Genomic DNA, 230686 nt, shown 5'->3' with positions numbered 1-230686 from the left:
ATACGGCGTTGGCAGCTGTCCCCCGCGACCAGCGTCACGGGCATAACTGGCGTAGAGTCAGGCACCGAAGGCTGTTGCAGCGGTTTATTGGCATCAAAATAGGCTAGCCCACGGCAGCGGTTCCATACCTGAGACTGAGCGTTGACTTCTGTTTTCCAGATCTGCTTACCGCTGTCTGCGTCCAGCGCAATCACGTTATTGTGCGGGGTGCAGAGGAACACCCGATCGCCGACCTGCAACGGGGTCTGCTGATCCTCAGCGCCGTTACCCGTCGGGCTTTCGGGGATATCGCCAGTGTGATAGGTCCATACCGGCTTCAAATTCTTGACGTTATCACGGGTTATCTGATCCAGCGCCACAAAGCGGCTTCCGGCAGCGTTATTCCCGTAGTTATCCCAATTTTTCTGCTCGACAGACTTATCAACCGCAACCAGCGGAAGTTCCTGGCCGTCAGAAGCCACGGTCGGGTGCGGCTGGAACATCCCGTAGGCGGTAGCCAGCAGACCCAGAAGCGTAACGCCGCTCAGTCCATAGGCCGCTTTGGCATGAGCGCTACGCGCTTCGCGCTGACGTAGAGATGGATAGGTCAGTAGCGCAAGCAGCAGCATGCCAGCGGGGAACATCAGGCGAGAAACCAGCGGCCAAAAGTCGAGGCCAGCATCCTGTACGGCCCAAATAACTGAGCCGATAAACACCAGGGCATAAATGACAACCGCGGAAGAACGGCGGCGGAAAAACTGGACGGCGGATAGCACGGTGAAGATACCGGCAATGACGAAATACCCGCTGCCGCCGAGTGATACCAGCTTGCTACCGCCGATCACAAAGTAAAGACCGGTTGCCAGTAACAGAACACCCAACACGAAACACCCTAAGCCCAGCCATTTAGACGATCCGGCGCGCATTTTAGGCATACAAAAATACTCCTGGAGATAATAAGGCGGACTCACATAAAGCCTTATCTGATTGAACCTGACGCGGGGCTGTAGCACCCTCCTTTTTGCTTAAGCAGGCCGCCACGCGCAGCGTAAGCAGCCATACCAGCAAACGAAAAAATTGTACCATCAGGTTCGTAATGCCAAAACATTAAATTAACAACTTGCTCACCATTGATAACGTTTAGCCTGGCTTTGGCACAAATTGATCAACACAGAGCCAGACGCCGATACTGGTATGATGCGTAAAAAAGGTGAAGGCGAGCGGTACAGAGAGTTTGATGGTTTGTAAAAAATTCAGGTTAACTCTACAGCGTCATTTTGTGCACAGGGCCCGTCAGCCGGGGACGAAAAGGCCGTGACGTTGCGGGAGGCATTGGATTTTTTGGCGCAAAGAGGCTGCGCGGCGGGCGATGAAGAAGCGCTGACGAGGTGACAACAGGCTAAAAACCTGACCAGCGGGAGCTGCCATCAGCAGAAAACAGAGGGGGCCATCAGGCCCCCTTTGGTATCAACGTTTGTTCTTTTTAAGATGACTCATTAAACGTTGGCGTTTGCGCTGCTGATTTGGCGTCAGCAGGTTACGTTTGCCTTCGTACGGGTTATCACCCTCTTTGAACTGAATACGGATCGGCGTACCCATAATATCCAGCGAACGACGGAAATAGTTCATCAGATAGCGCTTGTAAGAATCCGGCAGGTCTTTGACCTGATTACCGTGGATCACCACAATCGGCGGGTTATATCCCCCGGCGTGAGCATATTTCAACTTCACGCGGCGGCTGCGTACCAGAGGCGGCTGGTGATCGTCAGCGGCCATATGCATAATGCGCGTCAGCATCGAGGTGTTAACGCGGCGCGTTGAACAGTCGTACGCTTCGGTCACCGACTCAAACAGATTACCCACACCGCTGCCGTGCAGAGCAGAGATAAAGTGAATACGCGCAAAGTCGATAAAGCCAAGACGATAATCCAGCGCTTCTTTTACTTCATCACGCACTTCCTGTGACAGACCGTCCCACTTGTTGACTACGATCACCAGTGAGCGCCCGCTGTTAAGGATAAAGCCCAAGAGGGAAAGATCCTGATCGGAAATACCTTCGTGAGCGTCGATAACCAGCATCACCACGTTGGCATCTTCAATCGCCTGTAACGTTTTGATTACCGAGAATTTCTCAACAGTTTCAGTGACTTTTCCGCGCTTACGCACCCCGGCGGTATCGATCAGTATATACTCGCGACCGTCACGCTCCATCGGGATATAAATACTGTCACGCGTGGTTCCCGGCATATCAAACACCACCACGCGATCTTCGCCGAGAATACGGTTGGTCAGGGTTGACTTGCCGACGTTAGGACGACCGACGATGGCTAGCTTGATCGGCAGATCGAGTGGATTGAAGTCATCCTCTTCATCCGCCGTCGCTTCGCCATTGACTTTGGCTTCTTTCGCCGCCAGCTCAGCCCAGTAGGCTGCGTTTTCTTCTTCTTCCGTCAGCTCGCGTTGCGGCACAACTTCGTCCATCCACGGCAGCAGCACCAGCTCCAGCAGGCTGGTTACGCCGCGCCCGTGAGAAGCGGCAATCGGGTGAATTTCTCCTAGCCCAAGTGACCAGAAATCCACTACCGCCGAATCCGCATCAAGGCCATCGGTCTTGTTGGCAACCAGGAAGGTAGGCTTCTGACGAGAACGCAAATGTTTAGCAATAGCCGTATCGGCTGGCATCAGCCCGGCGCGGGCATCGACCATAAACAGCACCACATCGGCTTCTTCAATCGCCAGCAGTGACTGTTCCGCCATACGGGTTTCTACGCCCTCTTCGTTACCGTCGATACCGCCAGTATCGATACAAATAAACTCACGCCCTTCTATTTCAGCGCGACCGTATTTGCGGTCTCGGGTAAGTCCGGGGAAATCCGCTACCAACGCATCTCGCGTGCGCGTTAAACGGTTGAAAAGGGTGGATTTTCCCACATTGGGACGCCCGACCAGCGCGACCACAGGTACCATATTGAAGCCTCATAACTAAATAATAAGCGCCTGGCTGCGAAGTTTTTTTCGCTGCCCGTAGCCAGTTGATCTGGCGCAGGGCACAGGCCGATGGCGCTTAGGATAACACGCCGGGAGAAAAACAAAACGGCCCCTGACTAATCAGGAGCCGTTTACCCTTGATCGTTCAGCCTGCCAGCAGGTGAAACGAACGGGTAGTCATGCAAAATCAGATTAACGCGTGATCGCGTAAACCTCGCCGTCTTTCGACTGGATCAGTAGTTTGTCACTGGCCACCACCGGCTCAGTCTGGAAGCCAGAGCTGTCCAGCTTCTGCTGGGCAACGAAACGCCCATCGTCGGTATTCATCCAGTGCAGGTAACCTTCGCTGTCACCCACCACCAGATAGCCGTTATACAGTACGGGTGAAGTCAGGTTGCGATGCAAAAGATCGCTCTGACGCCAGATACTGATGCCACCTTCGGTATTCAGCGCCATTACGCGATCGTCCTGATCGACCAGGAAGATACGGCCTGCGTCAACGATCATATCGTGCACGGAGCCAATCTCACGCTTCCACAGGATCTGGCCGGAGCGCAGATCCAGCGCCGTCAGGTTACCATTATAGGCCAGCGCGTATACCACGCCGTTCACCACGACCGGAGTTGTGTCTACGTCGGCCAGGCGGTCAATTTCAGTAGCGCCGCCGGGCTGCGAGATACGCTGCTGCCAGATAATCTGGCCCTGGTTCATCATCACCGCACTCACGCGCCCATTGTCACCACCGACAATGGCAGCGCCAAATGCGCTGGCCGGTGCAGATTCGCCACGCAGGCTCAGTGCTGGCACATCAAGATTGACCGACCATTTCACATTGCCGCTTAGCTGATCGAACCCCTGCAACATGCCGTTGCTGGTATGAACCAGCACCAGCCCATCGCTGACTACCGGACGGGATAATACTTCACCCGCCGCTTTAGTCTGCCAGGCAATCGAGCCATCGCTGGTGTTCAGAGCAAAGACCTGGGCGCGTTCGCTACCCAGGTAAACGCGGCCGTTATCAACGGTCAGTCCACCTGACAGCAGCGCCGGGATATTGCTTGAGAAAAAGCCTGTTTTTTCAGACAGGTCAACTTTCCACTGTTCCTTGCCATCGCCTGAATTCAGCGCTTTAACCGTACCGTGGCGATCGGCCGCGTAAACGGTATTATCTGCCCAGGTCGGATGCAGGTTAGAGTAAAAATCACCCACGCCATTTCCGACGGAGGTGCTCCACACTTTTTTCGGTTCGAACTGATTCTGTACCGTCGGTAGTGGTGACATGGTGACAACATCTTCTTCACCACTAAACCACGAACATCCGCTAAGCAGGGTGACTGACATCAGTCCCGGCAAAAGTAACTTACGCAATTCCATGAAATTCCTCTTGTGCCTGTGCAGGCCAAATTTTTAGAGCCCGATCCATGATACTTCAAGCCGACAGATCCGGGGAAAACACCCGACGTACGACCAGGTCTTTGCCCTTTTAGCCACCATGCCGCACTCAAACTATTTCACCGTATTAGCCCGGCAGATTATTCACTTTCATTTGCAGCATCTCTTTCAGCGACGATGCTCCATCAGAGGCGATCCCTTTGCTCCAGGCATCGCGTGCGCCCTGGGTATCACCTTTGCTGAGCAGCGCTTCACCGCGTACATCAGCCACAATAGCCGTCCAGCCATCGCCTTTAACGTTATCCAGCGTCTTTAGTACTGCATCTGGCTGCTTCTGCTGCAGCTGGATGCGCGCCAGGCGCACATTCAGCACGGCCTGCAGGTTCGCGTCCTGGGTGTTTTTCAGGCCGTTTTGTAACTGTTCAGCGGCTTTATCCAGCTGATTGCTATCAATATAACGTTTTGCCACATCCAGTGAGGCCAGCGCACCGTAGGTATTGCTGTTTTCGCTGGCGAACTTGGCTGCCGCTGCGAGCGATGCGGGTTTGCTGGCATCCAGCCCCGTGGTCGCCTGCTGATAGGCCGCGGAAACTTCACGCGAACCGCTGTCCTGCTGATTGCTCCATAAGCGCCAGCCGATTAAGGCCCCGACACCTAATACCACACCGACGACCAGCGCCTTGCCGTTCTGGGCAAAGAAATTTTTCAGCGCATCGGTTTGTTCATTTTCGTTGCTATACACTTCCACGCAATTCTACTCCTTTAAATCGTGCTCGCCTTCAGGCTTAAAGCTGTAACAGCGCCGCCAATGTGGCGGCCGCATCACTCTGCGCCAGAGTTTGCTGCTCGCCGTTACGTAAATCTTTGATAACCAGTTGTTTATTCGCCACTTCATCTTCGCCGAGCACCAGGGCGATACGCGCGCCCCATTTATCTGCACGAGCAAACTGCTTCTTGAAGTTACCGCCGCCAAAATTGGTCATCAGCTTCAGTTCCGGCAGCGCATCTCGCAACCGTTCGGCCAGCAGCATCGCCGCACTCTGTACGCCATCACCTGAAGCGATAACATAGACATCGACAACGCGCATCGGTTCAAATTCTGGATTAACCGCTTGTACCAGCAGCACCAGACGCTCCAGCCCCATAGCAAAACCGACCGCCGGCGTAGCGCGACCACCCAGCTGTTCAACCAGACCATCGTAGCGGCCGCCTGCGCAGACGGTGCCCTGGGCACCCAGGCTGTCGGTTACCCATTCAAATACGGTGCGGTTGTAATAGTCGAGACCGCGTACCAGACGCTGATTAACGCGATAAGCAATGCCTGCCGCATCCAACTGATGGCACAACCCGGCGAAATGCTCGCGAGATTCATCATCCAGATAATCACCAAGAGCCGGGGCATCGTTCAGCAATGCCTGAATATCCGGGTTTTTGCTGTCCAGTACGCGCAACGGGTTGGAGTACATGCGACGCTTACAATCTTCGTCCAGCACCTCAATATGCTGTTCAAGAAATGCGACCAGCGCATTACGATAGTTCGCACGCGCTTCCAGCGAGCCGATAGAGTTCAGCTCCAGGCTTACATGGTCGGCAATACCCAGCGCTTTCCACCAGCGGGCGGTCATCATAATCAGTTCGGCATCAATATCCGGCCCCTGTAAACCAAAGACTTCGGCACCAATTTGATGGAACTGACGATAGCGGCCTTTTTGCGGACGTTCATAGCGGAACATCGGGCCAATGTACCAAAGACGCTGCTCCTGGTTGTACAGCAGACCGTGCTCAATACCCGCACGCACGCAGCCTGCGGTACCCTCCGGGCGCAAGGTTAAACTCTCACCGTTACGATCGTCAAAGGTATACATCTCTTTTTCAACCACGTCGGTGACTTCACCGATAGCGCGCTTGAATAACGGGGTCTGCTCTACAATCGGCATGCGGATTTCGCTGAAACCGTAGCTGCTCAGTACCTGTTTGAGGATTTGCTCTACGCGCTGCCACACGGCGGTGTCAGCCGGCAGATAATCGTTCATGCCACGAATGGCCTGGATATTCTTCGCCACTAAATATTCTCTTTTATCTGGTGATGCGCAGGCGGGTTTACCGACTCTCTGCGCCAGGAAAGCGCCCGGCCTCACTATTCATCAGATTAACAGCCTGGCACTGTTAAAATGGATAAATAACTGTTACGTAACAGGGTTACGCTTCGGCTGTTGCGCTGTCACGGCGAAAACTGCCCGCGCCGATCACGCCTGGCTTACAAAAGAAGCCAGGCACAATGCGATTCAATTATTTTTCAACCTGCTGGATATCAATCCGGCGTGCTGCGTCCAGAATGGTGGCTTTAGCACGAATGCGCGCCTCCAGCTGGTCTATCATGTTGTCGTTATCCAGGCGTTCGCGCAGACGTACGCCATCTTCGTAGAAGCCGCTTTTCTTACTGCCGCCCGTCACGCCCATGGTTGAAACCGTCGCTTCACCGGGGCCATTGACCACACAGCCGATAATGGAGATATCCATCGGCGTGATAATATCTTCCAGCCGCTCTTCAAGCGCGTTCACCGTACCGATCACATCAAATTCCTGACGTGAACAGGTTGGACAGGCAATAAAATTAATGCCGCGCGCACGAATACGCAGCGATTTAAGGATATCAAAGCCCACCTTCACTTCTTCAACCGGGTCGGCCGCCAGCGAAATGCGCAACGTATCGCCAATGCCTTCAGATAACAGCAGGCCGAGGCCAATCGCTGATTTGACCGCCCCAGCACGCGCACCACCGGCTTCGGTGATCCCCAGGTGCAGCGGCTGGTCTATCTGTTTTGCCAGCAGGCGATATGATTCAACGGCAAGAAAAACGTCTGACGCTTTTACGCTAACCTTGAACATATCAAAGTTGAGCCGGTCGAGATGATCGACATGGCGCATAGCCGACTCCAGCAGCGCCTGCGGCGTTGGCTCGCCGTATTTTTCCTGCAGATCTTTTTCCAGCGACCCACCGTTCACCCCAATACGTATTGGGATATTGTAATGGCGGGCGCAATCGACAACGGTGCGGATACGCTCTTCATTACCGATATTGCCTGGGTTGATTCGCAGGCAGTCCACGCCATACTCTGCGACTTTCAGCGCAATACGGTAGTCAAAGTGGATATCGGCGACCAGCGGAACGTTAACCTGCTGCTTGATAAGACGAAAAGCTTCTGCGGCATCCATGGTGGGTACGGACACGCGCACGATGTCCACACCAACGCGTTCCAGCGCTTTGATCTGAGCGACCGTTGCGGCAACATCGGTAGTGCGGGTGTTGGTCATGGACTGAACGGCGATAGGCGCACCGTCCCCCACGGGCACCTTGCCGACGTAAATGCGTTTTGATTTGCGGCGGGTAATGGGTGCTTCGTTATGCATATTCTTTCTCCACAATCACTCGCGACCAGAGAAGATGCGTTATGGCGCACCTACGGTCAGGCGAGCAACCTGGTTAGTACGGATAAAACGACCCAGATCGACAGGTTTACCCTGATATTCGATCTGTACTGCGGCCGGAGCGCCAATCTTTAAATGATAGGGTGCTTTTCCCGCCAGACTTAGTTTACCACCGCTGCGTTGTATACCGCTGAACAGTTTCTTGCCGGTTGCATCGGTGACGTCCAGCCAGCAATCACGAGAAAAAGTCATCATCATGGCATTAGCATCAGCGGCAGGCCGGCTGACCGCTGCGCTGCCGGTGGGCAGAGGTGCAGCGGCGCTGCTATTGGTTGCAGCCTGCGAAGGGGCAACGGCGACCGGTGGTGTATTGTCATTCACGGCATTCGCCGCTGGCGCAGCGTTTGAAGCCGTCACCTGGCTGCTCTGCGCGGTGGCTGCCGGCGTGCCGTTGTCGCTGGTCGCGGTCACTGAGGACGGGGCGTTGTTTGCCGTCGCTGGCTTATTGTCCAGAGGAATGGCAGTTTGCGCGCCGCCGTTGGCGTTATCGTCGCTTAACGCGATAGACTGGCGGCCATCCTCTTCAACCGAGGCATTTTGATCGCCCATCGAGACTAAATCGTCCTGAGCGGCTTTATGATTCTGCCACCACCAGGCACCGGTCAATCCCAACACCACAAACAGCACCAGCCAGGTGAAAATCATCAGCCAGCCGTCTCGCTTCTTGCGCTGCTTACCAAGGGAATAACTTTGCATCATTTCGACTTTGGCATCCCTGACCGGAGCCTGCTTAGCCATCATCGGCAGCAGCTCTTCTTCCGGCACGTGCACCAGGCGGGCATAGGAACGGATATAGCCGCGCAGGAATGTCGATGCCAGCGAGGCGGGCGAGTTATCCTCTTCAATATCTCGAATAGTGGAAAGTTTCAGGCAGAGGCGCTCAGCAACATTCTGCTGAGTCAGTCCCATCTGTTCACGGGCGGTACGCAGCCGCTCGCCTGTTGAATTTACGTTAGATTTTTCTTGAGTGGCTTCAGTATTCATTAGCTAAAAAATGCTGGTACTGTATCGATTGTGGAAAAATTTGCGCAAGCTGACCCCCATAACGTTTGACATCATCAGGCCGTTTTGCCTGCGCGGCGAAGCGAATCTCTAACCACAAACTTTCCGCAGAAACAGGAAAGTTGTGTTGATAAACATCTAACAGAAGACGAGATTCTGAGCGTCTTCCCTTTCCCAATCGCCTTTCGGCTTCTGCCAGCATAGGCAGTCCCTTAGCTGGGTCGGTTTGCACCGCATCCGCTAGCGCTACACGCGCTTTATCTTGCTGACCCGCATTTAAAAAACAGTAGCCTGAATTTTCTACACTGTCAGCATAAAGGCCTTTTACGGGAACCGCTCTGGCCAGGCTGAACTGTGTTTGTGCCGCATCATACTGCCCTAATCCGCAGAGAAACGCACCGTAATTATTAAGCACATAGACGTTTTGCGGCGCCAGCGTCAGGGCTCGATGGTAATGCTGCTGTGCCATACTGATATCGCCCATCTGCTGCTGGTAACGCGCCATCGCCAGCTGAACCCGATAATCATCCGGCGCCTGGCGAAGCGCACGCCGTAAATTTCTGCGTGCCGCATCCGTATTGCCTTTGGACAGATAAGCCAGACCCAGTTGAATACGCGTTTCAACCCGTGTGATATTCGGCGGTGAGGCTTGGCATCCCACAAGCAATATCAGCAGCACGCCTGCCAGAATTTCTGATCTCATCCCTGTTCCCCCGATGACTTTGGCAACTTATCGTACGCCAACCTCATCAAAACCACAGGGATAAGTGAGCAAAAAACTCGGCTTTCAGAGCGCCTTCACAGAGATCGCTTCACCAGCCATTTTCTTTTTCAGCGTGCGCTTGGTACGGTCAATGACATCACCGGCCAGTTGACCGCAGGCCGCATCGATATCATCGCCGCGAGTCTTACGCACAATAGTGGTAAATCCATATTCCATCAACACTTTAGAGAAGCGATCGATGCGACTGTTCGAACTGCGACCATAAGGTGCGCCCGGGAAGGGGTTCCACGGAATAAGATTAATTTTGCACGGTGTTTCTTTCAACAGCGCAGCCAGTTCATGCGCGTTATCGGTGCTGTCATTGATATGATCGAGCATCACGTACTCAATGGTGACTCGACCCTGGTTCGCATTTGACTTGCCGATATAGCGGCTCACGGACGCCAGAAAGGTCTCAATATTGTACTTTTTATTGATTGGTACAATTTCGTCACGAATTGTGTCATTCGGCGCATGCAGCGAAATCGCCAGCGCGACGTCAATCATATCGCCCAGCTTATCCAGCGCGGGCACTACGCCCGACGTTGACAGCGTAACGCGGCGTTTTGAGAGGCCAAAACCAAAATCATCCAGCATGATTTCCATCGCCGGCACCACGTTGGTCAGATTAAGCAGTGGCTCACCCATCCCCATCATGACCACGTTAGTGATCGGACGCTGGCCGATCACTTTGGTGGCACCGATAATTTTCGCGGCGCGCCATACCTGACCAATAATTTCCGATACGCGCAAATTGCGGTTGAACCCCTGCTGCGCCGTAGAACAGAATTTGCACTCCAGCGCACACCCAACCTGTGAGGAAACGCACAGGGTGGCACGGTCTTTTTCCGGAATGTAGACGGTTTCTACCTGCTGACCGCCCACCTGGATTGCCCATTTAATGGTGCCGTCCGACGAACGCTGTTCTTCCGCCACTTCGGGAGCACGGATCTCCGCCAGTTCTTTCAGCCTGTTGCGGAAAACCTTGTTGATATCGGTCATTTCATCGAAATCATCGCAGCAGTAGTGATAGATCCACTTCATAACCTGGTCGGCACGAAACGGTTTCTCACCCAGACCGGCAAAAAATTCGCGCATCTGCTGACGATTAAGATCCAGCAGGTTGATTTTTTCTTTTTTTGGGATGACGATTTCAGGTGATACGGACGATGGCGTCACATTAAGTTCTGACATAGTGTTCTCTGGCCTCGTTGTTACACGTTATGGCGCTGGGTTTTGGGGTGAATAAAAAAGAAACGCCCCGCAGAGTAAACTGCCGGGGCGCATCATTGTACTCATGACTTATGAAGGGTTAAAGCGTCAGGCCAAAATAATTTTGCCCCCTTCTCCGTCAGGCAACCGAATTAACGGGTGCGCGGGCAGATTTCGCCTTCGCCGAAGAAATAAGCGATTTCGCGCGCGGCCGATTCTGCAGAATCTGAACCGTGGGTTGCGTTCTCGGTGAAGCTGTCTGCATAGTCGGCACGCAGCGTACCCGCCAGAGCGTTGGCCGGGTTGGTTGCACCCATCAGGTCACGATGACGCTGCACGGCGTTGTCACCTTCCAGTACGGAAACAACCACCGGACCCGACGTCATAAACTCGACCAGACCGTCGAAGAACGGCTTGCCCTGATGTTCTGCGTAGAAGCCTTCAGCCTGCTCTTTGCTCAAATGCAGCATTTTGCTGCCAACGATTTTAAAGCCGGCGCTTTCAAAACGGCTAAAAATGGCACCGATAACGTTTTTTGCCACCGCGTTAGGTTTAACAATAGAAAATGTACGCTCAATAGTCATGTGGACCCCTGTATTATTTTTTTCGAATATAGCCGTAAAAACCTGTCCCGAGCCGGGAAAGTGGCCGCGAATTATAGGGGGCATCGCCATCGATGACTATCTGAGTTTCAATAATTTAGCGAAAACTCCGCGGGAAATCGCATTCCTCCCCCCCTGTTTGCAACTATTTTACGCAGCATGGCGCGAGATGAACAGAAAAGCATCCGGGGAACTGTCTGATTTAGGGGGATAACACCGTCCAATCATACGGTTGCCGCTCCAGAAGCCGCAGCACGAGTCAAATAGTTTCATTACCGCTCTGATCTTTTCCATCGGGCACCGGTTTCTGCACGCCGCAAACGGCCGGGGTTAACAAATAAATATAAGCTTGTGATAGCCAAAAAGATCGCTGACACTGCGTTATTCCTGAATAACAAAGAGGCCGCAATGACAACACCTTCTCTTTTTATTTCCGCAGAGTGGCTGGCGCAGCGTTTAAACGATGAAAATATTCAGATACTGGACGCCCGCATGCTGGCTCCCGGACTGGAGAAAACGCGTGATATTCACGCCGAATATCTGACAGCCCATCTGCCGGGCGCTCCGTTTTTCGATATTGAAGCGCTGTCCGATCATACCAGCCCCTATCCACACATGATGCCGCGCGCCGAGAGCTTCGCCGTCGCGATGCGTGAGCTGGGCGTTGCCAGCAACAGGCACCTGGTGGTGTATGACGAAGGCAATCTGTTCTCGGCCCCGCGCGCCTGGTGGATGCTGCGCTATTTTGGTGTCGAACGAGTGTCGATCCTTGCGGGCGGGCTCGCGGGCTGGCAGCAGGCGCAGCTGCCGCTGGCCAGTGGTGCGGTCGATGTGGCTGAAGCAGAGTTTGACGTTGGGCCAAACAATGGTGAAATCAAACGTGCCACCGAGGTGCTGTTGATCAGTCATGAAGGCGGAGCACAGATTATTGACGCCCGCGCCGCCAACCGTTTTCACGGTGAGGTGGATGAGCCGCGTCCAGGCCTGCACCGTGGCCGCATTCCAGGGAGTCTGAATGTTGCCTGGAACACGCTGGTAAGTGAAGGTCGTTTGAAGCCAGCCGACGAGCTGCGGGCAATCTTCAGCCAGCAGGGCGTGGATTTTTCGCAGCCGCTGATCGCCAGCTGCGGTTCAGGGGTGACGGCGGTCGTGGTCATTCTGGCGCTGACCAGCCTCGGGGTGAAAAACGTGGCGCTGTATGACGGCTCCTGGGGCGAATGGGGCAGCCGTCATGACCTGCCGATTGTGAATGATGCGCAGTCGACGTGAATTCCCCCCGGAAGGGTGGATGTTACTGATACGCCTGCAATACCCGTTTAATCGATATTTTTCACTTTAAATTCGCGCAGGAAACTGCCCCAGCGGCGCTCATAAAATGGGGTGATATGCGCCGTAAAGAAATGGCTGATGCCCTTTTCCCCCTCGGCCACCCGGCAAATATCTATCGGATCGTCACCGGGCTGCGTATCGGTTGCCACACTGCCCGCCGCCTGAATGATTGCGTCAACATCACCATCGGCCTCAATGCCAATCAGCAGATTGGCTGGCCGGTCTGCCGCCTCTTTAATCTGCGCCAGGTAAGCGCGACGCACGGTCTTGTATCCGGCAAACAGCTGGGTGAGTGAATCGATCATCTGCGCAGGGGGTTCGGCTATTTCGGACAGCAGCAGCGAAGTTCCTCCCTCCAGCACCGTCTGCTGACTCAACGCATTGCCGCCATCCTCCAGCAGATGGCTGATTTCACGCGGCGTGAACTCTTTACCGCTCTCCCGCTTCGGGTTAAGAAACAGCGTTTCACCGAGAGTGATAGCAAACAGCGTACGTACCGGCATGACCAGATACGCCTGCTCGCCGCTGACCGCGCTTTCCAGCGCGCTGACCGAGGTAAAGAACGGAATGACGTCAGTTCCGTCATCTTTTTCCCAGTGCTGCAAATCGACCGGCGTGCTGGCATCAATCGCCTGTTCAGGCTGGGCGCTGGTGCCCGGCACGACAACGCTGGCCTCCATCAACAGGGCGAAAAACGCCGGGCGGTGCGCCGGCTCGGTCGCCGCCAGTTTCAGCACGTCTTCAAGACGCGGATTAAGGTCATTCATTAAAGAGGTTCCGGTTCATCACGGTAAACGGTGGGCAGACCAGCCTCGTGGCCTGCCTCATGGAAGCACAACAGGGGGGAGCTTGCCTACGCCCTGATTGAGTTTGCGCGGTCCAGCAACAGATTAGCCAGAGTGCGCACGCCCAGCCCGGTAGCACCCGCAGACCATTGGTCTACGGCACTTTTACGGTAGGTAGCCGAGCAGTCAATATGCAGCCAGCCCTGTTTGTAGTCACTGACAAAGTGCGACAGGAAAGCCGCTGCGGTACTGGCACCGGCAGAGTGTGCCGGGCTGGCAATGTTATTGAGATCGGCAAAATTTGACGGCAGATGGCTGCGATGGAATTCCGCCAGCGGCAGTCGCCAGAACGGCTCATTTTCTCCCGCCGCGCTGGTCAACAGCGACTGGGCCAGCGCATCATCAAAGCTGAACAGCGCGTGATAATCATTTCCCAGCGCGGTTTTTGCGGCCCCGGTCAACGTGGCCGCATCGATAATCAGTTCAGGGTTAAGCGCACTGGCATCGATCAGGCCATCGGCCAGCACCAGGCGGCCTTCGGCATCGGTATTCATCACCTCAACGCTTTTACCGTTGCGGTAGCGAATGATATCCCCCAGCTTAAAGGCGTTGCCGCTTACCATATTATCAGCACAGCACAGGATCAGCTTCACGCGCTTTTTCAGCCCACGAGCGGCGGCTAAAGCCAGCGCGCCGGTCAGCGTTGCCGCTCCGCCCATATCGGACTTCATCGAGTCCATAAATCCGCTCGGTTTCAGGCTGTATCCACCGGTATCAAAGGTGATCCCTTTACCGACCAGGCAGGCAAACACCGGGGTTTCGGCGTTGCCGCCCGGATTATAGTCCAGCGTTAGCAGCACCGGGCTGCGCGATGAACCGCGCCCTACGGTGTGCAATCCCGTATAATTCTGCTGGCGCAGATCCTCGCCTTTGATAATGCGGTAACTGACCGCATCGCAGGCCACATCGCACAGCAAATCGATGGCGCGCGTGGCCAGCTGCTCAGGCCCCAGCTCTTCCGCCGGCAGATTGATGGTATTTCGCACCCAGTCGACAATCTTCAGGCGGTTGTTCAGCTCCTGCTGTTCGGCATCGCTCAGCGTGGCCCACTGCACTTTGCGCTCGCCCTTCGGCCCGCGATAACCCTGCCAGAAAGCCCAGCTGTTCTCCAGATCCCAGCCTTCGCCGCTCAGGCTAACGAGGCGGATCCCCTGGCCGTCGATCTTGCGAGCGGCACGCTGGATGGTCACCAGCGGATCGCTGTCGTTCAGGTGGATGGTCATCCCCTGGTCGTTGCTGCTCAGCGTGGCTTTTTCGCCCCAGCGCGGGTCGGCCGCTGTGGTTGACAGAGTTATTTTCATCGGGGTGGTCATCGCATAGCTCCTTATCATTTTTCGTTATTTTGGCCGGTATCTCCGACCGCTGCGATTCGCCGCAGCACGATGCTAGTTGAATTCGTCCGATCAGCCTAACAGAAATCTGTCAGCGAAGTTTTCACAGGATGCGATTAAGATCTGGGGAAAGTAAAACGGGCCGGAAAATTCCGGCCCGTTAGGCAAAAGGCGATAATTCAGGCTAACCGGCCAACTCACTCACTACCGGCTTTAAAAGCCCGCCAGGCCGGAGAATGCTCACGCAGACGGGTAATCGACTTTTGCAGCAGCTGAATAGCGTAATCGATCTCTTCTTCGCTGGTAAGACGCCCCAGAGAGAAACGAATGGAGCTGTGCGCCAGCTCATCGCTCAGTCCGATAGCGCGCAGGACGTAAGAAGGTTCCATGCTGGCAGAGGTGCAGGCCGACCCGGTAGAAACCGCCAGGTCTTTCAGCGCCATAACCAACGATTCGCCGTCAACATAATGGAAACAGACGTTAAGAATGTTTGCCGCGCCGTGCTCCAGCGAACCGTTAACGGATACCGCTTCAATACGATTAATTCCTTGCCACAGTCGGCGGCGCAGCGCGCCGATACGCGTCATATCGTCGGCCATGGTCTCTTTAGCAATGCGATACGCCTCGCCCATACCAACAATCTGATGCACCGGCAGCGTGCCGGAGCGCATACCGCGCTCATGTCCACCTCCGTGGATCTGCGCTTCCAGACGGATGTGCGGCCGACGGCAGACGTACAACGCACCGATCCCCTTCGGCCCGTAGATCTTATGAGCGGAGAAAGACATCAGATCGACGGGCAGCTGGCCGAGATCGACGGGCAGCTTGCCGACGCTCTGCGTGGCATCAACGTGAAAGATAATGCCTCGCGCGCGGCAAAGTTCACCGATGGAGGCGATATCCTGCACCACGCCTATCTCATTATTGACGTGCATAATCGTCACCAGCACGGTGTCATCGCGCAGCGCAGATTCAACCTGGCGTAAGGTGAGGGAACCATCGCTTTGCGGAGTGAGATAAGTGACGCTAAAACCTTCATGCTCCAGCTGAGCACAGGTATCCAGCACCGCTTTATGTTCCGTTGCACAGGTGACGATATGGCGGCCCTTTTCCCGATAGAAACTGGCTGCGCCCTTGATCGCCAGATTGTTGGCTTCGGTAGCACCGGAAGTAAAAACGATCTCGCGCGGATCGGCTCCAACCAGTTCAGCAATCTGGTTGCGGGCCACATCGACCGCCTCCTCAGCCTGCCAACCAAAGCGGTGGGATCGCGATGCAGGATTGCCGAAGGTGCCATCCTGGGTGAGATACTGCATCATTTTGGCCGCTACGCGCGGATCGGCTGGCGTGGTGGCAGAATAATCCAGATAGATCGGTAATTTCATTGCTTGTTAAGCTCCGGGAGGTTGCTGTCTTCCGCCCTCCTGCGCCCTGAAATTTTACGGATAGCAGAAACGCATAAAAGGCCATTTCAGGCCTTTTATGCGTTTCTGCGGGCGAAGATGACTTCGCCGGGGTTGCGATCAGGCGCGCAGATTGACGTTAATCGTCTCGTGCATGCGGCCATGAGGCGCACGACGGATTTCATTGCTATTCTGGCGGTCCGCAACGACCAGGATCTCCTGGTTGTTAACCAACTCGGCCAGGGTAATATTATTCAGGAAGTCGCTGATACGCTCGCTTAGGTCACGCCACAGAACGTGAGTCAGGCAACGCTCGCCGCCCTGACAGCCTTCTTTACCCTGGCATTTGGTCGCATCCACCGACTCATCAACGGCGGTGATCACTGCACCAACCGCAATAGCATCGGCGGCTTTACCCAGCAGATAACCGCCGCCCGGACCGCGCACGCTGGCTACCAGGCCATTCTTACGCAGACGTGAGAACAGCTGCTCAAGATAAGAAAGGGAAATGCCCTGACGCTCTGAAATATCAGCTAAAGGCACCGGGCCTTCGTGAGAATGCAGCGCAACATCAAGCATAGCGGTAACAGCATAACGGCCTTTGGATGTCAGTCTCATGGCGTAAACAACCTCGGTTATAACCCTGAATGGGTGTTAACAAATTATGTTCGCCAGTCTGCCATTCCCGAGTAATTTGGTCAAGTATTTAACCTAGTAAAACAGTCAACTATTTAACCCAGTAATTCACTCAACTATTGTACTGTTTTTAGCACCGCTTTAATCGCCCTGCCGTTTCTCAAGAGACGAGAGCATGCCGCGCAAAATATTCAGCTCATCACGCTCCGGGCGGGCACGGGTAAACAGGCGGCGCATTTTGCTCATCACCTGTCCCGGACTGGCCGCGCGGATAAACCCGCTGTCCGTCATCATTTTTTCCATATGCTGATAGAAACGTTCAAGATCGTCCACCAGCGGATAAGGAGAATCATCACACTGCGCCTGCGGTGCTTCCACGGATTGCAGGAAAGCCATGCGCACCTCATAGGCAATAATCTGTACTGCCATCGCCAGATTCAGCGAGCTGTAATCCGGGTTAGCGGCGATTGCGACATGATAGTGGCACTTTTGCAGCTCTTCGTTCGTCAACCCAACGCGTTCGCGACCAAACACCAGCGCTACCGGGGCGTGCTGCCCTTCTTCAACGCTTTTTATCCCGCATTCCCGTGGGTCCAGCATGGGCCATGGCAAAGAGCGTGAACGCGCGCTGGTGCCAACCACAAGGCTGCAACCGGATATCGCTTCATCGAGGGTATCAACGATTTTTGCTTCGCCGATCACATCACTGGCTCCGGCGGCCAGCGCTATCGCCTGTGAATCGGGTTTGACCAGTGGATTGACCAGATAAAGGCTGGTTAAGCCCATCGTTTTCATCGCACGGGCAACGGAACCCATGTTGCCGGTATGAGACGTTTCTACCAGCACAATTCGGATATTTTGCAGCATAAGGGTTAGGGGTCTTCCGGGGTTGAGAGATAATTTAGCGATGCTAGCATATTTTCAGGACATTTACCGATGTACCCTGCTATACTACGCGCCGTTTTCTATCAGATTATGATAAAAATCCCAAATACGCGCAGTGGCTACAAGAGGTACGCCTTCCCTGACCTGCATCTGTCGGTGCAAACGGGCGTTCATGCGTTGCTTCTTACCCATTGCAAATATTCAGGATACCCGTTCTTTAACATCCAGTGAGACGATACTACCTATGCATCCGATGCTCAACATTGCCGTGCGCGCTGCGCGCAAGGCCGGAAACGTAATTGCCAAGCACTATGAAACCCCGGACTCCGTCGAAGCCAGCCAGAAAGGCAGCAATGACTTTGTCACCAATGTTGACCGCGAAGCGGAACGCCAGATTATTGAAGTGATCCGCAAGTCTTACCCAAAGCACACCATCATTACTGAAGAAAGCGGTGAGCTACAGGGCGAAGATCAGGATGTGCAATGGGTTATCGATCCACTGGATGGCACCACCAACTACATCAAACGCCTGCCTCATTTCAGTATTTCTATCGCCGTACGCATTAAAGGCCGTACCGAAGTGGCGGTCGTCTACGATCCGATGCGTAATGAACTGTTCAGCGCCGTGCGCGGCCAGGGCACCCAGCTAAATGGCTACCGTCTGCGCGGCGGCACCGCTCGCGACCTGGACGGCACCATTCTGGCAACCGGCTTCCCGTTCAAAGTGAAGCAACACGCTACCCCTTATATCAACATCGTAGGCAAACTGTTCACCCAGTGCGCCGATTTCCGCCGCAGCGGTTCTGCCGCGCTGGACTTGGCCTACGTGGCAGCAGGCCGCGTCGACGGTTATTTTGAGATTGGCCTTAAGCCGTGGGATTTTGCCGCCGGTGAACTGCTGGTGCGCGAAGCGGGCGGCCTGGTCACCGACTTTATCGGCGCTCATGGCTACATGCACTCCGGTAACATCGTTGCGGGCAATCCGCGCGTAGTGAAAGCGATGCTGGCCAACATGCGCGACGAGCTGAGCGAAGCGCTTAAGCGTTAATCGTTTCAGGCAGCAGGGGCCGATCGCCAACGGACGATCGGCCCTGATTGACGGTTAGAACATTGGCCGGATGCCGCCAGACATTGCCGGTTGCGCACTAAGCCATAATAGTGCTCCCACAGCCACCAGCACCATCCCCCCAAGCAACGCCAGACTATTCAGCACGATAATTTGCCAGCTCGTCCGGCTATCATCACGACTGAAACGCAGCGCGAGCTTCCTGGAAAGATGTACCAGCAACGCCATAGCCGAGACGGTCAGCGCCGTTCCCATCGCCATCACCAGGGCAGACAGCACACCCCAGAACCAGACGCCGACCACTTTGGAAAACAGCAGCATCATAATGGCGCCTGAACAGGGACGTAATCCCATCGACAGCACCACCATTGTTTTTGTCTGCCACCCCGGTGCCTGCGCCAGCCTATTCGCGTCCGGCACATGTTGATGACCGCACCCACAGTGCGCGCCATGCTGCTTTCCTGCGGGCAGAATACGATTTATCTTCATGCTCGGCGGCACGGCTGCCCGCTGAAGCGCCAGTTTTCTTAATGCACGCCAGCACAGCCACAACCCCAACCCGATAACCAGCAGGTAGCTGCCCTTTTCCAGCCAGTAGCTGCTGAGATGGAGCTGACGGGCGGAAAGCTGAAGTATACCCAGCACCAGCGTAACCAGCGCAATGGCGATACCGCCCTGCACCAGTGCGGCTGCCAGCGTCAGTTGAAGGCTGGTTTTCATTTTCGTTGGATGAGTAGCAAGAAACGTTGCGATGATCACCTTGCCATGCCCCGGCCCCAGGGCATGTAAAATGCCATACAGCAGGCTAAATCCCATTAGCGCCAGCCCCGCCTGCTGCGGGTTTTCGGCGACCTGCTGCAACAGCTGGGTCATCTGTCGGTGCAAGTCTTTTTGCCACAGGGCACTTTGCCAGAGCATTTGCGGCCAGTATTGCCATAGCAGGAGCCCACCGCCGGCCAGCAGCGCCAGAAGCAGAAACCACGCGCCGTATCGACGCGTTATTTGCATTGTCACCGACATACCAACGTCACCTGTTGAGCAAACTGCCGGCCAAGTTCCATCTCATCCGTCGGCGCATCGTTCTTATCCAGCGCCAGTGCGTAGGCCTTTAGCGAGGCACCGGGTTGCGGAGTCTGTAGCTGCAAGCGGCACTGTGAGGCCAGCTCCGGCGGTAAGGTTAAATCTTTTTCAGAATCGTAAGTCATATCGACAAAGTAGGTCGGGTCAAAAGTGGAAAATGTGTAACGCTGGCCTTTTAAGGGCTGCGGATGAGCCAGCGGCAAAATAAACTCCAGCACCGCCCTGTTTCCCTGACGCGACAACCCATACTGCTTCGGCATCTTGTCAAACTTAACCGGCTGCTTCTGGTGCCAGAATTCGGTGAAATAGTGTTGTACGAGAACGTTGGCCATCACTTCAGCCGCCAGCTTTTTCCAGACCACCGAATCAGGCTGCGCTTTACCCGCATCATAAAGCAGATCGGCAGAGGTGATTTCATCCATCACCCAGCGCATTTTTAACCCGGAAAGCTGTCCTTCCTGATGCACCAGCGTGGTCTGCATTGCGATAAAACTATGCGGATGCGCCGAGACTGCCGGCGTACCAATGGCCATCAGCCAACATAGCGGAACGCCCAATTTGTTATAATGTAACACAGTAAAATCCTATTCCAGACAATCGTCGACTATTTTTGTGACCTGCCTTAAAAGCTCTGAATAAAACCGGCCGGCCTGGTCGCCGAGTCATCCGCCGAGACTATGCTTAATACATCTACCGTTACTGAGATAGCAGATGACGAGTGACTATTTATCTGAAGGTGCTGCCCTCTCCACCGCGCAGCGCCGCTGCCGCCTGCTGTTAATGCTCCTCTTGCCTAACCACGACGTCACGCTGGCGTCAATTTGTCAGCTCAACGGTGGCGATCGCACCCTCGCGCGACAAGATATAGCGGAGCTGGCAGCAGAAATCCAGCGCAATCACCACCTGGCTATTAATCCAGACGAAGCGGGGCACCTGTATCTCAGCGGCACGCCGCTGGACCAGCGGCTGTGCCTGCTGCACGGCTTGCGCCGGGCGCTGCGACTGTCTCCGCAGTTTGTCAGCGGCTGGTTTGCAGATGCCGTAAAGCGCCGCCTGCTGACGCAGCCCGTCGATAAGGCCCTGTATGATGAGCACAATCTGACGGTGCTGATCCAACACTGTTCGCAGCAATTGGCGCGTGAATTTAGCGCCCGCGACGGCTTTTTCCTGCAAATTTGGCTACGTTACTCGCTTGCATGGCACTGCCAGCCGGAGTTCAGCCCGCGGCAACGGCAGTGGCTGCTCGGTAAAACGGAATATGTACTGGCTAAAGAGATTGCTCGCTGCTGGCAAAAGCGCGGCTATCAGACCGATGCCCATCTGGCGATGTTACTGACTCTGATGTTCAGCCAGCTACATACTCCGCTAGCGGCGACAGTAACCGGAGAAAATGAGCGTGCCCTGCTACAGGCCGTAGAGTCTTCGATTGCGCGCTTTCAGCACATCGCAGGTATCGAATTTCGTCATAGGCCCGATCTCAGCGCGCGCCTCTATACTCATCTGGCCCAGGCGCTGGAGCGCGCGCTGTTCGCCATAGGTATTGATGACAACCTGTCAGAGAATATCTGCCTACACTATCCCCGCCTGCTGCGCACCACGCGTAAGGCGATGAAGCCTTTTGAACAGCAGTATGCGGTCACGTTTTCTCATCAAGAGATGGAGCTGGTTGCGATTATTTTTGGCGCATGGCTGGTGCAGGAAAACGCCCTGCATGAGAAGCAGGTGCTGCTGCTTACGGGAGACAATCCGGGGCTAGAGCAGCAGATTGAGCAACAGTTACGTGAGCTGACCCTGCTGCCGCTGAATATCAAATATCAGGATGTTCACGACTTTCAGCATAACAGCGCGCCGCCCGGCATAACGCTGGTCATTAGCCCCTATCCCACTTCGCTACCGCTCTACTCTCCCCCTTTTATCTATACTGAGCTGCCGCTGGGAGAACACCAGCTGCGCAGTCTTCGCACGCTGCTGGAGTCTTAGCAAGGTGCGTTTGGCCGCCGGGGTGAGCAGCCGTAAGACAAAAAAACGGGAGACTGACGTCCCCCGTTATTGATCGTGCTGTCCCCTCGTTACGGGGCAAAACTCGCTTATGCGTAGACCGGGAAACGGGCGCAGATATCCAGCACCTGCTTCTTCACGCGCTCGCTCACGCCTTCGTCAGTGATATTATCAAGAATATCGCTGATCCAGCCGGCCAGCTCGCGCACTTCAGCTTCTTTAAAGCCGCGACGCGTCACCGCTGGCGAACCGATGCGGATACCGGAAGTCACAAACGGACTCTTCGGATCGTTAGGCACGCTGTTTTTGTTCACGGTAATGTTGGCTCGGCCCAGGGCCGCATCCGCTTCTTTACCGGTGAGATTTTTGTCTACCAAATCCAGCAGGAAAAGATGGTTGTGCGTACCGCCGGATACAACGTTGTAACCGCGAGCAAGGAACACTTCCACCATCGCTTTGGCGTTTTTCGCAACCTGCTGCTGATAGGTTTTAAACTCAGGCTCCATCGCTTCTTTGAACGCCACCGCTTTACCCGCGATAACGTGCATCAGCGGGCCGCCCTGGCTGCCAGGGAAGACGCCTGAATTCAGCTTTTTGTACAGGTCCTCATCACCGCCTTTCGCCAGGATCAGACCGCCGCGTGGCCCTGCCAGCGTTTTATGGGTTGTGGTGGTGACGATATGGGCATGCGGTACGGGGTTCGGATACACGTCCGCAGCAACCAGACCTGCAACGTGTGCCATATCAACAAACAGGTAAGCCCCGATGCTGTCGGCGATTTCACGCATTTTTTCCCAGTCACATATGCCGGAATAGGCAGAGAAACCGCCCACGATCATTTTTGGCTGATGCTCTTTAGCCAGTTCGGCCAGCTCGTTGTAATCAATTTTACCGGTTTCGTCGATACCGTAAGGGATGACGTTATATAGCTTACCGGACAGGTTAACCGGAGAGCCGTGGGTCAGGTGGCCACCGTGAGCCAGGTTCATGCCCAGAATGGTATCACCCGGCTGTAGCAGCGCCGTGTAAACGGCGAAGTTAGCCTGGGAGCCAGAATGCGGCTGCACGTTGGCATAGTCAGCACCAAACAGCTCTTTAGCGCGCTCGATAGCCAGTTGCTCAACGATATCCACATGTTCGCAGCCGCCGTAGTAGCGCTTGCCCGGATAGCCTTCAGCATATTTGTTGGTCAGCTGAGATCCCTGAGCCTGCATGACACGAGGGCTGGTATAGTTTTCTGAGGCAATCAGCTCAATATGCTCTTCCTGACGCACTTTCTCTTGCTCCATCGCCTGCCACAAATCGGCATCGTAATCGGCAATGTTCATATCACGCTTTAACATCTGCATCTCCTGACTCAACTGACTTTCGAAAGGTATGACCCACATACGGGGGTAATAGCCACAGTGTAAACTGTTTGCCCACCCGTTGAATAGCTTCACGGCAGCCTTTTTACGCAAACGATTGGCTTCAGCGTCGGTAAGGTTTGACTCCACTTTGTGGCAAGCCTTTGCCTGCGGAATTGTTCTCATTGGTCGTGGCATGAATCTCATCTCATCCTACAGGCAGCGAGAAAATATATCCCTGAATATTATAAGCGTATTTACAATGCACCTTCGATTGCCATAAGATGCATATAAAATACATGTTATGATTTTCTCATGCAGGAGCAAAAAAATGCTGGATAGCCAAACCATTGCCACCGTTAAATCAACCCTTCCCGCCGTTGCAGAACTGGGGCCACGCCTTACTGAACATTTCTATCAACGTTTGTTCGACCATCACCCTGAGCTGAAAGATATCTTTAATATGAGCAACCAGAGCAACGGCAATCAACGTGTCGCCCTGTTCAATGCTATCGCGGCTTATGCCAGCAACCTGGACAATCTGGCGGCACTCGGCCCGGCGGTGGAAAAAATCGCGCAAAAACACACCACTTTTGCCGTGAGTCCCGCCCAATATGCCGTGGTCGGACAGCATCTGCTGGCAACCATTGACGAAATGCTGCATCCCGGCGACGACGTTCTGGCAGCCTGGGGCAAAGCCTACGGCGTATTGGCCGGCGTATTCGTGCAGCGTGAAGAGCAGATTTATCAGCAGTCGGAAGAAAAAAGTGGCGGCTGGCGCGGTCAGCGTGAGTTCGTTATCAGTGAAGTCATTCCGCAGGGCTCGATGATTAAGAGTTTTGTGCTGACGCCGGTCGACGGCAGACCGGTAGCCGACTATCGTCCGGGGCAGTATCTGGCGCTGTGGGTGACGGATCCATCGTTTGAAAATCAGGAGATTCGTCAATATTCCCTGACGCGTACCCCCAACGGTCGTGATTATCGTATTGCCGTGCGTCATCAGCCGGGTGGAACCTTGTCAAGCTGGCTGCACCAGCAGCAGCCGGGCTCACGTTTGCATCTGTCGCCACCTGCGGGTGATTTCTTTATTGATATCGACGCACGCACGCCGGTGGCGTTGATTTCCGGCGGCGTCGGCCTGACGCCAATGCTGGCGATGCTGCACAAGCTGGCGCAGGATAAGCATCCCGCCCCGGTACAATGGCTGCACGCCACGGAAAATGGCAACACGCATGCTTTCGCGGAAGAAGTAAGCGCACTGGGAGCACGGCTGCCTGATTTCTCGCAGCATATCTGGTATCAGCATCCCCTGGAGGAGGATAAAGGGACCTGTCACCATCGGGGTTTGATGGATCTGCTGCCGCTGAAGTCCTGTTTTAGCGATCGGGCGCAGCATTATTATCTGTGCGGCCCGCTGGCGTTTATGAGATCCGTGGAACAAAGCCTGGTGCAGCTTGGCGTAGGGCAGAGCCACATCCACTATGAGGTGTTTGGGCCGCATAGCACCCTTTAAGGCATGGGGATATTATACGGCCAGAGGGCCGGAAAAGGCATGGCGCTTTCCAGCCCTCTGGCCTGGGTCGATCGATTTCGCTTTGGCCGCCGCGCCGCAGTACTACAACGGAGTCGTGCGTGTGGCGTTCACCTCACCTGGCTATGCCAGGCTACCGATGTCAAGGCTCCGTCAGATCGCTTCCTCATCTTCTTCGCCGGTACGGATGCGAACCACTCGCGCCACGTCGTAGACGAAAATTTTGCCATCGCCGATTTTTCCGGTCTGTGCCGTGCGCATAATGGTATCAACGCAGGTATCGACGATGTCGTCAGCGATCACAATTTCAATCTTTACCTTAGGCAAAAAATCGACCATATATTCTGCGCCACGGTAAAGCTCGGTGTGCCCTTTCTGGCGACCAAATCCTTTGACTTCCGTCACCGTCATTCCGGTGATGCCGACCTCGGCCAGCGCTTCACGCACATCATCCAGTTTGAACGGCTTGATAATTGCATCAATCTTTTTCATGGCAGACCCTTTTTTCGCCTTCCGCTGGGCGGAGGAGCAATCAGTTAACATCGCCGGACAGGTCACGCCGGGCGCGCTGTCTCTCTTTTCAGGCAGCTAAACTACCATAAGTCACCCGCGTAGCGGCACTGAAAATTATCCTTTGAAATCTGCCGCATCCAGTTCATGGCGTGATAGTAGCTTATAAAACTCGGTACGGTTACGGCCTGCCAGACGCGCGGCGTTGGTCACATTGCCTTTCGTCATTTGCAGCAGTTTACGCAAGTAGTTCAATTCAAACTGGTTACGCGCCTCGACAAACGTTGGCAATACCGTGTTTTCTCCCGCCAGCGCCTGTTCAACCAGCACATCGCTAATCACCGGTGCCGACGTTAACGCCACGCACTGCTCAATGACGTTGACCAACTGTCGTACGTTGCCAGGCCAGCTGGCCGCCATCAGACGGCGCATCGCATCGGTCGAGAAGCTGCGCACAAAGGGCTTATGCCTTTCGGCCGACTGCCTCAGTAGGTGGGTCGCCAGCAGCGGAATGTCCTCGGCGCGCTCATGCAGCGCCGGAATTTTCAGGCTCACCACGTTGAGGCGATAGAATAAATCCTCGCGGAACTCGTTTTTCTCCATCGCCTTGGGCAGGTCGCGATGGGTAGCGGAGATAATCCGAACGTTGATATCCACGTCGAGATTGCTGCCCAGCGGCCGTACTTTTCTCTCCTGCAATACGCGCAGCAGTTTGACCTGCAGCGCCTGTGGCATATCGCCTATCTCATCAAGGAACAGCGTTCCCCCTTCGGCGGCCTGGAACAGCCCCTCGCGGCTGCTGACCGCCCCGGTAAAGGCCCCTTTCGCGTGGCCGAACAGTTCTGACTCCAGCAGCTGTTCCGGCAGCGCACCGCAGTTGATGGCGATAAAGGTTTTGCCTGCACGCGGGCTGGCACCATGTATCGCCTGGGCCAGCACCTCTTTCCCCGTGCCGCTCTGGCCGTGGATCAATACGCTGACATCAGACTGGGCGACCATGCGGGTCTGCTCAAGCAGACGCAGCATCAGTGGGCTACGGGTGACGATATTGGCACGCCAGGCTTCGTCTGCAACGGGCGCTCGATGTGCCAGCGCCTCATCAATGGCCTTATAAAGTGCATCGCGATCGACCGGTTTGGTGAGAAAGCTGAATACCCCCTGGCGGGTAGCCGCCACGGCATCAGGGATCGAACCATGTGCGGTAAGAATAATCACCGGCATGCCGGGCTTTAGCTTCTGGATCTCAACAAACAGCGTCATACCGTCCATTTCATCCATGCGCAGATCGCTGATGGTCAGATCGAAGTTTTCGCGGTTGAGCACACGCAGCGCCTCCGGGCCGCTGCCGGCGGTAACCACGGTGAAACCTTCACTGCGCAGGCGCATTCCCAGCAGCTTAAGCAAGCTGGGGTCATCATCGACCAGCAGTAATCGCACCGATGTTTTGATCATGGATTTGCCTCATCCGCTGATGAATTTTCCGCTGCCCCGGCGTCATGACCATTGCTTTCGCTCGCGTCTGCCGGACGACGCGCGGAGAGCTGGCGTTCGATATCCGTCAGCCTGTCTAATTTGCGTCTTGTGGTAGCCAGCTCTTTTTGAAGTTCCGTTTGCTGCTCGCGCAGCGCAACACGTTCAGCCTGAGTACTCTGCTCTAAAGCGGCGTATCGTGACCGCTCTGCGGATAATTGCAGCAGCGCCCTCTGCCCATCACGCCACAATATCAGTAAGGGCCGCACCGGCGCCGGGTAATCCTGCGCGTAGCTATCCAGCCGTTGTAGAAAATGACGTCGCTCAATAGGGGTAACGTTACCGTGGCTAAGCAATACCGCCTGCCTGAAAGCATTTTGCCAGCTATCCACCGGCTGGCCTTTGGCTTTTGCGCGGGCTTCCGCAGGCGTCAGGCGCACAGCACAGTCTATGGCGCGCTGCCAGTAAAGCGGGTTATTCAGCGCCGCATCGCCCATATAGGACCAGACATATTGACAGCTAACCAGATGAAAATCGGCAACGTCCTGTTGAGGTTCAGTCAAGGTGCTGTCCGCCCCCTCCGCCACATACTGCGGCTGTTTCTGACTGCATGCCATCAGGCCGAACGCCAGCAAAACGATGATGAAAGATCGGCCAAAACCTCCGCGCTTCACTACGGCAGAAAAATGGGGCAGTTGCATGATTATCTTTTCCCGGCGGTGGTATGTAATTCAATGCGGAAGCACACATCAGCATCAAGGCTGTCGATCAGTTGCAAATTACCGTGCAGCTGGCGCACGCAGTCTTTAGCAATACTGAGCCCCAGGCCGCTGCCTTTTACCGCGCCTTTACGTTGCAGGCTCCCTTGAAAAAAGGGCTCAAAAATCAGCGTTCTTTCTGCGGCAGGAACTGGCGTTCCGGTATTGGCGACCTCAATCTGTACCAGACCGCCCTGCTGCCGACTGCGTATCCAGATTTTTCCAGATTCCGCGCCATAGTGTAGCGCATTGGAGTACAGATTATCGATTGCCCGTAGTAACAAAATCGGTTCAGCGCGGCAGAGAACCGCCTGCAAATCTATCTCTGTGTGAACCTGCTTAGCGCGTGCAGTAAGACTGTGAGAAGAAACCAGCGTGGCAATAAGCGGCTGGAGCTGAACGTCCTTCAGCTCCAGCGGGCCATCCGCCAGCTTGCGGTTATAGTCCAGCAACTGTTCAATTAAGCGCTGCAAATGGCGGCTGCTATCGTTAAGAATAGTGACGACTTCGCGCTGATCGGCGGTCAGCGGCCCCGCCACCTCGTCAGCCAGCAGTTCAGTGCCTTCGCGCATGCTCGCCAGCGGGGTTTTTAATTCATGAGAGATATGGCGCAAAAATTCATGGCGCTGAGATTCCAGCCAGGCAAGGCGCTCGCTAAGCCAGAGAATACGCTGCCCCAGCGATCGGATTTCGCGTGGCCCCTTAAACGCCAGATCCTGGCCCAGCGACTTTCCCGCGCCCAGTCGGTTGATCATGCGCTCGACGGCTTTGACCGGGCCGATAATCATGCGGGTAAACAGCAGTACCAGACCCAGACTGAGCAGAAACAGGATCAGCGCCTGCCAGCCGAAATACTGTCCGCGCCCGGCAATCTCTCGTTGCAGCTGTAAACCCCGCGCGAAAGCCACTTCACGCGTTGACCTGACCAGCTGGCCATTGGCGGTCGAAAAGTCTTCCAGTCGTTCAGCCGCCGCACGCACCGGGGCGCTGTTTTCACAGTGCATAGCACCAAGCTGGGTGAAAGACCGGCGCAGGGTGTCATAAATGCCTATATCCGGCAGCACCGCGGCGTGCGCATCAAGCATTTGTGAATAACGGCCGTACTGTGTCTGATACAGGCGCGACAGCATCGGGTCATCCAGTACACAGTACTGGCGATAGCTGCGCTCCAGCTCAAGCGCCGTGCGGGCCATTGCTTCACTTCTGCGCACGTCGGTCAGGGTGGTGCGGTTGGTGTCCGCGGCGCGCTCGCTAAGCGCCGACAGGCTCTCCCAGGCCTGCCATGCCAGCACCAGTAGCGGTAACAGCACCAGTAAAAACGCCATCAGCACCAGCTGGCGCAGCGAACGTGGAAACAGACGCCATCTCTTCACGGCAGGATCTCTTTAAAAAGGGTTAGCGGCGATGCTAGCTGAGCGCGTGCACAGAAGGAAGCGCTGCGGCCAAAATGAAAATGGCCGGTTCACAGAACCGGCCATTGCGGTCACGCCGGAAAGCCAGCGTAACGAAAGAGGTGGTGCCTAACTCAACGTTGCGTCCGATGTTTGATAACGTCACAAAGTGAACGATTATCGGTGAGGTGGACGACAGGCACCGTATTGTGCGTCATTCGAATATTATGGGCACTTGTCCGCTTGCGCAGGGCTGTCATAACCAGGTGAATGAGCCACTACCAGTATATTAGCAATTGTCGTGCCATATTTGTATAAAAAAACAAACCCCTGTTAAATAAGGTATTTTCATTACACCCTGGCAGAATGATTTAAAAATTGAGTGTTCGCTATGAAAAACCGTCTCCGCATAGAGACAAAAAAAGGGTCTTCAAAAAAAAAACCATAAAATTCATAACACTGAATGTCGCCTAAAGGAGACAAGTCCCGAAGGTGATGTCGGGAATATGCGACAACAGGCAGGCCCATAAAAAAAGGCTGGAATAAATCCAGCCTTTTCAACAGATTGACTTAGCCCAGCTGTTTTCTGGCATTACGGAATATGCGCATCCACGGGCTATCTTCGCCCCACTCTGCCGGGTGCCAGGAGTTGCTGACGGTACGGAAGACGCGTTCCGGGTGCGGCATCATAATGGTGACCCGACCACTTTCATTGGTAACCGCCGTGATGCCGTTCGCTGAACCGTTCGGGTTAGCCGGATACTGCTCTGTCACCCTGCCGTGATTATCGACAAAGCGCAGCGCCACCAGACCTTTGCTTTCCAGCTCTGCCAGGTGCGCCTTGTTACGCACCTCAACGAAGCCCTCACCATGAGCCACCGCAATCGGCATACGCGAACCAACCATGCCGTCCAGCAGCAGTGACGGGCTGGCCGCCACTTCCACCAGGCTGAAGCGCCCTTCAAAGCGCTCTGACTGGTTGCGCACGAAGCGTGGCCACGCCTCGCTGCCTGGGATCAGCTCACGCAGATTTGACATCATCTGGCAGCCGTTACACACGCCAAGCGCCAGAGTCTGTGGACGGTGGAAGAAGGTTTCGAACTCGTCACGCACGCGAGAGTTGAACAGAATCGACTTCGCCCAGCCTTCGCCTGCACCCAGCACGTCACCGTAGGAGAAGCCGCCACAGGCGACCAGCGCCTCAACATCGTCCAGTCCACGGCGGCCCGCCAGCAGGTCGCTCATATGCACGTCAACCGCCTCAAAACCGGCACGGTGGAAGGCAGCCGCCATCTCAACGTGGGAGTTAACCCCCTGCTCACGCAGCACCGCCACTTTCGGCCGTGCGCCCGTGGCAATAAATGGCGCGGCGACGTCTTCCTGCGGCTTAAAGGTCAGGGCAACGTTGAGCCCCGGATCGCGGTCATCTTTCTTCGCCTCGTGTTCCTGATCGGCACAGGTCGGGTTATCGCGCAGACGCTGCATTTGCCAGGTGGTTTCTGCCCACCAGGTGCGCAGAGTGGTACGGCTTTCGCTGTAAATCGTTGAGTTACCGCTGGAAAGGGTGAAGCGATCGCCGCTGACCGCCCTGCCCAGGAGATGCACGCAGTCGCCGAGGCCGTGGGCCACCAGCACCTCTCTGACTTCCGCCACGTCGGCGGCGGCGACCTGGATCACCGCGCCCAGCTCCTCATTGAACAGAGCGGCCAGGTTGTCGCTACCCAGCGCGGCGATATCGGCCTCGATACCGCAGTGGCCGGTAAAGGCCATCTCGGCCAGCGTCACCAGCAGCCCGCCGTCTGAACGGTCATGATAGGCCAGCAGTTTGCCGTCGGCGACCAGCGCCTGAATGGCATGATAGAAACCAGCCAGCTGCTGCGCATCCCGCACGTCGGCAGGCTTATCGCCCAGCTGGCGATAAACCTGTGACAGCGCGGTGGCACCCAGCGCGTTAACGCCGTGGCCAAGGTCAATCAGCAGCAGGGCGTTATCGCTGGTCTGCAGCTGTGGGGTCACGGTTTTGCGCACGTCTTCCACGCGGGCAAATGCGGTGATCACCAGCGACAGCGGAGAGGTCATTTCGCGCTGTTCGCCGTCCTGCTGCCAGCGGGTTTTCATCGACATGGAATCTTTACCCACCGGGATGGTGATGCCCAGTGCCGGACACAGTTCTTCACCCACCGCTTTGACCGCTTCATACAGGCCAGCATCTTCGCCAGGGTGCCCGGCTGCCGCCATCCAGTTTGCCGACAGCTTGATGCGCGTCAGTGGGCCGATCTGCGTGGCGGCAATATTGGTAATGGCCTCGCCTACCGCCAGACGTCCAGAGGCGGCAAAGTCGAGCAGCGCCACCGGGGTGCGCTCGCCCAGCGACATCGCTTCGCCGTAATAACTGTCGAGACTGGCGGTGGTCACCGCACAGTTCGCCACGGGGATCTGCCACGGGCCGACCATCTGGTCGCGGGCAACCATGCCGCCAACCGAACGGTCTCCAATACTGATAAGGAAGGTTTTCTCCGCTACGGCGGGCAGATGCAGCACGCGGTGCACCGCATCGGCCAGCGAAATGCCATCACGCACCAGCGCCTCGCCTTTCGCCTGCCGGGTGGTGACATCGCGGGTCATCTTCGGCGTTTTGCCTAGCAGCACGTCCAGCGGCATATCAATCGGCGTATTGTCGAAATGGCTGTCTGCCAGCGACAGGTGCATCTCTTCCGTTGCCTCGCCGATCACCGCATAAGGTGCGCGCTCACGCTGGCACAGCGCGTCGAACAACGCCAGGCTTGTCGGGGCAACGGCCAGCACGTAACGCTCCTGGGATTCGTTACACCATACTTCCAGCGGGCTCATGCCCGGTTCGTCATTGAGAATATCGCGCAGATTAAAGCGTCCGCCGCGCTCACCGTCGCTCACCAGTTCCGGCATGGCGTTAGACAGGCCGCCTGCGCCAACATCGTGAATAAACAGGATCGGGTTCTCTTCCCCCAGCTGCCAGCAGCGGTCAATCACTTCCTGACAGCGGCGCTCCATTTCCGGGTTATCACGCTGTACGGAGGCAAAGTCGAGGTCTGCGTCAGACTGGCCGGAGGCCATTGACGACGCCGCACCGCCGCCGAGGCCGATATTCATCGCCGGGCCACCCAGCACGATAAGCTTGGCTCCCACGCTAATTTCGCCTTTCTGAACGTGATCGGCACGAATATTACCGATACCGCCCGCCAGCATAATCGGCTTGTGGTAGCCGCGCAGCTCGCTGCCGTTGTGGCTGTTCACGCGCTCCTCATAGGTGCGGAAGTAGCCGGTCAACGCCGGGCGGCCAAATTCGTTGTTAAAGGCCGCCCCGCCCAACGGGCCGTCGGTCATGATATCCAGCGCGGTGACGATGCGATCCGGCTTGCCGAAATCCTCTTCCCAGGGCTGTTCAAAGCCGGGAATACGCAGATTGGATACCGAGAAACCGACCAGACCCGCTTTCGGTTTCGCACCGCGTCCGGTAGCGCCTTCGTCACGAATTTCACCGCCGGAGCCGGTTGCGGCTCCCGGCCACGGGGAGATGGCGGTCGGGTGGTTGTGCGTTTCCACCTTCATCAGAATGTGCGCATCTTCCTGATGGAAGTCATATCGCCCCTGCGGATCGGCGTAAAAGCGCCCCACCTTTGAGCCTTCCATCACCGCGGCATTGTCTTTATAGGCTGACAGCACATGGTCCGGGGTTTTCTCAAAGGTGTTCTTAATCATCTTGAACAGCGATTTAGGCTGCTGCTCACCGTCAATCACCCAGTCGGCATTGAAAATTTTGTGACGGCAGTGCTCGGAGTTAGCCTGGGCAAACATATACAGTTCGATATCGTTCGGGTTGCGGCCCAGTTTTTCAAACGCCGCCAGCAGGTAGTCAATCTCGTCTTCCGCCAGGGCCAGGCCCAGTTTGATATTGGCCTGAACCAGCGCGTTGCGGCCTTCGCCCAGCACATCGACGCTTTGCAGCGGAGCGGGCTGATGGTGCGCAAACAGCGCTTCGGCCTGCTGGAAATCGCTGAACACGGTTTCCATCATGCGGTCATGCAGCAGCGCCGTGAGCTGCTCCCACTGTGACTGCGTTAGCTGCGGGGCCTTAATGTAGAAGGCCATACCGCGTTCCAGGCGGATCACCTGCGGCAGCGAGCAGTTATGAGCGATATCCGTCGCTTTCGAAGACCACGGCGAAAGCGTACCGGGACGCGGAGTCACCAGCAGCAGACGGCCTTCCGGGGTATGCTCAGTGAGAGAGGGGCCATATTTCAGCAGGCGCTGCAGGCGTGACTTTTCATCCGCGCTGAGAGGCGCGCTGACATCGGCAAAATGGACGTACTCGGCGTAAATGTCACTCACCGGCAGGTGAGCGTCCTGAAAGCGGGTCAGCAGTTTGTTAATACGAAATGCCGACAGAGCGGGCGAACCACGCAGAATTTCCATCATTAAAGATCTCTCGTCTCGAGCGCCGGGCGACGCTACATTGGGCGCAACAGGGAAAACCGGCGCTATTATAGAGAATCCCCACCCGTTACGAAACCGTTTGCGCTGAATTTAGTGGCGACCAATGCTGCCTAAAAAACACACTAAAGTTGTTGAATTCTGTTGCACCGATGCCCGTAGTTAAGCAAAATGCTCCACGCTCAGGGCCGATTACAGACCATAAATACTGCCTTATAAGACAGACGCCTGAGAAAAATCGAGAGATAACTATTTGAAACGCCTTAGGTTTAATTATCTGCTGATCGGACTAATCACCGTGCTGCTTGCGCTGGCACTGTGGCCATCGATCCCGTGGTATGGCGGCTCAACCGATCGCATCGCGCAGATTAAATCGCGTGGAGAGCTGCGTATCAGCACCATAAATTCCCCGCTGACTTACTACACCGTCAATCAATCTCCGGCCGGTATGGACTACGAGCTGGCAAAACGCTTCGCCGATTATTTAGGGGTCAGGCTGGTGGTCACCGTACGTCCGAACCTGGCCGACCTGTTTGACGATTTGGCCGATGATAAGGCCGATATCCTGGCTGCCGGTTTAATCTACAACAGGGAGCGACTCAAGCGTTTCCGCGCCGGCCCGTCCTATTATTCGGTTTCACAGCAGCTGGTGTACCGCATCGGCACATCTCGTCCGAAAAATCTCGGCGATCTTAAAGGCCGCCTGACGGTGGCTTCAGGCTCAGCCTATCTGTCGTCGCTGCGAGAGATTAAAGATCGTCAGTACCCGGATCTTGACTGGGCGGTCTCAACCGATCGGACCCCGGACGGGTTATTACAGGCCGTAGCGGATGGAAAGATCGACTACACCATCGCAGATTCGGTGTCGATCGGGTTGATGCAGCGTATCCACCCGCAGCTGACGGTAGCGTTTGATATTACTGAAGAAGAAGCCGTCACCTGGTACACTCAGCAGGAGGCGAATGACAGCCTTAACGCCGCGATGCTCGATTTCTTCAGCAAGATGTCAGAAGAAGGTGTCATTGCCCGCCTTGATGAAAAATATCTTGGCCACGTCGGCACCTTTGATTATGTCGATACCCGCACTTTCTTACGTTCTATCGACGAAACGCTGCCGGATATCCGTAGGCTGTTTGAGAAATACGCCAAGAAGATTGACTGGCGACTGCTGGCGGCGATCTCGTATCAGGAGTCGCACTGGGATCCGCTGGCCACCTCCCCCACCGGGGTTCGCGGCATGATGATGCTCACGCGCAGTACGGCCGACAGCCTGAACGTCAGCGATCGTACCGATGCGGAGCAGAGCATTCGTGGCGGCAGTGAATATATGACGCACATGATGGAAAAAGTCCCATCGGGCGTGCCTGAAGATGAGCGAATATGGTTCGCGCTGGCGGCCTACAACATGGGCTACGCCCATATGCTTGACGCGCGTAAGCTGACGGAAAAACAGAAGGGCGATCCGAACAGCTGGGCGGATGTCAAAGTAAGGTTGCCGATGCTTAGCCAGAAACGCTACTACAGCCAGACGACCTACGGCTATGCCCGTGGCCATGAGGCATACGCCTACGTGGAGAATATCCGCAAATACCAGCTCAGCCTGGTCGGTTATCTGCAGGATCGCGAGAGGAAGCTGGCGCAAAAAATGGCTGCCGAGGCCGAGCTTCGCCAGGCCTATCCGGCAGTAGAACCTGATGCAGCCTTAAATCCCGTCAGTGCTTTGCCGCTGCCGTAGCGCTTTTTTCTCAGCCCGGCGCTGGCGAAAAAATTCGCTCAGCATTGCGGCGCATTCATCGGCCAGCACGCCACAGTCCACCCGCACGCGGTGGTTCATTCCAGGGTGCCCCAGCACATCAAGCAATGAACCGGCCGCACCGGTTTTCGCATCGCGCGCGCCATATACCAACCGCCCTACACGGCCGTGTACCATCGCACCGGCACACATGACGCAAGGCTCAAGGGTGACATAGAGCGTGGTGTCCATCAGACGGTAATTTTCAATCACTTTTCCCCCCTGACGCAGGGCCATCATTTCAGCATGCGCCGTCGGGTCATGATGGCCAATAGGGCGATTCCATCCCTCGCCAATAACCTGACCATCCAGCACCAGCACCGCACCCACCGGCACCTCACCCTCATTCCAGGCTCGGCGAGCCAGCTGAAGCGCGTGGCGCATCCAGTATTCATCATTACGATCGGTCACCCGAGTCTCCAGCAAAAAAAACGCGACATTATATACCGAAATAATGCCGCATGCAGGCAAGCAGTCAATCTTACGAGCTGTCTCAAACTACTGATATCGCCCAGGGATAGGGCATTCTGTTCCCGGCCGGCGCGAAGGATGGCCGGACAGGTTGACGCAGTCGGGATAAAACGGACGCCCGCTTATTCCAGCTGCTGAAGTTCTCCCGCCGGGGTGACACGAAAACGATGCTGGCAGAAAAATAGCAGCGGATTATCCTGCTTGCTGTCACTGTAACCACTGTAGAGCTGTAGCGGCGTACCGATCTGCTCTTCCAGCTGCGCCACCTTTTCATGGCCCAGGCAGCGCATCGTCAGTACTCTGCCACCGTAGGCGCGCGCCATTTGACTGGCTATCAGTTTAACCCGTGGCAGAAAAGCTGAGTCGAAATAGACGCGTTCCACCAGCGGCTGGGGGGAGCCGGTGATCAACCAGACGTCGGCATCTTCACTGCATAAGTAGTCATTAAGGCGCTGCTGCACCACCGGGAAAGCCGTGACGCGTTGACGAAACCAGCGGGCAAACTGCTCTTCGCGTTGCAACAGGCGAGACTCGCTGCGCCCGAAAGTGATTGACCACAGCAGCAGGCTCATCGGCCAGCGCGCCGCGCGACCCGTTATCAGCAGGCCCAGACCAATCAAGGGCAGTAATGGGACCACCAGCAGCAGATTAAGCGGCTGACGCCACAGCAGCCAGCGCATAAAAGTGCCAAACATATCCTGCTGGTGCAGGGTGCCATCAAGGTCAAAAAAGACCACGCGTCTTTCACGAGCGGTTGTCAAACCATACTCCTCAGGGCCATCAACCCATAAACCAGGCGCACGACGTATGGTGCCCGTCGCCGCCGGTAAAGTATCTTATTCATCAGGGCGGCAACCTTAGCATAGCTAATGACGGCTGTGCTAATCCCCCAACGCGTTGTTATTTATGTGCCTGAGGCTGCTGGCTATGGCCCTGGAGTGCCGCACGTAAAAAGCCGCCGTGCATGGCCAGACGTTGACCAGCCTGTTCGGCGGTCAGATCGGTCAGAATCATCAGGATGGCCGTCTTCACCTCATACTGTGCCTGCTGCAAGGCCGACTCCGCCTGTGCCACCTCGCAGCCGGTGGCTTCACAGACCATACGCCGCGCGCGATCGACCAGTTTGACGTTCGACGCCCGCATATCGACCATCAGGTTCTGATAGACCTTGCCAATTTTTATCATGGCTCCGGTTGAAATCATATTCAGCACCAGCTTTTGCGCAGTACCCGATTTCAAACGGGTTGAACCGGTTAGCGCCTCCGGGCCGACCAGCGGCGAGATGGCTATTTCGGCTTCGAGAGCCAGCGGGGAATGCGGATTGCAGGATATCGCGGCGGTACGGCAGCCCAGCTGGCGGGCATAGCGCAGCGCGCCGATCGCGTAGGGGGTGCGCCCGGACGCGGCCAGCCCGATAACCATATCGTTAGCGCTTAAATTCTGTGCCTGCAGGTCACTGATGCCAAGCCCTTCGTCATCTTCAGCGCCTTCGACCGACGTCACCAGCGCAGCCGGCCCTCCGGCAATCAGCCCGATCACCACGCCGTGCGGTATCCCAAAGGTTGGCGGGCACTCTGAGGCGTCCAGCACCCCCAGCCGACCGCTGGTGCCGGCACCAATATAAATCAGTCGCCCGCCCGCCAAGAGCGTGGCGGCGGCAGAATCAACAGCCTCGGCCACCTGCGGTAGGGTGCGGCTGACCGCCCCGGCGACGGTCGTATCCTGCTGATTTAATTTAGTAACCATGTCAAGCGTCGACAGGTTATCCAGGTCAAGCGTATCGGGATTACGCGTTTCTGATATCAGTGAGCCAAGATCCATCATTTCTTTATCTGCCTGTTTTCTCTGTCCAGCGATGACTCACTCTTTATACGCCGGTTTTAATATCAACCGTCAGGCATTTTAACGTGTTTAATCATGGAAAGCGTAGAATGCCGCGTTAGACTGAGTATTCAGTGAGTTATCTTTAGCGATAATTCATTATAACGAACCTGAGTACCTGAGAGGAAAAGAGATGAGTTCACTGCTGCGCATTCGTCAGCTTTATCCCAGCCTGGCGATGAATGAACGCCGCCTCGCTGACTATCTGCTGTCGCAACCGGAGCATGCGCGCCAACTGAGTTCACAGAAGCTGGCTGATGAGTCGGGCGTTAGCCAGTCAAGCGTGGTGAAATTCGCCCAGAAGCTTGGCTATAAGGGATTTCCCGCGTTGAAGCTGGCGCTGAGTGAATCGCTGGCAGAAAAAGAGGCCGTTACCGTACACAACCCTATTTTGAGTGACGATGCGCTAAAAGTGGTCGGCGAAAAGCTGTTTGCCGAAAAAACGTCAGCCCTCCGCGCCACGCTGGATATCAACAGTGAAGAGATGCTGCTCGAAACGCTGCGCCTGTTAAGACAGGCCCGGCGTATTGTGCTGATCGGCGTTGGCGCTTCCGGTCTGGTGGCAAAGGACTTTTCCTGGAAGCTGATGAAAATCGGCATCAGCGCCGTGGCCGAACAGGATATGCACGCGCTGCTGGCCAGCGTGCAGGCGTTAAACACAGGCGATGTGCTGCTGGCCATCTCCTATACCGGAGAGCGACGTGAGATTAATCTGGCGGCACAGGAAGCCCGACGCATCGGAGCTACGGTACTGGCCTTTACCGGCTTCACCCCGAATACCCTGCAACAGTCGGCCAACTATTGCCTGTATACCGTCGCGGAAGAGCAAACCACACGCAGCGCCGCCATCTCCTCCACCACCGCCCAGCTGGCGCTGACCGACCTGCTGTTTATGGCCCTGATCCAGCACGATCAGGAACGCGCCTCCAGCCATCTCCGCCACAGCGAAGCCTTAATGAAAAAACTGGTTTGATCGATGAGTGCGCGCTGCGGCTCATAGAAAGCATTGATTCAAACCTGATGGGGGATATCGGGTGAGAGTAAAAGATTGCTATCTAAACAACGAAAAATGTTGTTAACGGTAAAGCTCCCGCAGAAGGATATTTCCTTACCCATCTTGATAAAGTATTGAAAAACAGGCTGGACTTTATCTGGAGATTTGCATGTCCTGTCCCATCGCCATTGATAAAGGTGATTCATCTTTCTGGGTTAGCGTCCCTGATTTCGCGACTGCTTTTCAGATGGCGATGATTATCGGGATGCGCTTGAGAGCTTACCTGAAGCTGTCGAGGCGCATATCGCATTGCGTGTTGAAGGCGGCGAAGCAGTACGGATCCCACCTGCGTGGAAAGCAGGGTAGCCAGCCCCGATTATGCGGACGCAGTCTGGGCGCTGGTTGATGTGGATATCACCCGGCTGATGGGAAAACCTGAGAAAATCAATGTCACGCTTCCCTCTTTGTTAATCTACCGAATCGATCAATTTGTAGTCGCGCACCCAGAGTACGGCAGCCGCTCAGGATGTCTTGCATTCGAGACGACAAATAGGATTATTGTCAGAGCCAAACGGAAAAATATCGGACGATTTACTCTGGTATTGGCCTTAATCAGTCTTTAATGACCGCTCAATATCTGACACGGTATAATGGCTTTATCTCAGGGTCAGAAACCTTAAATACCTTGTATTCAGTCGTAAAATTGTCATAGATTAAATAACGAACAGGATGACAGGGATAGGCATAGGGATACGGTTGAAGAACTCAATGGGACATACTTTTATAAAGGGATCTCTAATCTTTCGGCGGGAGAGCTGTTTTTCTGGATTTTTCTCGACGCGGTAAATGAACAGTTTGGCACCACAGATATCGTGGCAGCGGCCTGCATCATTCCTGGACAACCTACCCGTCCAACAAGAGGGAAATTCGCTGGGGCAACTAAAGGCACCTCTGTGGCCTCTGAGACTGCTCGTCGTTATCTCAACATTGAACTACCATTTCGCCTCCCCACTTTCACCAATGCAAGTCTTAAAACTTTAAAATCCAAATTTGTAACTAATCTCGGTGCTCTTGTCGGGCTTACTGTTCCCGTTTTGGGATGGCTCATCATTGCCTCTGACGTGACCTCAATCTCATTGAAAGCAACCATAAATTATAACCGCATAGCCAGAGGAAACGCTAAGATATGGTGACAGATGAAGAAGTTTTGACTTTCTTTCGTAGAGAGTTACCCGTAGTCACGTCTTTACGCCTAAAATCCATTCCGCTCAATCCAGACGTTATCTTGCAAGAATATGCTGAAGTTGAGGATGTGGCACTTGCGATAGATAAATATGCGAATAAATTTAATATCGACATCTCATCCCTAAATATCGAAAGCTATTATCCATGGGTGATCCCGTGGTTCTTCCGCCAATGGTTTATCAAAAAACCCGTAAAGCAACTCAAAAAGCCGTTAACAGTCAGAATGTTTTCAGAATCAGCTAAAACGGGTCGATGGTTGTATGACTAAGATCCCTGATACTTGGGAATTTCGCAGACGGTTTAATCAAAGGCTTTCTCGCAGAAAAGAGAGACTCACCACCATACGCAAATCGCCTTCAGGGAGGTTATTGTCGTGGTGCGCTAATGCTCCATTTGCATTTAGCGATGGAAAATAATAGTGCCAAGCGTATTTATAACTCGCATTGCGGGGCCAGCTTTATCACGGTGGCGAAGCGTTTTCTGGTGGCAGTCTGAACTCAGAAGATGATGCCGACGATAAGAGCAGGGGCACTAACGATAAATGATCCATCTGGAAATTAGCGCCCTTGCGGAATTTTAAGCGAACTACGCGACATCTTTCTCGGCTTCTTTACGCTTTTCTCTTACCATCTCTGGCAAGGTGAAGGCGTAAAGAAGAAATGTTTCGGTAAACGCTAATACCGCCTTAGCACTTTGAGGATCAAATTCATCTTCAGAATGAGTTTGTTCATTTCCATCGAGACGAACGATGTCAGCCCATTCATACATTTCTTTTGTGATCACACCTTTTTCTTTCAATTTCTCAATACGCTTTTGCAGTTTCCAGGCCGATATATCTTCAGCAACAGCCATCTGCTTTGTCGCAAGATCCATAACTTTACGACACAGGCCCCCGCAAGTTTCATAATTTCCACGCTCAAAATTTTCTTTAGCTTCAACGAAAAATTTAGCCACTCTTTCTGGCGTAGCGTCAGGAGCTTCATGAATTATTGCAGTTGGATACGTTCTTAATACCCGTCCCCACTCGTTGGAGTAGTGCTTACGACAATCAAGCAGCACATCTCTTTGCGTTTTCTTAGCGTAGTTGAAAAATCCAGCACGGTGGTTCAAGATCTCATGCTGGGGGTCAACCTCGGCGATTAACGCACCTGAGCAGCTTCGACATATCGCCATCAACGCGAATGTCCCCTTCAAAGATTGAGGCGTTTCTCCTTCAACCTCAAGCACGGCATTCTCTCTGAGACAATGCGGACAAGGAATATTTATCAATGAGATCATTGCCATATAAATCTACTCCATTTAGATGAAAATCATGGGTATTTCAATAAAACCAAGAGGCCGGAAACTTAATACTATGAGCCTGATGAATCGGCTTCAGTGGATAAAATCAATTTTTCTTGCAACAACAGGTAAGCTGCAATAAACACGCTTTTTGGGCTTTTCAGGCCACTGTGTTACTCTGCGCCGCTTAGGATCCCTTATCCTGTGCCAGGTTTCGACACAGGCCTACACAGGAGGTTTTTTTTGTGGCTTTACTCATTACAAAACGCTGTATCAACTGCGATATGTGCGAGCCGGAATGCCCCAACGAGGCGATCTCAATGGGAGATGAGTACTACCATATCGATAGCGGGCGCTGCACCGAGTGCATCGGTCATTATGATGCGCCGACCTGCCAGAAAGTTTGCCCTATCGACAACACCATTATCACCGATCCCGAGCGCACCGAAAGCCCCGACAGGCTATGGGAAAAGTTTGTGCAGCTGCATCCCGCGGGTTAACTCTCGATAATGACCGTGGCACAGGCGTAGTGACGTTCGTCGGCCAGCGTGACGTGCACATGCGCCACGCCCAGCTTCTGCGCCATCTCCTGCGCATGTTCTAAGAAACGCAGCCCCGGCTTGCCCAGCTCATCGTTGTATACTTCAAACTGATTGAACGCCAGGCCGCCACGAATGCCGGTGCCAAACGCCTTAGACGCCGCTTCTTTGACGGCAAAACGCTTGGCAAGAAAACGCACCGGCTGCTGATGAGACTGGTACTGCCGCCATTCGTTATCACTCAACACGCGTCGCGCCAGGCGGTCACCCGTGCGGGAAATCACTGCGGCGATGCGATCGATCTCCACAATGTCGCTACCGAGACCAAGAATAGCCATCAGCCGCGTGCTGCTCGTAGCAGCTGCTTCATCTCTTGTACCGCAGCGGCCAGCCCACTAAATACCGCGCGGCCAATAATGGCATGGCCAATATTCAGCTCAACCATCTCCGGCAGGGCAGCAATCGGCAGCACGTTATGGTAGGTGAGTCCGTGGCCGGCGTTGACCTTCAGCCCCTTGCCCGCGGCATACGTTGCCGCTGCGGCAATGCGCGCCAGCTCCGTATCCCGCGCTAAGCCCTCTGGCGCTTCAGCATAGGCACCGGTATGAATTTCAATATAAGGCGCGCCCGCAGCGACGGCGGCATCGATCTGACCACGATCGGCATCAATAAACAGCGAGACCAGAACGCCTGCGTCGTTAAGTCGCTTAACCGCAGCGGTCACTTTATCCAGCTGACCTGCCACATCGAGACCGCCTTCGGTGGTCACTTCCTCACGCTTCTCCGGCACCAGACAGCAGAAGTGCGGCTGGATCTCGCAGGCAATGTCGACCATCTCGTCCGTCACCGCCATTTCCAGATTCATACGCGTTTGGATGGTCTGGCGCAGAATGCGCACGTCACGGTCATTGATGTGGCGGCGATCTTCACGCAGATGGACGGTGATGCCGTCGGCACCGGCCTGTTCAGAAACAAATGCCGCCTGAACCGGATCGGGATAGTTAGTGCCACGGGCATTACGGACGGTGGCAACGTGATCGATATTGACGCCTAACAACAGCTCTGCCATGAGATCCTCACATGTTCACAAAAGGTTTTTTCGAGTGTACAACGTTCGCGGCGCTTAAAGGTACGATCGGTGGCTATTCTTCGTCTGCTGGCGCGGCATTTGCCGGTTTTCTCGGCAGAAACTGACGAAAAAGCTCACTGCTCTTCAGGGGCTTACCACCGAGCCAGGGTTTCAGGGCAATACGGGTGAAACGTTTGGCTGCGCGCAGCGTATCGGCATCGGGAAACTCGCGTGTCGATAACGCACGCAGCTGGCGACCGGTGAAACTGCGGTGTCCTGTCACCAGGCTGGCAATAAAGCCTTTCTCTTCACGGTAGCTGTAGGTCATGCCGTCGGCGATCTCTTCACCGCTGCCGGCGCAGTGCAGAAAATCAACGCCATAGCCGAGGTGGCCCAGCATCGACAGCTCAAAACGCCTGAGCGCCGGTTCGGGCGAAGGGGGATCGGCTGCCAGCGTCTGGATACAGTTCAGGTAGTCGAAGAACAGTTCGCTGAAGGCGGTTTCGTGCTGCAGCACGCGGGAAAGGAGTTCGTTAACGTAAAGGCCACAGTAGAGCGTGGTGCCGCTTAGCGGCAGAGCCAGTGAGACCGGCTCCGCAGATCGCAGGGTTTTCACTTCACCGCGGCCGCTCCAGCGCACCAGCAGCGGAGTGAAAGGCTGCAACGCGCCTTTCAGGCTGGAGCGTTTGGCGCGCGCGCCTTTAGCCAGCACCCGCACACGGCCGTGCTGCTCGGAAAAGAGATCAAGCAGCAGGCTGGTTTCGCTCCAGGGACGTCCGTGCAGGACAAATGCGCGTTGCCAGCCTTCCATCAGGATCAGAGGTCGTCGGTATAGCCCAGGCTACGTAAGGCGCGTTCATCATCCGCCCAGCCGGACTTCACTTTTACCCACAGTTCGAGGTGGACTTTCGCCTCGAACATCTCTTCCATATCTCTGCGCGCTTCAATACCGATGGTTTTGATTTTCGCGCCTTTGTTGCCGATCACCATCTTTTTCTGGCCCTCGCGCTCCACGAGGATCAGGCCGTTGATGGTCAAACCGCCGCGTTCATTGGTCAGAAACTGCTCAATTTCCACCGTAACGGAATAAGGCAGCTCCGCTCCGAGGAAACGCATCAGCTTCTCGCGGATGATTTCAGACGCCATAAAGCGCTGCGAACGATCGGTGATGTATTCTTCCGGGAAGTGATGTTCCGCTTCCGGCAGGCGCTTGCGCACGATGTTGGCAATGGTATCAACGTTGTTGCCTTTTTCGGCAGAGATTGGCACCACGTCCATAAAGTTCATCTGCTGCCCGAGGAACTGTAGATGCGGCAGCAGGATACTTTTGTCAGTGATGTTATCAACCTTGTTGATCGCCAGCAGCACCGGCACCTTGCCATCTTTCAGCTTGTTCAGCACCATTTCGTCGTCGGGCGTCCAGCGCGTGCCTTCCACGACGAAGATCACCATTTCAACGTCGCCAATCGAGCTGCTTGCCGCACGGTTCATCAGGCGGTTGATCGCCCTTTTCTCTTCCATATGCAGGCCAGGTGTATCAACATAAATGGCCTGATATTGCCCTTCGGTATGGATGCCCATAATACGGTGGCGCGTAGTTTGTGGCTTACGCGAGGTGATGGAAACCTTCTGTCCCAATAGCTGGTTCAGCAAGGTGGATTTTCCAACGTTCGGACGGCCTACAATAGCAATAAAGCCGCAATGGGTGGTTTGTTCGCTCATTCAATTCCCAGCTTAATCAGCGCCTGCTCGGCCGCTGCCTGCTCAGCTTTACGACGGCTGGAGCCGGTTCCCACAACCGGTTCCGCCATGCCGCTTACCTGGCAGTGAATAGTAAATTCCTGATCGTGCGCTTCGCCTCTGACCTGTACCACCAGATAAGATGGCAGCGGCAGATGGCGACCCTGCAGAAACTCCTGCAGACGCGTTTTTGGATCCTTTTGTTTATCGCCTGGACTGATCTGATCAAGACGGCTGGCGTACCAGCTGAGGATCAGTTGTTCCACCGCCTGGATGTCGCTGTCGAGGAATACCCCGCCAATCAACGCCTCTACGGTGTCAGCCAGAATCGATTCACGACGGTAGCCGCCGCTTTTCAGTTCACCCGGCCCCAGGCGTAAACACTCGCCCAGGTCAAATTCTCGTGCCATTTCAGCCAGCGTATTACCGCGAACCAGCGTGGCGCGCATACGGCTCATATCGCCTTCATCCACGCGCGGGAAGCGTTGATAAAGCGCGTTAGCGATCACGTAACTTAGAATAGAATCACCGAGAAATTCCAGTCTTTCATTGTGCTTACTGCTGGCGCTGCGGTGAGTGAGCGCCTGCTGTAATAATTCCTGATGAGTAAAAGTGTAGCCCAGCTTACGCTGCAGCTTGTTAATTACGATGGGATTCATGCGTTACCAATTTCTGAATGCGTCAATTATTCTGCACAGGGAACAGGGCTGAGCCAGTACACCAACACGATCTGTTTCGTGTGCAGTGGCCTGCAAAACGACAGGCCACCCTAAGTCAATGTTACCCGTGGGCTAACATCAGTGAATACCGCCAATACGGCTCAGGCGAACACCCGTTGGCCATTGCCCTTCCTGCTTATCAAAGCTCATCCAGATGGCGGTGGCTTTGCCGACCAGGTTACGTTCCGGCACGAAGCCCCAATAACGGCTGTCAGCGCTGTTATCACGATTATCGCCCATCATAAAGTACATGCCTTGTGGCACGACCCAGCTCGACTGTGGCTGACCCGGTTGCTGGTAATAAGAACCCGGCTGGCTCTGCGCCTGGGTCACCATCAGAATACGATGAGTGACATCGCCCAGCGTTTCATTGCGGGTGGCTAAACGTAGCCCACCCGGCATGGATTCACCCTGCGGCAGCTGATAAAAACCGTTGCCGACTTCATTACCGCTAAATCCGCTGAAGGTTTGGATGAAATCACTCTGCTGTACGTCAGAATAGGTGACCGGCAGCGCGCTGTCACAGCGTTGACCGTCAGAACATGCCGTCTGCACCGATACCGTTTTGCTCAGCGGGTCGTAGGTCACACGGTCGCCCGGCAGGCCAATCACGCGCTTAATATAGTCGAGGCTCGGGTCTTTCGGGTATTTAAATACCGCAATGTCGCCCCGCTTAGGGTGCCCGGTAGCAATCAGCGTGGTCTGCGTAATCGGATCTTTAATGCCGTAAGCATACTTCTCCACCAGGATAAAATCCCCGATCAGCAGCGTTGGCATCATCGATCCTGAAGGAATTTGGAACGGCTCATAAATAAATGAGCGAACCACAAACACCACAAGCAGAACCGGGAACACCGATGCGGTGGTCTCAACCCAGCCCGGCTGCTTATCCGCTTTGGTTTCTACCGCTCCCTGTGCCAGAGCCGCAGCACGTTTCGCACGGCGAGCCGGCGCCCATTTAAATTTGTCGATACACCAGACGATGCCGGTAACCAGCGTTGCTATCGCCAAAATCAGGGCAAACATATTAGCCATTCCAATTCCCTCTCGGCCCGAAACCGGGCTTATTTGCTATCTTTACCGACATGGAGAATGGCAAGGAACGCTTCCTGTGGCAACTCAACGTTACCCACCTGCTTCATACGTTTCTTACCGTCTTTCTGTTTCTGCAGCAGCTTTTTCTTACGGCTGACGTCACCGCCGTAACACTTGGCCAGTACGTTTTTACGCAGCTGCTTTACCGTCGAGCGGGCAATGATATGATTACCGATTGCCGCCTGGATAGCGATATCAAACTGCTGACGCGGGATCAGATCTTTCATCTTTTCCACCAGCTCACGCCCACGGTACTGTGAGTTGTCGCGGTGAGTGATCAGCGCCAGCGCATCAACGCGTTCGCTGTTAATCAACACGTCAACCCGCACCATGTCAGAGGCGGTGAAGCGTTTAAAATTATAGTCCAGTGACGCATAGCCGCGTGATGTCGACTTCAGGCGGTCGAAGAAATCGAGCACCACTTCCGCCATCGGGATATCATAGGTTAACGCCACCTGGTTACCGTGGTAAACCATGTTGGTCTGCACACCGCGTTTTTCAATGCACAGCGTGATGACGTTACCCAGATACTCCTGCGGCAACAGCATATGACACTCGGCGATCGGCTCGCGCAGCTCTTCGATATTATTGAGCGGCGGCAGCTTGCCCGGACTGTCAACGTAGACGGTCTCTCCGTCGGTCGTCTGAACTTCATATACCACGGTCGGTGCGGTGGTGATCAGCTCAAGATCGTACTCGCGCTCCAGGCGCTCCTGGATGATCTCCATATGCAGCAGGCCGAGGAAACCGCAGCGGAAGCCGAAGCCCAGCGCGGTGGAGCTTTCCGGTTCGTAGAACAATGAGGCGTCGTTCAGGCTCAATTTGCCCAGCGCGTCACGGAAAGCTTCATAGTCATCAGAACTGATAGGGAACAGCCCGGCATAAACCTGCGGCTTCACCTTTTTAAAACCGGGCAGCGCTTTTTCCGCCGGATGACGTGCCAGCGTCAGGGTATCACCCACCGGTGCGCCGAGGATATCTTTGATGGCACAGACCAGCCAACCCACTTCACCGCAGTTCAGTACGTCGGTATCTTCGCGTTTTGGCGTGAAGATACCCAGACGGTCGGCGTTATAAATCTGGCCGGTGCTCATTACCTTGATTTTTTCGCCCTTGCGCATGGTGCCATTTTTAATACGCACCAGCGACACCACGCCCAGATAGTTATCGAACCAGGAGTCGATGATCAGCGCCTGCAATGGGCCTTCTGGATCGCCTTCCGGCGGCGGAATATCCCGCACCAGACGCTCCAGAACGTCGGGTACGCCAACGCCGGTTTTTGCCGAGCAGCGTACCGCGTCAGTGGCATCAATGCCGACGATATCTTCAATTTCCTGCGATACGCGGTCTGGATCTGCCGCCGGCAGGTCGATTTTATTCAGTACCGGTACGACTTCCAGATCCATTTCCATCGCGGTGTAGCAGTTAGCCAGCGTCTGGGCTTCCACGCCCTGCCCGGCATCTACCACCAGCAGAGCACCTTCGCAGGCCGCCAGCGAACGGGAAACTTCATATGAGAAGTCTACGTGGCCAGGCGTGTCGATAAAATTGAGCTGGTAAGTCTCACCGTCTTTCGCATGGTAATCGAGCGTGACGCTTTGCGCTTTGATTGTGATGCCACGCTCACGCTCTAAATCCATTGAGTCCAGCACCTGGGCAGCCATTTCGCGCTCAGTCAGGCCGCCGCAGATTTGAATCAGGCGGTCAGAGAGCGTTGATTTGCCATGGTCGATGTGGGCGATGATTGAAAAGTTTCTTATATGCTTCATTTATATGAATTTTTTTCGCAAGTTAAATCGTTCGTTTCTGCGCAGTGGACACGGCTTTGGACATTTCTATCATTGCACCCACCATCAATGTGCCAGCATATTACACTGTTCGCTTCGCTCACGAAAGAATACAAGGCAACAAGGGCGTAAAGTAAATGGCACATCGGTGTTCATCAGAAGATCGTCGGGTGATCCTGCCGGCAAATCGGCAGGCTCTTATCGCTGACGGGTGGGCGATGATGGCAGAGCAGCGCGCCACCATCGCCCTTTTCATCCGTCTTTGAGAAGGTCTGACATTAATTAACGGCCTGATCGGCCGCACGGTAGTTGAATCTGGCGTCGGAGGATAATGACGCTGGTAATGTTAACCTGATAACGGGCACTATCTGACCGGTATGCTGATAGAAATCGCGCTGATCGCGCTGAGCATTTATCAATCCCCCATCGATATAAAAAAAAGCCTGCACGGGAAGTTTCCCCGGCGTTCCCGGCGACCAGCTGGCCAACCTAAGTTCATTCTGAATCGTCAGAAATGCGTTGCCCATCAATCGCCTGGCCTGTATTGACTGATAAAAATAGTGGCCATTTTCAGACGTGCCTTCCTGCATATCAAAACCACACTGGTGCTGGTGTGAATTTTGAACGATGCTTTCGTAGTGCTGATGCCAGTCATGGGCAGTGCGGATGCCCATCGTCCGGCATGAGCGACTCGAATCGGGATAAGAGGCGTGATAGCCGCATCCCCTGTTTTTTCTGTTGTCCGTATCCGCATCCACCGGGAATGAGCACAGTACCTCAATCTGATATTTATCAGACGGAGCTTTATTGTGCGGGTAGAAAATCATGCCATTTTTAAGGCCATAAGCCAGTCGGGTGAACTTGGCATCCGTTCTGAGGTAAGAAAACGACACGCCTCCGCTGGCCTGCGACTGCGGGCTTGGGTCCCACGAATGGTAATTAGCCGAAGCGGCGGTTGCACGCAGTAATACCCCGGAACATAAAAATGCGGGTTTGTTTTCACTGCCGCAATTTTTCGCGTTGTTATAGTAATTCTCCGTAATGTCGTGAGCCGTTCTTGGGGGTGTAACGATTGATGCATTCTGAGTCGAGAAGGCAAGTGCGGAGGCAGACAGGAGTAATAGAGCTTTTATGGTCATAGGTTTAATTACCTTTTATGGATATATGATCTGTAGGCGCTTCGCGGCAAAAACAGCGCTGACCGCCGATATGCTGAAGGGGTATGAGGAGTGAATTTCAGGCACAAAAAAGCCCCGGACGAAGCCGGGGCTGAAAAGCAGGATGCCAAAAAACAAAAAAGGCCCCGCGTTTGCGGAGCCTTTAAGTCAGTGGCAACAATTCAGGTACTGAAATCCCACTCTGGGGTCAATAATTATCCAAATTTATGCAAAACTCAACTTTTTCGATCGATATTCAACCAGTCAGGCTGTGATTCTGCGAAACTCAGCGGCGGCCAGCCCTGCCTCAGCCTCACATTTAGCGACCAGCAGTTGATAATGGGGCTTCCAGTTACGCGACCAGGATGACTGGGTTAATCCCGGCACCAGAAGTTGAATCGCGCTAAAAACTCGCGCAGACGGCACACGCCTGAACCCGCGCCCGCCGCAGTAGCCACAGACTTTATCTACCGCGCTCCCCTGCCGTTTCGATACGACGATATCTTTCACTCTGCCGCTGCCGTTGCAGCGACAGCGAAGGCTCACCGTCCCTTTGCCGTGACAGCGCTGGCAGCCGTTCCCACCCCGTTGCGATCGGCGACCGAGCTCGTGCGATATCGCCTTTCCCGAAGTCAGTTTGACGTCGAACGTCGAGAGGTTCGCCCCGCGCCCAAGACAGACCCCGCAGAGGCTACGGTCAGCAGCAGAACGTGAGTAATCAAGCCAGGCAAAGACGGCCAGAGCCCTCATGCATTGAGCCACCTTATTACCAGCTGCCTTAGTGAGTAAAGGCGGAGCGGTCTTACGCGCGTAGCGCGTCAGTTGCTTAATCACCTCTTCGCTCGCTCTCTGACTTATGCCCGTTTTACCCAGCCAAACATTGACACCCAGACGCGTTCTGGCCTGACATATCGCCAGCGCTGCCATCACGTCGGCGGGACTCAGGCTTTCGGTACTGGTCGAGCAGGCACCGTCGATAATGGCCTGTCCTTTCGGATTAAAATAGTTAAGTGCTTTTTCGATTTTCATTACCGGCCCCTACCGGGCATCGACGTACCAGGTACGCTTTACCCCATCGTGCTGGAGAAAATGCTCACCAGCTTCAAAGGATTGACTTTATCGATCTCACTGTATACGCGCCGATCAAAAGTTGAAGCCAGGCGGATAAAACGTGTTGTTCCTGCACGGGGTAGGCTGACCGGGTGAGTTACTATAAAAAGCAGCAGAAATGAGGTTAAACATGGATAAATCAGAGGGGAGTAGAAACACCCTGCCCGTGCAGACTCGTGCGCGGGCAGAAGGTCAATTATCAGCTATCGCTGGAGACACGTAAAACGTCAGGCGGCAGGGCTACGCTGAGGATCACCGGCTGAAAAGAGGCAGAACGGCCCAGTAAACCGGAAATGCCTTTAGCAAGAATAAAGCCTCCCACGCCACCCAGCAGCGCACCGCAGGCGGCCGCTAAATCGCTGTGAAACAGCATCTGAAACACGCCAGCCAGGGCAAACAATCCAATTAACGGCGTCATATAGACCAAAAAAGCCGAGCTGAGCAGGCTGGTTTCAGCAATACCTAGCTCAATACGTTGACCCGGAATAAGCGGTTCCGCACTGGCGATTTTCATCACATGCGCATTTTTTGGCCCCAGCTTCTCCAGCATATGGCTGCCACAGCCTTTACGCGCCGAGCAGCTGTTACAGGACGTTTTCATTTCGGCGTGCAGCGTCGCGATGCCATCCTGCCACGACACCACCGTTGCCCATTCTTTCATCATGGCGCGGATCCTAGAGTAATAGTGTCAGCAATACGTTTTGCCGTCGCAGGGGGAAGCTCACCGATGACGGTAATTTCCGCATTGTTACGCACTTCAGTCTGCATAGTACGACGCCCGGTGCGCAGCAGCTGGGACGAGCTGGTCTTATCGGCCAGCGTGACGTTAATTGAGAAGGTAAACAGGCCGTCTGAAAAAAGGCGTGACTCAACCGGGCGGTCGAGGGAAGGAAGCTGGCGGCGGCTTTGTGCGACCTCTTTCATCCCTGCCGGCAGCCATCCGGCCTGCCAGTTAAAGGTCACGGCGTTGCCCTTCGGCAGCGACAGCACCGCCGGCATTTTGGCACTTTCCAGACCCTGCATCATCTTGCGTACGCCATCGTCCACGGCAAAGCTCACCACCCGATACTGTTCAAGCGTTTCACCGTCCCGATCAAGCAGGTCAACGCGCAGGGGCAATCGGGTTTCAGTATCCAGCCAGACGGTATAGCCGTAGCGGGTACCGTCACGCGGCACGATACGGATCACCTCACACAGCTGATCGGCAATACGCATACGGCCAACGGAGACAAAATCATAGGCCGACGAAAGCTGGCTAAAATCTGCATAGATCACCGAAGGCAGCGAATCGACGATATGGTCGCCCTGCATGCTGAAAGGTTCCAGACCTGCCTCGAAATAGCTGACTTCATTGCCGCGCTGCACGATTTCCCGGCGTGGGCCATCCATCTGCAACAGCTGCGCAAAAACCTTGTTATCAATAACGGCATGGCGATAACGCAGGGAGTCGATGCCAAGACCGGAAACATTGATGTAGGCAAGTTCGTAACTGAGGGACTGGCTGGCCTGTTTCATCTGCTGTAACAACACCCCGGACTGCACGGGTGCAGCCGGGGTGACAGAAGAGAACATCAGACCACCAGCCATAAGGCTGACGGCGCACCAAAGCTGCTTCATTACTGCGGCTGTATTCCTAATGACTGATTACCGGGAACCTGAGCAGCAGCCTGCTGCTGGTCGGGACGCTGTTCAAAACGCAGTTGTTGTGCATTCAGACGGCGTTGTAGCTCGTAGTCCTGCAACATGGCGCCGACGCGGCGACGCTGATCCTGCTGACTGGCGCTGTTCGAGCCGGAATTCATACTGTCAGTCGGAACGCCTAAACTCACCGGTGAGGCCTGCCCCATCATCGGCAGCGTGTTAAACACCGGCGTGTCAGAGGACTGACCGGCAACCGGCTTATTATATTGTTGTACACCAACAATGACCGCGAGAGACACGCAGGCGGCTACACCAACCTGGGTTATCTGAGCCGCCCAGGGGCGCAACTTGGCCCAAAACGGCATGGCGGCCGCCTGTTCAGGCTGCGGTTGTGCTTCAGGGATCAAGCGGGTGATATTTTTTGCCGGTTCATCTTCAATAGCGGCGGCCACACGAGAAGCGATATCGAAATCGAGCTGAGCCGGAATATCACCACGCAGGGTATCGCGGATCAGATGATAGCTTTCCCAATTTTTTTTCAGTGCGACATCACTGGACAACGCTGACATCAGCTCATTGTCAACCGTTTCACCGTCCATTAAAGCGGAAAGTTGTTCTTTCTGCATACCTCAATACCCTTCCTGTGTCCGCTATCGCTAGCGTTGGATAAGTGGTTGAATTTTATTATCTATAGCCTCACGAGCGCGGAATATACGGGAACGAACCGTACCTACCGGGCACTCCATGATAACGGCTATTTCTTCGTAACTCAGGCCATCGAGTTCACGCAGGGTGATAGCCATACGTAAATCTTCGGGTAACGTCTCGATGGTTCGAAAAACGATCTGTCTCAACTCTTCTGACAACATTAAGTTCTCAGGGTTCGATATTTCTTTTAGCGCACCTGCACTTTCAAAATTTTCAGCGTCGATTGCATCCACATCGCTGGTTGGTGGGCGTCGCCCCTGAGCTACCAGATAATTTTTGGCCGTGTTGACGGCAATCCGATAAAGCCAGGTATAGAAAGCGCTGTCGCCGCGAAATGATTCCAGCGCACGATAGGCTTTTATAAACGACTCTTGTACTACATCTGGCACGTCTCCTGACGGAACATAGCGGGAAACCAGACTCGCCACTTTATGCTGATAGCGAACTACCAGTAAATTAAACGACTTCTGATCGCCTTTTTGTACCCGTTCAACGAGAACCTGATCCGTTAACTGCTCGCTCATCCGAGGTAAGGTCTCCCCCAATCTTGTTCCACGCGTAAGCGCAATCCTAGTGTTGACTCAAACTTTTCGAGCAAGCATACGGTATGAGTCGTTGTCATGCGGAAAGTTCCATTACGCCATCATTCAGTGTTGTCATCATCAGAGATAGATAAACCTGCTGTTTTTTTGCATTCTCGCCGATTTCTACTCAGGTTGCTCACGAACGGTATTCGTATATAGCCTGATGACGCCCGCAGAGTAACGCAACACGCTTCTTATTTCACCTTATAATCACGCGGCTCTGGTCGCGTTTTCGATAGTAAACTTAATAGCGCACGGCTCCTTCTTCACCCGTGGCCGGCCGATTTATTCCCCCTGCCCTGGAAATCGCTTCAGAATCACCTGCTGATGAGCGAAAGTTTTTTTTTCGATTGACCGGCGTGCTATGCTCAACAAATCACCTGTTTAGTAAATTAAACAAAATGACGATTTCTTCCGATTATCTTTGTGATGTGCTAATCGTTGGCAGCGGTGCCGCTGGCCTCTCGCTGGCACTTCGTCTGGCGGAAACACACCAGATTACCGTCCTGAGCAAAGGCCCGGTTAGCGAAGGTTCCACCCTGTATGCCCAGGGCGGTATTGCCGCCGTATTCGCAGAAACCGATAGTATTGAATCACATATCGAAGATACCCTGGTCGCCGGAGATGGATTGTGCGAACCGGATACCGCTTCATTTATCGCCGGTAATGCGCGTCAATGTGTGCATTGGCTGATTAGACAGGGAGTTCTTTTTGACAGGGACAACACCGCCAACGCCCAGCATGATTATCATCTCACGCGCGAAGGCGGCCACAGCCAGCGCCGCATTCTGCACAGCGCCGACGCTACCGGTAAAGCGGTGGAAACCACGCTGGTAAACCTGGCGCGAAGCCATCCCAACATCACTCTGATCGAGCACAGCAGCGCCGTCGACCTGATCGCATCCGATAAAATCGGTCTGCCGGGCGCGCGTCGGGTGATAGGGGCCTGGGTCTGGGATCGCCAGCGCAAAACGATGACCGCCTGTCGGGCACGCGCGGTGGTACTCGCTACCGGAGGCGCGGCTAACGTTTACCAGCATTCGACCAACCCTGATGTTGCTACCGGTGACGGGATCGCCCTGGCATGGCGCGCCGGATGTCGGGTGGCTAACCTTGAATTTAACCAGTTTCACCCGACCTGTCTGTTCCACCCGCAGGCGCGCAACTTTCTGCTTAGTGAAGCCTTACGCGGTGAAGGCGCAGTGCTGAAACGCCCTGACGGCACCCGCTTTATGCCGGATTTCGATCGGCGGGAGGAACTGGCCCCGCGTGATATTGTGGCACGCGCTATCGATCATGAAATGAAGCGTCTTGGCGCGGAGTGCATGTATCTGGATATCAGCCACCGCCCGGCGGAATCGATCCGCGCCCACTTCCCCACCCTATACCAGAAACTCCTGACGCTTGATCTCGATCTCACCCGCCAGCCGATCCCGATTGTGCCCGCTGCGCATTACACCTGCGGCGGCGTGATGGTAGATCGGCAGGGACGGACGGATATCCACGGGCTGTATGCCATCGGAGAAGTGAGCTATACCGGCCTGCACGGCGCTAACCGTCTGGCGTCGAACTCTCTGTTGGAATGCCTGGTTTATGGCTGGTCAGCGGCTGAAGACATTCAGCGTCATCTGCCTGAGCTGACGCCGGTCGCCAACCTTCCTGCCTGGGAAACAGTCTGGCTCGACGACGCTGACGAACAGGTCGTGATCCAGCACAACCTGCATGAGCTGCGCCTGTTAATGTGGGACTACGTTGGCATCGTTCGTAGCAGCAAACGTCTGGAGCGAGCCCTGCGGCGTATCACCCTGCTACGGGGGGAAATCGATCGTTATTACGCTAATTTTCGCCTTTCCGACGCGTTATTAACGCTACGTAACCTGGTACAGGTATCTGAGCTAATGGTGCGCTGCGCCCTGCAACGCAGGGAAAGCCGGGGGCTGCACTATTCGCTCGACTACCCCGAAAAATCGGGGGACGCACGCCCCACCATTCTGCGACCCGACTCAGCGAAATAGATAAAAATCTCGCGTCAGTCGGCAGTGCGCGGCCGAATACTGCCGATCCGGCCCACGAATAGTCATGCTGTCCAGCAATCGTTCGCCGGGCTGGGGGGATAGCGCCAGCAGAACACGATTGGCTGGGCGGGTATCATTATCGGCAATATCGGTGCGAAAACGCAGATGCCATCCGCGTTGTAATGCCTGTTCCAGCAGCTTACTCCCCGCCGATGCAGGCAGGATCACACAGAAGAAACCGTCTTCGTCGATCAGCTTTTCGGCACAGTCTAGCAGCATCTCATGCGTCAGGCCGGTGGTATAGCGTGCCGTGGTCCGCTCGGGCGAAGCGCACTGCGATCCTGGGGAAAAATAAGGGGGATTGCTGACGATCAGCGAATAGCTATGCTCGCAGCGCTGGGCCCATTCAACGACATCAGCCTGCTGTACATGTACTCTGTGCGCCCAGGGGGATGCCGCCACGTTTTCCTGCGCCTGGGTTGCCGCCTCTTCATCCAGCTCTACGGCATCAATCTGTACCGGCTCAGACGTCCTCTGTGCCAGCATCAGTGCAATCAGGCCGCTGCCACTGCCAATATCCAGCACACGTTTTACGCTAGTCACCGGAGCCCAGGCGCCGAGCAGCACGCCGTCCGTGCCTACTTTCATCGCGCACCGGTCGTGAGCGATAAAAAATTGTTTGAAGGTAAATCCATTAGGACGAAGAATTGCTTTGTATGGTGACATTTGACTGACCTGAAAGGGAAACGGCGTTAGCATAGGACAATCGATGACGAAGGAAAAGTCATTAACCCCACACAAACAGATGAAGATCGCGCTCAATCTGTCTATAATCAGCGCCCCAAACTGAGGTAGACCATGACTGTAACCACTTTTTCCGAACTTGAACTAGACGAAAGCCTGCTGCAATCCCTGCAGGAGAAAGGCTTCACGCGCCCCACGGCTATTCAGGCCGAGGCCATCCCGCCAGCACTGGAGGGTCGTGACGTTCTGGGTTCGGCACCAACCGGTACAGGCAAGACTGCGGCCTACCTGCTGCCCGCACTGCAGCATTTGCTCGACTTCCCGCGTAAGAAGTCCGGCCCGCCGCGCATTCTGATCCTGACGCCAACCCGCGAACTGGCGATGCAGGTCGCAGACCAGGCGCGTGAGCTGGCAAAGCACACGCACCTGGACATTGCCACCATCACCGGCGGCGTGGCCTTTATGAACCATGCTGAAGTGTTTAGCGAAAACCAGGACGTTGTGGTCGCCACAACCGGACGTCTGCTGCAATACATCAAAGAAGAGAACTTTGACTGTCGCGCGGTTGAAACGCTGATCCTTGATGAAGCCGACCGGATGCTGGATATGGGCTTCGCCCAGGATATCGAAACCATTTCGGCAGAAACCCGCTGGCGCAAACAGACGCTGCTGTTCTCCGCCACGCTGGAAGGTGAAGCCATCAAGGATTTTGCCGAGCGTATTCTCAACGAGCCGGTTGAGATTGAAGCGGACCCGGCACGGCGCGAGCGTAAAAAAATCCAGCAGTGGTACTATCGTGCGGACGACATCAAGCATAAAACGGCCCTGCTACTGCACCTGCTGAAACAGCCAGAAGTGACGCGTGCCGTGGTGTTTGTGCGTAAACGTGAGCGCGTGCATGAAGTCTGTGGCTGGCTGCGTGAAGCGGGTATTAATACCAGCTATCTCGAAGGGGAGCTGGTACAGGCCAAGCGCAACGAAGCGATTAAGCGCGTGGTTGACGGCCGGGTGAATGTTCTGGTTGCTACCGATATCGCGGCGCGTGGTATTGACATTGATGATGTCAGCCACGTTTTCAACTTCGACATGCCGGTCACCTCCGATACCTATCTGCACCGTATCGGACGTACCGGGCGTGCTGGCAAAAAAGGGATTGCCATCTCTCTGGTTGAAGCGCATGACAACCTGCTGTTGGGTAAAATCATCCGTTACGTCAAAGAGCCGATCAAAGCGCGCGTTATTGATGAACTGCGCCCGACTACGCGTCCGCCCAGCGAAAAGCTGAAAGGGAAGCCCTCGAAGAAAGTGCTGGCCAAACGCGTTGAAACGAAAAACAAGCAGAAAGCGGAAGAAAAGCCACGCGTGAAAGAACGCCATCGCGATAGCAAAAACATTGGTAAGCGCCGTAAGCCGTCCAGCAGCAAACCGGACGCGGCTGAATAATCCAGCGCTAACCTATCCGCCTGAATTCACTGCACCCTGCCAACACGTCAGGGTGCAGTTTTTTTTCGTCTTAATCGAATAAAAAAAGGCTTTTAATCGAAACGGCCGCTGAAGGGGCAATACAGGACGCACCATCCTGCACTGAATCGGGTAAAAATGGATTTACATATTTTATTTCAATATGTTAAATAGAAAAAAGAATGATGCGTTATTCAACACCCGATCAATCATCATTGGCGTTTTATGGTTAAAGACTGTCAGTAAAGGTTCGTGTAATGACGTCACGCTGCTGTTCCGGGGTCAGCGAGTTAAAACGTACCGCATAACCCGATACGCGAATGGTTAACTGCGGATATTTATCAGGATTTTCCACCGCCTCTTCTAACGTTTCCCGACTCAGAACGTTGACGTTAAGATGCTGCCCGCCCTCTACGCGCACCTGTGGTTTTACATCCAGGGGAATTTCGCGATACTCAATTTGTCCCAAATCACTTACTGCGACCACCTGATCCTCACTGTACCCGGCATTGGCACAGACGCAGCGCGCCTGCGCCGTTTCGCTGTCCAGCAGCCAGAAAGAATTATGTAAATCACTATTGGCAGATCGGGTGATTTGAATTCCGGTAATCATATTTTGCCTCCCAGGCAGTAGCGGCACGGCCTAAAAGGGCCGCACCGGGTTGATAGATAAATCCACGATCTGTATACCAGCCGCGGGCGGGGGGCTCATTGATGCAAATCAAGCCCTGCGCAGCGCTAAGATTGCGAAAAATGGCAAGATCCTGTTTTATCGCTATTTTAGGCCGTTAAACGCCGGGTGCACATTTGCTAACTTTTCATTGCTTTCAGGTACTACCCGCCCGCAAAGCGCGATAAGCTACGCCTTTAAATAAATAAAGGGAGAGGGTGATGGTCAATACCATGACCTGGCACGATGTGCTGGCAGAGGAAAAAGAAAAACCTTACTTCAGGAACACATTGGCAAGGGTTGCCGCTGAACGCGCGGCTGGTAAAACCGTTTACCCCCCGCAAACGGACGTGTTCAACGCATTTCGCCTGACGGAACTGGGGGGGGTGAAAGTGGTCATTCTGGGGCAGGACCCTTATCACGGCCCTAATCAGGCGCACGGGCTGGCGTTTTCCGTGCTTCCTGGCGTTCCGGTACCGCCATCGCTGGTGAATATGTACAAAGAGCTGGTCACCGATATTCCGGGCTTCGAGCGCCCTAATCATGGCTTCCTCGAAAGCTGGGCACGACAGGGGGTTATGCTGCTTAATACGGTACTCACCGTGGAGGCAGGCCAGGCCCATTCACACGTTAAATTCGGCTGGGAAACCTTTACCGATAACGTGATCGCCGCCATCAACCAGCATCGTGAGGGGGTGGTGTTCCTGTTATGGGGCGCCCATGCGCAGAAGAAAGGCAGTATCATCGACCGCAAACGCCACCACGTTCTTCATGCCCCCCACCCTTCGCCCCTTTCCGCTCACCGGGGTTTTTTCGGCAGTGCTCATTTCTCTCAGGCCAATCGGTGGCTCACGGAACATGGAGAGAGTGCGATTGACTGGATGCCGCAGTTACCGGCGCGCTAGTCTTAGGGCAAGGTTCCGTCGGCCGACCGATGGTGGCATCATTTTTCGACACGGGGGCGGACGGAAGGCGGGAGGTACAACGGGTTTTCGGAGCATAAAAATAGCCGCGCGATGCGGCTATAAGACAGGGGAAAGCCGGGATATTTCATCCGCAGCGGGCAGCATTAGCCTTTGCTTTTAGCAACCGCCACCATAGCAGGACGCAACAGGCGGCCGTTTAGCGTATAGCCGCGCTGCATCACCATCATGACGTGATTTGGCTCCACCTCTTCGGACTCCATCATCGACATCGCCTGATGGACTTCCGGGTTGAACGGTACGTTGGTGTCGCCCACAACCTCGACGCCAAACTTGCGCACGGCGCCCAGCAGCGACTTCATCGTCAGGTCGATACCTTCAATCATCGCGGCCAGTTCAGGATTTGACTTGTCCGCCACTTCCAGCGCGCGCTCCAGGCTGTCAATCACCGGCAGCAGTTCGTTGGAAAACTTTTCGAGCGCGAACTTGTGCGCTTTCTCTACATCCAGCTCGGCACGGCGGCGGATGTTTTCAATTTCAGCCTGGGCGCGCAGCTGCGCGTCGCGCACGCCGCCCTGCGATTCAGCAAGCTGTGCCTCCAGCTGGGCAATACGCTCATCGCGCTGATCTGCCGCTTCTGCTGCCGTATCCGCGCCCTGATTTTTTGCCTGTTCAGTCTCAATTTCGTCTGAGGCTTGCTCGTTAGGTGTGTTCTGTTCTTTACTACTCATGAATTTCTCCGCGTTTGTACATATTCATCTCGCTGGTTCGCTTATTATGGGGATCAGATTCGGGGTTTCAAGGGAACCAGTCACATTGTCGGGGGAGTTTACCTCGTAAGGAATGCCAGTAACATGAATAAGCCCTTCAGCTGTATCGGGATCGTCGGCCATCCGCGCCACCCGACCGCGCTCACCACGCATGAAATGCTCTACCGCTGGCTAACGGCGAAAGGCTATCAGGTGATTATCGAGCAGCAGATTGCGCGTGAATTAAAACTGGAAGGCGTGCAGACCGGTACGCTGGCAGAGATCGGCCGCACTGCGGATCTGGCCGTGGTGGTCGGCGGCGATGGCAACATGCTGGGCGCCGCTCGCGTGCTGGCGCGCTACGATATAAAAGTCATCGGCATCAATCGTGGCAATCTCGGTTTTCTCACCGACCTGGACCCGGATAACGCGCAGCAGCAGCTGGCCGACGTGCTGGAAGGGGACTATTTCGTAGAAAGCCGTTTTTTGCTGGAGGCACAGGTGTGCCGCCAGTCCGGCACGCCCCGCATCGGCACAGCGATAAATGAAGTGGTGTTACATCCGGGCAAGGTTGCCCATATGATTGAATTCGAAGTCTATATCGATGAAAACTTCGCCTTTTCGCAGCGTTCAGACGGGCTGATCATCTCAACCCCTACCGGATCAACCGCCTACTCACTCTCGGCTGGCGGCCCGATCCTGACGCCGTCGCTGGATGCCATTGCCCTGGTGCCGATGTTCCCGCATACCCTGTCAGCGCGCCCGCTGGTGATTAACAGCAGCAGTACGATTCGCCTGCGTTTTTCGCATATGCGCAGCGATCTAGAAATCAGCTGTGATAGCCAGATTGCCCTGCCTATCCAGCAGAGTGAGGATGTCCTTATTCGCCGTAGTGATTACCACCTCAACCTAATCCATCCAAAAAATTACAATTATTTTAATACCTTAAGCTCAAAACTCGGCTGGTCGAAAAAATTATTCTAAAAATGCGCAAGACTTATTTACTGTTTATAAAACCAGTATATACTGTATAAAAAACCATATCTGCGTTTTCATACAGGAAGGCAACTATGCTGGCACAATTGACCATCAGTAACTTCGCCATCGTGCGCGAGCTGGAGATCGACTTTCAGCGCGGTATGACGGCCATCACCGGGGAAACCGGTGCGGGTAAATCTATCGCCATCGACGCGCTGGGTCTTTGTCTGGGTGGCCGTGCCGAAGCAGATATGGTGCGTCATGGAGCCACGCGTGCTGATATCTGCGCGCGCTTCTCCCTGAAAGATACGCCTTCGGCCCAGCGCTGGTTAAGCGACAATCAGCTGGATGACGGCAATGAATGCCTGCTGCGTCGGGTCATTGGCAGCGATGGCCGCTCGCGCGGATTTATCAACGGCACCGCCGTGCCACTCTCCCAGCTGCGCGATCTGGGCCAGGCGCTGATTCAAATCCACGGTCAGCACGCTCATCAGCTATTGCTCAAATCCGAACATCAGAAAATGCTGCTTGATGCCTACGCCGCAGAACCTGAACTGCTGCAAAACATGGGGCGGCACTATTCCCAGTGGCATCAGAGCTGTCGCGCTCTTGCCCAACATCAGCAACAGTCACAGGAGCGCGAGGCAAGACGCGAGCTGTTGCATTACCAGCTGAAAGAGCTGAATGAATTTGCTCCGGTCAACGGCGAATATGAACAGATCGATGAGGAATACAAGCGTCTGGCGAACAGCGGACAGCTGCTTTCCACCAGTCAGCAGACGCTGCTAATGCTGGCGGATGGCGAAGATAATAATTTGCAAAATCAGCTGTATAGCGCCCGTCAGCTGATGTGCGAACTGGTTGAGATGGACGATAAGCTTAGCGGCGTTCTCTCGATGATGGAAGAGGCCGCGATCCAAATCGGCGAAGCGAGCGATGAGCTGCGCCACTACTGCGATCGTCTGGACCTTGACCCTAATCGCCTGCACGAGCTGGAACAGCGCCTTTCTCGTCAGATCGGACTGGCGCGCAAACATCACATCAGCCCTGAGGAGCTGCCGGGCTTCCATCAGCAGCTGCTGGCCGAACAGCAGCTGCTGGACCAACAGGAAAGTGACCTGGATGAATTAAGTCATGCCGTCAGTGTGCACTATGCCGCAGCCGTTAGCTGCGCAGAGCAGCTGCATCAGCGCCGCGTTCACTTCGCCGACGAGCTGACCGGATTAATCACTGACAGTATGCACATGCTGTCGATGCCACACGGCCGCTTTACCATCGATATTCAATTCAACCCGGACCATCTGACTGCTGAAGGGGCTGACCGCATTGATTTTCGCGTCAGTACTAACCCCGGGCAGGCGGTGCAACCTCTGGCAAAAGTTGCTTCGGGCGGCGAGTTATCGCGCATTGCGCTGGCGATTCAGGTGATCACCGCGCGCAAAATGGATACGCCAGCGTTGATTTTCGACGAAGTAGATGTCGGCATCAGCGGGCCTACGGCTGCCGTGGTCGGCAAGATGCTGCGCCAGCTGGGCGAATCCACACAGGTGATGTGCGTCACCCATCTCCCGCAGGTTGCGGGCTGCGGTCACCATCATTTCTACGTCAGTAAAGAAACCGATGGGGAAATGACCGAAACCCATATGCAGCCACTGGATAAGCGTTCACGTCTGCAAGAACTGGCGCGCCTGCTGGGCGGAAGCGAGGTGACGCGCAACACGCTGGCGAATGCCAAAGAACTTTTGGCGGCCTGACAATTGCACTTTTTTAACGGTTTGTGGTCATATGGTGGCTTCACAGAGGTTTTAAACTGCGGAAAGGTTTATTATCATCGGTAGCTTATGCTGATATTGTTGCTGCCTACTGACAGACCCGGAAGAACTGACGCTATGATTTCAGGGAATTCAGGGGATACGAATATAGCCACAAAGGAATAAACATTGATTATGCGCTGTAAAACGCTGACTGCTGCTGCGGTGGTTCTTCTGATGATGACCGCTGGATGTTCCACTCTGGAGCGCGTGGTTTACCGCCCGGATATCAATCAGGGTAATTACCTGGTTGCCAACGATGTGGCAAAGATCCACACCGGAATGACACAGCAGCAGGTTGCTTACACCCTGGGTACTCCGATGATGCACGATCCGTTTGGGAATAACGTCTGGTACTACGTCTTCCGTCAGGAACCGGGTCACGAGGCGGTTAAGCAGCAGACGCTGACGCTCACTTTTGACAAAAACGGCTCGCTGACCAATATTGATAATAAGCCCGCTTTGAGCAAAAACGACGGCTAAGCCCCGCTGGCAAGGTAAGGTCTGAACGCCGTTCAGGCCGCCTGACTTCGCTCTGCTGCTCTACAAAGTCTGTTGCATCAGAAGCAATCCCGGAGAAAGTCAGTGGGGTGTTATCATTGGACAGATACCGATGAGGCGCGTTATGCGCCTTATTTTTTTGCCGCGCGCTCGGCGCGCTGACGGCGCAGATCTTTGGGGTCGGCTATCAACGGACGATAGATTTCAACGCGATCGCCGCCGTTAACCTCATCGTGCAGCTTCACCGGTCGGCTAAAGATACCCACCTTATTTTCCTGCAGATCGATCTCCGGGCGCAGCTGAAGCAGCCCCGAAGCAATGATAGCCTGCTCAACGGAGCTACCTTGCGGAACCTTAACGTTGTAAAGATACTGCTTTTCAGGAAGGGCATAGACCACTTCAATAGCGATATCAGGCACTGTAGACCTCTTTCGCACGCTGGGTAAATGCCTGTACCATACTGCTGGCCAGCTCTTTAAATACCCGGCCAAATGCCAGCTCAACCAGCATATTCGTAAACTCGAAATCCAGGTTTAGCTCAACCTTGCAGGCCTCTTCGCTCAACTTGGTAAACCGCCAGCCGCCGCTTAACTTGCGGAACGGACCGTCTACCAGCTGCATATCAATGCTTTGGTTGTCGGTTAGCGTATTGCGCGTGACAAAGGTTTTACTTATCCCTGCCTTAGAGACATCCACTGCGGCGGTCATCTGGTCGGGACTGGCATCCAGTACCCTGCTTCCAACGCAACCGGGTAGAAACTGTGGATAGCTGTCTACATCATTAACCAGGCGGTACATTTGTTCAGCACTGAACGGCACCAGCGCAGAACGACTAATCTGGGACATATCGATTCCTGTCATTTCTCATAACCACCTGATAATACCATCGACGGATATCAAACAAAAATTCTCTGCTGTGAACCTTCTGCTAAGATTGCCTTTTTACCCGCCACCACCGTGACGGGGGATGCCATTAATCGCCGCTTCATGTACACTAGCGGTCACTATGACAAAGAAAAAATCACACAAACCCGGTTCCGCCACCATTGCCATGAATAAGCGCGCCCGCCACGAATACTTCATTGAAGAAGAGTTCGAAACCGGGCTTTCGCTACAGGGATGGGAAGTCAAATCTCTCCGTGCCGGCAAGGCCAACATCAGCGACAGCTATATCCTGTTGCGTGATGGCGAAGCCTTCCTGTTCGGCTCTACCTTCCAGCCGCTGAGCGTTGCATCGTCACATATTGTGTGCGACCCAACCCGTAGCCGTAAGCTGCTTTTAAAAAAGCGTGAGCTGGATACGCTAATTGGTAAAGCCAATCGCGATGGCTATACCATAGTGGCACTTTCCATGTATTGGAAAAATGCCTGGGCTAAGCTCAAGATAGGCCTTGCAAAGGGTAAGAAAGAACACGATAAACGCGATGATATTAAAGATCGCGAATGGAAATTAGACAAAGCGCGCATCATGAAGCACGCCAACCGCTAACATAGTGGTGCAACGACCGCTTCTTATGATATAGTGCACGACAGTACTTGGGGCTGATTCTGGATTCGACAGGATTTGCGAAGCCCTAGGAGCATGCCGAGGGGCGGTTTGCCTCGTTAAAAGCCGCAAAAAAATAGTCGCAAACGACGAAAACTTCGCACCTGCTGCTTTAGCAGCTTAATCAGCTTAATAAACTGAAGGTGTCCTCTCTCCCTAGCCTCCGCTCTTAGGACGGGGATCAAGAGAGGTCAAAACTAAAAGAGATCGCGTGGATGCCTTGCCTGGGGTTGAAGCGTTAAATCCAATCAGGCTAGTTTGTTAGTAGCGTGTCCGTTCGCAGCTAACCGGCGAATGTAATAACTGGACTAAGCATGTAGTGCCGACGGTGTAGTAATTCTGGACGCGGGTTCAACTCCCGCCAGCTCCACCAAATTCTTGGTCGATTGGTTACCAGACCCTTTCGATGAAGTCCTGAAAGCCCGCAAGGCGTAAGCCCTGCGGGCTTTTTTGTGTCCATAGCAGTCCACCGATAGTTGCTAGAATCCACGCCATGTGACACCCTGTTTTGGACCCAACACCCAAGGGTCCAAAATCTGAGGGTCCAAACATGCCGAAAGTCGTCACTAAACTGAATGATACTCAAATCAAAAACACTAAGCCTAGCTAGAAGGAAGTGAACCTCTTCGATGGTGACGGCTTGTTTTTGCGCATATCGCCAACCGTGAAAGGTGGCAAGAAAAACTGGTACTTCAGGTATGCGGTTCCCGTGACTAAGAAACGAACGAAAATTAGTTTGGGAACTTACCCTCACCTTACCCTCGCGCAAGCTCGCTCTCTCAGAGATCAGTATCTCGCCCTACTCGTCCAGCAGAATGATCCGCAAACCCATAAAGCCGATAAAGCGAATGCACTAAAAGCGGCCACTGAACACACATTGCAGGTAGTTGCAAAAAAATGGCTGGAAGAGAAGAAAAGAACGTCTGGGATTTCAGAAGATCATGCAGCAGATATCTGGCGAAGCCTTGAACGTAACGTCTTCCCTGGCTTGGGTAATATTCCGATAAAAGAGATCCGCCCCAAACTCTTGAAGCAACAGCTTGACCCAATCGAACAGCGTGGGGTTCTTGAAACCCTGAGGCGCATTATTTCACGATTAAATGAAATTTTTCGTTGGGCAGCAACAGAAGAACTCATTGAGTTCAATCCCGCAGATAATCTTGCACAGCGCTTTAGAAAGCCCAAAAAGCAGAATATGCCAGCACTACCTCCTTATGAATTACCGCGCTTTCTGGCTACGTTGAACAATGCTTCTGAACGTATGGAGACAAGACTACTGGTTGAATGGCAATTGTTAACTTGGGTTCGTCCAAGTGAAGCCGTTAAAGCAAGATGGTGTGATAATGATACAGTTAATGGCATTTGGACCATTCCTGCTGATTTTATGAAAATGAGAAAAATTCACAAAGTGCCATTAAATAGAGAAGCTTTGCGTATCCTAGAAGCAATGAAACCAGTGAGTGGGCACAGAGAGTGGATTTTTCCAAGTATAAAAGTCCCTTTAAGCCATATGCATGAGCAGACAGCCAATGCCGCTATCATTCGAATGGGATTCGGAGGTGAGCTTGTAGCCCACGGTATGCGCTCGATTGCGAGAACAGCGGCCGAGGAGTCTGGTAAGTTTAGATCTGAAGTCCTTGAAGCAGCGCTTGCCCACTCCAAGAAAGACGAAATTGTTGCAGCGTATAATCGCGCGGAGTACCTTGCTGAACGAGTGACACTAATGCAGTGGTGGGGTGATTATGTACATGCTCAAAAGTATAAAGCGGTTGCTGCATAATGTTTTCCAAAAATCACAATACACAACAGGTAGATATGGATACTATCATTAAGATATTTGAAAAATTCAGCTCAAGACCGCTTTATTTTATTTTCTTTGGTTTATCAGTATGTGAATTTTTACAAAAAGAATCAGCATTAAAAAGTCCTAACATAGAAAACATACTATATCTTTTATCTGCAATGATAATGGTAGTCTTTTTAACAGGGGGATATGAATGGCTCATATTTAAGTTCAATGTCACATTGGAACCTCATGATCAGGGCGATATCGGCCCTATGATTGGAACGGCAACATTAGCAGTTTATTTGGTTTATGCATTTCATTTTTTAAGTGAGCAACCAGATGCCTTAAATCTCAAATTGCTAACTAATTCAGGATTCATTTATAGCACAACTTTATTGTTATTTTCGCTTGAGTCAATGAAACTTAGGAGATTAAGGCAGAGATGATAATTAAGTTTCGCAAGAGTATTAAATATAACTTGGCACTATAGAAAAGCCGATATGACTATACTCGTATATCAATCGGCTTTTCATGTTTTAAGGCATCATAGATACATAATCTACACCGATTCTAGAACTGTATTGCGACGCAATAGCTTGGTATCGTTCAGCATAACCACTTCGAAGTTGGGACTTTAATTTCAGTTTAACTGGTACATTTTGTACGTTGTCATCCATGCTACTCAAGAATACCGCTGAAAGTATATTTTTCTCTTCCCCCGGAACAGTATGGCCGTGATTTAAAACAACTATATAATCAACGACTGGTAAAGTTTTATCGCCTTCAAATATAGATAAATATTTTCTGGTATTCTTATGAATTACATAAATGTACTTGGATTGTTCTCCATTAGGTAATGCTTTATTCTGGTTAGCATTGAAAAGTTCTAACACCTTAATTAAACGATGAGGACTTAATCTTTTATGATGTGGTTCATTACCCTGAGTAGGCACAAGATCGCAAGCAGCAGAAACACATAAATACCATTTTTCAGATTCAGTATCGAAGAAAATTGTACCTGTTGAAATATGTCTTTCTTCAAAATTTTTAGAAGACAGATTCATGTTCAAAGCATGATACATCTCATTAAATGAGCTTGCATTTGCAGGTAAATTCATTTGTTTTGAACAATACTCTAATGATTTCGCTTCTCCACTACTTTTAAAATCGGTTGTATATGTTTCAAAAACATCATTAATGAATCCTACTAAACATTTATTTCCCTTCAATCTTTCATAGAGTTCTTCAGATAAATTACTAAAAACAAATTCAATATTTTTCCTTTTAATTTCTTCAGAAGCGGAATTTAATATTTGATTCAACCATCCAGCTTGACCATAACCATCATTAGCTAAATGGTTATTGAAAGAAAGTGCTTCTGCTTCAATAGTATTTTGAATCTCTGACTTGATAATTTGATAGTAAGATGGGTTCCATTCTATTAATGATTCATTTAGTGTTTGCCAAATTCTCTCACCATCACTTTCATGATCATCTTTATCCTTATGGAACACACTGATAAATATATTACCACTTTGAATCCATTTAATACCGGCAGTATCCCCTACAACCATACTTTTTGTCACATAATCTGGAATGACGGCATTTTCAGCGACTGCATATTCAGAAATCATCTTAGCAATGAAATTAATATCATTTTGCTCTGTAAGGCTTCCATCATTTCGGATTGCTTTCTTAATACGCTTACATAGGGAGTCATTTTGGATATATAGTATAGTTTCATCCCTCGTTAATGCCCTTTCTCCTTTGTGGATCAAATCAGGTAAAATAACACTCTGCCAGTATTCAATTAATTCATCATTTTCTGTTTCAAGTATTTTATCATTACAATTTTCGATTCCTCTTAGAGAAGAAGCAATTTGCATCCAGACAGTTTTGAGCTCCTCTCTCGTATAAATAACAATCATATTCAAATGATCAGAATTTTTTAATTCTTTTAATATTGTAATGGTTTTATCCGGTGCATTGTATCTAAATGATAATCAATTATGACCAAATCTGACTTACGGATGCGGTCAACATCAAAGTTTACTGAACCGTTGTCAATATCACAGATCATATTCTTGGCTTGAAAATATTCTTCGAGGGTAGCAGCACGCTTTGAGGAATCAATTTTTGCTGGGTCTAATTTTATCTCGCTATTAAGTGCTTTGATAGAGTCAGAATAAGTAATAAAATCGTCATCTATCATTACTACTGAACGAATAGCATTATCACAAAAAGTTTTCTGCACAAGGGAATTATAAGTTGTTACAGCCATATTATGACTCCACTCCATTGAACTTAATTACGAAATTAGCACCATCTTTAATTAAATAGTCATCTTCAACATTTGGATCAGAATACCAAATCTTATGGTGTGCTACAGCTAAATTCTCCCTGCATAAATAAAGCCCGACACCATGACCATTAGCTCTTTTGCTATAAAACAATTCAAATAAACGAGGAATGTCATCTGGGTCAATAGCAGGGCCTGTATTTGCAATTATAACTAAAGAATTAACAAAATATATTTTGATAAGACGATTATCGGACAAACTCACCCAATACATTGCGTTATTTATAATATTAGTAAAAACCGGATATATTCGTGAAGGTATATCATTTATATATATGTTCTTAAAATCATCACCGAACTCAATGGAAATACGTTGTCTTTCAAAACGATCACCAAAAAATCTCAGGATATAATCCATTATATTTTTCCCGGAAATTTTTTGCCTTGACTGATATCCAGATATTTTCAAAGGTGATAAAAACCTGATTTGTTGTGTTAATGATCTATGTGCATTCAGAGCCAATGTGAAACCCGGGTGTTCCTTCGCGGTTGAAGGCAAAGAATTTAGTCCTCGTGTTACCATCGAGTCCATTTCTTCAAGCTCGTGTGAGAGTATTTCGACGCTGATTCCCAACTGAGCCAAAGCATTTAAACTCTTAGCTTTATCCTCGAAATACTCTCTTTCTTCTTCTGATAGCGAAAAAGCAGAGTCTAAATTTACCCCATCAAATAACCTTTCTAATCCTTTATTTATAGATTGATATTTGAATGTTAGGGAGTCAATTGTTTCAATATAAATGCTATCGAGTAAATTTAGAACATTCTCGATCTCAGCATTGTTATTAATTGAGTCAACTATTGATATAGCTTTAGAGTAATATATAGCTCTATCACTTTTAATTTCTACCCCCCATTTCTTTAAGAGTGCATTTGTTTTTTCATCTATATTATTACTAAACTTGGTTAATCTGGCATTTATGATCCCTTGATTTTTATCAAGATGATTCTTACCTACTAACGAAGGTTCTAACTTATTTAATTCAGAATCCAATTTATTAACTATTAATTTCATCTCTAATATATACGCAGAAAATTCATTGTATTTATCACGATAACTTCTATATTTCTCCTCATATACACCAATTTTAGGTGGCTTAGTTGGAGTTTTTATTTCTGTTCTCAATGATTCTAAATTAGCAAGGTCAGCATCTATTTCTTTTATATAATTATAATCATGCTTGTTTTGATTACTATCTAATTTAGTCTTCAATTTTTTTACAGCTTCAAGCGAAGCATCTAAAACGGGAGTTTGCGTTTTTAGTGCCTCTGAGAAACTCTTTTGTGTAGATTTACGAGCTTGTTGCTGTGCTGATTTTCGTAATTCCTTTTCACGTTTAACTTGCTCAAGAAGTTCTTTACGATCTTCGGAATTTCTACCAAAAAATCTATCCGCTAATGATGTTAATAAATCTGAAACTAATGTTTTCAATTCTCTAGCAGCTTGGTTTCGAATGAAGCCTTCCCTTCCAGATTTATCCTTTAGTTCTTTATTATTTGATTGTGTGATACTGATAAATCCGAAAACTCTTCGGTTAGACCAATAGTATCGCCCAGCATTCCATGAACGTCTTTCCTCGATCTGGAAGAAATCATTATCTACTCGTCCATATGGCAACACTCTTAAATTATCCCGAAACACCATAAGCCCAGCATATTTTTTTGCCTTGAGGTCAAAATGTGTATGCTCTCGCTCGGTGTGCGAGGTATTTTGCGGCAGAAATTCTAATGTCCCAATTTGAATTTCAAATGGTCCGACTCCAGAATCAGAATTAACACTTATGCTGGCAGGAATAACTACTTCGCCCTTATCCTCACCAAAAGCTTTTACGCGACCTCTAAACCAACCTTTCGCATCAACATAGCCTACAACAGTGTGCTCTAAAGCATCAAAATCGCTTTTACTAAATACATCCGATTGCTTTAATATTTGACGATGGTAACCATTGGCCTTAACTGTATATATTTCATAAGAGAATGATAGATCCTCTAAAATATAAGGATTTACAAATGCCCTTAAAGTGTCAACCAAGCTTTGTTCAACATCAGACAACTCTGCATTATCCTTAGCTAAATCCCCTGCATTGGTTAATAATGACAAATCTCGTCCAAGCTCCAATAAAAAGAGAGCGGTACCATGTTTACCACCGTCTATCTTTTCAACTTTGATTAAGATTTCTTCCCAAGGAACGAAGACACTAGGATCAATTTTAAATTGATCACAAAAATTAATTATTTTATCTTGAGTAGTAATAAAGTCACTTTTTTCATTTACAGCTTTCTCGTCTTCTGAGAATTTTTCCCAAGCTGCTTTTATGAGAAGATGATTAAAATGACGAACTTCATCTTCATCTTTGCTGGGAAAGGATACATTCTTCTTAAGTTCAATGAGCAAACCAGATAAAACATCAGATAGAGAATCTATTTTTTCAAACTCTCTGAATGGAACAGTGACATCGTCAAATGAGAGATACGGGTTTTCGAAAAGCCTCCAATCAATTAGTAAGGCAACATAATTATTATCCATTTTCTTAGTAACAAGAAAAGTTACGGGAGATAGAAAAGCAGCAGATAATCGCCCAATCCCTTTTTCTCCTTGAGTTTTTCGGATACCTAATCCGAACCGCTCATTTTCTTCTAAGGTGTTCTTTCTCGTTTTAGATTCGGTGCCAACAACAAGCCAATTATCAATAAGTTGTTGCAAGGACATTCCGCAACCGTTATCTATAAGGGCTCCGCAAGGATAATCGCCATCTATTGTGTATAATGCCACATCTCTTGCATAAGCATCATATGCATTTTTCCAAAGCTCGCTTACAGCAGTTGGGCAGTCTGCAATCTGCCCCTTACCGAGATGTTAAATTGTCCTTGCTCTCGCTTTAAAGCTAAGAGATCTCATCTGCATTTTTATCATCCCTTTGAGAGTTATTGATTATTATTTCAACACAAGATTTCAGAAGAATTTTCCCCAGATTTACAGGAACAGCATTTCCCACCTGTTTCCCTTGGCTAATGATGCCTCCAGAAAAAATGTAATCATCGGGGAATGTTTGAAATCTAGCTGCCTGCCTTACACTAATTCCATGGTTATCCCACGGATGTAGGAAACGACCCTTTGAAGGGTTAAAACAACCAGTCGTTATTGTCGGGCCAGGTAATGATAGCCTAATCCGACCATAAACATCTTTATGACCAACATAGCCATTCGAATGACAAGGCAATCTAAAATCAACATCTTCCCGACTGCCATTGATTGGTGTCAAACTAAATCTTTCAATCATATAATCAGCATGATTCATATGAATATTATTTTGATCACTTTTATTTTCTTTAAGCGTATTTTTAAATTTTAATTTCTGTGCGACATCTTGCCCTAAAATAGCAGTAATTTTTTCAATAATAGAAGGTGTAGGTTTTTCAAAGACTTCAGAAGCATTAACCCAATAAGGTTTTTTATCTTTGAAATGAGTTGGGAGAGGTGGCCAATCACCTTCGCTGATAGAAATATCATCTCTGAGACCTAAGATAAATACCCGGTTTCTGTTTTGAGGGACTCCATAATCTTTTGCATTCAACTTTAATGGACCCAAGATATTATATCCACTATTAGCGGCAAGCTTTTTAAAGTTGTTTAAATAGTCTTTATGTTTTCCCCAAAGCAAGCCAGGTACGTTTTCAACAAGAAACATTTTAGGTTGAAACACCTTAACAAAATCATAGTATCGAATAAGTAATGTGTTTCTTGGATCATTGACACCAGCATTTTTTATTCTATGTGATGAAAATCCTTGACAAGGTGGCCCACCAATAATGAGGTCCAACTCTCTTTCTTTAAGATGTAGGCTATCCATGAGTTCAGAAGGGGGAATAGCAATAATATCTTTATTGATTAGCTTTATATTATTTTTCCTTTTTTGTATTAAATTCTTGTCATATGTATCACACGCATCTTTATCAAGCTCAATAGCAGCAAGAATTTCAATACCCAGCTCCAAAGCGGCTAACGAAAAGCCCCCCGCACCTGAAAAAAGATCTATCCCATTGATTTTAATCAACTTATCAATCGCTCTCAAAAAATAATATTCTTGTATGTAATTTTACCGCATACTTTGCCTTACCACAATCCTTAGGTAACATCAAGCATGTTGATTGTTCGTACAGCAAGTAGGATCGGAATTTTAAGTGAATAAAATAATATATTTCTCTACCTGCAATCATTTAAGTCACTATATTTAAACTCTTTAAAATCCTCAGATCCAGAACCATTCTCGTTAGGTAAAAATAATTATTATATTCAGATCCTTCCGATATGCTTTCTAAATAACCTGTATATTTCGAATATAATTCTAAAAGATCGCTACGGTTTAAATAACCTTTCAATCTTATTAATTGAATTGCATTAAGCGCTTGTATTACACCTAATAACTTCAGATGCTTAAGGAATTTATTTATTGTTTTTTCGACATTTACAGCATCTGTTTTTCTTACACAATTTTGAGTAAAAAAACACTTAGTAAAACTATTAACTATTAACTATTAACTATTAACTATTAACTATTAACTATTAACTATTAACTATTAACTATTAACTATTAACTATTAACTATTAAATCATCTTCACAATTTATTATATAGTTATCACGCTCTATATCAACAAAATTGATTGTATCCAATTCATTTAACTCAACATATAGCTCAGTTATCTCCATATCCTTTTTTACGTTGATTAGCTTTTTTACATGGCAACTCTCAAATAATTCAATATCATTACTCATAATAAAATCGCAACTAAAACCACAGTGGTTAAATTTATCTATAAACACTGAAATTTTCCTCGTAATAAATAACCTATATATATCTACTTTTTTATCTTCATACATACTTCATCCAAACATAATTGCTATTGCATTAGTTATATTTTTATATATTATTTTTTTTGATTGTCAAATACTGCGCTAAGACATATGATTACATCTCCCTTGGATTAAACTTGAGAAATTGAAATGAAAAGTCAATGTTATCTAATCATCAAAATTTGTTATCCAATTAATCTTCTCCCAGTCAATCCTTTCATTTTACATATATCAGGTGGAAATTGTGGCTGTCCTACAGATCATATCCCACTTTATTTACTCCAAGATATACGAAAAAAAAGATTCTCCATTTTTTTTCCTAAATTATTCACAAGCAATAAAAGAGTATAATAATAAAATCAACTCATCTGATGATAAAAGTTATTTTCATGAAGAAAAAAAGTATGGACTTTTCAAATTGACATTATTGGAAACTCTATTAATTTAGAAAATATTACTAGCCCTGACTTCTCCATACCTGCATTGCTTAAATCACCGGGGAATATTTCTTGGAAAAATATAAAATTTGAATCAAGTGGAAATATTTTCAAATTAGATGACCTAGTAGTTGACATCAAAACAGACTTGTTAGCATTCCACAATAAAGTGATGGATAAATATATCCCAGGAAAGGATTTAAACCCTCAAGAAAAAACAATCCCATCTTCCTCTGTAAAGATAAAATAACAACTATATATTACTAATTAAGCATGAGCTAACTCAGCGAAGCTGAGTAGCCTTGCTTTTTCTGCTCTTCGGATGCAAAAGGGGAAAGTCAAACCCCACATCGTTGACATAATACACCTATCGATTATAAATATATTAGGCATAAGGAATGTGCTAATTTTGAAATAAAATTTTTTAATGAATAATTTATTTACCCCCCCCTGCTGCATATAATTTACGTATTCATTGCGTTAGCGTCCGACTAAATAACTCAGAGCTAAATACTTTGAATCAGGAGCGTAAACAATACGCCAAAGGCGAATGGCTTCGCATGTGTTTGCTTAAGAACCATGTACCTGTTGTCCCAGAAATCAACCGATGCACATGGAAAATGTTAGGTTAGATAAATCAAAGCCTCAATAAGCTCTTAAACCACCTAAATGCTAAGCAATGCTGCAGCCCGCTGACTAAGACAGAACTCTTTGCTGTAAAACGTCAAATTGGTGATCTTCGCTCACGACTTCTCACAGCTGATCTATGGAGTATCCCCTCTAATGAAGGGCATGCAGAAGATCAAACGCGGTAAGGTCTTCGCCGGAGTTGTTCTATACGCGTTAAAGCCTGGAACTCACCATAAAACTGACCCGGTGTTCATAGGGGGGAACATGCTGGGAGACTCAGCAGCTGATTTGATAACTGAGTTCAGCGCTTCTGCTTCACTTCGCCCCGACGTAGTCAAGCCGGTGTGGCACAATTCGCTTCGCCTACCTATCGGTGAATCACTCACAGCGAAGCAATGGGTTTCTTTTGCCGACGACTATATGAATCGCATGGGGTTCAGTGAAACGCACCTGCGCTGCTATGTCATACATGACGACGACGCAGGCCAACACATTCATATCATTGCCAGCAGAGTCGACTTGATAGGAGGGAAGCTCTACCTAGGCAGAAATGAAAATCTGATTAGTACACGGGTAATCCAGGAACTCGAGTCAGCGCATGACCTGACCAGAACCAAGGGTCCTTCCCCTTTACAAGGCCCTTCGCCCTCTAGTAGGTGTAAGAGGCTATCACGTGGTGAGGAACAGAAAGAGAAGCGCGAAGGTCAGCCAAGCCCCAAAACGTTCCTGCAGAACACTATCGACGAGCTATTAGCAACTGCCATTGATATTCATGACTTCATTGGAGCACTTGCTGAGAAAGGGATAACCCCCTTACCAAACATTTCCTCTACGGGTCGTATGAATGGTTTCTCATTTGAGTATGCTGGAATCGCTTTTAAAGCCTCCCAGTTAGGTAAAGCTTACTCATGGGCGAATCTGCAAGAGAAGCTCCGCTACGAACCTGAACGCGACAATCCCTTGCTTTTTGATTTGAAAGTTTCGGCTTGAAGTGGTCAACAAAAACTGGCCACCGAGTTAGAGTTTCTCCAGTATCGATTTTCTGATTCTTTTGGTGGCAACCCACCATTATATTCGTGCGGCCTGAGTGCGCTGTAATATCCAACGATGTAGTTCGTTATGGCGTGAGTCGCATCGCTGAAACTTACGTAACCTGTCACTGGCACCCATTCGTTTTTCAGACTCCGAAAGAAGCGTTCCATTGGGCTATTATCCCAACAGTTTCCACGACAGCTCATACTCTGCCTTATCCGGTAGCGCCACAGTAACTGCCGGAACTGCCTGCTCGTATAATGACTGCCCTGATCGCTGTGGAACATCACTCCTGCGGGATTACCGCGAGTCTCCCATGCCACTTCCAGTGCTTTTATGGTGAGTCTACTGTCCGGCGAGAACGACATTGCCCAGCCCACTGGCTTTCTTGCAAACAGGTCGAGAACAACAGCGAGGTATGCCCAGCGTTTGCCTGTCCAGATATAGGTCACATCACCGCACCTGGTTTGGCTCTGTTACGGCGAACTGTCGCTCAAGGTGATTCGGGATAGCAACGTGTTCATGACCGCCACGCTTATACCGGTGAGTCGGCTGCTGGCAACTGACCAGCCCCAGTTCTTTCATGAGCCTGCCAGCAAGCCAGCGCCCCATCCGATAGCCTCTCTGGGTTGCCATTGTGGCGATGCTTCTTGCTCCGGCCGAACCGTGGCTGATGCCATGTAGCTCAAGTACCTGACTTCGTAACACATCCCGTCTGCCGTCTGATTTTTCAGGACGATTTTTCCAGTATTTATAGCTGCTGCGATGAACCCCAAACACATGGCAGAGAGTGGCCACAGGATAACGCGCCCTGAGTTTCCCGATTATCGAGAACCGTTCAGGGAGTCTGACATCAAGAGCGCGGTAGCCTTTTTTAATATTTCGTTTTCCATTTCAATACGTTGTAGCTTTTTCTTCAGCTCGCGTATTTCGATTTGTTCCGGTGTTATCGGAGATGCTTTTGGTGTTTTACCCTGACGCTCTTCACGCAATTGCCTGACCCATTTAGTCATCGTGGAAAGACCGACATCCATAGCCTTAGCGGCATTAGAGACGGTGTAGTTTTGATCAACAACCAACTGAGCGGAGTCGCGTTTGAATTCAGGACTAAAATTTCTTCTTTTCATTGGAACACCTGTGTTGTTCTGAGGTGAGCATATCACCTCTGTTCAGATGGCTAAATTCAGTAAACCATTACAGTCAATGGGTGGGTGAGTTTTCTGCCAAGACCAATGGAATGACCATTGTTAGCAAAAGGATATTTAGAGCTGGTCGTGCCTCTTCTGGGTATTGCAAAAGAGCTCGCTGCAAGGAGAGTTCGGTAAAGATTTCCATTTTGTCGAACTGTGGGGGCAATCCAATTTTCACTCTCATTAGCATATTTGTTATATTTGCAGTATCGCTCACCTTACAGGGACTGAAAATGGATACGGCTTTGCTTAGTACGCTGGACTCAGACGGGAAAGCGAAATTTGAAAGTGCAGTAAACGCCTTACAAGGCGATGTATCTGCGGCAGCGGCGAGACTCTCAGTCGATCCCCGACTGCGCCTTGAGTACTCTAAACGCATTAAAGAAATGGCTGTTGATCTCAGAGCCAAAGCTAATAGTGGCATCATCAGCTGGGAAAAAGCAGCAATGGAGGCTCAGGAAACCAGAAATCTGATCATGGATATGGTACGAACTCGGAGTACGCCGCTTGGTCGGGCAATGGCAGAAAGGTTGAAAACTTCAGGTAAAACCCTTAATGAGTTAGTCGCTAAAAAGACCGCTTCTCTATTCGGGCCAAAGGCTAATTTTAATAGCTTATCAGAAACGCAAAAAAACCAAGTTTATGCTGGTATCATTGAGTCAGCGGGCAAATCAAACCCTCAAGTTAACCTGAAAATGATGAAATTATCTCGTGCTGCTAAGGGCTTGATAGTTCTTTCTATCGGGGTGTCAGTGTATGAAGTATACGCATCAGACAATAAATCTTCTGAAACCGGCAGGCAGGTTGCTATTAACGGAGCAGGTATTGCAGGCGGTTGGGCTGGAGGAGCTATTGCTGGCTTAATGTGTGGGCCTGGTGCGCCTGTATGCGTGTTATTGGGTGGATTTGCTGGCGGTGCTTTAGCCGCATGGGAAATGGGCAACTGGTGGAAATAAAGATGGAAGAAGTCACTACACTATCATTATCGGAAGTCAGTGAAGCAACAGATACCACTCAGGCTCGTTCTGAAGTGCTGATTGGCGGCAACTTAACAGGGATTATCATTCCAGGAAAAGTGCTTGAAGCTGCGATAAAAGTCGATGCGCGTCGCTATCTTTTATTCGTGACGGATGACGTTGTTTTTGAAGATATGCTGACGCTCCTGCTGTTGGATCTCTCTCAAGGCGTAGTAGAGGAACTGACTATCGGAGGCGCTTATACTTCAGGTCACTTCGAAGCTTTAAAAGTTTCGCCCCACTCCGCAAGCTTTTGCTTTATCGGCGATACCACATGGAGAGTAAAAGTATCGACATCTCCCAACTTTAAACTGCCCTTTTCCGATCCTCGCGGTGTAAGCCGTCCAATGGGATTAAGAAAGTACATTGATATCTCCGCTAACCCTGCTCCGGCCAGAGCTGACGGTAGGCGGTAGGGCAATCCACACCCTCTTTTCTTTATCGCCAGAAAAGGCGATAAAACTACATTGGTATACGCTTGGAGGGAATTACATAGAAAACCATAACACATTGAAATTTATAACGAAAACCTTACCTTTTCAACCGTTACACGCCCAATATCATACCCACTAGAAACTATTTGGCTTTTATGTATGATCAGCACATATTTTTTACTTAAGACAAATATCAATGATGCAATCAATCAACCTTTTCACTTCTGGATGGAAAAAGGGCACAGAAGATGATTATAAATTGTGCTACAGCCTGTACGGTGGCAGCTTTATGACGCATCCAGACGTGCTGCTGTTCCTGCAAGAACGTCTGAATTTTACGCCAACATACTCTGTAAAACGCGACAAAGATGACAAGTTTCTAGGGGGATGCTGTACCTGGGGCGGTGTTTTTGCTGCAACGGGCAGCGACGCTCAAAAATCGCGCATCGATTTTTATCCCCTTAACCGGGATGAAATTATTTTACCTTTGCACCCTGACTTAAAAACATCCCTGCCTTTTCGAACCAAAATACTTTCGTCACTGAACTGCGATAAAACCAGAAATGCCACTTTACGCTTTAACAGCCAACGCGCTATTTGTCTGGCGAAGGGGTGTGGCGAAGACGGTTATTCTTCATCAACAAAGAACAGTCGGCGTAGGGAGTTAAAGCGTTTTCTTAATGCAGGTGGCCAGTTTCTTGACCAGTCTCACTTTTCACCTGAAGAGCTCACGACGATTTATTGTGAACTTTACGAAAAACGCTGGGGACATATACCGGGAAATAAAAAAGAAATGCTCGATATGCTGATGAGCCTGCGAGACATGTTCTTCGGATACGTGTTGCTATTCGATGGAAAACCCTGCGCATTTCAGCTTATTACAAAGGCAGAGAGTCCCGAATGGGTATGTTTTGATTATGTTAATGGGGGATATGATCAGCAGCAAGACTCATTCTGCCCGGGCACCATCGTTACCTGGCTGAATGTCAAATCAGCATACGATTTGTGCGCCGCACAGGGTAAAACGATGCGCTACTCGTTTGGCAAACCAACGGCAGACTATAAGGACAGATGGTGCTATCGCTCTCCCCTTGGCCGCGTGCTTGCGATATGAGTCTTTTAGCATGCCAAACGGCGCTCCGGCAGCGATGCACGACAGGCAGTCAATTTCTATACCCTCATCGCTCGTGGTATTCTTGACGGCAATAACGCCAGCCGATTGCGGCAATTGCCGTGTCATAACCCGGGATTAGGTGCATGACTATTATGCCGCCGTCTGACATCTATTTAATCTGCGATAACGGTGAATAACCAGTGCTCATCTAATATTATTATGGTTGGAGCATATCGCTTCAGGCATAATGTTTTGTAAGATGATAAAACAAGGATATGTTTATGTTTTTGAAAATTATACTTTCATCATCAATAATCCTTCCCGCCTGTATGATGACGAATGCCGCTGCTGTCGCGCCAGAATTGAGTTATAAGGCTCCTGAGCCCTCGCTTTCTTCTGCACCATTAACAGACCCGTTAGATCACAACCCGCTGAAATCTTCTCCGTCACTACAGTGGAAAACGTCCGAGCCCAAGGCAAAAGTCAGATTGACTCCTGGGTGCGACACTCTTGGTTGTCGTTATCACCAGAATAACCGTAACAGCATAAGTCATGGCGCATTACCTAAGACCCATCTACTGCGTCAAAACGACCCTTTTTCAGCAGATCATGGCGGGGAGGAATATAACGTTGGGGTAACGTTTGACTTCACCGATGACAACAATTAGCGCCATGGCGTCGGAAATATGCAGTGTCCCGCGCGTGGAGAGTATTTTCTAGCGATGTGCGGCTACTGACCCTTTTCGGCATTTATGCTGTCGGCACAATATTCGCATTGTGCCGAAGCAAAGTCACTATCCGGTCAGTCAGCCGCTGCTGAGGCTGTTAAACGGCGGAAATTGCCGGATCTACCGCACAGAGTTTCCAGCAACAGGTCATGGCCGCCCACCCAACTCACTATCCCGAAGCTGCCAGTAATCAACCGTTAGCGTCGCGCTTCCGCTAAATCTCAGCTCCGGCCGCTCTTCAGGGAAATAACGTGAAGTCATTACGCCCGCGCCGTCATTAATAAAGATCTCGATGCTTGAGCTATCAAGCAGGATCTGCAATTTCTCCACGGCCCCACTCCAGTAGCGTCTTTCTTCATCGGGGCTACTCAATCCCTTACGGCTAAGGGTAATGCCGTCCGGGTCGCATTTCAGCCAGAGAGTCTCACCGATGTCTATCTCAAAACTACCGGCTACCTGTAGCAGCAGTTCGGCGCTGTCAGCGCTAAAGACGGGCAGCGAGTCGGCTCGTCCTTCAGCCTGCTGGCCCGCCGTGCGTAATGCCACAAGTTCGCGGGCAGGCACCTGGTACAGCTGTCCTTCGCGCACGCTTAGCTCGCGCGGACAGCTCATCATATGCAGCCAGCCGTGTTTCAGGGTCGGCTGCGAGAACTCGTCCTGGTCTGGTACGCCCATCCAGCCAACCAGCAGACGGCGGCCATCGTCGGAAAGGGTCGTTTGCGGAGCATAAAACTCATGTCCATAGTCCAGCTCCAGGAAAGGACCGTGCGGGTAATCGCCTTTTTGGTAATCCAACTCACCCAGCAGATAGCCGCACTGATACTGGTTCAGATAGCGCCGCTCCTCTGCGTCGACGCCTTGTGGGCAACTGATTAACACATCGTGACCGTCAAGATTAAACAGGTCAGGACACTCCCACATATAGCCAAACGTTCCGACGTCGCGTAACTGACTACCGGCAATCTCACCCAGTAATGTCCAGGATGCTAAATCCGGAGATTTCAGCAGCAGCACCTTACCTCGCAGCTGCAGATCCTGGGCCGCCAGCACCATGTACCAACTTTCTTCGTGCCGCCAGACCTTAGGATCGCGTATATGTCCGGTGTAGCCCTGTAGCTGCCCCAGAACCGCCTGCTTATCAAATTCACCCTGCTCATTCTGCCGGGCGATACATTGCCATGCCGTGCGGTCGTCATTGTCCAGCATCACGTTGCCGGTATAAACCAGCACCAGCTGACCGTTGTCATCCACAGCCGAGCCGGAGAAACAGCCATCAATATCGAAGCTGTCGCTGGGCATTAGCGCTACGGGCTCATGCTGCCAGTTGATCAGATCGGTCGAACTCCAGTGTCCCCAGAACTTAGTGCTGTGGTCGCAGGCCAGCGGGTTCCACTGATAAAACAGATGGTAGCGCCCCTGGAATTGAATAAAACCGTTGGGGTCATTCATCAGGCCTACCACCGGCGAGAGATGCCAGTGTGGGCGGTGGTGGTCAGCAGGATGACGCCGATATCCATTCATTACGGCGTGTAAGGTCTGCTTCAGGAGGTGTTTGTCACTCATTGGTCACCCTCTTGGTTGTAGTTAAACAGGAGCGAAATAACGAACGCGATGCTAAATGCCATTCCCAGGCCTATCAGCTGGTGCACCAAAGAGCTGGCCTGGATAATTGCCAGCCCCGGTAGCCCGGTCAGTCCAACCCCGGTGGCGTAGACTTTATTGATAACTACCCAGGCACCGCCAACGGCACCGCCAGCCATCGCGGCGATAAATGGTTTCACAAAGCGCAAATTCACCCCAAATACCGCCGCTTCCACCGACCCAATCATGGCGGAGAAAGCAGCAGGAATGGCGATTTTGCGTACCTTCGCATCACGGGTACGGAACCAGACCGCCAGGCAGGCACCACCCTGGGCGACGTTGGCCATCGACCATATCGGCAGCAGATAGTTAACGCCGATTGACGGATTGCTTAGCAGGCCGGCTTCAATCGCATGGAAGCTGTTCTGAATACCGGTCATTGCCACCACGGAATAAAGTCCCCCGAACAGCAGCCCGGCCACCCATCCGGTCTGAGCGATCAGCGTGGTCAGCACATAGGCAATCCCATCGCCGAGCATTCGGCCCGCAGGGCCAATGATCAGCATGGCGACGAAGCCTGAAATAATCAGAGTCAGGAACGGCACAAAGATAATTTCCACCAGGTCAGGAACCCTGCGGCGCAAATGTTTCTCGATGAAACTCATAAACCAGACGGTCAGCAGCACCGGGAAAACCGTGCCCTGATAACCGATCATGGCAATTTGCATCCCGTACAAATCCAGCGTGTGGAAGTTTCCCAAGCCGCCCCAGACGTTAGCCAGCGCCGGATGGGTCAGGATCCCTCCGAGCGTGGCACCGATAAAGGGGTTACCGCCAAACACCCTTGCTGCGGTAAAACCGATAAGTACCGGCAAGATGATAAAAGCGGATGAGCTGAACATTTCCAGCAGAACATAGATGGGGTGATGCGCATCCAGCCAGCCATAGGTTTTGATCATGCTGAGCAGCCCCATCAGCAGACCAGAGGCGATGATTGCGGGGATTAAAGGAACGAATACGTTGGAAAGCGTGCTGGCAACACGATGGAAATAGCCGAGCTTTTTTTCAGCGTTCTGTGAGGCCTGTTCTTTTTGCGAGGAGTCATCAATCTGGGCTACCTGAACAAACGCATCATAAATATCGTTGATCACGTTACTGCCAAAGACGACCTGTACCTGTCCAGCCTTACGAAAGCTGGCCTTTACGCCCTTAACCGCATCAATTGCATTCAGATCCAGCTGTGACTCATCTTCAAGCACAACCCGGAGCCGGGTCGCGCAGTGAATGGCGGAAGATATGTTGTCTTTACCCCCCATCATTGGAACCAGCTGCCGGGCAACCTGCCTGTAATTCATAATTTTCACCGGATATATTATTATTTTAAATTTTTGACATATATCACAAATAACACTTTCGGCAGGTAATTGTAAACACGTATACGCATTTCTCTATGGCCATTTGCCTGAGTAAAGCGACCGGAAAAATGTCTGACACGGATCGATTTAGTTGTCATCAACCACGAGCAAACGCCCCTGGACCGGTCTCGTTCGGCATTCAGGACTGGCTTAATTTTCCGCACGCACGCAGACGCCATACGCTGGTAGCCAAACGGGTCACTTTCCAGGCACTCTTTTGCCCGTGATAACGAAAATACCTTAACATGAGGTTTAAAAATTTATTGGCAGATGGGCTAGTCGGAAGGTAAACGTGGTGGAAACAGCCGCCAGAAAGCAAAACAACTCACCGCTGACGATGGGAAAAATACGGGTCTTTTCTCTTTAGGTTAGGTTGAGCTAAAACGCTGTTTTGCAGCTATCGGCATCACGTATGGAAAGATGGCAGGTTGGACAGAGGATGGAAAGTAATGGGCCCTTTTAGGCTGGATAAGGTTAATCACAGTAACCATCTAGTAAGCACGCCTTAAGGAAATTACGGTGGTAGAAAACTAAAAACCAGCAGAGAACATATGCCTCTGCTGAGTTGATAGCGTGACTAAGGTGTGGTGAAAAGTTCCCTGGTGCTGGCCATCTCTGGCTACCTGACCTAAATGTGGTCAAGTCTTTTATTATTTTCGTCAGTTTTTTATGACGGTGAGATCTTATATCCTTAGCGCGTGATAGTACAACTAGACTAAAGTATAGTTCGTTACTCTACCTTAGTACGCTCACGGTGTGATTATTTCACAGGGGGACTATTAGATACCAGAGGCATTAACAGCAAACGATAATAAAGATTTAAAACCGCAGCCATTAGAGATGAAGTTAACGCTAAGTTAACTAAAGGGTCGCCACACGTAAATCGATAGTGATAGAAGATTAATATCGATAAAAAATATAACACTGCCACATCCCAGAAGATATATTTTAGCATTTAAGATATTAAAAGATTACATAGCGCCTATGAAAAAATAGCCCCACCCTACTCACACTCCCAGAACCTTATTATCACTCCGATAATTATTCATAACACCCCTCTTCTTTATCCATTATTAACTTATAAAAAATAAAATATACTAAAAACACTTCATTTGAACATTTACATTGATAATTTTCAGCGTAAGTTTTCATCACCAAACCTGATTACCCCTTATCGCACAAAACAACTCAAAAAAGAAAACATAACAAGTGAAAACAACATACCGCACGCAAGCCAAAAACGTTAATACATATAAAAAAACAAATAAAACATGAACGCATTTCGAATTGATTGAAGATATTATCAGGATAAATAATGACTTCCTCAATATATTCCAACCCATTTAACAGCATGATAAAGTTAGCAAAAACAAGTTAAAAAGCACTATTATGCCTATGCACCGGCATGCTCCCAACGAAACTTCACTGATGTTACCGGATGAATTTTATATATCCATAAAGGTGACATTATGTTTAATATTTACAGCGTTAACTATTCATTAATGAGCAACGAAAAATCAGAAGATCTGTTTGTCCTAAGAAAAAACACCTTCAAAGACAGACTACAATGGGCCGTAAACTGTTCTGAAGGGAAGGAACTGGATCAGTTTGATAATGAAAAAACCAACTACATTTTTGGAGTTGAAAATGGAATGATAATTTGCGGCACGCGGATGATTGATATGAAAGACGACAATATGTTGAACAGCGCATTTTCTTCATTTTTTAAAAATGTGTCTATTCCCGAAGGGAACTTCATTGAATCCACGCGCTTTTTTGTAGATAAAGAAAGAACCCATACTCTTTTGGGACGCAGATTTCCCGTTACTTTGGTTTTATTTCTCTCGCTCATCAACTATGCGAGGCAGCATCATTATGACGGCATTCTGGCCGTCGCCAGTCATCCGATGCTACATATCATCAAAAGCTCTGGATGGAATGTCTCGCTGCTTGAAACGGGCATTTCCGAAAAAAATGAGCCTGTTCATCTGTTGCTGGGCCATGTAGACCAAGAAAGCCAGGAGGCGCTGAAAGATAGAATATCCAGAAAAATCAGCACAATGGATGAAAGCATGCTGGACGCCTGGCCACTGACGTCCGACTCTTCCATCTAATTTAACTAACCGGTTTGATCAGCTGAAGTTCCATACCTAGACGTATTGCATGCCGGGCATTTGCCACCCCCAGTTTTTTGACAATATTGGACATATGAAATTTGACGGTGCAGGTCTTTATCCCGAGTATCATCGCCGTTTCCGGGTAGGTTTTACCTACGCTAGCCCAATAAAGGATCTCGTTTTCTCTTTCCGTAAAACGAGAGGCGTTTTCTGAACGGGAGCGGGAGGCATTCTTTTCTGACAGCGATGTCAGTGTCAGGTACGTTTCATGAACTGACGCAAGGAGCAAAGAGATTTCCCCCTTGTTCTTGATAAACGTTTCTGTAGCTTCTGCTCTGCATTCCGGGGTAAATGTAAAAGATAAGGTGACAAGATTATTGTTATAATCATGTAACACAAAAGTATACCCATTGGTCACGCCAAACTCACGGGCCCGGTCGAAAAGTTTTGAGAATCGAAAGCCTGAACCGGCCAGCAGATTTTCATCCCAGGCGAAGGGCGTTAACCGATTCAGCGACGTGATCACTACCGGGTCGGTATATTGCAATCCCTTTTCCCTGTATTGCTTTACCCATTCACCTGGGTAATTGGTCACGCCAAAGATGCACGACATATCTTTTTTAGACAAAACGACATAGGCCCAGATAAATTCGCCTAAATCACTTAGTGCCGCTTCCAGTTGCTTGCTGATAATGTCATTAATATTATCCTCTGGTTCCATTAACCGCTTGCTCCTGATTACTTGAAATTTATTTATCAGAATATACCAGAAATGCACATCAAGTCGGAACCACAGAGTGATTAATTGGCGCTACGTATGATGATGTGTGCCTATTTCGCGTAACCGACGGAGTAATCTGAGCGGGGGCATTGTACCAACCTGGGCACACCACGTTGGCACGCCGGTCTCAATGGCGAAGGGTTGAGAGCTGCAGAACATTCCTACCGTGGCCCCCTATTTATCTCATAACGCCTGCTGGCTAGAACAACGGCCATCAAGGGCCACGGTCGCTAAGCCCCGTCTAGCTATGCTGTCGGATTGTCGAAGCCAGGGGCTTATGAACTACCGCTAGTTGCACTGAATTTTTTTAGCGCCCGTGAAGGTGGGCAGCACAGACTACAGGTAAAGGGTTCCTTGATAAACTCGGTTACCATCACGAAACCACCTGCGCACAGCATACAAGACTTCCGTGAGATCATTCCGCACCCAATAAAACGCAACAACGTCCACGCACGGGTCAATCCCAGTACGGGCGTTTCTGAAGAATGCGGATAGCACTGTTCAAGATAAAGCCGATAGGCCTGCATCAAGGTGGTGATCGGGCGTTCATTTTCCGTTTTCTGCAAGCAGAGATAAATATTATAAAACAGCGAGGAATGAATATTCTGCTCCCAGCACATAAACCAGTCTTCAGAAAATGGCAGCATTCCTTTTGGCGGTGGGCAGCCGCGTATTTCTTTATACAGACGTACCAGGCGCCGACGGCTCACCGAAGTTTCTGACTCAAGAACCTGCATTCTTGCACCCAGAACGATCAGTTCCATCGCTATATTTATTTCGTAGATTTCATCCAGCACTTTTTTACCGATCACTTTTTACCCCTGAGATCGCGACTTTGCTGTTTATTCAGAGTATTGATCAAGTCAGTAGATAACAGTATCCCGGTATGAATTTGTTGTAACGCTTCAACCCGTGAGTCTTTGGTTAAATTGATGATGGCAGCATCCTCCACACGCAGGCGACAAATCAATTGATTCGTTGCTGCCAGCTTAATGAGCTGGGGCAATGTAAGCGCTTTCAGGTTATTTATCGTTTCTTCCGGTAGCCCAAGACGAAACCCCGCTGCAGATTTATCTGTCGAAATTAATTTCTGGCAAAGTAACAAATAGGAAAGGTTAAGATCGTGGATGTTTTGTAGGTGCTCATTTAAACTGGACATGTCTGAATCTCTAAATCTCACGCGGTTGGCACTGGATAGATCTCTACGCAGAAATACTCAATATTACAATCTATTAACAAGCTTGACATATTATGCCTTTCATTATTAATACCCAGCACCAAATGCACTGTAACTTATTGAAAGTAAAGAATATTTACACAAAAACCTGGCGCTTAATAATTAAAAAAAACCAAAGAATGAGGTGAGGTAAAACAAGATAATCATAAAATTCTTTAACGACAGCCTCCCCCAACTCATCACCACACGATAATCATCACAACAGAAACAAAAAGGAAGTTATAAAAAATTAAAAAAATATTATCACGCATTAAAAAAACAACGTTATTAAATTAACAATTAATAATGCACCACGGCAGCTACGCCTTGGTCACTCCCTCGATCACTCTGATAAAAAAACATCATTATCGCTTCAAGCATACTCGCCGATAGAAAATGCGTTATCAACCAGAATCCTGATGAGGGCTGACATTGTGTTGGGCTTCCTGATACGCTATTTAATATTCTGCTGTTTTTTCAGACCCGCCCCCCATAACGCTGATCGCGACTTTAGTCTCTTTCTCCACTAGCTCAATCACGCTATTTGATATGGCATAACGCAACGTATTAAAGTATCCAATTTTACATTTATCACAACATTAACCACTGTGTATTATCAGCTGATGATAATAAAATAACGGCATGAGTAAGCGGAAAAGTTTTCCTGCCAGGGAGATCTTCTAATATGTCGAGAAACAATAAAAAAACAACACCGGAGTATAGCGCCAAAAGTGTTGTTATTTAGCGGAATGACATTCCACTAAACCAGGTTATCATCCCCACATTGAGCAATCTACCGTTAGTATCGATTGGTTTTCAGACGTGGCCCGTTGATAGTAAATCAAGACGCACCTGAAATCTGTTTTCCTTTTTTCACTACCTCTTGGTGGGGTCGTACTGGAATTTACCTCAGTACACCGCCTCTATATCGGCCCGGCATTGATTGGCGTTTATCGATAAAAATAGAGGAGTTATTGAAGAATTGAAAGGGAAAGAAGCACGACGGTAACACTATCTGATTGACACAACGGCTGACACCCATACATGAGCTGGCTACACATCCCCTAAACTGATTTGTCGCTTGCCTATCATCCCCTGTCATTATTGTGCCCCTTTGCCAGCTTATCGCTGGCTTTTTTTTACTCAACGTAACGATAAAAAGAAGTCATAAGATCGAATAATATAAGGTACGTTTTACGCATATCTGAACGCTTGAGACAACAGGAAGAGAGCCGGGTGCCGATCTTCGCAGCAGATATTTTTCTAATAGAACCACTGTTTTCTGCAACCTATAACCGGTCTGACGCAGACAAAACTTTCGCCTGCTTAATCTATTACGGCAGGGTTGTGGCCTCTTGATACAGACGCTTCTACACAAATGCCTGTATTTCATCTGACCACTATTCTGGAACAACCATACTTTAGCAGAGAAAATTGGAACGCAAGTTCTATTTCCAGAATGGACTATGGCCTCCTTAGCAACCGATAGTTGCTCATTGAAATCAGATATAAATTTCATCACACACTTTCTCACGCCGCTGATTAATTGTATTTGATTCTGGTAAAGTAAAGAGAATCTACTAATCCGCCGCATTCGTTATGGAAAAAATGAATCATATATTAATGAAGAAAAATAATGATACGCGTAACCAGCAGGACATATCGCGCAAAACCGTGCATAATAAACGGATAAATTAATTCACCGCCGTTTCTGTTAACAGCATGCCATTTGTCATCCTGTCCACTGACAGATTAATAATAATAAAGCTTAAGTGAGCCTGTCGATTATTTCCCCTGCAAATAACAAGGGCATGACGTCTAACGAACATCGATAATCAGCACGAATATTTCATCAATAGCTCACTGACATCGATTCAAAGAAGATGAGTTCAAACAATGGATAACAATATTATTATCGATAATCTTCTCATGCTTGACGGTCGTACCCGAATGCTGTCGCGTATACCGGACGGGAAAGGCGTGATGCTTCCCGCCTCTGCCTGTCGCTGTTTTATCGCGCTGGCTCAGGCTAAAGAGCAGGTGTTATCGCAAGAACAGCTAATGGATGTGGGCTGGCGTCATTCCGGCGTAGAGGTTACAGACAACAGTGTACGGGTGATGATTACCAAGATTCGCCGTGCGCTGATCGCGCTCGAAGTCAATGACAGCGTCCAGCTGATTGCCGTAACGCGCAGTGGATACCGGCTGATTGTGCGCACAGAACAACCTGACATAACGCGGCGTACAACATCTGCCAGCAATCCGCTGCACGTCTCGACAGGATTGGTTTCGCGGCACGTCAGTGCGTACCGAGCCCATCGCTTTTTGAGACGACGTTTAGCGGCAGGTGCAGCCGGGCTGGTACTGGGGAGCTGTCTGGCCGCGGCGGTCAGCTGGCTGCTGGCAATCAAACCCACACCAATCAACTACGTGCGCTGGCACGGCGCGGAGACCCCACCACAGACGGAGGTTTGGGTGCCGGGAAATATTTCACCCGACAAACAGCGGGTCGTCCAGACACTACAACTTTACAGGCAGTACGCTATTAACAAGAACGGGGATATTAACCCCGAACATGCCCGTTACCTCTACATTACTACGGGGGGAGCCAGCCCCGATCTGGGCCTGATCGCCTGTGTTGCCCCGCTGCGGGATTCGGAGAACAACTGTGAATCGTACTCTTTTAAATATCGTTAAATCGCCAACTACGCTGTGTTTTATTGGCGGACTTATACTACCGCTTGTGGCTTGTATGCTGAAAGATATGGTCTTTAATCCGCTGAAAGCCAGCTGCATTGTTTCTCAGGCACGATATGATATCAGTGATGAGAATAACTGGACGCTGACGCGCGGTATTTATCGTTTTTATCGCGATGGTTTAACCCGGTGGCGCGTGATCTATACCGGCAGTATCAGTGACTATATCAATGGCGGTAGGCAGCTCCACCCTGTTGCCGTGCTGCGCGAAATCACCTTCAGTAGCAGCGTAAGTCAAAACCGGCTGATAAATACCACTATTCAGCAGAGCAGCAGGCTGGGCGATCAAAGCAACGATGATGATGTGGCAAAATATGTTTTTCGACATCTCACCCCAGGAGAGATCCATACCAGCCGGATGTATCTGCTGGATGATAAAGCACTGGCTATCGGCGGTGAAAACAGTGCGCCCATGCTGTGCGTAAACTGAAATGGGGGCATTTAAACCTCCCCTCTCCATCCCAGGTGATCAGAATGCGGTGTTTATTGATTCATATCCCACAGGGCATAACCCGCAACACAGCAGGTCGCCATCATCACCATTAACATGGAGGTAGAAAGAACCTTATATAACAAACTGCCGGCGTTTTTTTTAATGTTGTTACTCATTCACTTAATCCTGTAATTAACACTCGCGCCAGCTTTGATTAGAATCAGGCAGGCTGCATAGTGTAAACCACGTATTCAGCAGGATAATCAGTGGATAAGATTTCATTACTGTGGCTATTTCATCAGCTCTGGTGTCGTACAGGCTTTGGCACCGGTCTGGTTACCGACGGGCAAATAAAGGCTGCCGCCATCATTTTTCCCTACGGCGCGATTTTTCATTGCACTGCAGACAGTGAGCAACCGATGTTGCTTACGCAACTCTGTATTGGGCCAGAATCTAACAATAAGTAAAACTTATTCAAAAATGCAAATTTTGCCGTGTGACAAAATGCCGTCACAAGCAACGTTACCGAAAAGCCTCTTTTTTCAACCAGGCAACCGTTTACGTAGCGACTAAGATTGCATGAACACCAGAGAGTGAAAAAGTTCATGTCAGCAGGATTATTTTGTGACACAAATCACACTTTAGCGGAATTGAAATGAAACAGAATTTGACAAGTGTGAGTGATCTCTATTTCCTAGAGCGCTGAAAGCGGCACACTGCCGTAAAACTTCCAACGGGTGTTTTCGTTCAAGTGACAAGCCCCCCTTGTCGCCCGTTAAACCGGTAACGCGATCTGAACGATAGCTGTCGCACAGGTCACTGAGCATATGAAAAAACAATGAAACATAAAATAATGATGGCGGGAGCGCTGGCCGCACTCTCTTATTCACAAACCTCAGTCGCAGAGACCGGCGATGCCTCCTATGTTTCTGACTGGTGGCATCAAAGTGTGAATGTGGTGGGCAGCTACCATACGCGCTTCGGACCGAAGCTGAATAATGATGTCTATCTTGAATACGAAGCCTTTGCACATAAAGACTGGTTCGATTTCTACGGCTACGTTGATGTGCCAAAATTCTTTGGTGTTGGTAACGGTAATGACAAGGGTGCCTGGGATAACGGTTCCCCGTTCTTTATGGAGATCGAACCGCGTTTCTCTATTGATAAACTGACGGGCACCAGCCTGGGCTTTGGCCCGTTTAAAGAGTGGTATTTCGCCAATAACTACGTTTACGATATGGGTGATAGCAAGGCCAGCCGCCAGAATACCTGGTATATGGGTCTGGGCACCGATATCGATACCCATTCAGATATTGGTCTGTCGCTCAATGTATACGCCAAATATCAGTGGGAAAACTATGATGCCGCTAACGAAAATAGTTGGGACGGCTACCGCTTCAAAGTGAAATATTTTGTGCCGCTGACTACGTTATGGGGCGGTAATCTGAGCTATATCGGCTTCACCAACTTTGACTGGGGTTCCGACCTCGGAGATAAATCCAGCCCGGCGCGCACCAGTAACTCCATCGCCTCCAGCCATATTCTTACTCTTGGCTACGACCACTGGCACTACTCATTTGTCGCGCGTTACTTCCATAACGGTGGCCAGTGGAACGACGGCGTGGTGCAAAACTTCGGCGGCGGTGATTTCAGCCTGAAATCTTCCGGCTTCGGCTACTACCTGGTTGCCGGCTATAACTTCTGACCACGGGTCAGCAGAGCTGATACCAACGCCAGCACGACTAAAAGCTCAACGCGCCAATCGGCGCGTTTTTGTTGCCGCCCGGATGCAGCTATACTTGGCTGGCAATACTGCATATGAAATCAGGAAGAGTTATGTCTGCAAGGCTTGTCGATCACGATGTTAAATTGCGTCCGCTGGAACGCGAAGATCTGCGTTTTGTCCACCAGCTGGATAATAACGCCAGCGTTATGCGTTACTGGTTTGAAGAGCCGTATGAGGCTTTTGTTGAACTGTCAGATCTCTATGATAAGCACATCCACGATCAGAGCGAACGGCGCTTTGTGGTGGAACATAACGGCGCGAATGCCGGTATGGTGGAGCTGGTAGAAATTAATCATATTCATCGCCGGGCGGAGTTTCAGATTATTATCGCCCCCGACCATCAGGGCAAGGGATTAGCCAGCAAGGCTGTAAAGATGGCAATGGATTATGGTTTCTCCGTGCTGAATCTCTATAAGCTCTATCTGATCGTCGACAAAGAGAACGACAAGGCAATTCACATCTATCGCAAACTGGGCTTTAAGGTAGAAGGTGAGTTGATCCACGAATTCTTTATTAACGGTGAATATCGTAACACCATACGCATGTGCATTTTCCAGCCGCAGTATCTGGAGCATTTCAAACCCGCGCAGGGGATGGTTCAACCGACCGCGCAGTAAAAAGGCCGGAAATCCGGCCTGGTGAGATTCAGCTACGTCACCTATGCCCCACGCGCGCCGACCGGATCCATGATGATCTGCAGGCGCGCTGGCTCAATTTTGTACATCCCTCCGTAGAAAGGATCAACCCCCAGCCAGCCGGGGAAACCGAGCAGCGGAATGTTACCCAGCAGATACCACAGGTTCGGGCTCTCCTTTAATGGCAAAGTCTGTGGAATATAGCCAGCGCGCTCCAGCATCACCCGATACTTTTTCTTACCGAAATAGTTACCGTTGGACTTCGCCAGCGTCACGGTTTTGGGCGTATAGCCCTCTGCTACCGCCCTCCCGCTTTCATCCTGTATCACAAACTTCACCCCCGGAGGCTGGGTTTGTAGCGTGACATCCTGAGTCTCGCTGGAAACAATTGTCGCGCATCCCGTTAACATCCACGCTGCCATCAGCGCTGTGATCAGCCGTTTCATGATTATTCCTGCCTGAATCCAGTATGCTGACAGTCTAAGCCGGAGCGAGTCAGTTTTCATTACTTACCTCCCCGTGCCAGCGGGCGAACACAGCGGTTAATCGATGCGTTATTCAGCCATCAAAGGGAAAACAATCTGCCATGCCCTGAACGCAACACCTTGACTCATGCCGCTCTCTTTAAGAAACGAGCCTCTCATACCAGTTAACCAAACATGCGCTCAAGGTAGCGTTCCAGCGCCATGCGTGAACTGAAGCCGTGGGGGATACCATAGTGGTCGTTGGCCTCACCGGCCAGATACATCGGAAAACGGATATAGTGATCGCAGATTTTCACCTCCGAGGCGGTGCTGGCGATCGCCTGGCTTCTCTCTTTTAGCATTGGGTGGATAACCAACGCGGTACGACCAAGACGTGCTTCACGGTTGACATACACATAGTCTTCGCCGCGGCGATAGCCGTAGGTTTTGGGGGTTACCGCATCCATTTCAAATCCCACTTTTTCCAAAACGCGTGCTACCTCATCAGGTCGTAAATACATGCTTGTTCCTCTCATTCTGTAAACCCGGCAACCTTACAACAGCCTTTGCCCTCGGGGCTTTCGGAATAATCCACAAACACCGGCCGTCAGGTGGCGTGTCTGAACACGCCATATAACTATAAGCCTGTTTCGACCTAAGAAGCACATTTTTGGCGAACGGCGTGAGATTAACGTCAATGGCATCGCCGCAGTAGAGGTTCAAGAAACAACGTCAGGCGTACGCGCTGCCCCAGGCCATCGCGCTCACAGCCAATGCGTCATCTTTACCCGAAAATTTTTTTTGCGCGTCAACACCTTGTGCGGCAAGACATCAGTAGCGAAATTTAGCGAAAAATCTTATGGCCTGATCATTGTACGGTTGCAATCCCATGACGCTATATCTAGTATTTAACGCATACAACAAACACAATATGATGTGTTTTGGCAAAGTGGTCGCTCAATTACCCAGTACCAGAATCATCAGCTCACCCCTTAGTGAGGTAAATACGAATCATGCGCATTATTATTTACACTAAAGATAACTGTGTCCAGTGCAACGCCACTAAAAATGCGATGGACAAGAAAGGCATTGCTTACCAACTGATTAATCTCGACCAGGAACCGGCACATACCGAGACACTTAAATCCCTGGGCTATCGTCAGGTTCCTGTAGTGATGGCCGAACAAGAGCACTGGAGCGGCTTCCGCCCGGACAAAATCCAGGCGCTAAGTCATATTGCTACGGTGCGGGGATAACGCTATGGCTACGCTGGTCTACTTCTCCAGCCTGTCAGAAAACACCCATCGTTTTATCGTGCGCCTGAACCTGCCGGCACGCCGCATTCCGCTGGACAGCTCGCAACAGCTACAGGTCAGTGAGCCTTATATTCTGGTCGTACCCAGCTATGGTGGCGGCACGCGGCATGGGGCGGTTCCTAAACAGGTGATCCAGTTTCTTAATGACATCAATAATCGTCAGCTGATCCGCGGCGTTATCGCCGCCGGAAACCGTAACTTTGGCGAGGCTTTTTGCCTGGCTGGCGACATCATTGCGCGAAAATGCCACGTTCCCTACCTCTACCGCTTTGAGCTGATGGGCACCTCTGACGACATCGCTAACATCTACAAGGGAGTAACCGAATTTTGGCAGCGACAGACAGCACACTCTTAGCGGGCAGCACGGCCACGGCGGACTATCACGCTCTCAATGCGATGCTCAATTTGTATGATGACAATGCCCATATTCAGTTTGAGAAAGACAGAGAGGCCACGCGTCAGTACTTTATTCAGCACGTTATTCCGAACAGCGTTCAGTTCGATTCCATCGCCGAACGCCTGCAGTTTTTAGTGGCTGAAGGCTATTATGAAGCTGACGTGTTGAATGCGTATCCGTTTGAGTTTGTCTGCTCGCTGTTCGCTGAGGCCACCGCACGGCGCTTTCGCTTTCAGACATTCCTCGGTGCCTGGAAGTTTTACACCAGCTATACGCTGAAAACCTTCGATGGCAAACGCTATCTGGAAGGCTTTACCGAACGCGTGTGTATGGTCGCGCTAACGTTAGCGAAAGGTGACCAGCCGCTGGCGCTGGCGCTGACGGATGAAATTCTGAGCGGCCGCTTCCAGCCTGCAACACCGACCTTCCTGAACTGCGGTAAACAGCAGCGCGGCGAGCTGGTTTCCTGCTTCCTGTTGCGTATTGAAGACAATATGGAGTCGATTGGGCGGGCGGTGAATTCAGCGCTGCAACTGTCCAAACGCGGCGGCGGCGTGGCGTTTCTGCTGTCAAACCTGCGTGAGGCCGGTGCGCCGATCAAACGTATCGAAAATCAGTCTTCCGGCGTGATCCCGGTGATGAAAATGCTGGAAGATGCCTTCTCCTACGCCAACCAGCTGGGAGCACGTCAGGGGGCTGGCGCGGTCTACCTGCATGCGCACCATCCGGATATCCTGCGTTTCCTCGATACCAAGCGCGAAAATGCCGACGAGAAGATCCGCATCAAAACCCTGTCGCTGGGCGTAGTGATCCCCGATATCACCTTCCAGCTGGCGAAAGATAACCAGCAGATGGCGCTGTTCTCTCCCTATGACGTGGAGCGAATTTATGGTTTACCGTTCGCCGATATCAGCATCAGCGAAAAGTACCACGAGATGCTGAACGACGCGCGTATTCGCCGCACGTTCATCAACCCACGTGAATTTTTCCAGACGCTGGCAGAGATCCAGTTTGAGTCCGGATATCCCTATATCATGTTTGAAGATACGGTGAACCGGGCAAATCCTGTCCACGGGCGTATCAATATGAGTAACCTGTGTTCGGAAATCCTACAGGTTAACAGCCCGACCGAATATCACGATGACCTGAGCTATCGCCGCATCGGCAAGGATATTTCCTGTAACCTCGGCTCGCTGAATATCGCCCATGCGATGGATTCTGCTGATTTTGCCCGCACGGTGGAGATCGCCGTACGCGGACTGACGGCGGTATCCGATCAAAGCCATATCCATTCGGTGCCGTCGATCGAACAGGGCAACGCGCAGTCACACGCTATTGGCCTGGGGCAGATGAACCTGCACGGCTACCTGGCGCGGGAAGGTATCCAGTACGGCTCAGAAGCAGGCCTGGACTTCACTAATATTTATTTCTATACCGTGACCTACCATGCCCTGCGTACCTCTAACCAGCTGGCGCGTGAGCGCAGTACCACCTTCAGCGGGTTTGCTCAATCCCGTTATGCCAGCGGCGAATATTTCAATCCGTATCTGGAGCAGAGCTGGCAACCGCGTACCTCGCAGGTCGCCGCGCTGTTTGCCAACGCCGGGATTGCCATCCCAACGCGTCAGCAGTGGCAGACGCTGAAAGACGCGGTGATGCAGTACGGGCTGTACAACCAGAATTTGCAGGCCATTCCCCCGACGGGCTCGATCTCCTACATCAACCATGCCACCTCAAGCATTCACCCTATTGTGTCGCGCATTGAGATCCGTAAAGAGGGGAAGACCGGCCGCGTCTACTATCCGGCCCCCTTTATGAATAACGATAATCAGGCGTTTTATCGCGATGCTTATGATATCGGCCCGGAAGCGATTATCGACACCTATGCTGAAGCCACACGGCACGTCGATCAGGGGCTGTCGCTAACGCTATTTTTCCGCGACACCGCCACCACGCGTGATATCAACCGCGCGCAAATTTACGCCTGGAAGAAAGGCATTAAAACGCTGTACTACATTCGTCTGCGTCAGATGGCCCTGCAAGGCACTGAGGTCGAAGGTTGTGTCTCCTGCTCGCTCTGATCCCCTTTCCATCGCGGGCCAGATTTCCTGGCCCGATAACAAGATATCACTATGAAATTAAATAAAATTCACGCGATTAACTGGAACAAAATCGAAGATGACAAAGATCTGGAAGTGTGGAATCGACTGACCAGCAACTTCTGGCTACCGGAAAAAGTTCCGCTTTCCAACGATATTCCGGCATGGAACTCCCTCAACGCCGAAGAGCAGCAGCTCACGATCCGCGTCTTTACCGGCCTGACGCTGCTGGATACCATTCAAAACACCCTGGGGGCTCCGGCACTGATGGCCGATGCGCTGACGCCGCACGAGGAAGCGGTGATGTCAAATATCAGCTTTATGGAAGCGGTGCACGCCCGTTCATACAGTTCGATATTTTCGACGCTCTGCCACACCAGTGATGTTGATGCCGCCTACGCCTGGAGTGAGGAAAACGCGCCGTTGCAGGCTAAGGCACAGATTATCCTGCAACATTATTACCATGACGATGCGCTGAAAAAGAAAATAGCCAGCGTGTTTCTTGAATCATTTTTGTTCTATTCCGGTTTCTACCTGCCGATGTACTGGTCCAGTCGAGGTAAGCTGACCAACACCGCCGATCTGATCCGCCTGATTATTAAAGATGAGGCGGTTCACGGCTATTACATCGGCTATAAGTATCAGAAATCATTAGAAAAAGAGACGGCGCCGCGTAAAGAGGAACTACAGCAGTTTGCCATTGACCTGCTTCTTGAGCTGTATGAAAACGAAGTGGCTTACACTGAGGCGCTGTATGCGGGCGTGGGCTGGCAGGAAGATGTGAAAAAATTCCTGCATTACAACGCCAACAAAGCCCTGATGAACCTCGGTTACCAGGCGCTGTTCCCCTCTTACATGACCGATGTTAACCCGGCGATCCTCGCCGCGCTGTCGCCCAATGCCGACGAAAACCATGACTTTTTCTCCGGCTCCGGCTCCTCTTACGTGATGGGAAAGGCGGTAGAGACCGAAGACGAAGACTGGGACTTTTAAGCGCCTGGCGAATGGCCGTCACCGGCGGTCATAGCTTATTTTAATGATTTTCTATTTCTTAAAAAAACCTGCCTGTTTTTTGATTCAAATATGGTCGTGGTATACGGGCTATTTGGCTTCAGCAGGCAAACATCATAACAATATCTGGCTCATCAGAGAGAAGATCCTTAGAGAAATATCCCTTTTTTTCTCCTCGCGTCACTCGCCGTAATCCCTTACCCACTCTGACATTAGCCGTAATCCCCAATAAATCAGAGTCTTCTAATTGCCCGCTAAGGGTTGCCTCAAATTCTCAGTATGCTACGGTATAGGCCGATAATATTTAATTACAAAGAAGAGTTAACATAAGAAAATCAACTTTAACCGGGAAATAAATGAATGCATGGCTATTAAACTTGAAGTTAAAAATTTATATAAAGTTTTTGGGGACAACCCCGATCGCGCGTTTAAATATATTGAAAAAGGCATCGATAAAGAAACGCTGCTGGAGAAAACAGGGCTGTCGCTTGGCGTGAAAGACGCCAGTCTGGCCATTGAAGAAGGCGAGATTTTTGTCATCATGGGATTATCCGGCTCCGGTAAATCCACTATGGTTCGCCTTCTCAATCGTCTGATTGAACCCACCCGCGGCCAGGTCATCATCGACGGTGAAGATATTGCCAAAATATCTGAAAGCGCGTTACGCCAGGTCCGCAGAAATAAAATCAGCATGGTATTCCAGTCATTTGCGTTAATGCCACATATGACGGTATTAAATAATGCCGCATTTGGCATGGAATTAGCCGGCGTGCCGCTGGCAGAGCGTCAGGAAAAAGCGCTCGATGCACTGCGACAGGTTGGGCTGGATAATTACGCCCATGCTTACCCGGATGAACTTTCCGGCGGCATGCGCCAGCGCGTTGGATTAGCCCGCGCCCTGGCGATTAATCCCGATATATTATTGATGGATGAAGCCTTCTCCGCGCTTGACCCGTTAATTCGTACCGAAATGCAGGATGAATTAGTCAAGCTGCAATCGCGCCACCAGCGCACCATCGTCTTTATTTCTCACGATCTTGATGAAGCTATGCGCATTGGCGACCGTATCGCCATTATGCAGGGCGGTGAAGTGGTGCAGGTCGGCACGCCGGATGAGATCCTCAACAATCCGGCTAACGACTACGTGCGCACCTTCTTCCGTGGCGTGGATATCAGCCACGTATTCAGCGCGAAGGATATTGCCCGCCGTAGTGCCGCAGCGCTGATCCGTAAAGCGCCAGGGCTCGGCCCGCGTTCAGCCATCAAGCTGTTGCAGGACAACGACCGTGAGTACGGCTACGTGCTGGAAAAACAACGCTTTGTTGGTACCGTCTCCGTAGATTCGCTAAAGGCCGCGCTGGCAGAAGGCGCGGGCCTTGATCGGGCGCTGCTGGACACCCCACAGGCGATGCCCGCTGATACCACGCTTAACGACCTGCTTTCCCATGTTGCCCAGGCTCCGTGCGCGGTGCCGATCGTCGGTGACGAGGGACAGTACATCGGCATTATTTCCAAAGGTACGTTATTGCAAGCATTAGATCGTGATGGAGGCCAGCCATGAGTGAACAAACCAGTAACCCGTGGGAGTCTGCAACCCCAAATCAGAGCGCGCCAGCGGATGCCAGCCAGGCCGCAACCAGCGGCGGCGATCCTTGGGGAGCGCCGGATGCCGCCACGACCAGCCAACCTGCCACCAATTCTGCTGGCGGCAGCAGCGATGCCTGGGGAGCCTCTCCCGGCGCTTCGCACGATGCGGCAGGCGGCGGCGACTGGCTGAATAGCGCTCCGACACCGCAGGCGGAACACTTTAATATCCTCGATCCGTTCCATAAAACGCTGATCCCGCTCGACAGCTGGGTGACCACCGCGATCGACTGGGTAGTGACTCACTTTCGTCCGCTGTTCCAGGGTGTTCGCCTGCCGGTAGATTATATCCTTAGCACCTTCCAGCAGCTGCTGCTGGGTATGCCCGCACCGGTGGCGATTATCGTTTTTGCCCTGATTGCCTGGCAGCTCTCCAGCTTCAGCATGGGGGTCGCCACGCTGGTGTCACTGGTCGCGATTGGCGCCATCGGGGCCTGGTCCCAGGCGATGGTCACGCTGGCGCTGGTGCTGACCGCCCTGCTGTTTTGCATCATCATCGGCCTGCCTCTGGGCATCTGGCTGGCACGTAGTCAGCGAGCGGCGAAAATTATCCGGCCAATGTTGGACGCGATGCAGACCACGCCGGCATTTGTCTACCTGGTGCCAATCGTTATGCTGTTTGGCATCGGCAACGTGCCGGGCGTGGTGGTGACCATTATCTTCGCCCTGCCGCCGATTGTTCGCCTGACCATTCTCGGCATTAAGCAGGTGCCTGCCGACCTGATTGAAGCGGCTGAATCCTTCGGTGCCAGCCCGCGTCAGATGCTGTTTAAAGTGCAGCTGCCGCTGGCGATGCCAACCATTATGGCCGGGGTCAATCAGACGCTGATGCTGGCCCTGTCAATGGTGGTCATTGCTTCAATGATTGCCGTAGGCGGTCTTGGTCAGATGGTATTACGCGGTATTGGACGCCTGGATATGGGTCTGGCGACCGTGGGCGGCGTGGGTATCGTCATTCTGGCAATTATCCTTGACCGACTCACCCAGTCCCTTGGCAGAGACAACCGCAGCCGTGGCAACCGGCGCTGGTTTGCCAGCGGCCCGCTGGGCCTGTTGACCCGCCCCTTTATCAAATAATTCTTTTGGCGGCACGCCACCGTGCCGCCTGCAACCTCAGCACGACCCACTATTAAGGAATCGCTATGCGTAAGACAGCACTGCTGGCCGCCGCGTTCACCACGCTGGCCGCCGCTCAGGTTTCCGCCGCCGATCTGCCGGGTAAAGGCATTACCGTTAAACCCGCTCAAAGCACCATTACCGAAGAGACCTTTCAGACGCTACTGGTAAGCCGTGCGCTGGAAAAACTGGGGTACACCGTTGATGACCCGAGTGAAGTCGATTACAACGTTGCCTATACCTCGATTGCCGCCGGTGATACCACCTTTGTCGCCACTAACTGGAAACCGTTGCATGACGATATGTATCAGGCCGCCGGTGGCGATGCCAAATTCTATCGCCAGGGTACTTACGTGCAGGGCGCTGCCCAGGGCTACCTGATCGATAAGAAAACCGCTGAAAAATACCACATCACCAACATTGGCCAGCTGAAAGATCCCAAAGTGGCTAAGCTGTTTGATACCAATGATGACGGCAAAGCCGATTTAACCGGCTGCACGCCGGGCTGGGGCTGTGACGATGTGATCAGTCACCAGGTTAAAGCCTTTGGATTGAGTAATACCGTGCAGAATAATCAGGGCAATTACTCGGCAATGATCGCGGATACCATCACCCGTTTCAAAGACGGTAAACCGGTGCTTTACTACACCTGGACGCCGTACTGGGTCAGTGACGTGCTGGTTCCGGGACGCGATGTGGTGTGGTTGCAGGTGCCGTTCTCTTCTATGCCGGGCGCACAGAAAGATGTTGATACCAAATTGCCAAATGGCGCCAATTACGGCTTCCCGGTTAATACGATGCATATCGTGGCTAACAAAGAGTGGGCTCAGAAAAATCCTGCAGCCGCAAAACTGTTTGCCGAGATGAAACTGCCGTTAGCGGATATCAATGCGCAAAACGCACGCATGCATCAGGGACAGTCTTCTGAAGCAGATATTAACGCGCATGTGAATGGCTGGATCAAAGCGCACCAGGCGCAGTTCGACGGCTGGGTGAAAGACGCGCTGGCGGCTGGCAAGTAATCTGCCCTCGGGCTATCTTCCCCACCGGATAGCCCACCGACCTATTTTGGGTTGCCCCCTCTCTTTGGTCAGCCCGGCAGTTCGGCGGTCATACCGCCGAACTGGTTTGTCCTGTTAATAATCATGTGAGTGAAATAGTTTTTTAGGTTACTATTAGCCTATAAGACATTTCTTACCGTGATAGTTGATTTTTATGAACCCCCCTCATCAAGCCCTTACACCCGCTTTGGTCATACTGATGTCTCTGGCTACCGGCCTGTCAGTCGCCTGTAACTATTATGTTCAGCCGCTGCTGGCCACCATTGCCCGCACCTTCGAACTCTCATTCCATCAGGCAGGCTTTATTGTCACTACTGCCCAGCTGGGATACGCCATCGGACTGCTGCTGCTGGTTCCGTTGGGGGATATGCTGGAACGCCGTGGCCTGATCGTCACGATGAGTCTGCTCGCCGCCGGGGGGCTGGTGATCACGGCGATGTCGTCCACGCTGCCGTTTATGCTGCTGGGAACGGCGCTGACCGGGCTGTTTTCCGTCGTCGCACAGATTTTAGTACCGCTGGCGGCAACCCTCGCCGCACCGGAAAAACGCGGTAAGGTCGTCGGTACGGTGATGAGCGGTCTGCTACTGGGCATCCTACTGGCCCGAACCGTTGCCGGAGGACTGGCAGAGCTGGGCGGTTGGCGCAGCGTCTATTGGATCGCCAGCGCACTAATGGTATTGATGGCGCTGGCGCTGTGGCGCTATTTGCCGCGTTATCAACAGTCGGTGGCGCTAAATTATCGCCAGCTGTTGGGATCAATCTTCTCCCTCTACACCCGTCATTCCATCCTGCGTACCCGAGCCATCATCGGTTGTCTGGTGTTTGCAAACTTCAGCGTGCTCTGGACCTCTATGGCATTTCTGCTTTCGTCACCGCAGTGGAATTATTCAGAAGGGGAAATAGGCATGCTGGGGCTGGTCGGTGCCGCGGGTGCACTGGCGGCACGTCATGCCGGTGCCCTGGCAGACAAAGGCAAGGCCCGCCTGACTACCAGCGCAGGACTGATCGTTTTACTGGCTTCATGGGGGGTTATTACCCTGGGTGCTCATTCACTGCTCGCGTTGGTCATCGGCATTATCTTGCTCGACCTTGCGGTTCAGGGTGTACATATTACCAATCAGAGCGTGATTTACCGCAATATGCCCGAAGCGCGTAACCGCCTCACCGCCGGTTATATGACCAGCTACTTTGTTGGCGGAGCCGCGGGATCCCTCCTGTCGGCATCGGCTTTTCAAGCTGCGGGCTGGTATGGCGTCTGTGGTGCTGGCGCAGCGCTCACCGTATGTAACCTGTTGGTCTGGTGGCATGGCCAGCGGTTTGAGGGCATAACCGAATAATGTTCTCAACTGAAAATGTTTTTTTGGGAACTTTTCGCCTGTTAAGACATTTCTGACTCTGTTATGGTTAAGATAAATTTACTAAGCCTGGTTATATTTTCAATTGAAATGATTAAGCGATCGCAGAGCAGCCTTACGTCTTCGCACCGCCCCCACGTTAGGGGGGGGGCGAAACGAATGGTCATGATAGCGCCTTCATCTCCGTTTTACTGAAAACGTCATATCAGCCAAATTTTCCTAACCGGATGTTACCGGCCCCTTCGGGTTCCGTGCCCTGTCAGGTTTTTTACGTTTTACACACAGCATTGTTTATCACGGCTATCAAGTGGCCTGGTTAAGGAATGACCGTGAAACTAAGGATGATGACTAGGCCAATGTGAAAATCTCACCGACGGCAAAGTCGCATCACCCATTAATCACCATCGTTATTACACCCGTTGCAACTAGTGAGGTTCATTTATAATGGAAAGTTCATTTACTCCCATTGAACAGATGCTGAATTTTCGTGCGAACCGCCAGAAAGATTTTCCACTACAGGAAATTATACTGACGCGCCTGTGTATGCACATGCAGAGTAAACTGCTGGAAAATCGCAATAAGATGCTGAAAGCACAGGGAATTAACGAGACGCTGTTTATGGCATTAATTACCCTGGATGCGCAGGAGGATCACAGCATCCAGCCTTCAGAGCTGAGCTCTGCCCTCGGCTCGTCACGCACTAACGCCACACGCATTGCTGATGAGCTGGAGAAACGCGGTTGGATAGAACGTCGCGAAAGCGATAATGACCGCCGCTGCCTGCACCTGCATCTGACGCCAAAAGGCGACGAGTTCTTACGCCAGCTACTGCCGCCTCAGCATCAGTGCCTGAAACTTTTATGGTCGGCATTAAGCGCTTCCGAAAAAACTCAACTGGAAGCGATCACTCGTAAACTATTGAATCGTATGGACCAAATGGATGAAGAGGAGGTTGTTGCCTCCCTGTCACGCTGATGACCTGATTAATAGCATATTGTGTGACACAACCTTTGCGAAGAATCGCTACCTTGTTTCCCGCCACTTACCCTTTTGCCAGCGCCAGGCCGCTGGCATTTTTGCCCCAAACGATCGCTAACATGATGACAGCGGCTTCGGCCGCAAAAAATTCAGGAGTAAACTATGAATGCAAGCGCGGCGCCGCAGGAGCCGAAAAAGAAGAAAAAACGCAAAAGCGCGCTGATTTTTTTGGCCGTCCTGTTCGTCATCGTTGGCGTGGTGTATCTGGCTTACTGGTTACTGGTATTACGTCACTACCAGGAAACTGACGATGCTTATGTGGCCGGAAATCAGGCGCAGGTGATGGCTCAGGTCGCGGGTAGCGTCAATAAGGTGTGGTTTGATGATACGGACTACGTCAAAAAAGGAGATGTACTGGTCACCCTGGATCATACCGATGCCGGGCAGGCATTTGAGAAAGCGCAAACGGCGTTAGCCACCAGCGTGCGACAAACTCATCAGCTGATTATCAACGGCAAACAGTATCAGGCGACGATTGAACTGCGAAAAACGGCGTTGCAGCAGGCGCTGGCGGATTTACATCGCCGCGAGCCGCTGGGGGCATCGAATCTGATTGGTAAAGAAGATCTGCAGCACGCGCGCGATGCGGTGACCACCGCCAAAGCGCAGCTGGACGTGGCGATGCAGCAGTATAACGCCAATCAGGCGATGATCCTCGATACCACGCTGGAAAATCAGCCTGCGGTCAAGAAGAGTGCTGCTGAACTGCGTGATGCCTGGCTTGCCCTGCAACGTACCAACGTGGTCAGCCCGATCGATGGCTACGTTTCACGTCGCAGCGTGCAGGTGGGTTCGCAGATTGGCACCACGACCCCCCTGCTGGCCGTCGTGCCGGCGAACAATCTGTGGGTAAACGCTAACTTTAAGGAAACCCAGCTGGCTGGCGTTCGTATCGGCCAGCCCGCAACCGTGGTTAGCGATATTTACGGTGATGACGTGGTCTATCACGGCAAGGTAATTGGGCTGGATATGGGCACCGGAAGCGCGTTCTCACTGCTTCCTGCACAGAATGCCACCGGTAACTGGATCAAAGTGGTACAGCGCCTGCCGGTACGCATCGCGCTTGATGCGCAGGAGGTGGCGAAACATCCGCTGCGTATTGGCCTGTCGACGCAGGTAAAAGTGGATACCCGCAGCGGTGAAGGTGCCGTGCTGGCCACCCGCGTACGCAGCGAGCCGGCTTATGCCAGTGATGCCCTGACGCTGGATTTGACGCCTGCAAACCGGCTTATCGCCGATATTATTCGCGCTAATGCCAGCTAAATCAACGGGGGGGGATATGCCACGTCAGCCTCTTTCTGGCACGCCACTGGTCTTAATGACCATTGCGCTGTCACTGGCAACGTTTATGCAGGTTCTGGACTCTACCATTGCTAACGTGGCCATCCCGACCATCGCCGGAAACCTCGGTGCTTCAAACTCGCAGGGCACCTGGGTCATCACCTCGTTTGGCGTAGCCAACGCCATTTCCATTCCGATCACCGGCTGGCTGGCCAAGCGGATCGGCGAAGTGAAGCTGTTTCTGTGGTCGACCATCGCTTTTGTCGTGGCGTCCTGGTTGTGCGGCATGTCTGAAAGCCTTTCTATGCTGATCTTCTTTCGCGTCATCCAGGGGATCGTTGCAGGCCCTCTGATCCCACTGTCGCAAAGCCTGCTGCTCAATAATTATCCCCCGGCAAAACGCAGCGTTGCGCTTTCGCTGTGGGCGATGACGGTGATCGTTGCCCCCATTTGTGGCCCGATCCTCGGCGGCTGGATCAGTGATAACTATCACTGGGGCTGGATATTCTTTATCAACGTGCCTATCGGGGTCGCGGTGGTGATCCTTGCCTTACAGACGCTGCGCAACCGCGAAACGGCCACGGTGATCCGTCCTATTGATACCGTAGGACTGGTTCTGCTGGTTGTCGGCATCGGCTGTCTGCAGGTGATGCTCGATCGCGGGAAAGAGCTGGACTGGTTTAGCTCCACGGAGATTATTACGTTAACCGCTATCGCGGTGGTGGCCCTGGCGGTGCTGCTGGTGTGGGAGCTGACGGATGACCATCCGATCGTGGATTTATCACTATTCAAATCGCGCAACTTCACCATCGGCTGCCTGTCCATTAGCCTGGCGTATATGCTCTATTTTGGTTCTATCGTGCTGTTACCCCAGCTGCTGCAAGAGGTATACGGCTACACGGCAACCTGGGCTGGTCTGGCTTCGGCCCCGGTGGGGATTATCCCGGTGATCCTGTCGCCGATTATCGGCCGTTTTTCCCACAGGCTGGATATGCGGCGGCTGGTGACCTTTAGCTTCATTATGTATGCGGTGTGCTTCTACTGGCGCGCTTATACCTTTGAACCCGGTATGGATTTTGGTGCTTCGGCGTGGCCGCAGTTTATCCAGGGTTTTGCCGTGGCGTGCTTCTTTATGCCACTGACTACCATTACCCTGTCAGGATTACCGCCGGAGCGACTCGCCGCAGCGTCAAGCCTGTCTAACTTTACCCGCACGCTGGCGGGTTCCATCGGAACTTCGATTACCACCACCCTGTGGACCAATCGCGAGTCGGTCCACCATAGCCAGCTGACAGAATCGGTGACGCCTTACAATGTAAACAGTCAGGAGATATACGCGAAGCTGGAACAGGCAGGGTTGACTCACGATCAGGCATCGGCGTGGATTGCACAGCAAATCACCAATCAGGGGCTGATCATTTCAGCTAATGAAATTTTCTGGGCGTCTGCCGGAGTCTTTCTTATCCTGCTGGTGCTGGTGTGGTTTGCCCGGCCACCGTTTTCGGCAGGCGGGGGCGGCGGCGGCGCGCATTAAAAAAGGGCGGATCGCCGATCCGCCCTTTTACAGGGAGCGAACGCTCCCTATTTTTCCATTGCGTTACGCGTTCTGACGCCACCATTCGGCCAACAGCACGCCGGTCGCTACCGAAACGTTAAGGCTTTCAACGTTGCCGGTGCCGCTGATAGAAACGCTGAGATCGCCCTGCTCTAAAGTACTGTCAGACAGACCGTCGCGCTCCTGGCCCAGCACCAGCACCATTTTGGCCGGCAGTTCTGCCTTCGCCAGCGGTATACCCTGATGGCTGGACGTGGTGACGATGGTATAGCCCGCTTTACGGAACGCATCCAATCCCGCGGCAAAACTTTCACCGCTGATGGCCTGCACATGTTCCGCTCCACCTTCTGCGGTACGCACCGCCGCCCCTGACTCTAACAGGGAAGCATCATCCACCAGCAAACCCTTAGCGCCAAAGTGCGCACAGCTGCGCATAATGCCACCCAGATTGTGCGGGTTACCGATATCTTCCAGCGCCAGCACGCAATCTTTCTGACCGGACTGCGCCAGCCATTCGCTCACCGGCATGCCGACGCGCTTTTTAATCAGGAAGCAGACACCACCATGGTGTTCAGTGCCGGATGCCTTCTGTAGCTCGGCGTCATCAACGGTGTGATAAGCCTTACGGTTGGCGGCCATCCACTTTAACGCATCGCGGAAGCGTGGCGTGACGCTTTGCACAAACCAGGCGCGTACGATAGATTCCGGGCGGCTCTGGAACAATGCCTGACAGGCATGTTCTCCGTAAACACGCGTCTCTTCCATACGCTGGCGGCGCAGCTGTTCGGGATTGATGAAGCTTTTCCCGCTGATGCCACCGTGATCGGGTTTGTCATCCGCCGCTGCGGCATTGGGCGCACGGGAAACGGTACGCCACGGAGAGTCAGAACGCCCTTCGTCGCGATCGCGCCCGCCACGTGGCTTGCTGTCTGTCGTGCGCGCGGGACGGCGTTCACCGTCCTGACGATAGCCACCTTTACCGGTACGCGGGTTTTTTCCGCTTTTGCTGTTTTCGTCATCGCCGCGAACATACATCACTTTGACCTTACTGCTCTTACCTTTCAATTCGTCGTTCATTTGTCCTCCACCTGGGCTGAGCGCGAAGCGCGCAGATTACCTGATGTCGCAGCGCTTAGCTATTAACTTCCGATAAATGCGCCCATATGCTGCCCACCAGCGGCAACATCTGTGAGAGTTTACCTATCAAACATATTGGACGAACCACGTTGAGCGACTTATCCCCCCTCCGCATACTATTCGCCATCGACGGAAAACGCAGTAAGCAATTACTTACTCCTGCAATGAGGTGAATAATGAATACAGTTTGCTCATCATGTCAGGCAACCAACCGGGTGCCGGTAGAACGCGTTGCGGACGATGCTAAATGCGGCCGCTGCGGCGATAACCTGTTTGACGGGAAGGTGGTCAATGCCACGGCCGCGACCCTGGATAAATATTTACAGGGCGACCTGCCGGTGGTGATCGACTTCTGGGCCCCCTGGTGCGGCCCCTGCGTCAACTTTGCCCCCGTTTATGAGGCGGTTGCCCGCGAGCGCGGTCGTCAAATACGCTTTTTAAAGGTGAATACCGAAGCTGAACCGGCGCTAAGCGCCCGCTTCCGCATTCGGAGTATTCCAACCATTATGCTGTTTAAACAGGGCGAAGTGGCCGATGTGCTGAGCGGAGCAATGCCAAAAGCCCCCTTTGAAGCCTGGCTTGATGAAAATCTGTAGACTGATTGGGCGGGCAGCGTGGGTCAGAATTGGTTAGAATAGCGTTTTTCGCTGATGACTGATGATGACCGATAACGCTGTTTTGCGCCTGCGCGCCGGGCGACTCGCCCGAGCAACGCGCCCCTTCCTCGCCCGGGGCAATCGCATTAGCCGCTGCCAGGGCTGCCTGCTGCCGCAAAAAAACTGCCTGTGCGCCACTATCATGCCCCAACAGGCGCGCAGCCGTTTTTGCCTGGTGATGTTTGACAGCGAGCCGATGAAGCCGAGTAATACCGGGCGGCTGATTGCCGATATTCTGCCGGACACGCTGGCGTTTGGCTGGTCACGTACCGAGCCGGATGCAGATCTGCTTCAGGCCGTGCAAAATACCCATTATCAGCCGATGGTGGTTTTTCCTGAATCCTATGCCGACCCCGCACGCCCGGTGCTAAACGCTCCGCCGCTCGACGGCAAACCGCCGCTGTTTATTATGCTGGACGGCACCTGGACGGAAGCGCGCAAAATGTTCCGTAAAAGCCCGTGGCTGGATGCGCTGCCGGTGATGTCGCTCAGGCTGACGCGGCCTTCTAACTATCAGCTGCGCACGGCTCATGCCGCTGGCCAACACTGCACGGCCGAAGTCGCGGCTGAACTGCTGTTGCAGGCGGGCGATAGCGCGGCAGGAGAAGGGCTGTTCAGCCATTTCGATCGTTTTCGCCAGCGGTATCTGGCTGGTAAACCCCATCATCCGTCTTATCAATGCACGGATCGTGAATCGACGTCCGCTGCCAATTAGCTGATGCACAGCACAGCATTTTCACCCACTCCAGAGTAAGATCAGAATACGATTAACTGAAGGAGCGGCGATGAGCCAGCGCGGACTAGAAGCTCTGTTAAGACCGAAATCCATTGCGGTGATCGGTGCCTCTATCCGGTCAGAGCGCGCCGGGTATTTGATGATGCGTAATCTGCTGGCCGGTGGCTTCAGCGGCCCGGTGCTGCCGGTCACGCGCAAATATCAGGCGGTATGTGGCGTGCTGACCTGGCCTGATATCGCCAGCCTGCCCCTCTCACCGGACCTGGCGGTCCTTTGCACTCACGGGCGGCGTAATCTGGAATTATTACGCGCGCTGGGCGAACGCGGTTGCAAAGCCTGTATTGTGCTCTCTGCTCCGCGCGACCAGCTGCCCGAGCTGAAAGCCTGCGCCAGCCGCTGGCAAATCCGTCTGCTTGGCCCTAATAGCCTCGGCCTGCTGGCCCCCTGGCAAGGGCTGAACGCCAGCTTCTCACCGGTTCCCATCAGACCCGGTAAACTGGCCTTTATCTCGCAGTCGTCTGCGGTTTCCAACACCATTCTTGACTGGGCGCAGCAGCGCCAGCAGGGCTTCTCATGGTTTATCGCGCTGGGTGACAGTCTGGATATCGATGCCGATGACCTGCTGGACTTTCTCGCCCGTGACGGGAAGACCAGCGCCATCCTGCTTTATCTTGAACAGCTCAGCGATGCGCGGCGTTTTGTTTCGGCCGCCCGCAGCGCCTCACGTAATAAACCCATCGTGGTGATTAAAAGCGGAAGAAGCCCGCAGGCCCAGCGCCTGCTCAATACTCAGGGGGGAATGGATGCCGCCTGGGATGCCGCCATCCAACGCGCGGGGCTGCTGCGCGTACAGGATACCCATGAATTGTTCTCGGCGGTTGAAACGCTCAGTTATATGCGCCCGCTGCGCGGTGAGCGGCTGATGATCGTCAGCAACGGCGCGGCACCAGCAGCATTGGCACTGGACGCACTGTATGCCCGTAACGGCAGGCTCGCCACCCTGAATGAGTCTTTACTCGTCTCATTAGCCTCAGTGCTGCCCGTCGGCGATGTTGCGGGCAACCCGCTCGACCTGAAAGATGATGCAACGCCAGAGCGTTATATCCAGATACTGTCAATGCTATTCGATAGCCACGATCTTGATGCGCTGTTGATCATACATGCTCCCAGTGCGGTAGCGCCCGCTTCACTCACGGCGCAAAAGGTCATTGAGCTGGTAAAACAGCATCCGCGTGCCCGGCAGATAACCCTGCTGACCAACTGGTGCGGCGAATTCTCCTCACAGCAGGCCCGGCTGCTGTTTAATAAAGCGGGCATTCCCACTTATCGTACGCCAGAAGGAACGGTCGGCGCTTTTATGCATATGGTGGAGTATCGGCGTAATCAGAAGCAGCTGCGTGAAACGCCCGCCTTGCCGCCTGACCTCACCGCCAACACCAGCGATGCCCACCGGATAATCCAGCGCGCCCTGGCAGACGGCATAACGTGCCTGGATACTCACCAGGTGCAGCCGATTTTGCAGGCATATGGCTTGAAAACACCCCCGACCTGGATTGCCAGCAACAGTTCGCAGGCGGTGCAAATTGCCGCGAAAATCGGCTATCCGGTGGCGTTGAAGCTGCGTTCACCGGATATCCCACATAAATCGGAAGTCCAGGGCGTGATGCTGTTCCTGCGCACGGCCGATGAAGTGCGGCAGGCGGCAAATGCGATGGTCGATCGCGCCGCTGCTGCCTGGCCACAGGCACGTATACAGGGGCTGCTGGTACAAAGCATGGCAAACCGGGCCGGGGGGCATGAGCTGCGGATTGTGGTGGAGCAGGACCCGCTGTTTGGCCCAATTATTATGCTGGGTGAGGGCGGTTCCCCCTGGCAGGACGATCGTCAGGCCGCAACCGCCCTGCCGCCGCTCAATATGGCGCTGGCGCGCTATCTGGTTAAACAGGCCCTCGTCAGCGGTAAAATACGCGGGCGCAGCGCGCTGCATACGCTGGATCCAGACGGGCTTATCCAGCTGCTGGTGCAGGTATCAAACCTGATCGTGGACTGTCCGGAAATTGTTCGCTTAGAAATCCATCCGCTATTGGCCAGTGATACCGGGTTTACGCCGCTGGACGTCACGCTCCAGCTGGCGCATTTCAACGGCGATGCACAGTCCCGGCTGACAATACGCCCTTATCCACACGAGCTGGAAGAAATCGTTCAGCTTAAAAATGGCCAGCGCACGCTTTTCCGCCCAATTCTGCCGGAAGACGAGCCGCTGCTTCAGCAATTTATTTCACGGGTGACAAAAGAAGACCTTTATTATCGCTACTTTAGTGAGATAAATGAGTTCACTCATGACGATTTAGCCAACATGACGCAAATCGACTACGATCGCGAAATGGCCATCGTCGCGGTACGGCAGCATGACGATTTCAGCGAGATCATTGGGGTCACGCGCGCCATTTCCGACGCTGATAACATCGATGCGGAATTTTCTGTGCTGGTGCGCTCTGACCTGAAAGGGCTGGGGCTCGGGCGTCGTCTGCTGGAAAAAATGATTGCCTATACGCGCCAGCATGGCTTACATCAACTGAACGGCATTACCATGCCGGGCAATCAGGGCATGATGTCGCTGGCACGCAAGTTAGGATTTGAGATGGATATTCAGCTGGAGGAGGGCATCGTCAGCCTTACGCTGCCATTGCAGGAGCAGGATGCAGGTACGGAAAGGTAAATCTGCTACCATCGGGAAAATCTAATGGTATTATGCGCGGTTAGAACCTTTTATCCTGTGGTCAAAGGCCATTTCATGAACAGGGAAGCAACGCACTGTGATGTTGACCAAATTTAAACGCAATAAACACCAACAGCACCTTGCCCAGCTGCCAAAAATTCCGCAGTCCGCGGCTGATTTCACCACGCTTTTCTCACCGTCTGATTTTCGTCAGACCCTGCTGGAAAAGATTGCCTCCGCCACCCGCCGTATTTGCATCGTCGCGCTCTATCTGGAAAACGATGAGGGGGGGCGCGCTATCCTCTCTGCGCTCTATGCCGCAAAACAACGCCGTCCGGAGCTGGATATTCGCGTACTGGTCGACTGGCATCGGGCTCAAAGAGGACGTATCGGTGCAGCGGCCGGCGTGACAAACGCCGACTGGTATTGTGAAATGGCCAGCCAGCACCCTGGTGCTGCTATTCCCGTTTATGGTATTCCGGTTAATACGCGTGAAGCGCTCGGTGTGCTGCATTTAAAAGGCTCGGTTATTGATGATAGCGTGCTGTATACCGGTGCCAGCTTCAATGATGTTTATCTGCATCAGAAAGACAAATATCGCTATGACCGCTATCAGCTGATCGGCAACCAGGTGCTCGCCGACACCCTGTTTGACTGGATAGAAACAAACTTGATTCAGGCTGAAGCGGTGCATCGCCTGAATCGTCTGGAGCGCCCTACCAGCCCGGAAATCAAAAATGAAACCCGCCAGTTTCGCCAAGAGCTGCGCGGCTTCGACTATGAATTCGATGGCGTAGCCAGCAATGAGGAGCTGTCCGTCACTCCGCTGGTCGGTTTGGGAAAACGCAGCCTGCTTAATAAGACCATCTATCATCTGATGCCCTGTGCCGAGCGCAAGCTGACGATCTGCACACCTTATTTCAACCTGCCGGCCATTCTGGTGCGCAACATTATCTGGCTGCTGCGGCGAGGCAAGGAGGTGGAGATCATCGTCGGAGACAAAACCGCTAACGATTTCTATATCCCTCAGGACCAGCCATTTAAGATCATCAGCGCATTGCCCTATCTGTATGAGATTAACCTGCGACGTTTTCTCAGTCGGTTGCAGTATTACGTCGACAGCGGGCAGTTAACCGTACGTCTGTGGAAGGATGGCGAGAATAGTTACCACCTGAAGGGGTTGTGGGTGGACGAGGAATGGATGATGGTGACCGGAAATAACCTGAATCCGCGCGCATGGCGTTTGGACCTGGAAAATGCCGTGCTGATCCACGATCCTCTGCAACAGCTGGCCGAACAGCGCGATCACGAACTCAACCTCATTCGTGAACACACGACCCGGGTGCAGCATTTCCACGATCTTGAAAGCATCGCCGACTATCCGGTAAAGGTGCGCAAATTGATTCGTCGGCTGCGACGTATCCGGATAGATCGCCTAATCAGCCGTATTCTCTGATCGTGTTATTGCTGGCTTATCGGAGGCCGTATGCGCATTTTCCTGCTTGTCAGCCTGCTGTCGTGTAGCGGCTGCACTCATATGGCGCAAGACGAGTGGACCGGGCGTGACAAAGCCCAGCATTTCCTCTCTTCCGCTTTTTTTGCCGCAGCGGGGAATGCGTATGGCGACCGGCAAAACGGGAGCCGGGGCCACAGTGCAGGCTTCGGCGTTTTGTTTTCTATCAGCCTCGGGGCCGCTAAAGAGCTGTACGACAGCCGCGCGGGAGGAACGGGCTGGAGCTGGAAGGATTTTAGCTGGGATCTAGCCGGTGCTGCCACCGGCTACGCATTATGGAATATCGATCGGTAATTACAGTTTTAAACCCTGCCCACGCCGATGCAACATTAGCGAAACTAAGAACGCCAGCGCGCCCATCCCAGATACATACCAGAAGAAACTGGTTTCGCTGCCCGCAGCCTTCAGAGACAGGGCAACATACTCTGCTGAACCACCAAACAGCGCATTAGCAACCGCATAGGATAATCCTACTCCCAACGCCCTGACTTCGGGTGGGAACATCTCTGCTTTCAAGATCCCACTGATCGAAGTGTAGAAACTGGTGATCACCAATGCGAGCATTACCAGCGCAAAGGCCAGTAGCGGACTGGTCACGCTCTGGAGGATCGTCAGAATTGGCACGGTACAAATCGCAGCCAGGGCACCAAAGATCAACATTGAATAGCGGCGGCCAATTTTATCCGACAGGGCGCCGACGAATGGTTGAAGCAGCATAAAAACAAATAGCGCCGCGGTCATTAGCACGCTGGCCGTTTTATGGTCCATCGCCGCGGTATTGACCAGGTACTTCTGCATATAGGTGGTAAAGGTATAGAAACTGAGAGACCCCCCGGCGGTAAAACCCAGAACCATAAGAAAAGCGCGCCGGTGTTTCCACAGCCCTTTCAGCGATCCTGCATCTTTGTGAGCACGGGTTTTAACATCCGACGTTTCATTCAATGAGCGCCGCAGGTAAAGCGCAACGACGGCAAGCAAAGCTCCCAGCGCAAACGGGATGCGCCAACCCCAGTCACGCAGCTCTGTATCCGACAGAACCTGTTGCAATATTACCACGGTTAACAACGCCAGTAACTGCCCCCCAATAAGGGTAACGTACTGGAAAGACGCATAAAAACCTTTGCGCCCCTCTACGGCAACTTCACTCATGTAGGTCGCGCTGGTGCCATATTCACCACCAACGGACAGGCCTTGAAACAGCCGGGCCAGCAGCAGCAATGCAGGTGCCCAAACGCCGATGGCGTCGTAACCTGGAAGACAGGCAATGACCAGCGAACCAAAGCACATCATGCATACCGAAATCAACATAGAGGCTTTTCGCCCGTGTTTGTCGCCGATGTAGCCAAAAATCCAACCTCCGATCGGCCTCATCAAAAAGCCTGCGGCAAATACCCCAGCGGTTTGCAATAGCTGTGTTGTAGGATTACCACTTGGAAAGAAGATGTGGGCGAAGTAAAGCGAACAGAATGAATAAACATAGAAGTCGAACCACTCTACCAGATTACCCGATGAAGCCCCGACAATGGCCCAGATGCGCTGACGGGTGGTGATCGAGCCTTGCCCCTGCATATTATTCGTGGTGACTGAGTCTGTCATTAAATACACCTCGTGAATGAGTCCCTGCTTTGCTAAGCACCAAAGGAATTTAATGTATCAGTAAATATCAGCCAACTGTTTGTTACGAGATTATTTTAAATCTATTGAACGCGTTTTTTGTGAGCGGGATTTGACTGTTGCTTAGAGAAGGTGTCAGTGATGAATATCAATAAATGTCTGTAACGCAAAAAGGCCATCCCGAAGGATGGCCTTTTGCTTTATTTGATGCCTGGCAGTTCCCTACTCTCGCATGGGGAGACCCCACACTACCATCGGCGCTACGGCGTTTCACTTCTGAGTTCGGCATGGGGTCAGGTGGGACCACCGCGCTACAGCCGCCAGGCAAATTCTTTGTGCACGAAACGAATCTTTTTCACTGGTGCCGCGTTGGCCCAGCGCAAAATCTTTCGTTTCCGCTAATTCTTTTATCCGGTACAAGCTGAAAATATCTTTGCGTCTCTCAACACAACCCAGAACGCTTCTGGCGTTGTAAGGTTAAGCCTCACGGGTCATTAGTACCGGTTAGCTCAACGCATCGCTGCGCTTACACACCCGGCCTATCAACGTCGTAGTCTTCAACGTCCCTTCAGGACTCTCAAGGAGTCAGGGAAGATTCATCTCGAGGCAAGTTTCGCGCTTAGATGCTTTCAGCGCTTATCTTTTCCGCACTTAGCTACCGGGCAATGCCATTGGCATGACAACCCGAACACCAGCGGTGCGTTCACTCCGGTCCTCTCGTACTAGGAGCAACCCCTCTCAATCTTCCAGCGCCCACGGCAGATAGGGACCGAACTGTCTCACGACGTTCTAAACCCAGCTCGCGTACCACTTTAAACGGCGAACAGCCGTACCCTTGGGACCTACTTCAGCCCCAGGATGTGATGAGCCGACATCGAGGTGCCAAACACCGCCGTCGATATGAACTCTTGGGCGGTATCAGCCTGTTATCCCCGGAGTACCTTTTATCCGTTGAGCGATGGCCCTTCCATTCAGAACCACCGGATCACTATGACCTGCTTTCGCACCTGCTCGAGCCGTCACTCTCGCAGTCAAGCCAGCTTATGCCATTGCACTAACCTCACGATGTCCGACCGTGATTAGCTGACCTTCGTGCTCCTCCGTTACTCTTTAGGAGGAGACCGCCCCAGTCAAACTACCCACCAGACACTGTCCCCACGCCGGATCACGGCGCCAGGTTAGAACATCAAACGTTAAAGGGTGGTATTTCAAGGTTGGCTCCACGCAGACTGGCGTCCACGCTTCGAAGCCTCCCACCTATCCTACACATCAAGGCTCAATGTTCAGTGTCAAGCTGTAGTAAAGGTTCACGGGGTCTTTCCGTCTTGCCGCGGGTACACTGCATCTTCACAGCGAGTTCAATTTCACTGAGTCTCGGGTGGAGACAGCCTGGCCATCATTACGCCATTCGTGCAGGTCGGAACTTACCCGACAAGGAATTTCGCTACCTTAGGACCGTTATAGTTACGGCCGCCGTTTACCGGGGCTTCGATCAAGAGCTTCTCCTTGCGGATAACCCCATCAATTAACCTTCCGGCACCGGGCAGGCGTCACACCGTATACGTCCACTTTCGTGTTTGCACAGTGCTGTGTTTTTAATAAACAGTTGCAGCCAGCTGGTATCTTCGACTGGCTTCGGCTCCACGAGCTTGTCGCTTCACCTACGCGCCAGCGTGCCTTCTCCCGAAGTTACGGCACCATTTTGCCTAGTTCCTTCACCCGAGTTCTCTCAAGCGCCTTGGTATTCTCTACCTGACCACCTGTGTCGGTTTGGGGTACGATTGGTCGTTACCTGATGCTTAGAGGCTTTTCCTGGAAGCAGGGCATTTGTTACTTCAGCACCGTAGTGCCTCGTCATCACGCCTCAGCCTTAAAGAGTTCCGGATTTGCCTGGAACTCAAGCCTACACGCTTAAACCGGGACAACCGTCGCCCGGCTAACATAGCCTTCTCCGTCCCCCCTTCGCAGTAACGCCCAGTACGGGAATATTAACCCGTTTCCCATCGACTACGCCTTTCGGCCTCGCCTTAGGGGTCGACTCACCCTGCCCCGATTAACGTTGGACAGGAACCCTTGGTCTTCCGGCGAGCGGGCTTTTCACCCGCTTTATCGTTACTTATGTCAGCATTCGCACTTCTGATACCTCCAGCATGCCTCACAGCACACCTTCGACGGCTTACAGAACGCTCCCCTACCCAACAACGCATAAGCGTCGCTGCCGCAGCTTCGGTGCATGGTTTAGCCCCGTTACATCTTCCGCGCAGGCCGACTCGACCAGTGAGCTATTACGCTTTCTTTAAATGATGGCTGCTTCTAAGCCAACATCCTGGCTGTCTGTGCCTTCCCACATCGTTTCCCACTTAACCATGACTTTGGGACCTTAGCTGGCGGTCTGGGTTGTTTCCCTCTTCACGACGGACGTTAGCACCCGCCGTGTGTCTCCCGTGATAACATTCTCCGGTATTCGCAGTTTGCATCGGGTTGGTAAGCCGGGATGGCCCCCTAGCCGAAACAGTGCTCTACCCCCGGAGATGAGTTCACGAGGCGCTACCTAAATAGCTTTCGGGGAGAACCAGCTATCTCCCGGTTTGATTGGCCTTTCACCCCCAGCCACAGGTCATCCGCTAATTTTTCAACATTAGTCGGTTCGGTCCTCCAGTTAGTGTTACCCAACCTTCAACCTGCCCATGGCTAGATCACCGGGTTTCGGGTCTATACCCTGCAACTTAACGCCCAGTTAAGACTCGGTTTCCCTGCGGCTCCCCTATACGGTTAACCTTGCTACAGAATATAAGTCGCTGACCCATTATACAAAAGGTACGCAGTCACACCACGAAGGTGCTCCCACTGCTTGTACGTACACGGTTTCAGGTTCTGTTTCACTCCCCTCGCCGGGGTTCTTTTCGCCTTTCCCTCACGGTACTGGTTCACTATCGGTCAGTCAGGAGTATTTAGCCTTGGAGGATGGTCCCCCCATATTCAGACAGGATGTCACGTGTCCCGCCCTACTCATCGAACTCACAGCAAGTGCATTTTTGTGTACGGGGCTGTCACCCTTTACTGCGCGACTTTCCAGACGCTTCCACTAATGCACAAACTGATTCAGGTTCTGGGCTGTTCCCCGTTCGCTCGCCGCTACTGGGGGAATCTCGGTTGATTTCTTTTCCTCGGGGTACTTAGATGTTTCAGTTCCCCCGGTTCGCCTCATGCCGCTATGTATTCATGACATGATAGTGCAACGGATTGCACTGGGTTTCCCCATTCGGGTATCGTCGGTTGTTGCGGTTCATATCACCTTACCGACGCTTATCGCAGATTAGCACGCCCTTCATCGCCTCTGACTGCCTAGGCATCCACCGTGTACGCTTAGTCGCTTAACCTCACAACCCACAAGCGTCCCGAAAGACGTGTTGTCGGCTGTAAGCATTTGAGAGACTCTAACGTATCGTTGATTTCATTCTTATTACGGAGAATGAATACGACACGTCGTTTCAATTTTCAGCTTGTTCCGGATTATTAAAGAGCATATATCTCAAACGTGACTCGCTTTCGCATAATCAGTTTTGAGATACGGGTGATAACGTCTTTCACTTCGTTATCGGTATGGCGTCCCCAAGGGGATTCGAACCCCTGTTACAGCCGTGAAAGGGCAGTGTCCTGGGCCTCTAGACGATGGGGACTCTGGTGTTCTTCGCTCATTACTTCTATCAGACAATCTGTGTGGACACTGCGCCGGAAGGTATCTTCAGGTAAGGAGGTGATCCAACCGCAGGTTCCCCTACGGTTACCTTGTTACGACTTCACCCCAGTCATGAATCACAAAGTGGTAAGCGCCCTCCCGAAGGTTAAGCTACCTACTTCTTTTGCAACCCACTCCCATGGTGTGACGGGCGGTGTGTACAAGGCCCGGGAACGTATTCACCGTAGCATTCTGATCTACGATTACTAGCGATTCCGACTTCACGGAGTCGAGTTGCAGACTCCGATCCGGACTACGACGCACTTTATGAGGTCCGCTTGCTCTCGCGAGGTCGCTTCTCTTTGTATGCGCCATTGTAGCACGTGTGTAGCCCTGGCCGTAAGGGCCATGATGACTTGACGTCATCCCCACCTTCCTCCGGTTTATCACCGGCAGTCTCCTTTGAGTTCCCGACCGAATCGCTGGCAACAAAGGATAAGGGTTGCGCTCGTTGCGGGACTTAACCCAACATTTCACAACACGAGCTGACGACAGCCATGCAGCACCTGTCTCACGGTTCCCGAAGGCACTAAGGCATCTCTGCCGAATTCCGTGGATGTCAAGGCCAGGTAAGGTTCTTCGCGTTGCATCGAATTAAACCACATGCTCCACCGCTTGTGCGGGCCCCCGTCAATTCATTTGAGTTTTAACCTTGCGGCCGTACTCCCCAGGCGGTCGACTTAACGCGTTAGCTCCGGAAGCCACTCCTCAAGGGAACAGCCTCCAAGTCGACATCGTTTACGGCGTGGACTACCAGGGTATCTAATCCTGTTTGCTCCCCACGCTTTCGCACCTGAGCGTCAGTCTTTGTCCAGGGGGCCGCCTTCGCCACCGGTATTCCTCCAGATCTCTACGCATTTCACCGCTACACCTGGAATTCTACCCCCCTCTACAAGACTCTAGCCTGCCAGTTTCGAATGCAGTTCCCGGGTTGAGCCCGGGGATTTCACATCCGACTTGACAGACCGCCTGCGTGCGCTTTACGCCCAGTAATTCCGATTAACGCTTGCACCCTCCGTATTACCGCGGCTGCTGGCACGGAGTTAGCCGGTGCTTCTTCTGCGGGTAACGTCAATCGACGGGGTTATTAACCCCATCGCCTTCCTCCCCGCTGAAAGTACTTTACAACCCGAAGGCCTTCTTCATACACGCGGCATGGCTGCATCAGGCTTGCGCCCATTGTGCAATATTCCCCACTGCTGCCTCCCGTAGGAGTCTGGACCGTGTCTCAGTTCCAGTGTGGCTGGTCATCCTCTCAGACCAGCTAGGGATCGTCGCCTAGGTGAGCCGTTACCCCACCTACTAGCTAATCCCATCTGGGCACATCCGATGGCGTGAGGCCCGAAGGTCCCCCACTTTGGTCTGTAGACGTTATGCGGTATTAGCTACCGTTTCCAGTAGTTATCCCCCTCCATCGGGCAGTTTCCCAGACATTACTCACCCGTCCGCCACTCGTCACCCAAGAGCAAGCTCTCTGTGCTACCGTTCGACTTGCATGTGTTAGGCCTGCCGCCAGCGTTCAATCTGAGCCATGATCAAACTCTTCAATTAAAAGTTCGATTTGCTGAAACAAGTTCAGCGATGCTCAATCGTAAAACGTCATAATGAATGTCATTATGTGTTCACTCATGAGGCTTGATATTTTTTTTGACACCCGGAGGTGTCTGATATCAATCCTGCGAGTGCCCACACAGATTGTCTGATAAATTGTTAAAGAGCGGTGCGAACAGTGCCGGAGCTTCCTGTCGCGAGGTGGCGTATACTACGCTTTCCTCCTTCGGAGTCAACCTCTTTTTGAGAAGTTTTTCCGGCGGTTCAGAACTTCCTGAACCTCTCAACACGCTGGCCTGTAAGCCGTTGTTCCGTGTCGATGGAGGCGCATTATAGGGTGAGCTCGCAGGAACGCAAGTGGAAATCTATAATTATTTACCACCTGCTTTAATTTCATACGAAATGCTGTTTTTTAACCCTTTTTAATACGTCCTGGCAACTCTTTAAGGCTGTTAAGCACCCAGTCGGCGGTATTCTCACCTTCTGCAGTGACCGGTTTGCCGCTGCGTACCAGCACTTTCTTACCAACGCCAGCCGCTGCCGCTGCCTGCATATCTTCTATCTTATCGCCTACCATATAAGAAGCAGACATATCGATGTTCAATTCCTGCTGCGCAGTGAGCAGCATGCCGGGCTGGGGTTTGCGGCAGTCACACGACTGCTTAAAGGTTTCTGTGACGCCCTCCGGATGATGCGGACAGAAATAGATGCCGTCCAGATCGACATCTCGATCGGCCAGTGACCAGTCCATCCATTCGGTCAACTGCATAAATTGATCTTCGCTAAACATACCTCGCGCTATGCCTGACTGGTTAGTGACCAGCACCAGCGCGAAGCCCATCTGCTTTAGCTCACGCATCGCGTCAATGACGCCATCAATAAACTCAAAGTTGTCGATTTCAGAGACATAACCGTGATCGACATTAATTGTGCCATCACGATCGAGAAAAATTGCGGGGACCTTATCAGCCACGTTGAAACTCCTGCTGCAAAAATTTGCCGTAGAGTATCGCATGATTGCCTCGAAAGAGAGAATGTCCGATTGAATGACACCGATTGATTTAGACGTCTGGATGCCTTACCATCCACTTAGTCCCGGCAATTACGGGATGCGGTTATCATCAACGCCACGGCTTAGCCCTATCACGATAATAAATAAATCAATGATTAAACTTTCAAATATTACCAAAGTGTTCCAGCAAGGCTCACGCACCATCACGGCGCTGACAGATGTCAGTTTGCATGTGCCCGCCGGGCAAATTTATGGTGTGATCGGTGCATCGGGTGCAGGAAAGAGTACCCTGATCCGCTGCGTCAATCTGTTGGAACGACCAACCTCTGGTCAGGTTCTGGTTGATAATCAGGATCTCACGACGCTTTCTGAAACGCAGCTAACGCTGGCACGTCGTCAGATTGGAATGATATTTCAACATTTCAATCTGCTTAGCTCACGCACCGTTGCTGGAAACGTGGCGCTCCCGCTGGAGCTGGGCAATCTGACGAAAGCGGAAATTAAAACGCGCGTCGCCGAATTGCTGGATTTGGTCGGTCTGGCCGACAAACATGACTCCTGGCCTGCCAATCTCTCTGGCGGTCAGAAACAGCGCGTGGCGATTGCCCGGGCGCTGGCCAGCAATCCTAAGGTGCTGCTGTGCGATGAAGCGACCAGCGCTCTGGACCCGGCCACGACACGCTCTATTCTCGAACTGCTAAAAGATATCAATCGCCGCCTGGGCATTACCATCCTGCTGATCACGCACGAAATGGACGTGGTGAAACGTATTTGTGATTGCGTTGCCGTTATCAGCAATGGCCAGCTGATTGAGCAGGACACGGTCAGTGAAGTGTTTTCTCACCCTAAAACGCCGCTGGCACAGCAGTTTATCCAGTCTACGCTGCATCTGGATATTCCCGATGACTATCAGCAGCGCCTGTCACCCGAAGCCAGCGACACCACCATGCCGCTGTTACGTCTGGAATTTACCGGACAGTCGGTTGATGCCCCTCTGCTTTCAGAGTCGGCCCGGCGCTTTAACGTTAATAACAATATTATCAGCGCGCAGATGGATTACGCCGGTGGTGTGAAATTCGGCATCATGCTGGCCGAAATCCACGGCGAAGCGGCCAATATTCAGGCCACCATCGCGTTCCTGCAAGAACATCATGTAAAGGTAGAGGTACTGGGTTATGTCTGAGGCAATGATGTGGCTACTGGGTCGCGGCGTCTGGGAAACCCTGATGATGACCTTTGTCTCCGGTTTTTTTGGCTTTGTTCTTGGCCTGCCGGTTGGGGTGCTTCTCTACGTTACCCGTCCGGGGCAGATTGCCGCCAATGCCAAACTGTACAGCGTGCTGTCAGCTATGGTGAACATCTTCCGTTCCATTCCTTTTATCATTTTATTGGTTTGGATGATCCCTTTCACCAGAATTATCGTCGGCACGTCCATCGGGCTGCAGGCGGCAATTGTGCCACTTACCGTTGGTGCCGCACCTTTCATTGCACGCATGGTTGAGAATGCGCTGCTTGAACTGCCGACCGGTTTGATTGAGGCCTCGCGCGCTATGGGGGCGACTCCGCTGCAAATTATCCGCAAAGTTCTGTTGCCGGAGGCACTACCGGGTCTGGTGAATGCCGCTACTATTACCTTAATCACTCTCGTCGGCTACTCTGCTATGGGCGGCGCCGTCGGGGCAGGCGGATTGGGCCAGATTGGTTATCAGTATGGCTATATTGGTTACAACGCCACGGTGATGAATACCGTACTCGTGTTGTTGGTTGTTCTGGTGTATTTGATTCAGCTCTGTGGCGATCGCATTGTTCGGGCAGTCAGCCATAAATAAACATCACTGTGATTTCTCTCTATATTAAGGAAGGGATATGTCTTTTAATTTGAAAACGTTTGCCGCTGTAGGTGCACTGATCGGAACCCTGGCGTTGGTAGGCTGCGATCAGAAAGCCAAAGATCCTAATCACATCAAAGTTGGCGTTATCGTTGGCAGCGAGCAGCAGGTTGCTGATGTGGCTGCGAAAGTGGCCAAAGATAAATATGGCCTGGACGTCGAGCTGGTCACCTTCAATGATTACGTGTTACCCAATGAAGCGTTGAGCAAAGGCGATATCGATGTTAACGCCTTCCAGCATAAACCTTACCTCGATCAGCAAATTAAAGATCGCGGCTATAAGTTGGTTTCTGTTGGCAGCACCTTCGTCTACCCAATCGCGGGCTACTCGAAGAAGATCAAGTCTCTGGATGAGCTTCAGAACGGCGCTCAGGTTGCCATTCCTAACGACCCTACTAATTTGGGACGCACCCTGTTACTGCTACAGAAGGTCGGCCTGATCAAGCTGAAAGACGGCGTTGGCCTGCTGCCAACCTCACTGGACGTGGTTGAAAACCCGAAAAACCTGAAGCTGGTAGAGCTGGAAGCGCCACAGCTGCCGCGTTCACTGGACGATCAGCAGATTGCCCTGGCGGTGATTAACACCACCTACGCCAGCCAGATTAACCTGACTCCGGCGAAAGACGGTATCTTCGTAGAAGATAAGAACTCGCCTTACGTTAACCTCATCGTGGCTCGTGAAGATAACAAAGACGCGGAAAACGTGAAAAAATTCGTACAGGCTTACCAGTCTGATGAAGTCAATGACGCGGCCAATAAAGTCTTTAACGGCGGCGCAGTAAAAGGCTGGTAACAGCCTAATGCGGGCAGCAGCAACGGCTGCCCGCAACGCTTTATTCCTGCTGCAATCCCCTCTTGTACGCTATCCGCTTGTCATTTCCGCTTCAGCTTGCTTCAATAACGCCACTTTTCCGAATGAGGATTTTTCCATGCGTGTTTTACCGCTCTGTTTGTTAGCACTGACGCTGACAGGGTGTTCGTTGCTTAAGCGGCCTTATAAACCCGTTACACCTTTTCCGCCGTCAGCACAAACCGAGCCAACGCGGACGAAGCCGGCTGCGCGCCCTGCCCCGGTAAAACTGTATACCGATCCCGCTGATTTGGTCAGTTTGCCCTTCAGGGATCTCGGCGAGGTCTATGGTGATGACTGCCAAAGCAGTAGCCAGGACTCCCCGGCAAACATGGCCACCGCACGTAAGCGTATGCAGCTGCGTGCTTCTGGCATGAAAGCCAATGCGGTGCTGGTGCATCAGTGTGAAATCGTCAATGCTGCGCAGGGCTGTTTCCGTAAGGCGATATGTCAGGGTTCTGCACTTAAAGTCAGCAAGCCATGAGCGAGTTCTCCTTCGCCCAGATTGGCGTGATCCATTCTCCGTGGAAGGAGAAGTTTGCCGTACCGCGTCAGCCCAGGCTGGTCGAAGACGGCGGCGGTGAGCTTCATCTGCAGGCCCCGTATAATCATCCGGATGCGGTAAGAGGTCTGGAAGAGTTTAGCCATCTCTGGCTGCTGTTTGTTTTCCATCAGACGATGGAAGGCGGCTGGCGTCCTACCGTGCGTCCACCGCGTTTAGGTGGCAACGCACGTATGGGGGTTTTCGCCACCCGCTCGACCTTCCGCCCCAATCCGGTGGGGATGTCGCTGGTTGAACTTAAAGGCATCCGCTGCCAAAAGCATCAGGTGATACTGCAATTAGGCAGCCTGGACCTGGTAGACGGCACGCCGGTTATCGATATCAAGCCCTATCTGCCGTTTGCCGAATCGCTGTCGGATGCCCGTGCCGGGTTTGCCCAGCAGGCCCCCACGGCCGATATGTCGGTCAGTTTCAGCTCCAGCGCACGGCAGCAGCTGATTCAGCTTCAGCCTCGCTATCCGCATCTTGAGCGTTTTATCACTCAGGTACTGGCGCAAGACCCTCGCCCCGCGTATCGCAAAGGGGAAGAAGCCGGGCGTGAATATGCCGCATGGCTGCTGGATTTCAATGTGCGCTGGCAGATTATCCCTTCGGGCAGCGAAGTCATTGCCATAGACCCGCGTTAATTTATCGCGGCATCTTTTGACTCAACGAACACGCTGCTACACTAGCGTCCACATTTTTTGACTCTTTTTCCGTTTATATGGAATCGTAACTCATGCGCACTACTCAATATCTGCTCTCCACCCTGAAGGAGACCCCTGCCGACGCTGAAGTGATCAGCCACCAGCTGATGCTGCGTGCCGGGATGATCCGCAAACTGGCATCGGGCCTTTACACCTGGTTGCCAACCGGTCTACGCGTACTGAAGAAAGTGGAAAATATCGTGCGTGAAGAGATGAACAACGCAGGGGCCATTGAAATTTCCATGCCGGTGGTGCAACCCGCCGATCTGTGGCAGGAGAGTGGGCGTTGGGAGCAGTACGGCCCGGAACTGTTGCGCCTGGTCGATCGTAGCGATCGTCCTTTTGTGCTTGGCCCAACCCATGAAGAGGTCATCACCGATTTAATCCGTAATGAGCTAAGTTCATATAAACAGCTGCCGCTGAACCTGTTCCAGATCCAGACTAAATTCCGCGATGAGGTACGCCCTCGCTTTGGCGTTATGCGTTCGCGTGAATTCATCATGAAGGATGCTTACTCATTCCACACCAGTCAGGGATCCTTACAGGAAACCTACGACGCCATGTACCGCGCATACAGCCAGAGCTTCAGCCGCATGGGGCTTGATTTCCGTGCCGTACAGGCAGATACCGGCTCTATCGGCGGCAGCGCCTCTCACGAATTCCAGGTGCTGGCGCAGAGCGGCGAAGACGATATCGTGTTCTCTACCGGATCGGATTACGCAGCCAATATTGAGATGGCCGAGGCTCTGCCGCCGGCGGGCGGTCGTGCCGATGCCACGCAGGAACGCGTACAGTTCGCCACGCCAGAGGCAAAAACCATCGCCGACCTGGTTGAGCAGTTTACTCTGCCGATTGAAAAAACCGTTAAAACCCTGATGGTCAAGGCGACCAAAGAGAGTGGCCACACGCTGGTTGCTCTGCTGGTGCGTGGCGACCACGAGCTTAACGAAATTAAAGCGGAGAAGATCGATATCGTTGCCGCGCCGCTGACCTTCGCCACCGAAGAAGAGATCCGCGCCCTGGTTAATGCAGGACCGGGTTCACTCGGCCCCGTTGGCCTGAATATGCCGATCGTGGCCGACCGTACCGTGGCCGCAATGAGTGATTTCAGCGCCGGTGCCAACATCGACGGCCAGCATTTTAGCGGCATTAACTGGCAGCGCGATCTGCCGCTGCCGCGTATCGCGGATATTCGTAATGTGGTTGAAGGCGATGCCAGCCCGGATGGCAAAGGCACGCTGCTGATCAAGCGCGGTATCGAAGTCGGCCATATTTTCCAGCTGGGCACCAAATACTCTGAAGCGATGAAAGCCTCGGTACAGGGTGAAGATGGGCGCAACCAGACATTGACCATGGGCTGCTACGGTATTGGTATCACCCGTATCGTGGCTGCGGCGATAGAACAGAACCACGACGAGCGCGGGATTATCTGGTCTCCGGCGTTAGCGCCTTTCCAGGTGGCCATTCTGCCGATGAACATGCAGAAATCCTTCCGTGTTAAAGAGCTGGCCGAAGCGCTTTATCAGCAGCTGCGTGCTAAAGGTATTGATGTGATTCTGGACGATCGCAAAGAGCGTCCGGGCGTGATGTTTGCCGATATGGAGCTGATTGGCGTACCGCATACTATCGTGATTGGCGAACGTAATCTTGATAACGATGAGATTGAGTATAAAGCTCGCCGCGGCGGTGAGAAACGGTTGATTAAAACCGACGAAATCGTTGATTTCCTGATGGCTGAACTGGCGCAATAATTTTCAGGCGGTTCGCCACGGTTTCACACTCCCCCCGGTCGTTGATTAGCCAGCGACCGGGGTTTATTTTTTCCAGCCGGGTGACGTTTCTTTGCCCTTACATGTCTGAAGCCGTTAATACCCGCTACGCAGGCCTGAATTAAGCTTCTGCCGCTCGGTGCGCCACAGGCTCATCCTGTAAAATATCGAAAATAATATAGATTAAGGCATTAAAACTTATTATTCATTTTAATATCATTAAAATCCGCAGCTGAATTGACTCTCTTCCAATATACTCCCGCCATTCATCCCCCTAAATCAGCCGGAGTAATTAAAATAACCTTTTAATTCACGCCGACTATTTATTAGATATTTAAGCAGAGAGAAAATGAAACGCCTCACCGGAATCTGTCTTTTGGCCCTTTTTAAGCCAGTCGACGCTTTAGCTCATGTAAAATGGTTTGTTGATTACGATACGACGAAAGAGCCCGTATCTCTGATGGAAATAATGCAGTCCGGCGAATTTATCGGCCTGCTCTTATTATCTACGCTGGTTATTTTCCTGACTTCGGTGCTGGACAGAAAAATCCCCTCGCCGGTTGATGTCAGCCGCTGGCAGCCACGCCTGAACTGTCTTGAAAGCCTGGTTCCCAAGGTGATGCGTTACGGTACTTCAGGGTTCTTTCTGACGCTGGCACTATTTTTTCCTAACATCATCCTGACTCCAGAGCTGGTAATAGAAAACCCGGCTTTAGTTTATGTCCATTATCTGATCGCCATAACCGCATTTCATCAGCGTACCAGCCTGATTGCCGGCGTAGCTGTCCTGTTCCTGTATGGCTACGCTATCCAGCTGTATGGCTTGTTCCATATGCTCGATTATCTGGTATTTATCGGTACTGGCGTCTATCTGATTATGCAGACGCTGCGTCCGGTAGCGGTGCGAGGACTGGCGATTGAGCTGGTGCGTTTTACCCTCGCCTACTCTTTCCTGTGGGGCGCAATTGAAAAGTTCATGCATCCGGAACTGTTCCATCAGCTGTTAACCGAACACAGCTATGTCGCTATGGGGCTTGACTGGTCGTTCTTTATTCGCGCCTGTGGATTTGTTGAGTTCTGCTGTGCCTGGCACATATATAGCGGCAGGGCGGCAGGATATGCCGGGATTGGCGTCATGGGCTTTTTCGTTACGGTGGCAGTGATACCTTTCGGCATGATCGATTTCATCGGCCATTTCCTGTTTATTATTCCGCTGGTCGCTATTTTATTTATTCCGCGTAAAACCCCGCTTTGTGCCACCGCGACCTGTAATACGTTTGGCTTTATCTTTACGCTTGCGCTGTATATGGGCGTTTCGTATGCCACCTATTATATTTTGCACTTCTATAAGCATATGCACTTATTTTCCTGACGTCATCCGGCTTGCGATCTGTAGGGAGTCAATTTGCCGAATGCGCATGACGACCTACAAATCTACAGCCTACTGATAGCGAAAGCGCACGACAAAGTTCTGGCTTCACGGCCGGAACTTCGTCGTTTTCAATAAGCAGCGAGAGCGGGTTTAATCGCCGCGGATTTTGCCGCGCAGTGATTTCGTTGACGCCTTGCGCGCCTTACCTTCCAACCGCCGTTTCTTCGACGCCAGCGTTGGGCGCGTTGCACGGCGGGTTTTCTCCACCGTGGTAAGCTCCAGGATCAGATTCTCTAGACGCTTTAACGCGGCCTCACGATTCATCTCCTGACTGCGATACTCCTGTGCTTTGATAATGACCATTCCTTCCGGGGTGATGAGATGGTGACTCACCGCCAGCATGCGCTGCTGGTAAAATTCCGGCAGGCTGGAGGCGCGAATATCAAAGCGCAGATGAATGGCCGTCGAACTTTTATTCACATGTTGGCCACCGGCACCCTGCGCGCGGATCGCAGAGAGCTCGATGTCGGCATCAGGAATAACGATCCCGCGTGGCAATACTATCACCTGTTTTTCCCGCCTTCCTGCCACTGCTCGAACTGAATTTCCAGGTGGTTAACGTCATCTGAAAGCCAGATAGTACCGTCCTGAATGGTCGCCTGAAGGATCATTGAGCGTGAAGCCATCTGGCCCAGGGCGGCAAGTTTTTCATCATTCAAATAGCGTACCGTCAGATTATCGTGCTGCGCCAGTTTGTTCTGATGCTGCTGCCACCAGGGCTGGGCGGCACGCCCGTTATAGGTATACAGCCAGACCTGCTGAGAGCGGCTACAGGCTTTTTTAATCCTGCGCTCGTCCGGCAGCCCCAGATCAATCCAGGTGTCGATACCGTTATGGTCATTGAGCTGCCACACCTCTGGCTCATCTTCAGCGCTCAGCCCGCGCGTAAAGGCCAGGCGTTCGTTAGCGTGCACCATCCAGGCCAGCAGGCGCAGCATCATTCTCTCTGCGGTTTCTGAAGGGTGACGGGCCAGGGTCAGGGTATTGTCAATAAAGACGTTACGGTCCATATCCGCGACATTAACCGTGGCTTTGTAAATTGTTGCTTTCAGTGCCATAAGTATCCTTATCTTAGTTGCGGAGTATTGTAACCGGATGACGCCTTAAATCACCTGATAACGGGCTGATTTCCCTAAATGGGCTGTGTTATAGTCAGAATATCGCCAGAGAAAACGCTCTGGGAGGCGCGGATGCAAGATATGGCGGGTGAATTCGTCGCCCCTATGCCGGGCCTGTCAGTGGCTAACGAAAACAGGTGCCGTAACAGAATGCACTCGGTGAGATAGCCGCAGTTTTGAGCTACTCTCTTCCTTCAGGGAACGGGCAGCGATTGCTGCCGCAAGTTTAAAAGGTGAGCGACTATGTTGACGAATGAGGTTTACAGACCGATCAACTGTGATGATTATGATAGTCTGGAGCTCGCCTGCCAGAACGGCTGGATGCTGGCGCTGACGTTAAAAAACGGCGAGCAGCTGCAGGCGAGAGCAAAAGATATGGTGTCACGTAAGAACGTGGAATACCTGAGTATTGAGGTTGCCGGAGCCTGTCAGGAGCTGCGCCTCGACCATATACTCAGCTTCAACCATCCGGAACTTGGTACGGTGGTGGTCAGCGAACCTGATTAGCCCTTATCCCGCGGGCAGTCCGACAATCTGCCCGCTGCTCCTATCTTACCCTCCCCTGCTAAGGTTTTAAGCCCGCATAATAAGCGGCCAAATCGTCAATATCTTCGTCACTCAGCCCGGCAACAAAGGCCTTCATCATCTCGGCCTGTCCACCGCTGCGAGCACCGCTTTTATACGCCTGTAATGCCTGAACCAGCCAGGGAGCATTCTGCCCGGCAAGGTTGGGGTAAATTGGTATGATCGCCTTGCCCTCTGCACCATGACAGGCGGCACAGCGGTCAGATTTTTCTTGTCCCGCGCGGCGATTGCCGTCGGCCTGGCCTGGTGCACTGATGCAGAGCAGCAGCAGTGCCAGCACAAGATATTGCATCATCGTTCTCCACGGTTAGGTTTATCGACGCCAGTCAATGTGCAGGGCCTTTGCGCCCGGCTGCACGCTGCCATCGCGGGTCACAAATACCCCCTGGGCGGCAATCAAACGATCGTTATAGAAGATGAGCGGAATACGCTCGCGCCGCCACGGCGGGATACCGTGCTCCTGCCACAGTTTTTTTAGCGAACGGCTGCCGGCACGACCGACAATATGAAAAGCCCCCGCGGCCTGAAAACGCACGCCGAGGATCTCTGCCGGCTGCGGATAACGCAGTGCGATACCTTTCGGACTCAGGCGCAGTTCTCCCAGGTCATCTGGCAAGGTTAACGGCCGCCAGGGAGCTGGCCACGCCAGCCGGCATGAGCCCAGCGGCTGTAGAGGCGAGAGCCAATAGAGGCGATCGCGGAAACGCCGAACTTCGCTGCGGCCGATCCGCAGGCGCGGATCGGCATCTGCACGGCTACAGGCGACTTCCTGCCACAGCCGCTGTAGCGCATCGCGTGACGGCATGCTGCCGTGCTGTCGTGCGATCCAGCGCCGCAGCAGGGCAAAACGCCGAACGTCGCTCATCGCCAGCAGCGGCGTGAAATTCAGCGCGCCAGACTCATCCACCAGCGCATCAAGCGACTCGGACAGCAGCTCATCCAGCAGGTGCTCCTGCTCACCGCAAAGCTGCGCACTGCGCGCCACCGCGCTGGCAAAATGCGGCCAGCGCTGATTGAGCAACGGCATCACCCGTAAACGCAGGAAATTGCGGTCGTAACGTGCATCCTGATTACTGTCATCCTCAATCCAGTCGAGCTGGTGGCGATGCGCCCAGCATTCCAGCTGCTGACGACTTTGCGCCAGCAGCGGGCGCAGATGACGACGATCTCCCTGACGCTGTTCCTGTGGCATCGCCGCCAGCCCGGCCGGGCCGCTGCCGCGCTTTAACGCCAGCAGCAACGTTTCGCTCTGATCGTCCAGATGCTGTGCGGTCAGCAGGGTTTCCCCCGCCTCCAGCTGCGCATGCAGGGCACGGTAACGCGCCTGACGTGCCGCCGCTTCAATCCCCCCTTCGCGGGCATCGACCTGCACCCGGATCACCATCAGCGGCACCTGCCATCGTGCACACTGCTGCTGGCAGTGCGCCGCCCAGCCGTCGGCCAACGGATTCAGCCCATGATGAATGTGAACCGCACGTAGCCGCAGCTGCGGCCGCCGCTCTCTTAGCTGCACCAGCTGATGCAGCAATACGCTGGAGTCAAGACCGCCGCTGTAGGCCAGCAACACCGCGTGCTCCGCCGCAAGCGACTGTTCAAGATAAGCAATGGCAGACATAGCATTCCTGACAAAAAGAACCCGGCAACCGCGCCGGGCTTAACCTGAGATTATTTTATGCCTGATACAGTTCTAACGGCAAACCGTCCGGGTCCTTGAAGAAGGTGAAAAGCCTGCCGGTCAGCGGGTCGCGGCGTACCGCTTCACACTGTACGCCGTGCTTTGCCAGGCAGTGCGTGGCCGCGTCAACGTCATCGACGCTAAACGCCAGATGGCGCAAACCGCAGGCTTCCGGCCGATCGACGCGCGCAGGCGGCTCGGGGAACGAGAACAGTTCGAGGGTGTAATCACCGTTCAGCGCCAAATCGCCTTTCCAAGAATCACGCCCCTCGCGGTAGACCTCGCCCACCAGAGTGAAGCCGAGGATATCGCAATAAAATGCCTTACTGACCTGATAGTGACGAGCGATAATCGCAATATGATGCACTTTTTTTAACGCCAAAACTGACATATCCGCTCCTGAATGGCACCTGCTGCCAACGTCAAACCGGCTCGTTTTCACCGGCCTGTTTCAACACTCTTACCAGATACTGCCCCTCTTCGGTCAGAGTCGCGCCGTGAATATCGGTTTCAAAGCCGGGATAATGCCTGCCGATGGTACACAGCATCAGTAGGAAATCGAGCACCGGGCGGCTCTCTTCGGTAATCATTTCACCCGGCATCACCAGCGGTACGCCAGGCGGATAAGGCAGGATCATATTGGCCGATACGCGCCCAACCAGCCGGCTGATATCAACCGTTTCCACATTGCCTTGCACCTGCTGCTGAAACATCTGGTGTGGCGTTAACTTCATTTCCGGCAGCATCGCAAAGGCTTGCAGCATCAGCCGTGGCAAATCGTGTTGGCGGATCAGGCTGTGAATGCCCTGTGCCAACGTCTGGATGCGCATATTGCGGTAGAAGTCAGGATCCTGCGCGTACAGATCCGGCAACATGTTTTTTACCCGCAGATTGAGATCGTAAGCACGTTTGAACTCCGTCAGTCCGCGCAGGACGCTCATCGCCTTGGTTTTATCAATGCCGATGCTGAACAGGAACAGCAGGTTGTACGGCCCGGTTTTTTCCACCACCACGCCGCGCTCGTCAAGGAACTTGGCCACCAGCGCCGCCGGGATGCCCTCTTCCGCCATCTCACCCATCTCGCTCATACCGGGCGTCAGGATCGTTACCTTGATCGGATCGAGGTACATATGATCGGCATCGGCATCGCGGAAGCCGTGCCACTCCTCCCCTCCGGGCTGGATCGCCCAACATTCTGGCTCATCCACCCCATCCGGCTGCCAGATATCGAAGAACCAACCGTCTGACTCTTCACGTAGCCGCTGGACTTCGCGGCGGAAATGCAGCGCGCGCTCCACCGAGCGGTTAATCAGACGCCTGCCGGAATTACCGCGCAGCATGGCCGCCGCCGTTTCGATAGAGGCCACGATAGCGTAGTTCGGCGAGGTGGTGGTGTGCATCATATAGGCTTCGTTGAAGGTCTGCTCATCGTAGTCGCCCTTAATGTGGATCAGCGAAGCCTGTGAGAACGCGGCCAGCAGTTTGTGCGTTGACTGCGTTTCGTAGATCACCTTACCCGGCGTACGCTCTCCGCTCATACCGCTCAGACCCCGATAGATTGGATGGAAGTTGGTGTAGGGCACCCACGCCGAGTCGAAGTGAATTGACGGCACCTCCAGCGTCTCTTTGATGAACTGCGTGCTGTAAAGCAACCCATCATAGGTCGAGTTGGTGATGACGGCATGCACCGGCCAGCCGGCACGCGGTGTTTGCGACACTTTCAGCGCGATGCTCTCTTTGCTGAATTCGCGCTTGGGTATCCCGCCGAGAATACCCAGCGCATTACGCGTTGGTTTTAGCCAGATGGGGATAATATCGCTCATCATCAGCAGATGAGTCAGGGATTTATGGCAGTTGCGATCTATTAATACGGTACTGCCTGCCGCTGCCGCGTACATTCCGACAATCTTGTTGGAGGTGGAGGTGCCATTGGTGACCATATAGCTCTGCTCCGCGCCAAAGGTGCGTGCGATATACTCTTCCGCCTCCAGATGGGGGCCGGTATGGTCAAGCAGCGAGCCTAATTCACTGACTGAAATCGAAATATCTGCCTTCAGCGTATTGGCACCAAAAAAATCATAAAACAGGCTACCCACCGGGCTTTTCTGAAATGCCGTACCCGCCATATGTCCGGGAGTACAGAACGTCGTTTTGCCCTCTTTAACGTAGTTAAACAGCGCTTTAGTCAGCGGCGGCGTAATAGTATCGACGTATTCCTCGGTGCTTTGACGAATACGCAGGGCGATCTCTTCGGCAGCATTGAGCGCATACTCAAAGAACCAGATCGCCATACGCATCTCGTTGATGCCAACATCCATCGTCGAATGGGTGTTGATAAAGGCGTAGAGCGGCAGATATTCATTCAGCTGGTTGATCTCACTACAGAGATCGAGACTGTACTCATCCCAGTCAAACACCACGCCACAAATGCGAGGATTATGCTCGATAAGCTTCAGCAAATCCTCGGCGCCCTGCGGATAGACGGTGTGAAAACCCTGTTGCTTCAGCGCAGCATCCAATTCACGGACAGGCTCGTCTTTGTAGAACACGTGATTCGGGCCCATGATGGCAATAATATTCATGACGTTCTCCTGATCGTTTTGCCTGTTCCACGCACGGCGTCTGGCGGCAAAATAAGGGGGCCGGGCGGCAGAATACAGAAACAAAAAGAGCCAGACGGCGAACTGCACTGAAAAACATCAGATCGAAATCCGACGTTTACAGTTCAATTCACCGTCTGGCCCTTTATAAGCAGAATCGAGCTATCAGGCGTAGCCGTAGCTCATCAGACGCTGATAGCGGCGGTCCAACAGTTCTGCTTTGGTCAGCGTATCGAGATCGGCCAGATCGGCCAACAGCTGCGCTTTCAGCGAGGCACCAATCGCCAGCGGATCGCGATGCGCGCCACCCAATGGCTCCGGGATCACGCTATCAATCAGCTTCAGCTCCTTCAGACGCGGGGCGATGATGCCCATCGCTTCAGCCGCCAGCGGCGCTTTATCTGCGCTTTTCCACAGAATAGAAGCGCAGCCTTCCGGTGAAATGACCGAGTAGGTGCTGTACTGCAACATATTGACCTTGTCACCCACACCAATCGCCAGCGCTCCACCGGAACCGCCTTCACCGATAACGGTACAGATCACCGGGACTTTCAGTCCGGACATCTCACGCAGATTGCGTGCGATAGCTTCTGACTGACCACGTTCCTCTGCACCTACCCCAGGATAAGCACCCGGCGTGTCGATGAAGGTGATAATCGGCATGTTGAAGCGCTCGGCCATCTCCATCAGACGCAGTGCCTTACGGTAGCCTTCCGGCGCCGGCATACCAAAGTTGCGACGGATCTTCTCTTTGGTTTCACGTCCTTTCTGGTGCCCGATAATCATTACCGGACGATCTTCCAGACGCGCAATGCCGCCAACGATAGCTTTATCATCGGCATAGGCGCGGTCGCCAGCCAGCTCGTCGAAGTCGGTGAACACGTTACGCACGTAGTCCAGCGTGTACGGGCGCAGCGGATGACGCGCCAACTGCGCGATCTGCCAGGCCCCTAAATCGGAGAAGATTTTACGCGTCAGCTCAACGCTTTTATCGCGCAGACGCTGAACTTCTTCATCCAGATTAATATCCAGTTTTTCATCCTGACGGCCAACCGACTTAAGCGAATCAATTTTCGCTTCAAGCTCTGCGATTGGCTGTTCGAAATCCAGGTAATTAAGACTCATAATAATCCTGTTTTAGTCAAACTCCAGTTCCACCTGCTCCGATCCTATCAACGACCGCAGATCGTTTAACAAACGATCGCTCGGCGACACGCGCCAGGTTGCACCAAAGCGCAACCTGGCGCGCGCATCCTCTCTCTGATAGTAGAGATGTACCGGAATTGTCCCCGAACGATAAGGTTCAAGGGATTGACGGAGACGGTTTAAAAGCTGGCCATCAATTTGCCTGTCCGTCAGCGAGATAGCAAGCCCGCGCGCATATTTTTCGCGTGCTTCATCGATGTCTATCATATCGCGGGCCATCATTTTTAGCCCGCCGTTGAAGTCATCGAAGCTGACCTGCCCACTGACGATCAGGATACGGTCTTTCTCCAGCATATGCTGGAACTTGTCTAACGCATCTGTAAATAACATCACCTCCAGACGACCAGAACGGTCATCCAGCGTGCAGATGCCAATACGGTTACCGCGTTTAGTTACCATCACACGGGCCGCCACCACCAGACCGGCTGCGGTAGTCATTTTACCACGCTCGGTCGGGTGCATGTCTTTCAGGCGCTGTCCACCGACATAACGCTCAATTTCTTTCAGATACTGGTTGATCGGGTGACCGGTTAAGTAAAGCCCCAGGGTTTCCCTTTCACCATCCAGCTGAATTTGTTCCGGCCACGGCTTCACGTCGGAATATGACTGTTCCACCTGCTCCGGGGCTTCAGCCAGCACGCCAAACATATCGACCTGACCAATCGCCTCGGCCTTAGCGTGCTGGTCGGCGGCTTTTAACGCATCCGGCAGCGCGCTCATTAGGGCAGCACGATGCGGGCCTAAACGATCAAACGCACCGGACATAATCAGCTTTTCCAGCATCCGGCGGTTCATTTTTTTGGTATCGGTACGGGCGCAAAGGTCAAACAGCTCGCGGAAATAACCGCCCTCGTTGCGCGCCTCAATTATCGCTTCGATCGGGCCTTCACCGACCCCTTTGATCGCACCGATGCCGTAAACAATTTCGCCTTCGTCATTCACATGGAACTGATACAAGCCGGAATTGATATCCGGCGGCAGCACCTTCAGGCCCATGCGCCAGCACTCATCCACCAGGCCAACCACCTTTTCGGTGTTGTCCATATCGGCGGTCATCACCGCCGCCATAAACTCGGCCGGGTAATGCGCTTTCAGCCACAGCGTCTGATAGGAAACCAGCGCATAGGCGGCAGAGTGCGACTTGTTAAAGCCGTAGCCGGCGAACTTCTCTACCAGGTCGAAAATCTTAATCGCCAGCTCGCCGTCTATGCCGCGCGCTTTCGCCCCGTCCTCAAAGCCGCCACGCTGCTTGGCCATCTCTTCCGGATTCTTTTTACCCATCGCGCGGCGCAGCATGTCCGCCCCGCCCAGGCTGTAGCCGGCCAGGACCTGGGCTATCTGCATCACCTGCTCCTGATACAGGATAATACCGTAGGTCGGCTCCAGCACCGGCTTCAGCGACTCATGCTGCCACTGAATATCCGGGTAGGATATCGCTTCGCGCCCGTGCTTACGGTCAATAAAGTTATCAACCATGCCGGACTGTAACGGCCCCGGACGGAACAGGGCCACCAGCGCGATCATATCCTCAAAACAGTCAGGCTTCAGGCGCTTGATCAAATCCTTCATGCCGCGCGATTCAAGCTGGAATACCGCAGTGGTCTCCGAGCGTTGCAGCATATCGAAACTTTTTTTATCTTCAAGCGGGATCGCCGCGATATCGATCGGCGCCTCACCGCTTTTTGCTCGGCGGGCGTTAATCATCGCCAGCGCCCAGTCGATGATGGTCAGCGTGCGCAGGCCCAGGAAGTCGAACTTCACCAGCCCGGCATACTCGACATCGTTCTTATCGAACTGGGTAACCGGGTGGTTGCCGTGCTCATCGCAGTACAGCGGGGCAAAATCAGTGATCTGCGTGGGTGCAATCACCACGCCCCCGGCATGTTTACCGGCGTTACGCGTGACGCCTTCCAGCTTACGCGCCATATCGATCAGCGCCTTAACCTCTTCGTCCGCCTCGTAAATTTCCGGCAGCTGCGGTTCAGCCGCAAAGGCTTTTTCCAGCGTCATACCCGGATCGGGCGGCACCAGCTTGGAGATGCGGTCAACAAACCCGTATGGATGCCCCAGCACGCGCCCGACGTCACGGATCACCGCTTTCGCCGCCATAGTACCAAAAGTGATAATCTGAGAGACGGCCTGACGACCATACATTTCCGCAACGTGCTCAATCACCAGGTCACGTTTTTCCATGCAGAAGTCGACGTCAAAGTCGGGCATTGAAACACGTTCCGGGTTGAGGAAACGTTCAAACAGTAGATCAAACTCCAGCGGATCGAGGTCGGTGATCTTCAGCGCATAGGCCACCAGCGAACCGGCACCCGAACCGCGCCCAGGCCCGACCGGCACATCATTATCCTTCGACCACTGGATGAACTCCATCACAATCAGGAAGTAGCCGGGAAAGCCCATCTGATTGATTACGTTCAGCTCAATATCCAGACGTTCATCATAGGCTGGACGGCGCTCGGCACGTATTTTTTCATCCGGGAACAGGAACGTAAGACGCTCTTCCAGGCCCTGTTTCGATTTCACCACGAGGAAATCTTCCGTGGTCATCTCGCCGGTGGGGAACTGCGGCAGGAAATATTCGCCAAGACGTATCGTGACGTTGCAGCGCCGCGCAATCTCAACGCTGTTTTCCAGCGCTTCAGGAATGTCCGAGAACAGCTCGCACATCTCCTCCTCGCTGCGCAGATACTGCTGCGGGCTGTATTCACGCGGACGTTTGGGATCGTCAAGGGTGAAGCCATCATGGATCGCTACACGGATCTCATGGGCATCAAAGTCTGATTCAGCCAGGAAACAGACCTCGTTGGTGGCGACAACGGGCACGCTCTGCGCCACCGCCAGTTCAACCGCCGCGTGCAGATACGTCTCTTCGTCGGGGCGTCCGGTGCGGATGAGTTCAAGATAGTAGCGATCGGGAAAATGTTGCTGATAGAAATTCAGGCACTCGTTAACCTGGACATGGTTACCGCGCAGCAGCATTTTGCCGACATCGCCACGACGACCGCCTGAGAGCAGGATCAGGCCCTGCTGATGCTCGGCCAGCCAGTCACGATCGATGGTCGGCCCCGCCGGCCCGTAGCCACGCTGGTAGGCGCGTGAGATCAACAGCGTCAGGTTTTGATAGCCCTGGTTATCGGCGGCCAGCACGGTGATTTGCGTCAGCTCATCGCCCATCGCTTCACTATTGACGTTGAAATCCGCACCGATAATCGGCTTCATGCCCTGACCGTGGGCCGTTCCGTAAAACTTCACCAGCCCGCACAGGTTGGTGAAATCCGTAATGCCGATGGCCGGCATACCCATTTTTGCCGCGTATTTCACCAGCGGGGCCGTTTTCGCCAGCCCATCGATCATGGAATAGTCGCTGTGGACGCGTAAATGAATAAAACGAGGTTCGGCCATCTGTGTTCCTGTTAACGCCAAGGAGGAGAATTATAGCGTGCGGGCAACCGCAGCGGCCAGTTCGGCATCCAGCAACGCGTTGCGTACCGGGGCAAAGCTGCGGCGGTGCTGCGGCGTTGCGCCAAACTGGGCCAGTTTTTCCACATGCACAGCCGTCGGATAGCCTTTATGCCGGGCAAAGCCATACTGCGGGTACTGCAGATCCAGTTCGCACATTTCACGGTCGCGCGTGACTTTAGCGAGGATAGAGGCGGCGCTAATCTCTGGCACCAGGCTGTCCCCTTTTACCACCGCGCGGCTCGGCATAGCCAGTGCCGGACAGCGATTGCCGTCAATCAGCACAAAATCCGGCGACAGATGCAGTCCGGCAACCGCGCGCTGCATCGCCAGCATGGTGGCGTGCAGGATATTAAGCTGGTCAATTTCTTCCGGCTCTGCGCGCCCCAGGCTCCAGCTCAATGCTTTATCTTTGATCTCGTCATACAGCGCCAGCCGGCGCTTTTCAGACAGTTTTTTTGAATCCCCCAGCCCGACAATCGGTCGGGAAGGATCGAGGATCACCGCAGCGGTCACCACCGCGCCGACCAGCGGGCCACGGCCCACTTCATCTACCCCGGCAATCAGCCGGGCTTCAGGATAGATAAATTCGTTCATCGACACAGCTCCAGTACCGCCGCTGCCGCCTGCTCATCGGCGTTCCAGCGGATTTGATGATGCAGCTCGGCAAAGGTGGCCAATAGCGTATCACGAGTTTCCCCCTGGGCGAGCAGCGGCTCTAACGCGGCCGCCAGCCGCTGCGGTTGGCATTCATCCTGCAACAGCTCCGGCACCAGCTCACGGCCCGCCAGCAGATTGGGCAGTGAAACATAATCCGTTTTCACCAGCCGTTTTGCCAGCCAAAACGTGAAGGGTTTCATACGGTAGCCGACCACCATCGGGCATTTTGCCAGCATACACTCCAGCGCGGCCGTGCCGGAGGCCAGCAGGGCAGCATCGCTTGCCAGCATCGCCTCACGGCCTTTGCCGTCCAGCAGGTGCATCGGCAAATCCGCCGCCACCTCGGCTTTAATCGCTTCAAACTGCGCGCGGCGGCGCGGATTGACCAGCGGTACGACGATTTCCAGCTGCGGATATTTTTCCCGCAGCAGCATCGCCGTTTTGAGAAAATCGGCGCTTAGCATCTCGACTTCGGCGCTGCGGCTGCCGGGCAGCAGCGCCAGGCACAGAGCCTGTGGCGCAATGCCCAACTCACGGCGCGCGGCCTGCTTATCGGGCACGATCGGCATTGCGTCTGCCATAGTATGACCAATAAAGCGACACGGCACGTTAAAACGGTCGTAAAACGCTTTTTCAAACGGTAAAAATGCCAGCACCAGGTCGGTAGCTCGGCCAATTTTAAACACGCGTTTTTGACGCCAGGCCCAAACCGAAGGGCTGACGTAATGAATAGTGCGGATGCCCTGCTGCTTCAGCCGCCCTTCCAGGGTAATGTTGAAATCAGGCGCATCAATGCCAACAAAGACATCGGGCTTCAAAGCGGTAAAGCGGCGGGTGAGATCGCGGCGGATATGAAGCAGACGGCGCAGACGGCCCAGCACCTCAACGATGCCCATGACCGCCAGCTCTTCCATCTCATACCAGGCTTCACACCCTTCGGACTGCATCAGCGGCCCGGCTACGCCAACAAAACGGGCGTCAGGATGTTTCTCTTTCAATGCGCGGATAAGACCGGCACCAAGAATATCGCCGGAAGTTTCTCCGGCGACAAGGGCAATCGTTAAGGGATGCTTTGGCATGGGTTAACGAATTAAACCCCTTGTAGAGCGAGCGAAGAAATCGTAAAACGGCTGAACTTCCGGATGCGCTTGTGCGATGTCGGCGATCTCCGGTTTAACTTCATCAAGCGTCTTACCGCTACGGTAAAGCAGTTTGTACGCGGCACGGATAGCGTGCAGCGCCTCTTTGCTGAAGCCGCGGCGTTGCAGGCCTATAAGATTGATGCCAAAAGGCGTGGCGTGGTTGCCCTGGGCAATGACGTACGGCGGTACGTCCTGCGCAACGCCAGAACAGCCGCCAACCATCACATGCGCACCAATAGTACAGAACTGGTGCACCGCCGTCATACCGCCAATGATCGCATAATCATCAACGATAACATGCCCCGCCAGCGTCGCGTTGTTGGCCAAAATGCAGTGGTTACCGACGACGCAGTCATGGGCAACGTGTGCATTCACCATCAGCAGATTGTCATCGCCAACTCGGGTTACCCCGTCCGATTGTACCGTGCCACGATGAATGGTGACGCTTTCACGAATACGGTTACGGTCACCGATTTCGACACGCGTGGGTTCCCCCGCGTATTTCAGATCCTGATTCGCCTCACCGATCGAAGCAAACTGGTAAACAGTATTGTCTTTACCGATACGGGTGTGACCATTCACCACGATGTGCGATTTCAGCGTCGTGCCTTCGCCAATGGAAACGTTCGCGCCAATCACGCAAAACGGACCAATCTGGACGCCTGCACCAATGACTGCACCGTCTTCGACAATTGAAGTGGGGTGGATAACGGCGGTACTATCAATCACGAATTAAGCCTCCCGGCTGCGGGCACACATCATCGTCGCTTCGCAGACAATTTTACCGTCAACGGTCGCCACGCCCTTAAAGCGCGTCAACCCACGGCGGGTTTTTTCGAAGGTGACTTCCATGATCATCTGATCGCCAGGTACTACCGGGCGCTTGAAGCGCGCTTCGTCGATACCCGCAAAATAATACAGCTCGCCCGGCTCCAGTTTACCCACGCTCTTAAAGGCCAGAATTCCGGTGGCCTGGGCCATCGCTTCCAGTATCAGCACGCCTGGGAAAATCGGCTTACCAGGGAAATGTCCCTGGAAAAACGGTTCGTTGACCGAGACGTTTTTAACCGCACGCAGATACTTGCTTTCTTCAAACTCAAGAACCCTATCGACCAGTAAAAACGGGTAACGATGCGGTAAAAGTTCAATAATCTCTTCAATCTTCAGAGTATGAGTTTCAGTAGTCAAAATACTCTTCCTGTCCTAAAAAATCAGATGGCATCAATAACACGGCCTGCAACAATCTGTCGATCGTCCGCAGGCCGCGAATCATTTCTGTGCGCCATGCTTTCCCTGCTTCGCATGTTTTATTTATGAAAGCCGGGCAGCATTGGTGCATGCTCGCTTAGTCTTAAGTGACTTTGCGCTCGATGTTTTTTAAGCGTTTGCTTATTTCATCAATGTGCATCACCAGTGCCGCAGTTTTGCGCCAGGCTTTGTTGGGCTGTAGCGGGATCCCGGAGGAGTAAACTCCTGGTTCGGTAATCGGCCGCATCACCATTCCCATCCCGGTGACGGTCACTTTGTCACAAATTTCCATATGACCGTTTATCACGCTGGCACCACCAATCATACAATAGCGGCCAATTTTGAGGCTTCCAGCCATGATAACGCCACCCGCAACTGCGGTATTGTCGCCAATCACCACATTGTGTGCAATCTGGCACTGGTTATCTATGATAACACCATTACCGATTTGGGTGTTATCAAGTGCACCGCGATCGATAGTAGTACAGGCACCAATTTCGACGCGATCGCCAATAATCACCGTACCCAGCTGCGGGATTTTCACCCAATTACCCCGATCGTTGGCGTAACCAAAGCCGTCAGCGCCAATCACCGTACCCGATTGGATCAGGCAATCGCGACCAATTTGTACTTCATGATAGACGGAAACGTTAGCCCAAAGACGGCTGCCAGCACCGATTTGGGTCTTTTTGCCGACGAAGCAGCCGGGGCCGATAACCACGTTATCGCCGAGCACCACGTCGGATTCGATCACCGCGTTAGCGCCAATCGAGATGTTGTTGCCCAGGCGCGCGGTGGCATCAATTACGGCACTTGGGGCGATGTCTGTCGCTGGCTGCGGCGTGCTGTCCAGCAGCTGCGCCATGCGGGCATAGGTGAGATAAGGGTTTTTAACCACCAGCGCAGCGCCAGGGAAAAATTCCAGATCCGCTTCCGTCAGCACCACGGCTGAAGCCTGGCAGGCTGCGAGCTGCTCGCGGTAGCGGCTGTTCGAAAGAAAGGTTATCTGACCGGGTTGGGCGGATTGCATAGAAGCAATGCCGGAGATGGCAATATCGCCATCTCCGTGCAATTCTGCATCCAACTGCTGGGCTAAATCAGCCAGTCGAATTGAAGACATGACTTATTTAACCTGTTTCAGAACATCAGCAGTGATGTCTTTAGATTTAGCAACGTAGGCTACCGCATTCTGATCGATAACAACGTCGTAGCCTTCGCTGTCGGCAACTTTCTGTACGGCATCCTGAATACGGCTCAGGATTTTATTACGCTCTTCCATCTGGCGACGACGATTGTCCTGCTCAAAGGCCTGAGCTTTGGTAGAGAAAGCCTCACGCTGTGTCATCACGTCTTTTTCCATGCGGCTGCGATCGCTGGCCTTCATGGTTGAGGCGTCACGCTGCAAGCGCTGCATTTTGGTTTGCAGATCGCGCTCCATGCCCTGAAGCTCGGTAGCACGGCCCTTGAATTCGTTTTCCAGCTGTTTCGCGACGGTCGCACGCGCTGGTAACTGTTGGAAAATGCTGGAAACGTTCACCACTGCAATTTTATCAGCAGCCTGAGCGCCAGCGGAAACCGCCAGTGCAAGACTCAGACCTGCGGCACACAACAACTTTTTCACTATAAACTCCTTACCATCAACGTTTGTGTCACGGACACATGTGTTGCGCGTTATCGTAGCCAGTACTGAGGCTACGATAGACGGCGCGATACTCTGTTATGTTACTTCGCTTCCTTGCGGTGCCAAATTACCAAGTTTTACCAATGTTAAACTGGAACTGTTCGGCTTTATCTCCGTCATACTTTTTGAACGGCTGGGCATACGAGAACACCAGCGGTCCAAGAGGTGACATCCACTGCAACGCCAGGCCCGCAGACATACGGATGTTGCCCGGCTTGCTGTAGTCAGGAACACCTGCGCCAAGGGTCGCTGCGGTGTCGTCCCAGTGCGTATCCCAGACCGTGCCCGCATCCACAAATAGCGAGGTGCGCACCGAATTGGCATACTTCTCACTCAGGAACGGCGTTGGCGTAATCAGCTCGGCGCTGGCAACGGCCATTGCATTACCGCCGACCGCATCGTCAGAGCTGCAAATTTTAGCGACGTCGCTACCGGAACAGTTGGAAGAGCCGTTGTTGTAGTAGGCTGCTTTCGGACCAATGGTATTGGAACGGAAACCGCGTACGGTGCTGGAGCCACCGGCATAGAAGTTTTCATAGAACGGCAGCTCTTTACCGCTCAGGCCATCAGCGTAACCTACGCGTCCACGACCTAACAGCACCCAGGAATGGTCCTGATCCAGCGGCACGTACTGCTGCGTATCCAGCGTTGCTTTATAGAACGCATTGTCCGAGCCAGGGATAGTGACCTTGCCGTTCAGGTTGGTTCGGTTACCCGCCGTAGGGAAGAAACCACGGTCCAGGGTGTTATACGTCCAGCCATAGTTAAATGTGAAGTCATCCGTCGAGAAATCTTCATTACTGGAAAGTGACGGATTCATCCCCACAGAACGCAGATAACGCCACATCGCCACCTGCGGCTGCATATTTGACAGGCTGTTATGTACATAGCCTAACCCCACACGCAGGGTATTATTTTCATTGACCGGGAAGCCCAGCGTGCCGTCAAGACCATAACTCTTATTGGTATAGTCTGACAGGTCGGCATCATCGGCCTTAAAGTTGTTATAGAACAGACGCCCGCCGAGACTGACTCCATCAACCGTGAAGTAAGGGTCGGTCAGTGAGAATTCCGCATAGGTCTGGTAATCGTTTTTAGTCCCGCTGATACCAACGGTATTACCGGTACCGAGCCAGTTCTCTTGGGTAATTCCCGCCTGGAAGCTGACGCCGCTTTCGGTGCCGTAACCCACGCCAAAGTTCAGCGTACCGGTGTTACGTTCTTTGACTTTATAGACCACGTCGACCTGATCGGCAGATCCCGGCACGCGCACGGTGTCAGTGTCGACCGTTTCAAAGTAACCAATGCGGTTTAAACGATCTTTGCCCTGCTCAACCAGATCGCTGCCTAACCAGGCACCTTCCATCTGACGCATTTCACGGCGCAGAACGGCATCTTTCGAGGTATCGTTGCCTTCAAAGCGAACTTTACGCACATAGTAGCGGTTGCCCGCATCCACGTTGATATGCAGCTTAACGGTTTTGTTGGCGTCATCAATTTCAGTCTGGGTCTGCACGCGCGGGTAGGCATACCCATAACGGCCGAGCAGTTTTTTGATGTCGTCTTCCGTGCGGGTCACTTTCGCGCCGTTGTACAGCTCGCCAGGCTTAACTTTGCTCAGCCCTTCAATTTCAGCAGAGTGCCCGGCCAGGTTGCCGCTTACCGCCACGCCGGAAAGCTTATACTGCTCGCCTTCGGTAATGTTAACGGTAATGTAAATGCCTTTTTTATCCGGCGTCAGGCTGACCTGAGTCGAATCGATGTTAAAGCGCGCATAGCCGCGATCGAGATAGAAACTGCGTAAGGTTTCAAGGTCACCGGCCAGCTTCTGCTTCTGGTATTTACGATCGCCAACGACGTTCCACCACGGCACATCGTCACGCAGTTGGAAGCGTGAAATCAGCTCATCCGAACTGAACGCTTTATTACCCACCACGTTGATCTGTTGAATTTTGGCAGAAACACCTTCGGTAAACACCAGCTTCAGGTCAACACGGTTACGAGGCAGTGGCGTGACGACCGCTTTCACGCTGGCGCTATATTTGCCGACGCTATAGTAGAAGTCTTCCAACCCCTTCTCGATTGTGCTGACGGTGGTGCGATCCAGCGCTTCACCTACGCGCACGCCAGAGGCTTCAAGGTTCTGCTTAAGCATGTCCTCTTTCACCGCTTTATTGCCGGAAAAAGTGATGCTGGCAATGGTTGGGCGCTCTTTGACCTGTACAATCAGCGTGTTGCCGTCTCGCAATACCTGAACATCTTCAAAATTTCCGGTCGCAAACAGTGCACGTATCGTGTTACTGAGATCTTCATCGGAGACGGTATCTCCGACACGGACGGGCATACTGAGCAATGCCGCACCGACGGCGACTCGCTGCAGGCCATCGAAATGAATGTCCTTCACTACGAATCCATCTGCACCGTATACGGTAGCGCTGCTAAGCAGCAGCGACGCTATGAGCAACTTTTTCATCGCCATCGTTGTTATGCATTCTTCCTAGCTGGTTCTCACGAATCTATTGCCCGGAGACAAATCAAAAGCGTGAGAAATCATTGAATAGCGCAAGCCCCATTAACAACATCAGCAAAATTGAGCCGATGCGATAACTGAAGTCCTGAACTCGCTCGGACAACGGCCTTCCCTTGATTTTTTCAATCAGCAGGAAAAGCAGATGACCACCATCTAACACCGGCAGAGGGAACAGATTGATAATCCCAAGGTTTACGCTAATCAGAGCGAGAAACATCAGGTAGTAAATCAAACCATATTCCGCTGACATCCCAGCACCCTGCGCGATCGAAATCGGCCCGCTGAGATTGTTCAGCTTAACATCGCCGACAATCAGTTTACCCAACATACTTACCGTCAGCTTCATCAGTTGCCAGGTTTTTGCGCTGGCTTCACCGACTGCGGCAAACGGCCCGTACTGGCGCACCGTTTTATATTCATCAGGCAGCGGGATAACACGAGGTATCACACCGGCAAACCCTTCAGCCTTGTTTTGAGGATTGGCTTCTGGCGTGAGGGTCAACTGCACCCTGCTGCCTGCACGCTCTACCTCAATAACCATTTCTTTTTCCGGATTATCACGCACCGCGGTGACAAAATTCTGCCACTGCTCCAGAGGCTGACCACCGACTTTAACGATCCTGTCGCCAGCTTGCAAACCCGCCCGACTTGCGGCGGAGTTCTTTTGTACCTGATCCAACACCGATTCGATGCGTGGCCCACGGGGCTGGATCCCCAAAGATGTCACCGGGTCCTGCTTGTCTGGCTCGAACTGCCAGTGGCGCAGATCGATAATCTTTTCACTGGTCTGCTCACTGCCAAAAGGCGCAATGGAAATGCGCGTATCGTCATCTCCAATTTTTGCCACAAGCGCCATGCGCACAGCATCCCAGTCAGGCGTTTCGATACCGTCAACGGCTTTAAGTTCCGTTCCGGGGGTAATTTGTGCCTCTGCCGCGGGCGATCCGCTTATTATTTCACCAACAACAGGACGAACGCCGGGCACGCCGATGATAAACACCAGCCAGTAAGCAAAGATAGCAAAGAGGAAATTAGCAGCCGGACCGGCGCTGACGATGGCCGCGCGTTGCAACACGGTTTTGTTATTGAATGCCTGATGGCGCACTTCAGGCGGCACGCTGGCCATGCGCTCATCCAGCATCTTGACGTACCCGCCCAGCGGGATCAGTGCGATGACGTATTCAGTACCCTGCTTGTCAACACGTCGCCACAGTGCCTTGCCGAAGCCAATCGAGAAGCGCTCAACCTTGACGCCGCAGCGCCGGGCCACCCAGAAATGGCCGAATTCATGCACGGTGATCAAAATCCCCAGTGCGACGATAAAAGCAGCAAAACTCCAGAGTACGCTTAGCATTGTGTTTCCCTACAACGTTCCAAAGACCAACAGTAACAAACAGGCAAATACCGGTACCGCAGCAGTCAGACTGTCAATGCGGTCGAGGATCCCTCCGTGCCCAGGGATCAAATTACCGCTGTCTTTGATACCCGCCTCGCGTTTAAACATACTTTCCGTAAGATCGCCCAGAACGGACGCCAGTGCGGCAGCAATCGAACAGATCAGCAGAGTGGAAAGCGGGACATGCAGTGGCGCAAATTCGCTAAACAGCCAGCATATCAGCGCTGAAGTCAGTAGCCCGCCGGCGAAACCTTCCCAGGTTTTGCCAGGGGAGACCCTGGGGGCCAGCTTATGTTTACCAAACAGTTTGCCAAACATATAGGCACCGGAATCCGCTCCCCAGACCAAAAACATCAGGTAGAGCAACCACCAGGCACCGGCAAAGTGGTCTGATTCATAATGATACTGCCGCAGAGCGAGCATGCCCCAGAAGAACGGCACGATGGTTAATAAACCAAAAATGACGCGCAACGGACGCGAATTGCGCCAAAATGAGGCCGAAGAGGGATAGAACAGCACCAGAAGAAGTGCAACAGCCCACCAGGCGAGGGCCGCCCACAGTGAGTCACTTATCTGTGGAAGATGCACCGAATGCTGGTAGGCCGGCAGCGTGAAAAGCATAAACGCCAGTAGCAGGCCACAGATCAGCGCCAGCCAGATACGCTGCGAACGGGCAGCAAAGCCAGCCAGCTGTCCCCATTCCCATGCGGCCAGCATACTGATGACTAAAATAGTGATGGCGAACCCTAACGGCGGCAGCAGGAACAGCGCTGCAATGACGATGGGAATTAAAATAAACGCGGTGATCAGGCGTGACTTTAACAAATATTACCCCCAGAGCGCCTATGCGCTACCGGGTGTTGCACCGCCAAAGCGACGCTCTCGTTGTGCAAATGCATTCAGTGCACCTTCAAAAACTTGTTCATCAAAATCAGGCCAAAGAGTATCGGTAAACCAGAACTCTGCGTAGGCTACTTGCCACAGCAGGAAGTTACTGATGCGATGCTCTCCCCCGGTCCTTATTACGAGATCTACAGGTGCCATATCATTCAGACAGAGGTGCGCCCCAAGCGTCTCTTCCTCGATTTGATCCGGACGAAGAAGCCCTTCCTGCACCTGCTCTGCAATTTTTCTAACCCCGTGGATAATATCCCAACGTCCGCCATAATTCGCGGCAATGTTGAGAGTCAGTCCATTATTTTGCTGCGTCAGCTCTTCAGCGCGACGGATACGCTCTTGTAACCGGTTATTAAACCGGCTGATATCGCCGATGATTTTCAGCCGGACATTATGCTTATGCAAGCTCTTAACTTCGCTGTCGAGTGCCCAGACAAACAGCTCCATCAGCGCCAACACTTCCTGCTGTGGACGATTCCAGTTTTCACTGCTGAAGGCATAAAGCGTGAGTGCATCCAGTTTGCGACTGACGGCGAAACTGACGGCGCGGCGTACAGATTTCACTCCTGCTTTATGACCAGAAATGCGCAGCTTGCCCTGGTTTTTAGCCCAGCGACCGTTGCCATCCATAATGATGGCCACATGGCGAGGGCCTGTCCCCTGCGGGTCATCGGTTTGTAATTGATTTTCGGACGACATAACGCGTAATAATTCCTTGGTTCAGAATTTAACGACTTCTGAAATATATCACCCGCCTGGCGCAAAAAAGGCCGTTATCGCGCGGGCTTACTCCGCTTAACTACGCCATTACCCCGAACGGTGGGGCAAGACTATACCACCTCCGCCCAACGCTCACAAATAGCGGCGTGTTAAATCACGCTGGCGCGCTTGGCCGCAAAGCGTGGCAGTAAGGCTTGCGCCGCTGCCCGTGCTTCGCGGTCAATGGCAATCACCGCATCGACGTTTTGCGGCTCCTGGCAAGATAGCGTGTCCAGTACCGCAACATTCAGCGCAGCAATATCGGTAAAGCGAATTTCTGACGCCAGAAACGCGGCTACCGCAATCTCATTTGCCGCATTCAACGTGGTTGTCGCCGCCTGCCCGGCTTTACTGGCATCCATCGCCAGCTTGAGGCATGGATAGCGAGTATAATCAGGCTGCGCGAAGGTCATCGCCGACATGCGCGTAAAATCAAGTGGTTGCACACCTGACTCCACCCGCTGTGGCCAGGCCATCGCATGAGCAATTGGCGTACGCATATCCGGCGAACCCAGCTGAGCAATCACACTACCATCACGGTAGCGCACCATTGAATGGATCACAGACTGCGGGTGCAGAATCACTTCCATCTGCGCATCGGTAGCATTAAACAGCCAGCGGGCTTCGATATATTCCAGGCCTTTATTCATCATGGTGGCCGAGTCGACGGAAATTTTACGTCCCATCGACCAGTTCGGATGCGCACACGCCTGGTCTGGCGTCATATGAGGCAATTCCACCAACGGCGTGTCGCGAAAAGGGCCACCCGATCCGGTTAGAATAATGCTTTCAATGCCATTATTCTCAAGAGAAGCGTACCCTAACTGCTGCTGGAGGGAAGCAGGCAAACTCTGAAAAATCGCGTTGTGCTCGCTGTCTATTGGCAACAGCTGGGCTTTTGAAGCGCTTACCGCCTCAAGAAAAAGACGGCCGCAGGTGACCAGTGATTCTTTATTCGCCAGCAGCACCTTTTTTCCGGCGCGAATAGCCGCCAGGGTGGGCAATAAACCCGCCGCGCCGACGATAGCTGCCATCACCTGGTCGACATCATCCAACGCAGCCAGATCGCAGGCCGCCTGCTCGCCGCTCAGCACCTCGGTAGCGACATTAAGATCCTTCAAACGAAGCCGAAGTTCCTCTGCCGCACGCTTATCCGACATCGCGGCATACGCCGGTCGGAACTCCAGGCATTGCCCGGTCATCAGTTCAACATTGCGCCCGGCAACCAGTGCCTTAACGGCAAATAGCTGCGGATTGGCGCGTACCACGGCCAGCGTGCTGGTGCCGATAGAGCCGGTCGAACCGAGGATGGTCAGTTGCTTCATGCGTTTGCTCAGTATAATGACCCGGCACAACCACCGATCGCTAAGCGTAACGGGCAGCTGTCGGGCAAGTTAACAAATGCAAAACGCCGCCAGCCCCCTCTTCGTATGAAGGGAGTCTGTACGGCGTTTAAGCGGATAGTGACGGACTCAGAAGTCCATCAGCTCCGTTTCTTTATCTGCCAACGCGGCATCCACTTTCTTGATAAAGATATCGGTCATTTTCTGCACATCTTCCTGTGCACGACGGTCGTCGTCTTCACTGATTTCTTTATCTTTCAGCAGCGCTTTCAGCTTATCGTTAGCATCACGGCGTACGTTACGCACGGAAACACGGCCCTGCTCGGCTTCGCCGCGCACCACTTTAATCAGGTCTTTACGACGCTCTTCGGTCAACGCAGGCAGCGGAACACGAATATCGCTACCGGCTGAACTTGGGTTCAGCCCGAGGTCCGATGTCATGATCGCCTTCTCAACGGCTGCACCGATTGAGCGATCGAAAACGTTGATTTTCAGCGTGCGCGAGTCTTCTACGGTGACGCTGGCCAGCTGGCGCAGCGGCGTAGCAGAACCGTAGTAATCAACCATGATACCGTCGAGGATACTCGGCGATGCACGGCCGGTACGGATCTTGCTGATGTGGTTTCTGAATGCTTCTACGCATTTTTCCATGCGCGTTTCTGCATCTTTTTTGATGTCGTTAATCACGTTAAAACCCTTGGATTCTGTTTGATCCACCAGCCTCTGCCGGGCAGAAGCCGTTCAAATGCCAATGACTCTTAGATAATTCTGGCAGGCAGAATATACCTTATTCTAACCGCAGACTGATATTAATGCGCGATCAGCGTACCTTCTTTTTCACCCATCACCACGCGACGCAGCGCGCCGGGCTTGTTCATATTGAACACACGGATAGGCAGTGAATGGTCGCGTGCCAGCGTAAAGGCCGCCAGATCCATCACTTTTAACTCTTTGTCCAGCACTTCGGCGTAGGTCAGACGCTCGTGCAGGACGGCATCCGGGTTGCTCACCGGATCGGCAGAATACACGCCGTCTACTTTGGTGGCTTTCAGTACCACGTCGGCTTCGATTTCGATGCCGCGCAGGCAGGCTGCGGAGTCAGTGGTAAAGAATGGATTGCCCGTACCGGCAGAGAAGATCACTACGCGGTTGTTACGCAGCAGGCTGATCGCCTCTGCCCAGCTGTAGTTGTCGCAAACGCCGTTAAGAGGGATAGCGGACATCAGGCGGGCGTTGACGTAGGCACGATGCAGCGCATCACGCATCGCCAGGCCGTTCATCACCGTTGCCAGCATCCCCATATGGTCGCCCACCACGCGATTCATGCCCGCCTGCGCGAGGCCAGCGCCGCGGAACAGGTTACCACCACCGATCACCACACCTACCTGAATGCCCAGCTCTACCAGCTCTTTCACTTCCTGAGCCATACGATCCAGCACGCTGGCATCAATACCGAAGCCTTCAGCACCTTGCAGTGCTTCACCGCTCAGTTTCAGCAGGATACGTTGATATACGGGTTTTGCATTGGTCGCCATGGTTATTTTCCTGGAAGATATCGTCGAAAAGGGGTGTTAACTGCGTGCGGTATCATCCTAAAAGCAGCGGGTCATTACTATTGGGATGAGACTGAAAATGCGCTGCCGGAAGGCAGACAAAAAAGAACCGCCGTGTGGCGGTTCTTGTCGGACCATTAAGACTGCTTGGACATGGCCGCGACTTCTGCCGCGAAATCTGTCTCAGCTTTCTCAATGCCTTCGCCCACTTCAAAGCGGATGAAGCTGGTCACGTCTGCGTTTTTCTCTTTCAGCAGCTGGCCCACGGTCTTGCTTGGGTCAATGACGAAAGGCTGACCGGTCAGAGACACTTCACCGGTGAATTTCTTCATGCGGCCTTCAACCATTTTTTCAGCGATTTCTTTTGGCTTGCCGGACTGCATGGCGATATCCAGCTGAACCTGGTACTCTTTTGCCACGACTTCAGCGGACACGTCTTCTGGCTTAACGAATTCCGGCTTGCTTGCTGCGACGTGCATAGCCAGCTGCTTAACCAGCTCTTCATCTGCTGCGGTAGCAGAGATCAGAACGCCGATACGTGCGCCGTGCAGGTAGCTGCCCAGCACGTCGCCTTCCAGGGAAGCAACGCGGCGAATGTTGATGTTCTCACCAATTTTCGCCACCAGCGCTACGCGCTCTTCTTCGAACTGCGCTTTCAGCACGTCAACATCTGTGATTTTACCGGCAAAGGCAGCATCAAGCACTTTGTCAGCGAAAGCCTGGAAACCGGCATCTTTTGCCACGAAGTCAGTCTGGCAGTTCACTTCCAGAATCACGCCGAAGTTGCCTTCAATGCGGGTTTTGATCACGCCGTCAGCCGCAACGTTGCCTGCTTTTTTCGCCGCTTTAATCGCGCCAGATTTACGCATGTTCTCGATCGCCAGCTCGATGTCGCCGTTGGCTTCGGTCAGTGCTTTCTTACAATCCATCATGCCTGCGCCAGTACGCTCACGCAGTTCTTTTACCAGAGCAGCGGTAATGTCAGCCATTCTCTCATCCTCGGTTAGCTTGCATCTGTCAGCAATGCCCGCAGGCGCTCACCACAAATGCCGGTCTCGGGAAAACATTCTGCCCCGCCGATTGTGACAATCGGCAAAGCGAAGTCGAAAAAATAAAGGGGCCAATTCAGGCCCCTTCGTTACAGATTGATATCTGATTGATAAGGGGCTCTTTATCAGAGCAAGCCTTATTACTCAGCTTCAGCGAAGGTTTCTTCAGCCTGCTGAGCCAGGTCCTGAGAGCGACCTTCACGTACAGTGGCAGCCACTGCAGTCAGGTACAGGCTAACAGCACGGATCGCATCGTCATTACCTGGGATAATGAAGTCAACGCCGTCTGGATCAGAGTTGGTATCAACGATAGAAAACACCGGGATACCCAGGTTGTTTGCTTCTTTGATAGCGATATGTTCGTGATCGGCATCGACAACAAACAGTGCATCTGGCAGGCCGCCCATGTCTTTGATACCACCCAGGCTGTTTTCCAGCTTGGACAGTTCACGGGTGCGCATCAGTGCTTCTTTCTTGGTCAGTTTGTCGAAAGTGCCATCCTGAGACTGAATTTCCAGATCTTTCAGACGCTTGATTGACTGACGAACGGTTTTCCAGTTAGTCAGCATGCCACCCAACCAGCGGTGGTTAACGAAGAACTGGTCGCAGCTCAGAGCGTGCTCTTTTACCGCTTCGCTTGCAGCGCGCTTAGTACCAACAAACAGGATCTTACCTTTACGGGAAGAGATCTTGCTCAGCTCAGCCAGAGCTTCGTTGAACATTGGTACCGTTTTCTCAAGGTTGATGATGTGAACTTTGTTACGAGCGCCGAAGATGAATGGCTTCATTTTCGGGTTCCAGTAACGGGTCTGGTGACCAAAGTGTACACCGGCCTGGAGCATGTCGCGCATGGAAACAGTTGCCATGATTACCTCTATAAATAAGTTTGGGGTTAAGCCTCCACGTATCCCATACAACCGACCCATCGGCTTTTTCAAGCCTGCAAGGCACCCCGGCGTAGGTGTCGATACGTGTGTGTTATTTACACATAGTGAGATTAGTGCGTTTCTTTGCAACGGTGAAACTCAACGTACAAGGAATCGTCGGCGCGCTTTATACCATAAAGTCGACATTGAAGCCAACTGTTGTTGCATTTGCAGTCCGTTGTTGCCTGCAAGCCCGCTCAGAGATCAAACTCCAATTGGCAGCGCCCTGGTGGACTGCTACCATTGCCCTACTCTCATTATTATTGTCGAAAATGACGACAAATGCGGACCGAATGAATGGCAATTTCAATAAAAACCCCTGAAGAGATCGAAAAAATGCGCGTGGCCGGCCGCCTGGCCGCCGAAGTACTGGAAATGATTGAGGAACACGTGGTTCCCGGTATCAGCACCGCTGAGCTGGACCGCCTGTGTCACGATCATATCGTGAACAAACAGCACGCGATTTCCGCCTCACTCGGCTACCACGGCTTCCCCAAATCAGTGTGCATTTCGGTCAATGAGGTGGTGTGCCACGGCATCCCGAGCGACGATAAAATCCTCAAGGATGGCGATATCGTCAACATCGACGTTACGGTAATCAAGGATGACTACCATGGCGACACCTCAACCATGTTTATCGTCGGCAAGCCCACCATCCAGGGTGAGCGCCTGTGCCGTATAACGCAGGAAAGCCTCTATCTGGCCCTGCGTATGGTTAAGCCAGGCATTCGCCTGCGCACCCTGGGCCGCGAAATCCAGAAATTCGTCGAAGCACAGGACTTCTCCGTGGTACGCGAGTATTGCGGTCACGGCATCGGCAAGGGGTTCCATGAAGAGCCTCAGGTATTGCACTACGATGCCGATGATGGCGGCGTGGTGTTACAGCCAGGCATGGCATTCACCATTGAACCTATGGTCAATGCTGGCGACTACCGCATCCGCAGCATGAAAGATGGCTGGACGGTAAAAACGAAAGATCGTAGCCTGTCTGCACAGTACGAACACACGATTGTGGTGACTGAAAACGGCTGTGAAATCATGACGCTGCGTAAAGATGACACCATTCCGGCGGTTCTGACGCACGAAAGCTAACATCCCGCCGCGGGCCAGACGGGAGCCGCGTGATATGTTCAGCAATCTAAGCCGGCCGCCGCCGGCTTTTTTTATCTCTTCGGAGCGGTGAAATGAATAAAGAAGTGACGGACGTCAACATCCTGAAGAAACTCACTCGCGCCCCGCGACGCTGGGATGATGAAGAGCTGAACCGCGATACGTTGCGGCATCACCTTGATACGTTCCAGCTGCATCTCGCGACCGCCTTTGATGCCGGGCAGGATGCGGAAAGCCTGATCGCTGCCCGCACCCTGTTTATTGACCGTCTGCTGCGCCGCCTGTGGCGTTTTTTTGGCTTCCCGGAAAAAGAGGGGATAGCCCTGGTGGCGGTGGGCGGCTATGGCCGCGGTGAGCTGCATCCGCTGTCTGATATTGACATTCTTATTCTCAGCCGCCAGCCCCTTTCAGACAGCGACGCCCAGCGTGCCGGCGAACTGTTGACGCTGATGTGGGATTTAAAGCTGGAGGTGGGTCACAGCGTACGCACGCTGGAAGAGTGCCTTCTTGAGGGGCTTTCAGACCTCACCGTCGCCACTAACCTGATCGAATCCCGCATGCTAACCGGCGATCTCGCACTCTTTCTTGAAATGCAGAAAAACGTGTTCAGCGACGGGTTCTGGCCATCTGACCGCTTTTTTGCCGCCAAAATTGCCGAGCAGCAGGAGCGTCATCAACGCTACCACGGCACCAGTTATAACCTGGAGCCGGATATTAAGAGCAGCCCCGGCGGTCTGCGCGATATTCACACGCTACTATGGGTAGCACGGCGTCACTTCGGTGCAACCTCCATGGCCGAAATGGTGGGTTTTGGTTTTCTTACCGAAGCGGAGCGCAACGAGCTGAACGAATGCCAGAGCTTTCTCTGGCGCATTCGCTTTGCTCTGCATCTCTCGCTAATCCGCTACGATAACCGCCTGCTGTTTGACCGCCAGCTCAGCGTAGCCCAGCGCCTGAACTACCAGGGTGAAGGCAACGAACCGGTCGAGCGCATGATGAAGGATTTCTTTCGCGTGACGCGCCGCGTTGGGGAGCTGAACCAGATGCTGCTACAGCTGTTTGACGAGGCGATTCTGGCGCTTGGTGCAGACGAGAAACCGCGCGCGATTGACGAAGAATTCCAGCTACGCGGCACGCTGATCGACCTCCAGGACGAAACGCTATTTGTCCGCCAGCCGGAAGCGATCGTGCGGATGTTTTATACCATGGTGCGCACGCCGAAAATTACCGGCATCTACTCCAATACCCTGCGCCATCTGCGCCACGCACGCCGCCACCTGAAGCAGCCGCTGTGCAATATTGCTGAAGCTCGCGAGCTGTTTATGGCCATTTTGCGCCATCCTGGAGCCGTCAGCCGTGCGCTGGTGCCCATGCACCGTCACAGCGTGCTCTGGGCCTATATGCCGCAGTGGAGCAGTATCGTCGGTCAGATGCAGTTTGACCTGTTCCATGCCTATACCGTGGATGAACACACTATCCGCGTGTTGCAGAAGCTGGAAAGCTTCGCCGATGAAAACGTCAGGCCACGTCATCCCCTCTGCGTAGAGCTGTGGCCACGCCTGCCCCAGCCGGAGCTGCTGCTAATGGCTGCGCTGTTCCATGATATCGCCAAAGGACGCGGTGGCGATCACTCCATCCTCGGCGCGCAGGACGCACAAGAATTCGCCGAAATGCACGGGCTGAATTCGCGTGAAACGCAGCTGGTCGCCTGGCTGGTACGCCACCATCTGCTGATGTCGGTGACCGCGCAGCGCCGCGATATTCAGGACCCGACCGAGATCCAACAGTTTGCGGAAGTGATGCAAAATGAGAACCGCCTGCGTTATCTGGTCTGCCTGACGGTAGCCGATATCTGCGCGACCAATGAAACGTTGTGGAACAGCTGGAAACAGAGCCTGTTACGCGAGCTGTTCTTCGCCACCGAGAAACAGCTGCGCCGGGGCATGGAGAACAGCCCGGATCTGCGCGAGCGCGTGCGTCATCATCGGCTTCAGGCGCTGGCGCTACTGCGCATGGATAATATCGACGAAGAGGCGCTACACCGTATCTGGAGGCGCTGCCGCGCCGACTACTTCCTGCGCCACACGCCAAACCAGCTGGCCTGGCATGCACGCCACCTGATGAATCACGATTTGAGCCAACCGCTTATCCTTGTCAGCCCACTGGCAACGCGCGGCGGCACCGAGATTTTTATCTGGAGCCCGGACAGGCCGTATCTGTTTGCAGCCGTTGCCGGGGAGTTAGATAAGCGTAATCTTAGCGTCCATGACGCGCAGATTTTTACCAGCCGCGACGGCATGGCGATGGACACCTTTATCGTGCTGGAGCCGGACGGTAGCCCGCTGGCGACCGACCGCCATGAGGCAACGCGTCACGCTTTGGAACAGGCCATCTGTCAGACCGACTGGCAGCCGCCACGCACCCGCCGCCAGTCTGCACGCCTCAAACATTTTAACGTGGAAACCTCGGTGAACTTTCTCCCCACCCACACCGACAGGCGAACCTATCTGGAGCTGGTGGCGCTCGACAGGCCCGGCCTGCTGGCCTGCGTTGGCGAGGTCTTCGCCGATTTAGGCGTGTCGCTGCACGGTGCACGCATCAGTACCATCGGCGAGCGTGTCGAGGATCTGTTTATTCTCGCCGACAGCGAACGGCGGGCGTTAGACACAGAATTGCGCGAAGTACTGCAACAACGGTTGACAGAGGCCCTGAATCCAAACGATAAAGTGTGACCCGATTCAATTTTTAACAGCGCCACCGCCGCGCCCGCTCTGGTGGGACCGAATTTTTTCAACGGCGGCTGGCAAAAACCAGGAAGAGACTAACGATGCAACAGTTACAGAATGTTATTGAAGCAGCCTTCGAGCGCCGGGCTGACATTACCCCGGTCAATGCCGATACCGCCATCCGCGAAGCGGTCAGTCAGGTTATCGCCCTGCTGGACAGCGGCGCTCTGCGCGTTGCCGAGAAGATCGACGGCCAGTGGGTCACCCATCAGTGGCTGAAAAAAGCGGTTCTGCTCTCTTTCCGCATTAATGACAATCAGGTAATTGAGGGTGCAGAGAGCCGTTTTTACGACAAGGTGCCGATGAAGTTTGCTGACTACGACGAAGCGCGCTTCAAAAAAGAAGGCTTCCGCGTGGTGCCACCCGCGGCGGTACGTCAGGGATCGTTCATTGCCCGTAATACCGTACTGATGCCCTCTTATGTCAACATTGGCGCTTACGTCGATGAAGGCTCGATGGTTGATACCTGGGCTACCGTTGGTTCCTGTGCACAGATTGGTAAGAACGTTCACCTGTCGGGCGGCGTTGGCATCGGCGGCGTGCTGGAGCCATTACAGGCGAACCCCACCATCATTGAAGATAACTGCTTTATCGGTGCGCGCTCCGAAATCGTTGAAGGCGTGATCGTGGAAGAAGGCTCGGTGATCTCAATGGGTGTATATATTGGTCAGAGCACCAAAATTTACGACCGCGAAACCGGCGAAGTACATTATGGTCGCGTTCCGGCTGGATCGGTCGTGGTGTCCGGCAACCTGCCATCTAAAGACGGCAGCTACAGCCTGTACTGCGCGGTGATCGTGAAAAAAGTGGACGCTAAAACCCTTAGCAAAACCGGCATCAATGAACTGCTGCGTACTATCGACTAATCTCGTCTGCGGGCGGCGGCAGCTGCCCGCACTTTAATGTAACGTTAACTTTACAAAACAACAGATAGCAACCTTTCCCCCGTCGCGCAGCAGATGATGCTATTGAGCACATTTTGAGCCATAATCCGCGCCGTTCAGCGCAATGACGCTCCTCCCCCGATCCGTCTTCTTCATTTTGTACCTATCATCACCGGAGTTCGGGATGGGTGAACTGAGTAAAGCGAGGGCGTACAGCGCACTTCCACCGCTACGGACAGATAAGGACGTATGCACAGCGCGTGCTGCACAGCCCCGTATTTGCGACGCGCAGCCGAAACCACCATCTCCCGCATAAGGATCAACACCATGTATGACAATTTGAAAGGGTTGGGTATTGCTTCACCTGAAGATATTGACCGCTACAGCCTGCGTCAGGAAGCCAATAATGACATCCTCAAAATCTATTTCCGCAAGGACAAAGGCGAATTTTTTGCCAAAAGCGTGAAGTTTAAATACCCACGCCAGCGCAAGACCGTAGTGGCCGATAACGCCAGCCAGGGCTATAAAGAAGTGCAGGAGATCAGCCCGAATCTACGCTATGTCATTGATGAACTTGACCAGATTTGCCAGCAGGATCGCATTGAAGTCGACCTGAAGCGTAAAATATTGGACGATCTTCGCCATCTGGAAAGCGTGGTATCCAACAAGATCACAGAAATTGAATCCGATCTGGAAAAACTGACCCGCAACGGGCGCTAGTACAGACAAAAAAACGGTGCCGCATGGCACCGTTTTATTATCTGCTATTTTCCATCAGCGCTATAGAGCGCTGTTTAACCGCAAAAATTACTGCGTCAGCAGATAAATCGAGCTGTCCCCGCGTTTAATACTGAGCGCCAGTACCGAAGGCTTACTGTCGAGAATTTTTCGCAGTTCACCCAGATTAATGACCGGCTGCTGGTTAACCCCGAGAATAATATCGTCTTTCTTCAGACCGATACGCGCTGCGGCAGAGCCCGGTTTTAGGTCATCCACTTTAATGCCCTTCACGCCTTTGACATCGTAATTGCTAAGGTCAGCCCCTTCAATACCGGTATAGATGGTGGCGGAATCGACTTTCGCCGCGCTGCTCTGCTGCAGCGCCAGATTCACCGTCATCGGCTTACCGTCGCGGATCAAACCCAGATCCATTTTGGTGCCTACCGGCAGCGAACCGACCTGAGCACGCAGGGCGGCAAAGCTGGAGATCGGCTTGTTGTTGATTGAGACAATCACGTCACCCGCCTGAATTCCGGCCTGGGCCGCTGAAGACTTCGGCAACACCTGGCTGACAAACGCGCCGCGCTGCGCGTCAACTTTCATCGCTTTTGCCAGCTCGGAGTTCAGTTCAGTACCGATGATACCCAGCTCGCCGCGTTTCACCTGGCCATACTCAACCATCTGAGCGCTCAGGTTTTTCACCATGTTCGACGGAATGGCGAAGCCGATACCGATGTTTCCGCCGTCCGGTGCCAGGATGGCGGTATTAATACCGATCAGCTCACCGTTCAGGTTGACCAGCGCGCCGCCGGAGTTACCGCGGTTGATCGCGGCGTCAGTCTGAATAAAGTTTTCATAGTTTTCCACATTCAGGCCGCTACGCCCCAGGGCAGAAACGATACCTGACGTGACGGTTTCGCCCAGACCATAAGGGTTACCGATAGCGACGGTGTAATCCCCAACCCGCAGATTGTCAGAGTCGGCAATCTTGATTGCGGTCAGATCCTTGGCATCCACCAGCTGGATCAACGCGATATCGGAACGGGGATCTTTGCCGATCATCTTCGCATCATATTTCCGGCCATCGCTGAGCTGAACCTGGATTTTCGTCGCATTATCAACAACGTGGTTATTCGTCACCACGTAGCCTTTCGCCGCATCAATCACCACGCCGGAACCCAGCGCACGGAATTTCTGCTGCGGGCTGTCTGCCCCATCGTTATCGCCAGGTACGCCCCCCTGACACAGTGGAGAGCCGAGGAAAGGTGAGCCCTCCTGACAGAACGGTGAATTGCCACCAAAGAACTGTTGGAACTGCTGGAACTGTTGTGACTGCTGCGCCTTGCGTGGCGTGGTGCCCTCAACGTTAATGCTGACGACTGAAGGCATCACCGTTTCCAGCATCGGGGCCAGGCTTGGCAACTGTTGCGTCGTCGGAGCAGAAGAAGAGGAGGAGGAGGCAGTTTCGGCCGCGATGGACGTTACGGGGCTTAATGCCAGACCCATGCTTAAAGCCAGCGCACTCAATACTAACGTATTCTTTTTCATTAGGCGGATTCTCAAGTGATTAAATAAAGTAACCATCAGGTCGGTTATGCATAATGAGATTGATATATACGCGCTAAGTTCATGTCTCAGGATGAATTATAAGTAAAAAAATATTGTTCATCTTTACAAAAGTTAGCGCTTCATCTCTCACTCGACGGCCATCAGGCGCCGGTACTCATCCCAGGCATACAAATCTGTCATACCGCTAATGTAATCCTGCAACAGGCGTGCGCGATAATAATATTCCCAAATCGCCTCTTCCTGTGGACTTTTATCCAACTGTTCCACGGCTTCGCTGTAAGCCAGACGAAAACGGCTGGAGAGTTTATGAAACAACCGCGTTTCAATTGGATAGCCTTTTAAATAATCATTTGCCGCCAGTTCGCCGAACTCTTTGCGCGTCAGTTGTAATAACGGACGGTAAATATCTAACAAACCTCGGATCACCCGATAGCCCTGTAGCTCCAGCTGTTCAACGTCAGGGTGATTAAACACATGACGAACGGCAACTTTTTTGAAAATATCCAGCAGCTGGCTGTGGGGGCTGCCGTCCTCTAACAGCGCTGCGTTAAAGTCTCCGCGATAAACGGCGGGCAAATTGTCAATAAAACGACTGGCGGCATATGGCACCAGCTGCGCCACGGTATTGACACGTAAATACATAAAGAACTGATCTTCACTGTAGCAATGCGTCTGCTGGCTGCGTGACTTATCCAGCGCGCTGGTGACCACGGTGGCAAAAAGGTCTCCCGGCTGGTGCTCGGGCCAAATCTTAAAGAGATGGTGATAGAGCTGTTCAACGTCGAAGATATTTTTCTCCACCGCATCTTCCAGATCCGCCACACAATACGAGATATCGTCGGCGGCCTCCATAATATAGGTCAGCGGAAAGCGGCAGTGCGGCTGAATATCTAAATGGTTTCGCAGTCTTTCAATATATTCTTCTTCCGCAAGGTAGAATCCTGGCTTTTTCATTAAATAGTCGTGGCCAGCGGGGATGGGATCGGTCAGCCAGGCGGGGCGGGTATATTTCAAAATGCAGCCGACCTGCGCCCAGGTCAGGTTCATTTTCATCAGCGTGTGCACCATGCGGATCGCCTGGGCATTACCTTCGAAGTGCGCTAAATCCTGGCGAACCTTCGTGCGCAGTGGGTCTAGTCCGTCATCCTGACGATGCAGCAACCCCGTGGCGCAGCGATCTTCGCGTCCGCTTTCCAACGACCAGCCCGCGTCCAGCTGCTGGCAAAACCAGTCATTGATCGCCGACTCACCAAAATGACCAAACGGGGGATTGCCAATATCATGCATCAGACAGGCCATTTCGACGATACTTTCAAACGGGCCGGTCAGCTGCGCCAGCCCGAGGGCTTCCAGTCGATCCGCCTCCTGGAGGCGCGTCAGCACCTCTTTGGCGATATAGCGCCCGACCTGCTGAACCTCCAGCGAATGGGTCAGTCGTGTACGCACCGCCGCGTTGCGCTCCAGCGGGAAAACCTGGGTTTTCTGCTGCAGGCGGCGGATGGCCGCGGAGTTGATGATGCGGCCACGATCGCTCTCAAAGATGCGCAAAATTTCATGTTCATCTTTCGGCCCCTGGTCAGGTCGATAACAACGCTGCCAGTTAATTTTGTTGCGAAAGTCAATCGCGGTCATACCTTACTCCCTTTCATTTGAGGCGCGACGCTGGCCGCAGAGCAGATCTCTGTCGGGTTGCCATGATAGACTATGCGCCGAAATGAATGGCAAATTCCACTAATTCAGAGAGTATCCCTATGAAAGCAGGCATTATTGGCGCAATGGAACAGGAAGTGACGCTGCTGCGTGACAAGATTGAAAACCGTCAAACCTTGACGCTGGCAGGCTGCGAAATTTATACCGGCACCTTGAACGGCGTGGACGTTGCCCTGCTAAAATCGGGTATCGGTAAAGTCTCTGCCGCACTGGGCACCACTCTGCTGCTGGAGCTTTGCAAGCCGGACGTGGTGATCAACACCGGTTCAGCGGGCGGGCTGGCGGCAACGCTGAAGGTTGGCGACATCGTCGTGTCAGACGAAGTGCGCTATCACGACGCCGACGTTACCGCGTTTGGTTACGAAGCGGGCCAGATGGCAGGCTGCCCGGCGGCGTTCAAGGCCGACGAAAAGCTGATTACCGCAGTTGAGCAGTGTATTCATCAGCTGGATCTGCACGCGGTGCGCGGGCTGGTGGTCAGTGGTGATGCCTTTATCAACGGTGCAGCCCCGCTGGCACACATTCGCAACACCTTCCCGCAGGCGATTGCGGTTGAGATGGAAGCGACCGCCATCGGTCACGTCTGCCACCAGTTTGGTACGCCTTTTGTTGTGGTACGCGCTATCTCCGACGTGGCGGACCAGCAGTCACATCTCAGCTTTGATGAGTTCCTGGCGGTGGCGGCGAAACAGTCTTCCCTGTTAGTAGAAAAGCTGCTGGCCCACCTGGCACAGGGCTAAGCCCCCTACTCTCGTGACTACCGTGGCTGGCTTTTGCCGCCACGGCTGAAAGCGCCCTGCCCCCGCCGAAAAAAATCGCGCAAATTTTAGACAATTTTATCAAACTGGACTAGCCGAACATCTTCGGAACAAGTATCATGCCAACTGTGCAAAAAATGTGCGGCCGATGCTGTATCCCGGACCGCCTGAAGCGCAAAAAAATCACCGTTAAGGTGATTAAAGGTTCTACATAAAGAGTCGTTAACTTAACCACGCGCGCTATCACGCGTATTTCAAAACGAAGCTCACCCTTTGTTTTACTATAAACACCAGGAACTCTTCCCCCGCATGAAAACGGTTTATCTGGCCCTTGGGCTGATGATGACGGGTCATGCCTTTGCTGGTTCAATGACCGGCAGCATAGGCGTGAAAGTTGTCATCTACTCGCAGTGCAACATCAACGGGCATAATATCCCTGCCCATGGCGCGACCACTATCCCCTGTGCTGGGGGATCTCAGGTACAGCCTAAAATCACACAAAGCCCGCTAATGCACGATGCAAAAACCGGGCGAAATACGAACTTAGTTACCGTAGAATGGTAAAAAAAGGCTTCCTAGTTTATCACGACCAGGAAGCCTTTTCTCGATTAACGTCACGCTGCGGTCAGCCTGCCAGGGGAAGAAAGCTGGATCCTGACGCACTCAGATACTGAACGAAGAACCGCAACCGCAGGTGGTTTTAGCATTCGGATTGGTCACGATAAAACGTGATCCCTCCAGCCCTTCCGTATAATCCACCGAACCGCCCACCAGATACTGCAGGCTCATTGGGTCTACCACCAGCGCCACGCCCGATTTCTCAATGGTCATATCACCTTCATTGACTTTATCGTCGAAGGTAAAACCGTATTGAAAACCGCTACAGCCGCCGCCGGTAATATAGACGCGCAGCTTCAGGTCGGGGTTGTTCTCGTCGGAAATCAGGTTTTTGACTTTACTGGCCGCAGCATCAGTAAATTGCAGGGGCAGTGCTACATCGTCAGTCATTGCAAACTCCAGTATTCGTGCAGGCCGGGTGCCTGACAGGTCACTATTCGACCATCATTGCGGTCATTATCTTATAGCCAGGTATAGCAATCAAGTTTTGCCACCCAGAGCGCGCCTGCCAGATAAGACGATAGCACAGCATGGTACATCCTTCGTCGCAAAATAATTGCGACCAAATCTTGCCTGAGGCACCGGTGGCCTTTCGCCGGATGGCGATGTTCCCTTAGAATGGATGCGTTTTTATCATGAATTTCAGGAGTGGTTCCATGAGTAAGTCTGAAAACCTGTACGCTCAGGCGCAGCAGTTAATCCCCGGTGGGGTCAACTCGCCGGTGCGAGCCTTTAATGGCGTGGGCGGCGTGCCGCTGTTTATCGAGCGCGCCAACGGGGCTTATCTGTATGACGCAGACGGTAAAGCCTATATTGACTACGTCGGCTCATGGGGGCCAATGGTACTGGGTCATAACCATCCGGCCATCCGCAATGCGGTGATCGACGCGGCCGAACGCGGCCTGAGCTTTGGCGCACCGACCGAGATGGAAGTCAAAATGGCCGCGCTGGTCACCGAGCTGGTGCCGACGATGGATATGGTACGCATGGTGAACTCCGGCACCGAAGCCACCATGAGCGCCATCCGTCTGGCGCGTGGCTTCACGCATCGCGACAAAATTATCAAATTTGAAGGCTGCTACCACGGCCATGCCGACTGCCTGCTGGTCAAAGCCGGTTCCGGCGCGTTAACCCTCGGCCAGCCGAACTCCCCCGGCGTACCGGCGGATTTCGCCAAACATACGCTGACCTGCACCTATAACGATCTCGCGTCGGTGCGTGCCGCTTTTGAGCAATATCCGCAGGAGATCGCCTGCATTATCGTTGAGCCGGTGGCCGGGAATATGAACTGCGTGCCGCCGCTGCCGGACTTCCTGCCAGGGCTGCGCGCGCTGTGCGATGAATTTGATGCGCTGCTGATTATCGATGAAGTGATGACCGGCTTCCGCGTGGCGCTGGCCGGCGCTCAGGCCCATTACGGCGTCGAGCCGGATCTGACCTGCCTCGGCAAAATCATCGGCGGCGGGATGCCGGTGGGGGCGTTTGGCGGTCGCCGCGAAGTGATGGAAGCCCTGGCCCCAGGCGGCCCGGTGTATCAGGCCGGCACGCTGTCGGGGAACCCGATTGCCATGGCCGCGGGCTTTGCCTGCCTGACCGAAGTCGCCCAGCCCGGTACCCACGCTACCCTGACCGAACTCACCAACCAGCTGGCTGATGGCCTGCTGGCGGCAGCGAAAGCAGAAAACATCCCGCTGGTGGTCAACCACGTTGGCGGTATGTTCGGGCTGTTCTTCACCGATGCCGCCAGCGTGACCCGCTATGCTGACGTAATCCGCTGTGACGTCGAGCGCTTTAAACGTTTCTTCCATCTGATGCTGGCAGAAGGCGTTTACCTCGCACCTTCAGCGTTTGAGGCTGGGTTTATGTCGCTGGCGCACGGTCAGGCGGAGATTCAGCACACGATTGATGCTGCCCGCCGCAGCTTCGCCAAACTGTAATTTCTCGGGGCGCAACGGTAGCAAACCGTTTCGCCCCGCAGCCTCATACCTTGCGCAGCAAATAGATAAAGTACGGCGCGCCAATAAAGGTGGCATGCAGCCCTGCCGGGATCTGATCCGGGAACGACAGCATACGCCCGCACCAGTCCGCCATCACCATCAGCCCTCCGCCCAATAACGCCGCCATCACCAGCTGCGGCAAGGCGCGCCGGAAACCCAGCATCCGCGCCATATGGGGAGCCATCAGCCCGACAAAACTTAACGGCCCGATAGTCAGGGTCGCTGCCGCCGTCAATACCGCGGCCAGCAGCAGTAAAACCAGACGTGACGGCGTTAACGCCATCCCCACCGCGCGTGCGGTAACGCCCCCCAGCGGCAGAATAGTCAGCCAGCGACGACACAGCGGCACCAGCGCCATTAGCACCAGCGCAATCACCAGCGTGCGCTGCGCCTGCACAGCATCAATTTGGTAGGTTGAGCCGGATATCCACGTCATGATGCCCCTCATACGCGGATCGCCGCTGGCCAGCAGCAGCATCATCAGAGTACTGAATGCGGTACTGAGCGCCATTCCGGCCAGCAGCATGCGTTCGGGCGAGAAGCCACCGCGTCCGGCGACAATAGAGATGATAAGTAACGTTAATCCCGCCCCCAGGCTACCGGCCGGCAGCAGCCAGCCAAACGCATCGCCCGGCACAATAAACAGCATGATGACGACGCCAAATGCCGCACCGGAACTGATGCCCAGCACTTCCGGGCTTGCCATCGGGTTACCGGTCAGACGCTGCACCACGCAGCCCGCCACGCCCAGCATCATACCGGTGGCCAGCGCCGCCACCAGGCGTGGAGCACGCCACGGCAACAGCTGGTGCCACAGCTCGCCGCTGGCCCAAATCCAGCCGTTGGCGCTGCGTCCGAGACTCAGCCCTACCGCCAGCAGCATCAGCAGAGCTCCACCGCCCAGCAGCGCCCACCACAGCACGCGCTGACGCTCGGTCGGGGTTCTGTCGCCCAGATCCAGCGCCGGAGGCTGTGCCGCGCTGCGCAGACGCGGCAACAGCCACAGTAGCAGAGGCGCGCCGATCACCGCCGTCACCGTACCGGTGGAGATCTCCCCAATTTTTCCGGTCAGCGCCAGCACCGACTGATCAGCCAGCCACAGCAGCAGCGCCCCCATCAGCGGTGCGATCGCCAGACGGGCAATCAGGCGGCGGAAGCCGAGCATTTTTGCCAGCAGCGGTGCAAAAAGCCCGATAAAGCCGATAATTCCGGCGGCATTGACCAGCGCAGCGCTGATTACGATTGCCAGCGCCAGCGTGGCAATACGTGCCAGCGAGATCGCCAGCCCAAGATTTTTGGCCACGCCATCATCCAGCCCCATCAGGGTCATCGGGCGCAGCAGCAGCAGCGTCATCAGCAGCCCACACAGCAGAAACGGCCAGAGAAACTCAACGTTGCTCCAGTCCATCTGATTCAGCGAGCCGGTGCTCCAGAGAAACATATTCTGCAGCTGGTCGTGATTAAAAATGGCGACGATTTGATTGACCGCACCGCAGTAGAGTGACACCACCAGTCCGGCGAGGATCAGCGCCACCGGCGACAGGCGTTTGCCCCAGGCAACGCCGAACACAACCCCCCCGACCAGCATGGCGCCAATCAGCGCCGCCAGCGGCGGCGGCACGACGTTTGCAGCGGCTCCCCACAGGGTCACCACCGTCAGCCCCAGCTGGGCGCCGCTGGCAACGCCAAGCGTGGCCGGTTCGGCCAGCGGATTGCGCAATACCTGCTGAAACAGCAGCCCTGTCAGACCAAGACCCGCCCCGACTAATAGCGACAGCGTGAGGCGTGGCAGCAGGCTATAGTGAAACACCATCTGTTCAATATTGTTGAGATCGGGCGCGCCCAGCGCACTGAACCACTGATTGACGGGCAGATTGTGTTGCAGATTAAACAGGGTTAACGCCAGCGCCACAAAAAACAGTAGCGGCAGCAATAAACGAGACTGGCGCATTATTTCTCCCCCAGTTCACGGTCAAGGCAGTGGAGAAACTGCATCGCCGACAGCGTGGCACCATAAAACCAGACGCGCGGCACCTGGCGGAAACGCCGCTCACGAACAAACGGCATCGACTGCCATAGCGGACTGGCGGTGACCTGCTGCATCAGGCTTTCGTTACCGTGTTCAAAGCAGATAGCCTCCACGTTATGCAGAATTGCCAGCCGTTCGATGCCGATCACCGCGCTGCCCCAAAAGGTTTTTTCACCCTGCCAGGCATTTTCCAGCCCAAGATGATCCATCACTTCCTGGAACAGGCCGTTGGCGGTAAACACGATGGCGTGACGTGCATCCAAAATCGACATCAGCAGTAAAGGACGAGGTGAACGGCCGGCCAGCCGCGTTTTGACCTGCTGCATCAGCGCATCCAGCTGTGCCAGGTGAGCCTGTGCCTGCGGCACGCGGTCGATACGCTCTGCCAGCGCCATCAGCGCATGGCGCGCGCTGGTCAGCGGCTTATCACTGCCGTCGTTAAAGGTAAAGCCCATGTGCGGCGCAATACGCTGTAAACGCGCGGGATCGGGGCCGTATCCCTGTGAATAAAGGATCAGCGACGGCTGCATTTGGGTGATCAGTTCAAGATTGGGTTCGGTACGCAGCCCGACATCCACCACCGATGGCGGCAGTTCGGGTTTACCCACCCACAGGCGGTAGTTATGCAGTTCTGCTGCCCCCAGCGGCATGACGCCCAGCGCCATCAGCAGTTCGAGCGGCAGCCATTCCAGCGCGATAATACGCGGTGCGCTGGCAGCATGCGCAACGCCGGGAAGCCTTGCCAGCAGCGGAGAACAAGCCAGGGCGGTTAACAGACGGCGGCGCATCAAATCCGGCATGACGATATCAACCTTTAGTAAACAAAACTGACCGGAGCACCGCCCTGCGGGTGCGGTAAAATCCCCATCGGGATGCCATAAATCTGTTCCAGCACCGTTGCCTGCATAATTTCTGCGGCATCGCCTTGGGCAATCACTTCCCCGGCGCGCAGCGCGACAAGGCGATCGCAATAGCGTGCGGCCATATTAATATCGTGCAGCACGGCAATCACCGTCAGGCCGCGTTCGTGACTCAGACGCTGGATCAGCGCCAGCACCTCAACCTGGTGAGCAATATCCAGTGCCGAGGTTGGTTCATCCAGCAGCAGGCAGCGGCTGTTTTGCGCCACCAGCATGGCGATCCAGGCGCGCTGACGCTCACCGCCGGACAGGCTGTCCACCAGCCGCTGCGCGAAAGGTTTCAAGCCGACCAGCGCGATAGCCTCATCAACCCGCTGACGATCTTCAGCGCCATAGCGGCCAAGCGCACCGTGCCAGGGATAGCGGCCAATCGCCACCAGCTCGCGCACCGTCATCCCCTCGGCGGCGGGCAGCTGCTGCGGCAGATAGGCCACTTCACGGGCAAACGCCTTGCTGTGCCAGCCGGCCAGCGGCTGCTGGTTAAGCAACACCTGCCCCGCCGTGGCGGCATGGTGGCGGCCAAGCATTTTCAGCAGGGTCGATTTACCGGAGCCGTTATGGCCGATCAGGCCACAGACTTTTCCGGCGGGAAAGGCCAGCGACAGCGGCTGTAGCAGGGTTCTGCCCGGAACGCTAAAACTGACGTTATCCAGAATAAAGGAGGTTTCGGTTGCGTGCGGTTGATACATGGTTTTCTTCTGCCAGGCGGGCACGGCGAACCGCGCCCGGTTTGAGAGTTAGAAACGGAAGGTCGCCGTACCGACGATTTGGCGCTCGGCACCCCAGTAGCAGGCGTGTTCACGATAGCAGCTGGCGACATATTCACGATCAAACAGATTATTCACGTTAACGCCGATGGAAGAACCCGGCAAGCCAAAACGGGCCAGATCGTATTTCACCGCCGCATCGACCAGGGTATATCCGGCAACGTCAAAGTTTTGATTCTGATTATCACCATTATTAATGTCACCAGAATTTGGACGGTACAGCCCTTTACTTGCGCCGACATAGCGTAACCCGGTACCCAGCGTCAGGCCAGACAGCGCCGTCTGATTAAAGGTGTAATCCCCCCACAGCGATGCCATATGCTTCGGCACCTGCACCGGCGTTTTACCGCGCAGATAGTTATCCTCGGTATATTTCGCAGCGGTATAGCTGTAAGACGCGGTTAAATTGACGTTAGCATTGACTGCGGCTTTAGCTTCGAATTCAAAGCCACGGGAGCGAATTTCGCCGCCCTGCACGCTGAACAACGGCGCGGTCGGATCGCCCATCAGGTTATTGTTTTTGGTCAGCTGATAAACCGCCCCGGTGATAACAATCGGTCGATCTTTCGGCACAAATTTCACGCCCGCTTCGTACTGCTTCGCGCGCGATGGCTGGAAGGTATCACCGGTAAGGGTGGTTCCGGTATTAGGGATAAAGGATTCGCTGTAGCTGAAGTACGGGGCGATGCCGTTATCAAACACATAGTTCAGGCCACCGCGCCAGGTGAAAGCCTGATCATGGGTCTTTTTCTCACTGCCGTTACGGTCAAACGCTGACATCATAAGATAGTCATAACGGCCACCCAGCGTCAGTACCCAGCGGTCCCATTCCATCTGATCCTGAGCATACAGGCCCGTCTGCTGCTGCTTATTCAGGTACTGGTAAGGACTGTATAACGCAGTAGGCCGATCGTTGCCGTATTGTGGATCCAGTGCACTTAGCGCGGTCGCTGTACCGAAAATTGCGTCAATATCGTTACGCGAACGCTGATAATCCACTCCCGCCAGTAAGGTGTGATCTAACTCACCGGTAGCAAATTTAGCCTGGGCCTGGGTATCGACGGCAAACTGATTCAGCTGCTCCTGAGAATGCGCATAGCCACGATTAATGGTGTTATCTGCGGTGTTAAGCCCGTTGCCATAAATACTGAGATAGTTTGTCCGCATCTCGGAGTAACGCAGATTCTGGCGCACCGTCCAGCTATCGTTAAAGGCGTGATCAACGCTGTAACCCACCATTTTGGTGTTCCGCGAGATTTTATTGCTGGCTTCACCTTCATCAAAATCAGTCGGTAGCTTGTGCTGATTACCGTTAGCATCGATGATTGGCACCACGGTTCCCTCACGCGGTAGCCAGCCGTAGTAGCCGGTCTCTGGCTCATTCTGGAAATAGCTCAGGAAAGTGAAGTTGGTTTTTTCATTCGGCTGCCAGCTAAAGGAAGGGGCGATGGTGTAGCGCTTCTCTTTATTCATCTGCTGCTGGGCATCCGCGCTGCGTGCCAGCCCCGTCAGACGGTAAGAGAACTCGCCGCTATCATCCAGCGCACCGCCGAAATCAAACCCGGTGGAAAACAGATTGTCAGTTCCCATTTTAAACTGCACTTCACGCAGAGTTTCAGCCGTTGGCCGCTTGCTGACCATTGCCAGCACGCCGCCCGGATTACTCTTTCCATACAGCACCGATACCGGGCCGCGCAGCAGCTCTGCACGCTCGAGGAAATAAGGGTCGATGGCGAACTCAGAATAGTTATCAGCCTGCAATTTCAGGCCATTCAGATACTGGTTGGTATTAGTTTCGCTGAAGCCACGGATCGACAGTGCGTCAATGACGTTAGATGCCCCGCGGTTACCCACCATCACCCCTGGCGTATAGCCCAGCGCCTCTTTAACCGAGGCGGGCTGATGAATATCCATCTCCTGACGCGTCACCACCGAAACCGACTGCGGATTTTTTTCAATCGGCGTATCGGTTTTGGTGCCGGTAGCGCTGCGTTTAGCCGCGATGGTGGCTGAAGGGCCCCATGCACTTTCCGCAGACTCGCTGCTGGCGGTAGCATTAACGGTCATAGTTTGCTCGGCGGCGGCAGCAGATCCACAGCCCAGGGAGAGAGCAATCAGAAACGATAACCTGCCTCTGACGGGGTGAATCGATGAGTTTCCGGGAGATATTGTGCGCATAATGGACATGATCTTTCTCTGGTAAAAGAATTGTTGAATGGGAAACGAAACGATAATTATTCTTATAACGCAGGATAATATGCGAAACGAAGCGCGCTCTGCAAGAAAAAAGCCCTGGCCGTCGAGCCTCTCTGACAGATCGGTGCTAACAAAATTAAGCGCGATTCTGCCCCATTTTGGGCCATTGCAGGCAACGGTAAGAAAAGCAGCGGCGCGTTACCGTCGGCTACCGCCCGAAGGGCGGCGAACGCGACACGCCACGGATAAGCATCACGGGCAAGTGGCTGGCGGAGGCGGGATTTTCCGTGGGAACCGGCGTAAGCCTGGCGGTGCTGGACGGCTGTCTGCTGCCGATCCCCGACAGCCGCGAAGAGAGGCGGCTGCGGGCAATGGAGCAGCAGCTGAAGGCGCAGCAGCAGGAGCTGGAGCAGGCTAAGCAGCGGATGATCGCCATGCTGGCGTGAAGGGCGGCTGAAGGTAAAAGGCCGGAAGGATCTTGGGGATCGCTTCCAGCTTTAATTTAGGCTTTTTTCTATCTAAAATAGCGATTAACGTATATTTACATTATTCCAATAAGCTATACTTAGGCTATGTTCATCAAACAGCAAACATAGACCAAAGGTCAAACCTGCATTAATAATTACCAAATCACTACAACCAGTCTCTGATATTATTTTATCAAGATTTTTAAGCAATACCTCTCCATTTACTTCCGCACAATAAATATTACTTGTCCAGAAAAAAACATTTACCGTGTCTTTTTTTATTTCGTCAAAATGCATATTGAAGAGCTTTTTATATTCCTTTGAAATATAATTATCAAATACAGCCTCATGTTGACAGTCAGTTACCATCTCTTCTTTAATTACATGATCATAAGCCAATTTAAATGCTTTTTTAACTATTTCTTTGCATTCAGATTCATTAAGAAAAACAACATCCTTAGTAGAATCACCCTCAAAAAAAACTTCCAGTATTTTCTTTTGTTGCAATTTATATTTAAGCTCATTTATTTTATCAGCACGCTCTTTCATTAGCACTTCTTCCTTTTCTTAGAAAACCCTTTTTCATCTTCCGGGTAATGACCAGGATACTGATTGTATTTGCCAGGCTTCATTGGGTTTTCTTTTAAGTCATCAGCACCATGAAAATGAGGACCTCTTCCGAATTTATCATCCTCATGTTTTATTATATACTTCTTCTTACCATCAACATTAAATTCATACACTGTTCTATTTTCAAACTTATTATCATAAACATACGCATGAGTATTAAACTGAGTGGATTTAGGGATTCCAGCACCTTGTTTCGCAGCCCTGAATTCAGCATTTTGGGTTGTTAAGCCTAACGGATCGATCCAACCATACGGATTCGGCGCATACGCATACAGATTCAGCCCACCCGCCAGCCCCACCGGATCCTGGGTGGTAAACCTGCCAACCTCCGGCTCGTAGTAACGGAACAGATTATAGTGCAGTCCGTTCTCGTTGTCCTGGTACTGCCCCGCGTAGCGCAGCGGCTGCTCGTACACCGGCCCCGTGCGCTGTGCTGAACCCGCCACCGTCTGGCCCAGCAGCCTGCCGAAGGTGTCGTACTGTCCCGACCAGCGCAGATTACCCTCCGCGTCGGTCACCTCCAGCGGCGCGCCGTTCAGGTCGCTGTTCAGCCAGTAAATGTCCGCCTCCGGCCCCTCTCCCGCCTGTTCAATGGCCGCCAGCGGCGTCCACGGGCTTTCCGGGTCATAGCTCCAGGTCCGCCGCGTGCCGTTGGCGCGCTGCTCCTGCAGCAGCCGGTAGCCCTGCCACAGGAAGCGCGTGGTCTGCGGCGCTTTATCCGCGTACGTCACCTCTTTACGGCTGCGGTGGGTTCAGCACCACCTACCCTAAATACTCATAAAAGTGATTAGTCATGCCAGAACGGGGAATGTCCAAAATGCAGCGGCGCGTTACCGTCGGCTACCGCCCGAAAGGCGGCGAACGCGACACGCCACAGGTGAGCATCACGGGCAAGTGGCTGGCGGAGGCGGGTTTTGCGGTTGGAACCGGCGTAAGCCTGGCGGTGCTGGACGGCTGTCTGCTGCCGATCCCCGACAGCCGCGAAGAGATGCGGCTCCGGGCAATGGAGCAGCAGCTGAAGGCACAGCAGCAGGAGCTGGAGCAGACTAAGCAGCGGATGATCGCCATGCTGGCATGAAGGGCGGCTGAAGGTAAAAAAGCCGGAAGGATCTGTGGGATCGCTTCCGGCTTAAATTTATTTAAATCTTAGAATAAGCAGTAATAGCTTCTAAATCTAAAAAACTTGCTTCAGCTGTTAATTTCAAATCTTTATCATCAATATTTAAAATAACCAGACCATTTTCAATATTGATATTTATATCGACAGAATATATTGTATCAACCCACCCTGATATTTTTACAGATTTCAAATCCAAAAAAGAAAGGACAATCTGTACTGTATTAAATTTCTGAACGTTCCATTTTTTAGGCGGTAGCGATGGATACTCATTCAGATTCAATTTAATTGACAGCTTAGGCCCATCACGGTGAAGAAGTAAACTATGTACATCAACACCTTTCAAGGAAGGAGTCTCATCCCCATAGATGGATTTTATAGCTTGAGAATTAACCAGCAGTTCAAACCAGTGAGACATAATTTAATCCTAAAATGGGTAGTGTTCCAACGTTCCAACAACCTTACCGTTGCGGGTATCACTTATTGGTCTTATGTTGATATGTGGCCCCTGATTACCCGGAGTCCCTTGCGGGCCATAAATATGGCCAGGCCAATGATCTTGGATTACAACACTTTCTTTATTTGGCCTAGTGAAAGTATATTCTCTTGTTTTTAATGGAAGATGATCTTCACCAAGAATATGCTTGCCATTTCTATCGGTTAAGTTAACCATTTCAACTTTTGTAGGTGCCTGAGTCATTGGTATGCCAGCATCTCTTTTTGCAGCCCGAAGCGCTGTATTTCTAGATGAATATTTTCCATTACTCGCATCAGCCGAACACTTCGCCAGCCCCAACGGATCGATCCAGCTAAGCGGATTCGGCGCATACGCATACAGGTTCATCCCACCCGCCAGCCCAACCGGGTCCTGGGTGGTAAACCTGCCCACCTCCGGCTCGTAGTAGCGGAACAGATTATAGTGCAGTCCGCTCTCGTTGTCCTGGTACTGCCCGGCGTAGCGCAGCGGCTGGTCGTACACCGGCCCCGTGCGCTGTGCCGAGCCCGCCACCGTCTGGCCCAGCAGCTTGCCAAAAGTATCGTACTGTCCCGACCAGCGCAGATTACCCTCCGCGTCGGTCACCTCCAGCGGCGCGCCGTTCAGGTCGCTGTTCAGCCAGTAAATGTCCGCCTCCGGCCCCTCTCCCGCCTGTTCGATGGCCGCCAGCGGCGTCCACGGGCTTTCCGGGTCGTAGCTCCAGGTCCGCCGCGTGCCGTTCGCGCGCTGCTCTTGCAATAAGCGGTAGCCCTGCCACAGGAAGCGCGTGGTCTGCGGCGCTTTATCCGCGTAAGTGACCTCTTTACGGCAGCGGCGGGTTCAGCCCCCCCTCGTCATAAATACTCATCAGAGTGATTAACCCTGTGAGAACGGGGGGGAATGTCCAAAATGCAGCGGCGCGTTACCGTCGGCTACCGCCCGAAAGGCGGCGAACGCGACACGCCACAGGTCAGTATTGCGGGCAAGTGGCTGGCGGAGGCGGGTTTTTCCGTGGGAACCGGCGTAAGCCTGGCGGTGCTGGACGGCTGTCTGCTGCTGATCCCCGACAGCCGCGAAGAGAGGCGACTGCGGGCAATGGAGCAGCAGCTGAAGGCGCAGCAGCAGGAGCTGGAGCAGGCTAAAAAGCGGATGATAGAGATGCTGGCGTGAAGGGCGGCTGAAGGTAAAAAGCCGGAAGGATCTGTGGGATCACTTCCGGCTTTATCATTAATAAATTAAATTCCATCAAATATAATTTGATTAGGGGGGAAATTATCAGGCAAAGAATCTGGCTTTATTTTTTTTAAAAGTATTCCAGACAATAAAGAAGTGATACTTTCATCAAAATACTCTACATCTGGTGATCTGGAAGCGATGATTGCAGTTTTCCATAAGTTACTATCTTTTAAATCAGTTACCACCCAGAATATATAATCACCATTATCCGTTATGCCCACAGGTAAAAGACCATTAAGCTTAGGATATAAGTTGTACTTGTAATAACTAGGGTCTTCATCAATCAAATAATTAAAATCCTCAATTATTAGTTTTTTCTGCTCGAAGAAATTGAGATCAAAGTTTTTCGTGAAAGGATTTAAAAGAGCAATAAAATCAGCAATCCTTCCTGTACCATAAATATTAATAAATTCAACGTAATCCATTGGAAACGTAACATTTTCATCGACAAATGGCCAGCTCTCCCCAGCTCCCGTTTCGTTAGGAGAGTTAGGAGGAATTAAAATATTTCTCAAACTTTCTATAGACATAGTTCACATTCCTGGAGGATTGAGAAGAGTTAGGCTTTCAAAAAACCCACGATTACCTTCGGCGTGTATCGTTATACCAGCCGGAATTCGAGAAGGCCCTTTATATATTGGTGTTACCGACATATCAACAGTTTCACCTCGTTCCAATGCCTTCCTTACACGCCCCTCAACACTACTCATATCAGGTGTATTTACTGGGCGATGCTGAATAGTAACGAGGTTTCGCACATCATCACCTGATCCGCCTAACTGCCGTCCTAAAAGATGCCCACGAGCACGGTTTGAACCAGCACCGGTAATAAATCCAGGCGGTTGAATAGCAGGATTAGCATGTGAACCCGTATTTATGTTACTTGCATTTAATCGAGCTCTAACTCCAGTTGGCCGCCCAAGATGATCTAACTCTCCATAATGAACACCACATTTCGTTAAACCAAGCGGATCAACCCAACCATACGGATTCGGCGCATAAGCATACAGGTTCAGCCCCCCCGCCAGCCCCACAGGGTCCTGGGTGGTAAACCTGCCCACCTCAGGCTCGTAGTAGCGGAACAGATTATAGTGCAGTCCGCTCTCGTTGTCCTGGTACTGCCCCGCATAACGCAGCGGCTGGTCGTACACCGGCCCCGTGCGTTGTGCTGAACCCGCCACCGTCTGGCCCAGCAGCCTGCCGAAGGTGTCGTACTGTCCCGACCAGCGCAGATTACCCTCGGCGTCAGTGACCTCCAGCGGTGCGCCGTTCAGGTCGCTGTTCAGCCAGTAAATGTCCGCCTCCGGCCCCTCTCCCGCCTGCTCGATGGCCGCCAGCGGCGTCCACGGGCTTTCCGGGTCGTAGCTCCAGGTGCGGCGCGTGCCGTTGGCGCGCTGCTCCTGCAATAAGCGGTAGCCCTGCCACAGGAAGCGCGTGGTCTGCGCGGATTTTCCTGCGTACGTCACCTCCTTGCGGGTGCGCCTGCCCAGCGCGTCGTAGTGATACCGCGCGCTGAACTCCCCCTGCGGGCCGACGCCGCGGGCCCGTATCAGGCGGTTGTCGGCGTCATAGGTGTAATGTTGCTCGCTGACGCCGTGGCGGCGGCTGACCAGGTTGCCCCAGGCGTCGTAGCGGTAGAACAGCCGCCGCCAGTGCGCCAGGCGGTTGTCGCCCAGCGGCCGCGGCGGCGGGTGCTGTTCCGGGTCGTCGTGCGGGGCCTGCTCGCCCAGCAGGTTGTCGGCGGCGTCATACAGCAGCCTGCCCCCCACCCTGCCGGACTTCAGCTCGCGGTGCTGCAACAGGCGGCCTTCGGCGTCGTAGCCGTAGTGCACCTCGCCGCGCAGCGCGTCGCTGACGCCCGCCAGCTCGCCACGCCCGGTATAGCGGAACGCCCGCCACAGGATGCCCTCTTCCGGCCGGGTTATCCTGCCGTCACTGAAGGCGCTGCTCTGCCAGCTGCGCCTGCCCAGCGCGTCGTAGCGGCGCTGCTGGTGCAGCGCGCCCTGGCTGCGCCCGGTTTCGCGGTGCAGGCGGTCGCGGGTAAATTCGCTGACCAGCTGCCGGTTAAATTTCACCGCGCTGACGTGGCCGGAGCCGTAGTGCAGCCACTGCAGGCCGTCGCCCTGCGGCAGCGTCAATGCCTGCAGGTTGGCCAGCGCGTCCCACCGGTAGCCCAGCTCGCCGTTCACGCCGCGCTCGCACGGCAGGTTGCCCGCCCCGTCGTACTTCAGCTCAACGCGGTCCGCCTCAATCCCCAGCGCCGCCCCGGCGGCGGTCGGCGTACGCGCCAGCGCGTTCAGCCTGCCCGCCGCGTCGTAGTGATACCGCCATTCGGCGCTGTCGTTGCCGCGCCATTCCAGCCGCCCCGCCTCGTCATAGCGGAAGCGGTGCAGGCGGTGAGGCGGCGGCGTAAGGCCGTCCTGCGGGCTGGTTTCCCGGCGTTCGGCAAGCTGGCCGTCCGGGCCGTAGCGGTACAGGCGGTCGGTGTTGTCCGGGCGGCGTTCGCCGGTCAGGCGCCCGGCGGCGTCGTAGCTGAACCGGTACTCGCCGCCGTTGCCGTTCTCCAGCCGCGTCAGCCAGCCGCGCGGGCTGTAGTGCCAGCTGCGCGTGCGGTCGATGCGGTCGGTGACGCTGAGCGGCTGGCCCAGCAGGTTGTAGCGCCAGCGCGTCTCGCCGCCGAGCGGGTCCTGATGGCGCGCCAGCTGCCCGCGTTCGTTCCAGGCGAAGTGCTCCTCGCTGCCGTCCGCGTGGCGCAGGGTTTGCAGACGCCCGGCGGCGTCCCAGAGATACCGGGTCACGTTGCCTTCCGCATCGGTGCGGTCGGTGAGCTGGCCAAAAACGTCATAGCCGTACGCGGTGACGCTGCCGGAGCAGTCGGTATAGCGCGTCAGCAGCCCCCGGCCGTTCCACTCAGGCCGGGCCACGCCGCCGAGGGCGTCGGTGATGCGCGTCGGCAGGCTCTCTTCTTCATCCGGATAGTGATAAAGCGTGCTGTTTTCCGCCGCGTCGGTCTGTTTAACCAGGCGGCCCCGGTCATCCCACTGCTGATACTCGCGGCCGCCGTCCGGGTGGGTGACGCAGACCAGGCGGTCGCCGTTACGGTCGTACTGGTAAAGGGTTTTGCGCCCGGTCGGGTCGGTCTCGCTCAGCAGCCGCCCGTAGCGGTCCCACTCGCTCCGGCGCTGGCCGCCGCCCGGCAGCAGCACGCCGCACAGCTCGCCGCGCGCGTAGACGAACGCCAGCCGGCTGCCGTCGAAGTCGGTGAACTGCGCCACGCTGTCGTCGTCGTCCAGCTGCCAGCTGGCCTGCATGCCGTCGTCGCGCACCGCCCGGCGCGTGCCGCCGTTAAAGTCGTAGTGCAGCGCCAGCTCTTCCCCGGCGCTGTGTCGCCAGGCGGTGACGCGCGGCAGGCCGTCAATTTCCCGCCACTGATATTCGTTCAGCAGCCCGTTGGCGTCCTGGTGGCTGGCCATCAGCCCGTCGCGCCAGGTGAAGCGGCGCGTGACCTCGCCCGCGCGGTTGCGCACGGTGACAAGCTGCCCTTCGTCGTCATACGCGTAGCTGACCAGCGTGCGCTCCCCGTCCGGGGTGTGCAGCAGCACCGCGCTCAGGCGTGACCGCCCGGCCGCGGTGGTCAGATAGCGGCAGCCCAGGCGCTGGCCCGCGCCGTCCACCAGTTCGCCCAGCCGTCCCTGCTCGTCATAAAACAGCGAGGTGGCGTTGCCGGCGGCGTCCGTCAGCATGTTCAGCCGGGCGGGATGCTCCCCGTCCAGCGGCGGATAGTGCCAGGACTGTTCGCCGACGTCGTACAGCCGCCAGCTGCCGTCGGCGTTGTGCATCAGCCAGCACTTTTCCGCCTCGCAGTAGGTTTTATGGCCGCACGGCACCATCGGGAATGAGACGAGGTCGCCGGACGGCGCGCGCCACGCCAGCCCGTCGCCGTGACGCTGCAGGCTGCTTTCCCAGAACAGGCTCCAGCCGCGCCCCAGCACGCCCTCTGCCGGGTTGCCGCTGCGCCAGTAGCGCTGCCATTCGACCGGCAGGCGCGACGGCAGCACGAAGTCCAGCTCGTCGTCGCCGGAGAGAAACTTCTGCCCGCTGATGATATCCACCGGGCGGGCGATAATGCCCGCCGCCGCGCCGGCGGTCATCAGCGTGCCAAAGCGGCAGGCAATCTGCCCCAGCCTGTTGATGCCGGGCAGCCTGCCCAGCAGTTTGCCCACCTTACCCACCTTGCTGAGCGCGCCGCCCGCGCCGCCGAGCAGCCCGGTCAGCAGCAGCGTCAGGTCGGAGGCCTTGTAGGCCCACTCCGGCACCTCGGGCTTTATCGCCAGCGTGGTGACGGTGCCGCCGCCGATGCGCACGCTGGGCGAGCCGGCCATCACCGTGGCGTCACAGTTGGTTTTATCGCCGACGCGCGCGGCGGGCCGGCCGTTGATAAACACCCGGTCGGAGCCCTGGGCCATCTGCATCGACGGCCCGTCCTTATCGCAGCCCGCCTGGCTGACCGTGGCGATGGCCGCCGGCTTGCCGTTGATAAACACGTCCGGCGAGCCGGTCAGTATCTGCCCCGAGGCCGACACGCTGCCCGCCCCGGCCGCGGCAATGCCGTCGCGCGCCGCCGTGCCCGCCTCCCCGGCGAGATACCCCAGCGCCAGGCTCGCGCCAATCAGCAGCACGCCGATACCAAGACAGGACGAGGCCAGCCCGGCGACGAACAGCGCGCCGGCGGCCACGGACCCCGCGGCGGCAATCAGCCCGCCGACCAGCGTACCGCTAATAATCCCGGCCAGCGCGGCGGAATGGCCGATGGCGTCGCCGACGCGTGCGGCTTCACTCATAATAAGTTCCTTTTATTCCTGACCGGTTTCCATGGGTGCGCGATAGCTTGCCAGCACCCGTTGCAGCAGGGCGTCATCCCGTGATGAAAGCTTATGCGGCTGCGCCAGGGTAAACACCAGCACGCGCCCTTCGCCCGGCGTAAACACCGCCTGGCGCTGCCAGATACGCCGGCCGTCGCGCAGATAGCTGGCAGACACGCACTCGCCGGGCAGCCGTTCTTCACCGAGTTGCGCCGCCTCGCGCCCCTTCAGCACCCAGCCCTTCAGGCTGCCGGACAGCGTTTCGAGCTGGCGGGTAATGTAGTCCGCCGGCGTTTCGTCGGGCCGGAGCGTATCGCGCGAGATATTCAGAGAGGGAGACGCATCGTCACCGGCCAGCAGCACGTTAACGGTACGGTCGCTGTAGCCTTCCGGCAGCGTGACGCTGCCTTCCGTAAAGGTACAGCGGGAGTCGTCGGGCATGACCTGAGTCCTTTTGATAAACGGGGCTTAAGCATCGCATAAGGAAAAGGGAAATTAAATCCTTTCACCGCTTATGTGAACAGCAGCTTGTACAAAGAGGAACCCCTGAAAAAACAGATAAAAAGCCGGTTACCCGGCTTTTTATCTGCGCTACGCCTGCCGTTACTGGCCAAACATATCCTTTATCCAGCCAGCAACCCCGTTAGCGTCTTTTTGCTGATCCTGCTGCTGCGATGGCTGATCCTGCTGCAACATATGTTGCTGTTGCTGAACCTGCTGCTGCTGTTGCTGACAGAGCGCACTGGCGTCCGTGGTCCACACCGGCAGACGACGCCAGCTGCTGCTGGCGCTGTCGCAGACGAAATTACCGGCAGAGTCGACGTTCATCGGCGCGATATCTTCCGGTGGATTCAGCATCAACGGCAGCGGAGCCTGGTTTTCCAGGTAACGACGATAAATCTGCATCGCCCCGGTGCCGCCGTACAGTTTGGTCGGCTGGTTGTTGTCGCGGCCAATCCAGGTGATCGCCACTTCTTTGCCGTCAATACCGGCAAACCAGCTGTCCACCAGGTTGTTGGTGGTACCGGTTTTCCCCGCCAGCGTGGCTTTAGGGTATTTCGCCCCTAGCGACCGCGCCGTACCGTGGTCAACCACCTGCTGCATGCTGTACAGCGTCAGATACGCCGCCTGGGCCGGCACCGCGCGTTCGGCCTGCGGGAAGCTTTGATACAGTACGCTGCCATCTTCGGCAATCACCGATCGCAGTGCCGACAGCGGCGCACGGCTGCCGCCGCTGGCAATGGTCTGGAAGGCCTGGGCCACCTCAATCGGGGTCAGGTTCAGCGCCCCCAACAGCATCGCCGGAACCGGCTGTAGCTGATCTTTCGGCGCGCCGAGCCGGGTCCAGGTATCCACCACCTGCGGCAGCCCCAGCGTCATCCCGAGGTTGACCGTCGGCACGTTCATCGAGTTGGTCAGCGCATCCACCAGCATCACCTGGCCGCTGAAGCGGCGGTCATCATTCTGCGGTCGCCAAATCTGGCCATTCGGCTGTTTCAGCGCCAGCGGATTATCGGCGATCCAGCTGTTGAGACGATAAACGTCCGGCTGGCTCAGGGCGGTGAGGTAGGTAGCCGGTTTTGCCAGTGAACCGATTGAACGGCGCGCCTGTAGCGCACGGTTATAGCCCGCAAACTGCGGATCGGCACCGCCAACCATCGCGCGCACTTCGCCGCTGAAGCGATCGACCACCACCATCGCGGTTTCCAGATCGTTCAGGCCACGCTGTTTACGCAGCGCCGGAATGCCCTCTTCCACCGATTTTTCGGCGGCATCCTGCGATACCGGATCGAGGGTGGTGAAGATTTTCACCCCGGAGAGATCCTTCACTTTATCGCCGAGGCTGGCCTGTAGTTCGTTACGCACCATCTGCATAAAGGCGGGCTGCGGGGTGATCACGCCGCCTTTCGGCTGCACGCCCAGCGGACGCGCGCTCAGCATTGCGTACAGCTCCTCGTCGATCACCTTCTGCTGTTGCAGCAGGCGCAGCACCAGGTTGCGGCGTTCCAGCGCCAGTTTTGGGTTACGCCACGGATTGTAAAGCGATGCCCCTTTCACCATGCCCACCAGCAGCGCCTGCTGGTCAAGGCTTAGTTCATCTACCGGACGGCCAAAGTAGTACAGGCTGGCCAGCGGGAAGCCACGGATCTGATCGCTGCCCGCCTGGCCGAGATACACCTCGTTCAGATACAGTTCGAGTATGCGATCTTTGCCGTAGCGCGCATCCATGATCAGCGCCATATAGGCTTCATTGGCCTTACGCCACAGCGAGCGTTCGTTGGTCAGGAACAGGTTTTTCACCAGCTGCTGGGTCAGGGTGCTTCCCCCCTGCACGGCGCGTCCGGCGGTGATATTGGCGAGGAAGGCGCGGCCAATCGAATAGAAGCTGATACCGTCATGCTGATAGAAGTGGCGGTCTTCGGTTGCCACCAGCGTGTCCACCAGCAGGTCCGGGAACCCGGCGCGCGGCACAAACAGGCGCTGCTCGCCGTTCGGCGATTGCAGCATGGTGATCAGACGCGGATCGAGGCGGAAGAAGCCAAAATCACGACCGCTTTCGAGGTTTTTGATCTCGCTCAGGCGATCGTTGCTGAAACTCATACGTGCGCGTATTTGCCCCTCTTTGCTGTCGGGGAAATCGAACGGACGGCGGATCATCTCAATGCTGTTGGCCTGTACGGTAAACTCTCCGGGGCGCGTCATGCGCGTCACCTGACGATACTGCGTGCCCTCCAGCAGCGCGATCATCTCTTTTTTGTTATATGACATGCCCGGCTCAAGACTGACCATGCGCCCATATACCGTGGCCGGAAGCTGCCAGACCTTACCGTCGATACGGCTGCGGATCTGGCTGTCCAGCCAGAAGCCATAGGCGGCCATCGCCACAACGAAAACCAGGAAAAGCTTAATGAACAGGCCTAACCAGCCTCTTTTTTTACGCGCCGGGCGTGCTTTGGCTTTACGTGGCACCGGGGTTATCTCCTCGTCATCCAGGTCATGGTCCTGATCGTCATAATCATCATACTGCGGTTCCCTGCGGCGACCTCGCCCCGCTTTGTTACGCGGTGGCTGCGGCTGCTTTCCTTTGCGCCCGATAGGTTCGCGATCGTCAGACATGTGTTTCATTTCTCCAGGGCAGGCATCGGCCGGGCCGACTACTCTCTTCTCACAACGGCCTTTGCGGAACCAGAACCTTCTGAATCATCCGGTCGCTGCGCGAAATCCGTCAGCCGGGCACAAAAATTACGGCGTGGAAAACTTTTTCACCCGCCGTGTCGGTAAGGCATTGGCCGGATCATCAGGCCACAGATGTTTAGGATAGCGCCCTTTCATCTCTTTCTGTACTTCACGCCAGGCACCGGCCCAGAATCCGGCCAGATCGCGGGTGATTTGCAGCGGCCGCTGCGCCGGAGATAACAGCTCCAGCACCAGCGCGACGCGCCCCTGTGCAATGCAGGGGTTTTGCGCCTCGCCGTACATCTCCTGCAGGCGCACCGCCAGCGCCGGAGGCTTATCCTGATAATAGCGGATCGGCAGCCGGCTTCCGGTCGGCACAGTGTAATGAGTTGGCAGCGCACTATCCAGCTGCTGACGCTGGGTCCATGTGAGAAATTGTAATAATGCGTTGGCCATATCCAGCTGGCGCAGCCCTTTTGCATCACGCACGCCCCCCATTGTCGGCAGCAGCCACTGTTCCAGCGAAGCCAGCAGCGCGCGCTCGTCGGCAGCCGGCCAGTCGCCTTCCGGCAGCCACTGCGCGGCGCACAGCAATCGCAGCCGCAGCTGTTCCGCCTGCGGCGTCCAGTTGAGCACCGATAATCCCTTCTGCCTGATCCAGCGCAGCATCGCCGCGTGCAGTTCGTCTTCGTCAGGTTTTGCCAGCGGCTGCGACCTCAGTACCAGCTGACCAATCTGCTCACGCCGCCAGGCGCGCAGCGTGCCTTTTTCCTCGTCCCACTCCACCTCAGTCTGCTGCTGTACCAGCGCAGGGCACTGACGGATCAGCAGGTCAATATCCAGCGGCAGCGCTTGCAGAATGCGCGCATCCGGCTGGGCATTACCCTGTAACAGGGCGGGGGCAATCAGCCATTCATGGCGTGTCAGGCCATCTTCGCGATCGAGCGCAGCACCGCTGCCGTTAGCCAACTGGTAGCGACCCTCTGCCCCGCGCCGCCGGGCGATGCGGTCAGGAAAGGCAGCGGCCAACAGCTCGGCCAGCCTTCCCTCATCCGTTGTGCCGCCGCTGATCTTCAGGCGCTGCTGGAGCTGGCGCGCGCGCCGCTGCCACTGCGGCAATCGGCGCTGGAAACCGTCACGCAGATCGACCGATCCCCGCATCGGCTCCTCCAGCATTGCCACCAGCTGGGCCGCCGTGGCGACCGCATCCGCATTCTCTCCGGCGGCAATCAGCAGGGCCGCATAGCGCGGTTCGCTGCCGAGCGCCGCCATTTTGCGCCCGCTGCCGGTGAGCCTGCCTTCACCGTCGGTTGCCCCCAGCTGCAACAGCAGCCGTTGGGCGGCGGCAATAGCGGCGGGCGGCGGTGCATCCAGCCAGTTGAGCTGACTGACGTCGCGGCAGCCCCACTGCAACAGATCCAGCCACAGGGCGGAGAGGTCGCTGTTCAGGATTTCAGGTTCACCCTGCGCCGCCGCGCGCTCCGCCTGTTCCTGTGCCAGCAGATGCAGGCAAATACCCGGCTCCAGTCGCCCGGCGCGCCCGGCGCGCTGGGTCATTGAGGCCTGGCTGATGCGCTGGGTTTGCAGGCGGGTGAGTCCGCTGCGCACGTCAAACAGCGCGCCGCGCTCCAGCGTGCTGTCCACCACCAGGCGAATACCCTCAATGGTCAGGCTGGTTTCAGCGATGTTGGTCGCCAGCACCACTTTACGCCGCCCCACCGGGGAAGGTAGGATCGCCCGCCGCTGCTCGGCCAGCGAGAGCGCGCCGTACAGCGGGCAGAGATCGACATCGCTGGCGATAAGCCCAGCCAGCTGGGTCTGCACGCGCTGAATTTCCGCCACGCCGGGCAGAAACAGCAGCAGCGATCCCGGCTCTTCGCGCAGCAGCTGGCTGGTCTGACGGGCAACCGCCTCCTCAAACCTCAGGCTGCTATTTAACGACTGATAGCGCCGCTCCACCGGCCAGCTGCGTCCGTCCGAGGCGATCAGCGGGGCATCCGGCAGCCATGCGCTTAAGCGTGCATTGTCCAGCGTGGCCGACATAATCAGCACGCGCAGATCGTCACGCAGCGCGGTCTGCACGTCGAGCAGCAGGCTCAGGGCCAGATCGCCCTGCAGGCTGCGCTCGTGGAACTCGTCGAGGATAACCAGTGACACCCCTTCCAGCATCGGGTCCTGTTGCAGCATGCGCGTCAGTATCCCTTCCGTCACCACCTCCAGCCGGGTGTTGGCTCCGCTACGGCTTTCGCCGCGCATGCGGTAGCCAACGGTCGCCCCCGGTTCTTCGCCCAGCTGTTCCGCCAGCCGCTGGGCAACATTGCGCGCTGCCAGCCGGCGCGGTTCCAGCAGCAGAATACGCCCGGTAAGCCCGGCCAGTTGCAGGATCTGTAATGGCAGCCAGGTCGATTTACCCGCCCCGGTCGGGGCGGCCAGCAGAATTTGGGGTGAAGATTGCAGCGCGGTTAACAGCTCGGGTAATACGGCGCTGACCGGTAATGAGCTCACGTTTTGACTCCATAACAACATGGTCTAAATCTGCTGCGCATTGTAGCATTGGCGCGTTTGATTTACCGGAGGTGCGGGTGGGTGAAGTAAAACGATTGTTTTTGGGTCTGACACTGCCGCAGGCATGTCAGCAGAACATCATTCTGCTGACGTGCAGAGACCTTCCCGGCGGAAGCCGGGCGGTCGGTGCTGGCCGATGCGCTGCCTCTACGGAAATCGCCGCAGGGTCACTATCATAAGGAATGGCTATGGAATTTAGTCCCGCTTTGCGCCCCGCGCGGCTGGTGAAACGCTACAAACGCTTTCTGGCTGACGTGATAACTCCGGAGGGAGAAGCGCTGACCCTTCACTGTGCCAATACCGGGGCGATGACCGGCTGCGCCACGCCGGGCGATACCGTCTGGTATTCCACATCGGCCAGCCCGACGCGAAAATACCCGCACAGCTGGGAGCTAACGGAGACACAACAGGGGCACTGGATTTGCGTTAATACGCTACGCGCCAACGGATCCGTGCGTGAAGCGCTGATCGCCGGACAGATTGCCGAGCTGACGGGTTACCCAACGCTGCTGTCTGAAGTGAAGTACGGCAGTGAAAAAAGTCGCATTGATTTCCTGTTACAGGCAGATAATCGCCGCAACTGCTATATTGAAGTCAAATCGGTAACCCTGTTGCAGCAGGGTAAAGGATACTTCCCGGATGCGGTGACTACACGCGGGCAGAAGCATCTGCGCGAACTGAGTCATATCGCTCAATCCGGCCAGCGTGCGGTGCTGCTTTACGCCGTGCTGCATTCGGGTATTGATCACGTTTTGCCCGCGAAACATATTGATGCGCGTTATGCCGAATTGCTGGAACAGGCGCGTCAAAATGGTGTCGAAGTTCTATGCTATAAGGCGCAATTATCCCCGCACGGGATCGTGCTACAGGGTGCGCTGAAAGGGGAGTTGTAAAATATCGTGCAATTTGCTTTTATACGGCGCTAATTGTCTCTCCCGTTTACCGGATGCTCACCAAAAAGCGGTGTGGCGGCGGTTTGCGGAAGGACAGCAGGTTGCCAAATACGCTTTTCTTCACATGCCTGTCAAGGCGTGTTCAGGAAAAATTGCTAACCTTGACCGCTTCTGTTATTTATAGCGGCCTGTTTTTTCCCCTTGTGGGATCGATACCCAAGTATTTTGGCGTGCAGGAAAGGGCTTACGCCCCTGCCCCCTGAATATTGAAGGGTGTGTAGTGCGTGTTATCCAGGAGACACAACATGCAAGAAGGGCAAAGCCGTAAAACTTCGTCACTGAGTATTCTCGCCATCGCTGGGGTGGAGCCGTATCAAGAGAAGCCTGGCGAAGAGTATATGAATGAAGCCCAGCTGGAGCACTTCAAGAAAATTCTTGAAGCGTGGCGTAATCAGCTTCGGGACGAAGTCGATCGTACGGTCACACATATGCAGGACGAAGCTGCAAACTTCCCGGATCCGGTCGACCGTGCCGCTCAGGAAGAAGAGTTCAGTCTTGAACTGCGTAACCGCGACCGCGAGCGCAAGTTGATTAAAAAGATTGAGAAGACCCTGAAAAAGGTTGAAGACGACGATTTTGGCTACTGTGAATCCTGTGGCGTTGAAATCGGTATCCGTCGTCTTGAAGCGCGTCCTACCGCCGATCTGTGCATCGACTGTAAAACGCTGGCGGAAATCCGCGAAAAGCAGATGGCTGGCTAACGGCCTGTAGATTGTGCAGTGAAGCAAAAGATCGCTTCCGATCGCGCTTCACTGCCCATCTTTTCTCAATATGTCAGCATCCTATATCGGGCGTTTCGCCCCATCCCCCTCCGGCGACCTGCATTTTGGCTCCCTGATTGCTGCCTTAGGCAGTTACCTTCAGGCGCGCGCGCAGCGCGGCGTCTGGCTGGTTCGCATCGAAGATCTCGACCCACCGCGTGAGGTGCCCGGCGCGGCAGCGCGTATTTTGCAGCAGCTGGAAGACTACGGTCTTGAGTGGGACGGCGAGGTGCTATGGCAATCGCAACGCCACGAGGCCTATCGCGCAGCCCTTGACCAGCTTCAGCAACAGGGAAAGAGCTATTACTGCACCTGCCCTCGTCGCCGCATTCAGCAGCGCGGCGGGCTGTATGACGGCCACTGCCGGGAGCTGCTCCATGGCCCTGAGCAGGCCGCCATGCGTCTTAAAGTGGACAACCCGGTATTCACTTTTCACGACAGGCTGCGCGGACGCGTCCAGACTGACCCGCAGCTGGCGCAGGAAGATTTTATCATTCATCGCCGGGATGGACTGTTTGCTTATAACCTGGCGGTCGTGGTGGATGACCATTTTCAGGGCATCACGGAAGTGGTACGCGGTGCGGATTTAATTGAGCCAACGGTGCGGCAAATCACGCTTTATCAGCAGCTTGGCTGGCTCGCGCCGCACCATTTACATCTGCCGCTGGCAATCAATCACGACGGTAATAAACTGTCGAAGCAAAATCATGCGCCACCGTTACCGGCTGGCGATCCGCGCCCGTCGCTGGTGCAGGCCCTGCGTTTTCTCGGCCAGACTGCAGGCGATGACTGGCGCGATTTAACGCCCGCCGCGCTGTTACGGCAGGCAATTATCGACTGGCAGCAGGCTAAAATCCCCAGAAACAACGCTATGCTGACTGATACGGCGACTTCGGCATTCTCAAATGGCTCACTCTGAGCTATGATTAGCCGCTGTTTTTATCGACCAGATTTTTTTGTCACTATCGAGGTGTCCCATTTTTACCCGAGTTGCTAATTTTTGCCGTAAAGTCCTTAGTCGCGAAGAAGCGGCCCCCGCCGAGATCGCGGAAGTGCGTCAGGTGGCGATCGTTCCACGTGACAGTCATAACATCTCGCGCAAGGACATCAGTGAAAATGCCCTCAAGGTGCTGTATCGCCTGAATAAAGCGGGATACGAAGCCTATCTGGTTGGCGGCGGCGTGCGCGATCTGCTGCTGGGTAAAAAGCCGAAAGACTTTGATGTGACCACCAACGCCACGCCGGATCAGATGCGCAAGCTGTTCCGCAACTGCCGTCTGGTGGGCCGCCGCTTCCGCCTCGCCCACGTCATGTTCGGCCCGGAAATTATCGAGGTCGCCACCTTCCGTGGCCACCACGAAGCCGAACAGCAGGCTGTTGACGATCGTAACAGCTCACAGCGCGACCAGAACGGCATGCTGCTGCGGGATAATATTTTCGGCACGATTGAAGATGACGCCCAGCGCCGCGATCTGACGATCAACAGCCTCTATTACAGCGTTGCCGATTTCACGGTGCGTGATTATGTTGGTGGCCTGAGCGATCTGCAGCAGGGCATCATCCGCATGATCGGCGACCCGGAAACCCGCTACCGTGAAGACCCGGTACGCATGCTGCGCGTGGTGCGCTTTGCCGCCAAGCTGGACATGAGCATCGCCGCCGAGACCGGGGAACCCATCCCGCGTCTGGCCACCCTGCTGCACGATATTCCCCCTGCGCGTCTGTTTGAAGAGACGCTGAAGTTGCTACAGGCCGGTTATGGTCACAGCACCTACCTCAAGCTGCTTGAATACCAGCTGTTCCAGCCGCTGTTCCCGACGATTACGCGCTACGTCACGGAACAGGGTGACAGTAATATGGAGCGGATGATCCTGCTGGTGCTGAAAAATACCGATACGCGCATCCATAACCAGATGCGCGTTAATCCGGCCTTCCTGTTTGCCGCGATGTTCTGGTATCCCCAGCTGGAAATGGCGCAGAAAATTGCCCAGGAGAGTGGCCTCGTCTATTACGATGCCTTCGCACTGGCGATGAATGAAGTGCTGGATGAAGCCTGTCGCTCTCTGGCGATCCCTAAACGCATTACCACACTGGTGCGCGATATCTGGCAGCTGCAGCTGCGCCTGTCACGCCGCCACGGTAAACGTGCGTGGAAGCTGATGGAGCACCCTAAATTCCGCGCCGCCTACGATCTGCTGGCGCTGCGTGCCGAAGTGGAAAATAACCACGAGCTGCAGCGGCTTACGACCTGGTGGAGCGAATTCCAGGTCTCCGCACCGCCGCAGCAGAAGACGATGATGAACACCCTCGGTGACGATCCGGCCCCGCGCCGCCGCACCCGCCGCCCACGCAAGCGTGTACTCGGCAACGCACGCCGTGACGGCGGCAACAGCAACAGCCAGCAATGATCCGCGTTTATCTGGCGCTGGGCAGTAATTTGGCCGACCCGCTGCATCAGGTGCAATGCGCGCTTGATGCGCTGGCGGCAATGCCTGATTGTCAGCTGGTGGCCATCTCTTCCCTGTACCGCACGCCACCCTATGGCCCGCCGGATCAGCCCGATTTTCTTAACGCGGCGGTGGCGCTCGATACCGGGCTTAACGCTGAAGCGCTGCTGGACCACACCCAACGTATTGAGCTGGAACAGGGCCGCGTACGCAAAGCGCACCGCTGGGGCCCACGCACGCTAGACCTTGATATCATGCTGTTCGGTGAACAGACGCTAAACACCCCCCGCCTGACGGTGCCGCATTACGATATGCACAACCGTGCCTTTATGCTGATGCCGCTGCTGGAGATCGCCCCATCGCTCTGCCTGCCGGACGGCAGACGGCTGGCTGATATATTCGCTACCCTCGACAGCAGTGCCATTCGCCCCTGGTGAGCAGCCTGTGTATCGGCTATGCGGGCCTCTTTCATTGCTTTAAAATACGCCAAACAGAAGATTCCTGATGAGGATACGATGAAACCAACTACCGTCTCGACGTTACGCCAGTGGAAACAGCAGGGGGAGAAGTTCGCCTCTATTACCGCTTATGATTTCAGCTTTGCCCGTCTGTTTGCCGATGAAGGCATCCAGGTGATGCTGGTCGGCGACTCGCTGGGCATGGTGGTACAGGGCCACGATTCGACGCTGCCGGTGACCCTGGCCGATATTGTCTATCATACCGAGGTGGTGCGCCGTGGAGCGCCCGCCGCGCTGCTGCTCGCCGATCTGCCGTTTATGAGCTACGCCACGCCGGAGCAAACCTTTGACAGCGCGGCACGGCTGATGCGCGCCGGGGCGAATATGGTTAAACTGGAAGGCGGAAAATGGCTGGCGGAAACGGTTAAACAGCTTACCGAGCGTGCCGTGCCGGTCTGCGGCCATCTCGGCCTGACGCCGCAGTCGGTGAATATTTTCGGTGGTTATAAGGTGCAGGGCCGTGACGCTGAAGCGGCCGACCTGCTGCTGGAAGATGCCCTGGCGCTTGAAGCCGCCGGTATGCAGCTGCTGGTTCTGGAGTGCGTTCCGGTCGCGCTGGCGAAACGTGTGACCGAAGCGCTGAGTATTCCGGTTATCGGCATCGGTGCCGGTAACGCCACCGATGGCCAGATCCTGGTGATGCACGATGCCTTTGGGATCACCGGCGGCCATATTCCTAAATTTGCCAAGAACTTCCTCGCCGAAACCGGAGATATTCGCGCCGCCGTGCGCCAGTATGTGGAAGAAGTCAAAGCCGGCAGCTACCCGGCCGAACAACACAGCTTTCAGTAAACGAGGAGTCACAGCGTGCTGATTATTGAAACCCTGCCGATGCTGCGCCGTGAAGTGCGGCGCTGGCGTCAGGATGGCAAACGTGTTGCGCTGGTTCCCACCATGGGCAACCTGCATGACGGACATATGACGCTGGTCGATGAAGCGCGCGAACGTGCGGATATCGTCATCGTCTCGATTTTTGTCAACCCGATGCAGTTTGAACGCGCTGACGATCTGGCGCGCTATCCGCGTACCCTCCAGGAGGATTGCGAAAAGCTGAATCGCCGTGGCGTTGACCTGGTGTTCTCCCCGGCTCCCGCAGATATCTACCCTCATGGGGTGGATGGACAGACCTTTGTTGATGTCCCCAGCCTGTCCACCCTGTTAGAAGGCGCAAGCCGTCCCGGCCATTTTCGCGGCGTGTCCACCATCGTCAGCAAGCTGTTTAACCTGGTGCAGCCGGATCTCGCCTGCTTCGGTGAAAAAGATTATCAGCAGCTGGCGCTGATCCGCAAAATGGTGGCGGATATGGGCTACGATATTGATATTATCGGCGTACCCACCGTGCGCGCCAAAGATGGTCTGGCGCTCAGCTCGCGCAATGGTTACCTGACGGCAGAAGAGCGCAAAATCGCCCCCCTGCTAAGTAAAGTGATGCAGCAAATCGCTGAACGGCTCGGTCAGGGAGAACGCCACGTTGAGGAGATGATGATCAGCGCTGAAAACACGCTGGCTGAAAACGGTCTGCGGGCCGATGGCCTGGCGATAGTCGATGCCGATACGCTGCTGCCGCTGAACGTTGACAGCCAGCGGGCGGTGATTTTAATGGCAGCATGGCTCGGCAAGGCACGCCTGATTGATAATCAGCAGGTCGACCTCACACAGTAGACAGCAGCGCCGGTTCAAATAATACTGGCGTCCGTTTTTGAATTGATCGCAGAGTAATGAATGATGAATCGTACTATGTTGCAGGGCAAACTCCACCGGGTGAAGGTCACTCAGGCAGACCTGAATTACGAAGGTTCCTGCGCCATCGACCAGGATTTTCTCGACGCCTCCGGCATTCTGCAATACGAGGCTGTCGATATTTATAACGTGAATAACGGCCAGCGTTTCTCCACCTACGCTATCGCCGCCGAACGCGGTTCTAAAATCATCTCGGTTAACGGCGCAGCAGCACGCTGTGCCTGTGAAGGTGACCTGCTGATTATCTGTTCTTACGTGCAGATGTCGGATGAGCAGGCGCGCGAATGGCAGCCTAAGGTGGCCTATTTCGAAGGTGATAATCAGATGAAACGCGTAGCGAAGGCGGTTCCGGTTCAGGTCGCATAATCCGCACAGCTCCTTAACAGGGGCCACCTTCAGACAAGGGCCGAACGGTTATGCCGTTCGGCCCTTGTCATATCATCAGGTACGCAGCCCGCGTCCACGCTGGATCAATCCCCACACCAGCGCATAAAACACCAGAATAAACGCCACCAGCACACCGAGGGTGAACCCCAGCGGCACGTCGTTTATGCCAAGAAAACCGTAGCGGAAGCCGCTTATCATATAGACGATCGGATTCAGCTTCGACACCATCTGCCACACCGGCGGCAGCAGCGACAGCGAATAAAACACGCCGCCAAGATAGGTTAACGGCGTTAACACAAAGGTCGGGATCAGGCTGATATCATCAAAGGTGCGGGCAAACACCGCGTTCAGCAGGCCCGCCAGCGAGAACAGTATCGCCGTCAGCAGCAGGGTCACCGCCACCATCAGCCATGAGTGTACGTGGAACGGAACGAAGAACAGCGAGATCGCCGTCACCAGCACGCCGACGCAGACCCCGCGCGCCACGCCGCCGCCAACGTAGCCAGCAATAATCACATGGGTTGGCACCGGAGCCACCAGCAGCTCTTCGATGTTGCGCTGAAATTTGGCGCTGAAGAAAGAGGAGGCCACGTTGGCGTAAGCATTTGTGATCACCGCCATCATAATCAGCCCCGGCACGATAAACTGCATATAGCTAAAGCCGTGCATTTCACCAATGCGTGAACCGATCAAATTGCCAAAAATAATAAAGTAGAGCGTCATGGTGATAACCGGCGGCACCAATGTCTGGATCCAGATGCGCGCAAAACGGTTAACTTCCTTGCCCCAGATACTCTTCAGGGCCACCCAATACAAATGTGTCATGCTTTGTCTCCTTTGCGGCCGTTTACCAGGTCCACAAACAGCTCCTCAAGACGGTTTGCCTTGTTGCGCATACTTAAAACCTGCACGCCCTGGTGGCTAAGCTGGCTAAATACGCTGTTCATCCCCTGCTCGCGCAGCACTTCAACCTCCAGGGTTGTGGTATCGGTTAGCCGGTACTGAAAGCCTTCTAGCCTTGGCAGCGGGCTTTTTGCAGCCAGATCGAGGATGAACGTTTCCGATTTCAGTTTAGCCAGCAGCCCCTTCATCGAGGTATTTTCCACCAGCTCACCGTGCTGGATAATGCCAATGTTACGGCACAGCATCTCCGCTTCTTCAAGATAATGCGTGGTGAGAATAATAGTGGTTCCCTGCGCATTCAGCTGCTGGAGGAAGCTCCACATGGAGCGGCGTAGCTCAATATCAACCCCGGCGGTCGGTTCATCGAGGATCAGCAGTTTCGGTTCGTGCATCAGGGCGCGGGCAATCATCAGACGGCGTTTCATGCCGCCGGACAGCATACGCGCGCGCTCATGACGTTTGTCCCACAAATCCAACTGCGTCAGATATTTTTCAGCCCGTTGCAACGCGACCGCCTTTTCCACGCCGTATAATCCGGCCTGGCTCACCACTATCTGCATGACGGTTTCGAACTGGTTAAAATTGAACTCCTGCGGCACCAGCCCCAGCTGCCGTTTCGCGTTGACCATATCTTTTTGCAGGTCATAGCCGAACACACGCACCTTTCCGGCGGTTTTATTCACCAGCGAGCTGATGATGCCAATAGTGGTCGATTTACCCGCGCCGTTAGGCCCGAGCAGGGCATAGAAGTCGCCGGCTTCGACGGCAAGATCAATGCCTCTGAGCGCCTGAACCCCGCCCTGGTAGGTTTTGGTTAGCTTTTCAAGTTCCAGTGCATAAGTCATAAGTTAATAAGTGCCCTGTTTTAGTTATATCCGCGATATTTAGCGCAGCGGCTCAGCGTGCGGGAGAGGTCTGTCTCGATCACCGTTATGCTACTCGATTTTTCGGTTAGTGATTTTTCGTTAGTCGTTTTCAATTATGCTGCGCTGGCCTATATTATTGCCACGCATTTTGAGCTATTGGTTAGCACACTCATGAAAGATATCAGCACCCTTATCAGCAACAATCGCCAGTGGTCCAGACTGCTCAAAGAAGAAGATCCCGGCTTTTTTGAACGCCTGTCTTTGGCGCAAAAGCCCCGTTTTCTCTGGATTGGCTGTTCAGACAGCCGCGTACCCGCCGAGCGCCTGACCGGGCTGGAGCCGGGCGAACTGTTTGTTCACCGCAACGTCGCCAACCTTGTCGTCCACACTGATTTAAACTGCCTTTCGGTGGTGCAGTACGCGGTCGAAGTGCTGGAAGTTGAACACATTATCATCTGTGGTCACTACGGCTGCGGCGGTGTTCAGGCTGCGCTGGAAAATCCGGAACTGGGGCTGATTGACAACTGGCTGCTGCATATCCGCGATTTATGGTACAAGCATAGCGCGTTATTGGGCGAACTGCCGCCGGAGAAGCGCGTGGACAAGCTCTGTGAGATCAATGTTATCGAACAGGTCTACAACCTGGGCCACTCCACCATCATGCAGTCCGCGTGGAAGCGGGGTCAGCAGGTTAATCTTCATGGCTGGGTGTACGGCATTCAGGACGGCTACCTGCGCGACCTGGAGGTTTCGGCCACCAACCGTGAAACGCTGGAGCAGCGCTACCGCCACGGCATTGCGAATTTGCTCAACGACCCGGACCTTAATCCATAATCGGCATACGGTTGCAGGCACCGGGCGGGTCCGCCTTCACAAAAGCCGCATATGTTATAGCAGGCCGGCATTTGCGGCCTTAGTCTATCGTGCTGTTGCGCGCCAGGCGGGCCTATTCGTCGAGCAGTACCACTTTGCCCACATACGGCAAATGGCGATAGCGCTGGGCGTAATCAATGCCGTAACCCACCACAAACTCATCGGGAATGGCAAAACCAACGTACTCAACCGGAACGTCCACCTCACGCCTTGAAGGCTTATCCAACAGAGTACATATCGCCATTGATTTTGGTCCACGCAGGCTAAGGATTTCACGCACTTTGCTTAACGTATTACCTGAATCGATAATATCCTCAACGATCAGCACATCTTTACCGCGAATATCTTCGTCCAAATCCTTGAGGATTTTCACGTCTCTGGAACTGGTCGTGCTATTGCCGTAGCTGGAAGCGGTCATAAAATCGACTTCGTGAGAAACGTCGATGGCGCGGCAAAGATCGGCCATAAACATAAACGAGCCGCGCAGCAGGCCTACCAGCACCATATCGCTGCCGCTGTTGCGGTAGTGTTCACTGATTTGCAGACCTAATTCGGTAATACGGGAGGCGATTTCAGCCTCAGAGATCATAACTTCTACGGTGTGTTTCATCATTAGCGGTTCGTCGATTGCTTTGGGAAAGCGGCAAAGTTTACCACACTTCACCGGCTTTACGCTCATCGTTGCGCAACAGAGTGGTGGCACCGGGCCTTGCAGACATATGGACTGCTATACGTGAAGACAGCCCTATTTCATATGGCATAATGATGTAACCTTAGAGCAATTATTCATTTATCGCCCTATCTGGCCTCGTGTTAGCTTACCCACCATAATGATAAAACGTGCCGCTTCGGCAGGAGATCTTATGGCTTCCTCTCACTCTAAAAAAACCCATATCGGCCAGCGCGAGCTACAGCCTGAAACCCAGATGCTGAATTACGGCTATGATCCTGCGTTATCAGAAGGCGCGGTCAAACCGCCGGTGTTTCTGACATCAACCTTTGTTTTTAACAGTGCCGAAGAAGGGCGCGATTTCTTTGACTATGTTTCCGGACGACGCGAGCCGCCTACCGGAGAAGGCAACGGGCTGGTTTATTCGCGTTTCAACCATCCCAACAGCGAAATTGTGGAAGACAGGCTGGCCATTTATGAACGCACCGAAAGCGCGGCGCTGTTCTCATCCGGCATGTCGGCTATCGCTACCACGTTGCTCACCTTTGTCAGGCCCGGTGACACCATTCTCCATTCGCAGCCGCTGTACGGTGGTAGCGAAACGCTGCTGGGTAAAACCTTTAGCAATCTTGGCGTGGCGGCAGTCGGCTTTGCCGACGGGATCGATGAAGCCTCTGTTCAGGCTGCGGCAGATAAGGCGATGGCACAGGGGCGCGTATCGGCGATCCTGATTGAGTCTCCGGCCAACCCGACAAATAGCCTGGTGGACATTGCCTTAATGAAGCGCGTGGCCGATCGTATTGAACGACAGCAGCAGCACCGTCCGGTCGTCGCCTGCGACAATACCCTGCTCGGCCCGGTATTCTCCCGCCCGACCGAACACGGCGCGGATATCTCGCTCTACTCGCTCACCAAGTATGTGGGTGGGCATTCCGATCTTATCGCCGGTGCAGCAATAGGCAACCGGGCGCTGATCCGTCAGGTCAAAGCATTGCGCAGCGCCATCGGCACGCAGCTCGATCCGCACTCCAGCTGGATGATTGGACGCTCGCTGGAGACGCTTGCGCTGCGTATGGAGCGCGCCAACGACAATGCTGCCGCGGTGGCGGGCTTCCTGCGCAGCCACCCCAAGGTTGAACAGATCCACTATCTGCCGTTCCTCAGCCCGGATTCCGCGGCGGGGAAAATTTTCAGCGCCCAGTGTAGCGGAGCCGGATCGACCTTCTCTTTCGATATCCGTGGCGGTCAGGATGCGGCATTCCGCTTTCTCAATAACCTGCAGCTGTTCAAACTGGCGGTCAGCCTGGGAGGTACGGAGTCTCTTGCCAGCCATCCGGCCAGCACCACCCATTCCGGGGTAGCGCTGGATGTGCGGGAACGTATTGGCATTAAATCGACCACCGTCCGTTTATCCATTGGTATCGAGAATAAGGATGATTTGCTTGAGGATCTGCGGCTGGCGCTGGAGGGATAAAGTTCAACGCTAGCGCTGTTACAACAAGACAGGATGCAGCCGATTTTAACGGACGCCAGCTTATTCTCGACCAGAGGCAACATTTCCTGCGGCTCTGTGGGTGGTATACCCACAGGGCCGCGCGTAGGCCAGGCCAAGCGAGGCGGGTCGCCCGGAGAGGCGGTATTTATTGCATAATCTATCGCGCCTGGTTGTAGCAAAAGTTTTTATATTCAGACTAATAGGAACAGGTGCGTTTTTACACCAACCTGGATTGGAAAAAGGAGAAACTTTCAGACCGATTAAATCGTTGCAATTTCTCACTTAAGATTATTAATATACTTTTACCTTGTGGAGAGAGCGGCATGCCCTTTTCTAAAGAGACCTGCTTTTCGTGTTTAATAAAAGCTTCAGATCCCGGTAAAAAGGTCTGCCAAGAAGAAAGAAATGAGAAATATTTTTGCACCCTACCTTGGAAAGGGCGGATAGCTTATGCGCACTGACGGTTTTAGGGCAAATGTTTAGCTGCAAACTGATTTCAGTTTCCTTCCCCCCCCTAAAAATCTCAAGAATAATATTCATCTCTCTGTTTGTCAGGCCTCTTTTCCTTTCAAACTTAGGACACCATTTGGCTAAATTAATTTTCTCCTGATTTGAAGCTAACTCTGAAAAGAATGAAAAACTTAATTTACGATCAACTTTGCACAGGCCGGGATAAAGCATATCGGTAATGATCTCCTGAAAAATATTTGATGTCAGCATTACAATGTCTTCAGGCCTTCTGTTTTTTATCATTTTTTCATAAAAAGAGGTCTCATTGCTTGATTTAAAAAAAGACCAGGAGAGCATATCTATTATGAGCATAGCGTCAGCGCACACGCTTTCTTTCATAAACCTGTCAAATCCTAAGGTTGTCATGGTCAAATTACTTAAACAGGAATACTTCAACCCTAGATAAAAATAGCCATCATCAGTCACTAACACTATTTTTTTAAGCGAACCTGATCTTTGAGCGTAGATATCCATAATTCCCTCTTCGATAACAACTTCCGCCATTCCATTTCAGCCACTATCAAAACCCAAAAACAGATCATTTTCAATGCTTTAAATCAAACGCAGTGTGTTTTTAAAAGTTGATTGATCTATTCTTATTTTAGCTTATGTTAACACTACCCCTTAATTTACTGGAAAGGATATCTGTAAATGTTAGGAATTATAATCGTAATTATCCTGCTGTTAACCATTGCTGCAAGTCTAATCATACATTTTATTCAAACTAAAAAACGTCAACTATACTGCCCAAGAGAGCAGCATCGGAGAAAAAACACAAAAAGGAAAGTGTCTGACAAACACCGAATTTTTTGGAAAAAACAAAGGAGACCAGCCAATAAAGACCAATAAAATCGGAATAGCCGTAGTAATTAATATAAAACTATAATAAGACTATTCCCACCAAACTTAAATAGAAGCCAATCCCCCCGGATTAAAAACTTTAAAATTAAGAACTTTAACCGGGGTTTTTTCTTATTTACATTCACTCTATTTTATCGTGATACAGCAATCAGCTATATAGTACCCGCATTGAATTGTGTTATGTTCGCAAGAGCCAGGCCAGCGGCTTATTCTGAAATAGCAACATGGGTGATAATGATTTTGCTTATCAGTATTGCGCTCGTAAAAAGTGAGATTCTCCCCCCTGCCTGTCTCCGTCAGATCTTCACTTGCCACATTCATGGTGGCATCATCCATCACGGCCCCTAATGATGTAAAACTGCGTTCACAAGATCTGTGCCTCCGTTATAAATAAAAGGCACTGACAGGCTTTAAAGGAAGCCTCGCTGGCCCCTTTTCATTATCAGGTTGCTAAAAATTAACGTTCTGCTGGTACATCAAGCTATGATGCGGGCGTTTCCGAAGTTAACGAGTGACATAACAAGGGAGATGTCTCTGACAATGTGTCGCAGTTTCTCAAATCATCAGAGACAGGGGGAGGTCAAATTAACGGCATATAGGGGTTGGGATTAATAAACCGATTAGGAGCATACTTATCGTAGCCATTTTTCCTGCAATATTCTATTAGCTGATTTAAGGCACTAACGCCAATCTTGTCGTAAATGGAATGCAGATAATTTTCCACCGTATTGTGCGAAATGCTCAATTTCTTAGCGATTTCTTTCGCACTTAATGACTGCAGGGCGAAAAACACCACGTCAAACTCCCGGTCGGTAAACAGGTCGGTGGGTTTACCAAAGGATATGGACTCTGGACATTTGTTATTCTCGAGATGATACATCGAGTAAATTTCTAGCTTTTTGGCCCGTCCCACTACGCCAATGGATTTACCCTCTTTGACCAGTGGGGTTACGTCTGCCAGAAATGGCTGGATCAGCTTCTCCTTGCCGCCATACATAAATGTCATTAGCGTTGGAATAACCTTCTGACTTTCCATAACATTTCTGTCATTAGCCTGAATGATATCAGCAATCTCTGACCAATAAACCGGGCACTCGCTGTCAAGTTTCCCTTCGGGATTAAATCCTTTGGGTAACCCGCTGTAGTGAAGTCCGTAATCATTCATATAAATAAACCTGGAATTATGATCTTTTATATACCAGAACTCATTACTGTGCTCCATATATGAAATCAGAGCATCAAAACTTCTTGAGCGGATATCCATATCTTTATTAAGCGAAAATTCCATATAGTTACTCTCCTTATCCATAACGTCCTCCTTTTCACTCTCGCATGCGGTGATTTTTTCACCTACAAAGGAGGTTACGCTTTGATTTAACGGATCTCAAGCAGTTCTTTTTAACACCTTGCCCCCATCACTATCATCAATTTAACTTATTGAAATGCCGACAAACGGGTCGATAAATGGGCAAAAAATACAATTGCACTTATCATTAAGCTGAAATTTTATCAAGGGTGCTTTTTAAAGGTAACGATACGCTTTTTTTCGTAATAAGCTCTCCATCACCTTAGAGAAGACAGATGTTCAATAGTCACACCAGGAACTTAATTCTATAAAAAAAATTAACTTCATCTTTGGCCGTAATTTTTCTCAGTCAGACGTTATTTCAGCCGTGAGCAGAAACAATTGTTTATTTGTTATCTATCGCCCCACTGTCGTTAATTTCTATAGCAGTGCAGCAGTCACTGCGCTGCTATAGCTTGCTTTGACGGGTACATTTAAGGCGGTCTGTACGCCAGTGAACCGGATCTGTTTAATTTTTTCGCCGATTTTCATCTTCTAAGCTGCCTGTACGGCAGTGAACTCTCCGCAGTTAATCTCATACCCATCGTTACCCTTCTAAGCTGCCTGTACGGCAGTGAACCCGCAGAATTAAAAGCGCTTCCGGGTATCACACTTCTAAGCTACCTGTACGGCAGTGAACGCAGCGTGGAATGCGATACCAATCAGACGTTCTTCTAAGCTGCCTGTACGGCAGTGAACAGCCACAACAGTTATTCCGAGCCGTTCCCGAACTTCTAAGCTGCCTGTACGGCAGTGAACCCATGCGTGACTGGACGGAGCGTGAGCTGGAACTTCTAAGCTGCCTGTACGGCAGTGAACGATGATGCGGAGATTTTCAATGTTCGGAACGCCTTCTAAGCTGCCTGTACGGCAGTGAACAGGAATCCGCATGCAGCTATTAAAGTTTGCCGCTTCTAAGCTGCCTGTACGGCAGTGAACTCAGAATGTCAGTGCAAATCAGACTGCCTGTGCTTCTAAGCTGCCTGTACGGCAGTGAACACTTGTTAGTTCTCTGGGGTAAGCACCTGGGTCTTCTAAGCTGCCTGTACGGCAGTGAACGAGAAAGACCCGGAAACGGAATTTATATTCATCTTCTAAGCTGCCTGTACGGCAGTGAACCCCGATGTACTGGTAGGCGGTACACCATGCCACTTCTAAGCTGCCTGTACGGCAGTGAACAAGTTGGTGTGGGAAACGGGCCAAGTTGGTGTCTTCTAAGCTGCCTGTACGGCAGTGAACACGTAGGCAAAATCTTGGGTGTTCATTTAACACTTCTAAGCTGCCTGTACGGCAGTGAACGACTATATCGACGAAGCAATTCGGGGTTCTGACTTCTAAGCTGCCTGTACGGCAGTGAACATAAGCCACACTGGAATTCGCAGCACCGAACACTTCTAAGCTGCCTGTACGGCAGTGAACTAGGTCGTAAACTGACTGGACAGGCCCAGAAGCTTCTAAGCTGCCTGTACGGCAGTGAACGTTTCATGGTCATGAATGCTTTCCATTTCTCCCTTCTAAGCTGCCTGTACGGCAGTGAACGTCATGATTCAGGCCCAGCTTCAGCGATGCCACTTCTAAGCTGCCTGTACGGCAGTGAACCCGCACAAAGACATTAATGAGTGCCTCATAGTTCTTCTAAGCTGCCTGTACGGCAGTGAACGAGCGCGGCGGGCGGCGTTGGCTAGACGAGTTCTTCTAAGCTGCCTGTACGGCAGTGAACTGTTTCACGCCGACTCTCTCGCCAGTTTCAAACTTCTAAGCTGCCTGTACGGCAGTGAACACCTGATGGGAATTTGCCGATTCAGTCAATACCTTCTAAGCTGCCTGTACGGCAGTGAACGCAGCAATTTCTTCATCGCGCTTCTTGTTGAACTTCTAAGCTGCCTGTACGGCAGTGAACTGTTAATAAAACAGACTAACCCGCTATAAAACAAGTAAAAACCTCAAATTTGCCATAAAACCCTTTTTTAAGACGCCCCGCTAACGCCACCTAAAATCAACAGGTTAGCGTTAGCGGAAAAAAAAGGGTTAAAACCAGGGCACGGTGGCAGTGGCACTTAACCCATAGGAACTAAAGCCGCCGTTGACGGGCACAGAGACAAGCGGGCCATGTTCAATAAATAGCCGCCAGGCATGGCCATTAGAACCACTCTTTATCTGCAAATACGGCAAATCACTGCGCTGCTCGCTCAGTACGTTAATACGCTCTGCGGCCTCTGCTTCATTTAGCCAGCCCTTATTCACCGAACGTCGGCGCAGGCGTTCAGCGCTACTTTTCACCTGGACGCGCCTGACGGTGCGCCACGCCGCCCCCGGCGGAACAGGGTCAATGGCGGAACAGGCGATATAATCCGTCAGGCCCTTATCCCAGCCGCTTTGCTGTAGTGAGCTTAAGTCATCCAGCGTGCCGTGCAGCCGGATACGGTCGCCCAAGGTCAGCTTGACATCGGGGAAGCTGATACCGATACGGCCATTCGCCGCCCGCATCAGCACCTGATGCAGACGCATAAACACCTGTGCCAGCAGCACCGGTGCAGTCATCTCCGCATCCACCCGCACGCGAATATCCTGATAGCGATCCATAAAGCCCCCTACTCGCTTTTCTCACCGAATACACCACCACGGATCAATATCGCCATCACGTAGTGCTGCTGCTCCAGATCCGGTTGTTTATCTTTGGTCACCCAGTTATCCAGCAGGGTATAAAAATCCATTTTCTTGATGGGCTGACGATAGGCGATCCCCCGGCTGGTCACCGAACCGTAAGGTTCAACGGAGATCGGCCCTACATCCAGTTCATCCGCGTCCGGATACCAGCTATCAATGGTGCGCAGCGCATTGCCAATTTTCTGCGAATGAATGGCCGCCGTGTCGTCAATCTGGTAGAGCAGCTTGCTTTTTTTACTGTTGCTATCCAGCACCAGCTCCTGTGAAGGAAAGACCTCCTGGCCGTTACCGAGATAGACCTGGGCCTCAACGTTAAACAGCGCAAAACTGTCACCGCTCAGCCCCTGTTCAATCGCCTGCGCCAGCTCCAGTAAATCGCCCTGCGGCTGGCTGAATGCCCGCAGACTGTAGTTATGGCCGTCAAACTGCCAGCGTTTTTCGCCGCTGGTCACCTGCACCGCAACACGCCCGGCACCCAGACGGTTACGCCACAGGAAGCGCCCGTTAGCGATGTTTTCGGCATAGCGCGCGGCCAGCGTGCTGAAGCCATGGCGGGCAATATAGCCGTCAATCACCGCCGCCAGCGCCGCCTGGTATGCCCTGTCGTTACATACCGCCGGTGTGGCAAGACCGCCCAGCACCCGTAGAGTAAAGCAGACTTTTAAGCTGTCGCAGTTATAAGGCAGCGCGGCCACATCAACACGCTGCAAATTCGGTTTTTGGATCTCAGCATCCAGTTTTTGCGGATCGCTGGCGATGGCATTTTTCAGGCGGTTGGAGATGGTGCCGCGCACCGCTTTCTCCTGAATTTTTATCGGCGTCCAGTTTTGCTTATCCTGCCATTTTCCGGCCAGCATAATGGCATCAGAGTTAGATAACTTGCGCTCGAAGGCCAGCACGGAGGCGGTTTTAATAGCTGATTTAGCCATGATTATTTCCTTATAAGGTCAAATTAGTTGTAGTTGATGTCATCATCTGCATCGTCAGGATAATCCTGATCGCACGCTGTTTCTTCACCACGGCACAGGTAATAGTCGTCCTGATGGTGATAACGCCAGAACAGATGGCGTAGATCATCTATGCGGTGCAGCCCGCGCCATTCGCCCACGCCGTACACGGCCTCGGTAAAACAAAACGGCGTTTCCGTATCGCGGCTGTTGGCCACCTCTCCCGGCGGATAGAGCGGCGAGATAGCGCGGTAGCCGGTCATCAGCGGCACCAGATAGCCTGCACCAGGTTTCGGCTGGTATTGCCACTGCACATTGCCGTCCGCTGGCGTTGCCCCGTCATCCGCCTGCATCTTTAAGGCGGCAAAATCGAGCCAGGCATCCAGCATCTCCGGCTGCGGCTGCTGGTCGTGGTGCTGCGCCAGCAGCGCGGAGCGATCCAGTAGGGCGAAACCGGGCAGCAGGCGGCGCATTATTTTGCGCGTCTCGCCGTCATCCTGCGGCCAGCCGCTTATCTGCACCTGGCCGATCGAGATGACCGTACCACCAGCAAGGCGTAAGCGCTGACACAGATTAGCCAGCGTTTGCTTTAGCTCGGCTGCCCCCTGTTCGCCACCGGCAATGCTGCCATGACACTCCATCAACAGTGAAACCGTCATATGCATGCGCCCTTCTTCATTAAAGGCGGCGGTTTTCGCTTCTTTGGTCAACGGATTACGCGTCAGTGCAAACTGGTAGTCGCGGCCTGAGGTATAGGCGTGGACCTGCTGCTGATGGCAAATCACGCCGCAGCCGGACAGAGTCATATTGTGGCTCTGTTGCAGTTTGCGCGATAAGGCATGGGTAAAACCGAGGAAATGAGTGATAGCCGGAAAGCCCCAGGTTATACCGGCAATGGCATTGGCGTTTTCTACCCGCAGATGGCGTAGGACAATCAGCGCGCTCATGGCAGATCCTCCGCAAGGTCTTTTTCCAGCTCGCGCAGCCGTTGCTTAAACAGCGGAGCGGTGGAGAAGTGGCGGCGTTCCGTCTCGCCCATATTCAGCTTATCACTGTGTAAATGACGACTCAGCCAGTGGCCGAAATCGCGTGCGACTTCGCTTTTCCAGTCACCGCCCTCACGCTCGAACTGAAATTCCTTATCGCCGCGCCAGGGGTCAAGCCACAGCTGCTGCGAACGTTTCAGTACGCAGTCCGGATGTGCGCTCCATCCGATCGATTCCGTCTGGTTTTGTATCCCGGCAACATAGTTAAACAGGATATCGATAATCTCATCGGTCATCGCCAGACGCTGCTGGCGAATATCAAGCGTGCTGTCCAGCCGCTCTACGCGCCGTAAAAAGCGGCTCATTCGCTGAATAACTGGCCAGGACTGACGGGAAAAGTCGTTGGAGGAGTTAAAGATAGATTTATGCTTAGCAGGGGGTTTGCTCAGGGTTTGCCATACCGGCGGCGCACAGGGTAATAGCCAGACTTTTCCGCCGCGCACGCTGTTTAAATAGGAGATATTCTGCGGCTTGGTGCCGCCAAACTGGGTGATGGCGGTATCAGGATAAGCCACTACCGGCGCGTCATGCCAGCTTTTCGCTTTCAGCGCGGCACGCGCCGTTTTGGCCTGCTCGCTAAATTTGGCCTCTGTAATACGTTGGTTCAGGGCATGCGCCAGGGATGAGGAAAACAGCGGGCTGAGCAGATGATACTGCCCATCGGCGATAGGAAAATAGATCTGTTTAGCCAGCTTATGGCTGGCCGGCTGGCGGTCAACCAGCACCTGCTTAAATCCGCTTATCCAGCTGGCGCACAGTTCCGGGTTATCGGTCAGCGACTCCAGCGCGGAGTAATCGCCGCGTTGCAGGCTGGCAATTAATGAATCCCCTTCCACCTCGCTTTGCAGCAGCCGGGCAATATCGAGGGCAGCAGCGTTGCCAACGGCATCCAGCGCCGGTTTTTGCAGGGTTGCGGTGGAGAGATACGTTTCATGCTGACCGCTGCCGCTGCTAAATATGCTGCTGCCGCGGACATCGCTGTGGGTAAATTTTGCGGCGTGTGTCACCAGCTTGATCTGCCCGGCGCGGCTGGCTGCATCGCTCAGCCAGGCCTGCGGCTGGTATTTTTGCTCCAGCTCCGCGCGCTGCTGCTGAAGCTGCTGGCGCAGTACGCTGATTTCATCCTCTGACGCTAACACGGCCAGTTTTTTCGCGCTCTCTTTATCAAACGCCTCCAGCTTTGCCGTTTTCCGGGCGGCAATATAGCTGGTGATAAAAGACGCTAAGGTCTCTCGCAGCATAGGGTCTCCTTTTATGTGCGAATTAAACTCCAAAATCGCTATAACTTTATGATATTTAGGTTAACGTTAACACTTAGAGAATCAACTCGCGAATTACACGCCAGTATGATGATAGCCAAACCTATAACGACCCAAAGTATATTTCTAATCACCCCGCCCCCAAACCAACACCTAATTGTAAAGGGGAAAGATACACCAACGTGAGGTCAACTGCCAGAATGTTCGCTGAATTTTTTACGCTCAGGGAGTCAGGCTGAAAATACCAGCTCAGCATTGTTAAAAATCTTGATAGCAGGAAAAGTTATGCTGTACTCTTGCCAGCACTGCTGAACAAGCAGCTTAGAAATAATTTTAAAGTATTTTTTATTTACTGCCGAACAGGCAGCATGCCATTGATTTTTTAATAAAAAAACGGCACCCTTACGGATGCCGTTCTCTTTTCTTCAGAGCTTTATTTCTGTTGGCTGATGGGTCTTTAACCAGTCCTGTAGCGCCACATCCATCCGCGTTTGCCAGCCCGCGCCTGATGCTTTAAACGCACTGATCACCTCCGGCGTATAGCGCACGCTTACCGCAATCTTCGGCTGTGCTTTTTGCGGACGACCGCGCTTTTTCAACGGCGTCAGTTTCAGCTGCGGGTCTTCCAACAGCATGCTGTCTTCATCATCCGCCACGGCGGCGTAAATTTTTGCGTCTTCTTCTGTAGTGGGGAAGACGGTTCCCGGCTTAAGTTTCGGCATAACGCTGGATCTCCTTCCTGGTGGCAAGGCGCAAACTGATTATCCGGTAAACCTCTTCATGCTCGGTAAAACAGACGGAAAAAATCCTGTTACCCAGCCTGGCAAGGCCATAGGTTAAGCCAATCAACCGGATTTCATCAAAAGGCTGCCGGTTATCTTCATATACGACCATTTCATCCCAGTCCAGCAGGGCGCTGTCAGCGAGTGAGTAGCCGTGCTTACGTCTGTTTTTCACATCCTTGTCAGGATCGTAGCAGATATCCATAGATTAATGTACCTACAAAAAATATAAAATCAAAATCCCTTTGACCGGCAGCGCGTACCGCCACGCTGGCTGGCAATTTACTCTGCCTGAAACGCGCCTAATAGCGGATGAAAATGCCATTCTTTGCTCTCAGGCTTAGTGCGCAGCACGATTTCACCAAAGCGCAGACTGACCTCCTCCAGCTCCATCGTCAGTCTCTCGGCCAGCTGCTGCCAGACCTGCTGATAGTCCGGGGTAATCCAGGCGCTGACGCCGGCGGCGAACGTCAGATCGGGATATGCCACCATGCTCTTTTTGCGCCCGGACGGGCCATCGTCAGGCTGCCAGATTTCTGGCCGATCGCCCTCCTCGGCTATCAGCATAAAGTGCATATCCTCAGGCGGTGACTGACGAAACGGCTTACGCCGCTGCATTTCGCCACACCAGCTGGCCTGTTCGCGCCACCATAAGGCTGCACAGTACTCATTCGGCTCTTTCTGCTTTCCCTGCAACTCCACCATCAGTCGCCGGTGTTCCAGATCGGCCAGGTTAGCAAACAATGGACCTTTACCCACTTTTTGCCGGGACTGAATTCGTGGAATCGCGCTGATGGTCTGATACTGCTCTTTGTCGAGGATCTTCTGTAAATCGCGACTCGCCAGCATATAGCCTTTTTGCTCAAACCCTGGCTTGCAGTAGGTCGGTTTCTGGCTATCCCGCTCCTTTAATGAGCAAATATTCTGCTGCAAGATATGGATATTTTCGCTCTGTGCTTCCTCCTGACGATGGCGCTGTACCCTGCCCGCCAGCTGGATCAGCGACCGCATTGAGCTGGGTTCGGCAATCGCCCAGTCGTAGTCGTGATCGCGGCCCACTTCCGCTACCGAGGTCGCCAACACCACAAACAGATGATGCTGTTGCGGATGCTGCTCCAGCGCTGCGGCGATCTCCGCTACCTGCCAGATCGCATCGGACTGATGGCGAGTTAAGGTGGCATCCAGCCGCTGTTCAAAATGCGAACGCATCGCCAGCGGGTGCCGGCTGTGATAAACGCAGTAATGAATATGGGTATCTTCCGCCGCCTCAGTCGCCAGCAGCTGCTGAGCAACGGCCACCAGCGGATTGATATTGGCGAAGCGCACCACGCCTACCGATATCGTTTTGGGCAACTCCTTATGGCGCTGATGGTGAGCATGATGCAGCGTCATCATCGACTGTAAAATGACCTGCGCCATATGGGAGTAAATCGTCGCCTCATCCCGCGCGGGAGGAGCCACCGGCGCTATCCAGCCACGCCTCAGTACCGGCTGTTTAGCCAGCCAGCTGACCCGATTCGCAACAAACTCTTTATGCTGCTGCATAAACGCCTGAGGCAGGCGCAGCTCCTCTGTCAGCACCGCATTTTCATCAAACCAGGCGCAGCAAATATTGCCGTCAACGGGCAGGCCACAGGCGTGCTGGAAAATCTCGCGCCCGCTGCGGTAAGCGTTGAATAGCGCCAGCACCAGCGCGGGCGGCAGGGTTGCCGAGGAGAACAGCACGCGCGAACCCAGCATACCCGCCCAGTTCACCAGCCGACACAGCGCGGGCAGATCGTCGATATCAAAATCGTCCGGCTCGTCGAGGACCAGATCCGAGGTTAACAGTCTCAGCATCGGCGCTATCTGCCTGCCGCCGCGCAGCCCTTCGGTCGCGCCGATTAAATGATCGATGGTGGTGACCAGTACCGGGGCGCTCAGCAGCTTATTTATCCGGGGGCTCTTCTGTAACCAGCGGCTTAAGCGCCCGTCATCAAGGCTGCCTTCATAGCTGATGTACTGGTTTTCCTCCGGCAATGCCTCTGCTGATTCACTGCCCGTGTCGTGCGAAACCGGGTTATCTTTAGCCAACTGATGTAGCTGGGTCACCGCCTGTGAACCTACCAGTACCGCCAGATCGTCCTGTTCCAGATTCAGTTTTTCCCGCAGCGCATCGCCGGTTTGCAGCGTTAGAGTGCGTAGCCCCAGTGCCACCGAAAAACGACAGCCTTTTTGTTCATCGGACAGCGCATACATAATGCGCGCATTGGCAAAGGTTTTACCGCAGCCGGTCGACGCCATATTGATGCCGAAAAAACCCTGTTGAAATGCACGATCGCGCAGTTCGCAGGTCTTCTGCCAGGCATTGTCCTGCCAGCGGAACCTCTCATCTGTGCTGCGTTTTTTAAATCCTTTATGGCGGGTAATCGCTGGCAGGGTTTTGCGTAAATGCGGCAGGCTACGCGCCAGCAGCAGGGCATTTTGCGCCACGCCGATATTATGCTCATCCAGACGCTGCTTCAGGCTGCCGCTGTCGCGGTCGGTATTGGCATACAGCAGACAGTCCGCGTCCTGCCAGCCCGGCGTGGCCGGTTGGGCAGAGTAGACGTGATCGGCCAGCATTAATGCCAGCCGCGCCATATGGCAACTGAAACGCTGATTGATATCGATTTGTGCCAGCCATGCCGGCTGGGCCAGCAGGCGCTGGGCCATCTTACGCGCTTTGCCGCACCAGAGGCCGCTGCGCATCGGCGTACCCTGCGGGAACTGCCACTGGGCCTTGAAGTCGGCTGGCGTCCAGCCTTGATCATGATGATTTTCGGCGTTCCATAGCGCATCCAACTGCTCCGTTAGCCAGCCATCGCAGTGTTCCAGGTCAGGCGGTAAATATGACGCTGACTCTGATGAACCATTCTTTTTCGGGTAAACCGGCATACGGTGATGGGAGAGGATCAGCCACGCCACCACGCGTGCCACCGGCGGTAAGGGGGCAAAAGGATTTGTGGTGTCCATCAGACCCTCTTTCTCAAGCCCGGCCAGCATCGCCTGCTCATCCTGTGGCTCTATCTGACTAAGGGCGGCGATCCATACCCGATCGTCACGCCCCGCAACCCAGGCGCAGAAAAGCCGCAGCGAAACCCACTCATGGCGGTAAGGCTGAGAACGTTTGACCCCTTTTTTCCCGACAAGCATCTGCTGAAACAGGCTGTTGGCCTTGCCGAAATCATGAAACAGCCCGGCAATAGCGGCCAGCAGGCTGACGGCCTCCACGCTGTGCCAGCTGTTTTCATCGGCGCTTTTCAGCACATCGCGCGAGGTGGTATGCGTTGGCACCGCGCCTTGCGCGTTAAAACGGCGCAGATTACCAACAATCCACAGCAGTTCACTCTGTCCGTTGCTTTTTATCTGGTGGCAGGCCACGGCGGTATTGCGCCGCGCGGTTTTGCGCAGCAGCTTACGCAAGGTTAGCAACCCCTGTTGCGTGATTGCCGTCTGCCAACTGCGGTCGCCTTTACGTTCGGCAAACTGATCGAGGATACGGCGGCTCTCTTCCAGAGCACGTTTATTACACTGGGCAATCAATAAAACATTCATTTTCCCACCTGGCTATGTTCTCGGGCGGTGGCTTCCAGCGCGGCGATCATGGTATCTAACGCTTCAGCATTTTGCAGGCTGGACAGGCAACGCTGACGGAACTCCTGCTCCCCTTCTCCGGCCATCGCGGCAAGAAAAGCCTGTGGCAAAATCAACGCGTCCTTAATCAGATCGGCCACGTCAAACACCAGCCCACCGCGGCGGGTTTTACCATGCAGCACCGCCAGCCCGTGTGGTAATCCAATCACCCAGCAGGCCACCGCCGCCAGGCCATAGGCAAGATAATTGCCATGATCGAGAAAACGGTTGGCCGCATCAATGCCGCCACCGCGTTTGGCACGGACAAAATCGCCGTAGCTCACCGCCTGTGCCGCCAGTTTATACAGCGCTTTAGTCATTACCGCTTCAAGTGCCAGAAGATCGGTATTGTTATCACAGCGCGCCAGACCTTGCTCGAATCGGTCGAGGATCCCGGTCAAATGAGGCTCGCTGATGGCAAATTTATGTTCACGCATCATTTTACTACCCAGCCATGCCTGGCGGATCTGACTGATGCGCACACGCTGAAAGGCGATGGCGGCGCTAAGCCGCTTCTGCTCATCAAACCAGAAGCTGACCCAGTGCTGAAGATATTCAGTAGGACGGTATTCGCTTTGTGAATTGAGCCAGGAGACATCGACCTCAACTTCATTGGCCGCGTACAGCGGAGTTCCACCGCCGCCGCAAAACCCGACCAGGACCCCGGCGCGGGCAAACTCGCGCATCGCCGCCTGGGTTATCGATGTACCGGTACCCAGCATCACTACCGTGGTATTTGCGATGGGAATATTCCAGTACAGAGACTGCTTACCTTCGTCAGTGACATATTCCACCCGGCCGCCGTTCACCAGCACCCGGCAGTATTGCAAATAATAAATATTGCTACGTTTTGAATGGAGAATAGTTTTTAAATCGGAGGGCTTAATCATTTCCATATGGAGATCCCTTGTGGAGTGGCTAGTTTCTTGCTGGTATTTTCTGGAGAATTAAATACGTTTTAGCTTATCGCCAGACACGGTTTTAAAGCGACCGCTGGCGGTAGGAATATTTGCGAGCCTATTTATAGCTGCCTGTACGGCAGTAGAAACCCAGTAACTACCAATAATATATATCGCTATTTTCTAAGCTGCTTGTTCAGCAGTGAAATTTCCTTACGGGCAAAAGGCTACACCGGTTCTGTTCTTAGAGCCAGTGGATATTTTTTTATTATTTTAAATAATTTAAATGGCTATGGGCTAAATAATCCATCTTCTAACAATTGGAGCAGCGGGTTTGAATCTACGGGCGCTCTGGCGGTAGTTGAGCCAGGAGCCAGACGTCATTCCGGTAAAATCCCGCGGCTTTGCCACAACAGAAACGCCGCTCTGCTGATCCCTCATCGGGTATCGTCAAGGGCGAGCGTAGCAAGTGCTCCTTGATGATACACAGACAAAACAAGCATCGCAGGAGTGATGGTCTGTCGTGCTGCCTGTCATTATCACCATCACCGTTAATTTATTTATGCCCCGACGACGCGCGCAATTTACGTCCCAACAACATCACCATGTGATATGCCACAACAGCAGACAGCACAGAAAGGGTCACATCAACAAAGAACCACAGGTCATCGTAGTTTTCCTGACTGGCACTGCCGTGCAACCATGCGGCAAAAGCGTTGGCCGTGGCAAGGCCGATAAATTGTGATGAATCTATTAGCCTGGCAAACAGACAAAATAGTGCAATGAACATAACTGTCTTAGCGAGTCGTCGGGCAGGTGTCGCCATACGCATGACTTGATACCTCAATAGAACCACGGGCTTTCAGATTTCTCATGCAGGGAACATCGACCAACGGCGTCCGGAGCAGCATGTTTCGGAGCAGAGCAAAATCAGAATTTCGATAAAGCGTTACGCAGCCTTCCGATATTGTTCCTGGATGTAGACGAAAATTCCCACGCCTGACGCTGTTTATCCACGTCCAGTCATCAATGCTCATATCATCTCGCCATAGAGCAAACCAGTCAGAATGGCCAAACTGCGCATCGCGGAATACCTTATTAAATAGATCTTTTGATGCAGACAGGCTCTGTGAGAGCAATCCACCCTGGGATCGGTCGACAATCCAGTATTTACCTGTCGGGAGAGGCCCTACAGTCGGTATATGAGCACAACCGGCACGGTTCCTGTTGTCACCACTCCCGGAAAACGCCATAAACGTTCCGACTCCCGGAAAGCTAAGCGGAGAGTAATCAGCCCCATTAAGAACGAACGAGCCATGTAAGGCCATGTTATGTAGTCCTAAACTCCATGTACAGAGAGGGTTATGATAACCAGAAATCAACAGATAATCTAATCTGTTGGTAGAGCAATTCATTAGTGTGTAGAGCGGATCCCCGGTGACCATGTCGAAATTTCTGGGCTGCCTGTACGGCAGTGAACAAATCGTCTTTGGTGAAAAACGTGCCGTCTTTTTTCTAAGCTGCCTGTGCGGCAGTGAACCTCTAAGACGTTAATAAGCTCGTTCAGCGTCTTTTCTAAGCTGCCTGTGCGGCAGTGAACTTATTGCTGACATGATTTGGCTAATCGCAAACTTTTCTAAGCTGCCTGTGCGGCAGTGAACGGTACGTCTGGATTCATTGAAGCATCGGGTAATTTCTAAGCTGCCTGTGCGGCAGTGAACGGCTATTAAATGCGGCACTATCCCGCCCTACTTTTCTAAGCTGCCTGTGCGGCAGTGAACGTTTTGGGCAGCATGGAGTCCATCAGGTTGATGTTTCTAAGCTGCCTGTGCGGCAGTGAACAGCTGGTGATGCTCTGGGCGGCGTCCACGATGTTTCTAAGCTGCCTGTGCGGCAGTGAACTCTTTTAGCCATTGCCTTGCCTTACCCGGCAATTTCTAAGCTGCCTGTGCGGCAGTGAACTTCCATGCGCTATGCGGAGATACCGCTAAACATTTCTAAGCTGCCTGTGCGGCAGTGAACACTAGCCGTTCCGAGATTCATGAACACGTTTTTTTCTAAGCTGCCTGTGCGGCAGTGAACTATGACTCTATCGGTATTGGTGCCGGGGTTAATTTCTAAGCTGCCTGTGCGGCAGTGAACAATAATTCTATATGGCGACCAAACCAAAAACTTTTCTAAGCTGCCTGTGCGGCAGTGAACTGATGATGAGAGGCTTATTAGCTGGTCATCTGTTTCTAAGCTGCCTGTGCGGCAGTGAACCTTTACCTTGTCCGGCCATTTGATTTTCTTGATTTCTAAGCTGCCTGTGCGGCAGTGAACCTGAAACACGCAATTGTGAACGGGGTTCTGATTTTCTAAGCTGCCTGTGCGGCAGTGAACGAAATTGAGTTTGACCCGTGCAGCGAACCAGTTTTCTAAGCTGCCTGTGCGGCAGTGAACCTGAAACACGCAATTGTGAACGGGGTTCTGATTTTCTAAGCTGCCTGTGCGGCAGTGAACCGTTACTCTACAGCGCTAACTAGCTTACCGCATTCACTTTTTCCCATTTTATCGTGTTAAACCCTTTTTTTTCGCCCTGACAATCTCACTATATAAATCAATATGTTAAATACGGACGAAAAAAAAGGGTGCGCAGGGCGTTAACCCTGCCACGGCAGTTCGCATGCGGGCAGTCATCCACTTTTATCACGCCACGGTAAAGCCCAGCATCATCCCGGTATCTTCATGTTCCAGCAGATGGCAGTGCGCCATATAGGCACTGGCTTTGTCGGCCTGGTGATCAAAACGCACCAAAACTTCACTGCGCCCGCCCTCGACGCGTACCGTATCTTTCCAGCCGCTGCGGTGTGCGGCCACAGGCTTACCGTTCTCCGTCAGAATGCGGAACTGGGTGCCGTGAATATGGAAGGGATGCAGCATCTCGTCGCCTTCGCCCGAAATCGTCCATTTCTCATAAACACCCTGCCTGACCTCAAACGATGGTTTATCCATGTTAAACGCCACGCCGTTGATCTGATTGCCATTATGGAAGTCATACGCTTTCTTCGCCGCAGAATGGCCATGATCCATCCCTGCCATCCCTGCCATCCCTGCCATCCCTCCGTGATCCATCTCCGGCATTTCGTCGTGATGCGCGCCGGCTTTTTTATCGCCGCCGTGCGCCTCCATACTCATGCCTGCCATCGAAGCATGGCCGTATTTATCCATTAACGCCTGCATACCGCGTCGATCCAGCTCCGGGTCCATCATCAGCTGTAGCCAGCGGGTGTTCAGCCCCTGTGATGATGGAACGGCGGGCAGGTCGACCAGTTTATCCGGCAGCGTGCCGCTGGCCTGTACCAGCAGGGGCACGAGCGACAGTACCGGCAGCGGCTGGTTAAACGGTTCCAGCGTCATGCCCATTTGGCGTACCGGCAGGGTTTGCAGGTCAAACGCTTTACCGTCAGCAGTATCGATCAGCACTTCATAACGTTCACCCGGCATCATCGGCAGCTCGCTGACCTGCACCGGCTCGCCCAGCAGGCCGCCATCGCTGGCAATCACATACATCGGGCGTTTGTCGCTGGTCGCCAGGTTTAGCGCACGCGCATTGCAGCCATTCAGCAGGCGCAAACGCAGCCAGCCGCGCGGTACGCCGTGCTGCGGATAAATCGCCCCGTTCGTCAACATGGTATCGCCAAACCAGCCCACCGCCGCGCTCATCATATCCAGCTGATAATCGATGCGGCTGCCGTCGGCGCTCAGGCGCTTATCCTGGAGGATCACTGGGATATCGTCGATGCCCCACCGTTTTGGCAACAGCAGCTTGCCGCTCTCCGGGTCATTAACCAAGACCAGCCCGACCAGCCCCTGCGCCACCTGATAACCGGTGCGGCCATGCTGGTGTGGATGGAACCAGCAGGTTGCCGCGGGCTGGTCGGGAGTAAAAGTGACGCGGCGGCTGCGATTTGGCTCAATGCGCGCCTGCGGACCGCCGTCGACATTTCCCGGCAGCTCAAGGCCGTGCCAGTGTACCGTAGTGGCTTCTGGCAGGCGGTTATAGACGGTGATATTGACCTCTTTGCCGCGTTCCAGCTGGATAGCGGGACCCAGCAGAGGACCGTTATAGCCCCAGGTGGAGACCCGACTGCCGCGCCAGCTGCTGCTGCCTGCCTGGGCTGTCAGACTAATTTCACTGCGCGCATCGGGGGTCAGTAAGGTGGGGATCGGCAATAGCGGGCGCTGCTCTGCGGCGGTCAAGGCGCGGCTCCAGCCTGGCAATGCGCTGGCGGCACCCAGCGCGGCGGTGAGTTTAATAAAATCACGACGTTGCATTATCCATTCCTTTTTTTATGCTGACGTTAATGAATATCAGCATAAACCCTGCCCCTGTGGGAAGGTCAAGCGCGCAATACATCCCGTGATGGCAGGATTCCGGTAAAAGGGGCTGGTGCCGGACGTGAACTGTGCTAACGTCTGATCATGGCAGACGTAAGAGATTAATCATGAAGAAAAGCATCAAGGCTCTTTTACTGTTAGGGCTGTTAGGCTGCTCCGGCTCCAGCTTTGCGATCGGCGAACCGGAAGCAGAGGACCTCGCAGATTTAACCGCAGTATTTGTCTATTTAAAGAATGATTGTGGCTATCAGAACATTCCCGATAGCCAGATTCGCCGCGCCCTGCTCTTTTTTGCCGAGCAAAATCGCTGGGACTTAAGCAATTACACCAGTTTTAATATGAAAGCACTGGGCGAGGACAGCTATCGCGATCTCAGCGGTATTGCCATTCCGAACGATACTAAATGTAAATCGTTGGCGCGCGACTCTTTGAATTTGCTGGCCTGGGTGAAGTAAGTTCCCCCTCATCCCCCCGCCGGGCGGTAGGCCGTGCAACTAAGGCGATAAATAGCTATCATACTGCGCCCATTTTCGTGAAAAGGAATGCCCACCATGGCGACTAATGAAATGTGGTATGAAACGCTTCATACCGGATTCGGGCAGTATTTTTCTGTCGACAAAATCATTTACCGCGAAAAGACCGATCATCAGGATCTGGTTATTTTTGAAAATGCAGCCCTGGGCCGCGTTATGGCGCTGGACGGCGTGGTGCAAACCACCGAACGCGATGAATTTATCTATCATGAGATGATGACCCACGTTCCCCTGCTGGCACACGGTGCACCAAAGCGCGTGCTGATTATCGGTGGCGGCGATGGCGCAATGCTGCGTGAAGTGTGTCGCCATAAAAACATCGAACAGATAACGATGGTTGAAATCGATGCCGGTGTGGTGACCTTTTGCCGTCAGTACCTGCCGAATCATAACGCCGGAGCGTATGACGATGCGCGTTTCAAGCTGGTTATTGACGATGGTGTAAACTTCGTTAATCAAACCAGTGATAAATTTGATGTGATCATTTCTGACTGTACCGATCCGATCGGGCCAGGAGAAAGTCTCTTTACTTCGGAGTTTTATCAGGGATGCCGCCGCTGTCTGAATCAGGACGGCATTTTTGTGGCACAAAACGGCGTGTGTTTCCTACAGCAGGATGAGGCGGTCAACAGCCATCGTAAACTGAGCCACTACTTTGGTGATGTCAGTTTCTATCAGGCCGCGATCCCGACCTACTACGGCGGTATCATGACCTTCGCCTGGGCAAGCGATAACCCGGCGCTGCGCCAGCTGGATATGGCCACACTGACCGCGCGCTTCTCTGAAGCAGGCCTGAACTGCCGTTATTACAATCCGGCAATCCATACCGGCAGCTTTGCCCTGCCGCAATATTTGTTAAATGCGCTGGCAGACTAGCCGGGCATTTTAAGGGGGTGAATGAAATTGCAAAAGCTGAAATTACATGGCTTCAACAACCTGACCAAAAGCCTGAGCTTTTGTATCTACGATATCTGCTACGCGAACACAGAAGCTGAGCGCGACGGATATATTGCCTATATTGATGAGCAGTACAATGCGAACCGCCTGACCGAAATCCTGAGTGAAACCTGCTCAATTATCGGTGCCAACGTGCTGAATATTGCGCGTCAGGATTATGAACCACAGGGTGCCAGCGTCACCATTTTGGTCAGTGAAGAACCCATTGACCCCCGTGATATCGATACTTCAGAGCATCCAGGCCCGCTGCCGAACTCGGTTGTTGCCCACTTGGATAAAAGCCATATCTGCGTGCATACCTACCCGGAGAGCCACCCCGAGGGCGGTCTTTGTACGTTCCGTGCTGATATCGAAGTGTCCACCTGTGGTGTGATTTCGCCGTTAAAGGCGTTGAACTACTTAATACACCAGCTCGAATCTGACATTGTTACGATCGACTATCGCGTGCGCGGCTTTACCCGTGATGTGAACGGCGTTAAGCATTTTATCGATCATGAAATCAATTCGATTCAGAACTTTATGTCGGAAGATATGAAGTCAATGTATGACATGATGGATGTGAACGTGTACCAGGAGAATATGTTCCACACCAAAATGCTGCTGAAAGAGTTTGATCTTAAACATTACCTGTTTAATACCAAACCGGAAGATCTCAGCGCACAGGAACATAAACGCATTACCGATCTGTTATGGAAAGAGATGCGCGAGATTTATTACGGTCGGAATATACCGGCCATCGGATAGTCTCGCCGCAGCATATTGCTACGACCAGGCGGCCGCAAGGCCGCTTTTGATATCAGCCCGTTCCGGCAGCGCCGGCAGACAATCGCTCAAGCTGTTCGCCTTCGTTAGCGCCCCAGTAAGAAAGCCCGGTAGGCGGCAATGATAGCTAAAAAGTCTTCGACACCGCAGAATGACAGACTCTCTTCGTCGTAGTAGTTCATCCCCTCCTCCATGTCATCCCCTTCGAAACCAAGCTGATTAGCCCGGATCATCACCTCTTCCTCATCCAGCAACAGCGTGTACTCACGTCCCACCCGCTGCCATTGACGTTCGCTGCCTTTAACCCCGGCTATCGCCGCTTCCACCTCTGCCAGAATCTCAGGATGGCCATTCACCTCATCGTTGAACCAGTGCCCAATCGCCTCATGGCCCATCGACATGCGAACCTTCACCACTCCGGTGACATCTTTCAGAAATTCATATTCCATAGTGCTTTCCTTCCGGCCAGCTGACTGCGCGTGCTAAAACTATTTTGCGCGTCCGGCTGATTAATACTGAGCGTTAGCGCGCATTATCGCAGCCTGTCGATGGAAAAACAGCGCTTTTCTCCAGACGAAAAAAAACCGGGACTGCGCCCGGTTTTTCAGCAATGACGGGGTTTAAACAGCCGTCTGGAAAATCACCGCATCCGCTTTATCGGTATATTGCGTCAGCTGGTCGAAATTCAGATAGCGATAGGTATCCACGGCGGTTTTATCCACCCGATCCATAAATGCCTGATACTCATCTGGCGTAGGCAGTTTACCCAGCAGCGAGGCCACCGCAGACAGCTCGGCAGACGCAAGGAAAACATTTGCGCCGTTACCCAGACGGTTCGGGAAGTTACGCGTTGAGGTTGAAACCACCGTCGCGCCGTCCGCCACCCGCGCCTGGTTCCCCATGCACAGCGAGCAGCCCGGAATTTCAATACGCGCACCGCTTTTACCGAATACGCTGTAATAACCTTCCTCGGTTAGCTGCGCCGCGTCCATTTTAGTGGGCGGTGCTACCCACAGACGGGTTGGCAACTGGCCTTTATGGCTATCCAGCAGCTTACCGGCAGCACGGAAATGACCAATGTTGGTCATGCACGAGCCGATAAACACCTCGTCGATTTTAGTGCCCTGCACGTCTGACAACAAACGGGCATCGTCCGGATCGTTCGGCGCGCACAGAATGGGCTCTTTGATCTCTGCCAGATCGATATCGATTACCGCCGCATACTCTGCCTCGGCATCACCTTCCAGCAGTTGCGGATCGGCCAGCCACTTTTCCATACCCTGAATACGGCGTTCGATAGTACGGCGGTCGCCGTAACCTTCCGAGATCATCCATTTCAGCAGCACGATATTCGAGTTGAGATACTCGATGATCGGATCCTGGCCGAGCTTAATGGTACAGCCCGCCGCAGAGCGCTCTGCGGACGCATCCGAAAGTTCAAACGCCTGCTCTACTTTCAGGTCAGGCAGCCCTTCGATTTCGAGAATGCGGCCAGAGAAGATGTTTTTCTTGCCTTTCTTCTCCACGGTCAGCAGACCTGCTTTGATCGCATACAGCGGGATAGCATGAACCAGATCGCGCAGGGTGATACCCGGCTGCATTTTGCCTTTGAAGCGAACCAGCACCGACTCCGGCATATCCAGCGGCATCACGCCGGTCGCGGCGGCGAAGGCCACCAGACCAGAACCCGCCGGGAAAGAGATACCTATCGGGAAGCGCGTGTGGGAATCGCCGCCGGTGCCAACGGTATCCGGCAGCAGCATGCGGTTCAGCCAGCTGTGGATAATGCCATCGCCCGGACGCAGCGACACGCCACCACGGTTCATAATAAAGTCGGGCAACGTGTGGTGGGTGGTTACATCCACTGGCTTAGGATAAGCGGCGGTATGGCAGAAGGACTGCATCACCAGGTCCGCAGAAAAGCCCAGACAGGCCAGGTCTTTAAGCTCATCGCGGGTCATTGGGCCTGTCGTGTCCTGGGAGCCGACCGACGTCATTTTAGGCTCACAATAGGCGCCAGGGCGAACGCCCTCAACGCCACAGGCGCGGCCCACCATCTTCTGCGCCAGAGAGAAACCACGCGTGCTGGCCGCAACGTCTTTCGCCTGCAGGAACACATCGCTGTGCGGCAGGCCTAACGATTCGCGCGCTTTGGTGGTTAAACCACGGCCGATAATCAGCGGAATACGGCCACCGGCGCGGACTTCATCCAGCAGCACTTCGGTTTTCAGCTCAAAGTTAGCCAGTACTTCGTCGGTGTCGTGATGGCGTACTTCCCCTTTATAAGGATAGATATCAATCACATCGCCCATATTCAGACGATCGACGTCAACTTCGATGGGCAATGCGCCAGCATCTTCCATGGTATTGAAGAAAATGGGGGCAATTTTACCGCCCAGGCACACGCCTCCGCCTTTTTTATTTGGCACGTAGGGAATATCGTCGCCCATAAACCACAGCACCGAGTTGGTGGCCGATTTACGCGAAGAGCCTGTACCAACCACGTCACCGACGTAAGCCAGAGGAAAACCTTTTTTCTGTAGCGCGTCGATCTGTCCGATCGGACCGACGTTGCCCGCATCGTCGGGTTCGATGCCTTCACGCGCGTTTTTCAGCATGGCCAGCGCGTGCAGGGGAATATCAGGACGGGACCACGCATCCGGCGCTGGGGAAAGATCGTCGGTATTAGTCTCGCCGGTCACTTTAAACACGGTAACGGTGATTTTTTCTGCCAGCTTAGGACGTTTCAGGAACCACTCGGCGTCAGCCCACGACTGAATAATTTTTTTGGCGTGTGGGTTGCCCGCTTTCGCTTTGTCTTCAACATCATAGAAGTTATCGAACATCAGCAGCGTATGGGAAAGAGATTCAGCAGCAAGCGGGGCCAGCTTGTCATTATCGAGCGCATCGATCAGCGCATGAATGTTATATCCGCCCTGCATGGTTCCCAGCAGCTTAATCGCTTTTTCAGGAGTAACCAGAGGAGAAGTCGCTTCACCCTTCGTAACGGCGGCCAGGAAGCCGGCTTTGACGTACGCCGCTTCATCTACACCCGGCGGCACTCGATTGATTAACAGATCGGACAGAAATTCTTCTTCACCCGCAGGAGGGGCTTTTAGCAGTTCAACCAGCGCGGCCATTTGGGAAGCATCTAACGGTTTAGGAACAATCCCCTGGGCTGCACGCTCGGCAACGTGCTTACGGTATTCTTCTAGCACGACGTTCTCCTCGCTCTCATTGTATTTGGCATACCGGGCTACCTCAGTCGCAGCTCACAGTGAGAACATTCCTATGCGTAGGGTAAGGTGCCCGGTTTTGCGGGGGCCAGCATAGCAGGAATTCACCACCTTGTTAATCTGTTTACAAAATAGCAACATCACTCACCTGACGGATCCCCCGGGAGAAAATGGATTTATCAGATACTTAACCCATTTTTTTGAACAAAACATATAGATTACTCTTATCACTGTCTAAAAAAACGGTAAATGTATCTACCAGAAACGGGCGGTGCATTATCCGGTATCGTGACGATGATTAAGAACCCGCTCCAGAATTGAATCGCACCAATAAAGCCACCAGACCAGTGGATCTTCATTGTCAGGTTGATAACACTTTTATGATAGATTTCAAGCAAGGCATATCACATATTAAAAAAAAGTGAATTCATATACGGCCGAAACCTTTAGACATTAAATATAAAACCCCCACTCTCAATCTAAACTTAGACATAAAAACGCGCCAATGATTGATGGCGAAAAATAATTTATTAAGCGCGCTGAACCTGTAAAAATTCAAACACTGGCTTTATCAAAGAGAGACTTAAGAAAAAAGCAACCAGACAACGCGTATCCCAAGCCAATAAAAATCCTGTTACATTCATTAAAATGATAATTATTAGTGAATATTCAGTTCCCAACGGAAATAACCATATCCTGACCGGTTTCTTTTAACTATAATTAGCAAACCTTATGCTTTCCAGGGGAAGCACAATGCGCGCCTATTTCGAACCCAAAAACTGTATTTTAAGCAACGATACGAAAAGCATTAAAATAACCATTCAGGAAGCACGGTGTCTGGAGTACCTCATTAAACATGAGGGGGAATTCATAAGAAGAGAGATGCTCCAGCAAGAGTGCTGGATCAAACGTGGGGTGACAGTGTCGGATAGTGCCGTCAGGCAAAGTCTTTATCGCTTAAGACGAGCGTTTGAAGATGCCGGGCTGCCGAACTTGACGCTAACAACCCAGGCGAGAAAAGGCCACATTTTGCAAAAAGGGAGCATCGCCTTAATCCACTCTGGTGCAAAAACGGACGCTTATACTGATAATAGCATTAACCCCAGCGTGCTAAACTCGATAAACAATGACGCATGTGGCAACTTCAAACCTCATTTCTCCGTTACAAGCCTGTTACTGATTGCTAAATTATTATTGTTATCAGCTTTATTGTTCCTTGCCGGATTTTACTCTTATCAGAAAATAATGCTAACCGATATTAAATATCATCACTCGGAAGAAAAAGAAGGTCGACTCTATTTTTACCGTAAGAACCAGACTTACCCGCAGAGTGCTATTGAAAGGATCCACTACTGGCTAAGAAACAAGCATGTTAATTATGATAATTTAAAGTTCATTTATCTTAATAACGCATGGAGTGGTCATATTTCCTTTTACCTTTGCAAAGGTGAGATGGGTAGCGCGGGAAGTGATTGCACCTCCATTATGATTATTGGAGAACACCATCCGTGATGAAATTTTTTGTTTTCTTTGCATCAGTTATCATCTTCATATCTGGCTGGTATTTTTTCCCATGGGTATTGATATCGACAATGGAAGACTGTATCTCAAAAAAAATCGTCATCTATGATGAACCTGACAGATATATTATCAGCCGCAGTACCTGGTATAGCTGGCGAGATGACAATGAGCACAGATATTCCGCACAGATACTGATTGATGGCCCACAGGGAAAATTAGAGACGTTTTCTTCTGAGAGGGTTATCGAAACTGAGTACCGTTTCAATTTTGACTCAATCAACCTCAGCACCATTAAATCATTCAGGATCGCGGGGCAGCTCACCAGCGATCCACTGACAGAGAAGTATATCGATCCGCAAGCCAAAGAGGGATTTACCGGGCTTATACACCTTTTCCGTTATAAAGATAACAGTCTTCTTTTCGGCTTCAAGGGAATTCCGCTAAGTCTGTGCCTGTAACCGCTACGCCACGTTAAAATGTCTCTGAGCCAGCAATATTTTCCACCGGGCCACAATCTGAAAACACAGAGGGCTCTTCCCTGTGGCTAATCTCATCCGACAGATATTCAGTAAAATATAACCTTCGTTCTGTGATAATTACCCTGCTCGCCGTTTAACCGCCATCAGTTCGATAAAATACGGCAGGAAGCAGAACGACCGTGGCCGTTAAGTCGTAGCAATATTATACGTTTTCATATGGATAGGGTTTGGGCGCGCAACCGTCTCACAGGGCCGCCGTTGGTTATTAGGCGACTGGTTTATCCCCGCGTATGTGGGGAACACTCTAGAACTATTAATCTGATATTTAACCATTTTTTACCACCTTAAAATTCTACCAACTTTTTAAGCGGTTAAACAGCGTATCATTTTGCCAGGCAAAACGAGGTTAGACCATACTTCAGACTATGCCAAATAAGTAGAATAAACGGCGCTGATTACCAGGATAACCTCGCCAGGAAAGGCGGCGTGAGGGCTGAAAAAACCTGAACAAAGCAGGGAGCTAGTCGCTCCCTGCCTTGATTCGTGGGCGCTTTCCAAGTTACAAACAGCGGCATGATACACTCTCACACTCTCTACCCATCCTTAGCGGAAGCCGTCATGAATGCTGATAACCCGATAACCCCGCTGGTGCTGTGCGATCGCCCGGCTGAACATGTGGTGCGCCTGACGCTGAACCGCCCTGCCCGTCGCAATGCCTATAATGCGCAGATGGTCAGCGAGCTGGAGCAGTGGCTAAACTGGTGCGAGCGGCAGTCGGCGGTGCGTACGGTGATCCTGACTGGTTCCGGCGAGGCGTTTTGCAGCGGTGCGGATCTGCATGAGGCATTCACCCACGGCGGTGAGGGGCTGCGTAACTCACGCGGCGGCTATCATCCGCTCCAGCATCTGCCACGGCGCAAAATCTGGATCGCGGCGCTGAACGGTCATGCTATTGGCGGCGGGCTGGAGATGGCGCTGGCGTGCGATTTTATCGTCGCCAGTGAGGACTCCCGTATTGCCCTGCCGGAAGTACAGCACGGGCTGCTGCCGCTGGGCGGGGCCATCAGCCAGCTGGCGGCGCGTCTGCCGCCGAATATTGCCCGTGAGCTGCTGCTGACCGGTGAGACGATGGAGGCCCAGCGCGCGCTGGCACTGGGTTTGTTTAACCAGGTGGTGAATGCGGAACGGCTGGCAGACACTGCGCTGGCGCTGGCTGAACGCCTTAACCAGGCCGCACCGCTGGCGGTACAGGCCTGCAACGCGCTGCTGAACCAGGCGCTGGCGGCCGATGACAGTCAGCAGGGCGACAGGGAATTGCAGCAGTTACAGCGCAGCGAGGATTACCAGGAAAGCCTGCGTGCGTTTGCCGCACGGCGCGCCCCACGCTGGCAGGGGCGCTGACTCACAGCCGCATGCCCTTAAACAATGCGCTCAGCCCCAGCCCACCGGCGATCCCCAGCATCGCCAGCCCGTAGCCTTCGCTCTGCCGCTGGCTAACCAGCTGGCTGAACAGCCGGGTCACCATGATCGCCCCGGATGCGCCGTAGGGATGACCGAGAGCGATAGCCCCCCCCTGCGGGTTGATCCTGTGTTCATCAATGCCCAGTGCATCAACCGATGCCAGCACCTGGGCGGCAAAGGCTTCATTGAATTCAATCGCCTCAACCCTGTCCAGCGTCAGGCCCGGCTGACGCCGCAGCAGTTTTTGCGTGGCCGGAACCGGGCCGAGGCCGAGTAAATTCGGGTCCACGCCCGCGCTACAGGCATCGGCAAACAGCAGTCCCTGGGTAAAGCCGCACTCCCGCGCCCTGCGTCGGCTCATCACCAGCAGCAGCGCAGCCCCGTCATTGAGCGGGCAACAGTTACCCGCCGTCACCGAGCCGTCGGCGGCAAATACCGGCGGTAACGCCGCCAGCCGCGCCAGCGAGGTGTCCGGTCGCGGGCACTCGTCGTTTTCAACCCGCTGATGGTTAACGTCGAGCGCGACGATCTCCTCAAGGAATGCGCCCTGCTGCGCGGCGGCCAGCGCGCGCTGATGGCTGCGCAGCGCAAAGCTGTCCTGGCGTTCCCGGCTGATACCGCACTGGCGCGCCACGTTTTCGGCGGCGATGCCCATTTCCGGGTCGCCGATCTCATCCGGCGAAAACCGTGCGCGCGGGTAAAAGCGCGGCATCTGCTTTAGCGTGGTGGGCTTCTCCACCCGCCAGGGCGCGTTACTGACGCTCTCTACGCCCCCGGCCAGATAGCATTCGCCCGCCCTGGCCTGCACCAGCCGACAGGCGTTGATTACCGCCTCCAGCCCGGAGCCGCACTGGCGATCGACCGTCACGGCGGGGACTGTCAGCGGCACGCCCGCCGCCAGCGCCGCCAGCCGCGCAATATTGCCGCCGCCGCCGGTGGCGTTGCCGATGATCACCTCATCAATCGCGGTAAAGCCGCCGGGCAACGCCGCGATCAGCCTGTCAAATAGCGGAGCCAGCAGCGCCTCCGGCGACACGCTGGCCAGAGAGCCATAAGCCCTGCCGATGGGGGTGCGGCAGGCAACCACGATCACCGGCTGCCGGTCATCTTCAGGCTGATAGTTCAGTAAGCTCTGTGCAGCTGCCATCTTCGATCCTCCGTTCCAACTCGGCGCGTTTGATTTTTCCGCTCGCCGTGAGCGGCCAGCGTTTGATCTGATAGTAGTGACGCGGCCGCTTATATTTTGCCAGCAACAGGCGACTTTGCTGCGGCAGCTGCCCGATAATGTCGTCAGCCGCTTCAATCACCGCCACCATCTTTTTCCCCAGATAAGCATCGTCGACGGCAATCACCGCCGCTTCAGTGACGCCGGGCAGGCTTTTGATCACCGACTCAACTTCAGAGAGATAGATATTGTTGCCGCCGCTGAGGATCATATTTCCCCGACGGCCGATCATATGCAGGCGCTGCTGCACATCGAGATAACCGATATCGCCCACCGTGGCTCCCCAGGGCTGCTTTTCGAAGGCGCTACCGTCGTCGCCCCATAAATAGCCGTCGATAACCTGTTCGCTGTTTAGCCAGATAGTGCCCGGCTGCCCGGCAGGCAATAATTCACCGTCGTCATTGCGGATGGTGATTTCCGTGGCGGGAAAAGCCGGCCCAACGCTTTTCAGCGAGGCGCGGATATTGTCATCATCGACGGTGGAAACGGCAACAAAGCCCAGCTCGGAGGCACCGTAATACTCCTGTATTACCGCCTGCGGAAACAGCGCCCTGGCAAGGTGATAATGATTCAGTTCCAGCTTGGCCCCGGCGCTGATCAGGCCACGCAGGCTGGCATAATCTGACTGCGCGGCGGCGGCCAGCCCGGCGATCATCGTCGGCACCACCACCAGCCGTTCAATCCGCTGCTGCGCCAGTAACATCAGCACCGCCTGCGGCTGCCAGCGCGCCATGCTGTAAAAACAGCCGCCCGCGTACAGGGTTTCATTCAGGCAGTAAAGCCCGATACCGTGCGACAACGGGCCGGGGTACAGCGTTGACGGGGCCTCCGCCAGCCGGAAGATCGCCATACCGTTTTCAAAGCTGCAACGCCAGGATCGACGCGAGCGGATAAACGCCTTTGGCAGGCTGGTGGTACCGGAGGTAAAGCCGATGAGAAACGGCGTTGCCGCCTGCATATCCGCGCAGAAAGCGCTATCGTCAGCGGCCGGCTGCGCATGCTGCCAGCCATCCAGCGCCAGCCAGCGGATAGCCAGCCGCTCGGCCAGCGCGATCAGCCGATGATCCTGCCGCTTAAGCAGCAGCAGATCCGGCTTCAGCCGATGAAGGATGTCGTGCAGATTCTCTTCCGGCGTCAGCGGATCGATAACCGCCGCCGTCAACGGCTGGGCGGTGGCCGCCAGCCAGGCAACGGGAAAGGTAATATCATTGGCGCTGGCGATTGCCACCACGCCGGTGGCTAACGACAGCCGGCAAAGATGCTGATACAGCGCGTTTGAGCCTTGCCACAGCTGTAGCCAACTCAGCCTCTCTCTATCGATATTCAGCGCGTCGGCATGCGGCCGGCGTGCTGCGTGAAGCTGAACGCGATCCTGTACCGGCATCAGGCGCTGGCCTGATTAAACGGCAGGTGCTGGCGCAACGCGGCGCGGGTTTCTTGCGGGATCGGGCAGGGTTTATTATCTCGTGGATCCACGCATACCCAGATTAATTTCCCTTCGGCACAGGGCGTGCCGTTATCCGCCAGCCGCAGCTGGATGGCGAAAATTACACTGCTGTTACCCAGCTTTTCGAGCGCGACCCGTGGCATCACTTCGTCATCCACCGTCAGCGGATGGAGGAACGTTGCCTCACATTTTTTCACATGATAGGCTACGCCAGCGCTCTGCGGGCGGAATAACGGCAGCAGATGGTGGCGGCGAAAGGCGTTAACCACCGCGTCTTCAAAGTAATCTAAATAGACCGAATTATGCACATGACCATTCATATCAATATCGCGCATTGAGACACGAAAGGTGTCGTCGTGATATTTCTGCATAAAAAACACTCACCCGTAAACTGAACGACACTGAAGAAAAGATACCATGAAAGCCAGTTTATTCACCAGAGCGATGGTCCGTGAGTTCGGTAATATCGAGGATATCCTGCGGCTTGAACAGGCCGAACTGCCTGAACTTGCCGCCGGGCAGGTGCGGGTAAACATGTCGTTTGCCACCATTAACCCTTCAGATTTGATCACGATTTCCGGTGCCTACCGCTCGCGTATCGCCCTGCCGTTTGTCCCCGGCTTTGAAGGCGTGGGCAGCATCTGCCAAAGCAACGACCCGGCGCTGGCAGTCGGCCAGCGCGTGCTGCCGGTGGGCAGCATGGGGGCCTGGCAAAACTACAAAGACAGCGAGGCACAGTGGTGCTTTACCCTGCCTGATTTCGTCAGCGATCGTCAGGCGGCCACCGGCTACGTCAATCCGATGACCGCGCTGCTGATGCTCACTGAAGAGCTGAACTTCACCCCCGGCATGCGCATTATGATCAATGCGGCCAATTCGGCTATCGGCAAAATGCTGATCCGCATCGCCAACCATAGGGGGCTGGAGCCGATTGCCATCGTGCGTAAGGCGGAAAACCTCAGTCTGTTTAGCGGTTACGCCACCCGGCAGCTGCTGGACAGCAGCGCGCCGGACTACCCTCAGGCGCTGGCCGCGTTACAACGCAGCGGCGGCGTGGCGGCGATCTTCGACTGTATCGGCGGTGAAGAGTCACTGACGCTGGCTCAGGCGCTGACCCCCGGCGGGCAGTTTATCCACTATGGCCTGTTATCCGGCCAGCCGATCCCGCCCGCCTTCTGGCGCAGCCGCCCCGATATCCGTTTTTCCCATTTCCATCTGCGCATGTGGGTACATCACCACGACAAGGCGCTGGTGCAGGGCAAAATCGACGAGGTGATGGCGCTGATCCGTGACGGAGTGATTGCCACCGAGATTGTCGCCGAGTATGCGCTGGCGGAGATAGATAAGGCGGTAGCGGCGGTGAGGTCCGGTGAGCTGAAAGGCAAGATCTTACTGCGGCTGTAGGCACGGGCGGAGCGGAAAAAAACCGCTCCGCCCCATCGGCGTTATTCCAGGGTTGGCCAGGCGCGCCGCACCGTGCGG

The 230686-nt window shown here is 53.3% G+C and carries 197 protein-coding genes, 1 tRNA gene, 3 rRNA genes, 1 other RNA gene, 7 pseudogenes and 2 CRISPR repeat arrays (2 of these 211 only partly in view); of the genes and pseudogenes, 83 read left to right on the top strand and 126 right to left on the bottom strand.

What is annotated here, in order from left to right; all coding sequences use genetic code 11:
* The 10 genes from ETA_RS06225 to ndk form a co-directional block, all read right to left on the bottom strand.
* Positions 1–914 carry the 5' portion of a glucose/quinate/shikimate family membrane-bound PQQ-dependent dehydrogenase gene (locus tag ETA_RS06225; protein ID WP_012440779.1) on the bottom strand. 1516 nt of this gene lie to the left of the window's left edge, so only the first 914 of its 2430 coding nucleotides appear in the window; it begins with the start codon at positions 912–914; its stop codon lies beyond the left edge, outside the window.
* A 532-nt stretch (positions 915–1446) separates the two neighbouring features.
* Positions 1447–2946 (bottom strand): ribosome biogenesis GTPase Der, encoded by a 1500-nt coding sequence (gene der, locus ETA_RS06220; protein WP_012440778.1) that lies wholly within the window; start codon positions 2944–2946, stop codon positions 1447–1449.
* A gap of 213 nt (positions 2947–3159) precedes the next feature.
* Positions 3160–4341: an outer membrane protein assembly factor BamB gene (gene bamB / locus ETA_RS06215; RefSeq protein WP_012440777.1), complete on the bottom strand. Its 1182-nt coding sequence runs from the start codon at positions 4339–4341 to the stop codon at positions 3160–3162.
* A 145-nt stretch (positions 4342–4486) separates the two neighbouring features.
* A complete protein-coding gene (locus ETA_RS06210; protein ID WP_012440776.1) occupies positions 4487–5107 on the bottom strand; it encodes a YfgM family protein in 621 nt (206 codons plus the stop codon).
* Between the two features lie 37 nt (positions 5108–5144).
* Positions 5145–6422 (bottom strand): histidine--tRNA ligase, encoded by a 1278-nt coding sequence (hisS, locus tag ETA_RS06205; RefSeq protein ID WP_012440775.1) that lies wholly within the window; start codon positions 6420–6422, stop codon positions 5145–5147.
* A gap of 226 nt (positions 6423–6648) precedes the next feature.
* On the bottom strand, positions 6649–7770 hold the full coding sequence (ispG, locus tag ETA_RS06200; protein ID WP_012440774.1) for a flavodoxin-dependent (E)-4-hydroxy-3-methylbut-2-enyl-diphosphate synthase: 1122 nt from the start codon (positions 7768–7770) through the stop codon (positions 6649–6651).
* A gap of 39 nt (positions 7771–7809) precedes the next feature.
* Positions 7810–8832, bottom strand: a complete 1023-nt coding sequence (gene rodZ / locus ETA_RS06195; protein WP_012440773.1) for a cytoskeleton protein RodZ — start codon at positions 8830–8832, stop codon at positions 7810–7812.
* Positions 8822–9553, bottom strand: a complete 732-nt coding sequence (pilW, locus tag ETA_RS06190; protein WP_012440772.1) for a type IV pilus biogenesis/stability protein PilW — start codon at positions 9551–9553, stop codon at positions 8822–8824. The genes rodZ and pilW overlap by 11 nt, the downstream gene beginning before the upstream one ends.
* An 84-nt stretch (positions 9554–9637) precedes the next feature.
* Positions 9638–10807 (bottom strand): bifunctional tRNA (adenosine(37)-C2)-methyltransferase TrmG/ribosomal RNA large subunit methyltransferase RlmN, encoded by a 1170-nt coding sequence (locus ETA_RS06185; RefSeq protein WP_012440771.1) that lies wholly within the window; start codon positions 10805–10807, stop codon positions 9638–9640.
* 170 nt (positions 10808–10977) lie between these two features.
* Positions 10978–11409 (bottom strand): nucleoside-diphosphate kinase, encoded by a 432-nt coding sequence (gene ndk, locus ETA_RS06180; protein WP_012440770.1) that lies wholly within the window; start codon positions 11407–11409, stop codon positions 10978–10980.
* A gap of 426 nt (positions 11410–11835) precedes the next feature.
* Here ndk and sseA point away from each other — a divergent pair, with 426 nt between their 5' ends.
* Positions 11836–12696: a 3-mercaptopyruvate sulfurtransferase gene (sseA, locus tag ETA_RS06175; protein ID WP_042959275.1), complete on the top strand. Its 861-nt coding sequence runs from the start codon at positions 11836–11838 to the stop codon at positions 12694–12696.
* Between the two features lie 47 nt (positions 12697–12743).
* Here sseA and sseB read toward each other — a convergent pair whose 3' ends face one another.
* The 5 genes from sseB to trmJ form a co-directional block, all read right to left on the bottom strand.
* The gene (gene sseB, locus ETA_RS06170) at positions 12744–13523 is read right to left on the bottom strand and encodes an enhanced serine sensitivity protein SseB (protein WP_012440768.1); all 780 of its coding nucleotides are present in this window, start codon (positions 13521–13523) and stop codon (positions 12744–12746) included.
* An 86-nt stretch (positions 13524–13609) separates the two neighbouring features.
* Positions 13610–14914, bottom strand: coding sequence for an aminopeptidase PepB (gene pepB, locus ETA_RS06165; protein WP_042958721.1), 1305 nt, complete (start codon positions 14912–14914; stop codon positions 13610–13612).
* A gap of 215 nt (positions 14915–15129) precedes the next feature.
* The gene (locus ETA_RS06160) at positions 15130–16317 is read right to left on the bottom strand and encodes an IscS subfamily cysteine desulfurase (protein WP_012440766.1); all 1188 of its coding nucleotides are present in this window, start codon (positions 16315–16317) and stop codon (positions 15130–15132) included.
* A 138-nt stretch (positions 16318–16455) separates the two neighbouring features.
* Positions 16456–16953 carry a Fe-S cluster assembly transcriptional regulator IscR gene (gene iscR / locus ETA_RS06155; protein WP_012440765.1) on the bottom strand — a complete coding sequence of 166 codons (498 nt, stop codon included), beginning with the start codon at positions 16951–16953 and terminating at the stop codon, positions 16456–16458.
* 159 nt (positions 16954–17112) lie between these two features.
* On the bottom strand, positions 17113–17838 hold the full coding sequence (gene trmJ / locus ETA_RS06150; RefSeq protein WP_012440764.1) for a tRNA (cytosine(32)/uridine(32)-2'-O)-methyltransferase TrmJ: 726 nt from the start codon (positions 17836–17838) through the stop codon (positions 17113–17115).
* 262 nt (positions 17839–18100) lie between these two features.
* On the opposite strand from trmJ, the gene suhB reads away from it, so the two are divergent.
* Positions 18101–18904: an inositol-1-monophosphatase gene (suhB, locus tag ETA_RS06140; protein ID WP_012440763.1), complete on the top strand. Its 804-nt coding sequence runs from the start codon at positions 18101–18103 to the stop codon at positions 18902–18904.
* A 54-nt stretch (positions 18905–18958) separates the two neighbouring features.
* On the opposite strand, the gene ETA_RS06135 is transcribed toward suhB, so the two are convergent.
* Together ETA_RS06135 and ETA_RS06130 are read right to left on the bottom strand one after the other, a co-directional pair.
* Positions 18959–19942, bottom strand: coding sequence for a nickel/cobalt transporter (locus tag ETA_RS06135; protein WP_012440762.1), 984 nt, complete (start codon positions 19940–19942; stop codon positions 18959–18961).
* A complete protein-coding gene (locus tag ETA_RS06130; RefSeq protein ID WP_012440761.1) occupies positions 19933–20577 on the bottom strand; it encodes a DUF1007 family protein in 645 nt (214 codons plus the stop codon). Before ETA_RS06130 ends, ETA_RS06135 begins: the two co-directional genes overlap by 10 nt.
* A gap of 136 nt (positions 20578–20713) precedes the next feature.
* Between ETA_RS06130 and csiE the strand changes: the two genes are divergently transcribed.
* Positions 20714–21982, top strand: a complete 1269-nt coding sequence (gene csiE, locus ETA_RS06125; protein ID WP_012440760.1) for a stationary phase inducible protein CsiE — start codon at positions 20714–20716, stop codon at positions 21980–21982.
* 107 nt (positions 21983–22089) lie between these two features.
* Here the strand turns inward: csiE and glyA are convergent, their stop codons facing one another.
* Positions 22090–23343: a serine hydroxymethyltransferase gene (gene glyA / locus ETA_RS06120; RefSeq protein WP_012440759.1), complete on the bottom strand. Its 1254-nt coding sequence runs from the start codon at positions 23341–23343 to the stop codon at positions 22090–22092.
* Positions 23344–23677: 334 nt separating this feature from the next.
* Between glyA and hmpA the strand changes: the two genes are divergently transcribed.
* Positions 23678–24859, top strand: coding sequence for an NO-inducible flavohemoprotein (hmpA, locus tag ETA_RS06115; protein ID WP_012440758.1), 1182 nt, complete (start codon positions 23678–23680; stop codon positions 24857–24859).
* Between the two features lie 171 nt (positions 24860–25030).
* Here the strand turns inward: hmpA and glnB are convergent, their stop codons facing one another.
* The 5 genes from glnB to purL all read right to left on the bottom strand — a co-directional run bounded on the left by glnB (position 25031) and on the right by purL (position 33461).
* Positions 25031–25369 carry a nitrogen regulatory protein P-II gene (glnB, locus tag ETA_RS06110; protein WP_004159160.1) on the bottom strand — a complete coding sequence of 113 codons (339 nt, stop codon included), beginning with the start codon at positions 25367–25369 and terminating at the stop codon, positions 25031–25033.
* Between the two features lie 135 nt (positions 25370–25504).
* The gene (gene glrR, locus ETA_RS06105) at positions 25505–26839 is read right to left on the bottom strand and encodes a two-component system response regulator GlrR (protein WP_012440757.1); all 1335 of its coding nucleotides are present in this window, start codon (positions 26837–26839) and stop codon (positions 25505–25507) included.
* Positions 26836–27558 (bottom strand): two-component system QseEF-associated lipoprotein QseG, encoded by a 723-nt coding sequence (gene qseG / locus ETA_RS06100; RefSeq protein WP_012440756.1) that lies wholly within the window; start codon positions 27556–27558, stop codon positions 26836–26838. The genes glrR and qseG overlap by 4 nt, the downstream gene beginning before the upstream one ends.
* A 2-nt stretch (positions 27559–27560) precedes the next feature.
* Positions 27561–28988 (bottom strand): sensor histidine kinase, encoded by a 1428-nt coding sequence (locus tag ETA_RS06095; protein ID WP_012440755.1) that lies wholly within the window; start codon positions 28986–28988, stop codon positions 27561–27563.
* 588 nt (positions 28989–29576) lie between these two features.
* Positions 29577–33461, bottom strand: coding sequence for a phosphoribosylformylglycinamidine synthase (gene purL / locus ETA_RS06090; RefSeq protein WP_012440754.1), 3885 nt, complete (start codon positions 33459–33461; stop codon positions 29577–29579).
* A 268-nt stretch (positions 33462–33729) separates the two neighbouring features.
* Between purL and mltF the strand changes: the two genes are divergently transcribed.
* Entirely contained in the window at positions 33730–35211 is a 1482-nt protein-coding gene (gene mltF / locus ETA_RS06085) for a membrane-bound lytic murein transglycosylase MltF (protein WP_012440753.1), read from the top strand.
* Here mltF and tadA read toward each other — a convergent pair.
* The 3 genes from tadA to murQ all read right to left on the bottom strand — a co-directional run bounded on the left by tadA (position 35179) and on the right by murQ (position 37560).
* A complete protein-coding gene (tadA, locus tag ETA_RS06080; RefSeq protein ID WP_042958714.1) occupies positions 35179–35679 on the bottom strand; it encodes a tRNA adenosine(34) deaminase TadA in 501 nt (166 codons plus the stop codon). The two genes, mltF and tadA, sit on opposite strands and share 33 nt — an antisense overlap.
* A gap of 182 nt (positions 35680–35861) precedes the next feature.
* Complete coding sequence (yfhb, locus tag ETA_RS06075; protein ID WP_012440751.1) at positions 35862–36500, bottom strand: phosphatidylglycerophosphatase C; 639 nt, start codon at positions 36498–36500, stop codon at positions 35862–35864.
* A 139-nt stretch (positions 36501–36639) separates the two neighbouring features.
* Positions 36640–37560: an N-acetylmuramic acid 6-phosphate etherase gene (gene murQ, locus ETA_RS06070; protein WP_012440750.1), complete on the bottom strand. Its 921-nt coding sequence runs from the start codon at positions 37558–37560 to the stop codon at positions 36640–36642.
* Positions 37561–37753: 193 nt separating this feature from the next.
* On the opposite strand from murQ, the gene ETA_RS06065 reads away from it, so the two are divergent.
* The 4 genes and pseudogenes from ETA_RS06065 to ETA_RS06055 all read left to right on the top strand — a co-directional run bounded on the left by ETA_RS06065 (position 37754) and on the right by ETA_RS06055 (position 40127).
* A complete protein-coding gene (locus ETA_RS06065) occupies positions 37754–38593 on the top strand; it encodes a MurR/RpiR family transcriptional regulator (protein WP_012440749.1) in 840 nt (279 codons plus the stop codon).
* Positions 38594–38964: 371 nt separating this feature from the next.
* Positions 38965–39237 carry a type II toxin-antitoxin system HicB family antitoxin gene (locus tag ETA_RS20350; protein WP_012440748.1) on the top strand — a complete coding sequence of 91 codons (273 nt, stop codon included), beginning with the start codon at positions 38965–38967 and terminating at the stop codon, positions 39235–39237.
* Between the two features lie 126 nt (positions 39238–39363).
* Positions 39364–39807, top strand: a pseudogene (locus tag ETA_RS20345) (STM2901 family protein); the annotation flags it as partial.
* The gene (locus ETA_RS06055; protein WP_012440746.1) at positions 39801–40127 is read left to right on the top strand and encodes a DUF1493 family protein; all 327 of its coding nucleotides are present in this window, start codon (positions 39801–39803) and stop codon (positions 40125–40127) included. The pseudogene ETA_RS20345 and the gene ETA_RS06055, both read left to right, overlap by 7 nt.
* A gap of 317 nt (positions 40128–40444) precedes the next feature.
* Here ETA_RS06055 and ETA_RS19685 read toward each other — a convergent pair whose 3' ends face one another.
* On the bottom strand, positions 40445–41143 hold the full coding sequence (locus ETA_RS19685) for a DUF4145 domain-containing protein (protein ID WP_012440745.1): 699 nt from the start codon (positions 41141–41143) through the stop codon (positions 40445–40447).
* A 242-nt stretch (positions 41144–41385) separates the two neighbouring features.
* On the opposite strand from ETA_RS19685, the gene ETA_RS06045 reads away from it, so the two are divergent.
* The gene (locus ETA_RS06045; protein WP_012440744.1) at positions 41386–41640 is read left to right on the top strand and encodes a YfhL family 4Fe-4S dicluster ferredoxin; all 255 of its coding nucleotides are present in this window, start codon (positions 41386–41388) and stop codon (positions 41638–41640) included.
* On the opposite strand, the gene acpS is transcribed toward ETA_RS06045, so the two are convergent.
* The 7 genes from acpS to lepA form a co-directional block, all read right to left on the bottom strand.
* Positions 41637–42017 carry a holo-ACP synthase gene (acpS, locus tag ETA_RS06040; RefSeq protein ID WP_012440743.1) on the bottom strand — a complete coding sequence of 127 codons (381 nt, stop codon included), beginning with the start codon at positions 42015–42017 and terminating at the stop codon, positions 41637–41639. The two genes, ETA_RS06045 and acpS, sit on opposite strands and share 4 nt — an antisense overlap.
* Positions 42017–42748 (bottom strand): pyridoxine 5'-phosphate synthase, encoded by a 732-nt coding sequence (pdxJ, locus tag ETA_RS06035; protein ID WP_012440742.1) that lies wholly within the window; start codon positions 42746–42748, stop codon positions 42017–42019. Before pdxJ ends, acpS begins: the two co-directional genes overlap by 1 nt.
* 73 nt (positions 42749–42821) lie before the next feature.
* The gene (gene recO, locus ETA_RS06030) at positions 42822–43559 is read right to left on the bottom strand and encodes a DNA repair protein RecO (protein WP_012440741.1); all 738 of its coding nucleotides are present in this window, start codon (positions 43557–43559) and stop codon (positions 42822–42824) included.
* 5 nt (positions 43560–43564) lie between these two features.
* A complete protein-coding gene (era, locus tag ETA_RS06025) occupies positions 43565–44470 on the bottom strand; it encodes a GTPase Era (protein ID WP_012440740.1) in 906 nt (301 codons plus the stop codon).
* Positions 44467–45147, bottom strand: a complete 681-nt coding sequence (gene rnc / locus ETA_RS06020) for a ribonuclease III (RefSeq protein WP_012440739.1) — start codon at positions 45145–45147, stop codon at positions 44467–44469. The genes era and rnc overlap by 4 nt, the downstream gene beginning before the upstream one ends.
* A 138-nt stretch (positions 45148–45285) precedes the next feature.
* On the bottom strand, positions 45286–46242 hold the full coding sequence (gene lepB, locus ETA_RS06015; protein WP_012440738.1) for a signal peptidase I: 957 nt from the start codon (positions 46240–46242) through the stop codon (positions 45286–45288).
* A gap of 29 nt (positions 46243–46271) precedes the next feature.
* The gene (lepA, locus tag ETA_RS06010; RefSeq protein ID WP_012440737.1) at positions 46272–48071 is read right to left on the bottom strand and encodes a translation elongation factor 4; all 1800 of its coding nucleotides are present in this window, start codon (positions 48069–48071) and stop codon (positions 46272–46274) included.
* Between the two features lie 155 nt (positions 48072–48226).
* Between lepA and ETA_RS20560 the strand changes: the two genes are divergently transcribed.
* Positions 48227–48355 (top strand): hypothetical protein, encoded by a 129-nt coding sequence (locus ETA_RS20560; RefSeq protein WP_269446405.1) that lies wholly within the window; start codon positions 48227–48229, stop codon positions 48353–48355.
* A 12-nt stretch (positions 48356–48367) separates the two neighbouring features.
* On the opposite strand, the gene ETA_RS06005 is transcribed toward ETA_RS20560, so the two are convergent.
* The 6 genes from ETA_RS06005 to rpoE all read right to left on the bottom strand — a co-directional run bounded on the left by ETA_RS06005 (position 48368) and on the right by rpoE (position 53229).
* Complete coding sequence (locus ETA_RS06005) at positions 48368–49228, bottom strand: hypothetical protein (protein WP_012440736.1); 861 nt, start codon at positions 49226–49228, stop codon at positions 48368–48370.
* A 282-nt stretch (positions 49229–49510) separates the two neighbouring features.
* Positions 49511–50275 carry an antitermination protein Q gene (locus ETA_RS06000; protein ID WP_012440735.1) on the bottom strand — a complete coding sequence of 255 codons (765 nt, stop codon included), beginning with the start codon at positions 50273–50275 and terminating at the stop codon, positions 49511–49513.
* A gap of 280 nt (positions 50276–50555) precedes the next feature.
* Complete coding sequence (gene rseC, locus ETA_RS05995) at positions 50556–51020, bottom strand: SoxR-reducing system protein RseC (RefSeq protein WP_012440734.1); 465 nt, start codon at positions 51018–51020, stop codon at positions 50556–50558.
* Positions 51017–51973, bottom strand: coding sequence for a sigma-E factor regulatory protein RseB (rseB, locus tag ETA_RS05990; protein ID WP_012440733.1), 957 nt, complete (start codon positions 51971–51973; stop codon positions 51017–51019). The genes rseC and rseB overlap by 4 nt, the downstream gene beginning before the upstream one ends.
* On the bottom strand, positions 51973–52623 hold the full coding sequence (gene rseA / locus ETA_RS05985; RefSeq protein WP_012440732.1) for an anti-sigma-E factor RseA: 651 nt from the start codon (positions 52621–52623) through the stop codon (positions 51973–51975). Before rseA ends, rseB begins: the two co-directional genes overlap by 1 nt.
* A 30-nt stretch (positions 52624–52653) precedes the next feature.
* Positions 52654–53229, bottom strand: a complete 576-nt coding sequence (gene rpoE / locus ETA_RS05980) for an RNA polymerase sigma factor RpoE (RefSeq protein WP_012440731.1) — start codon at positions 53227–53229, stop codon at positions 52654–52656.
* Between the two features lie 461 nt (positions 53230–53690).
* Here rpoE and nadB point away from each other — a divergent pair, with 461 nt between their 5' ends.
* Entirely contained in the window at positions 53691–55304 is a 1614-nt protein-coding gene (gene nadB / locus ETA_RS05975; protein ID WP_012440730.1) for an L-aspartate oxidase, read from the top strand.
* Here nadB and trmN read toward each other — a convergent pair.
* A complete protein-coding gene (gene trmN / locus ETA_RS05970; protein WP_042958711.1) occupies positions 55293–56030 on the bottom strand; it encodes a tRNA(1)(Val) (adenine(37)-N(6))-methyltransferase TrmN in 738 nt (245 codons plus the stop codon). The genes nadB and trmN overlap by 12 nt on opposite strands.
* Before the next feature lie 132 nt (positions 56031–56162).
* Between trmN and srmB the strand changes: the two genes are divergently transcribed.
* Positions 56163–57491 carry an ATP-dependent RNA helicase SrmB gene (gene srmB / locus ETA_RS05965; RefSeq protein ID WP_012440728.1) on the top strand — a complete coding sequence of 443 codons (1329 nt, stop codon included), beginning with the start codon at positions 56163–56165 and terminating at the stop codon, positions 57489–57491.
* Between the two features lie 247 nt (positions 57492–57738).
* Here srmB and grcA read toward each other — a convergent pair whose 3' ends face one another.
* Positions 57739–58122 carry an autonomous glycyl radical cofactor GrcA gene (gene grcA, locus ETA_RS05960; protein WP_012440727.1) on the bottom strand — a complete coding sequence of 128 codons (384 nt, stop codon included), beginning with the start codon at positions 58120–58122 and terminating at the stop codon, positions 57739–57741.
* A gap of 278 nt (positions 58123–58400) precedes the next feature.
* Here grcA and ung point away from each other — a divergent pair, with 278 nt between their 5' ends.
* Positions 58401–59084 (top strand): uracil-DNA glycosylase, encoded by a 684-nt coding sequence (ung, locus tag ETA_RS05955; protein ID WP_012440726.1) that lies wholly within the window; start codon positions 58401–58403, stop codon positions 59082–59084.
* Between the two features lie 164 nt (positions 59085–59248).
* On the opposite strand, the gene grpE is transcribed toward ung, so the two are convergent.
* Positions 59249–59833: a nucleotide exchange factor GrpE gene (grpE, locus tag ETA_RS05950; protein ID WP_012440725.1), complete on the bottom strand. Its 585-nt coding sequence runs from the start codon at positions 59831–59833 to the stop codon at positions 59249–59251.
* Between the two features lie 123 nt (positions 59834–59956).
* Here grpE and nadK point away from each other — a divergent pair, with 123 nt between their 5' ends.
* The 3 genes from nadK (at position 59957) to bamE (ending at position 63123) form a co-directional block, all read left to right on the top strand.
* Complete coding sequence (nadK, locus tag ETA_RS05945) at positions 59957–60835, top strand: NAD(+) kinase (protein ID WP_012440724.1); 879 nt, start codon at positions 59957–59959, stop codon at positions 60833–60835.
* Between the two features lie 86 nt (positions 60836–60921).
* Positions 60922–62583: a DNA repair protein RecN gene (recN, locus tag ETA_RS05940; protein WP_012440723.1), complete on the top strand. Its 1662-nt coding sequence runs from the start codon at positions 60922–60924 to the stop codon at positions 62581–62583.
* Positions 62584–62775: 192 nt separating this feature from the next.
* Positions 62776–63123: an outer membrane protein assembly factor BamE gene (gene bamE, locus ETA_RS05935; protein WP_012440722.1), complete on the top strand. Its 348-nt coding sequence runs from the start codon at positions 62776–62778 to the stop codon at positions 63121–63123.
* Positions 63124–63272: 149 nt separating this feature from the next.
* Here the strand turns inward: bamE and ETA_RS05930 are convergent, their stop codons facing one another.
* Both ETA_RS05930 and ETA_RS05925 read right to left on the bottom strand, forming a co-directional pair.
* Positions 63273–63560 (bottom strand): RnfH family protein, encoded by a 288-nt coding sequence (locus ETA_RS05930; protein ID WP_012440721.1) that lies wholly within the window; start codon positions 63558–63560, stop codon positions 63273–63275.
* The gene (locus ETA_RS05925) at positions 63553–63987 is read right to left on the bottom strand and encodes a type II toxin-antitoxin system RatA family toxin (protein WP_012440720.1); all 435 of its coding nucleotides are present in this window, start codon (positions 63985–63987) and stop codon (positions 63553–63555) included. The genes ETA_RS05930 and ETA_RS05925 overlap by 8 nt, the downstream gene beginning before the upstream one ends.
* A 160-nt stretch (positions 63988–64147) precedes the next feature.
* Between ETA_RS05925 and smpB the strand changes: the two genes are divergently transcribed.
* From smpB to ETA_RS05910, 4 genes and pseudogenes are all read left to right on the top strand, one after another.
* The gene (gene smpB, locus ETA_RS05920; RefSeq protein ID WP_012440719.1) at positions 64148–64630 is read left to right on the top strand and encodes an SsrA-binding protein SmpB; all 483 of its coding nucleotides are present in this window, start codon (positions 64148–64150) and stop codon (positions 64628–64630) included.
* A gap of 49 nt (positions 64631–64679) precedes the next feature.
* Positions 64680–65060, top strand: a transfer-messenger RNA (tmRNA) gene (gene ssrA / locus ETA_RS18785).
* A 177-nt stretch (positions 65061–65237) separates the two neighbouring features.
* Positions 65238–66467, top strand: a pseudogene (locus tag ETA_RS05915) (phage integrase central domain-containing protein).
* Positions 66468–66502: 35 nt separating this feature from the next.
* The gene (locus ETA_RS05910; RefSeq protein WP_042959271.1) at positions 66503–66919 is read left to right on the top strand and encodes a hypothetical protein; all 417 of its coding nucleotides are present in this window, start codon (positions 66503–66505) and stop codon (positions 66917–66919) included.
* 90 nt (positions 66920–67009) lie between these two features.
* Here the strand turns inward: ETA_RS05910 and ETA_RS20340 are convergent.
* The 4 genes and pseudogenes from ETA_RS20340 to ETA_RS05885 all read right to left on the bottom strand — a co-directional run bounded on the left by ETA_RS20340 (position 67010) and on the right by ETA_RS05885 (position 73652).
* Positions 67010–68754, bottom strand: a pseudogene (locus ETA_RS20340) (response regulator receiver domain).
* Position 68755: 1 nt separating this feature from the next.
* A complete protein-coding gene (locus ETA_RS19160; protein ID WP_269446410.1) occupies positions 68756–71668 on the bottom strand; it encodes an ATP-binding protein in 2913 nt (970 codons plus the stop codon).
* A 46-nt stretch (positions 71669–71714) separates the two neighbouring features.
* Entirely contained in the window at positions 71715–72902 is a 1188-nt protein-coding gene (locus ETA_RS05890; protein WP_012440713.1) for a DNA cytosine methyltransferase, read from the bottom strand.
* A gap of 519 nt (positions 72903–73421) precedes the next feature.
* Positions 73422–73652, bottom strand: coding sequence for a hypothetical protein (locus ETA_RS05885; protein WP_157861785.1), 231 nt, complete (start codon positions 73650–73652; stop codon positions 73422–73424).
* Positions 73653–74902: 1250 nt separating this feature from the next.
* Between ETA_RS05885 and ETA_RS05875 the strand changes: the two are divergent.
* Positions 74903–75733: pseudogene (locus tag ETA_RS05875) on the top strand (relaxase/mobilization nuclease domain-containing protein); the annotation flags it as partial.
* Between the two features lie 11 nt (positions 75734–75744).
* Here ETA_RS05875 and ETA_RS19150 read toward each other — a convergent pair.
* A pseudogene (locus tag ETA_RS19150) lies at positions 75745–76908 on the bottom strand (IS3 family transposase).
* 296 nt (positions 76909–77204) lie between these two features.
* On the opposite strand from ETA_RS19150, the gene ETA_RS05865 reads away from it, so the two are divergent.
* From ETA_RS05865 to ETA_RS19880, 4 genes are all read left to right on the top strand, one after another.
* Positions 77205–77927 carry a hypothetical protein gene (locus ETA_RS05865; protein ID WP_042958705.1) on the top strand — a complete coding sequence of 241 codons (723 nt, stop codon included), beginning with the start codon at positions 77205–77207 and terminating at the stop codon, positions 77925–77927.
* Between the two features lie 2 nt (positions 77928–77929).
* Positions 77930–78403, top strand: a complete 474-nt coding sequence (locus ETA_RS05860) for a hypothetical protein (RefSeq protein WP_012440706.1) — start codon at positions 77930–77932, stop codon at positions 78401–78403.
* Between the two features lie 214 nt (positions 78404–78617).
* Positions 78618–79535 (top strand): GNAT family protein, encoded by a 918-nt coding sequence (locus ETA_RS05855; RefSeq protein ID WP_012440705.1) that lies wholly within the window; start codon positions 78618–78620, stop codon positions 79533–79535.
* A gap of 281 nt (positions 79536–79816) precedes the next feature.
* The gene (locus ETA_RS19880) at positions 79817–80203 is read left to right on the top strand and encodes a hypothetical protein (protein WP_157861784.1); all 387 of its coding nucleotides are present in this window, start codon (positions 79817–79819) and stop codon (positions 80201–80203) included.
* A gap of 207 nt (positions 80204–80410) precedes the next feature.
* Here ETA_RS19880 and ETA_RS05850 read toward each other — a convergent pair whose 3' ends face one another.
* Both ETA_RS05850 and ETA_RS05845 read right to left on the bottom strand, forming a co-directional pair.
* A complete protein-coding gene (locus ETA_RS05850; RefSeq protein ID WP_012440703.1) occupies positions 80411–81826 on the bottom strand; it encodes a glycoside hydrolase family 32 protein in 1416 nt (471 codons plus the stop codon).
* On the bottom strand, positions 81823–83199 hold the full coding sequence (locus tag ETA_RS05845; protein WP_012440702.1) for a PTS transporter subunit EIIC: 1377 nt from the start codon (positions 83197–83199) through the stop codon (positions 81823–81825). Before ETA_RS05845 ends, ETA_RS05850 begins: the two co-directional genes overlap by 4 nt.
* Positions 83200–84728: 1529 nt before the next feature.
* On the opposite strand from ETA_RS05845, the gene ETA_RS05840 reads away from it, so the two are divergent.
* On the top strand, positions 84729–85373 hold the full coding sequence (locus ETA_RS05840) for an acyl-homoserine-lactone synthase (RefSeq protein ID WP_012440701.1): 645 nt from the start codon (positions 84729–84731) through the stop codon (positions 85371–85373).
* A gap of 1 nt (position 85374) precedes the next feature.
* Here the strand turns inward: ETA_RS05840 and ETA_RS05835 are convergent, their stop codons facing one another.
* From ETA_RS05835 to flhD, 3 genes are all read right to left on the bottom strand, one after another.
* Entirely contained in the window at positions 85375–86097 is a 723-nt protein-coding gene (locus ETA_RS05835; protein WP_012440700.1) for a helix-turn-helix transcriptional regulator, read from the bottom strand.
* 335 nt (positions 86098–86432) lie between these two features.
* Complete coding sequence (gene flhC / locus ETA_RS05830; protein WP_012440699.1) at positions 86433–86969, bottom strand: flagellar transcriptional regulator FlhC; 537 nt, start codon at positions 86967–86969, stop codon at positions 86433–86435.
* Positions 86966–87316, bottom strand: a complete 351-nt coding sequence (gene flhD / locus ETA_RS05825) for a flagellar transcriptional regulator FlhD (RefSeq protein WP_012440698.1) — start codon at positions 87314–87316, stop codon at positions 86966–86968. The genes flhC and flhD overlap by 4 nt, the downstream gene beginning before the upstream one ends.
* A 1953-nt stretch (positions 87317–89269) precedes the next feature.
* Here flhD and ETA_RS05820 point away from each other — a divergent pair.
* The gene (locus tag ETA_RS05820) at positions 89270–90070 is read left to right on the top strand and encodes a winged helix-turn-helix domain-containing protein (RefSeq protein ID WP_012440695.1); all 801 of its coding nucleotides are present in this window, start codon (positions 89270–89272) and stop codon (positions 90068–90070) included.
* A 55-nt stretch (positions 90071–90125) separates the two neighbouring features.
* Entirely contained in the window at positions 90126–90560 is a 435-nt protein-coding gene (locus ETA_RS05815) for a hypothetical protein (RefSeq protein ID WP_012440694.1), read from the top strand.
* A gap of 53 nt (positions 90561–90613) precedes the next feature.
* Here ETA_RS05815 and ETA_RS20550 read toward each other — a convergent pair whose 3' ends face one another.
* Positions 90614–90739: a hypothetical protein gene (locus ETA_RS20550; RefSeq protein ID WP_269446404.1), complete on the bottom strand. Its 126-nt coding sequence runs from the start codon at positions 90737–90739 to the stop codon at positions 90614–90616.
* A gap of 90 nt (positions 90740–90829) precedes the next feature.
* On the opposite strand from ETA_RS20550, the gene ETA_RS19875 reads away from it, so the two are divergent.
* From ETA_RS19875 to speG, 3 genes are all read left to right on the top strand, one after another.
* Positions 90830–91030 carry a hypothetical protein gene (locus ETA_RS19875; RefSeq protein ID WP_012440693.1) on the top strand — a complete coding sequence of 67 codons (201 nt, stop codon included), beginning with the start codon at positions 90830–90832 and terminating at the stop codon, positions 91028–91030.
* A gap of 371 nt (positions 91031–91401) precedes the next feature.
* Positions 91402–92268, top strand: a complete 867-nt coding sequence (locus ETA_RS05810) for a nucleoside-specific channel-forming protein Tsx (RefSeq protein WP_012440692.1) — start codon at positions 91402–91404, stop codon at positions 92266–92268.
* 131 nt (positions 92269–92399) lie between these two features.
* Positions 92400–92966 (top strand): spermidine N1-acetyltransferase, encoded by a 567-nt coding sequence (speG, locus tag ETA_RS05805; protein WP_012440691.1) that lies wholly within the window; start codon positions 92400–92402, stop codon positions 92964–92966.
* A gap of 41 nt (positions 92967–93007) precedes the next feature.
* On the opposite strand, the gene ETA_RS05800 is transcribed toward speG, so the two are convergent.
* Both ETA_RS05800 and ETA_RS05795 read right to left on the bottom strand, forming a co-directional pair.
* Positions 93008–93430 carry a hypothetical protein gene (locus ETA_RS05800; protein ID WP_193345527.1) on the bottom strand — a complete coding sequence of 141 codons (423 nt, stop codon included), beginning with the start codon at positions 93428–93430 and terminating at the stop codon, positions 93008–93010.
* Positions 93431–93633: 203 nt separating this feature from the next.
* Entirely contained in the window at positions 93634–93969 is a 336-nt protein-coding gene (locus ETA_RS05795; RefSeq protein ID WP_012440689.1) for a DUF2002 family protein, read from the bottom strand.
* Positions 93970–94461: 492 nt separating this feature from the next.
* Between ETA_RS05795 and nrdH the strand changes: the two genes are divergently transcribed.
* From nrdH to emrB, 11 genes are all read left to right on the top strand, one after another.
* Positions 94462–94704: a glutaredoxin-like protein NrdH gene (gene nrdH, locus ETA_RS05790; RefSeq protein ID WP_012440688.1), complete on the top strand. Its 243-nt coding sequence runs from the start codon at positions 94462–94464 to the stop codon at positions 94702–94704.
* Positions 94705–94708: 4 nt separating this feature from the next.
* A complete protein-coding gene (gene nrdI, locus ETA_RS05785) occupies positions 94709–95119 on the top strand; it encodes a class Ib ribonucleoside-diphosphate reductase assembly flavoprotein NrdI (RefSeq protein WP_012440687.1) in 411 nt (136 codons plus the stop codon).
* The gene (gene nrdE, locus ETA_RS05780; RefSeq protein ID WP_071819162.1) at positions 95092–97242 is read left to right on the top strand and encodes a class 1b ribonucleoside-diphosphate reductase subunit alpha; all 2151 of its coding nucleotides are present in this window, start codon (positions 95092–95094) and stop codon (positions 97240–97242) included. The genes nrdI and nrdE overlap by 28 nt, the downstream gene beginning before the upstream one ends.
* Positions 97243–97293: 51 nt before the next feature.
* A complete protein-coding gene (gene nrdF / locus ETA_RS05775; protein WP_012440685.1) occupies positions 97294–98253 on the top strand; it encodes a class 1b ribonucleoside-diphosphate reductase subunit beta in 960 nt (319 codons plus the stop codon).
* A 382-nt stretch (positions 98254–98635) separates the two neighbouring features.
* On the top strand, positions 98636–99832 hold the full coding sequence (gene proV / locus ETA_RS05770; RefSeq protein WP_012440683.1) for a glycine betaine/L-proline ABC transporter ATP-binding protein ProV: 1197 nt from the start codon (positions 98636–98638) through the stop codon (positions 99830–99832).
* A complete protein-coding gene (gene proW, locus ETA_RS05765; protein ID WP_012440682.1) occupies positions 99829–100992 on the top strand; it encodes a glycine betaine/L-proline ABC transporter permease ProW in 1164 nt (387 codons plus the stop codon). The genes proV and proW overlap by 4 nt, the downstream gene beginning before the upstream one ends.
* 65 nt (positions 100993–101057) lie before the next feature.
* Entirely contained in the window at positions 101058–102053 is a 996-nt protein-coding gene (gene proX, locus ETA_RS05760; protein WP_012440681.1) for a glycine betaine/L-proline ABC transporter substrate-binding protein ProX, read from the top strand.
* Between the two features lie 193 nt (positions 102054–102246).
* Positions 102247–103431, top strand: a complete 1185-nt coding sequence (locus ETA_RS05755) for an MFS transporter (RefSeq protein ID WP_012440680.1) — start codon at positions 102247–102249, stop codon at positions 103429–103431.
* 462 nt (positions 103432–103893) lie between these two features.
* Positions 103894–104424, top strand: a complete 531-nt coding sequence (gene mprA / locus ETA_RS05750; protein WP_012440679.1) for a transcriptional repressor MprA — start codon at positions 103894–103896, stop codon at positions 104422–104424.
* Positions 104425–104589: 165 nt separating this feature from the next.
* Complete coding sequence (emrA, locus tag ETA_RS05745; RefSeq protein WP_012440678.1) at positions 104590–105750, top strand: multidrug efflux MFS transporter periplasmic adaptor subunit EmrA; 1161 nt, start codon at positions 104590–104592, stop codon at positions 105748–105750.
* A gap of 16 nt (positions 105751–105766) precedes the next feature.
* Complete coding sequence (gene emrB, locus ETA_RS05740) at positions 105767–107302, top strand: multidrug efflux MFS transporter permease subunit EmrB (RefSeq protein ID WP_012440677.1); 1536 nt, start codon at positions 105767–105769, stop codon at positions 107300–107302.
* Positions 107303–107365: 63 nt separating this feature from the next.
* On the opposite strand, the gene ETA_RS05735 is transcribed toward emrB, so the two are convergent.
* Positions 107366–108400, bottom strand: a complete 1035-nt coding sequence (locus ETA_RS05735; protein ID WP_012440676.1) for a tRNA/rRNA methyltransferase — start codon at positions 108398–108400, stop codon at positions 107366–107368.
* A 236-nt stretch (positions 108401–108636) separates the two neighbouring features.
* Here ETA_RS05735 and trxC point away from each other — a divergent pair, with 236 nt between their 5' ends.
* From trxC to ETA_RS05710, 5 genes are all read left to right on the top strand, one after another.
* Positions 108637–109056 (top strand): thioredoxin TrxC, encoded by a 420-nt coding sequence (gene trxC, locus ETA_RS05730; protein ID WP_012440675.1) that lies wholly within the window; start codon positions 108637–108639, stop codon positions 109054–109056.
* A 64-nt stretch (positions 109057–109120) separates the two neighbouring features.
* The gene (locus ETA_RS05725) at positions 109121–109831 is read left to right on the top strand and encodes a tRNA-uridine aminocarboxypropyltransferase (protein ID WP_012440674.1); all 711 of its coding nucleotides are present in this window, start codon (positions 109121–109123) and stop codon (positions 109829–109831) included.
* A gap of 70 nt (positions 109832–109901) precedes the next feature.
* Positions 109902–112571: a bifunctional acetate--CoA ligase family protein/GNAT family N-acetyltransferase gene (locus ETA_RS05720; RefSeq protein WP_012440673.1), complete on the top strand. Its 2670-nt coding sequence runs from the start codon at positions 109902–109904 to the stop codon at positions 112569–112571.
* Positions 112572–112668: 97 nt separating this feature from the next.
* Positions 112669–114027 (top strand): CDP-diacylglycerol--serine O-phosphatidyltransferase, encoded by a 1359-nt coding sequence (gene pssA, locus ETA_RS05715; protein WP_193345526.1) that lies wholly within the window; start codon positions 112669–112671, stop codon positions 114025–114027.
* Positions 114028–114057: 30 nt separating this feature from the next.
* Positions 114058–114378 carry a YfiM family lipoprotein gene (locus ETA_RS05710; RefSeq protein ID WP_012440671.1) on the top strand — a complete coding sequence of 107 codons (321 nt, stop codon included), beginning with the start codon at positions 114058–114060 and terminating at the stop codon, positions 114376–114378.
* Here the strand turns inward: ETA_RS05710 and ETA_RS05705 are convergent, their stop codons facing one another.
* The 6 genes from ETA_RS05705 to gmhB all read right to left on the bottom strand — a co-directional run bounded on the left by ETA_RS05705 (position 114379) and on the right by gmhB (position 121961).
* The gene (locus ETA_RS05705; protein ID WP_042958698.1) at positions 114379–115680 is read right to left on the bottom strand and encodes an MFS transporter; all 1302 of its coding nucleotides are present in this window, start codon (positions 115678–115680) and stop codon (positions 114379–114381) included.
* A 227-nt stretch (positions 115681–115907) separates the two neighbouring features.
* Positions 115908–116023 (bottom strand): 5S ribosomal RNA (rrf, locus tag ETA_RS05700).
* Positions 116024–116171: 148 nt separating this feature from the next.
* Positions 116172–119078 (bottom strand): 23S ribosomal RNA (locus tag ETA_RS05695).
* Between the two features lie 224 nt (positions 119079–119302).
* A tRNA-Glu gene (locus tag ETA_RS05690) sits at positions 119303–119378 on the bottom strand.
* Positions 119379–119448: 70 nt separating this feature from the next.
* Positions 119449–120988: ribosomal RNA gene (locus tag ETA_RS05685) — 16S ribosomal RNA — on the bottom strand.
* The 16S, 23S and 5S rRNA genes sit together here with 1 tRNA gene alongside, the layout of an rRNA operon.
* A 412-nt stretch (positions 120989–121400) precedes the next feature.
* Entirely contained in the window at positions 121401–121961 is a 561-nt protein-coding gene (gmhB, locus tag ETA_RS05680) for a D-glycero-beta-D-manno-heptose 1,7-bisphosphate 7-phosphatase (protein ID WP_012440669.1), read from the bottom strand.
* A 190-nt stretch (positions 121962–122151) separates the two neighbouring features.
* On the opposite strand from gmhB, the gene metN reads away from it, so the two are divergent.
* The 7 genes from metN (at position 122152) to ETA_RS05645 (ending at position 129128) form a co-directional block, all read left to right on the top strand.
* Entirely contained in the window at positions 122152–123183 is a 1032-nt protein-coding gene (gene metN, locus ETA_RS05675) for a methionine ABC transporter ATP-binding protein MetN (protein WP_012440668.1), read from the top strand.
* Positions 123176–123829, top strand: coding sequence for a methionine ABC transporter permease MetI (locus ETA_RS05670; RefSeq protein WP_012440667.1), 654 nt, complete (start codon positions 123176–123178; stop codon positions 123827–123829). The genes metN and ETA_RS05670 overlap by 8 nt, the downstream gene beginning before the upstream one ends.
* Positions 123830–123866: 37 nt before the next feature.
* Entirely contained in the window at positions 123867–124682 is an 816-nt protein-coding gene (locus tag ETA_RS05665) for a MetQ/NlpA family lipoprotein (RefSeq protein ID WP_012440666.1), read from the top strand.
* Between the two features lie 136 nt (positions 124683–124818).
* Positions 124819–125223, top strand: a complete 405-nt coding sequence (rcsF, locus tag ETA_RS05660) for an Rcs stress response system protein RcsF (protein WP_012440665.1) — start codon at positions 124819–124821, stop codon at positions 125221–125223.
* Complete coding sequence (gene tsaA / locus ETA_RS05655) at positions 125220–125927, top strand: tRNA (N6-threonylcarbamoyladenosine(37)-N6)-methyltransferase TrmO (RefSeq protein WP_012440664.1); 708 nt, start codon at positions 125220–125222, stop codon at positions 125925–125927. The genes rcsF and tsaA overlap by 4 nt, the downstream gene beginning before the upstream one ends.
* 92 nt (positions 125928–126019) lie before the next feature.
* A complete protein-coding gene (gene proS / locus ETA_RS05650) occupies positions 126020–127738 on the top strand; it encodes a proline--tRNA ligase (RefSeq protein WP_012440663.1) in 1719 nt (572 codons plus the stop codon).
* Positions 127739–128105: 367 nt separating this feature from the next.
* Positions 128106–129128 carry a hypothetical protein gene (locus ETA_RS05645; RefSeq protein WP_012440662.1) on the top strand — a complete coding sequence of 341 codons (1023 nt, stop codon included), beginning with the start codon at positions 128106–128108 and terminating at the stop codon, positions 129126–129128.
* A gap of 150 nt (positions 129129–129278) precedes the next feature.
* Here ETA_RS05645 and arfB read toward each other — a convergent pair whose 3' ends face one another.
* Positions 129279–129695, bottom strand: coding sequence for an alternative ribosome rescue aminoacyl-tRNA hydrolase ArfB (arfB, locus tag ETA_RS05640; protein WP_012440661.1), 417 nt, complete (start codon positions 129693–129695; stop codon positions 129279–129281).
* Entirely contained in the window at positions 129692–130246 is a 555-nt protein-coding gene (locus ETA_RS05635) for a YaeQ family protein (protein ID WP_012440660.1), read from the bottom strand. The genes arfB and ETA_RS05635 overlap by 4 nt, the downstream gene beginning before the upstream one ends.
* A 303-nt stretch (positions 130247–130549) precedes the next feature.
* Between ETA_RS05635 and rof the strand changes: the two genes are divergently transcribed.
* Positions 130550–130813, top strand: a complete 264-nt coding sequence (rof, locus tag ETA_RS05630) for a Rho-binding antiterminator (protein WP_012440659.1) — start codon at positions 130550–130552, stop codon at positions 130811–130813.
* Between the two features lie 58 nt (positions 130814–130871).
* On the opposite strand, the gene ETA_RS05625 is transcribed toward rof, so the two are convergent.
* The 21 genes from ETA_RS05625 to rpsB all read right to left on the bottom strand — a co-directional run bounded on the left by ETA_RS05625 (position 130872) and on the right by rpsB (position 154967).
* Positions 130872–131186 carry a c-type cytochrome gene (locus tag ETA_RS05625; RefSeq protein WP_012440658.1) on the bottom strand — a complete coding sequence of 105 codons (315 nt, stop codon included), beginning with the start codon at positions 131184–131186 and terminating at the stop codon, positions 130872–130874.
* Between the two features lie 18 nt (positions 131187–131204).
* Positions 131205–132506: a tRNA lysidine(34) synthetase TilS gene (gene tilS, locus ETA_RS05620; protein ID WP_012440657.1), complete on the bottom strand. Its 1302-nt coding sequence runs from the start codon at positions 132504–132506 to the stop codon at positions 131205–131207.
* Between the two features lie 55 nt (positions 132507–132561).
* Positions 132562–132957 carry a VOC family protein gene (locus tag ETA_RS05615; protein WP_012440656.1) on the bottom strand — a complete coding sequence of 132 codons (396 nt, stop codon included), beginning with the start codon at positions 132955–132957 and terminating at the stop codon, positions 132562–132564.
* Between the two features lie 31 nt (positions 132958–132988).
* Positions 132989–135148, bottom strand: a complete 2160-nt coding sequence (locus tag ETA_RS05610) for a lysine decarboxylase LdcC (protein WP_012440655.1) — start codon at positions 135146–135148, stop codon at positions 132989–132991.
* A gap of 183 nt (positions 135149–135331) precedes the next feature.
* Positions 135332–136291 (bottom strand): acetyl-CoA carboxylase carboxyl transferase subunit alpha, encoded by a 960-nt coding sequence (accA, locus tag ETA_RS05605; protein WP_012440654.1) that lies wholly within the window; start codon positions 136289–136291, stop codon positions 135332–135334.
* A 12-nt stretch (positions 136292–136303) separates the two neighbouring features.
* On the bottom strand, positions 136304–139786 hold the full coding sequence (gene dnaE, locus ETA_RS05600; RefSeq protein ID WP_012440653.1) for a DNA polymerase III subunit alpha: 3483 nt from the start codon (positions 139784–139786) through the stop codon (positions 136304–136306).
* A gap of 30 nt (positions 139787–139816) precedes the next feature.
* The gene (gene rnhB / locus ETA_RS05595) at positions 139817–140440 is read right to left on the bottom strand and encodes a ribonuclease HII (RefSeq protein WP_012440652.1); all 624 of its coding nucleotides are present in this window, start codon (positions 140438–140440) and stop codon (positions 139817–139819) included.
* Positions 140437–141582 (bottom strand): lipid-A-disaccharide synthase, encoded by a 1146-nt coding sequence (gene lpxB / locus ETA_RS05590; protein ID WP_012440651.1) that lies wholly within the window; start codon positions 141580–141582, stop codon positions 140437–140439. The genes rnhB and lpxB overlap by 4 nt, the downstream gene beginning before the upstream one ends.
* A gap of 3 nt (positions 141583–141585) precedes the next feature.
* Complete coding sequence (gene lpxA, locus ETA_RS05585) at positions 141586–142374, bottom strand: acyl-ACP--UDP-N-acetylglucosamine O-acyltransferase (RefSeq protein ID WP_012440650.1); 789 nt, start codon at positions 142372–142374, stop codon at positions 141586–141588.
* 3 nt (positions 142375–142377) lie between these two features.
* Complete coding sequence (gene fabZ / locus ETA_RS05580; RefSeq protein WP_012440649.1) at positions 142378–142833, bottom strand: 3-hydroxyacyl-ACP dehydratase FabZ; 456 nt, start codon at positions 142831–142833, stop codon at positions 142378–142380.
* Positions 142834–142996: 163 nt separating this feature from the next.
* On the bottom strand, positions 142997–144013 hold the full coding sequence (gene lpxD / locus ETA_RS05575; RefSeq protein WP_012440648.1) for a UDP-3-O-(3-hydroxymyristoyl)glucosamine N-acyltransferase: 1017 nt from the start codon (positions 144011–144013) through the stop codon (positions 142997–142999).
* Between the two features lie 3 nt (positions 144014–144016).
* The gene (gene skp, locus ETA_RS05570) at positions 144017–144514 is read right to left on the bottom strand and encodes a molecular chaperone Skp (protein ID WP_012440647.1); all 498 of its coding nucleotides are present in this window, start codon (positions 144512–144514) and stop codon (positions 144017–144019) included.
* 127 nt (positions 144515–144641) lie between these two features.
* Positions 144642–147053 carry an outer membrane protein assembly factor BamA gene (gene bamA, locus ETA_RS05565; RefSeq protein ID WP_012440646.1) on the bottom strand — a complete coding sequence of 804 codons (2412 nt, stop codon included), beginning with the start codon at positions 147051–147053 and terminating at the stop codon, positions 144642–144644.
* A 55-nt stretch (positions 147054–147108) separates the two neighbouring features.
* Positions 147109–148458: a sigma E protease regulator RseP gene (gene rseP / locus ETA_RS05560; RefSeq protein WP_012440645.1), complete on the bottom strand. Its 1350-nt coding sequence runs from the start codon at positions 148456–148458 to the stop codon at positions 147109–147111.
* Between the two features lie 9 nt (positions 148459–148467).
* Positions 148468–149325, bottom strand: a complete 858-nt coding sequence (gene cdsA, locus ETA_RS05555) for a phosphatidate cytidylyltransferase (protein ID WP_012440644.1) — start codon at positions 149323–149325, stop codon at positions 148468–148470.
* 18 nt (positions 149326–149343) lie between these two features.
* Positions 149344–150096, bottom strand: coding sequence for a (2E,6E)-farnesyl-diphosphate-specific ditrans,polycis-undecaprenyl-diphosphate synthase (gene ispU, locus ETA_RS05550; RefSeq protein WP_012440643.1), 753 nt, complete (start codon positions 150094–150096; stop codon positions 149344–149346).
* 170 nt (positions 150097–150266) lie between these two features.
* Positions 150267–151481 carry a 1-deoxy-D-xylulose-5-phosphate reductoisomerase gene (gene ispC, locus ETA_RS05545; RefSeq protein WP_012440642.1) on the bottom strand — a complete coding sequence of 405 codons (1215 nt, stop codon included), beginning with the start codon at positions 151479–151481 and terminating at the stop codon, positions 150267–150269.
* Between the two features lie 147 nt (positions 151482–151628).
* A complete protein-coding gene (gene frr / locus ETA_RS05540) occupies positions 151629–152186 on the bottom strand; it encodes a ribosome recycling factor (RefSeq protein ID WP_012440641.1) in 558 nt (185 codons plus the stop codon).
* A 122-nt stretch (positions 152187–152308) separates the two neighbouring features.
* Positions 152309–153034, bottom strand: a complete 726-nt coding sequence (gene pyrH / locus ETA_RS05535) for a UMP kinase (protein WP_012440640.1) — start codon at positions 153032–153034, stop codon at positions 152309–152311.
* Between the two features lie 155 nt (positions 153035–153189).
* On the bottom strand, positions 153190–154041 hold the full coding sequence (gene tsf / locus ETA_RS05530) for a translation elongation factor Ts (protein ID WP_012440639.1): 852 nt from the start codon (positions 154039–154041) through the stop codon (positions 153190–153192).
* A gap of 200 nt (positions 154042–154241) precedes the next feature.
* The gene (gene rpsB, locus ETA_RS05525; protein ID WP_012440637.1) at positions 154242–154967 is read right to left on the bottom strand and encodes a 30S ribosomal protein S2; all 726 of its coding nucleotides are present in this window, start codon (positions 154965–154967) and stop codon (positions 154242–154244) included.
* 357 nt (positions 154968–155324) lie between these two features.
* On the opposite strand from rpsB, the gene map reads away from it, so the two are divergent.
* The 4 genes from map (at position 155325) to ETA_RS05505 (ending at position 160527) form a co-directional block, all read left to right on the top strand.
* A complete protein-coding gene (gene map / locus ETA_RS05520) occupies positions 155325–156119 on the top strand; it encodes a type I methionyl aminopeptidase (RefSeq protein ID WP_012440636.1) in 795 nt (264 codons plus the stop codon).
* Between the two features lie 92 nt (positions 156120–156211).
* Positions 156212–158869, top strand: coding sequence for a bifunctional uridylyltransferase/uridylyl-removing protein GlnD (gene glnD / locus ETA_RS05515; RefSeq protein ID WP_012440635.1), 2658 nt, complete (start codon positions 156212–156214; stop codon positions 158867–158869).
* 95 nt (positions 158870–158964) lie between these two features.
* The gene (gene dapD / locus ETA_RS05510) at positions 158965–159789 is read left to right on the top strand and encodes a 2,3,4,5-tetrahydropyridine-2,6-dicarboxylate N-succinyltransferase (protein ID WP_012440634.1); all 825 of its coding nucleotides are present in this window, start codon (positions 158965–158967) and stop codon (positions 159787–159789) included.
* 345 nt (positions 159790–160134) lie between these two features.
* Positions 160135–160527 carry a DUF3461 family protein gene (locus ETA_RS05505; RefSeq protein WP_012440633.1) on the top strand — a complete coding sequence of 131 codons (393 nt, stop codon included), beginning with the start codon at positions 160135–160137 and terminating at the stop codon, positions 160525–160527.
* 87 nt (positions 160528–160614) lie between these two features.
* Here ETA_RS05505 and degP read toward each other — a convergent pair whose 3' ends face one another.
* The gene (gene degP, locus ETA_RS05500; RefSeq protein ID WP_012440632.1) at positions 160615–162075 is read right to left on the bottom strand and encodes a serine endoprotease DegP; all 1461 of its coding nucleotides are present in this window, start codon (positions 162073–162075) and stop codon (positions 160615–160617) included.
* A 147-nt stretch (positions 162076–162222) separates the two neighbouring features.
* Positions 162223–163728, bottom strand: a complete 1506-nt coding sequence (gene dgt, locus ETA_RS05495; protein ID WP_012440631.1) for a dGTPase — start codon at positions 163726–163728, stop codon at positions 162223–162225.
* 119 nt (positions 163729–163847) lie between these two features.
* Here dgt and mtnN point away from each other — a divergent pair, with 119 nt between their 5' ends.
* Together mtnN and ETA_RS05485 are read left to right on the top strand one after the other, a co-directional pair.
* Positions 163848–164546 carry a 5'-methylthioadenosine/S-adenosylhomocysteine nucleosidase gene (gene mtnN / locus ETA_RS05490; protein ID WP_012440630.1) on the top strand — a complete coding sequence of 233 codons (699 nt, stop codon included), beginning with the start codon at positions 163848–163850 and terminating at the stop codon, positions 164544–164546.
* Between the two features lie 327 nt (positions 164547–164873).
* The gene (locus ETA_RS05485; protein WP_012440629.1) at positions 164874–165128 is read left to right on the top strand and encodes a hypothetical protein; all 255 of its coding nucleotides are present in this window, start codon (positions 164874–164876) and stop codon (positions 165126–165128) included.
* Between the two features lie 99 nt (positions 165129–165227).
* On the opposite strand, the gene erpA is transcribed toward ETA_RS05485, so the two are convergent.
* On the bottom strand, positions 165228–165572 hold the full coding sequence (gene erpA, locus ETA_RS05480; protein WP_012440628.1) for an iron-sulfur cluster insertion protein ErpA: 345 nt from the start codon (positions 165570–165572) through the stop codon (positions 165228–165230).
* Positions 165573–165838: 266 nt separating this feature from the next.
* Here erpA and hemL point away from each other — a divergent pair, with 266 nt between their 5' ends.
* Positions 165839–167119, top strand: a complete 1281-nt coding sequence (gene hemL / locus ETA_RS05475; protein ID WP_012440627.1) for a glutamate-1-semialdehyde 2,1-aminomutase — start codon at positions 165839–165841, stop codon at positions 167117–167119.
* Positions 167120–167162: 43 nt separating this feature from the next.
* Here hemL and fhuB read toward each other — a convergent pair whose 3' ends face one another.
* Genes fhuB through fhuA form a run of 4 tightly spaced genes read right to left on the bottom strand, consistent with a single transcriptional unit; the run spans position 167163 to position 173082 of the window.
* Positions 167163–169130 (bottom strand): Fe(3+)-hydroxamate ABC transporter permease FhuB, encoded by a 1968-nt coding sequence (gene fhuB / locus ETA_RS05470; protein WP_012440626.1) that lies wholly within the window; start codon positions 169128–169130, stop codon positions 167163–167165.
* Entirely contained in the window at positions 169130–170008 is an 879-nt protein-coding gene (gene fhuD / locus ETA_RS05465; protein ID WP_012440625.1) for a Fe(3+)-hydroxamate ABC transporter substrate-binding protein FhuD, read from the bottom strand. The genes fhuB and fhuD overlap by 1 nt, the downstream gene beginning before the upstream one ends.
* Positions 170009–170022: 14 nt before the next feature.
* Entirely contained in the window at positions 170023–170817 is a 795-nt protein-coding gene (gene fhuC / locus ETA_RS05460; RefSeq protein WP_012440624.1) for a Fe3+-hydroxamate ABC transporter ATP-binding protein FhuC, read from the bottom strand.
* A gap of 48 nt (positions 170818–170865) precedes the next feature.
* A complete protein-coding gene (gene fhuA, locus ETA_RS05455) occupies positions 170866–173082 on the bottom strand; it encodes a ferrichrome porin FhuA (RefSeq protein ID WP_012440623.1) in 2217 nt (738 codons plus the stop codon).
* 254 nt (positions 173083–173336) lie between these two features.
* Between fhuA and ETA_RS05450 the strand changes: the two genes are divergently transcribed.
* A complete protein-coding gene (locus tag ETA_RS05450; protein WP_049778744.1) occupies positions 173337–173537 on the top strand; it encodes a SymE family type I addiction module toxin in 201 nt (66 codons plus the stop codon).
* An 84-nt stretch (positions 173538–173621) separates the two neighbouring features.
* Here the strand turns inward: ETA_RS05450 and ETA_RS05445 are convergent, their stop codons facing one another.
* Entirely contained in the window at positions 173622–174107 is a 486-nt protein-coding gene (locus tag ETA_RS05445; protein WP_012440621.1) for a YxiF family protein, read from the bottom strand.
* Positions 174107–174934, bottom strand: a pseudogene (locus ETA_RS20680) (RHS repeat-associated core domain-containing protein); the annotation flags it as partial. The gene ETA_RS05445 and the pseudogene ETA_RS20680, both read right to left, overlap by 1 nt.
* A gap of 62 nt (positions 174935–174996) precedes the next feature.
* On the opposite strand from ETA_RS20680, the gene ETA_RS05435 reads away from it, so the two are divergent.
* The gene (locus tag ETA_RS05435; RefSeq protein WP_193345525.1) at positions 174997–175266 is read left to right on the top strand and encodes a SymE family type I addiction module toxin; all 270 of its coding nucleotides are present in this window, start codon (positions 174997–174999) and stop codon (positions 175264–175266) included.
* A 61-nt stretch (positions 175267–175327) separates the two neighbouring features.
* On the opposite strand, the gene ETA_RS05430 is transcribed toward ETA_RS05435, so the two are convergent.
* Positions 175328–175723, bottom strand: coding sequence for an Imm50 family immunity protein (locus tag ETA_RS05430; RefSeq protein WP_012440618.1), 396 nt, complete (start codon positions 175721–175723; stop codon positions 175328–175330).
* Positions 175724–175732: 9 nt separating this feature from the next.
* Positions 175733–176617, bottom strand: a pseudogene (locus tag ETA_RS20545) (RHS repeat-associated core domain-containing protein); the annotation flags it as partial.
* A 63-nt stretch (positions 176618–176680) separates the two neighbouring features.
* Between ETA_RS20545 and ETA_RS05420 the strand changes: the two are divergent.
* Positions 176681–176950: a SymE family type I addiction module toxin gene (locus ETA_RS05420; protein WP_012440616.1), complete on the top strand. Its 270-nt coding sequence runs from the start codon at positions 176681–176683 to the stop codon at positions 176948–176950.
* A gap of 65 nt (positions 176951–177015) precedes the next feature.
* Here ETA_RS05420 and ETA_RS05415 read toward each other — a convergent pair whose 3' ends face one another.
* The 5 genes from ETA_RS05415 to hrpB all read right to left on the bottom strand — a co-directional run bounded on the left by ETA_RS05415 (position 177016) and on the right by hrpB (position 187560).
* Positions 177016–177546 carry an SMI1/KNR4 family protein gene (locus ETA_RS05415; RefSeq protein ID WP_012440615.1) on the bottom strand — a complete coding sequence of 177 codons (531 nt, stop codon included), beginning with the start codon at positions 177544–177546 and terminating at the stop codon, positions 177016–177018.
* Positions 177547–177549: 3 nt separating this feature from the next.
* Positions 177550–181857 carry a DNA/RNA non-specific endonuclease gene (locus ETA_RS05410; protein ID WP_012440614.1) on the bottom strand — a complete coding sequence of 1436 codons (4308 nt, stop codon included), beginning with the start codon at positions 181855–181857 and terminating at the stop codon, positions 177550–177552.
* A gap of 12 nt (positions 181858–181869) precedes the next feature.
* Positions 181870–182319: a DcrB-related protein gene (locus ETA_RS05405; RefSeq protein ID WP_012440613.1), complete on the bottom strand. Its 450-nt coding sequence runs from the start codon at positions 182317–182319 to the stop codon at positions 181870–181872.
* A 162-nt stretch (positions 182320–182481) separates the two neighbouring features.
* Positions 182482–184995 carry a bifunctional glycosyl transferase/transpeptidase gene (mrcB, locus tag ETA_RS05400; protein ID WP_042958691.1) on the bottom strand — a complete coding sequence of 838 codons (2514 nt, stop codon included), beginning with the start codon at positions 184993–184995 and terminating at the stop codon, positions 182482–182484.
* Positions 184996–185121: 126 nt separating this feature from the next.
* Positions 185122–187560 (bottom strand): ATP-dependent helicase HrpB, encoded by a 2439-nt coding sequence (gene hrpB, locus ETA_RS05395; RefSeq protein ID WP_042958688.1) that lies wholly within the window; start codon positions 187558–187560, stop codon positions 185122–185124.
* Positions 187561–187808: 248 nt separating this feature from the next.
* Here hrpB and sfsA point away from each other — a divergent pair, with 248 nt between their 5' ends.
* The 8 genes from sfsA (at position 187809) to panD (ending at position 194405) form a co-directional block, all read left to right on the top strand.
* A complete protein-coding gene (gene sfsA, locus ETA_RS05390; protein WP_012440610.1) occupies positions 187809–188513 on the top strand; it encodes a DNA/RNA nuclease SfsA in 705 nt (234 codons plus the stop codon).
* 305 nt (positions 188514–188818) lie between these two features.
* Positions 188819–189274, top strand: a complete 456-nt coding sequence (dksA, locus tag ETA_RS05385; protein ID WP_012440609.1) for an RNA polymerase-binding protein DksA — start codon at positions 188819–188821, stop codon at positions 189272–189274.
* A gap of 70 nt (positions 189275–189344) precedes the next feature.
* Positions 189345–190253 (top strand): tRNA glutamyl-Q(34) synthetase GluQRS, encoded by a 909-nt coding sequence (gluQRS, locus tag ETA_RS05380; protein WP_012440608.1) that lies wholly within the window; start codon positions 189345–189347, stop codon positions 190251–190253.
* Between the two features lie 58 nt (positions 190254–190311).
* Positions 190312–191742 carry a polynucleotide adenylyltransferase PcnB gene (gene pcnB, locus ETA_RS05375; RefSeq protein ID WP_231853314.1) on the top strand — a complete coding sequence of 477 codons (1431 nt, stop codon included), beginning with the start codon at positions 190312–190314 and terminating at the stop codon, positions 191740–191742.
* Positions 191739–192218 (top strand): 2-amino-4-hydroxy-6-hydroxymethyldihydropteridine diphosphokinase, encoded by a 480-nt coding sequence (gene folK / locus ETA_RS05370; RefSeq protein WP_012440606.1) that lies wholly within the window; start codon positions 191739–191741, stop codon positions 192216–192218. The genes pcnB and folK overlap by 4 nt, the downstream gene beginning before the upstream one ends.
* A 78-nt stretch (positions 192219–192296) precedes the next feature.
* Positions 192297–193091, top strand: a complete 795-nt coding sequence (panB, locus tag ETA_RS05365; protein ID WP_012440605.1) for a 3-methyl-2-oxobutanoate hydroxymethyltransferase — start codon at positions 192297–192299, stop codon at positions 193089–193091.
* A 15-nt stretch (positions 193092–193106) separates the two neighbouring features.
* Entirely contained in the window at positions 193107–193961 is an 855-nt protein-coding gene (gene panC, locus ETA_RS05360) for a pantoate--beta-alanine ligase (protein ID WP_012440604.1), read from the top strand.
* A gap of 63 nt (positions 193962–194024) precedes the next feature.
* Positions 194025–194405, top strand: a complete 381-nt coding sequence (panD, locus tag ETA_RS05355) for an aspartate 1-decarboxylase (protein ID WP_012440603.1) — start codon at positions 194025–194027, stop codon at positions 194403–194405.
* A 75-nt stretch (positions 194406–194480) separates the two neighbouring features.
* Here panD and ETA_RS05350 read toward each other — a convergent pair whose 3' ends face one another.
* Positions 194481–195251 (bottom strand): ABC transporter permease, encoded by a 771-nt coding sequence (locus ETA_RS05350; protein WP_012440602.1) that lies wholly within the window; start codon positions 195249–195251, stop codon positions 194481–194483.
* Complete coding sequence (locus ETA_RS05345; protein WP_012440601.1) at positions 195248–196174, bottom strand: ABC transporter ATP-binding protein; 927 nt, start codon at positions 196172–196174, stop codon at positions 195248–195250. The genes ETA_RS05350 and ETA_RS05345 overlap by 4 nt, the downstream gene beginning before the upstream one ends.
* A 192-nt stretch (positions 196175–196366) precedes the next feature.
* Here ETA_RS05345 and can point away from each other — a divergent pair, with 192 nt between their 5' ends.
* Positions 196367–197029 (top strand): carbonate dehydratase, encoded by a 663-nt coding sequence (gene can, locus ETA_RS05340; protein WP_012440600.1) that lies wholly within the window; start codon positions 196367–196369, stop codon positions 197027–197029.
* 112 nt (positions 197030–197141) lie between these two features.
* On the opposite strand, the gene hpt is transcribed toward can, so the two are convergent.
* Positions 197142–197678 (bottom strand): hypoxanthine phosphoribosyltransferase, encoded by a 537-nt coding sequence (hpt, locus tag ETA_RS05335; protein ID WP_012440599.1) that lies wholly within the window; start codon positions 197676–197678, stop codon positions 197142–197144.
* A gap of 253 nt (positions 197679–197931) precedes the next feature.
* On the opposite strand from hpt, the gene ETA_RS05330 reads away from it, so the two are divergent.
* Positions 197932–199212, top strand: a complete 1281-nt coding sequence (locus ETA_RS05330; RefSeq protein ID WP_012440598.1) for a cystathionine gamma-synthase family protein — start codon at positions 197932–197934, stop codon at positions 199210–199212.
* A gap of 354 nt (positions 199213–199566) precedes the next feature.
* On the opposite strand, the gene ETA_RS05325 is transcribed toward ETA_RS05330, so the two are convergent.
* The 13 genes from ETA_RS05325 to cueO form a co-directional block, all read right to left on the bottom strand.
* Positions 199567–200217, bottom strand: coding sequence for a helix-turn-helix domain-containing protein (locus ETA_RS05325; protein ID WP_012440597.1), 651 nt, complete (start codon positions 200215–200217; stop codon positions 199567–199569).
* A 967-nt stretch (positions 200218–201184) separates the two neighbouring features.
* A complete protein-coding gene (locus ETA_RS05315) occupies positions 201185–201913 on the bottom strand; it encodes a helix-turn-helix transcriptional regulator (protein WP_012440595.1) in 729 nt (242 codons plus the stop codon).
* A 528-nt stretch (positions 201914–202441) separates the two neighbouring features.
* A CRISPR array of direct repeats spans positions 202442–203849; the repeat unit is 28 nt; unit sequence CTTCTAAGCTGCCTGTACGGCAGTGAAC.
* 128 nt (positions 203850–203977) lie between these two features.
* Positions 203978–204532, bottom strand: a complete 555-nt coding sequence (gene cas6f, locus ETA_RS05310; RefSeq protein WP_012440593.1) for a type I-F CRISPR-associated endoribonuclease Cas6/Csy4 — start codon at positions 204530–204532, stop codon at positions 203978–203980.
* 8 nt (positions 204533–204540) lie between these two features.
* A complete protein-coding gene (csy3, locus tag ETA_RS05305; protein WP_012440592.1) occupies positions 204541–205545 on the bottom strand; it encodes a type I-F CRISPR-associated protein Csy3 in 1005 nt (334 codons plus the stop codon).
* A 23-nt stretch (positions 205546–205568) separates the two neighbouring features.
* On the bottom strand, positions 205569–206510 hold the full coding sequence (gene csy2 / locus ETA_RS05300; protein WP_012440591.1) for a type I-F CRISPR-associated protein Csy2: 942 nt from the start codon (positions 206508–206510) through the stop codon (positions 205569–205571).
* Entirely contained in the window at positions 206507–207850 is a 1344-nt protein-coding gene (csy1, locus tag ETA_RS05295) for a type I-F CRISPR-associated protein Csy1 (protein ID WP_012440590.1), read from the bottom strand. Before csy1 ends, csy2 begins: the two co-directional genes overlap by 4 nt.
* A 443-nt stretch (positions 207851–208293) precedes the next feature.
* Positions 208294–208590 carry a BrnA antitoxin family protein gene (locus ETA_RS05290; protein ID WP_012440589.1) on the bottom strand — a complete coding sequence of 99 codons (297 nt, stop codon included), beginning with the start codon at positions 208588–208590 and terminating at the stop codon, positions 208294–208296.
* Entirely contained in the window at positions 208577–208855 is a 279-nt protein-coding gene (locus tag ETA_RS05285; protein ID WP_012440588.1) for a BrnT family toxin, read from the bottom strand. Before ETA_RS05285 ends, ETA_RS05290 begins: the two co-directional genes overlap by 14 nt.
* A 77-nt stretch (positions 208856–208932) precedes the next feature.
* Positions 208933–212226 (bottom strand): type I-F CRISPR-associated helicase Cas3f, encoded by a 3294-nt coding sequence (cas3f, locus tag ETA_RS05280; protein WP_012440587.1) that lies wholly within the window; start codon positions 212224–212226, stop codon positions 208933–208935.
* Positions 212223–213200, bottom strand: a complete 978-nt coding sequence (cas1f, locus tag ETA_RS05275) for a type I-F CRISPR-associated endonuclease Cas1f (RefSeq protein WP_012440586.1) — start codon at positions 213198–213200, stop codon at positions 212223–212225. Before cas1f ends, cas3f begins: the two co-directional genes overlap by 4 nt.
* Before the next feature lie 559 nt (positions 213201–213759).
* The gene (locus ETA_RS05270; RefSeq protein WP_042958685.1) at positions 213760–214035 is read right to left on the bottom strand and encodes a hypothetical protein; all 276 of its coding nucleotides are present in this window, start codon (positions 214033–214035) and stop codon (positions 213760–213762) included.
* A complete protein-coding gene (locus ETA_RS19125) occupies positions 214001–214531 on the bottom strand; it encodes a DUF2778 domain-containing protein (RefSeq protein WP_012440585.1) in 531 nt (176 codons plus the stop codon). The genes ETA_RS05270 and ETA_RS19125 overlap by 35 nt, the downstream gene beginning before the upstream one ends.
* A 124-nt stretch (positions 214532–214655) precedes the next feature.
* A CRISPR array of direct repeats spans positions 214656–215705; the repeat unit is 28 nt; unit sequence TTTCTAAGCTGCCTGTGCGGCAGTGAAC.
* Between the two features lie 186 nt (positions 215706–215891).
* Entirely contained in the window at positions 215892–217520 is a 1629-nt protein-coding gene (gene cueO / locus ETA_RS05265) for a multicopper oxidase CueO (RefSeq protein ID WP_012440581.1), read from the bottom strand.
* A 170-nt stretch (positions 217521–217690) separates the two neighbouring features.
* Between cueO and ETA_RS05260 the strand changes: the two genes are divergently transcribed.
* The 3 genes from ETA_RS05260 to speD all read left to right on the top strand — a co-directional run bounded on the left by ETA_RS05260 (position 217691) and on the right by speD (position 219817).
* A complete protein-coding gene (locus ETA_RS05260) occupies positions 217691–218038 on the top strand; it encodes a YacC family pilotin-like protein (RefSeq protein ID WP_012440580.1) in 348 nt (115 codons plus the stop codon).
* A 96-nt stretch (positions 218039–218134) separates the two neighbouring features.
* Positions 218135–218992, top strand: a complete 858-nt coding sequence (gene speE, locus ETA_RS05255) for a polyamine aminopropyltransferase (RefSeq protein WP_012440579.1) — start codon at positions 218135–218137, stop codon at positions 218990–218992.
* Between the two features lie 21 nt (positions 218993–219013).
* Positions 219014–219817: an adenosylmethionine decarboxylase gene (gene speD, locus ETA_RS05250; RefSeq protein ID WP_012440578.1), complete on the top strand. Its 804-nt coding sequence runs from the start codon at positions 219014–219016 to the stop codon at positions 219815–219817.
* Positions 219818–219921: 104 nt separating this feature from the next.
* Here the strand turns inward: speD and yacL are convergent, their stop codons facing one another.
* Both yacL and acnB read right to left on the bottom strand, forming a co-directional pair.
* A complete protein-coding gene (gene yacL, locus ETA_RS05245) occupies positions 219922–220284 on the bottom strand; it encodes a protein YacL (protein ID WP_012440577.1) in 363 nt (120 codons plus the stop codon).
* A gap of 171 nt (positions 220285–220455) precedes the next feature.
* A complete protein-coding gene (gene acnB, locus ETA_RS05240) occupies positions 220456–223053 on the bottom strand; it encodes a bifunctional aconitate hydratase 2/2-methylisocitrate dehydratase (protein WP_012440576.1) in 2598 nt (865 codons plus the stop codon).
* Between the two features lie 771 nt (positions 223054–223824).
* On the opposite strand from acnB, the gene ETA_RS05235 reads away from it, so the two are divergent.
* From ETA_RS05235 to ETA_RS05225, 3 genes are all read left to right on the top strand, one after another.
* Positions 223825–224583, top strand: a complete 759-nt coding sequence (locus tag ETA_RS05235) for a winged helix-turn-helix domain-containing protein (RefSeq protein WP_042958683.1) — start codon at positions 223825–223827, stop codon at positions 224581–224583.
* A complete protein-coding gene (locus ETA_RS05230; RefSeq protein WP_012440574.1) occupies positions 224583–225050 on the top strand; it encodes a hypothetical protein in 468 nt (155 codons plus the stop codon). The genes ETA_RS05235 and ETA_RS05230 overlap by 1 nt, the downstream gene beginning before the upstream one ends.
* A gap of 639 nt (positions 225051–225689) precedes the next feature.
* Positions 225690–226472 carry an enoyl-CoA hydratase/isomerase family protein gene (locus tag ETA_RS05225; protein WP_042958682.1) on the top strand — a complete coding sequence of 261 codons (783 nt, stop codon included), beginning with the start codon at positions 225690–225692 and terminating at the stop codon, positions 226470–226472.
* 1 nt (position 226473) lies between these two features.
* On the opposite strand, the gene ETA_RS05220 is transcribed toward ETA_RS05225, so the two are convergent.
* The 3 genes from ETA_RS05220 to ETA_RS05210 are packed head-to-tail and all read right to left on the bottom strand — an operon-like array spanning position 226474 to position 229575.
* Complete coding sequence (locus tag ETA_RS05220) at positions 226474–227679, bottom strand: thiolase family protein (protein ID WP_042958679.1); 1206 nt, start codon at positions 227677–227679, stop codon at positions 226474–226476.
* Positions 227642–229141 carry a class I adenylate-forming enzyme family protein gene (locus ETA_RS05215; RefSeq protein ID WP_012440571.1) on the bottom strand — a complete coding sequence of 500 codons (1500 nt, stop codon included), beginning with the start codon at positions 229139–229141 and terminating at the stop codon, positions 227642–227644. The genes ETA_RS05220 and ETA_RS05215 overlap by 38 nt, the downstream gene beginning before the upstream one ends.
* Positions 229141–229575: an acyl-CoA thioesterase gene (locus ETA_RS05210; protein ID WP_042958677.1), complete on the bottom strand. Its 435-nt coding sequence runs from the start codon at positions 229573–229575 to the stop codon at positions 229141–229143. Before ETA_RS05210 ends, ETA_RS05215 begins: the two co-directional genes overlap by 1 nt.
* 46 nt (positions 229576–229621) lie before the next feature.
* On the opposite strand from ETA_RS05210, the gene ETA_RS05205 reads away from it, so the two are divergent.
* Complete coding sequence (locus ETA_RS05205) at positions 229622–230608, top strand: zinc-dependent alcohol dehydrogenase family protein (protein ID WP_012440569.1); 987 nt, start codon at positions 229622–229624, stop codon at positions 230606–230608.
* A 41-nt stretch (positions 230609–230649) separates the two neighbouring features.
* On the opposite strand, the gene ETA_RS05200 is transcribed toward ETA_RS05205, so the two are convergent.
* On the bottom strand, positions 230650–230686 hold the 3' portion of the coding sequence (locus ETA_RS05200; protein WP_193345524.1) for a biotin transporter BioY. It continues 581 nt past the right edge of the window; 37 of the gene's 618 nt are visible here — the last part of the coding sequence; the start codon falls outside the window, past its right edge — the gene reads right to left on this strand; it ends in the stop codon at positions 230650–230652.

It is taken from the genome of Erwinia tasmaniensis Et1/99 (genome assembly GCF_000026185.1).
Lineage (GTDB): Bacteria > Pseudomonadota > Gammaproteobacteria > Enterobacterales > Enterobacteriaceae > Erwinia > Erwinia tasmaniensis.
The sequence above is the reverse complement of the archived record's forward strand: the minus strand, read 5'-3'. Positions and strand labels throughout refer to the sequence as shown.

Bases quoted from the DNA above. Each gene is read 5' to 3' on its own strand.
- ETA_RS05855 (WP_012440705.1), top strand. From the start codon at position 78,618: ATGATGCAATCAATCAACCTTTTCACTTCTGGATGGAAAAAGGGCACA.
- ETA_RS05645 (WP_012440662.1), top strand. From the start codon at position 128,106: ATGAAACGCCTCACCGGAATCTGTCTTTTGGCCCTTTTTAAGCCAGTC.
- flhD (WP_012440698.1), bottom strand. From the start codon at position 87,316: ATGTCCAGTTTAAATGAGCACCTACAAAACATCCACGATCTTAACCTT.
- nrdI (WP_012440687.1), top strand. From the start codon at position 94,709: ATGGCTACGCTGGTCTACTTCTCCAGCCTGTCAGAAAACACCCATCGT.
- ETA_RS05810 (WP_012440692.1), top strand. From the start codon at position 91,402: ATGAAACATAAAATAATGATGGCGGGAGCGCTGGCCGCACTCTCTTAT.
- nadB (WP_012440730.1), top strand. From the start codon at position 53,691: ATGACGATTTCTTCCGATTATCTTTGTGATGTGCTAATCGTTGGCAGC.
- ETA_RS05445 (WP_012440621.1), bottom strand. From the start codon at position 174,107: ATGAAAGAGCGTGCTGATAAAATAAATGAGCTTAAATATAAATTGCAA.
- dapD (WP_012440634.1), top strand. From the start codon at position 158,965: ATGCAACAGTTACAGAATGTTATTGAAGCAGCCTTCGAGCGCCGGGCT.
- rnhB (WP_012440652.1), bottom strand. From the start codon at position 140,440: ATGAACGAATTTATCTATCCTGAAGCCCGGCTGATTGCCGGGGTAGAT.
- map (WP_012440636.1), top strand. From the start codon at position 155,325: ATGGCAATTTCAATAAAAACCCCTGAAGAGATCGAAAAAATGCGCGTG.
- csiE (WP_012440760.1), top strand. From the start codon at position 20,714: ATGACGAGTGACTATTTATCTGAAGGTGCTGCCCTCTCCACCGCGCAG.
- acpS (WP_012440743.1), bottom strand. From the start codon at position 42,017: ATGGCTATTCTTGGTCTCGGTAGCGACATTGTGGAGATCGATCGCATC.
- ETA_RS05720 (WP_012440673.1), top strand. From the start codon at position 109,902: ATGAGCCAGCGCGGACTAGAAGCTCTGTTAAGACCGAAATCCATTGCG.
- ung (WP_012440726.1), top strand. From the start codon at position 58,401: ATGGTCAATACCATGACCTGGCACGATGTGCTGGCAGAGGAAAAAGAA.
- fhuB (WP_012440626.1), bottom strand. From the start codon at position 169,130: ATGCGCCAGTCTCGTTTATTGCTGCCGCTACTGTTTTTTGTGGCGCTG.
- glnD (WP_012440635.1), top strand. From the start codon at position 156,212: ATGAATAAAGAAGTGACGGACGTCAACATCCTGAAGAAACTCACTCGC.
- trxC (WP_012440675.1), top strand. From the start codon at position 108,637: ATGAATACAGTTTGCTCATCATGTCAGGCAACCAACCGGGTGCCGGTA.
- folK (WP_012440606.1), top strand. From the start codon at position 191,739: ATGATCCGCGTTTATCTGGCGCTGGGCAGTAATTTGGCCGACCCGCTG.
- lepA (WP_012440737.1), bottom strand. From the start codon at position 48,071: ATGAAGCATATAAGAAACTTTTCAATCATCGCCCACATCGACCATGGC.
- der (WP_012440778.1), bottom strand. From the start codon at position 2,946: ATGGTACCTGTGGTCGCGCTGGTCGGGCGTCCCAATGTGGGAAAATCC.
- rnc (WP_012440739.1), bottom strand. From the start codon at position 45,147: ATGAATCCCATCGTAATTAACAAGCTGCAGCGTAAGCTGGGCTACACT.
- csy2 (WP_012440591.1), bottom strand. From the start codon at position 206,510: ATGAGCGCGCTGATTGTCCTACGCCATCTGCGGGTAGAAAACGCCAAT.
- grpE (WP_012440725.1), bottom strand. From the start codon at position 59,833: ATGAGTAGTAAAGAACAGAACACACCTAACGAGCAAGCCTCAGACGAA.
- trmJ (WP_012440764.1), bottom strand. From the start codon at position 17,838: ATGCTGCAAAATATCCGAATTGTGCTGGTAGAAACGTCTCATACCGGC.
- ETA_RS05485 (WP_012440629.1), top strand. From the start codon at position 164,874: ATGAAAACGGTTTATCTGGCCCTTGGGCTGATGATGACGGGTCATGCC.
- glnB (WP_004159160.1), bottom strand. From the start codon at position 25,369: ATGAAAAAGATTGATGCAATTATCAAGCCGTTCAAACTGGATGATGTG.
- pyrH (WP_012440640.1), bottom strand. From the start codon at position 153,034: ATGGCGACCAATGCAAAACCCGTATATCAACGTATCCTGCTGAAACTG.
- cas3f (WP_012440587.1), bottom strand. From the start codon at position 212,226: ATGAATGTTTTATTGATTGCCCAGTGTAATAAACGTGCTCTGGAAGAG.
- mprA (WP_012440679.1), top strand. From the start codon at position 103,894: ATGGAAAGTTCATTTACTCCCATTGAACAGATGCTGAATTTTCGTGCG.
- bamB (WP_012440777.1), bottom strand. From the start codon at position 4,341: ATGGAATTGCGTAAGTTACTTTTGCCGGGACTGATGTCAGTCACCCTG.
- erpA (WP_012440628.1), bottom strand. From the start codon at position 165,572: ATGACTGACGATGTAGCACTGCCCCTGCAATTTACTGATGCTGCGGCC.
- ETA_RS19880 (WP_157861784.1), top strand. From the start codon at position 79,817: ATGTTTTTGAAAATTATACTTTCATCATCAATAATCCTTCCCGCCTGT.
- ETA_RS05705 (WP_042958698.1), bottom strand. From the start codon at position 115,680: ATGACAGACTCAGTCACCACGAATAATATGCAGGGGCAAGGCTCGATC.
- ETA_RS05925 (WP_012440720.1), bottom strand. From the start codon at position 63,987: ATGTCCCAGATTAGTCGTTCTGCGCTGGTGCCGTTCAGTGCTGAACAA.
- tsaA (WP_012440664.1), top strand. From the start codon at position 125,220: ATGAGCGAGTTCTCCTTCGCCCAGATTGGCGTGATCCATTCTCCGTGG.
- lpxD (WP_012440648.1), bottom strand. From the start codon at position 144,013: ATGTCTTCAATTCGACTGGCTGATTTAGCCCAGCAGTTGGATGCAGAA.
- ETA_RS05405 (WP_012440613.1), bottom strand. From the start codon at position 182,319: ATGCCCGACGACTCCCGCTGTACCTTTACGGAAGGCAGCGTCACGCTG.
- ETA_RS06000 (WP_012440735.1), bottom strand. From the start codon at position 50,275: ATGAAAATCGAAAAAGCACTTAACTATTTTAATCCGAAAGGACAGGCC.
- ETA_RS06160 (WP_012440766.1), bottom strand. From the start codon at position 16,317: ATGAAATTACCGATCTATCTGGATTATTCTGCCACCACGCCAGCCGAT.
- nadK (WP_012440724.1), top strand. From the start codon at position 59,957: ATGAATAAGCCCTTCAGCTGTATCGGGATCGTCGGCCATCCGCGCCAC.
- bamE (WP_012440722.1), top strand. From the start codon at position 62,776: ATGCGCTGTAAAACGCTGACTGCTGCTGCGGTGGTTCTTCTGATGATG.
- ETA_RS05665 (WP_012440666.1), top strand. From the start codon at position 123,867: ATGTCTTTTAATTTGAAAACGTTTGCCGCTGTAGGTGCACTGATCGGA.
- smpB (WP_012440719.1), top strand. From the start codon at position 64,148: ATGACAAAGAAAAAATCACACAAACCCGGTTCCGCCACCATTGCCATG.
- ETA_RS06065 (WP_012440749.1), top strand. From the start codon at position 37,754: ATGAGTTCACTGCTGCGCATTCGTCAGCTTTATCCCAGCCTGGCGATG.
- sseB (WP_012440768.1), bottom strand. From the start codon at position 13,523: ATGAATGACCTTAATCCGCGTCTTGAAGACGTGCTGAAACTGGCGGCG.
- ETA_RS05220 (WP_042958679.1), bottom strand. From the start codon at position 227,679: ATGGCAGCTGCACAGAGCTTACTGAACTATCAGCCTGAAGATGACCGG.
- fhuC (WP_012440624.1), bottom strand. From the start codon at position 170,817: ATGTATCAACCGCACGCAACCGAAACCTCCTTTATTCTGGATAACGTC.
- ETA_RS05725 (WP_012440674.1), top strand. From the start codon at position 109,121: ATGACCGATAACGCTGTTTTGCGCCTGCGCGCCGGGCGACTCGCCCGA.
- ETA_RS06055 (WP_012440746.1), top strand. From the start codon at position 39,801: ATGGTGACAGATGAAGAAGTTTTGACTTTCTTTCGTAGAGAGTTACCC.
- ispU (WP_012440643.1), bottom strand. From the start codon at position 150,096: ATGTCGTCCGAAAATCAATTACAAACCGATGACCCGCAGGGGACAGGC.
- fhuA (WP_012440623.1), bottom strand. From the start codon at position 173,082: ATGTCCATTATGCGCACAATATCTCCCGGAAACTCATCGATTCACCCC.
- speD (WP_012440578.1), top strand. From the start codon at position 219,014: ATGAAATTGCAAAAGCTGAAATTACATGGCTTCAACAACCTGACCAAA.
- ETA_RS05670 (WP_012440667.1), top strand. From the start codon at position 123,176: ATGTCTGAGGCAATGATGTGGCTACTGGGTCGCGGCGTCTGGGAAACC.
- dksA (WP_012440609.1), top strand. From the start codon at position 188,819: ATGCAAGAAGGGCAAAGCCGTAAAACTTCGTCACTGAGTATTCTCGCC.
- rseC (WP_012440734.1), bottom strand. From the start codon at position 51,020: ATGATGAAAGAATGGGCAACGGTGGTGTCGTGGCAGGATGGCATCGCG.
- ETA_RS19685 (WP_012440745.1), bottom strand. From the start codon at position 41,143: ATGGCAATGATCTCATTGATAAATATTCCTTGTCCGCATTGTCTCAGA.
- emrA (WP_012440678.1), top strand. From the start codon at position 104,590: ATGAATGCAAGCGCGGCGCCGCAGGAGCCGAAAAAGAAGAAAAAACGC.
- ETA_RS06005 (WP_012440736.1), bottom strand. From the start codon at position 49,228: ATGACCATAAAAGCTCTATTACTCCTGTCTGCCTCCGCACTTGCCTTC.
- lpxB (WP_012440651.1), bottom strand. From the start codon at position 141,582: ATGCCAAAGCATCCCTTAACGATTGCCCTTGTCGCCGGAGAAACTTCC.
- metN (WP_012440668.1), top strand. From the start codon at position 122,152: ATGATTAAACTTTCAAATATTACCAAAGTGTTCCAGCAAGGCTCACGC.
- ETA_RS05270 (WP_042958685.1), bottom strand. From the start codon at position 214,035: ATGCGTATGGCGACACCTGCCCGACGACTCGCTAAGACAGTTATGTTC.
- ETA_RS05260 (WP_012440580.1), top strand. From the start codon at position 217,691: ATGAAGAAAAGCATCAAGGCTCTTTTACTGTTAGGGCTGTTAGGCTGC.
- ETA_RS05820 (WP_012440695.1), top strand. From the start codon at position 89,270: ATGGATAACAATATTATTATCGATAATCTTCTCATGCTTGACGGTCGT.
- panD (WP_012440603.1), top strand. From the start codon at position 194,025: ATGAATCGTACTATGTTGCAGGGCAAACTCCACCGGGTGAAGGTCACT.
- rpsB (WP_012440637.1), bottom strand. From the start codon at position 154,967: ATGGCAACTGTTTCCATGCGCGACATGCTCCAGGCCGGTGTACACTTT.
- ETA_RS05860 (WP_012440706.1), top strand. From the start codon at position 77,930: ATGGAAGAAGTCACTACACTATCATTATCGGAAGTCAGTGAAGCAACA.
- iscR (WP_012440765.1), bottom strand. From the start codon at position 16,953: ATGAGACTGACATCCAAAGGCCGTTATGCTGTTACCGCTATGCTTGAT.
- hpt (WP_012440599.1), bottom strand. From the start codon at position 197,678: ATGAAACACACCGTAGAAGTTATGATCTCTGAGGCTGAAATCGCCTCC.
- recN (WP_012440723.1), top strand. From the start codon at position 60,922: ATGCTGGCACAATTGACCATCAGTAACTTCGCCATCGTGCGCGAGCTG.
- cueO (WP_012440581.1), bottom strand. From the start codon at position 217,520: ATGCAACGTCGTGATTTTATTAAACTCACCGCCGCGCTGGGTGCCGCC.
- murQ (WP_012440750.1), bottom strand. From the start codon at position 37,560: ATGGATCTTGGCTCACTGATATCAGAAACGCGTAATCCCGATACGCTT.
- ETA_RS20560 (WP_269446405.1), top strand. From the start codon at position 48,227: ATGGCACATCGGTGTTCATCAGAAGATCGTCGGGTGATCCTGCCGGCA.
- csy1 (WP_012440590.1), bottom strand. From the start codon at position 207,850: ATGCTGCGAGAGACCTTAGCGTCTTTTATCACCAGCTATATTGCCGCC.
- ETA_RS05910 (WP_042959271.1), top strand. From the start codon at position 66,503: ATGGATACTATCATTAAGATATTTGAAAAATTCAGCTCAAGACCGCTT.
- ETA_RS05330 (WP_012440598.1), top strand. From the start codon at position 197,932: ATGGCTTCCTCTCACTCTAAAAAAACCCATATCGGCCAGCGCGAGCTA.
- can (WP_012440600.1), top strand. From the start codon at position 196,367: ATGAAAGATATCAGCACCCTTATCAGCAACAATCGCCAGTGGTCCAGA.
- ETA_RS05610 (WP_012440655.1), bottom strand. From the start codon at position 135,148: ATGAATATTATTGCCATCATGGGCCCGAATCACGTGTTCTACAAAGAC.
- ETA_RS05710 (WP_012440671.1), top strand. From the start codon at position 114,058: ATGCGCATTTTCCTGCTTGTCAGCCTGCTGTCGTGTAGCGGCTGCACT.
- rof (WP_012440659.1), top strand. From the start codon at position 130,550: ATGTTGACGAATGAGGTTTACAGACCGATCAACTGTGATGATTATGAT.
- mrcB (WP_042958691.1), bottom strand. From the start codon at position 184,995: ATGTCTGACGATCGCGAACCTATCGGGCGCAAAGGAAAGCAGCCGCAG.
- cas1f (WP_012440586.1), bottom strand. From the start codon at position 213,200: ATGGAAATGATTAAGCCCTCCGATTTAAAAACTATTCTCCATTCAAAA.
- rpoE (WP_012440731.1), bottom strand. From the start codon at position 53,229: ATGAGCGAGCAGTTAACGGATCAGGTTCTCGTTGAACGGGTACAAAAA.
- tsf (WP_012440639.1), bottom strand. From the start codon at position 154,041: ATGGCTGACATTACCGCTGCTCTGGTAAAAGAACTGCGTGAGCGTACT.
- rcsF (WP_012440665.1), top strand. From the start codon at position 124,819: ATGCGTGTTTTACCGCTCTGTTTGTTAGCACTGACGCTGACAGGGTGT.
- ETA_RS05755 (WP_012440680.1), top strand. From the start codon at position 102,247: ATGAACCCCCCTCATCAAGCCCTTACACCCGCTTTGGTCATACTGATG.
- ETA_RS05230 (WP_012440574.1), top strand. From the start codon at position 224,583: ATGAAATTTTTTGTTTTCTTTGCATCAGTTATCATCTTCATATCTGGC.
- ETA_RS05850 (WP_012440703.1), bottom strand. From the start codon at position 81,826: ATGAGTGACAAACACCTCCTGAAGCAGACCTTACACGCCGTAATGAAT.
- proS (WP_012440663.1), top strand. From the start codon at position 126,020: ATGCGCACTACTCAATATCTGCTCTCCACCCTGAAGGAGACCCCTGCC.
- ETA_RS05285 (WP_012440588.1), bottom strand. From the start codon at position 208,855: ATGGATATCTGCTACGATCCTGACAAGGATGTGAAAAACAGACGTAAG.
- ETA_RS05235 (WP_042958683.1), top strand. From the start codon at position 223,825: ATGCGCGCCTATTTCGAACCCAAAAACTGTATTTTAAGCAACGATACG.
- cas6f (WP_012440593.1), bottom strand. From the start codon at position 204,532: ATGGATCGCTATCAGGATATTCGCGTGCGGGTGGATGCGGAGATGACT.
- era (WP_012440740.1), bottom strand. From the start codon at position 44,470: ATGAGCGAACAAACCACCCATTGCGGCTTTATTGCTATTGTAGGCCGT.
- glyA (WP_012440759.1), bottom strand. From the start codon at position 23,343: ATGTTAAAGCGTGATATGAACATTGCCGATTACGATGCCGATTTGTGG.
- ETA_RS05505 (WP_012440633.1), top strand. From the start codon at position 160,135: ATGTATGACAATTTGAAAGGGTTGGGTATTGCTTCACCTGAAGATATT.
- ETA_RS05345 (WP_012440601.1), bottom strand. From the start codon at position 196,174: ATGACTTATGCACTGGAACTTGAAAAGCTAACCAAAACCTACCAGGGC.
- degP (WP_012440632.1), bottom strand. From the start codon at position 162,075: ATGAAAAAGAATACGTTAGTATTGAGTGCGCTGGCTTTAAGCATGGGT.
- ETA_RS05205 (WP_012440569.1), top strand. From the start codon at position 229,622: ATGAAAGCCAGTTTATTCACCAGAGCGATGGTCCGTGAGTTCGGTAAT.
- grcA (WP_012440727.1), bottom strand. From the start codon at position 58,122: ATGATTACCGGAATTCAAATCACCCGATCTGCCAATAGTGATTTACAT.
- ispG (WP_012440774.1), bottom strand. From the start codon at position 7,770: ATGCATAACGAAGCACCCATTACCCGCCGCAAATCAAAACGCATTTAC.
- tilS (WP_012440657.1), bottom strand. From the start codon at position 132,506: ATGTCTGCCATTGCTTATCTTGAACAGTCGCTTGCGGCGGAGCACGCG.
- ETA_RS05800 (WP_193345527.1), bottom strand. From the start codon at position 93,430: ATGAAACGGCTGATCACAGCGCTGATGGCAGCGTGGATGTTAACGGGA.
- suhB (WP_012440763.1), top strand. From the start codon at position 18,101: ATGCATCCGATGCTCAACATTGCCGTGCGCGCTGCGCGCAAGGCCGGA.
- accA (WP_012440654.1), bottom strand. From the start codon at position 136,291: ATGAGTCTTAATTACCTGGATTTCGAACAGCCAATCGCAGAGCTTGAA.
- purL (WP_012440754.1), bottom strand. From the start codon at position 33,461: ATGATGGAAATTCTGCGTGGTTCGCCCGCTCTGTCGGCATTTCGTATT.
- ETA_RS05325 (WP_012440597.1), bottom strand. From the start codon at position 200,217: ATGGATATCTACGCTCAAAGATCAGGTTCGCTTAAAAAAATAGTGTTA.
- ETA_RS05215 (WP_012440571.1), bottom strand. From the start codon at position 229,141: ATGCCGGTACAGGATCGCGTTCAGCTTCACGCAGCACGCCGGCCGCAT.
- ETA_RS05625 (WP_012440658.1), bottom strand. From the start codon at position 131,186: ATGATGCAATATCTTGTGCTGGCACTGCTGCTGCTCTGCATCAGTGCA.
- ETA_RS05735 (WP_012440676.1), bottom strand. From the start codon at position 108,400: ATGAACGACGAATTGAAAGGTAAGAGCAGTAAGGTCAAAGTGATGTAT.
- proW (WP_012440682.1), top strand. From the start codon at position 99,829: ATGAGTGAACAAACCAGTAACCCGTGGGAGTCTGCAACCCCAAATCAG.
- ETA_RS20550 (WP_269446404.1), bottom strand. From the start codon at position 90,739: ATGAGTAACAACATTAAAAAAAACGCCGGCAGTTTGTTATATAAGGTT.
- gluQRS (WP_012440608.1), top strand. From the start codon at position 189,345: ATGTCAGCATCCTATATCGGGCGTTTCGCCCCATCCCCCTCCGGCGAC.
- proV (WP_012440683.1), top strand. From the start codon at position 98,636: ATGGCTATTAAACTTGAAGTTAAAAATTTATATAAAGTTTTTGGGGAC.
- glrR (WP_012440757.1), bottom strand. From the start codon at position 26,839: ATGATCAAAACATCGGTGCGATTACTGCTGGTCGATGATGACCCCAGC.
- ETA_RS05290 (WP_012440589.1), bottom strand. From the start codon at position 208,590: ATGCCGAAACTTAAGCCGGGAACCGTCTTCCCCACTACAGAAGAAGAC.
- yacL (WP_012440577.1), bottom strand. From the start codon at position 220,284: ATGGAATATGAATTTCTGAAAGATGTCACCGGAGTGGTGAAGGTTCGC.
- ETA_RS05795 (WP_012440689.1), bottom strand. From the start codon at position 93,969: ATGTATTTACGACCTGATGAGGTAGCACGCGTTTTGGAAAAAGTGGGA.
- ETA_RS05315 (WP_012440595.1), bottom strand. From the start codon at position 201,913: ATGGATAAGGAGAGTAACTATATGGAATTTTCGCTTAATAAAGATATG.
- dnaE (WP_012440653.1), bottom strand. From the start codon at position 139,786: ATGGCCGAACCTCGTTTTATTCATTTACGCGTCCACAGCGACTATTCC.
- ETA_RS06185 (WP_012440771.1), bottom strand. From the start codon at position 10,807: ATGTCAGAACTTAATGTGACGCCATCGTCCGTATCACCTGAAATCGTC.
- lepB (WP_012440738.1), bottom strand. From the start codon at position 46,242: ATGGCTAATATGTTTGCCCTGATTTTGGCGATAGCAACGCTGGTTACC.
- ETA_RS19125 (WP_012440585.1), bottom strand. From the start codon at position 214,531: ATGGCCTTACATGGCTCGTTCGTTCTTAATGGGGCTGATTACTCTCCG.
- ETA_RS05840 (WP_012440701.1), top strand. From the start codon at position 84,729: ATGTTTAATATTTACAGCGTTAACTATTCATTAATGAGCAACGAAAAA.
- recO (WP_012440741.1), bottom strand. From the start codon at position 43,559: ATGGAAGGCTGGCAACGCGCATTTGTCCTGCACGGACGTCCCTGGAGC.
- speE (WP_012440579.1), top strand. From the start codon at position 218,135: ATGGCGACTAATGAAATGTGGTATGAAACGCTTCATACCGGATTCGGG.
- ndk (WP_012440770.1), bottom strand. From the start codon at position 11,409: ATGACTATTGAGCGTACATTTTCTATTGTTAAACCTAACGCGGTGGCA.
- ETA_RS05435 (WP_193345525.1), top strand. From the start codon at position 174,997: ATGTCCAAAATGCAGCGGCGCGTTACCGTCGGCTACCGCCCGAAAGGC.
- rodZ (WP_012440773.1), bottom strand. From the start codon at position 8,832: ATGAATACTGAAGCCACTCAAGAAAAATCTAACGTAAATTCAACAGGC.
- pilW (WP_012440772.1), bottom strand. From the start codon at position 9,553: ATGAGATCAGAAATTCTGGCAGGCGTGCTGCTGATATTGCTTGTGGGA.
- rseP (WP_012440645.1), bottom strand. From the start codon at position 148,458: ATGCTAAGCGTACTCTGGAGTTTTGCTGCTTTTATCGTCGCACTGGGG.
- trmN (WP_042958711.1), bottom strand. From the start codon at position 56,030: ATGTCACCATACAAAGCAATTCTTCGTCCTAATGGATTTACCTTCAAA.
- proX (WP_012440681.1), top strand. From the start codon at position 101,058: ATGCGTAAGACAGCACTGCTGGCCGCCGCGTTCACCACGCTGGCCGCC.
- mtnN (WP_012440630.1), top strand. From the start codon at position 163,848: ATGAAAGCAGGCATTATTGGCGCAATGGAACAGGAAGTGACGCTGCTG.
- ispC (WP_012440642.1), bottom strand. From the start codon at position 151,481: ATGAAGCAACTGACCATCCTCGGTTCGACCGGCTCTATCGGCACCAGC.
- sseA (WP_042959275.1), top strand. From the start codon at position 11,836: ATGACAACACCTTCTCTTTTTATTTCCGCAGAGTGGCTGGCGCAGCGT.
- ETA_RS05210 (WP_042958677.1), bottom strand. From the start codon at position 229,575: ATGCAGAAATATCACGACGACACCTTTCGTGTCTCAATGCGCGATATT.
- pdxJ (WP_012440742.1), bottom strand. From the start codon at position 42,748: ATGGCAGAGCTGTTGTTAGGCGTCAATATCGATCACGTTGCCACCGTC.
- ETA_RS05350 (WP_012440602.1), bottom strand. From the start codon at position 195,251: ATGACACATTTGTATTGGGTGGCCCTGAAGAGTATCTGGGGCAAGGAA.
- srmB (WP_012440728.1), top strand. From the start codon at position 56,163: ATGACTGTAACCACTTTTTCCGAACTTGAACTAGACGAAAGCCTGCTG.
- dgt (WP_012440631.1), bottom strand. From the start codon at position 163,728: ATGACCGCGATTGACTTTCGCAACAAAATTAACTGGCAGCGTTGTTAT.
- fhuD (WP_012440625.1), bottom strand. From the start codon at position 170,008: ATGCCGGATTTGATGCGCCGCCGTCTGTTAACCGCCCTGGCTTGTTCT.
- ETA_RS05430 (WP_012440618.1), bottom strand. From the start codon at position 175,723: ATGTCTCACTGGTTTGAACTGCTGGTTAATTCTCAAGCTATAAAATCC.
- rseB (WP_012440733.1), bottom strand. From the start codon at position 51,973: ATGAAGCAGCTTTGGTGCGCCGTCAGCCTTATGGCTGGTGGTCTGATG.
- sfsA (WP_012440610.1), top strand. From the start codon at position 187,809: ATGGAATTTAGTCCCGCTTTGCGCCCCGCGCGGCTGGTGAAACGCTAC.
- ETA_RS05420 (WP_012440616.1), top strand. From the start codon at position 176,681: ATGTCCAAAATGCAGCGGCGCGTTACCGTCGGCTACCGCCCGAAAGGC.
- nrdH (WP_012440688.1), top strand. From the start codon at position 94,462: ATGCGCATTATTATTTACACTAAAGATAACTGTGTCCAGTGCAACGCC.
- pepB (WP_042958721.1), bottom strand. From the start codon at position 14,914: ATGACCACCCCGATGAAAATAACTCTGTCAACCACAGCGGCCGACCCG.
- qseG (WP_012440756.1), bottom strand. From the start codon at position 27,558: ATGCAACTGCCCCATTTTTCTGCCGTAGTGAAGCGCGGAGGTTTTGGC.
- bamA (WP_012440646.1), bottom strand. From the start codon at position 147,053: ATGGCGATGAAAAAGTTGCTCATAGCGTCGCTGCTGCTTAGCAGCGCT.
- ETA_RS05410 (WP_012440614.1), bottom strand. From the start codon at position 181,857: ATGAGTGAAGCCGCACGCGTCGGCGACGCCATCGGCCATTCCGCCGCG.
- ETA_RS05615 (WP_012440656.1), bottom strand. From the start codon at position 132,957: ATGTCAGTTTTGGCGTTAAAAAAAGTGCATCATATTGCGATTATCGCT.
- ETA_RS05865 (WP_042958705.1), top strand. From the start codon at position 77,205: ATGGATACGGCTTTGCTTAGTACGCTGGACTCAGACGGGAAAGCGAAA.
- ETA_RS05815 (WP_012440694.1), top strand. From the start codon at position 90,126: ATGCTGAAAGATATGGTCTTTAATCCGCTGAAAGCCAGCTGCATTGTT.
- ETA_RS05415 (WP_012440615.1), bottom strand. From the start codon at position 177,546: ATGTCTATAGAAAGTTTGAGAAATATTTTAATTCCTCCTAACTCTCCT.
- speG (WP_012440691.1), top strand. From the start codon at position 92,400: ATGTCTGCAAGGCTTGTCGATCACGATGTTAAATTGCGTCCGCTGGAA.
- ETA_RS05635 (WP_012440660.1), bottom strand. From the start codon at position 130,246: ATGGCACTGAAAGCAACAATTTACAAAGCCACGGTTAATGTCGCGGAT.
- ETA_RS05845 (WP_012440702.1), bottom strand. From the start codon at position 83,199: ATGAATTACAGGCAGGTTGCCCGGCAGCTGGTTCCAATGATGGGGGGT.
- panB (WP_012440605.1), top strand. From the start codon at position 192,297: ATGAAACCAACTACCGTCTCGACGTTACGCCAGTGGAAACAGCAGGGG.
- hemL (WP_012440627.1), top strand. From the start codon at position 165,839: ATGAGTAAGTCTGAAAACCTGTACGCTCAGGCGCAGCAGTTAATCCCC.
- ETA_RS06135 (WP_012440762.1), bottom strand. From the start codon at position 19,942: ATGTCGGTGACAATGCAAATAACGCGTCGATACGGCGCGTGGTTTCTG.
- ETA_RS05225 (WP_042958682.1), top strand. From the start codon at position 225,690: ATGAATGCTGATAACCCGATAACCCCGCTGGTGCTGTGCGATCGCCCG.
- hmpA (WP_012440758.1), top strand. From the start codon at position 23,678: ATGCTGGATAGCCAAACCATTGCCACCGTTAAATCAACCCTTCCCGCC.
- ETA_RS05835 (WP_012440700.1), bottom strand. From the start codon at position 86,097: ATGGAACCAGAGGATAATATTAATGACATTATCAGCAAGCAACTGGAA.
- rseA (WP_012440732.1), bottom strand. From the start codon at position 52,623: ATGCAGAAAGAACAACTTTCCGCTTTAATGGACGGTGAAACGGTTGAC.
- emrB (WP_012440677.1), top strand. From the start codon at position 105,767: ATGCCACGTCAGCCTCTTTCTGGCACGCCACTGGTCTTAATGACCATT.
- csy3 (WP_012440592.1), bottom strand. From the start codon at position 205,545: ATGGCTAAATCAGCTATTAAAACCGCCTCCGTGCTGGCCTTCGAGCGC.
- nrdF (WP_012440685.1), top strand. From the start codon at position 97,294: ATGAAATTAAATAAAATTCACGCGATTAACTGGAACAAAATCGAAGAT.